Source organism: Mesorhizobium quangtriensis, from assembly GCF_040081925.1.
Lineage (GTDB): Bacteria > Pseudomonadota > Alphaproteobacteria > Rhizobiales > Rhizobiaceae > Mesorhizobium_K > Mesorhizobium_K quangtriensis.
In genome coordinates this window covers 114,013-333,562 of record NZ_JBEBMF010000005.1, presented here as the reverse complement: position 1 = coordinate 333,562, position 219,550 = coordinate 114,013, and the positions used below count along the sequence as shown (strand labels likewise).

216 protein-coding genes and 8 pseudogenes (1 of these 224 cut by a window edge) are annotated in these 219,550 nt (G+C 61.8%); 120 read left to right on the top strand and 104 right to left on the bottom strand.

From position 1 onward, the window contains the following. Positions 1–132 precede the first annotated feature (132 nt). From ABMA32_RS24075 to ABMA32_RS24065, 3 genes are all read right to left on the bottom strand, one after another. A complete protein-coding gene (locus ABMA32_RS24075) occupies positions 133–648 on the bottom strand; it encodes a hypothetical protein (RefSeq protein WP_349016277.1) in 516 nt (171 codons plus the stop codon). A gap of 147 nt (positions 649–795) precedes the next feature. Beyond that, complete coding sequence (locus tag ABMA32_RS24070) at positions 796–1,317, bottom strand: hypothetical protein (RefSeq protein WP_349016276.1); 522 nt, start codon at positions 1,315–1,317, stop codon at positions 796–798. Continuing rightward, a complete protein-coding gene (locus ABMA32_RS24065) occupies positions 1,280–1,696 on the bottom strand; it encodes an ISAs1 family transposase (RefSeq protein ID WP_349016275.1) in 417 nt (138 codons plus the stop codon). Before ABMA32_RS24065 ends, ABMA32_RS24070 begins: the two co-directional genes overlap by 38 nt. 167 nt (positions 1,697–1,863) lie before the next feature. Between ABMA32_RS24065 and ABMA32_RS24060 the strand changes: the two genes are divergently transcribed. From ABMA32_RS24060 to ABMA32_RS24050, 3 genes are all read left to right on the top strand, one after another. Then, positions 1,864–2,553, top strand: coding sequence for a hypothetical protein (locus ABMA32_RS24060; protein WP_349016274.1), 690 nt, complete (start codon positions 1,864–1,866; stop codon positions 2,551–2,553). Next, the gene (locus ABMA32_RS24055; RefSeq protein ID WP_349016273.1) at positions 2,550–3,137 is read left to right on the top strand and encodes an RES family NAD+ phosphorylase; all 588 of its coding nucleotides are present in this window, start codon (positions 2,550–2,552) and stop codon (positions 3,135–3,137) included. The genes ABMA32_RS24060 and ABMA32_RS24055 overlap by 4 nt, the downstream gene beginning before the upstream one ends. A 79-nt stretch (positions 3,138–3,216) precedes the next feature. After that, complete coding sequence (locus ABMA32_RS24050; protein ID WP_349016272.1) at positions 3,217–5,343, top strand: CHAT domain-containing protein; 2,127 nt, start codon at positions 3,217–3,219, stop codon at positions 5,341–5,343. A 99-nt stretch (positions 5,344–5,442) separates the two neighbouring features. On the opposite strand, the gene ABMA32_RS24045 is transcribed toward ABMA32_RS24050, so the two are convergent. From ABMA32_RS24045 to ABMA32_RS24030, 4 genes are all read right to left on the bottom strand, one after another. Continuing rightward, positions 5,443–6,786 carry a ThiF family adenylyltransferase gene (locus ABMA32_RS24045; RefSeq protein ID WP_349016271.1) on the bottom strand — a complete coding sequence of 448 codons (1,344 nt, stop codon included), beginning with the start codon at positions 6,784–6,786 and terminating at the stop codon, positions 5,443–5,445. Further along, on the bottom strand, positions 6,756–7,199 hold the full coding sequence (locus ABMA32_RS24040) for a Mov34/MPN/PAD-1 family protein (protein ID WP_349016270.1): 444 nt from the start codon (positions 7,197–7,199) through the stop codon (positions 6,756–6,758). Before ABMA32_RS24040 ends, ABMA32_RS24045 begins: the two co-directional genes overlap by 31 nt. A gap of 104 nt (positions 7,200–7,303) precedes the next feature. Then, positions 7,304–7,759: a hypothetical protein gene (locus tag ABMA32_RS24035; RefSeq protein ID WP_349016269.1), complete on the bottom strand. Its 456-nt coding sequence runs from the start codon at positions 7,757–7,759 to the stop codon at positions 7,304–7,306. A gap of 5 nt (positions 7,760–7,764) precedes the next feature. After that, positions 7,765–8,061 (bottom strand): hypothetical protein, encoded by a 297-nt coding sequence (locus ABMA32_RS24030; RefSeq protein WP_349016268.1) that lies wholly within the window; start codon positions 8,059–8,061, stop codon positions 7,765–7,767. 186 nt (positions 8,062–8,247) lie between these two features. Here ABMA32_RS24030 and ABMA32_RS24025 point away from each other — a divergent pair, with 186 nt between their 5' ends. The 5 genes from ABMA32_RS24025 to ABMA32_RS24005 all read left to right on the top strand — a co-directional run bounded on the left by ABMA32_RS24025 (position 8,248) and on the right by ABMA32_RS24005 (position 14,014). After that, positions 8,248–8,547: a hypothetical protein gene (locus ABMA32_RS24025; protein WP_349016267.1), complete on the top strand. Its 300-nt coding sequence runs from the start codon at positions 8,248–8,250 to the stop codon at positions 8,545–8,547. Next, complete coding sequence (locus ABMA32_RS24020) at positions 8,544–9,692, top strand: ImmA/IrrE family metallo-endopeptidase (RefSeq protein ID WP_349016266.1); 1,149 nt, start codon at positions 8,544–8,546, stop codon at positions 9,690–9,692. Before ABMA32_RS24025 ends, ABMA32_RS24020 begins: the two co-directional genes overlap by 4 nt. Before the next feature lie 124 nt (positions 9,693–9,816). After that, positions 9,817–10,992, top strand: a complete 1,176-nt coding sequence (locus ABMA32_RS24015; protein WP_349016265.1) for a hypothetical protein — start codon at positions 9,817–9,819, stop codon at positions 10,990–10,992. Between the two features lie 317 nt (positions 10,993–11,309). Continuing rightward, a complete protein-coding gene (locus ABMA32_RS24010) occupies positions 11,310–13,595 on the top strand; it encodes a heavy metal translocating P-type ATPase (protein ID WP_349016264.1) in 2,286 nt (761 codons plus the stop codon). Between the two features lie 80 nt (positions 13,596–13,675). After that, entirely contained in the window at positions 13,676–14,014 is a 339-nt protein-coding gene (locus tag ABMA32_RS24005; protein WP_349016263.1) for a YnfA family protein, read from the top strand. On the opposite strand, the gene ABMA32_RS24000 is transcribed toward ABMA32_RS24005, so the two are convergent. From ABMA32_RS24000 to ABMA32_RS23970, 7 genes are all read right to left on the bottom strand, one after another. Then, complete coding sequence (locus ABMA32_RS24000) at positions 13,986–15,080, bottom strand: flavin-containing monooxygenase (RefSeq protein WP_349016262.1); 1,095 nt, start codon at positions 15,078–15,080, stop codon at positions 13,986–13,988. The genes ABMA32_RS24005 and ABMA32_RS24000 overlap by 29 nt on opposite strands. After that, positions 15,077–15,643 (bottom strand): L,D-transpeptidase, encoded by a 567-nt coding sequence (locus tag ABMA32_RS23995; protein ID WP_349016261.1) that lies wholly within the window; start codon positions 15,641–15,643, stop codon positions 15,077–15,079. Before ABMA32_RS23995 ends, ABMA32_RS24000 begins: the two co-directional genes overlap by 4 nt. A gap of 12 nt (positions 15,644–15,655) precedes the next feature. Continuing rightward, positions 15,656–16,531, bottom strand: coding sequence for a peptidylprolyl isomerase (locus ABMA32_RS23990; RefSeq protein ID WP_349016260.1), 876 nt, complete (start codon positions 16,529–16,531; stop codon positions 15,656–15,658). Positions 16,532–16,541: 10 nt separating this feature from the next. After that, positions 16,542–17,165 carry a DsbA family protein gene (locus ABMA32_RS23985; RefSeq protein ID WP_349016259.1) on the bottom strand — a complete coding sequence of 208 codons (624 nt, stop codon included), beginning with the start codon at positions 17,163–17,165 and terminating at the stop codon, positions 16,542–16,544. A gap of 81 nt (positions 17,166–17,246) precedes the next feature. Further along, positions 17,247–17,885, bottom strand: a complete 639-nt coding sequence (locus ABMA32_RS23980) for a L,D-transpeptidase (RefSeq protein WP_349016258.1) — start codon at positions 17,883–17,885, stop codon at positions 17,247–17,249. Between the two features lie 168 nt (positions 17,886–18,053). After that, positions 18,054–18,386, bottom strand: coding sequence for a hypothetical protein (locus tag ABMA32_RS23975; protein WP_349016257.1), 333 nt, complete (start codon positions 18,384–18,386; stop codon positions 18,054–18,056). 1 nt (position 18,387) lies between these two features. After that, positions 18,388–19,398: a murein L,D-transpeptidase family protein gene (locus tag ABMA32_RS23970; RefSeq protein WP_349016256.1), complete on the bottom strand. Its 1,011-nt coding sequence runs from the start codon at positions 19,396–19,398 to the stop codon at positions 18,388–18,390. 224 nt (positions 19,399–19,622) lie between these two features. On the opposite strand from ABMA32_RS23970, the gene ABMA32_RS23965 reads away from it, so the two are divergent. Then, complete coding sequence (locus tag ABMA32_RS23965) at positions 19,623–19,814, top strand: hypothetical protein (RefSeq protein WP_349016255.1); 192 nt, start codon at positions 19,623–19,625, stop codon at positions 19,812–19,814. Between the two features lie 59 nt (positions 19,815–19,873). Further along, positions 19,874–20,059 (top strand): hypothetical protein, encoded by a 186-nt coding sequence (locus ABMA32_RS23960; RefSeq protein ID WP_349016254.1) that lies wholly within the window; start codon positions 19,874–19,876, stop codon positions 20,057–20,059. On the opposite strand, the gene ABMA32_RS23955 is transcribed toward ABMA32_RS23960, so the two are convergent. From ABMA32_RS23955 to ABMA32_RS23940, 4 genes are all read right to left on the bottom strand, one after another. Beyond that, entirely contained in the window at positions 20,043–20,654 is a 612-nt protein-coding gene (locus tag ABMA32_RS23955; protein WP_349016253.1) for a transglutaminase-like cysteine peptidase, read from the bottom strand. The two genes, ABMA32_RS23960 and ABMA32_RS23955, sit on opposite strands and share 17 nt — an antisense overlap. A 127-nt stretch (positions 20,655–20,781) precedes the next feature. Beyond that, entirely contained in the window at positions 20,782–21,243 is a 462-nt protein-coding gene (locus tag ABMA32_RS23950; protein WP_349016252.1) for a DUF411 domain-containing protein, read from the bottom strand. 14 nt (positions 21,244–21,257) lie between these two features. Beyond that, positions 21,258–21,872, bottom strand: coding sequence for an SCO family protein (locus tag ABMA32_RS23945; RefSeq protein WP_349016251.1), 615 nt, complete (start codon positions 21,870–21,872; stop codon positions 21,258–21,260). Beyond that, positions 21,869–22,381: a copper chaperone PCu(A)C gene (locus ABMA32_RS23940; RefSeq protein ID WP_349016250.1), complete on the bottom strand. Its 513-nt coding sequence runs from the start codon at positions 22,379–22,381 to the stop codon at positions 21,869–21,871. The genes ABMA32_RS23945 and ABMA32_RS23940 overlap by 4 nt, the downstream gene beginning before the upstream one ends. Positions 22,382–22,576: 195 nt before the next feature. Here ABMA32_RS23940 and ABMA32_RS23935 point away from each other — a divergent pair, with 195 nt between their 5' ends. Beyond that, the gene (locus ABMA32_RS23935) at positions 22,577–22,990 is read left to right on the top strand and encodes a MerR family transcriptional regulator (protein WP_349016249.1); all 414 of its coding nucleotides are present in this window, start codon (positions 22,577–22,579) and stop codon (positions 22,988–22,990) included. 108 nt (positions 22,991–23,098) lie between these two features. Here the strand turns inward: ABMA32_RS23935 and mntR (ABMA32_RS23930) are convergent, their stop codons facing one another. Beyond that, positions 23,099–23,551, bottom strand: coding sequence for a manganese-binding transcriptional regulator MntR (mntR, locus tag ABMA32_RS23930; protein WP_349016248.1), 453 nt, complete (start codon positions 23,549–23,551; stop codon positions 23,099–23,101). 164 nt (positions 23,552–23,715) lie between these two features. On the opposite strand from mntR (ABMA32_RS23930), the gene ABMA32_RS23925 reads away from it, so the two are divergent. Continuing rightward, on the top strand, positions 23,716–24,831 hold the full coding sequence (locus tag ABMA32_RS23925; protein ID WP_349016247.1) for a multicopper oxidase domain-containing protein: 1,116 nt from the start codon (positions 23,716–23,718) through the stop codon (positions 24,829–24,831). Continuing rightward, on the top strand, positions 24,828–26,039 hold the full coding sequence (locus ABMA32_RS23920) for a ZIP family metal transporter (RefSeq protein WP_349016246.1): 1,212 nt from the start codon (positions 24,828–24,830) through the stop codon (positions 26,037–26,039). The genes ABMA32_RS23925 and ABMA32_RS23920 overlap by 4 nt, the downstream gene beginning before the upstream one ends. 162 nt (positions 26,040–26,201) lie before the next feature. Here the strand turns inward: ABMA32_RS23920 and ABMA32_RS23915 are convergent, their stop codons facing one another. The 8 genes and pseudogenes from ABMA32_RS23915 to ABMA32_RS23880 all read right to left on the bottom strand — a co-directional run bounded on the left by ABMA32_RS23915 (position 26,202) and on the right by ABMA32_RS23880 (position 33,947). Then, positions 26,202–26,621 carry a hypothetical protein gene (locus ABMA32_RS23915; protein ID WP_349016245.1) on the bottom strand — a complete coding sequence of 140 codons (420 nt, stop codon included), beginning with the start codon at positions 26,619–26,621 and terminating at the stop codon, positions 26,202–26,204. Between the two features lie 260 nt (positions 26,622–26,881). Then, complete coding sequence (locus ABMA32_RS23910; protein WP_349016244.1) at positions 26,882–27,364, bottom strand: DUF305 domain-containing protein; 483 nt, start codon at positions 27,362–27,364, stop codon at positions 26,882–26,884. A 16-nt stretch (positions 27,365–27,380) separates the two neighbouring features. Next, the gene (locus ABMA32_RS23905; protein ID WP_349016243.1) at positions 27,381–28,142 is read right to left on the bottom strand and encodes a glutaredoxin family protein; all 762 of its coding nucleotides are present in this window, start codon (positions 28,140–28,142) and stop codon (positions 27,381–27,383) included. Between the two features lie 150 nt (positions 28,143–28,292). Beyond that, positions 28,293–28,564: pseudogene (locus ABMA32_RS23900) on the bottom strand (IS66 family transposase); the annotation flags it as partial. A gap of 428 nt (positions 28,565–28,992) precedes the next feature. Continuing rightward, positions 28,993–29,706 (bottom strand): DUF6629 family protein, encoded by a 714-nt coding sequence (locus ABMA32_RS23895; RefSeq protein WP_349016242.1) that lies wholly within the window; start codon positions 29,704–29,706, stop codon positions 28,993–28,995. Between the two features lie 320 nt (positions 29,707–30,026). Next, a complete protein-coding gene (locus ABMA32_RS23890; RefSeq protein ID WP_349016241.1) occupies positions 30,027–32,834 on the bottom strand; it encodes a cation-translocating P-type ATPase in 2,808 nt (935 codons plus the stop codon). Positions 32,835–33,019: 185 nt separating this feature from the next. Next, a pseudogene (locus ABMA32_RS23885) lies at positions 33,020–33,405 on the bottom strand (DUF6691 family protein). A gap of 107 nt (positions 33,406–33,512) precedes the next feature. Then, complete coding sequence (locus ABMA32_RS23880) at positions 33,513–33,947, bottom strand: pyridoxamine 5'-phosphate oxidase family protein (protein ID WP_349016240.1); 435 nt, start codon at positions 33,945–33,947, stop codon at positions 33,513–33,515. Positions 33,948–34,536: 589 nt separating this feature from the next. On the opposite strand from ABMA32_RS23880, the gene ABMA32_RS23875 reads away from it, so the two are divergent. The 4 genes from ABMA32_RS23875 to ABMA32_RS23860 are packed head-to-tail and all read left to right on the top strand — an operon-like array spanning position 34,537 to position 37,320. After that, positions 34,537–34,812 carry a metal-sensing transcriptional repressor gene (locus tag ABMA32_RS23875; protein ID WP_008837475.1) on the top strand — a complete coding sequence of 92 codons (276 nt, stop codon included), beginning with the start codon at positions 34,537–34,539 and terminating at the stop codon, positions 34,810–34,812. Next, a complete protein-coding gene (locus ABMA32_RS23870; RefSeq protein WP_349016239.1) occupies positions 34,812–36,131 on the top strand; it encodes an MFS transporter in 1,320 nt (439 codons plus the stop codon). Before ABMA32_RS23875 ends, ABMA32_RS23870 begins: the two co-directional genes overlap by 1 nt. Positions 36,132–36,160: 29 nt before the next feature. Next, positions 36,161–36,601: a YqaA family protein gene (locus ABMA32_RS23865; protein ID WP_349016238.1), complete on the top strand. Its 441-nt coding sequence runs from the start codon at positions 36,161–36,163 to the stop codon at positions 36,599–36,601. Beyond that, positions 36,601–37,320 carry a HoxN/HupN/NixA family nickel/cobalt transporter gene (locus ABMA32_RS23860; protein ID WP_349016297.1) on the top strand — a complete coding sequence of 240 codons (720 nt, stop codon included), beginning with the start codon at positions 36,601–36,603 and terminating at the stop codon, positions 37,318–37,320. Before ABMA32_RS23865 ends, ABMA32_RS23860 begins: the two co-directional genes overlap by 1 nt. Before the next feature lie 354 nt (positions 37,321–37,674). Here the strand turns inward: ABMA32_RS23860 and ABMA32_RS23855 are convergent, their stop codons facing one another. Together ABMA32_RS23855 and ABMA32_RS23850 are read right to left on the bottom strand one after the other, a co-directional pair. Then, positions 37,675–39,078 carry an ATP-binding protein gene (locus ABMA32_RS23855; protein ID WP_349016237.1) on the bottom strand — a complete coding sequence of 468 codons (1,404 nt, stop codon included), beginning with the start codon at positions 39,076–39,078 and terminating at the stop codon, positions 37,675–37,677. Further along, positions 39,075–39,797, bottom strand: a complete 723-nt coding sequence (locus ABMA32_RS23850) for a response regulator (protein ID WP_349016236.1) — start codon at positions 39,795–39,797, stop codon at positions 39,075–39,077. Before ABMA32_RS23850 ends, ABMA32_RS23855 begins: the two co-directional genes overlap by 4 nt. 184 nt (positions 39,798–39,981) lie before the next feature. On the opposite strand from ABMA32_RS23850, the gene ABMA32_RS23845 reads away from it, so the two are divergent. Then, entirely contained in the window at positions 39,982–40,512 is a 531-nt protein-coding gene (locus ABMA32_RS23845) for an EF-hand domain-containing protein (RefSeq protein WP_349016235.1), read from the top strand. A 209-nt stretch (positions 40,513–40,721) separates the two neighbouring features. Beyond that, a complete protein-coding gene (locus ABMA32_RS23840; protein ID WP_173194336.1) occupies positions 40,722–41,108 on the top strand; it encodes a DUF302 domain-containing protein in 387 nt (128 codons plus the stop codon). Between the two features lie 289 nt (positions 41,109–41,397). Here the strand turns inward: ABMA32_RS23840 and ABMA32_RS23835 are convergent, their stop codons facing one another. The 3 genes from ABMA32_RS23835 to cls all read right to left on the bottom strand — a co-directional run bounded on the left by ABMA32_RS23835 (position 41,398) and on the right by cls (position 44,800). After that, positions 41,398–42,510 (bottom strand): YVTN family beta-propeller repeat protein, encoded by a 1,113-nt coding sequence (locus ABMA32_RS23835; protein WP_349016234.1) that lies wholly within the window; start codon positions 42,508–42,510, stop codon positions 41,398–41,400. A gap of 177 nt (positions 42,511–42,687) precedes the next feature. After that, positions 42,688–43,020 carry a hypothetical protein gene (locus ABMA32_RS23830; RefSeq protein ID WP_349016233.1) on the bottom strand — a complete coding sequence of 111 codons (333 nt, stop codon included), beginning with the start codon at positions 43,018–43,020 and terminating at the stop codon, positions 42,688–42,690. A gap of 253 nt (positions 43,021–43,273) precedes the next feature. Next, a complete protein-coding gene (gene cls, locus ABMA32_RS23825; RefSeq protein ID WP_349016232.1) occupies positions 43,274–44,800 on the bottom strand; it encodes a cardiolipin synthase in 1,527 nt (508 codons plus the stop codon). Between the two features lie 132 nt (positions 44,801–44,932). On the opposite strand from cls, the gene ABMA32_RS23820 reads away from it, so the two are divergent. Next, the gene (locus ABMA32_RS23820) at positions 44,933–45,595 is read left to right on the top strand and encodes a CBS domain-containing protein (protein ID WP_349016231.1); all 663 of its coding nucleotides are present in this window, start codon (positions 44,933–44,935) and stop codon (positions 45,593–45,595) included. Positions 45,596–45,630: 35 nt separating this feature from the next. After that, entirely contained in the window at positions 45,631–46,983 is a 1,353-nt protein-coding gene (locus ABMA32_RS23815) for a glucoamylase family protein (RefSeq protein ID WP_349016230.1), read from the top strand. A gap of 235 nt (positions 46,984–47,218) precedes the next feature. Here the strand turns inward: ABMA32_RS23815 and ABMA32_RS23810 are convergent, their stop codons facing one another. The 12 genes from ABMA32_RS23810 to ABMA32_RS23755 all read right to left on the bottom strand — a co-directional run bounded on the left by ABMA32_RS23810 (position 47,219) and on the right by ABMA32_RS23755 (position 60,426). After that, positions 47,219–48,568, bottom strand: a complete 1,350-nt coding sequence (locus tag ABMA32_RS23810) for an APC family permease (RefSeq protein WP_349016229.1) — start codon at positions 48,566–48,568, stop codon at positions 47,219–47,221. A 247-nt stretch (positions 48,569–48,815) separates the two neighbouring features. Beyond that, positions 48,816–49,727, bottom strand: coding sequence for a ribose-phosphate pyrophosphokinase (locus ABMA32_RS23805; RefSeq protein ID WP_349016228.1), 912 nt, complete (start codon positions 49,725–49,727; stop codon positions 48,816–48,818). Continuing rightward, positions 49,724–51,235, bottom strand: coding sequence for a thymidine phosphorylase family protein (locus ABMA32_RS23800; RefSeq protein ID WP_349016227.1), 1,512 nt, complete (start codon positions 51,233–51,235; stop codon positions 49,724–49,726). The genes ABMA32_RS23805 and ABMA32_RS23800 overlap by 4 nt, the downstream gene beginning before the upstream one ends. Then, positions 51,232–52,611 (bottom strand): MBL fold metallo-hydrolase RNA specificity domain-containing protein, encoded by a 1,380-nt coding sequence (locus ABMA32_RS23795; RefSeq protein WP_182573371.1) that lies wholly within the window; start codon positions 52,609–52,611, stop codon positions 51,232–51,234. The genes ABMA32_RS23800 and ABMA32_RS23795 overlap by 4 nt, the downstream gene beginning before the upstream one ends. 28 nt (positions 52,612–52,639) lie before the next feature. Further along, entirely contained in the window at positions 52,640–53,911 is a 1,272-nt protein-coding gene (locus tag ABMA32_RS23790) for an MFS transporter (protein WP_349016226.1), read from the bottom strand. After that, positions 53,908–56,331: a heavy metal translocating P-type ATPase gene (locus ABMA32_RS23785; protein WP_349016225.1), complete on the bottom strand. Its 2,424-nt coding sequence runs from the start codon at positions 56,329–56,331 to the stop codon at positions 53,908–53,910. The genes ABMA32_RS23790 and ABMA32_RS23785 overlap by 4 nt, the downstream gene beginning before the upstream one ends. 83 nt (positions 56,332–56,414) lie before the next feature. Then, a complete protein-coding gene (locus tag ABMA32_RS23780; RefSeq protein WP_349016223.1) occupies positions 56,415–57,842 on the bottom strand; it encodes a multicopper oxidase family protein in 1,428 nt (475 codons plus the stop codon). A gap of 117 nt (positions 57,843–57,959) precedes the next feature. Then, positions 57,960–58,628, bottom strand: a complete 669-nt coding sequence (locus ABMA32_RS23775) for a methyltransferase family protein (protein WP_349016296.1) — start codon at positions 58,626–58,628, stop codon at positions 57,960–57,962. Between the two features lie 2 nt (positions 58,629–58,630). Next, positions 58,631–58,957, bottom strand: coding sequence for a DUF2933 domain-containing protein (locus ABMA32_RS23770; protein ID WP_349016221.1), 327 nt, complete (start codon positions 58,955–58,957; stop codon positions 58,631–58,633). A gap of 70 nt (positions 58,958–59,027) precedes the next feature. Beyond that, positions 59,028–59,306, bottom strand: a complete 279-nt coding sequence (locus ABMA32_RS23765) for a DUF5676 family membrane protein (protein ID WP_349016220.1) — start codon at positions 59,304–59,306, stop codon at positions 59,028–59,030. 13 nt (positions 59,307–59,319) lie between these two features. After that, positions 59,320–59,847 (bottom strand): CopM family metallochaperone, encoded by a 528-nt coding sequence (gene copM, locus ABMA32_RS23760; RefSeq protein ID WP_349016219.1) that lies wholly within the window; start codon positions 59,845–59,847, stop codon positions 59,320–59,322. Positions 59,848–60,015: 168 nt separating this feature from the next. Then, positions 60,016–60,426 (bottom strand): hypothetical protein, encoded by a 411-nt coding sequence (locus tag ABMA32_RS23755; RefSeq protein WP_349016218.1) that lies wholly within the window; start codon positions 60,424–60,426, stop codon positions 60,016–60,018. Between the two features lie 259 nt (positions 60,427–60,685). On the opposite strand from ABMA32_RS23755, the gene ABMA32_RS23750 reads away from it, so the two are divergent. From ABMA32_RS23750 to ABMA32_RS23705, 10 genes are all read left to right on the top strand, one after another. Beyond that, positions 60,686–61,972, top strand: a complete 1,287-nt coding sequence (locus ABMA32_RS23750) for an ATP-grasp domain-containing protein (RefSeq protein ID WP_349016217.1) — start codon at positions 60,686–60,688, stop codon at positions 61,970–61,972. A gap of 2 nt (positions 61,973–61,974) precedes the next feature. Then, positions 61,975–63,183, top strand: a complete 1,209-nt coding sequence (locus ABMA32_RS23745; protein ID WP_349016216.1) for an acetate/propionate family kinase — start codon at positions 61,975–61,977, stop codon at positions 63,181–63,183. Then, positions 63,180–65,549 carry a phosphoketolase family protein gene (locus ABMA32_RS23740; protein WP_349016215.1) on the top strand — a complete coding sequence of 790 codons (2,370 nt, stop codon included), beginning with the start codon at positions 63,180–63,182 and terminating at the stop codon, positions 65,547–65,549. The genes ABMA32_RS23745 and ABMA32_RS23740 overlap by 4 nt, the downstream gene beginning before the upstream one ends. A 765-nt stretch (positions 65,550–66,314) precedes the next feature. Further along, positions 66,315–68,843: a heavy metal translocating P-type ATPase gene (locus ABMA32_RS23735; RefSeq protein WP_349016214.1), complete on the top strand. Its 2,529-nt coding sequence runs from the start codon at positions 66,315–66,317 to the stop codon at positions 68,841–68,843. 61 nt (positions 68,844–68,904) lie between these two features. After that, the gene (locus ABMA32_RS23730; RefSeq protein ID WP_349016213.1) at positions 68,905–69,171 is read left to right on the top strand and encodes a glutaredoxin family protein; all 267 of its coding nucleotides are present in this window, start codon (positions 68,905–68,907) and stop codon (positions 69,169–69,171) included. Between the two features lie 14 nt (positions 69,172–69,185). Further along, positions 69,186–70,202 carry a 2Fe-2S iron-sulfur cluster-binding protein gene (locus tag ABMA32_RS23725; protein WP_349016212.1) on the top strand — a complete coding sequence of 339 codons (1,017 nt, stop codon included), beginning with the start codon at positions 69,186–69,188 and terminating at the stop codon, positions 70,200–70,202. A 96-nt stretch (positions 70,203–70,298) separates the two neighbouring features. Further along, positions 70,299–70,496 (top strand): heavy-metal-associated domain-containing protein, encoded by a 198-nt coding sequence (locus tag ABMA32_RS23720; RefSeq protein ID WP_349016211.1) that lies wholly within the window; start codon positions 70,299–70,301, stop codon positions 70,494–70,496. Positions 70,497–70,552: 56 nt separating this feature from the next. Further along, entirely contained in the window at positions 70,553–70,933 is a 381-nt protein-coding gene (locus ABMA32_RS23715; protein WP_349016210.1) for a YkvA family protein, read from the top strand. A 28-nt stretch (positions 70,934–70,961) separates the two neighbouring features. After that, entirely contained in the window at positions 70,962–71,837 is an 876-nt protein-coding gene (locus ABMA32_RS23710; protein WP_349016209.1) for a WD40/YVTN/BNR-like repeat-containing protein, read from the top strand. Position 71,838: 1 nt separating this feature from the next. Then, a complete protein-coding gene (locus tag ABMA32_RS23705) occupies positions 71,839–72,342 on the top strand; it encodes a c-type cytochrome (RefSeq protein ID WP_349016208.1) in 504 nt (167 codons plus the stop codon). A gap of 22 nt (positions 72,343–72,364) precedes the next feature. Here the strand turns inward: ABMA32_RS23705 and ABMA32_RS23700 are convergent, their stop codons facing one another. Then, positions 72,365–72,895: a Crp/Fnr family transcriptional regulator gene (locus tag ABMA32_RS23700; RefSeq protein ID WP_349016207.1), complete on the bottom strand. Its 531-nt coding sequence runs from the start codon at positions 72,893–72,895 to the stop codon at positions 72,365–72,367. Positions 72,896–72,965: 70 nt separating this feature from the next. Between ABMA32_RS23700 and ABMA32_RS23695 the strand changes: the two genes are divergently transcribed. The 5 genes from ABMA32_RS23695 (at position 72,966) to ABMA32_RS23675 (ending at position 79,238) form a co-directional block, all read left to right on the top strand. Next, positions 72,966–73,532 (top strand): Spy/CpxP family protein refolding chaperone, encoded by a 567-nt coding sequence (locus ABMA32_RS23695; protein ID WP_349016206.1) that lies wholly within the window; start codon positions 72,966–72,968, stop codon positions 73,530–73,532. 250 nt (positions 73,533–73,782) lie between these two features. Beyond that, positions 73,783–74,109, top strand: a complete 327-nt coding sequence (locus tag ABMA32_RS23690) for a hypothetical protein (protein ID WP_349016205.1) — start codon at positions 73,783–73,785, stop codon at positions 74,107–74,109. Positions 74,110–74,233: 124 nt separating this feature from the next. Then, positions 74,234–74,635, top strand: a complete 402-nt coding sequence (locus tag ABMA32_RS23685) for a FixH family protein (RefSeq protein ID WP_349016204.1) — start codon at positions 74,234–74,236, stop codon at positions 74,633–74,635. Next, positions 74,632–76,071, top strand: coding sequence for an efflux RND transporter periplasmic adaptor subunit (locus ABMA32_RS23680; RefSeq protein WP_349016203.1), 1,440 nt, complete (start codon positions 74,632–74,634; stop codon positions 76,069–76,071). Before ABMA32_RS23685 ends, ABMA32_RS23680 begins: the two co-directional genes overlap by 4 nt. Further along, positions 76,068–79,238, top strand: a complete 3,171-nt coding sequence (locus tag ABMA32_RS23675; RefSeq protein ID WP_349016202.1) for an efflux RND transporter permease subunit — start codon at positions 76,068–76,070, stop codon at positions 79,236–79,238. The genes ABMA32_RS23680 and ABMA32_RS23675 overlap by 4 nt, the downstream gene beginning before the upstream one ends. A gap of 186 nt (positions 79,239–79,424) precedes the next feature. Here ABMA32_RS23675 and ABMA32_RS23670 read toward each other — a convergent pair whose 3' ends face one another. From ABMA32_RS23670 to ABMA32_RS23660, 3 genes are all read right to left on the bottom strand, one after another. Then, entirely contained in the window at positions 79,425–79,757 is a 333-nt protein-coding gene (locus tag ABMA32_RS23670) for a four-helix bundle copper-binding protein (protein WP_349016201.1), read from the bottom strand. A gap of 48 nt (positions 79,758–79,805) precedes the next feature. Next, entirely contained in the window at positions 79,806–80,252 is a 447-nt protein-coding gene (gene copM, locus ABMA32_RS23665) for a CopM family metallochaperone (protein WP_349016295.1), read from the bottom strand. Between the two features lie 547 nt (positions 80,253–80,799). After that, a complete protein-coding gene (locus ABMA32_RS23660) occupies positions 80,800–81,327 on the bottom strand; it encodes a hypothetical protein (RefSeq protein ID WP_349016200.1) in 528 nt (175 codons plus the stop codon). A 298-nt stretch (positions 81,328–81,625) separates the two neighbouring features. Between ABMA32_RS23660 and ABMA32_RS23655 the strand changes: the two genes are divergently transcribed. From ABMA32_RS23655 to ABMA32_RS23625, 7 genes and pseudogenes are all read left to right on the top strand, one after another. Beyond that, complete coding sequence (locus ABMA32_RS23655; protein ID WP_349016199.1) at positions 81,626–82,222, top strand: TetR/AcrR family transcriptional regulator; 597 nt, start codon at positions 81,626–81,628, stop codon at positions 82,220–82,222. 67 nt (positions 82,223–82,289) lie between these two features. Further along, entirely contained in the window at positions 82,290–82,727 is a 438-nt protein-coding gene (locus tag ABMA32_RS23650; protein ID WP_349016198.1) for a YqaA family protein, read from the top strand. A 219-nt stretch (positions 82,728–82,946) separates the two neighbouring features. Then, entirely contained in the window at positions 82,947–83,345 is a 399-nt protein-coding gene (gene cueR / locus ABMA32_RS23645; RefSeq protein WP_349016197.1) for a Cu(I)-responsive transcriptional regulator, read from the top strand. 83 nt (positions 83,346–83,428) lie between these two features. After that, positions 83,429–83,722: a cytochrome c gene (locus ABMA32_RS23640; protein WP_349016196.1), complete on the top strand. Its 294-nt coding sequence runs from the start codon at positions 83,429–83,431 to the stop codon at positions 83,720–83,722. Positions 83,723–83,897: 175 nt separating this feature from the next. After that, a pseudogene (locus tag ABMA32_RS23635) lies at positions 83,898–84,169 on the top strand (copper oxidase); the annotation flags it as partial. A gap of 77 nt (positions 84,170–84,246) precedes the next feature. Further along, a complete protein-coding gene (gene pdxA / locus ABMA32_RS23630; RefSeq protein WP_349016195.1) occupies positions 84,247–85,248 on the top strand; it encodes a 4-hydroxythreonine-4-phosphate dehydrogenase PdxA in 1,002 nt (333 codons plus the stop codon). After that, a complete protein-coding gene (locus ABMA32_RS23625; RefSeq protein WP_349016194.1) occupies positions 85,245–85,985 on the top strand; it encodes a pyridoxine 5'-phosphate synthase in 741 nt (246 codons plus the stop codon). Before pdxA ends, ABMA32_RS23625 begins: the two co-directional genes overlap by 4 nt. Here the strand turns inward: ABMA32_RS23625 and ABMA32_RS23620 are convergent. Further along, a complete protein-coding gene (locus ABMA32_RS23620) occupies positions 85,961–86,314 on the bottom strand; it encodes a hypothetical protein (RefSeq protein WP_349016193.1) in 354 nt (117 codons plus the stop codon). The two genes, ABMA32_RS23625 and ABMA32_RS23620, sit on opposite strands and share 25 nt — an antisense overlap. A 169-nt stretch (positions 86,315–86,483) precedes the next feature. On the opposite strand from ABMA32_RS23620, the gene ABMA32_RS23615 reads away from it, so the two are divergent. From ABMA32_RS23615 to ABMA32_RS23585, 7 genes are all read left to right on the top strand, one after another. Then, positions 86,484–86,867, top strand: coding sequence for a hypothetical protein (locus ABMA32_RS23615; RefSeq protein ID WP_349016192.1), 384 nt, complete (start codon positions 86,484–86,486; stop codon positions 86,865–86,867). A gap of 85 nt (positions 86,868–86,952) precedes the next feature. Then, complete coding sequence (locus tag ABMA32_RS23610; RefSeq protein WP_349016191.1) at positions 86,953–87,183, top strand: hypothetical protein; 231 nt, start codon at positions 86,953–86,955, stop codon at positions 87,181–87,183. Further along, complete coding sequence (locus ABMA32_RS23605) at positions 87,180–88,649, top strand: TolC family protein (protein WP_349016190.1); 1,470 nt, start codon at positions 87,180–87,182, stop codon at positions 88,647–88,649. Before ABMA32_RS23610 ends, ABMA32_RS23605 begins: the two co-directional genes overlap by 4 nt. Before the next feature lie 18 nt (positions 88,650–88,667). Then, positions 88,668–90,029, top strand: a complete 1,362-nt coding sequence (locus tag ABMA32_RS23600; RefSeq protein ID WP_349016294.1) for a multicopper oxidase family protein — start codon at positions 88,668–88,670, stop codon at positions 90,027–90,029. A gap of 52 nt (positions 90,030–90,081) precedes the next feature. Next, positions 90,082–90,564: a cupredoxin domain-containing protein gene (locus ABMA32_RS23595; RefSeq protein WP_349016189.1), complete on the top strand. Its 483-nt coding sequence runs from the start codon at positions 90,082–90,084 to the stop codon at positions 90,562–90,564. Between the two features lie 23 nt (positions 90,565–90,587). Continuing rightward, on the top strand, positions 90,588–90,872 hold the full coding sequence (locus ABMA32_RS23590) for a copper-binding protein (RefSeq protein WP_349016188.1): 285 nt from the start codon (positions 90,588–90,590) through the stop codon (positions 90,870–90,872). Positions 90,873–90,927: 55 nt separating this feature from the next. Next, entirely contained in the window at positions 90,928–92,313 is a 1,386-nt protein-coding gene (locus ABMA32_RS23585) for an adenylate/guanylate cyclase domain-containing protein (protein WP_349016187.1), read from the top strand. 73 nt (positions 92,314–92,386) lie between these two features. Here ABMA32_RS23585 and ABMA32_RS23580 read toward each other — a convergent pair whose 3' ends face one another. Next, entirely contained in the window at positions 92,387–92,659 is a 273-nt protein-coding gene (locus tag ABMA32_RS23580) for a protein-disulfide reductase DsbD domain-containing protein (protein WP_349016186.1), read from the bottom strand. Positions 92,660–92,751: 92 nt separating this feature from the next. Between ABMA32_RS23580 and ABMA32_RS23575 the strand changes: the two genes are divergently transcribed. The 4 genes and pseudogenes from ABMA32_RS23575 (at position 92,752) to ABMA32_RS23560 (ending at position 94,974) form a co-directional block, all read left to right on the top strand. Next, a complete protein-coding gene (locus tag ABMA32_RS23575) occupies positions 92,752–93,477 on the top strand; it encodes a MerR family transcriptional regulator (RefSeq protein WP_349016185.1) in 726 nt (241 codons plus the stop codon). Continuing rightward, a pseudogene (locus tag ABMA32_RS23570) lies at positions 93,378–93,725 on the top strand (arsenic resistance protein); the annotation flags it as partial. The gene ABMA32_RS23575 and the pseudogene ABMA32_RS23570, both read left to right, overlap by 100 nt. Positions 93,726–93,820: 95 nt before the next feature. Further along, positions 93,821–94,210 (top strand): bile acid:sodium symporter, encoded by a 390-nt coding sequence (locus ABMA32_RS23565; protein WP_349016184.1) that lies wholly within the window; start codon positions 93,821–93,823, stop codon positions 94,208–94,210. 95 nt (positions 94,211–94,305) lie between these two features. Then, positions 94,306–94,974, top strand: coding sequence for a DsbA family protein (locus tag ABMA32_RS23560; protein ID WP_425475586.1), 669 nt, complete (start codon positions 94,306–94,308; stop codon positions 94,972–94,974). On the opposite strand, the gene ABMA32_RS23555 is transcribed toward ABMA32_RS23560, so the two are convergent. From ABMA32_RS23555 to ABMA32_RS23535, 5 genes are all read right to left on the bottom strand, one after another. Beyond that, positions 94,971–95,537, bottom strand: a complete 567-nt coding sequence (locus tag ABMA32_RS23555) for a hypothetical protein (protein WP_349016183.1) — start codon at positions 95,535–95,537, stop codon at positions 94,971–94,973. The genes ABMA32_RS23560 and ABMA32_RS23555 overlap by 4 nt on opposite strands. 12 nt (positions 95,538–95,549) lie before the next feature. Then, positions 95,550–95,846, bottom strand: coding sequence for a PRC-barrel domain containing protein (locus tag ABMA32_RS23550; protein WP_349016182.1), 297 nt, complete (start codon positions 95,844–95,846; stop codon positions 95,550–95,552). A gap of 67 nt (positions 95,847–95,913) precedes the next feature. After that, positions 95,914–96,660: a VWA domain-containing protein gene (locus tag ABMA32_RS23545; RefSeq protein WP_349016181.1), complete on the bottom strand. Its 747-nt coding sequence runs from the start codon at positions 96,658–96,660 to the stop codon at positions 95,914–95,916. Positions 96,661–96,701: 41 nt separating this feature from the next. Then, positions 96,702–97,433, bottom strand: coding sequence for a TerD family protein (locus tag ABMA32_RS23540; RefSeq protein WP_349016180.1), 732 nt, complete (start codon positions 97,431–97,433; stop codon positions 96,702–96,704). Positions 97,434–97,805: 372 nt separating this feature from the next. Beyond that, positions 97,806–98,084 (bottom strand): hypothetical protein, encoded by a 279-nt coding sequence (locus ABMA32_RS23535; protein ID WP_349016179.1) that lies wholly within the window; start codon positions 98,082–98,084, stop codon positions 97,806–97,808. Positions 98,085–98,565: 481 nt separating this feature from the next. Here ABMA32_RS23535 and ABMA32_RS23530 point away from each other — a divergent pair, with 481 nt between their 5' ends. The 6 genes from ABMA32_RS23530 to ABMA32_RS23505 all read left to right on the top strand — a co-directional run bounded on the left by ABMA32_RS23530 (position 98,566) and on the right by ABMA32_RS23505 (position 103,465). Continuing rightward, positions 98,566–99,069: a copper chaperone PCu(A)C gene (locus ABMA32_RS23530; RefSeq protein WP_349016178.1), complete on the top strand. Its 504-nt coding sequence runs from the start codon at positions 98,566–98,568 to the stop codon at positions 99,067–99,069. Next, positions 99,066–99,692, top strand: a complete 627-nt coding sequence (locus ABMA32_RS23525; RefSeq protein ID WP_349016177.1) for an SCO family protein — start codon at positions 99,066–99,068, stop codon at positions 99,690–99,692. Before ABMA32_RS23530 ends, ABMA32_RS23525 begins: the two co-directional genes overlap by 4 nt. Continuing rightward, positions 99,689–100,201 carry a disulfide bond formation protein B gene (locus ABMA32_RS23520; protein WP_425475585.1) on the top strand — a complete coding sequence of 171 codons (513 nt, stop codon included), beginning with the start codon at positions 99,689–99,691 and terminating at the stop codon, positions 100,199–100,201. Before ABMA32_RS23525 ends, ABMA32_RS23520 begins: the two co-directional genes overlap by 4 nt. Continuing rightward, a complete protein-coding gene (locus ABMA32_RS23515; RefSeq protein ID WP_349016176.1) occupies positions 100,198–100,845 on the top strand; it encodes a DsbA family protein in 648 nt (215 codons plus the stop codon). Before ABMA32_RS23520 ends, ABMA32_RS23515 begins: the two co-directional genes overlap by 4 nt. 80 nt (positions 100,846–100,925) lie before the next feature. Further along, positions 100,926–101,165: a TFIIB-type zinc ribbon-containing protein gene (locus ABMA32_RS23510; RefSeq protein ID WP_425475587.1), complete on the top strand. Its 240-nt coding sequence runs from the start codon at positions 100,926–100,928 to the stop codon at positions 101,163–101,165. A gap of 584 nt (positions 101,166–101,749) precedes the next feature. Next, positions 101,750–103,465: a peptidoglycan D,D-transpeptidase FtsI family protein gene (locus ABMA32_RS23505; RefSeq protein WP_349016291.1), complete on the top strand. Its 1,716-nt coding sequence runs from the start codon at positions 101,750–101,752 to the stop codon at positions 103,463–103,465. Between the two features lie 652 nt (positions 103,466–104,117). Here ABMA32_RS23505 and mntR (ABMA32_RS23500) read toward each other — a convergent pair. Beyond that, positions 104,118–104,606, bottom strand: coding sequence for a manganese-binding transcriptional regulator MntR (gene mntR, locus ABMA32_RS23500; protein ID WP_349016290.1), 489 nt, complete (start codon positions 104,604–104,606; stop codon positions 104,118–104,120). A gap of 166 nt (positions 104,607–104,772) precedes the next feature. On the opposite strand from mntR (ABMA32_RS23500), the gene ABMA32_RS23495 reads away from it, so the two are divergent. The 3 genes from ABMA32_RS23495 (at position 104,773) to ABMA32_RS23485 (ending at position 107,604) form a co-directional block, all read left to right on the top strand. Continuing rightward, positions 104,773–105,912, top strand: coding sequence for a multicopper oxidase domain-containing protein (locus ABMA32_RS23495; RefSeq protein WP_349016174.1), 1,140 nt, complete (start codon positions 104,773–104,775; stop codon positions 105,910–105,912). Further along, positions 105,909–107,120, top strand: coding sequence for a ZIP family metal transporter (locus ABMA32_RS23490; protein ID WP_425475584.1), 1,212 nt, complete (start codon positions 105,909–105,911; stop codon positions 107,118–107,120). The genes ABMA32_RS23495 and ABMA32_RS23490 overlap by 4 nt, the downstream gene beginning before the upstream one ends. 109 nt (positions 107,121–107,229) lie before the next feature. Beyond that, entirely contained in the window at positions 107,230–107,604 is a 375-nt protein-coding gene (locus ABMA32_RS23485; RefSeq protein WP_349016173.1) for a c-type cytochrome, read from the top strand. A gap of 38 nt (positions 107,605–107,642) precedes the next feature. Here ABMA32_RS23485 and ABMA32_RS23480 read toward each other — a convergent pair whose 3' ends face one another. Next, entirely contained in the window at positions 107,643–108,170 is a 528-nt protein-coding gene (locus tag ABMA32_RS23480) for a hypothetical protein (protein WP_349016172.1), read from the bottom strand. 19 nt (positions 108,171–108,189) lie between these two features. Continuing rightward, positions 108,190–109,110, bottom strand: a complete 921-nt coding sequence (locus ABMA32_RS23475) for a cation diffusion facilitator family transporter (RefSeq protein ID WP_349016171.1) — start codon at positions 109,108–109,110, stop codon at positions 108,190–108,192. Positions 109,111–109,220: 110 nt separating this feature from the next. Between ABMA32_RS23475 and ABMA32_RS23470 the strand changes: the two genes are divergently transcribed. After that, positions 109,221–111,545 carry a caspase family protein gene (locus ABMA32_RS23470; protein ID WP_349016170.1) on the top strand — a complete coding sequence of 775 codons (2,325 nt, stop codon included), beginning with the start codon at positions 109,221–109,223 and terminating at the stop codon, positions 111,543–111,545. A gap of 134 nt (positions 111,546–111,679) precedes the next feature. Here ABMA32_RS23470 and lspA read toward each other — a convergent pair whose 3' ends face one another. Continuing rightward, complete coding sequence (lspA, locus tag ABMA32_RS23465; protein ID WP_349016169.1) at positions 111,680–112,180, bottom strand: signal peptidase II; 501 nt, start codon at positions 112,178–112,180, stop codon at positions 111,680–111,682. A gap of 291 nt (positions 112,181–112,471) precedes the next feature. Between lspA and ABMA32_RS23460 the strand changes: the two genes are divergently transcribed. Further along, positions 112,472–113,080, top strand: coding sequence for a transglutaminase-like cysteine peptidase (locus tag ABMA32_RS23460; protein WP_425475583.1), 609 nt, complete (start codon positions 112,472–112,474; stop codon positions 113,078–113,080). Here the strand turns inward: ABMA32_RS23460 and lnt are convergent. The 3 genes from lnt to ABMA32_RS23445 all read right to left on the bottom strand — a co-directional run bounded on the left by lnt (position 113,074) and on the right by ABMA32_RS23445 (position 118,088). Next, complete coding sequence (gene lnt / locus ABMA32_RS23455) at positions 113,074–114,630, bottom strand: apolipoprotein N-acyltransferase (protein WP_349016168.1); 1,557 nt, start codon at positions 114,628–114,630, stop codon at positions 113,074–113,076. The two genes, ABMA32_RS23460 and lnt, sit on opposite strands and share 7 nt — an antisense overlap. Positions 114,631–114,699: 69 nt before the next feature. Next, entirely contained in the window at positions 114,700–115,431 is a 732-nt protein-coding gene (locus ABMA32_RS23450) for a cytochrome c biogenesis CcdA family protein (RefSeq protein WP_349016167.1), read from the bottom strand. A 47-nt stretch (positions 115,432–115,478) separates the two neighbouring features. Further along, on the bottom strand, positions 115,479–118,088 hold the full coding sequence (locus ABMA32_RS23445) for a heavy metal translocating P-type ATPase (protein ID WP_349016166.1): 2,610 nt from the start codon (positions 118,086–118,088) through the stop codon (positions 115,479–115,481). Positions 118,089–118,284: 196 nt separating this feature from the next. On the opposite strand from ABMA32_RS23445, the gene ABMA32_RS23440 reads away from it, so the two are divergent. From ABMA32_RS23440 to ABMA32_RS23415, 6 genes are all read left to right on the top strand, one after another. Continuing rightward, positions 118,285–119,433, top strand: a complete 1,149-nt coding sequence (locus ABMA32_RS23440) for a cell wall hydrolase (RefSeq protein WP_349016165.1) — start codon at positions 118,285–118,287, stop codon at positions 119,431–119,433. After that, positions 119,430–120,272, top strand: a complete 843-nt coding sequence (locus ABMA32_RS23435) for a DsbA family protein (protein ID WP_349016164.1) — start codon at positions 119,430–119,432, stop codon at positions 120,270–120,272. Before ABMA32_RS23440 ends, ABMA32_RS23435 begins: the two co-directional genes overlap by 4 nt. Positions 120,273–120,329: 57 nt before the next feature. After that, a complete protein-coding gene (locus tag ABMA32_RS23430) occupies positions 120,330–120,503 on the top strand; it encodes a hypothetical protein (RefSeq protein ID WP_349016163.1) in 174 nt (57 codons plus the stop codon). Between the two features lie 798 nt (positions 120,504–121,301). Next, entirely contained in the window at positions 121,302–121,715 is a 414-nt protein-coding gene (locus ABMA32_RS23425; RefSeq protein ID WP_349016287.1) for a MerR family transcriptional regulator, read from the top strand. A gap of 78 nt (positions 121,716–121,793) precedes the next feature. Then, positions 121,794–122,573 (top strand): heparan-alpha-glucosaminide N-acetyltransferase, encoded by a 780-nt coding sequence (locus tag ABMA32_RS23420; protein WP_349016162.1) that lies wholly within the window; start codon positions 121,794–121,796, stop codon positions 122,571–122,573. A gap of 304 nt (positions 122,574–122,877) precedes the next feature. Then, positions 122,878–123,321 (top strand): YqaA family protein, encoded by a 444-nt coding sequence (locus ABMA32_RS23415; protein WP_349016161.1) that lies wholly within the window; start codon positions 122,878–122,880, stop codon positions 123,319–123,321. Positions 123,322–123,371: 50 nt separating this feature from the next. Here ABMA32_RS23415 and ABMA32_RS23410 read toward each other — a convergent pair. Continuing rightward, positions 123,372–123,603 (bottom strand): annotated as a pseudogene (locus ABMA32_RS23410) (MerR family DNA-binding transcriptional regulator). 147 nt (positions 123,604–123,750) lie between these two features. Between ABMA32_RS23410 and ABMA32_RS23405 the strand changes: the two are divergent. From ABMA32_RS23405 to ABMA32_RS23360, 10 genes are all read left to right on the top strand, one after another. Further along, positions 123,751–124,266 (top strand): copper chaperone PCu(A)C, encoded by a 516-nt coding sequence (locus ABMA32_RS23405; protein ID WP_349016160.1) that lies wholly within the window; start codon positions 123,751–123,753, stop codon positions 124,264–124,266. A gap of 229 nt (positions 124,267–124,495) precedes the next feature. Next, complete coding sequence (locus ABMA32_RS23400) at positions 124,496–125,152, top strand: transglutaminase-like cysteine peptidase (protein WP_349016159.1); 657 nt, start codon at positions 124,496–124,498, stop codon at positions 125,150–125,152. Between the two features lie 622 nt (positions 125,153–125,774). Then, positions 125,775–126,761: a murein L,D-transpeptidase family protein gene (locus tag ABMA32_RS23395; RefSeq protein ID WP_349016286.1), complete on the top strand. Its 987-nt coding sequence runs from the start codon at positions 125,775–125,777 to the stop codon at positions 126,759–126,761. Positions 126,762–126,766: 5 nt separating this feature from the next. Next, positions 126,767–127,102, top strand: a complete 336-nt coding sequence (locus ABMA32_RS23390; RefSeq protein WP_349016158.1) for a hypothetical protein — start codon at positions 126,767–126,769, stop codon at positions 127,100–127,102. Between the two features lie 108 nt (positions 127,103–127,210). Continuing rightward, positions 127,211–127,957 (top strand): L,D-transpeptidase, encoded by a 747-nt coding sequence (locus ABMA32_RS23385; RefSeq protein ID WP_349016157.1) that lies wholly within the window; start codon positions 127,211–127,213, stop codon positions 127,955–127,957. A 75-nt stretch (positions 127,958–128,032) separates the two neighbouring features. Continuing rightward, positions 128,033–128,665: a DsbA family protein gene (locus ABMA32_RS23380; protein WP_349016156.1), complete on the top strand. Its 633-nt coding sequence runs from the start codon at positions 128,033–128,035 to the stop codon at positions 128,663–128,665. A gap of 11 nt (positions 128,666–128,676) precedes the next feature. Next, positions 128,677–129,552, top strand: coding sequence for a foldase protein PrsA (locus ABMA32_RS23375; protein WP_349016155.1), 876 nt, complete (start codon positions 128,677–128,679; stop codon positions 129,550–129,552). A gap of 36 nt (positions 129,553–129,588) precedes the next feature. Further along, positions 129,589–130,155, top strand: coding sequence for a L,D-transpeptidase (locus ABMA32_RS23370; protein ID WP_349016153.1), 567 nt, complete (start codon positions 129,589–129,591; stop codon positions 130,153–130,155). Beyond that, positions 130,155–131,222, top strand: a complete 1,068-nt coding sequence (locus tag ABMA32_RS23365) for a flavin-containing monooxygenase (RefSeq protein ID WP_349016151.1) — start codon at positions 130,155–130,157, stop codon at positions 131,220–131,222. The genes ABMA32_RS23370 and ABMA32_RS23365 overlap by 1 nt, the downstream gene beginning before the upstream one ends. Positions 131,223–131,238: 16 nt before the next feature. Next, complete coding sequence (locus ABMA32_RS23360; protein WP_349016150.1) at positions 131,239–132,549, top strand: APC family permease; 1,311 nt, start codon at positions 131,239–131,241, stop codon at positions 132,547–132,549. Positions 132,550–132,773: 224 nt separating this feature from the next. Here the strand turns inward: ABMA32_RS23360 and ABMA32_RS23355 are convergent, their stop codons facing one another. Further along, positions 132,774–133,970: a DUF1173 domain-containing protein gene (locus ABMA32_RS23355; protein WP_349016149.1), complete on the bottom strand. Its 1,197-nt coding sequence runs from the start codon at positions 133,968–133,970 to the stop codon at positions 132,774–132,776. Between the two features lie 286 nt (positions 133,971–134,256). Between ABMA32_RS23355 and ABMA32_RS23350 the strand changes: the two genes are divergently transcribed. From ABMA32_RS23350 to ABMA32_RS23320, 7 genes and pseudogenes are all read left to right on the top strand, one after another. After that, positions 134,257–135,453, top strand: a complete 1,197-nt coding sequence (locus tag ABMA32_RS23350; protein ID WP_349016148.1) for a DUF932 domain-containing protein — start codon at positions 134,257–134,259, stop codon at positions 135,451–135,453. 181 nt (positions 135,454–135,634) lie between these two features. Then, positions 135,635–135,868: pseudogene (locus ABMA32_RS23345) on the top strand (DUF2958 domain-containing protein); the annotation flags it as partial. A gap of 273 nt (positions 135,869–136,141) precedes the next feature. Continuing rightward, positions 136,142–138,295 (top strand): ParB/RepB/Spo0J family partition protein, encoded by a 2,154-nt coding sequence (locus tag ABMA32_RS23340; RefSeq protein WP_349016147.1) that lies wholly within the window; start codon positions 136,142–136,144, stop codon positions 138,293–138,295. A 75-nt stretch (positions 138,296–138,370) separates the two neighbouring features. After that, positions 138,371–138,847 carry a hypothetical protein gene (locus ABMA32_RS23335; RefSeq protein ID WP_349016145.1) on the top strand — a complete coding sequence of 159 codons (477 nt, stop codon included), beginning with the start codon at positions 138,371–138,373 and terminating at the stop codon, positions 138,845–138,847. Between the two features lie 85 nt (positions 138,848–138,932). After that, positions 138,933–139,313, top strand: coding sequence for a hypothetical protein (locus tag ABMA32_RS23330; protein ID WP_349016144.1), 381 nt, complete (start codon positions 138,933–138,935; stop codon positions 139,311–139,313). 86 nt (positions 139,314–139,399) lie between these two features. Beyond that, positions 139,400–140,029: a DUF1419 domain-containing protein gene (locus ABMA32_RS23325; protein WP_349016143.1), complete on the top strand. Its 630-nt coding sequence runs from the start codon at positions 139,400–139,402 to the stop codon at positions 140,027–140,029. Between the two features lie 168 nt (positions 140,030–140,197). After that, positions 140,198–140,446 (top strand): hypothetical protein, encoded by a 249-nt coding sequence (locus ABMA32_RS23320; protein WP_349016142.1) that lies wholly within the window; start codon positions 140,198–140,200, stop codon positions 140,444–140,446. 504 nt (positions 140,447–140,950) lie between these two features. On the opposite strand, the gene ABMA32_RS23315 is transcribed toward ABMA32_RS23320, so the two are convergent. After that, positions 140,951–141,349 carry a winged helix-turn-helix transcriptional regulator gene (locus ABMA32_RS23315; RefSeq protein ID WP_349016141.1) on the bottom strand — a complete coding sequence of 133 codons (399 nt, stop codon included), beginning with the start codon at positions 141,347–141,349 and terminating at the stop codon, positions 140,951–140,953. Between the two features lie 117 nt (positions 141,350–141,466). On the opposite strand from ABMA32_RS23315, the gene ABMA32_RS23310 reads away from it, so the two are divergent. The 9 genes and pseudogenes from ABMA32_RS23310 (at position 141,467) to ABMA32_RS23270 (ending at position 153,220) form a co-directional block, all read left to right on the top strand. Further along, entirely contained in the window at positions 141,467–142,312 is an 846-nt protein-coding gene (locus ABMA32_RS23310; protein ID WP_349016140.1) for an SDR family oxidoreductase, read from the top strand. Between the two features lie 7 nt (positions 142,313–142,319). Beyond that, complete coding sequence (locus ABMA32_RS23305; protein WP_349016139.1) at positions 142,320–142,727, top strand: DoxX family protein; 408 nt, start codon at positions 142,320–142,322, stop codon at positions 142,725–142,727. A 56-nt stretch (positions 142,728–142,783) separates the two neighbouring features. Next, positions 142,784–143,788: pseudogene (locus tag ABMA32_RS23300) on the top strand (LLM class flavin-dependent oxidoreductase). 520 nt (positions 143,789–144,308) lie between these two features. Next, positions 144,309–148,847 carry a strawberry notch-like NTP hydrolase domain-containing protein gene (locus tag ABMA32_RS23295; protein WP_349016138.1) on the top strand — a complete coding sequence of 1,513 codons (4,539 nt, stop codon included), beginning with the start codon at positions 144,309–144,311 and terminating at the stop codon, positions 148,845–148,847. A 15-nt stretch (positions 148,848–148,862) separates the two neighbouring features. Further along, a complete protein-coding gene (locus ABMA32_RS23290) occupies positions 148,863–149,912 on the top strand; it encodes a DUF7146 domain-containing protein (protein ID WP_349016137.1) in 1,050 nt (349 codons plus the stop codon). A 247-nt stretch (positions 149,913–150,159) separates the two neighbouring features. Further along, positions 150,160–151,101 (top strand): DUF2493 domain-containing protein, encoded by a 942-nt coding sequence (locus ABMA32_RS23285; RefSeq protein ID WP_349016136.1) that lies wholly within the window; start codon positions 150,160–150,162, stop codon positions 151,099–151,101. A gap of 136 nt (positions 151,102–151,237) precedes the next feature. Beyond that, positions 151,238–151,771 (top strand): hypothetical protein, encoded by a 534-nt coding sequence (locus tag ABMA32_RS23280; RefSeq protein ID WP_349016135.1) that lies wholly within the window; start codon positions 151,238–151,240, stop codon positions 151,769–151,771. A 730-nt stretch (positions 151,772–152,501) separates the two neighbouring features. Further along, the gene (locus tag ABMA32_RS23275; protein ID WP_192568405.1) at positions 152,502–152,825 is read left to right on the top strand and encodes a DUF736 domain-containing protein; all 324 of its coding nucleotides are present in this window, start codon (positions 152,502–152,504) and stop codon (positions 152,823–152,825) included. Beyond that, entirely contained in the window at positions 152,822–153,220 is a 399-nt protein-coding gene (locus tag ABMA32_RS23270; RefSeq protein WP_425475582.1) for a hypothetical protein, read from the top strand. The genes ABMA32_RS23275 and ABMA32_RS23270 overlap by 4 nt, the downstream gene beginning before the upstream one ends. A 61-nt stretch (positions 153,221–153,281) precedes the next feature. Here the strand turns inward: ABMA32_RS23270 and ABMA32_RS23265 are convergent, their stop codons facing one another. Beyond that, on the bottom strand, positions 153,282–153,542 hold the full coding sequence (locus tag ABMA32_RS23265) for a WGR domain-containing protein (protein ID WP_349016134.1): 261 nt from the start codon (positions 153,540–153,542) through the stop codon (positions 153,282–153,284). 530 nt (positions 153,543–154,072) lie between these two features. On the opposite strand from ABMA32_RS23265, the gene ABMA32_RS23260 reads away from it, so the two are divergent. Then, entirely contained in the window at positions 154,073–154,633 is a 561-nt protein-coding gene (locus ABMA32_RS23260) for a hypothetical protein (protein ID WP_349016133.1), read from the top strand. A 115-nt stretch (positions 154,634–154,748) separates the two neighbouring features. Here the strand turns inward: ABMA32_RS23260 and ABMA32_RS23255 are convergent, their stop codons facing one another. The 3 genes from ABMA32_RS23255 to ABMA32_RS23245 form a co-directional block, all read right to left on the bottom strand. Then, positions 154,749–155,252 carry a helix-turn-helix domain-containing protein gene (locus ABMA32_RS23255; protein ID WP_349016132.1) on the bottom strand — a complete coding sequence of 168 codons (504 nt, stop codon included), beginning with the start codon at positions 155,250–155,252 and terminating at the stop codon, positions 154,749–154,751. A 174-nt stretch (positions 155,253–155,426) separates the two neighbouring features. Beyond that, positions 155,427–155,783, bottom strand: a complete 357-nt coding sequence (locus tag ABMA32_RS23250) for a hypothetical protein (protein ID WP_349016131.1) — start codon at positions 155,781–155,783, stop codon at positions 155,427–155,429. After that, the gene (locus ABMA32_RS23245; RefSeq protein ID WP_349016130.1) at positions 155,780–156,481 is read right to left on the bottom strand and encodes a ParA family protein; all 702 of its coding nucleotides are present in this window, start codon (positions 156,479–156,481) and stop codon (positions 155,780–155,782) included. Before ABMA32_RS23245 ends, ABMA32_RS23250 begins: the two co-directional genes overlap by 4 nt. A gap of 313 nt (positions 156,482–156,794) precedes the next feature. Between ABMA32_RS23245 and ABMA32_RS23240 the strand changes: the two genes are divergently transcribed. Genes ABMA32_RS23240 through ABMA32_RS23230 form a run of 3 tightly spaced genes read left to right on the top strand, consistent with a single transcriptional unit; the run spans position 156,795 to position 159,854 of the window. Further along, on the top strand, positions 156,795–157,148 hold the full coding sequence (locus ABMA32_RS23240) for a plasmid mobilization protein (protein WP_349016129.1): 354 nt from the start codon (positions 156,795–156,797) through the stop codon (positions 157,146–157,148). Next, on the top strand, positions 157,148–159,628 hold the full coding sequence (locus tag ABMA32_RS23235; RefSeq protein WP_349016128.1) for a relaxase/mobilization nuclease domain-containing protein: 2,481 nt from the start codon (positions 157,148–157,150) through the stop codon (positions 159,626–159,628). Before ABMA32_RS23240 ends, ABMA32_RS23235 begins: the two co-directional genes overlap by 1 nt. Beyond that, positions 159,597–159,854, top strand: coding sequence for a hypothetical protein (locus ABMA32_RS23230; RefSeq protein ID WP_349016127.1), 258 nt, complete (start codon positions 159,597–159,599; stop codon positions 159,852–159,854). The genes ABMA32_RS23235 and ABMA32_RS23230 overlap by 32 nt, the downstream gene beginning before the upstream one ends. A 140-nt stretch (positions 159,855–159,994) precedes the next feature. On the opposite strand, the gene ABMA32_RS23225 is transcribed toward ABMA32_RS23230, so the two are convergent. Next, entirely contained in the window at positions 159,995–160,336 is a 342-nt protein-coding gene (locus ABMA32_RS23225) for a helix-turn-helix domain-containing protein (RefSeq protein WP_349016284.1), read from the bottom strand. Positions 160,337–160,503: 167 nt separating this feature from the next. Between ABMA32_RS23225 and ABMA32_RS23220 the strand changes: the two are divergent. Further along, a pseudogene (locus ABMA32_RS23220) lies at positions 160,504–160,728 on the top strand (RES family NAD+ phosphorylase); the annotation flags it as partial. A 28-nt stretch (positions 160,729–160,756) separates the two neighbouring features. Here ABMA32_RS23220 and ABMA32_RS23215 read toward each other — a convergent pair. The 14 genes from ABMA32_RS23215 to ABMA32_RS23150 all read right to left on the bottom strand — a co-directional run bounded on the left by ABMA32_RS23215 (position 160,757) and on the right by ABMA32_RS23150 (position 174,318). Beyond that, a complete protein-coding gene (locus tag ABMA32_RS23215) occupies positions 160,757–162,919 on the bottom strand; it encodes a type IV secretory system conjugative DNA transfer family protein (RefSeq protein ID WP_349016126.1) in 2,163 nt (720 codons plus the stop codon). Beyond that, positions 162,916–163,947 (bottom strand): P-type DNA transfer ATPase VirB11, encoded by a 1,032-nt coding sequence (gene virB11, locus ABMA32_RS23210; RefSeq protein WP_349016125.1) that lies wholly within the window; start codon positions 163,945–163,947, stop codon positions 162,916–162,918. Before virB11 ends, ABMA32_RS23215 begins: the two co-directional genes overlap by 4 nt. Then, positions 163,928–165,145 (bottom strand): type IV secretion system protein VirB10, encoded by a 1,218-nt coding sequence (virB10, locus tag ABMA32_RS23205; protein WP_349016124.1) that lies wholly within the window; start codon positions 165,143–165,145, stop codon positions 163,928–163,930. The genes virB11 and virB10 overlap by 20 nt, the downstream gene beginning before the upstream one ends. After that, positions 165,145–165,954, bottom strand: a complete 810-nt coding sequence (locus tag ABMA32_RS23200; RefSeq protein ID WP_349016123.1) for a TrbG/VirB9 family P-type conjugative transfer protein — start codon at positions 165,952–165,954, stop codon at positions 165,145–165,147. The genes virB10 and ABMA32_RS23200 overlap by 1 nt, the downstream gene beginning before the upstream one ends. Continuing rightward, positions 165,951–166,646: a VirB8 family type IV secretion system protein gene (locus ABMA32_RS23195; RefSeq protein ID WP_349016122.1), complete on the bottom strand. Its 696-nt coding sequence runs from the start codon at positions 166,644–166,646 to the stop codon at positions 165,951–165,953. Before ABMA32_RS23195 ends, ABMA32_RS23200 begins: the two co-directional genes overlap by 4 nt. Positions 166,647–166,691: 45 nt before the next feature. Continuing rightward, the gene (locus tag ABMA32_RS23190) at positions 166,692–167,702 is read right to left on the bottom strand and encodes a TrbL/VirB6 family protein (protein WP_349016121.1); all 1,011 of its coding nucleotides are present in this window, start codon (positions 167,700–167,702) and stop codon (positions 166,692–166,694) included. 9 nt (positions 167,703–167,711) lie between these two features. Further along, positions 167,712–167,948 carry a hypothetical protein gene (locus ABMA32_RS23185; RefSeq protein WP_425475581.1) on the bottom strand — a complete coding sequence of 79 codons (237 nt, stop codon included), beginning with the start codon at positions 167,946–167,948 and terminating at the stop codon, positions 167,712–167,714. Beyond that, positions 167,945–168,643, bottom strand: coding sequence for a type IV secretion system protein (locus ABMA32_RS23180; protein WP_349016119.1), 699 nt, complete (start codon positions 168,641–168,643; stop codon positions 167,945–167,947). The genes ABMA32_RS23185 and ABMA32_RS23180 overlap by 4 nt, the downstream gene beginning before the upstream one ends. An 11-nt stretch (positions 168,644–168,654) precedes the next feature. After that, on the bottom strand, positions 168,655–169,731 hold the full coding sequence (locus tag ABMA32_RS23175) for a lytic transglycosylase domain-containing protein (RefSeq protein ID WP_349016118.1): 1,077 nt from the start codon (positions 169,729–169,731) through the stop codon (positions 168,655–168,657). Further along, positions 169,728–172,142, bottom strand: coding sequence for a VirB4 family type IV secretion/conjugal transfer ATPase (locus tag ABMA32_RS23170; RefSeq protein ID WP_349016117.1), 2,415 nt, complete (start codon positions 172,140–172,142; stop codon positions 169,728–169,730). The genes ABMA32_RS23175 and ABMA32_RS23170 overlap by 4 nt, the downstream gene beginning before the upstream one ends. A gap of 2 nt (positions 172,143–172,144) precedes the next feature. Next, positions 172,145–172,444, bottom strand: coding sequence for a VirB3 family type IV secretion system protein (locus ABMA32_RS23165; protein ID WP_349016116.1), 300 nt, complete (start codon positions 172,442–172,444; stop codon positions 172,145–172,147). Between the two features lie 3 nt (positions 172,445–172,447). Then, positions 172,448–172,783 (bottom strand): TrbC/VirB2 family type IV secretion system protein, encoded by a 336-nt coding sequence (locus tag ABMA32_RS23160; RefSeq protein WP_349016115.1) that lies wholly within the window; start codon positions 172,781–172,783, stop codon positions 172,448–172,450. A gap of 12 nt (positions 172,784–172,795) precedes the next feature. Continuing rightward, a complete protein-coding gene (locus ABMA32_RS23155; RefSeq protein ID WP_349016114.1) occupies positions 172,796–173,452 on the bottom strand; it encodes a lytic transglycosylase domain-containing protein in 657 nt (218 codons plus the stop codon). Between the two features lie 176 nt (positions 173,453–173,628). After that, positions 173,629–174,318, bottom strand: a complete 690-nt coding sequence (locus ABMA32_RS23150) for an acyl-homoserine-lactone synthase (RefSeq protein ID WP_425475580.1) — start codon at positions 174,316–174,318, stop codon at positions 173,629–173,631. Positions 174,319–174,483: 165 nt separating this feature from the next. On the opposite strand from ABMA32_RS23150, the gene ABMA32_RS23145 reads away from it, so the two are divergent. After that, positions 174,484–175,140 carry an RNA polymerase sigma factor gene (locus tag ABMA32_RS23145; protein WP_349016113.1) on the top strand — a complete coding sequence of 219 codons (657 nt, stop codon included), beginning with the start codon at positions 174,484–174,486 and terminating at the stop codon, positions 175,138–175,140. A 188-nt stretch (positions 175,141–175,328) separates the two neighbouring features. Here the strand turns inward: ABMA32_RS23145 and ABMA32_RS23140 are convergent, their stop codons facing one another. The 4 genes from ABMA32_RS23140 to ABMA32_RS23125 all read right to left on the bottom strand — a co-directional run bounded on the left by ABMA32_RS23140 (position 175,329) and on the right by ABMA32_RS23125 (position 178,380). After that, positions 175,329–175,553 (bottom strand): hypothetical protein, encoded by a 225-nt coding sequence (locus ABMA32_RS23140; RefSeq protein ID WP_349016112.1) that lies wholly within the window; start codon positions 175,551–175,553, stop codon positions 175,329–175,331. 80 nt (positions 175,554–175,633) lie between these two features. Next, the gene (gene ppk2, locus ABMA32_RS23135; RefSeq protein ID WP_349016111.1) at positions 175,634–176,404 is read right to left on the bottom strand and encodes a polyphosphate kinase 2; all 771 of its coding nucleotides are present in this window, start codon (positions 176,402–176,404) and stop codon (positions 175,634–175,636) included. Between the two features lie 545 nt (positions 176,405–176,949). Further along, positions 176,950–177,768 (bottom strand): Crp/Fnr family transcriptional regulator, encoded by an 819-nt coding sequence (locus ABMA32_RS23130; RefSeq protein WP_349016110.1) that lies wholly within the window; start codon positions 177,766–177,768, stop codon positions 176,950–176,952. 267 nt (positions 177,769–178,035) lie between these two features. Continuing rightward, a complete protein-coding gene (locus ABMA32_RS23125) occupies positions 178,036–178,380 on the bottom strand; it encodes a hypothetical protein (protein WP_349016109.1) in 345 nt (114 codons plus the stop codon). 300 nt (positions 178,381–178,680) lie between these two features. Between ABMA32_RS23125 and ABMA32_RS23120 the strand changes: the two genes are divergently transcribed. From ABMA32_RS23120 to ABMA32_RS23105, 4 genes are all read left to right on the top strand, one after another. Further along, the gene (locus tag ABMA32_RS23120) at positions 178,681–179,154 is read left to right on the top strand and encodes a hypothetical protein (protein ID WP_349016108.1); all 474 of its coding nucleotides are present in this window, start codon (positions 178,681–178,683) and stop codon (positions 179,152–179,154) included. A gap of 206 nt (positions 179,155–179,360) precedes the next feature. After that, positions 179,361–179,627: a DUF2933 domain-containing protein gene (locus ABMA32_RS23115; RefSeq protein ID WP_425475579.1), complete on the top strand. Its 267-nt coding sequence runs from the start codon at positions 179,361–179,363 to the stop codon at positions 179,625–179,627. A gap of 21 nt (positions 179,628–179,648) precedes the next feature. Further along, positions 179,649–180,305: a methyltransferase family protein gene (locus ABMA32_RS23110; protein WP_349016107.1), complete on the top strand. Its 657-nt coding sequence runs from the start codon at positions 179,649–179,651 to the stop codon at positions 180,303–180,305. Between the two features lie 139 nt (positions 180,306–180,444). Then, a complete protein-coding gene (locus ABMA32_RS23105; protein ID WP_349016106.1) occupies positions 180,445–181,719 on the top strand; it encodes a cyclopropane fatty acid synthase in 1,275 nt (424 codons plus the stop codon). Positions 181,720–181,793: 74 nt separating this feature from the next. Here ABMA32_RS23105 and ABMA32_RS23100 read toward each other — a convergent pair whose 3' ends face one another. The 3 genes from ABMA32_RS23100 to copM (ABMA32_RS23090) form a co-directional block, all read right to left on the bottom strand. After that, positions 181,794–182,471, bottom strand: a complete 678-nt coding sequence (locus ABMA32_RS23100) for an NrsF family protein (protein WP_349016105.1) — start codon at positions 182,469–182,471, stop codon at positions 181,794–181,796. 138 nt (positions 182,472–182,609) lie between these two features. Continuing rightward, positions 182,610–183,101 carry a hypothetical protein gene (locus ABMA32_RS23095; RefSeq protein WP_349016104.1) on the bottom strand — a complete coding sequence of 164 codons (492 nt, stop codon included), beginning with the start codon at positions 183,099–183,101 and terminating at the stop codon, positions 182,610–182,612. A 52-nt stretch (positions 183,102–183,153) separates the two neighbouring features. After that, positions 183,154–183,804, bottom strand: coding sequence for a CopM family metallochaperone (gene copM / locus ABMA32_RS23090; protein ID WP_349016103.1), 651 nt, complete (start codon positions 183,802–183,804; stop codon positions 183,154–183,156). A 251-nt stretch (positions 183,805–184,055) separates the two neighbouring features. Between copM (ABMA32_RS23090) and arcC the strand changes: the two genes are divergently transcribed. The 4 genes from arcC to ABMA32_RS23070 all read left to right on the top strand — a co-directional run bounded on the left by arcC (position 184,056) and on the right by ABMA32_RS23070 (position 190,827). Next, complete coding sequence (gene arcC / locus ABMA32_RS23085) at positions 184,056–184,967, top strand: carbamate kinase (RefSeq protein ID WP_349016102.1); 912 nt, start codon at positions 184,056–184,058, stop codon at positions 184,965–184,967. A 370-nt stretch (positions 184,968–185,337) separates the two neighbouring features. Then, complete coding sequence (locus ABMA32_RS23080) at positions 185,338–187,290, top strand: heavy metal translocating P-type ATPase (RefSeq protein ID WP_349016101.1); 1,953 nt, start codon at positions 185,338–185,340, stop codon at positions 187,288–187,290. Between the two features lie 190 nt (positions 187,291–187,480). Then, a complete protein-coding gene (locus tag ABMA32_RS23075; RefSeq protein ID WP_349016100.1) occupies positions 187,481–189,259 on the top strand; it encodes a DUF3141 domain-containing protein in 1,779 nt (592 codons plus the stop codon). Positions 189,260–189,588: 329 nt separating this feature from the next. After that, positions 189,589–190,827, top strand: coding sequence for an MFS transporter (locus tag ABMA32_RS23070; protein WP_349016099.1), 1,239 nt, complete (start codon positions 189,589–189,591; stop codon positions 190,825–190,827). Between the two features lie 57 nt (positions 190,828–190,884). Here ABMA32_RS23070 and ABMA32_RS23065 read toward each other — a convergent pair whose 3' ends face one another. From ABMA32_RS23065 to ftsH, 4 genes are all read right to left on the bottom strand, one after another. Beyond that, positions 190,885–192,012: an ABC transporter permease gene (locus ABMA32_RS23065; RefSeq protein WP_349016098.1), complete on the bottom strand. Its 1,128-nt coding sequence runs from the start codon at positions 192,010–192,012 to the stop codon at positions 190,885–190,887. Positions 192,013–192,014: 2 nt separating this feature from the next. After that, the gene (gene rbbA / locus ABMA32_RS23060) at positions 192,015–194,780 is read right to left on the bottom strand and encodes a ribosome-associated ATPase/putative transporter RbbA (protein WP_349016097.1); all 2,766 of its coding nucleotides are present in this window, start codon (positions 194,778–194,780) and stop codon (positions 192,015–192,017) included. Further along, a complete protein-coding gene (locus ABMA32_RS23055; protein WP_349016096.1) occupies positions 194,770–195,756 on the bottom strand; it encodes an HlyD family secretion protein in 987 nt (328 codons plus the stop codon). The genes rbbA and ABMA32_RS23055 overlap by 11 nt, the downstream gene beginning before the upstream one ends. A gap of 63 nt (positions 195,757–195,819) precedes the next feature. Beyond that, positions 195,820–197,694, bottom strand: a complete 1,875-nt coding sequence (ftsH, locus tag ABMA32_RS23050) for an ATP-dependent zinc metalloprotease FtsH (protein ID WP_349016095.1) — start codon at positions 197,692–197,694, stop codon at positions 195,820–195,822. A gap of 426 nt (positions 197,695–198,120) precedes the next feature. Here ftsH and ABMA32_RS23045 point away from each other — a divergent pair, with 426 nt between their 5' ends. The 7 genes from ABMA32_RS23045 to ABMA32_RS23015 all read left to right on the top strand — a co-directional run bounded on the left by ABMA32_RS23045 (position 198,121) and on the right by ABMA32_RS23015 (position 208,425). Beyond that, on the top strand, positions 198,121–199,149 hold the full coding sequence (locus ABMA32_RS23045; RefSeq protein WP_349016094.1) for a ribose-phosphate pyrophosphokinase: 1,029 nt from the start codon (positions 198,121–198,123) through the stop codon (positions 199,147–199,149). A 46-nt stretch (positions 199,150–199,195) separates the two neighbouring features. Further along, on the top strand, positions 199,196–201,583 hold the full coding sequence (locus ABMA32_RS23040; protein ID WP_349016093.1) for a phosphoketolase family protein: 2,388 nt from the start codon (positions 199,196–199,198) through the stop codon (positions 201,581–201,583). A gap of 8 nt (positions 201,584–201,591) precedes the next feature. Further along, a complete protein-coding gene (locus tag ABMA32_RS23035; protein WP_349016092.1) occupies positions 201,592–202,950 on the top strand; it encodes an MBL fold metallo-hydrolase RNA specificity domain-containing protein in 1,359 nt (452 codons plus the stop codon). Further along, entirely contained in the window at positions 202,947–204,473 is a 1,527-nt protein-coding gene (locus ABMA32_RS23030; protein WP_349016091.1) for a thymidine phosphorylase family protein, read from the top strand. The genes ABMA32_RS23035 and ABMA32_RS23030 overlap by 4 nt, the downstream gene beginning before the upstream one ends. Continuing rightward, positions 204,470–204,994 (top strand): cytochrome b, encoded by a 525-nt coding sequence (locus ABMA32_RS23025; protein WP_349016090.1) that lies wholly within the window; start codon positions 204,470–204,472, stop codon positions 204,992–204,994. The genes ABMA32_RS23030 and ABMA32_RS23025 overlap by 4 nt, the downstream gene beginning before the upstream one ends. A gap of 43 nt (positions 204,995–205,037) precedes the next feature. Beyond that, entirely contained in the window at positions 205,038–206,315 is a 1,278-nt protein-coding gene (locus tag ABMA32_RS23020; protein ID WP_349016089.1) for an MgtC/SapB family protein, read from the top strand. A gap of 613 nt (positions 206,316–206,928) precedes the next feature. After that, complete coding sequence (locus tag ABMA32_RS23015) at positions 206,929–208,425, top strand: multicopper oxidase family protein (RefSeq protein ID WP_349016088.1); 1,497 nt, start codon at positions 206,929–206,931, stop codon at positions 208,423–208,425. Positions 208,426–208,524: 99 nt separating this feature from the next. Here the strand turns inward: ABMA32_RS23015 and ABMA32_RS23010 are convergent, their stop codons facing one another. Continuing rightward, positions 208,525–209,034: a hypothetical protein gene (locus ABMA32_RS23010; RefSeq protein ID WP_349016087.1), complete on the bottom strand. Its 510-nt coding sequence runs from the start codon at positions 209,032–209,034 to the stop codon at positions 208,525–208,527. Between the two features lie 174 nt (positions 209,035–209,208). Here ABMA32_RS23010 and ABMA32_RS23005 point away from each other — a divergent pair, with 174 nt between their 5' ends. Continuing rightward, positions 209,209–210,249 (top strand): type II glyceraldehyde-3-phosphate dehydrogenase, encoded by a 1,041-nt coding sequence (locus ABMA32_RS23005; protein ID WP_349016086.1) that lies wholly within the window; start codon positions 209,209–209,211, stop codon positions 210,247–210,249. A gap of 36 nt (positions 210,250–210,285) precedes the next feature. Beyond that, positions 210,286–211,884, top strand: a complete 1,599-nt coding sequence (locus ABMA32_RS23000) for an ABC1 kinase family protein (protein ID WP_349016085.1) — start codon at positions 210,286–210,288, stop codon at positions 211,882–211,884. Between the two features lie 13 nt (positions 211,885–211,897). Here the strand turns inward: ABMA32_RS23000 and ABMA32_RS22995 are convergent, their stop codons facing one another. From ABMA32_RS22995 to ABMA32_RS22960, 8 genes are all read right to left on the bottom strand, one after another. After that, a complete protein-coding gene (locus ABMA32_RS22995) occupies positions 211,898–212,566 on the bottom strand; it encodes a DUF6629 family protein (RefSeq protein WP_349016084.1) in 669 nt (222 codons plus the stop codon). A gap of 1 nt (position 212,567) precedes the next feature. Further along, positions 212,568–213,578 carry a hydroxyacid dehydrogenase gene (locus ABMA32_RS22990; RefSeq protein ID WP_349016083.1) on the bottom strand — a complete coding sequence of 337 codons (1,011 nt, stop codon included), beginning with the start codon at positions 213,576–213,578 and terminating at the stop codon, positions 212,568–212,570. Further along, positions 213,575–214,228 (bottom strand): CBS domain-containing protein, encoded by a 654-nt coding sequence (locus tag ABMA32_RS22985; protein ID WP_349016082.1) that lies wholly within the window; start codon positions 214,226–214,228, stop codon positions 213,575–213,577. Before ABMA32_RS22985 ends, ABMA32_RS22990 begins: the two co-directional genes overlap by 4 nt. Before the next feature lie 12 nt (positions 214,229–214,240). After that, positions 214,241–215,935 carry an alpha-glucan family phosphorylase gene (glgP, locus tag ABMA32_RS22980; RefSeq protein ID WP_349016081.1) on the bottom strand — a complete coding sequence of 565 codons (1,695 nt, stop codon included), beginning with the start codon at positions 215,933–215,935 and terminating at the stop codon, positions 214,241–214,243. A 59-nt stretch (positions 215,936–215,994) separates the two neighbouring features. Next, a complete protein-coding gene (locus ABMA32_RS22975) occupies positions 215,995–216,198 on the bottom strand; it encodes a DUF2934 domain-containing protein (RefSeq protein ID WP_349016080.1) in 204 nt (67 codons plus the stop codon). A 113-nt stretch (positions 216,199–216,311) separates the two neighbouring features. After that, positions 216,312–216,770, bottom strand: a complete 459-nt coding sequence (locus ABMA32_RS22970) for a DUF411 domain-containing protein (protein ID WP_349016079.1) — start codon at positions 216,768–216,770, stop codon at positions 216,312–216,314. A 43-nt stretch (positions 216,771–216,813) separates the two neighbouring features. Next, positions 216,814–217,251, bottom strand: coding sequence for a Cu(I)-responsive transcriptional regulator (gene cueR, locus ABMA32_RS22965; protein ID WP_349016078.1), 438 nt, complete (start codon positions 217,249–217,251; stop codon positions 216,814–216,816). Further along, positions 217,248–219,550: the 3' portion of a heavy metal translocating P-type ATPase gene (locus ABMA32_RS22960; protein WP_349016077.1), read on the bottom strand. It continues 250 nt past the right edge of the window; 2,303 of the gene's 2,553 nt are visible here — the last part of the coding sequence; the start codon falls outside the window, past its right edge — the gene reads right to left on this strand; it ends in the stop codon at positions 217,248–217,250. The genes cueR (ABMA32_RS22965) and ABMA32_RS22960 overlap by 4 nt, the downstream gene beginning before the upstream one ends.

The window sequence follows — 219,550 nt, the reverse complement described above, 5'->3', positions numbered from 1 at the left end:
AAGGCGCCTCGTCGATTTCGTCAGGGAACCGATCGTTCATGGCAGGCTCGCGAGGAAAACATCACAAGACTCATTCTCACATTAAGTAACAAAAGCCAACACACATTATCGAATAAACTGCCCATTCGCAAATTAAGTGCCGGCGTAAGCGTCTGAAATCATAGAGGCATGATTCTCATATTTAAGTGCCGAGCGACATCCGACAAACTGGTTCTTGTTCAGGACATATCCGGTGCGGCCGAGCGCGCGCCGGTCTAAGCCGAGCCAGTCATCCTCCTCGTCGCCGTAGGGAAAAACGCGGAAGCCATCCCGAAAGAGCAGAATCCCACTCCAGGTCTTCTGCAGGTCGCGAACATCATTGCGAGTACCGATGCCGTCGATTGCGGTGAAGTGGCGGCGATTGTACCAGTAACCTTCGAAGTAGAAGGGCCCAACGGAGACGAGCGCAGTCGATGGAATTTCTCCCGAGGTTCCGGTGAGGAGACCCTCAAGATCGGGCTCCGTGAGTGTTAAAACGTCGGACTCCCGCGGATGGGGGTAGCCGAGGTTGACCGCGTCCATTCGGACAAACAGCTCGGGCTTCCCTTCCTTGATCTCATATCTGCCTGTAAATGAGGCGTGGGCGGCTTCCAGAAGTGTCTTGTCCATAAAGTCGATCGGGATCCGCGTTCCGTTTCAGGGCGCGGCGCTCCCAGAGATCCCACATCGAGACAATCTGCCGCTTTGCTCTTGCGACGCCCACCACGATCTCGCCGGGCAGCGGCGAGATCGAGATCACTCTCAGGCCATGCGTGGTCAGAAGGGCGGACTGTTTAGCCTCGATGTCTTCGACGCGCAGACGGTCGCTGCCGACATCCCGGTCGGTAGGTCATCAGGGTCCGGCCAGTCAAATTGGCGGCCTAGTACCTCCGCGGCGCTGAGAACGGCATCGTCCGACGCAACGGCGAGCTGCCACTCATGAGAGGTCTCGGCACTGCGGACGTAGTGCTCTATGGCAAGACCGGGCAGCGCATTGTTCGCTTGGAAAGAGTCCGCCGCAAGGTCACGGATCACGGTCTTTTTTGGCGATACGATCTCGCAGATCATCGTAATGGGCACCGAGTCGAGCAGTTCACGCGCTCGGTCAAGCTGGTATCGAACAAGATTGAGCCCGGTGATGGTTACGATGTGCGGCAGAGCGTCGAACACCGAAATCGGGCTATCGAGAATGGCGATCCAATCCTCGGCGAGCTGATCGAAGATCGGGTGGGTCGAGCAGGGCAGGTAGGCGCCCGGCCGATCACGCTCGGCAAGTTGTGGCTCGCCTTGCCCGATCATGCGAGCGACGCACGGTTTTGCCATCGATGGCGACCACGTCCGGCGCGACGCCGGTCTGTTTGGCGACCCAGGCGGCAAAGCAGCGGCGGAACTGCTCGCAATCGAGCGAGGCCAGAATGTCGCCCAGATGGTCATGGCTGGGCGTGCCATAGCGAAAGGGCCGCAGACGACGCAAAACATCCAGCTTCTTGCGGCCGAATAGGGCAATGTCGCTGATCGACTCGGCCCCAGACACCACCGCGGCCAGGCACAAAAGCAAGACTTCCGGCAGAGGATAGCGCACTTTCATGCTTTGGCGCGGGTCCTCCAAAGCCTTGAAATGATCAAGAAAAACAACGCTCTCCGCTATCGCGCCATCCCTAACGCCTGGCTGCCCCATCGTCCGTATCCTCCAATCGAATCAGAAGACACCGACAGATTCAGCACTTGGTCCTCCTGTCACCTACAAAATCGACGTTAACTCACCCGATACCCCTGGATGTCAAGGTTGCTTAGGTTGACAAAGTTGCGTCTGACGCCATATTGTCTCATCAGGAGGCGACACCTATGGCAGATAAAGCGCAAGTAAAGGCACCAGCCGTCACGGCGAAGACGCGGGGCGCGGCGGTGCTGACAATGTTCACGATGAAGGGCGACCCCATCAAGGCGCTGTCCGGGTTCAAGCTGCCGGCCGGCGCGCACGTTGCGATTGTATCCGGGAGACCGGAGTCCGTTCGCGCGATCAGAAAGTCGGTGCGCGGTCGTGTGGCTCGCGTCACTGAGGTTGTCGAGCAGGTCTCGCGCCCCAACCAGGTCGAGCGCGAAGCCCTAGTGGACAAGACTGCATTTGAGCCCGATGCGCGCAGCCGCGCGATGCTTGAAGGTATCCGTATCGCACAGCAGGATCTACGCGACGCGGGCGGCGCCTATGATCTTGATGAGGTCCGCACCCTCATGCGCGGCGTCTCTCGGCAGGCGATCGACAAGCGAGTGCAGGACGGTTCCCTGATAGCCGTTCCCGGCCCGAGCAACCGTCGCAGCTACCCCACGCTGCAGTTCAACCGCGACGGCACTGTTGTGCCTGGGCTCAAGGCCGTTCGTGAGGCTTTGCAGACCAGCAATTCCTGGACGGTGCTCAACTTCCTTGCTCACCCCGATGTAAGGTTGAGCAATCGTAAACCCATTGAGCTGCTAAAGTCCGGCCAACTCGACCTCGTGCTTGAAGCCGCGAGGCTGCACGGTGAGCAGGGGGCGTGAGTGGGCCGCTCCCTCCCGCAGACCTGAGCGCGCGTGTACCCCAGCTGGCGAACCTACTGGCAGGGCAAGAAATTCACCGTTTCTACACGGCTAAATGGGACCCGCTCTTCTTCGACAGGTCGCGCCAAGGGCGATTCAACGCTCCCGATGCCTCCTATGGGGTTCTCTATGCGGCAAAGGAGACCGGCGGCGCGTTCGCCGAGACATTTTTGCGAGTTCCCGGGCGCACGCTCATCGATACGGACCTCCTGCAGCGGAAGGCGTATGTTCGCCTCATCATCGAAAGAGATCTGAAACTGATCCAGCTTGCCGGGCCCGGTCTCGCCCGCGTTGGCGCAACCGCCGAGGTGGCACACGGAGGTATCCCTTACGATGTGCCGCAGGCGTGGTCGATCGCGCTGGCCCGTCACCCTATTGGCGCTGATGGCATCGCCTACCTTGCCCGGCATGATGATACTGAACTCTGCTATGCACTGTTCGACCGATCTGCCGATGCCGTTGCGGAGTCGGCACGCGAGGTCGATCTCGATCAAGATTGGTTCTGGCGGATCGCCGAGCGCTATGGAGTCGGCCTAGCTCCATAGGGTCAGCGGTCGTGTGGCACCGGCAGGAGCGCGATTGTCGACGTCCCTTGGTCGTCGCAGAGAAGGGGCATTGATAGGGATGAAGCTCTCGGAGGCCTATCCACTTACCCACGCGGCGTACCCCGCCCTTGCCCCCTGGGACGAGGACTTCGATTGGCTGACCGGGAGCGTGGCGATCAGCGACTTCCTGGTGCGGGTTCAGCAACGGCTAATTGAACAGGGCGACGAGCAGATGCTTGCATTCGCGGCATCCGTGCGCGCTGACATTATCGAGCAGACTGCCCGGGCGCCGGATGAGGCCACCGCCAGCTGTATCGACTGCGTCAGGTTCATCGCGGCCGTGATCCCTGCCCAACGAACGCTCTCGTCAGGTTTGCTGGGGGACTGCTACGGCTGGGTGCTCTGGGGAATATCCCGAACGCATGATCCGGCGGCGAGGGTAAACAATGCAAACTACGCCCTGCCTCCATATGAAGGCGCGCCGAACGAACTCAACGAAGCGGTGCTGCCATTCGTGGTGGACTGGATCCGCGTGGCTTACCTCCTCGCTCGAAAATTCGGCGGCCTCGACAACCATTGCCGGGATTTCTTCGATTACTCCGCGCGCGTCGTCCTGATGGCCCTGGCGAACGGCGACCTCCGCGCAGGAGTGGAAGCGACGATGGCGATGGCCAACTGGGCTGCCACACGGGCCCATCCCGGCGCCGAGGTTCTGACCCGATCGCTGTTCGAACTCGCGCAGCAGGATTTCGTTGACGCGGAAACGAAGGCGCGGATCGAGATGCTCTTCTTGACGCATGCGGCGCAATGGACGGATCGCACGCCGGTAGAGTGGGCACGGCATCTGCTGGCCACTCGAAGGGAGCATCTCAGGGAGCACGAGACTTTCCAGGCAATGGCAGTGGCGACCGACGATCTAGCGTCGTGGACGGCGAACAGGACGGACATCCTCGCCGAGATCCGTCGCCTCTCTAGCTCTTACCATGCAGATGCGTCACGAGCTGAGGCCTTGATCGCTCTCGAATCTCGCGCCTCGATCCTGATGCCGTTGATCTATTGCCTCACGAGAGTGGGGTCGACCGAAGATATTTTGGACGTGCTTTGGGAATGGTACGGGTCCCCGGACTGGCAAAGAGGCGACGCCAATGTTCTCTTCGTGTGCCCGAACCACAGTGATGGTGTCGCCTATGTTTGGCCAACGGGACGCTGGTTCGCGCCACATGCGGACATAGGCGGCAGCCTGGAGAACCTTCTGGTCGGCATATCGAACGCATTGTCGGACTACTTTCGAGGCCCCGCAGGCGACCGCATCTTGGATCTCGACGGACGCCGGGCCGGCATACCCGCATTCGAGAACGGCCAGGCCCTGGTCGAGGCCGTCGAAGGCCATTACCAGCTCCGCGGCCTGGCGGAACAGCTGCCGCAAGACTTCACACCCAGGTCCCTCGTCGTGCTGCCTGGCCATCGCGATCCTCTCCAGGGTCTCTTCCAGCTCGCGACAGGCAGGTTCGCCGCCCTGGAAGCCAGCCTGGCGACAGCAGCAGAGGACAGATCGATCGAGGTCCTCAGCGTTTGGCCCGGCGCAACCCAGCTCACCGAGCCAGAGGTCGAGTGCCTTCGTGCGACGGCGCTGGCGAGCGGCTGGAGATTGAAGGTGCGCGAGGGCCGATTGGACGCGGTCGCCTTCAAGGAATTCTACGAGGATCCGGAGGCCGATGTGCTCTGGGTCATCGGGCACGGAGAGCAATCGCCCTACAGCGTTTACGAGAGCGGCCTCGTCATGGGCGACAGCGATCTGCTTTCGATGCCTCATCTCGCATCGTTTGCTGTTCCTCGCACCGGCCGACGCCTTCTGGTGCTCAATGTGTGCAGCAGCGGATCAGCGCAGACCATGGATGGAATGGCACGGATCGGGTTAGCGCAGGAACTCTGCTCACCCCACCAGCAGGTCATCGCCCATCTTTGGCCGATCGACTATTACGCAGCTCTCGCCTTCGGCTGCTCGTTGGCGAGCCGGCTGAGGACCGAGCCGGTGAAAGTCGCTTTTCCCTCCGCCACCAATGCAATGCGAAACCAGGACGCCCTTCTCCACGAACTGGAGAGCATTGCGCCGGGGCTGTCGGCTGCGGAACGATTGGCACACGATCACGTGGCGGCGATACTCGACAATATTCTTTGCTGGGGATGCCCAGCGCTTTTCACATGATCTCGTTGCCGGCCGTCGGCCCAGCTCATTTCTTGCCCAGTTTGTCTTCGACCTTCTTGCGCCCATCGCCTACCAACTTTACGGCGGACCGACTTCCGCCTAGATTGCAAACTTGGCGTAGCGCGAGCCCGCGATTGCGGCTTTGTGCACGCCTTTGTGGCGACCCTCGCATAAGCAGCCGGTACGGTGCGGAATCGACGTACCGACCAAAAGCGGCTGTTCCTTCAGGCCGAGCATTACCCGTTCAGCCGAGAACGGGTAGCCGGGAGAATTGAGTTTCAGCACCTCTGCTGCGGTCATTAGTCCCGCGGCGAAGGAGAGGAAGGGGAGCGCCGCATCGGGGCGCTTTTCCTCGACGGTTGTCTGGTGCGCGGTGGGTCCATCCGTGGCGCAGGTAGTGAGAGCGAATTTTTCGTCGGGCGGAAACATACAGAGCGAACACGCTTTCGCTCCAGGCACGTGTCGCATCAAGGTCGCCTGCCAGTTCCGACCGGTGGTGGCGTAGAGCTGGACCGGCGGAAATCCCATCTCGATGTGGTAGCGCACATTGAATTCGTTGGCCGCCGAGATCAGAACGTCCGTGGCACCGGTCTCACGGAGATTCCACAACGCTGACTGATGCAAGGCGACCGGGTCGTCAGCCACGTCCTCGACACCGGCCCCGCGTAGAAAGGCGGCGACGGCCTCAACCTTGGCCAGATCGATCTTGGCATCGGCATCGGTGAAGATGGGCGAGCGGGTAATATTGTGGATCCCGACACCGTCGGGGTCGATGAGGATTGCGCGGAAGTCTCTCGTTGCAAGCGCCAGAAAGTAATTGGCGGCGGACCCCACTGAGCCGAGCCCTGCAGTCATGACGTGGCCGAGCGAGATCTCGACCGGGGAGAATTCCACCCGCTTGGGGACATCGGTCCAGTCCCAAGCGTTGCAAGCGAAGGACTCGGTCATGGCGCCGAAGCGGGTGCGGAACAGATGCGCGGCACCCAATACCACGGCCAGCGCCGCGCCGATTCCCACATCCGATTCGATCGGGGATAGCGGCGACGGCCCCGTACCAGTGTAGGCGTTCCACCCAGAGCCGTGGATGACAGTGTTGTGGCCGTCGGGTCCGAGATGGAAGCGGAAATCGCCTGCGGTCACTTGGCGTGTGCCGTAGCTGCCGAACGGGTCGGCGGTTCTCATTCCATCAAGGGCATGCTCGACAAGCGAACGGCCGGCCCATGGAAGGCGCGGGTGGATAGGTATGTCCGGGAAGCCTACCTGCACCGAGGGTGACAGCCGTCCCAACAGGTTGCAGGCGACGAGCGCTGCCACTTGCCCATCGTAACTGGCGAGGTAATCGGGCGACGCGGTGATCGTGACGACCTGCGTTTGGTCGAGTGGCGACGCGCCGTAGCGAAGCATGCGATCGTTCAATCGGTCGTAAAACTGTTGCTGGTCCATGGCCCGTCTGCCGGAATGATAATGATGTCGTCGTCCGAAAGCTCGATCCAGCCGTGCGGCTTCTGCCACAGATAGGCGGCGGCGCCAGCCAGCGAGGGCAGATACCGCCCATATCCAGGCAGCACGATTGAGGCGTATCCCGGATAACGGATCTTGGCACCTTCGACATCGCCATCGCTATGGTAGGCTTGGCCCGGATGGGTGTGGACCTGGGCCACCACCTGCAACTCGAACCGCGCCGCCGCCTGCATGCAGGACACCATGGCGCGAGGCGGAACATGAAAACTGCCCGCCGTCGTCCGCGCCTCGGGCGCGAAGACCGCTACGGCAAGAGTGACGGCACCGTCGGTCCGGCCGAGCAGATAGGCGATCCCCTCATGCCGCTGCTGCTGAGACCGGACCAGCGCGGCCATCAAGTCTTGGAGCGCATCCGTGGTCACCAGCAACCTGGCCGGCTGTGGCGAAATTGGAATGCTCTTCGGCTTTCGGCCGAGAACACGCTTGAGCCAACCGGGGATCATGCTGCCAGCCTGCCTTCGTAGCTCTTCATCAGTTCGCAGGCGATACGCAGGGCCATGGCACCCAAGGTGCGGCACGCCCTCGTATATGCGTTGTTCTGCCACGCGCCGATCTGCCAATCCGAATGCGGTCCGCGGGAGTCGACCGTTTTATAGGCGAGGCGATTCCATGGCGCGCAGATCACGCCGTTACCGTGCAGGAAATTGCCGCCGCGCGGCGTATCCGGCCGATTGTCGATCTTGCCGGTCGCCGGGTTGAACCAGTGCCAGGCAGGAGGCATGGCGGGGTAGCCGTCACACCTGACGCGCAGGTGGTAGGTCAAGCCGTCCTTGGCCGGGAGCCCGAGGACGAAGGTCAGGTCATCGATCTGCTCGATCGACCAGCCCATAAGACTGGCATTCTCCTTGAGCGCGTCGAGTTCGACCTTCACCAGCAGGGCAGCGGGGGTGCTCACGATGATCAGACCCCGGAACCAGTGGCGACCAGCGTCAACTTGTACCTGCCCTTCTTGAGCCCGAAGCTCACCAGCGGACGGTTGACAGGCTCGAGGTGGACGTCCCCGTAGTAGAGCTCGAAGGCGTCCCCTTCGGCGAGGTCGCGGTCCTTCACCACTTCCTTGATCACTTTCTCCACCTTGTCGTTCTTGTCGAACGTGCCGCGGAAAACGCCGTTCGGTGTCGCGATCTCGAGCACGACATCGTCGTCGGTATGACCCTTCCCCGAATTCTCGCCGGGGCTTTTGTTGTCCTGAGACATTCGCCAACTCCATTGTTGTCGCCCCGAATCTGCGCAGGGGAGGGCGGAGCAAACCCCTTGGCCCCAGCGTCGTTGCATGGTAGTCCCACTTCTGGGAACACTGATTCCGATATGGCATAGCGCGAGGTCAAGTGCAATAGTCGTCCCACATTTGGGAACCATTTTGTGTTGGAGCCACGGTTTGCCATGAAGCTGATAGGGATATCGAGATTGCGCGAACTTGCGCGTCGTGCCCGTGGCAACCTTGATGGAGCAGTACCGGCGCTCGTTGCCGAACTTGAGGCCGGGTCATGGCGTTCGATGGCTGAAATCGCGGAATTCTATCCGTCAGCCCTGATCAAAGGCATTAAGGTCCGAATCCCACTCAACGGTGACTATCGGGTCGATCTCGTCGCTGACTGCGAGGCGCAGATAGTTCTCATCGAATATGCGGGTGCGACTACTGCGGCACGCGCCACGCACAAGACAGGGAGCAAGGTAATATGACAGTTCGACCTATACGCACTGAAGAGGACTACGAATCGGCACTCAAGCGTGCCGCTGCGCTGTTCGGGCACAAAAGCCCGAAGGACCGCGACGAGCTCGAAGTGCTGCAGGCCGTCATCGAACGCTGGGAGCGATCCCGGCATCCCATTGAGGCACCGACGCCTGTCCAAGCGATCAAGTTTCGCATGGCGCAGGAAGGATTGTCACAACGCGATCTGATTCCATACCTTGGAAGTAAGTCGCGCACATCCGAGATACTCAATGGTCAGCGACAGCCCACGGTTGATCAGATCAGAGCACTACATCAGCATCTAGGCATTCCCGTCACTTCGCTGATTGGCTCGTCAAAGCACGAGCCTGCGGCCGGTGCGTCGAGCACCTCGATAGCGGCCGAAGGAAAGCTCCGTAAGCTTGGCGTGATGAAAACGAAGGAGAATCTCGCCGGCTTCTTATCGCGTTCGAGGGCCTCTACTCCGGCAATCGCCATGTTGCGCAAGACCAGGACTGAGCGCACCAACGCCAAGACGGACATGGCGGCACTCGAAGCATGGTGCGCAGCAGTATTAGTTCGCGCAGAAAAGATAACTATCAAAAAAGCTAAGATCAGCGATGCCGAGAAAGCAGCGCGGCAACTGGCGCAGCTGAGCCTCTTGGCTGACTGGCAGGATCAGCTCGTCGCCGCGCTACATCGTATGGGAATAATATTGGTCATACTGGAGCACCTGCCAGGAACATTTCTCGACGGGGCAGCGATGTGCCGCGGCGATGGTGTTCCGGTGATTGCGCTAACCCTGCGCCACGATCGATTGGACAATTTCTGGTTTACGCTATTGCACGAGTTTGCCCATGTGGTTCGTCATTTGACCCCTGATCGACAGGTTATTCTGGACGATCTGGACGTGGCGAGTTCGGAAGCCATTGAAGCGGAAGCGGATTCGATTGCACGGAACGCTCTTATCCCTCCCGCCACGTGGAAGGGGATCAATAAGGACAGCAGCACTGAGGAGGTGCTGGAAGCGGCGCAGAAAGCTGGCGTGCATCCCGCGATTGCCGCCGGCCGCTGGCGGTTCGAACATTCGGACTATCGTCGTTTCTCCAAGCTGATTGGTCGGGGCGAGGTGAAGACCGCTTTCATGCCTGCCTAGACCTAGTCTCCGCCGGTGGCGCGTGGCTCTCATTCAAGCCTAGCAACCGGCGCGCGGCTAACTGATTGGTGGTGGTGCCGACGCTACTCTTCAACGTTTGCCAGCGACAGCCTATCCTGTGCGCATGACGCTTGAAGACTTCACCACAGAGCTCAATGCCAACACGTTCTGGAAGGAATTCACGTTCTCCGAAACGAGATTCTTCCCTCGTCCGAAACAACAGGTCGAACTGGCGGACGGGATCGTGAAGATCGGATCATTGGCCCTAGTGTTCCAGCTCAAGGAACGGACTGCGGAGACGTCGGACCCGGAGGCCGAGCGACAGTGGTTCCGGAGGAAGGTGCTCCGGAAGGCGACGAATCAGATCAAGGGTTCAGTGCGGTACTTGGCCGAGCACGACGAGATTCGTCTTACAAACGCGCGGGGTCACGAGATCGCGGTGAAAGGGGCCGACCTCCAAGACGTCAAGAAGATCGTCGTCTTCCGTCCTGGGCGGTCGCTGCCGGCGGACTGCTGGGAGACCAAGTTCCACGTTTCGGCCACCGCTGGTTTCATCCACATCGTGGCCGCGCACGACTACCTGGGAATATTGGACAAGCTGCGTGTCCCCGACGACGTGCGGCTATATTTCGAATATCGAGAGTCGGTCTTGCCGCAACTTCGGGAGGCCGGCGTGGTCGTGGAAGAGCCCGACATCATGGTCGCGTTCCTGTCGGAGACGGACTTGCCGGAGCCTGGATCGATCGAGAAGTTGCGCGCCTTCGTGCAGGACCTTGGCGGGTTTGATCTTTCATACATCATGCGGGACCTCCAAAGTCACATCGTCAATCCTGACAGTAGCACGGACTACTACCGGATCATGGAGGAGTTCGCTCGCGTCCCGCGATCCATCTGGCGCGAGTTCAAAAGGCGCCTTGTCGTGTCCCTCGAGGCTAGCAAAGCTGGAACACCTCGTCGACCATTCAGGTTCGCGTTCCCGATGACCGATTGCACTTTCATGGTCGCAAGTATGGACCCCGACTGGCCAGTCATTGGCGAGGACGGGATCAGGATGAGAACGAATGCAGTGGAACTGTTTACCCAAGCGGCGAAGTACGATCTGAAAACTCGGATCGGCGTTGGGCTGCTGATCTCCAAAGATGGCGACCACTTCCTGCTTGACTGGTGCCTCATAGACGAGCCCTGGTCGGCCAACGCCAAGCTGGAGGATCTACTCTCGACGCCACTGTTCGGCCCTGCTCGCGAGAGGGTGGTGGACAGCTACCACTTCCGTGGCGACAACGCCGATCCCGGTACTTAAAATCTCCCGTCGGCGTTGGATTCGTGGTCCGGAGTAACCAGCCGACTTCTGCGTCAGGTGCTGATCTCCCTGGCAGTCATTCGTGGCAAAGCCGGCGCGGGTCTGGGTTTACTCTCCCGCGCCAAGCCTCTGGACCGCAGCCGAGTGACCCCTTCTGGCGCGAAGCTCAAGGCGGTGAGAAACCAGACTTCTATGCGACGATGTTCACGCTTCGTGCCTCAAAAGTCGCATAAAGGGCAGAGCGGAACAACTCGCTTGCATCTCTAGTGCCTAGAGGAATTAGGGTCGCGAAAATCAGGTCCTTTCGAGAGTCAGCCATGTCCGCCACCGCCCAGAAGACCCGTTTCCGCATCGAAGGCATGGACTGCGCTGGTTGCGCGGCCAAGATTGATAAGGTTGCGCGACGAACTCCTGGGGTGAACGACGTCATGGTGTCCGCCACGGCGGGCACGATGGTGGTCGACCACGACGCCGCAGCCGACCTCGACGACATGGCGAAGCGGGTCGCGAGCTTGGGCTACGGGATCGTCGGAGACGCAAGGCGCGGCAGCATCGGCGCGGCCAAAGCGTCGTCCACGATTCCTCCGGCTCCCGGCCATGACCATGGCGACGATGCCGGCCAGGATCACGGATCGAAGCGCAAGTACGATTCGGGGCCTGCTGCGGCGGCTAAGGCCGCACCCGAGATGGCTGATCTTCATGGACACGACCACGGTACGGATGACGGCCTTTGGTGGGAATCGACCAAGGCGCGCCTGACGATTGCGTGTGGCGCGGCTCTTGGGGCGGCTTTCGTTCTGGTGCAGTTCTACCCGGCGTCGGACCCTTGGATATTCATCGCCGCGATGGCTGTCGGGCTGATCCCCATCGCGCGTCGCGCGGTCATGGCGGCGGTGAATGGCATGCCGTTCACCATCGAGACGCTGATGACCGTCGCCGCGATCGGCGCGGTATTCATCGATGCCAGTGAGGAGGCCGCTGCGGTCGTCTTCCTGTTTCTCGTCGGCGAGCTGCTCGAAGGCGTCGCCGCTGGTCGGGCGCGGGCGAGCATCAAGGCGCTCGCCTCGCTTGTGCCTAAAACGGCGCTGCTCGAACGCGATGGCAAGACCATGGAGGTTCCCGCTGAAAGCCTCGCGATCGGCTCCACCATTCTCGTCCGTCCCGGCGACCGGATTCCTGCGGACGGGCTGATTCACTCCGGTCAGACATCTATCGACGAATCGCCGGTGACCGGAGAATCGGTTCCGAAGCCGAAAGGTCCGGACGACCAGGTGTTTGCGGGCACGATCAACCAGGACGCCGCGATCCGCGTCAAGGTGACGGCGGAAGCGCAGGACAACACGATCTCGCGCATCATCCGCCTGGTCGAGGAGGCCCAGGAGACCAAGGCTCCCACGGAGCGGTTTATCGACCGCTTCTCGAAATACTATACGCCGGGCGTGATGGTCGTCGCCGCCCTGATCGCCCTCGTCCCGCCGATGGCATTCGGCGGCGACTGGAACGAGTGGGTCTACAAGGGCCTCGCGGTGCTGCTGATAGGTTGCCCCTGCGCGCTCGTGATATCGACGCCGGCGGCAATTGCGGCCAGTCTTTCGGCGGGCGCGCGGCGCGGTATGCTGATGAAGGGCGGAGCCGTGCTAGAGCAGCTTGGCAAGATCACCGTCGCGGCGTTCGACAAGACCGGCACGCTGACGGAAGGCAAGCCGAAAGTCACCGACATCATCGGCGCCGAACGGAGCGAGGCGGATACCCTGAAATTGGCAGCCGACCTGGAAACCGGGTCGTCCCATCCTCTTGCCACGGCCATTCTGGCCGAGGCGAAAGCGCGCGGAATTCAGCTGGGTTCCGCCACGGACTCCAGGGCCATCGGTGGCGAGGGCGTGGTCGGCAAATCAGGCGAAATCGATCTTTTCCTCGGATCGCCGCAGGCGGCCGAGAAGCGTACCTCGATCCCGCGCGACCTCATGGCCCGTATCGTTGCGCTGAACGATGAAGGCAAGACAGTCTCGGTGCTGGTCGCGGATGGTCGGCTCGCCGGGCTGATCGCCATGCGCGATGAACCGCGCGAGGATGCGAAACGTGGCATCCAGGCGCTGGCAGATCTTGGCGTGTCGGCTGTGATGCTGACGGGAGACAACAAGCGCACAGCTGCGGCCATTGCCGCGGCGCTCGGGCTGGAGCCCAAGGCCGAATTGCTGCCGCAGGACAAGCAGCGCATCGTCGGCGAATTGCGCGCCGCGGGGCAGACGGTGGCGAAGATCGGCGACGGCATCAATGACGCGCCAGCGCTGGCCGCCGCCGATGTGGGGATCGCCATGGGCGGCGGCACCGATGTTGCCCTGGAGACTGCGGATGCCGCGGTGCTTCACGGCCGGGTGATGGACGTGGCCGGCATGGTCGCGCTGTCCCGCGCGACCATGTCGAACATCTGGCAGAACATCACCATCGCGCTTGGTCTGAAGGCGGTGTTCCTGGTGACGACCGTCATCGGCGTCACAGGGCTATGGCCTGCGATCCTGGCGGACACAGGGGCGACGGTGCTGGTGACCGCGAACGCCATGCGGCTGCTGGGCCGGAAAGGATTGAAGCCGGCAGAGGGCTAGTTCCGATCAACATTTTGCGAAGGCACGAGCAAGCCTTCGTGACCATTGGCTGCTTCCACCCGACTCTGAAATACATAAGCATGCCAAGCGTTTTCAGCACATCCCTGATTTTCGTCGCGGCCGCGCTGGCGGAAATCGCCGGATGCGTCGCCTTCTGGGCGTGGCTTCGTCAGGGCAAGTCGATCCTCTGGCTTGCACCCGGTGTCGTTTCGCTGGTCCTCTTTGCCTACCTGCTCACCCTGCTTCCGAGTGATCATGCAGGTCGAGCCTACGCGGCGTATGGCGGCATCTACATTGTCGCATCGCTTTTCTGGCTCTGGGTGGCGGAAGGTCAGAAGCCTGATGTGTGGGACATTGCAGGGGGATCGGTGGCCATCCTCGCGGCGCTGCTCATTCTGTTCGCTCCGCGCTCGACGTAGGGTCCAATTCTATATTTCTGGAACGAGCCTTCAGGGCATCGACGATGACCGCCGCATCGTCGCCCGCACCCATCACCAGCGCGGAGGCGCGGTTGCGCTGCCACGGCCGCCCGACGAAGTATAGTCCTGCGACGGGCGAGACGCCGGATCCGTGCAGGAAGCGCCCTTGGGGATCCAAGGCGCCTGGTATCTCGATCCACGCCGTTTCGTCCCTGTAGCCGGCCGTCCAGATGACGGCAGCGACTTCGGCCTTACCATCATCCGAAAATGTAGCGGTCCGCTCGTTGGCTTGAACCAAGCGCGGCACAACGCGGACGCCTGCCCGCCGCAGGCTCTGCAGGTTTCGATTTCTGTCGGGAAACGGATCGGCGCGACGCATCATGCGCCCTATCACCGAAGTGGCGGAAACCTTCATCAGGCCCAGGAACCCCAGCCACCACCACATGCTTCGGCCAAGGATGCGTTCGGGAAAGAGCTTCCGGGGTTTTCCCGTCGCCAGCCACACCGTTCGCAAACCGGCAAGTTCCATCGCGATATCGCGCCCGCTTGCGCCATCGCCGACCACGAGCACGTTTCCAGGCGGTATCTGGTCCGGACCGCGGTAGCTGACGGCGGTCAGGTGCAGGACGCCTGTCTCGAAGTCGTGCGCCAGAGGTGGAATGATGGGTGTCTGAAACCCGCCGGTTGCGATGATCACATGGCTCGCCGGAATCCTCCGTCCGTTCTCCAGCGCGGCCTCGAATCCCTGGTGAGACTGGCCGAGCGACGTCACCTTCGCATTCAGCGTGACACGAATGTCGAAGCGTTCGGCATAGGCTTCGAGATAATCGGCGAACTCATCCCGTGACGGGTAGCCGTCGAGGTCGCCGGGCATGTCCATGCCGGGCAACGCGCTGAAGGCGCGGGGGGTGAACAGGGTCAGCGACGCATAGCGGCTCCGCCAGCTATCCCCGATCCTCTTGCCCGCGTCGACGATCTCGAACGGCAATCCCGCCCGCTTGAGATGATAGCCCGCGGCAAGGCCGGCCTGTCCGGCGCCGACGACGAGGACAAAGCGCGACGTCACGGCAGCACGATCACGCTCGTACCCACCGGAACGCGCTCGTACAATTCCTCGACATGCTCGTTGAGCATGCGGATGCAGCCATTGGAAACAGCGCGCCCGATCGTCCAGGGCTCAGTCGTCCCGTGGATGCGATAGAACGTGTCACGGCCGTCTCGGTAAAGGTACAGCGCCCGCGATCCGAGGGGGTTGCCGCGTCCGCCCTTCATGCCGCCGGCATATCTGGCGTATTTGCCGGGATCACGTTTGATCATGTTCGGTGTCGGCGTCCACGAAGGCCATTTGGCCTTGCGCGCTATTTCCGCGGTTCCTGACCAGGCCAGCCCCGCCCGCCCGACCCCGACGCCATATCGACGTGCTTTGCCCGCGACTTCGACAAAATAGAGAAACTTGTTGCGCGGATCGACCACGATCGTGCCGGACGCAAATTCCGGATCGACGGTGACCGACTGGGGCTGGTATTGCGGATCGAGCGCAAAGGTCTTGTTCGGCTTGTGCGCCATCGCCACGCCCGGCGCAGTGCCCACGCCGATAAGTCCGAATACCACGAACCGTCGATTGATCATGGTCGGGCTGCCCTACTCGGATCCATGATCGTGGCCGTCATCCGCGGCGGGCGGCGCGACATCCGGCACGAGTTTCTCAACGGCTGCTCCGGTCCGAACCTCGGCCATGATGGCCTGGGTCGCCGCCTGCTCCAACGATGTCCTGATCTGACCAGCCAGCGCCTCGAATGGAGCCGCAGGGCGTGTGCGGCGCTCCTCAAGCTTCAGGACGTGAAAGCCAAATGCACTTTTGACCGGCTCCCGCGTGTAGGTCCCCGGCTGCAAAGACGCCGCCGCTGCGTCGATCTCGGCCATGGACTGTCCAGAAGCCAGGTAGCCCAGATCGCCGCCTTCGGCTTTCGACGCCTCGTCCGCTGAGCGCTCGGCCGCGAGTTCGGCAAAATCCTTGCCGCCTTCGAGCGCAGTGATCACGTCGCGCGCCTCTGCTTCGCTCGCGAGGAGGATATGGCGCAGGCGCAACTCCTCAACAGGTGGAATTCTCGCGAGTTGGTCGTCATACGCCCTTCGCACAGCCGCGTCGTCGACGCGTTTGGCGACCTCGCCAGCCAGGAAGACAGATCGTAGCGTCTGCGACTCAAAGAATGCTATCTGGCGCTTGTAGGCGGGGTCGTCATCGATGCTTGCCGCCTTCGCCGCTTCCGATGCGAGACGGAGCGCGATCAGTTCGTCTACGAGGAGCGACAGTCGCGCATCGTCGGGCATGCTGCCCAATTGATTGGCATACATTTCGGCCGCGACCGCGACGTCGGCGGCCGTGATTTCAACGCCGTTGACGCGCGCCACGACCTTGTTCTCTTGTGCGCTGGCCGGGCTTGCCGACATGGATGCCGCAAGGAGAACGACTGCAAAAGATGTCCGCCGGAGGCGTGAGAGTTCTGTCTTGATCATCGCCTGGCTCCTACTGTGCCACGATCATCGGATCGACGATCTCGCTGAACTGTTCGATTGTGAGCGCGCCCTTGTGCTTCTGGCCATTGATGAAGAAGGTCGGCGTGGAATCGACGCCGTATGTCTGGCCCTTCAACATGACGGCCGTCACCTTTTCGAGGAGAGCCTGGTCACTGAGACAGGCTTCGACCGCGCCGCCGCTCATGCCGGTCATCCCCATGATTGACTTGAATGCAGAGGTAGCGTCGGCAACGCGCGCCCACTTGTCCTGACTGCGATAGAGCAGATCGATCGTCGCGTACCATTTGTCTTCGCCGGCGCAGCGCGCCAGCATGAAGCCGCCCGACGCCCGCGGGTCGAATGGGAATTCTCGCATGATGAAACGAACTTTGCCTGGATCGACGTATTTTTCCTTCACCGCCGGCCAGGTCTCTACATGGAAGGTCCGGCAGTGCGGGCAGGTCATCGAGGCATACTCGATCACGGTCACCGGCGCGTCAGCCGCGCCGAAGGACTGCTCGGGCAAAGGGCCGGCCTTCAGCAGGTCCTCGGTTGTCGGCGCAGGCTGTGCGGCAACCCGCATCGGGGTGAAAGCGAGGGCGCCGGCCCCAGCAAGAAAAAGACGACGTTTCATGATTGCTCCGTGCTTTGAGCCAAGGTCGTAAGACCTCTAGCGACTTGAGATACAAGGGGATTCGACAGCATTTGACCTCACCTACCGCACGACGATCGGCGTTCGATCTGGCACCCGGTCGTAAAGATCGATGATGTCCTGATTCATCAGCCGAACGCAGCCGCTCGAAACGGCTTTTCCGATCGTCCAGTATTCGGGCGTTCCGTGCAGCCGGTAGAGTGTGTCGACGCCGTCCTGGAAGATGTAGAGCGCACGGGCGCCGAGCGGGTTGTCGAGGCCCGGTGGCTGCCCACCTTTTGCGGCGCTCCACTTCGCGAGTTCCGGTTGACGAGCAATCATCTCGTCCGGAGGCGTCCATTTGGGCCAGACCTGCTTCCACTGGATGAGTGCGCGACCCGACCACTCGAAGCCGGCGCGTCCGAGACCGACGCCGTAGCGCAAGGCCTGCCCGCCCGGCCTGACCAGATAGAGATAGAAGGATCGCGTATCGACGACGAGGGTACCGGGCATTTCGCCGGTGGGATCGTCGACAAGGCGGCGATAATATCTGGAGTCGACTTTCGACAGATCGACGGCTGGGATGGGAAACTGTTCGTCAGGCATCGCGCCGTACATGGTCACGAACGACGGGTCGACTGCCAGCGCCGCAGGCGTGGTGATTTCGAGCGGCGCGGTGGTGCAGCCCGCCAGCGCGGCAGTCGCACATGCGCTGGCTCCCACCAGGAACTGCCTTCGGCAAAGTGAAGAGGAAATTGATGCGGTCAAAGAACTTCTCAACACTGGAAAGACAATGTGCTCGCGAAGGGCGCTGCCCCGCGAGGACGGACTCAGTCACACGATTCGCAGCCCCGGCATGGGGACGCAGATCGTGGCTGCGGTGTTGAACAACTATTGGGGCGGAGGTACGAAAACGCGCCCCGGCTCGGCGGCGAGCGCAGGCTCCGAGCCGTAGGCAGGCACGCCGGTCATCATCCGCTGGTTCGGACAATTCGCGTCCACCGAGGTAGACGGGTGGTCGTGGCAGGGCGTCGCGTGCGAAGCCTGAGCACGCTGATCGTCCCTCTCGTCCGCGGCGCCATCGACAGCAAAAAGGACTTCAATTGCGAAGGATTCCTTCCAGCACTCGCCCCCGTCAACGCCCCGTACGCCTGTAGCCGCAACGATGTTTGCCGCGAAGAGCAGGAAGGTGAGCGCAGCAAGGCAGAGCCGGACCATGCGCATCCTACCGCTCCGCCTCGGGATCGTGCGGGTCGGCGAGTGCCGCGTCGGGTCTGCTCACAGGCACCGAAGACAGCGATGTTCGCCTGGACAGGGCTTGCACACCGTTCCGCTCCAGCAGTCGGCGAAACGTAGGATGCATTCCGCCATCGGAATAGGCGTGCGCGGAGAGCGCGGTTCCCGACGACACGAGGGCTTCGATCGCACGCTCGTCAGCTTCGCGCCGATCCGCTATCGCCGGATTGATTGGAACCGCAGATGGCGGGCATGCGGCCAGGGGATCGTTGGGCGCGACTTGCGATCCTTGCGCGAAAGCGTATTGCCGTCCACAGTAACCAACCGTGGGCTGACGCCTCGTGACCTCGAAGAGGTCGTAGCCCTGCTTGAGGTTCACCCAGAACGGATAGCTCGGGTCGTTGCGGTTTTTGGCCATGTTCCCGGCGGTCATCCGGAAGGGAAATGCCTGGACCTGGAACGACGTCTGCCCGCCGCGAAGAGCTTCGCGACCGACAGCGTAGATTTCCGCCACGCCCTCGTCGGTCAAGGCGTAGCATCCCGACGACGAACACGCCCCGTGGACCATCAACGCTTCGCCTGTATGACCAAGGGCCGCTTCCAGCCTGTTCGGGTATCCGAGATTGAAGGACAGGTAATACTGGGACGCGGGGTTCAGCATGCTCGCGGTGACGTGGTAGAACCCTTCGGGTGCCTGCCGGTCGCCGTCGCGGGTCTTGGGCCCGAGCTTTCCGGACCAGCGGCACATCGGATAGGTCTTGAGAAGCGCGAAGCGACCCGTCCTGTCGCGCTTCCAGATTTCGAGTTCGCTCTCCTGCTTGAAGATGCGCACAAGAATCGGATCCCGCGGCGACATGGCTTTTCGGCTCATCTCGCCGACAAGGCTTGCGGGAATGGGCTGGATCGCCTTGCTGTCGACGTCGAGCGTTGCCGACACGCAGCCGGTCACCAGCAGTGCGAGAAGCAGTAGCCCAAAAAGTCTGAATTCACGACGAAACAATGAATGATTCCAACCCGACGATTTGATAGGCACACAGCCGATCAAGTCAGTGCCTATACCATTCGTGCAAGAATCGTTCATCAAGATTAAGGCGAGGTTTCGATTTCAACGCGCTCTCGGGGCAATTGATCGCATCGGAAGCAGTGGATCAGGCCTTTGTTCAGTCAGGATGTGGCGGCAAGGCCGTCGCACCATGTGACCCAGGTTGCGAATGAAGGCATCCAATGACCGAAGCGATCCCGCGGCTGACGACCGAAGAGTCCCGAGTGGTGATGCGGCGCCGCAAGCGCGGAAACCTGTTGCTGCTGCTTGTTCTGTCCGGCTTCGTCGGCGCGATGTTCGTGCTGAGTGTCACCCATATGCAGATGGAAAGCGGACAGGCCGCGTCCGACGGAGGAGCGATCACCGACCAGTGAATGGCGTGCCTTCCACAACGGTCCCATAGTTTCGGCATGAATCCTGGGGAGTGCATGCCTTGGCGCGTTTCGGTTGCTTCCTGTTCGCCTCTTCCGGCGCCTACGTGGCGCTCGCGACGGTGTTCCGACTGTATTGTCTTGTGGGCGGGCACAACATGATGGAAGCGCTGTATGGCGGGTTCGCGACCTATGTTCTTGCGCTAGCGGCCGGTGTCGAAGCCGCATTCTTCATGGGCGATGGATGAACCTGCCCCAGCCCGACACCAGGCTGACCCAGGCATTGGGGTCGGTCTGGGACTGCCGCTTCAGGAAATAAATTTCGGCATCCTTCCAGAGCAACACACGCTGTTCGACGTTGTCGAGAACGAAGTCGCCCAGATCGGTTACAACCGTCAGCACCGCGTGTCCGCCACCATCCGCATCCTTTCCCACGGTCATCAGCAGCGCACCGAGTGGATATCCCATCTCGTTCAACCGCTTGCGCTTCTGGAGGGCGTAGTCTTCGCAGTCGCCGACGACACTGGGATATTCCCAGCGCTCCTCGACGCCGAAGATCTCCTTGTCCGTGAGCGGCGCGACCGCAGCGTTGACCTCATTGTTGATCTGGATGATCTCCTTCCAGCGTTCCTGTGTCAGGCTGACGGAGGAACCGTCGGCCGGTCGCGCGCACCGCTCGCTGTAGCGCTGGCAATATTCGTAGTAGCCGACCGGGATCGTCGTTCGGCCGAACGTTTCCATGCTGGACGCCGCAGCCTGCGTCGGATTCAGATGAAGCGCATTGGCGTTGGCAATTGTGCACGAAAGCGCGAGCGCAACCGCGCTCAGGATGGATCTGACCATGTTCCCACTCTCCCCAGAGTTGACTGGGAGACACTACGGGGAACAGGTCAAAACCACGCGAAATCAGAGGCTTAGATTCGCATCAAAGACGATTCGATTGCCGACGAACGCCGAAAGAGTGTGGAAACTACTCCACCGCCGCGTAGGATTGGAACACCGAGGTCGTGCCGTCCTTCTTGATCAGGAACACGTCATAGGCATCGCGGCTGTCGCCATATTCCATGCCGGGCGAACCCACCGGCATGCCGGGAACGGCGAGACCGATCGCGTCCGGGGCTTCAGCGATCAGGCGCTCGATGTCTTCCACCGGCACGTGCCCCTCAATGGTGTAGCCCGCGACCTTCGAAGTGTGGCAGCTCGTCATCTCCGGAGGGATGCCGCTTGCGACCTTCATCTCGATCAGGGTGGCCATCGGCAGGTTTCGCGCTTCCACCACATGACCCCTCGCTTCGAGCCGCTTCACATAGGCGACGCAGCATCCGCAGGATTGAGTCTTCGCGAGATCGAAACGCAGAACCTCGGCGGAGGCAATGCCGGCCATCGCCAGCGTCAACGCCGCCGCCATCATTCCGGATCGCAGGATACTCATCGTTGGTCCTCCATTCATTCCACGAGACGCCGGATCTTCTGCAGGGCGACGTCGCGATCCTCATGCATGTCGATCGTTCCGGAGAAATCGCCATCGCGGTCGAAAAGAAGCACGCCCGCCGTATGATCCATCGTGTAGTCGCCTCCGCCCGTGTCCACCTTCTCGTAGTAGACTTTGAACGCCTTGGCGAAGCCCGCCAGTTCGGAAGGTTCGGGCCGAAGGGCGACAATACGCGGATCGAATGACGACATGTAGAGCTTGAGATTCTCGATCGTATCCCTTTCCGGGTCCACAGAGACCAGAAATCCACGCAGCTTGTCCGCCTCGGGACCGAGCGCGTCGAACCAGGACGACATTTCGGCCAACGTCCTCGGGCAGATGTCGGGACAGTTGGTGAAGCCCATGAAGACGAGCCAGCCCTTGCCCGCATAGGTCTTTTCCGTCACCGTCTCGCCAGTATGAGCCGTCATCGAAAATGGCCCGCCGATCTTGGCGGTAGCGCCAGAGGTAGCGTCTTGGGCTTCGCTGCCGAAAGGCGCGCTTCGCCCGAAGCCCCCGAGCACCACGAGGACCGCGAGACACACCGCCACCATCGACCAGATGATCCAGCGAAAAGTCGTGACGTTCATTCGTTGCCACTTCCGTCTGCTTCGCCATGGTGATGGTCGATGGTCTTTCCGGCCGGGGCGAGCAGGCGGGCGCTGCTCGCGATGCGGCTCCCGTCCTCGAACACCAAAGCGATCGGTACGGCGTCTCCCGCCGCAAGTGGTCCTTTCGGATCGGAAATCATCAGATGGATGCCGCCACGTTTCATTAGTAGTTCGGAATGACCGGGAATCGGGACGGGACCTGCGACGGGCCTCATGCGCGCCACGTCGCCGGTGACGATGGTGTTGTGGATCGAGATCGAGCCGAACATGTGGCTCTCGACTGACACCAGCCCAGCTTGGGCGCCGGTACCGTTCCAGATGGCGAGGTAGCCGGCCATCATCATTGCACCAGGCGGCGACAATACGATCTCGGCATGCTCGACAGCGATCTCCTGATTGCCGCGATCATGCGAGTCCTGCGCCCACGCTGCCGTTGTCGAGATGCAAAGTGCGAAGAGGGCAGTTCCGTTGATCGTGGTTCTGTTCAAGTCGGTTTCCTCAAGCGAACGAATTCATTTTTGACAAGCATACGACCTCAGGCTGGGTGAGGTTCAAGTCACGAGTTCGAAGGATTGCTCCTCATGCCGTTCATAGGGCGCGACAAAATCGCGCCGTTGCCGCCGATTGCCAGGAACAGTAATCTATAGTCACTATAGATGTTGAATAGATGTGGAGCCGAAAACATGCTCACGATTGGCGATCTGTCGCGCAGAACCGGGGTGAAGGTGCCCACAATCCGGTACTACGAACAGATGGGCCTGATCGCCCCTGCAGAACGGTCCGAAGGCAATCAGCGCCGTTATGGCCGGAGCGAAAGGGAGCGCCTGTCCTTCATCAAGCACGCACGCGATCTCGGCATGACCATCGAGTCGATCCGCGAGTTGATTGATCTCAGTGCGCATCCGGAACGGCCATGCGATCAGGCGGATCGGATCGCCACGGAGCAGCTGAAGTCCGTGCGTGATCGAATCGAGAAACTCAGGCGCCTCGAACACGAACTTGAACGCATTTCGACCCAGTGCAGCGGCGACCAGATCCGCGACTGCTACGTTATTCGGGCGCTCGCCAACCACGATCTTTGCGAAAGCGAGCACTGACGACTTGGCAATTGCCAAGCGCGCCTGCGGGTGCCGCAGGCCGCCCGTCGGTAACGGCAAGCTGTGAGGCTCCAGGCGGCTGAGGATCTTCCGTCTCGCCTAAATCGTTCAGGCTCCACGCAGCAGAAACGCCCGAAACGCATCCAGCGTTTCGGCGCTCACATGGTGCTCTATCCCTTCGGCGTCGATCCGCGCGGTTTCCGGACTGATCCCGAGGGCGCAGAGAAACGACTGGACGATTTGATGCCGCTCGCGGCTGACGTGCGCAAGTTCCTTGCCCGCTTCCGTCAGGAACACGCCACGGTAACGACGCTGCTGGATCAGTCCGTCCAAGGCGAGGCGCTTCAGCATCTTTGCCACCGTCGGCTGCGCGACGCCCAGCCGCTGCGCGATCTCGACCTGGCGCGCCTCTCCGTCATGATCGATCAGATCGGCGATCAACTCGACGTAGTCCTCGACGAGTTCCGTGCGCCTGTTGCTGCGCGTTTGCCGAAAGCTTTCGACATGTGTGCCTGCGTCGACAAGCGAGACAGCTTCCTCGGTAGATGGTCGATCGTGCATTGGGACAGCCACTTCCGCGATCACTCGGTCTATATCATAGCCGCGGCTATAGGTCATTCCGACAACGGCAGCACGGCGAAAATCAGGCCAAGGTCAGGATATAGCAATTGCTATATTTCAGGTGCTGTGCTTTCCTTGTTCGCAATGGCTAAGGGAAGTGACTCATGAAGCGCTGGTTGCCGTTCGACCTGGGCCGCCGAGGATTTCTCGGAGCGGGGCTTCTCGCCGCCGGAGGGGCGGCACTCTCCAGCCAAACTGCGTCCGGCCAAACGGCCCATCCGGCCGGTCATGGCGCTGCGAGTCCTGCTACAGGTGACGTGGCGGTCCCCGCCCACCGCATGGCGCATGGCGCGATGATCACAGTGGGCGACGTGGACGACACCCGCAACGGTTTCGATCCGACCGCTATGCTGACGGACTGGGATACCGGGACCCTATCCACTCTCCCCGACGGCAGGCCACTGCGCACATTCGAGGTAACGGCCGAAGACAAGGAGATCGAAATTGCTCCAGGAGTGATGTTCCCGGCCTGGACCTACAACGGACGCGTGCCTGGGCCGGCGTTGCGGGCGAAGGAGGGCGAGCGGCTGCGCATCGTGTTCCGCAACTATGCCTCGCATCCCCATTCGATGCATTTCCACGGGATCCATGCGGCACGGATGGACGGAATACCGGGCGCCGGATTGATCGGACCTGGCGAGGAGTTCGTCTACGAGTTCGATGCCAAGCCCTTTGGATGCCACCTCTACCATTGCCACGCCCTTCCGCTGGCCCGGCATATTCACAAGGGCATGTATGGTCTATTCGTCGTCGATCCGGATCCCGATCGTCATCCGGACCTGGCCCAGGTCGCGCGGTCGCGCCTCCTCGGCACGCCCGAGAACGCCGGCTGGCAGGAACTGGCGATGGTGATGAACGCCTTCGACGGCGAAAACGAGTTCTACGCCTGCAACACGATCGCCCATTGCTACGCCAAGAAGCCGATCAGGATCGTCAAGGACCGCCCGGTCCGCATCTACCTCGCCAACGTCACCGAGTTCGACCCGATCAATTCCTTCCATCTGCATGCGAACTTCTTCGACTATTTCGACCAGGGCACGACGCTGACGCCGACGCTAAAGACCGTCGATCTCATCATCCAGTGCCAGGCGCAGCGCGGCATCCTGGAGTTCACCTTCGCCGAACATGAGCCGGGCCTCTATATGTTCCACGCCCACCAGTCGGAGTTCACCGAACTCGGGTGGATGGGCATGTTCGATGTCGTCGAGGCCGTGTCATGAACGAACACCTCACCACCGAACGGCTTGAAGCGATTGCTCCCCGGAAACCGCCACCGGTATGGCAGACCGCGCTATGGGTGCTTGCGCCGCTTCTAGTGCTTGCCGCCGCCGTGTGGTGGCTCGTCGCCACCAACCCGCTTGCCCGCTTCGACAATGGTGCGCCGCCGGTCGAATCCCTGACCATCGAGCGGACGATCCTCGACAACGATGGTTTGCGTCTCTTGGTGCGGGCCGGCGGCTCGGAACCGATGAGGATCGCGCAGGTCCAGGTCGACGCGGCTTACTGGGGGTTTGCACAGGAGCCCGCTGGAGCGATCGAGCGCGGCAACACTGCCTGGATCAGCGTGCCGTTTCCGTGGGTGATCGGCGAAGCCCATCTTGTGACCTTTGTCACCAATACGGGCGCAACGTTCGAACACGCCATCCCGGTTGCCGTGGCGACGCCTTCGGTCACCTCGGGCAATCTGGTATCGCAGGCAATCCTTGGCGCCTTCGTGGGCATCCTGCCTGTCGTCGTCGGACTGATGTTCTATCCGGCCCTGCGAGGCGCTAGACCGGCGATGATGGACTTCCTGCTGGCTTTGACCATCGGCCTGCTCGGCTTCCTGGTGGTCGACACGCTGGAAGATTCGTTCGAGTTTGCGTCCCGGGCGGCCGCGATCTTTCAGGGCCAGGCGATGGTCGTGTTGACGGCCGCTTCGAGCTTCCTCCTGCTGATGGCCGTCTCCCGCAGGCAGGGCCGTCCGAGCGGCCTGGCTCTTGCGACCTACATCGCGCTCGGCATCGGGCTGCACAATCTCGGCGAAGGTTTGGCGATCGGCGCCGCCTTCGCCGCCGGTGCCGCCGGGCTCGGAACGTTCCTTGTCATCGGCTTCACCCTGCACAACATCACCGAGGGCATCGGCATCGCGGCGCCCATCCTGAAGGTGCGTCCGCCGCTCTGGACCTTCGCGGGCCTGGCGCTGCTCGCGGGCGGTCCGGCGGTGCTCGGCATCTGGATCGGCAGTCTCGCCACCGCTCCACATTGGTCCGCGCTGGCGCTGGCGATTGGCGCCGGCGCCATCCTTCAGGTCATCGTCGAGGTCGGCGCGCTACTGATGCGCAACCGCGGCGGAGGAAGCGCCGTCTTCGGATCGCTCCCGGTGCTGTCGGGCCTCGCACTGGGCGTGGGCTTCATGTACGTGACCGCCATGCTTGTGAAGATATGACGTATTCGCCAAGCAGGCAGGCCTGACGGTTTTCGCCAACTCGCGATGTCGGTGCGAAGGTTTTAGGCTTCCGTGGCCTGATCTTCGAAGCGGCAGAAATACGTGGTGCGCGCGACCGTCTTTCCATCGAAAGGCACATTCTCGAGCGTGACGGCGACCACCTCACGGTCTGATGGCGCCGATAGCGTTCCCTTGATCCTGACATCGGAATTGTCGTCGGGCGTGAGTTCGAATGGCGTCGTCCCCCCTGGCGGTCGTTCTGTCCCATACGACCGAGCCGTAGTCGTAGTCACCCTCCGCCGCGAACGTGGGCTCCATCGGCGTCTCCGAAAGAAACAGATAGAACTCCACCGCTCTCGGAGCCCCTTCCGGCACACGGCCCCACAGCCAGTCTTCCGCCTTGGCGCGCGACGGCTGCAACTCGGCAACGAGGGCACGGCAATCGTCATCCGTGGGCGCCCGCGACGTAACCGGGTGCCAGAGGTATACGCCGACGGGCGGCCCAACGTTGTCGTCTCCGGCCGCTCCTTCAGCGGCAACGATCAAGGCCGCAGCGGTCGTAAGGATTCTGATTCCTCTCATGGCCGTCACCTCGGGATATCAATCTCCTGCTTTCCGTTCGCGTCTCGATAGCCCAACATCTGAGGAAGCGCTGTAGGGTCAGCCTTCCGGCCGACGTCGTCGCGTGCTCGTCATCTAACCACGACTCCGGCTTCACCGTCTCGCGCAGGATAAGCGATCCGTCGGAAACGAGGCCGAACATGATCAGGCACGCGGCATTATGTCGACCGACGAGCGCGTCTCCGTACGCGGTGTGGCCCATCGCCGGTCGGCGGCGATGGCTACGGTAGCCTCTCAGCGATACGTTCCATTTGATCGATCTCTTCCCGTTGCGCCTTGGTGATCTCGCTGCACAGGGCCACCAGCTCAGGATCGTTCAGGTTCGCCTCCCGACACATCAGGATCGCGCCGGAGTGATGTGGGATCATCGATGCGACGAACTGTCGGTCGTCGATCAGAGCCTGGGCCCGCGTCGCCCAGAAGGAAGCCGCCGTCAGGAGGGCAAAGACGATGTAGAGAGCGACGTTCATGCGCCTTTTGGGGAACATGCCCGGCATCGTCACCAGCATGAAGATGCCCATTGGCGCCCACATGGTGACTGCCATGTAGAACATGTTCAGGTTGTTCCTGAAGTCGCCCAAGCCGTCGATCATCGTAAACATGACGACGTACATGACCGCGAGGCCGAGTACCATGTTTACCCAGAACATCATGTAGGGACGGCCGTGCCCGCCCGAATTGTGGTTTCCGTGATCCTGTGACATCGCAGTCTCCTTCGTTTCAGTGCCCCATGCCGATCGGCTTGAGGATCATCCAGACGGCCATGCCGACCATCATGAGGTTCTCGGTGAGCGAGACGAATCCAAGCGGCACGTTGCTGTCGCCGCCGACGCAGGCGCACTTGAGTTCCCGGCGGTCGATATATACGGCCTTAAACACCGACACCGCCCCGATGCCTCCGATGAAAAGTGCGACAGGGATCGAGATCCAAGTCAGTGTGCCAGAGATCATCAGCACGCCCGCCAATCCCTCGGCGAAGGGGTAGATCCTGGCATAAGGCACCCAGCGCTTCGCCAGCAGGTCATAGTTCAGGAACATGGTCGCGAAGCTGTCGACGTCCTTCAGCTTCTGGAGCGCGAGAAGACACATGGCGAAGGCCACGAACCATTCGGCCGCCGCGAGCGTGGCGACGGTGCCGTAGGCGGCCCAGCTACCGGCAAGTGCCATTGCAAGCGCCATGCCGAAGAGCGCGATGACAGGGGTGTAGGTGACGGCGTCCTTGTCCTTGACCTCCTTGCCGAGATATTCGCGCAGGTCGTCGTAGCCGCCGACGCGCTGTCCCCCGATGAAGGTCTGGGGAGTGGTCTCAACCTGATGCTTCGCCTTGAAGGCGTCCGTCTGCTCTCGCGATTGCAGGTGATGGTCTTCAACCTCGAAGCCCTCACGCTTCAACAGGTCAAGCGCTTTCAGGCCCCACGGACACGTATGTTCAGGGGTGACCATTCTGTAGAGTTCGGCCTTCCGCGCCGCTGAAACCGCCATAATCGATTCCTTCCGGCGGAGAACCATCTCTCGCGGCAATGGTTCCGAACCTGGCAGTCACGGGGCAGTCGCCGCATACCCCACCTCGTCGAGCGCCAGCGAGAAGGCATCAGCTGGGAGTGCGGACTCGATCGTCACCTTCCCCGTCGCCGGACGCAAAAGCCCGGTGGCGCGGCCGACCCAGTCGGCCAAGGTCGAGCAACAGATTCAAGCCCTGTCGGGAGTAGATCTGCGTTTCGCCACATCGACAGGGGGGTCGCCACATTTGCTCACCAGCACCCGCGCGACCGTCGACTGGGTCGAAGGCCGCCTTCGATCATTTGCGCCGGCGCCGGAGCCTGCACGACCACCTCCTCGGATGCGCGGCAGGCATATTTGAGCCGGCGCACGACGATCACGCGCAGCTGAGCCGGCACGATGTCGGGCGGCGTTTCCGCTGTTTCGGCAGCCACTGTACCCGCCGGCTCCGACACCGGCGCTGCGACCACCGTCGGACCAAATAGCGCTTCTGGTGCCGACACCTCCGCCACCGGCAGACCCGCGGCCCGACGCCAGGCGCAAATTTGCTGCGGGGACGATGGTATCGCCGAACCACCGCATTCACGGTCTCGCCGACATCGTACCTTTCCGCTACGATTCGCGCTTTCTGCTCCGGCAACCATTTGGGCCGCCGCCGGAACCCATGAACACCTCGAAACGGCGCGCGGGCTCAGATCGCTGGATTCAAGCGTAAGCTCTGAAATCGTCATGTGTCGAAACCCTCAAAGGCTCGGATCGTCGTGACACACGGCGGCGCGCGAAAGATGCCGCCGGAACAGCGCTCTTACGTTCAACCTTCAGATAGCGACGATTAAAGCCACGCTTTGGACGGCGCCATTTCCGGGAAAAGCTCCGGACATTCCCGAGCGCATTTGTTCTTCAGGATGATGTAGACCAGATGCAAGGTGGCTAGTCCGGCGAGCAGGCAGAAAAACGAAATATAAGCGTAAGTCAGCAAAGTCATATCGATGACCACAACAGCTACCAGTGTCAGCGCGAAGTGGCGCAGGTGCAGGTAGTGGGACATGGCAGGGGGCACGATGATCAGCAAGACATAAATCACATTGGTCAATGTGCGGGGCATAAGGTAATCCAGCCACATCGACTTTTCATAGGCCAGCGACTGGTTGTTGATCTCGACCACCACCATTTCGGAATGCAGTCCGTGCGGGACATAGAGCAGAACGCCGAATACCAGCCCTATTAGCGAAAAGATCAAGAAAAGCGGCTTGCGCGGGCTGTCAGAGGGTTCGATCACATACATTGAAAACGGCACCCAGATCGGCCACATGAACCAAGTGAAAAAAATGAACCCGAGTGCCCCCCAGAGCACCTGAAACGGATTGTCGCCGGTCATTCCTAGCCAGACATTGCCCTCCATGAATTGCTGTAGTCCCGCAAACAGCGGCATCAGGGCCATGGGCACATAGCGCCAGTTTTTCCGCGCAGCGATGATTGTGATCGCCGTACCGCCGCCTACCAGAAACACGCTGGCGGCAAAGCTGACCTGAGCTGACAGACACATCCAATTTTCCTCAGTGAATTTTTCAGGTTGGCAGGCCGTGATTGGTTTCCGTCACAAGTCTGGCGATAGGGTGCTCGGCCCGATCAGACCGAAGTCGGAAAGACTTGAACGAACAGGCCACCGCTCACTTATAACATGGCGGTGGTCCCAACCATACTAAGCACGCGAAGCGAAACTGGCATTCCAGTCACCGGACCCGGACTGACGCTTTGGACCAGCACCTGAAGCTGTGGTCTACGTCGCGTCTGAACTGTGCATCAATTTCATCCTTCTCGCCCTTTTTGGCTAAGAGAAAGGATGCCTCGCAAGTCCGTACATTCCTACACCGCCAGTTTTCCTCTCCAACGCAGCGCCAACTTGAGAATCTCGCCAACCCACAGCACGCTGCTGCTTATCGCGAAACAGACCAGCCATTGTTCGAGCGGCAGTGGGACTGTTCCGAACGCTGCGTTGAGCGGGCCAAAATTGACGACCGCAATCTGGAGCAAGAATGACAGGCCAATCGCCGCCCACAGCCACCGATTCGTAAACATATGGCGGAAGGCACTGGTGGTTTCGGAACGCGCATTGAAGCAATTGAACAATTGGGCAAGAACCAGCACGGTGAACCCGGCAGTTCGAGCTTGATCAAGACTTTGCGACCCCTCAATCAGTCCGCCAGGCAGGTAAAGATCGATGGTGACAAGCGTCGCCAGCGCCATGACCAGGCCGATCACGATCACACCGCGCCACATGCGCGCGTCGATGGCGCGCTCGTTTGCCCTGCGGGGCGGATGCGCCATCACATCGTCGGTTTCCGGGTCGATGCCCATCGCAAGCGCGGGACCGGAATCGGTGACCAGATTGATCCAAAGAATCTGGGTGGCCAGCAACGGCAGCACCAACTCGCCGCCGCCACCTAGCCCGATCACGCCGGCCCCGACGACGCCGAGGAACACGGTCAGAACCTCCCCCATATTGGACGACAGCAGATAACGGAGGAATTTGCGGATATTGTCGAAGATGGCGCGACCTTCGCGCACCGCCTCGACGATGGTGGCGAAATTGTCGTCGGCCAGTATCATCTTGGCCGCCTCCTTGGTGACCTCCGTGCCGGTGATCCCCATGGCGACGCCGATGTCCGCTGCCTTTAACGCCGGAGCGTCGTTGACGCCGTCGCCAGTCATTGCCACCACATTCCCGTCGGCCTGCAGCGCATCGACGATGCGCAGCTTGTGCACGGGCGCGACGCGGGCATAGACCGAGGTCGCCCGTACCGCAGCCGCGAAACCAGCATCGTCCATCGCGTCCAGTTCGGCCCCGGTCAGTGCCTTCTTTCCGTTCTCGACAATGCCCAGGAGGGCGGCGATGCGCGATGCTGTGCGTGGATGGTCGCCAGTGATCATCATCACTCGGATGCCGGCGTGGCGAGCTTGCGCTATCGCGACTGCCGCTTCCTCGCGCGGCGGGTCGATGATGCCGACAATGCCGACGAAAATCAGGTCGCGCTCGAGCGTCTCGCTGGCTTGCGGATCTTCGTCGGCTCCCAGCGGCCGATAGGCCACCGCCAGGGTCCGCAACGCCTCGTCCGACAGGCGCTCCACATCGGCGTGCGCGTGTGCACGCTGCGCCTCGTCGAAGGGGACGACGTCCATGCCAACCCTGATGCGATTGCAATGCCCCATCAGCACGTCCGGCGCGCCCTTTGTGATGAGGATACGTTCGCCGCCATGCTCGTTGTCGCGCTCGATGGTCGACATCATCTTGCGTTCGGAGCTGAATGGGATCTCGCTGATGCGCTCGAAGCGTCGCTGGCGGCGGTCCTCGACGCCGAGCTTGCGCTCAGCCACAAGAAACGCGGCTTCGGTGGGATCGCCCTGGATTTCCCAAGTTCCGTCTTCCGTCTGCCGCAAGGCGGCATTGCCGGCTAGGCTGCCTCCGCTCAGGACGACAATCTGTTCGGAGCGAAGCGCTCCTTCCGGCGCCACACCGTCGTCGACCTCCAGGCGGCCCAGCGGCGCATAGCCGACGCCCGTGACGCGGCTGCCGCCCGATGCGGTCATGATCCGCTCGATAGTCATCTCGGAGCGCGTCAGCGTGCCGGTCTTGTCCGAGCAGATCACAGACGCCGAGCCAAGGGTCTCCACCGACGAGAGGGTCTTGACCACGGCGTTGCGTTTGGCCATGCGCTGGACTCCAAGCGCCAGCACGAGAGACAGGATGGCGGGGAGACCTTCCGGCACCGCCGCTACTGCTAGCGATACGCCCAGCAGCAGCACGGTGATGACGTCGGAAGGGCCTTTTATGTCGGACACCAGCAGCACCGTGGCGACGACGATAACGGCGATGATGACGACGGCGATGCCGAGCGTCCGACCGATCAGCGCCACCTCCCTTTGCAACGGCGTCGGCTGCTCCACCGTGGCGTCGAGCATCGTGGCGATGGCGCCCATCTCGGTCTGCATGCCGGTCGCGGTGACGACGGCGCGGCCGGACCCCTGAACGACCGCTGTCCCCTTGAAGACCATGCAATACCGCTCGGCGAGTGGTGTCGGCCCGCCTAGAGGGGCCGCGTTTTTCAAGACCGCCTCACTTTCCCCGGTAAGCGACGCCTCCTGCACGCGCAGACTGTTGGAGAGCAGAAGCCGACCATCGGCGCCAACGGCATCGCCTTCCTCCAGCAGCAGGATGTCGCCCGGGACCAACTCGGCGCTAGGGATGCGCCTTCGCTCCCCGTCGCGCAGCACCGAAGAGGTGACGGCCGTCATCCGCGCAAGCGCGGCAACGGCGTTGGCGGCCCTCGCTTCCTGCACGAAGCCGAGAACAGCATTGGCCACGACCACCATGGCGATGACGATCGCATCGATCGGCCAACCCTCACGGCCCTCGATCAGCCAAGCCACAAGGGCGACGACGATTGCGCCGAGCAGCAGATAAACGAGCGGGTCCTGAAACGGGGCCAATACGCGGCGCCAAGCGGGCATCGACGCCACCGCCCGCAATTCATTGCGGCCATATTCCGTCAGACGCCGCGTCGCCTCCGGGACGGTCAGACCGCTCTCGGCATCGCTGCCAAAACTCTGCACTACAGCGTCGGCTGCCCGCAGCGAATAATCATCGAGTGTGGGAGACTGGAGCCGCTCGTTCAAATCACTGCCCTTGCTCTGCGGATTTCACGCGTGCCGGCCGCGTCCCGACCATCGTAGCCGACAAGGCCGCGAGTAGCTCCTCATTGGTCGCGTCGATGCAAGACCGAGGCGTTCAACCAGGCATTTAGCTTACCGCTCGGCGTCGCCTCTTTCACTTGAGGCTTTGTCGGGCAGCACGAAGCAGGTCATTCCGCTCGCCGATGGCGCAAGCCGCCAACCATGCTAAGGAACATCGCGAGGAAAGAAAATACCAGCGTCCCCGGCTTCCCGAGTCCGAGCGCCGCCAGTGCCGTGTCCGGACAGAAGCTGCCAAGACCCCAGCCGATACCGAAGATCGCACGTCTCTGTCGGGAGGTGGAACATGCCGCCGGTGATCGGGCCATCACGCCGCAGCACCAGCCGATAGCCGACGAATGCCACGACTACGGCGCTCCCCATTGACGAAGGCGAGCGACGGATCCCGTGTGCCGAAGAGATCGAGGAAGTTGAGGACCCTGGCCGGATCGAACATGCCAGAGATCACAAGACCGAGACCGAAAAGCAGGACGAGCGCGAGATTGACGAGGATCAGGCTCCGATGATTGTGACCCTGCGGTGAGGACGGTGAGGTGCCAGCGCGCTTTTGGACCCACAATTACTGCACTTGCTGGCGAGGATCGTATCAAAACGCGTGGAGTGCTATTCCTTTGCCTCCCGCCCGGACGTCTGCTCGATCGAGATTCGAAAGAAGACGTGCGGCGAATGGTCCGACACCTCAGATTCGACCGGTTTGAGACCGCCCGGCTCCCACCAGTCGAAATGTCTGCTCAATTGCGACCAAGCATGATCCCGCCCGGCACAATCAAGCATTTCTTCATAACGACCGTCGACAACTACGCTTTTCCATTCGCGCCGTTCGCCCCCCTCGTGCACCTGGAGTGACACCATAGGATTGCCTCGCATCCATTCAATCTTCTTGCCCGGCATGGAGAATGCGTAAAGATGGCTGTCCGCGTAAGCACAGTAGATTGGAACCACATAAGGCCGCCCGTCTTTTGCGCAGGCCAAGCGGGCTACGCGATTTGCCGCAAGCAGCTTCGTGCACTCTGCCGTGGAAAGTGTACGGACTATCATTGGCCGACCTCCGGCTTTGATCCCCTCATGAAGGCGCAGTTCAACACTATGGCGCCTATCGTAAACGCTTCCCCGTTCACAGAAACACGATTCGCACGATGATTGGAGGTGATACCTTTCACCTACGATGGCAGCTCGTTTTGGGTAAGCAACATATCGAATCAATTCCCAGGAGAGGGTAGGCACGAATGTTTCGCATCGACGTAGAACACCAGGCGATGAAGCTGAACAGTCAGTCCAGACGATCTATCCGTCTTTGATGCAGGTTAAGGCCCGTTCGAACGGAACGTGATACCGGCATCGCATATATCGCATCGCGTCGCCGTTCGCGTTTGTCATGAGAATGGCCGTGATGATCATGAGCCGCCGCCAAATCTGACAGGGCAAAACCGGAATGGTCCGGAATACACGCTTGGAATGCCAGAACCGCGAAGGCGAGCACGCAGATCAAGAGGCCTTTGCGGCCGAGATGGCTGTTCGGGTCGGTATCGTCATCCAGCGGTATAAGGCGTTAGTTGAGGCAAGGTTAGGGTGGCGGGGGTGCTTCGCTTGTTGACAGCATCCCTACCAGGGGGATAGCAACTGCGGCATGACAGAGCACCGCCACGCCTCCCACCCCGACATCGTCAAGCGCCTGAAACGCGCCGAAGGCCATTTGCGTAGCGTCGTCGCCATGATCGAGGCGGGAAAACCCTGCCTCGACGTCACGCAGCAGCTTCACGCGGTAGAGAAGGCCGTCGCGCAGGCGAAGCGCACGCTGATCCAGGACCATCTCGAACATTGCCTGGAGGACGCCGTCGGACCGCTTCCGAGAGAGCGCCGCCGCTCCGTCGACGAGTTCAAGGAAATCGCGAAGTACCTTTGATGCTCGGCGTTCTTTCCAACCGCACCTACCGCCACCTTTTCCTTGCTCAGGTCGTCGCGCTGATCGGAACCGGGCTTGCGACCGTGGCCCTAGCCCTGCTCGCCTTCGACCTGGCGGGCGAGAACGCCGGGGCGGTGCTGGGCACGGCGCTGGCGATCAAGATGGTCGCATATGTCGCCGTCGCGCCGGTGGCGGCCGCTTTCGCGGAACGACTTCCGCGCCGGGCCATGCTGGTCTCGCTTGACATCGTCCGCGCTGCGGTCGCACTTCTCCTCCCGTTCGTCACTGAGATCTGGCAGGTCTACGTCCTGATCTTCGTGCTCCAGTCTGCCTCCGCCGGGTTCACGCCGACCTTCCAGGCGACGATCCCGGACGTGCTTCCAGACGAGAGGGAGTACACCCGAGCTCTGTCGCTCTCGCGGCTCGCCTACGATCTGGAAAGCCTGGTCAGCCCGGTGCTGGCGGCGGCGCTCCTGACCGTCATCAGCTTCTACAATCTGTTCGCCGGGACCGTCGTCGGCTTCCTGGTCTCCTCGGCACTGGTCGTCTCCGTCGTACTGCCGAGCCCGAAGGCGAGCGCACCGCGCGGCATCTACGACCGTACCACGCGCGGCATCCGCATCTATCTGGCAACGCCGCGCCTCAGGGGCCTGCTTGCGATCAACACGGCGGTCGCTGCCGCCGGCGCGCTGGTGATCGTCAACACGGTCGTCTACGCACAGGCCGTCTTCGGTCTCGGCCAGAGCGAGACGGCACTGGCGCTTGCAGCCTTCGGCGGCGGGTCGATGCTGGTCGCCCTGGTCCTGCCGAGGCTGCTCGATAGCGTATCTGACCGAGCCGCCATGCTGGCGGGCGCTTCGGTCCTCGCCGTAGCGACGTTCGCGGCGGCAGCCATCCCCTCCTATGGTTGGCTGCTTCTGCTCTGGTTCGTCATCGGCGCCGGCTACTCGATGTCGCAGACCCCGTCCGGGCGGCTCTTGCGGCGCTCGTCGCGCGCCGAGGACCGTCCGGCGCTGTTCGCCGCCCAGTTCGCGCTCTCGCATGGATGCTGGCTTGTCACCTATGCACTTGCCGGATGGGCCGGGGCCGCGTTCGGCCTTCAGGCAACCGCTTTGATTCTCGCCGCCGCCGCTGCAAGCGCCGTCGCGGCTGCCGCGTGGCTGTGGCCTGCCGCCGACCCTGAGATCATCGAGCATTCCCATGACGGCCTGCCCGGAAGCCATCCGCATTGGGGAGAAGGCGCTGTCGCTGACCGGAACAGCCATGCCCATGCTTTCGTCATCGACGACCTTCACGGCAGATGGCCGCATGCGCGCTGAAACCTGTTCGCATCGGTTCCAACGACCCGATGGATGACATCGCCATTCTGGGCGGGTTGTTCGCGATCGCCTTCGTCGCCGCCACGATCCTGCCCGCGCAGTCGGAAGCCGCCCTTGTCGGCCTTCTCGTGGCCGACACTCACCCTGCCATTCTGCTGGTCGCCGTCGCCAGTATCGGAAACGTGCTGGGCGCCATGGTCAACTGGGCGCTCGGGCGCGGCGTGGAGCGTTTTCGCGACCGACGATGGTTTCCGATCGGCCCTGCCGCGCTCGACCGGGCGACGGGGTGGTATCGCCGCTGGGGACGCTGGAGCCTGCTGCTCAGCTGGGCGCCGGTCGGCGGGGACGCGCTGACGGTCGCGGCGGGAGTCCTGCGCGAGCCGCTTTGGAGCTTCGTCCTCCTGGTCACGATCGCCAAGACCGCGCGTTACGTCGCGCTGGCCGCCACCACGCTGGGCATCCTCGGATGATGGGTCTGCTTCAGGAACTGGTCGCGATCCAGCGCGAGATATACCTCGCCTTCGCCGCGCGCATCGGGAACTTCGCCGAGACGGGCGACTGGCAGCTGCTGGCGGCATACCTTCCCATGGGGATCGTGTTCGGCGCGGTCCATGCGCTCACGCCCGGTCACAGCAAGGCAGTGCTCGCCACCTATCTGACGGGCTCGACCGCCACCCTCCCGCGCGCGCTTGTGGTGTCGCTTGCGCTGTCCTTCACGCATGTGACGATGTCCGTTCTGATCGCGCTGTTCTCCCTGCCGCTGGTGTCCGTGGCCTTGGGCAGCGTCGGCCGAGCGCCCCTGCTGGAAGATCTTAGCCGGGGCGTGCTCGGTCTGATCGGGCTGTGGATGCTGTGGCAGGCGTTTCGCGGGACCGCGCATTCACATGGCCGCGAAGGCTCCTTGGTCGGCTTCATGGCCGGGCTGATCCCCTGTCCGCTGACGCTGTTCGTCATGACCTTTGCCATCTCGCGGGGCGTGCCGCAGGCGGGCGTCGCCTTCGCGGCCGTGATGATGATCGGCGTGGTGCTGGTGCTGTCGGTGGTGGCGCTGGCGGCAGTGCTGTTTCGGCAGCAGCTTCTGCGCCTGCTGGCAGCCCGGCCCCGCATGGTGGACGCCGCCACCCGGACGATCCAGGTGACGGCGGGCCTCATCCTGGTGACAGTAGCCTGGAACGCGATCGCCGGCTGAGCCTGCCTGACGCGGACCGCACCAGCGCGATGGATTGTGCATGCGGATCGCGGTCTCCCCATAGGGCTCGGGCTCAAGAATCGCGTCCATCATCCCGGCACGCGGAAGGACGCACCATTCCAAGCCAATGACGCGCAGGCGCACGGCAAGACGGTCTTCCCTTATCCGACCACGGTAGAGGCCCGAAACTCGCGGTCCAGACATTCGAAATGGACATGGCGAAGATCAGCTGTTGCGCTGGATGAGGATTTTGATCAACCCGCATGCCCTGGTTGTCGCTTATCGGTATCGGGCTCGTTCCAGTTCTGCGGTGGACCATCGTTCCATCGCTTGTTCTTTAGCCGCTAGGCTGATTCACGTATCTCCGATCGGAAGCCGCACCATAGCGTCCAACCCGCCTCCAGCGCGGTTCCGCAGCAGGACCGTTCCGCCATGCGCCTGAACAATGGTTCGGGCGAGGGCCAGACCCAAGCCAACCCCGCCCGTATCCCGGTTGCGAGACCCTTCCAGCCGCACGAAAGGCTCAAAGACGGCCTCAAGCTGATCCTTCGGCAATCCCGGACCCGTGTCGGCGATGGTGATGATAACCGTTCCCGGTTCTTGCGTCAGGGTAACGTTTGCCACGTCGCCATAGCGGACCGCATTGTCCATCAGGTTGCGCAGCGCTCGGTTCAGCGCGTGAGGGCGAATGGTGACGGGCATCGGCCGCGATGGTGTGAGGTTCGCCCGATCCCCGCCCACATCGCCCACTATATCGGCCAGCAGAGCAGCTAGATCCACCGTGGCTTCGGGTTCCGCCTTGGCGACTCCGCGCGCATATTCCAGCGTCGCTTCGACCATGGCCTGCATTTCCTCGACAAGCGACTTCAGGCGGACACTGTCCTCGGTTTCGTCCAACATCTCGATCCTGAGCCGCATCGCGGTAAGGGGAGAACGCAGATCATGGCTCAGCGCCGCGAGCATATGTGTGCGCTCAGTCACAAAGCGCGTCAGCCGGTCCTGCATCCGGTTGAAGGCCAGCGTGGTGTTGCGGACCTCTGATGGCCCGGTCATGGGCAGCGGACCAGCATCAAGACCACGCCCCAGCCGGTCGGCCCCCACGGCAAGCGCGCGCATCGGGCCCACTACACGCCGAGCCGTCCACCAAGCCACTAGGGCTACAGCAACGGCCATCAACAGCAGCGGCAACAGGGCCTTCGGCGAAAGTTGCGGGCCTGGGCGATGGAACATCGTGCGCACATTCAGCCAATCGCCGCTGGCCAGACGGATCGAAAGCGTCATTTCCACCGCTTCCGTCCGCCCGGCCATCATCGCGTCGTGCATGGGGCGCATTGCGGCTGGCATGCCCTCGGGCATCGGCATACGAGTTATGGAAATGGCATGAATATCTGCCCGGATTTCATGTTCTGGATTGCCGAGGATTTGCCGGATCTGACTCTGAACAGAGTCTGCATCGGTGCCATCATGCGGTGCTTCAGGCGCAGGTCCCACTTCGAACCGAACCAGGGGCGAATCTGCCGCCCTCAGGATAGAGGGGCGCAGATCTGCTGGCGCGTCGTCCAGCAGCAGCACGACATTCGCCGCGCGTCCGGCCACCTCGAAACCCAAGGCCGCCCGCACGGCGCGGTTGCGCTCGTCGGTCAGCAGCAGGAGGCCAAGCCCCTGCGTCGCGACGAGCGCAAAAAGCAGCATGGCCAGCAACTGGCCACCCAAGGACTGAGGGAACAGATTGCCCAGACGGGCGAAGCGCGCCTTCACGGCATCTCCCTTACATCGGCGGCAAGACTGTAGCCGCCTCCCCAGACTGTCGCGATTAGGACGGGCTTGGTTGGATCCGCCTCGATCTTGCGGCGCAATCGGCTGATCTGGTTGTCGATGGTGCGATCAAACACCTGTGCCGCCCGGCCAGAGGTCAGATCGAGTAGTTGATCGCGACTGAGCACGAAGCGTGGGCGGGCCAGAAACACCGTCAGAAGGCGGAATTCGGAGGTGGTCAGCGCGACTTCGGCGCCTTCGGTATCGACCAGCCTCCGCCGGTCGGTATCCAGAACCCAACGGTCGAACGCCAGCCTGTGCCCGGCAATGTTGCCACCCGGCATCCGCGCCCGTTCGGACCGTCGCAGGATTGCCTTGATCCGGGCCAGGAGTTCGCGCGGATTGAACGGTTTCGGCAGGTAGTCATCGGCCCCAACCTCAAGTCCAACGATGCGGTCGGTATCATCCCCAAGTGCGGTCAGCATCAGGATCGGTATGCTACCCTGGGCGCGCAAACGGCGGCAGGCCGACAGACCGTCTTCGCCCGGCATCATAACGTCCAGTACGATCAGATCGAACTGCCCCACCTTCATCGCCGCGTCCATCGCCAGGGCATTTGCCGCGGTCGTCGCGCGCATGCCGTTCTTTTCCAGATACTTCGCCAAGGCATCGCGAATCTCGCGGTGATCATCGACGATCAGGATATGGGGCGGACTGGTCATCAGCATATCTCCTGGACCTGACCCTAGCCGATCCTAGGGGTCACGCGGGCAGAAGATTGTCGCAAACCTTCACCGGAATGGTGTTTGCGACAGTTTGATACAAATGACCGTCCCGCCTGACAAACCTGTGGGACACCTGCACCCCAGATTGAACTCATCGCAGATCAATTCAGGAGTGATAATCATGAAACGTTCAACGAAGCTGACCCTCTCAGTCGTTGCAGCCCTTGGGCTTGCAGCGGTTGCAGTGCCCGTCATCGCCCAGCAGGCGCAGATGCAGCATGGCGGTATGATGGGCGATGGCATGGGTATGATGCGTGGGCACGGCGGCATGAGGGATGCCGGCCATCACGGCATGATGGGCGGCGGTATGGGCATGATGATGGGTGGGCACCAGAGCTATTCCATGGCCACCTTTGATACCAACAAGGACGGTACGCTCAGCCCCGAAGAGATGACGGCAGGCATTCAGGCAGAACTCAAGACCTATGACACCGATGCCAATGGCAAGCTGTCGTTGGAGGAATTCGCGGTGATGCATGCGGCGCACACCCGGCCGATGACGGTGCGCGCTTTCCAGATGCACGACGTCGACGGTGACGCGCTAGTGACCGAGGCTGAAATGGCGGCCATGGCTGAAATGATGCAGAGCCACATGGCCGGGCAGCAAGGCGGAATGCCGGGAATGGGTAAAGGCACGATGGACAACAACTGACGTGAGTGCAGCCCCGCCGCTTTGACGCAAGTCTGGCGTCGGGGGCAGAGCCATCATGTGATAGGAGAATTCGATGATGAACGACTACGGTATGGGCTTGGGGATGGGGTTCGGCTGGCTGGGGACGATCGTCATTCTGGTCCTTGTGGCTCTAACAATCGCCGCCCTGATCAAGTATTTGCGAAAATGACCTGCAGGGAGAAATCACCATGAATTATACGTTCAATCGGTTGGTAACCGGGGCGAACTTTGACGAGGTCGACGCCCGCACCCGGAAGGCGCTTGCAGACAAAGGCTTTGGCGTCCTGACCGAAATCGACGTCAAGGCGACTATGAAGAAGAAGCTCGACGTGGACATGCCGCCCTATCGAATCCTTGGCGCCTGCAATCCGAAGATGGCGCATCAGGCCATCGGTATCGAGCCGCGCGTTGGCGCGATGCTGCCCTGCAATGTGATCCTGCGCGAGGTCGCAGGCGGGGTTGAGGTCAGCGCGATTGACCCGGTGGCCTCGATGCAGGCGATCGACAATCCTGCACTGCATGCGGTTGCGGGTCAGGTACGCGACCTGCTGGCCGAGGCGGTCGCGGCGATCTGACAGGCAGGCCCGCCGATCTCGGCGAGTAGCAACACGGCGGCAGCCGTCCGTTTCCGCCCGAAATTCGGCCGCCGCCTCAACAAGTGATGCGAGGCTCAAGACCGTCAGAGGTGTATTCTGGTGCGATGCTTTGGATGGTGGCGTCCTCCATAAAGCAGGGCAGGGACGTCAAGAGTAGGATCCCGACAAGAAAGGTCCCTTGCGAAAAGCAGCTACGGCTGTGTTCTTCAATTCTGGCTTTAGTTATGCCCGCGGGCGCCGAGACGGTCTCGGCACCCGCGTTCGCGTATCAAGGGGTCTGAAAAGTAATACCGTTCGGTCCCTTGCCGACTGTGTAGGTGCCGACGACCGACTGGCTTGCGACTGATATCCGCGAAACCGTGCCGTCGATGATATTGGTCACGAAAGCAAAGTCCCCGTCGCTGCTGACGGTCACTCCATGCGCTCCCTGGCCTGTCCGAACTGTCTTAACGACCGTGTTGCTGGCGGTATCGATGACCGAAACCGTGTCGTCCGGCTCCTCGTCGGTTCCCTGGTTTGCGACATAAACGAAGCGGCCGTCCGGCGTCGCATGCACCTGGATGGGTGACCGCCCGACATCGATACGCCCGGTCACCTCGCGCGTGACGGTGTCAATCACCGCCACCTGGTTCGCGTCGCGCAGCGAAACGTAGACGCGCCTGCCGTCCGGGACGAACCCCACCTGAACCGGAGCGGGCCCGACCGCGATCCTGACTGTTTCTGCAAGCGTGGCGATATCGATCACCGAGACAGTGCCGTCCTCGACATTGGCGACGTAGATCGACTTGCCGTCAGGACTCATTCGCAGGCCGTGCGGATAGTCGCCCGTGGCGATTGTCGCGACGGCTTCGCCCTTTTGCAGATCGACCACCGAAAGAGTGTCGTCTTCGGAATTGGACACGTATGCGCGGTTGCCTTCGGCATCGGCGATGACATGGGCCGGGTGGGTGCCAACGTCGATCGAAACCGTCTGGGCGGAGGCGATGTCGGCCGTGTCGAGGACTATCAGCTTGCCGCCATCGGCTGCACCCTTATCTCCGTCGCCGTCCTCGCTGCCACCATGGCCACCACCATCATGACTTTCGGTCCCTCCACCCGATGCGGAGATGCCGACCGCCAGCAAGCGGCCTCCGCCCGGGACGAACTGCACATTGTGGGGTGTCAAATCGACAGGGATGATATCGACCTTTCCGCTCTTTAGATCGACACGGCTGACGGTTTTGCCATATTCGTCGGCCGTGTAAACGATGCCTGACGGTATTGGCTCCGCCACAGCGGGACGTGCGAAGGACATCGCAATCGCCAAGCCAATGGCTGCCGCTAGCGCGCCGAAGGTCACGCGACAGGGATTTCGCGAAACCGATGCGGAAGTAGTTCTCATAGCTTTCTCCTTGTCGCCGCTAAAGTGATCAGGGATGGCGCGGGTCGGACGACAGTACCGAGCGCGGTGGGGGTCAGAAACTGACATATGGATTGAGACATCGTACTCTTTGGTTCTCATGTTCGTGACTCCGCAGGATTGTTGACGGTGAGCGCGAACCAGAACGGCAACGCGCGCTCAGGCAATCACGGAAACCTTGGGTGGCCGCAACCGGAGCGGCAACTCACCCGGCAATGAGATGGAAGATCGGGTAAAGGCGGGAGGCTCGTTTCGCATCGTGCCGATGACGATCTCAGCGGATACCAAGACGCAGATGGCGCATCCTGATGCCGAAACATGGCAACTGCCGTCGTCCCGCGCCCGGTCTTCGCCGCCGCAGGATTCGACATGGTTGTGTCCGGTCGCAGGCTCGGCCTGGATGGTCTCGACGACATAGCGAACCCCATCAGCGGAAGCCGCTTGAGCGTGTCGGTCGTGAAGCATGGCCGAACCGGCCATGAGGATGGCCATGGAAAGGGCGAGCCATCGCGACGCATCAAGTGCCCGAGTTCCAGTTCGCTTACTGGACTGCCCCAAAGGGATCGCACCCGATCTCACCTGATTCCGTCCTCGGGATGTGCAAGTTGTAAGTTGCCATCATAGACGAAGGCCAATGGTCCAGTTTGTCCAAGGTCAAAGAGAGAACCGAATCCCGAAAAAAAGCAGGGTTGCAGCACGACGCAACCGGTTACGGAAAAACGCAGCGGTCAACCCCAACTCGGTTTTACAGAAGAGGACCCGCCAGCCGCGCCAAGTTCTCGCAGATCTTGTGGGCGATCATGCGCTTTTCCCAAGCGTCGAAAGTGAGCGTCTCGCTGGCGCCAAAGCAGCGGATTTGTTCACGTTGCAGTTGAGCCGTGACGCCACGGTCAAAAGCGACAAAGCTTATTTCAGCGTTCAGGACAAAGGAGCGGATGTCGACATTGCTGGAGCCCAGCAGTGCGATCTCGTCATCAAATGTGACATGCTTGGCATGCAAGAAGCCGCCCTTGTAGAGGTGCACGTGGATACCGGCCAGGAGTAGTTCGGAGTAATAGGATCGCTGCGCGAACTTCACTAAAACGTGATCCGTCAGGTAAGAAACCACCAGGTGGACTTCGACTCCCCGCAACACCGCGGTCTTTAGCGCCTGCAAGAATGCCTCGTCGGGGACGAAGTAGGGGGTCGTGACGACGACACGTTCGCGCGCGCCGTGAACCAGCGCGGCCATGAGGTGTCCAATGCCGGCATCGGGGTAATCGGGGCCGCTTGGCAGAACCTGTGCAACGACCCCGGCGTCGGGATGATGGTGCGGAAACAAGGCGGGCATGGCCAGTTCCTCGTCGGTTTCCATGAACCAGTCGGCGATAAAAACAGCTTGGAGTTCCGTCGTGATCGGACCGACCACTTGCGCGACCAGTTCTTCATTGGCGATGTTCCGGCGAGATACGGCATTGGTGATGTTCTGCGAGCCAACATAGCCGACAAGGCTGTCGATGATGGCGATCTTCCGGTGATTGCGCAGATCGGCGCGTGCCGACCTGCGCCGGAAAACTCCGACCCGAAGGGCGAGCCGAACCTCCACGCCGGCCGGGGCGAGCAACTTCGACACCCCTAGCGCCCACTGCCTCGACCCGATGGCATCGATCAGAACCCGGCACTTGACGCCTCGTCGCGCGGCCCGGTCCAGAGCGTCGATTACGCGCCGGCCGGTCTCGTCGTCGGCAAAGATGTAGAATAGAAGATGGACTGTTTGTTGTGCCTGGTCGATGTCGGCGACGATTCGGTCGATCACGTCATCATAATCGGAGAGAAGCTTGACGTCGTTTCCGGCGAGTGCCGGGAATTGCCCGAGCTTTTCGATCAGGAGAGCTGGCCCGGCCAGGGTGGCCGGCAGGTCGGGACGGCGGCAGAAACGGGAATGGGCAATCTCCCTGGACGCGGCGGCGAGGATGGCCGGCAATCTGACGAAGCGCTGGCGCCGCCAGCGCGGGTAACTCGGTCTTCCAATAAGAAGGTAGATAACAAGCGCCGGAATCGGCAAGAAAAATACCAGCAGAAGCCAACTTCGCGAGGCCTCGGGAGAACGCCGCAGGGGCACGACCACAATCATCACGAGGCGGATTGACCACTCAGCCGCCAGATAGGCGATCGCCCAAGCTTCGCCCCCAATGAACACCATCGCCGTTGTCCTGCTGCTTTCTTTGCTCTCTCTCAGCCGCAATCGCCCTAGCTGCTGGTAAATCAGCTGCGTTTCCTTGACGTGTATCAAGAAACCTTCCGCGATCCCGAGCTAATCTGCGATATTCGCAACCTATTATCTGGGGCGCGGCTTGAACGGCGGGGTGGTAACGTCGGTCACGCAACGCCGAGAGCAAATTCCATACGCTTAAGGATCAGGCAGATGCAGGCAAAAGACGTCATGACCGCGAACGTAGTCAGCGTTTCACCTGAGCACAGTGTCAGGCATGTAGCGCGGATAGTGCTGGACCACCGCATCAGCGGCCTGCCCGTGATTGACGATGATGGCCGCGTGGTCGGCATCCTGACCGAGGGCGATCTAATGCGTAGGTCGGAACTCGGTGTCCAGGCGCTGGCGCCGGTCGACCGGCAGTCCAGCACTGAGGAGAGCAACGCTGGCGCTTACGTGAAAAGCCACAGCTGGAAAGTAGCGGATGTAATGACCTCAGATCCAATCAAGGTCGACGAGGAAACGCCGCTCCCTCGAATCGCTGCGCTTATGGTGGAGCGCGGCATCAAGCGCATACCGGTAATGAGAGGAGAGCACTTGGTTGGCATCGTAAGCCGAGCCGAACTCCTGCGGGTTCTCATCACAGCCAGATCCGATGCGACGGCGCCCGGTGATGACGCGATCCGGCGCAGCATCCTTACACGACTGCGAGAAGACGCAGGCATCAACGTAGATGAGCTGGACCTTACCGTCGCCGATGGCCTGGTGCATGTATCGGGCGCGGTCTCCTCGCAGAGTGAGCGAGATGCCGTCCGCGTGGTTGCCGAGGGCGTAAGGGGAGTCAAAGGTGTCTTCGACCGCCTGTCTCTTGCCTAAGCTCCAAACACCATTCGATCCTAGGCGAGCATCACATGAAAATCCTGCCAAGTGACATCGTGAGCAACTCTGCGATACAAGATGACCTTGAGACGTTGCAGCGAGAGACATTCGACTACTTTATTCATAAGGCGAACCCTGCCAACGGCCTGATCCTCGACAAGACGGAAGCAAACTGGCCCGCAAGCATCGCCGCCACCGGCCTTGCGCTGGCGTGCTATCCGGTGGGCGTCGAACGCGGATTCATGAGCCGGAGCGCGGCCACGAAACGCACTTTGGCAACGCTGCGCTTCTTCTGGAACAGCCCGCATGGGCCGGAACCGGACGCCACGGGATATCGCGGTTTTTACTATCACTTCCTGGATATGCAGACCGGCCGGCGAGCCTGGCAGTGCGAGCTGTCGACCATCGACAGCACCTTTTTGTTGGCCGGCGCGCTGGCCGCGGCGGCGTTTTTCGGTGCGAACACGCGGGACGAGGTCGAGATCCGCACACTGGCCGATGCGCTCTATCGTCGAGCCGATTGGCGCTGGGCGCAGGATGGGGGAGAGACCGTCAGCCACGGATGGACACCTGAGCACGGATTCCTGAAGTACCGCTGGGAAGGATATGATGAGGCGCTTTTGCTCTATGTCCTGGGGCTCGGCTCGCCGACGCATCCTCTACCCCCGACCAGCTACGCGGCCTGGACGGCCACCTTCCGCTGGGAGCACTGCTACGGCTACGACTACCTCTATGCGGGACCGCTGTTCATCCATCAGCTCTCGCATGTGTGGATCGACTTTCGCGGTCTCCAGGATCCCTTCATGCGCAGCAAGGGAAGCGACTATTTCGAAAACAGCCGGCGCGCCACCTACGTCCAGCAAAGCTACGCTATCGAAAACCCCCGTGGTTTCGACGGCTATGGCGAACATTGCTGGGGCCTTACCGCGAGCGAGGGACCGGGTCCCTCCACACTCAAGCTGAACGGTATCGAACGCCGGTTTGAGGACTATGTCGGGCGCGGCGTCCCGTATGGTCCCGACGACGGCACGCTGGCCCCCTGGGCCATCGTAGCCTCTTTGCCGTTCGCTCCGGAAATCGTCCAACCGGCGATCGCTTTTTGCATCCATCAGGCCAAGCTCAAGGCGGCCAACGCCTATGGCTTCAAGGCAGCCTTCAATCCGACGCACCCGGGATCGCCGGGAAACGCTTTTGGGTGGTGGGTTTCGCCTTGGCACTTCGGCCTGAACGAAGGCCCTGTCGTCCTGATGATAGAGAACGAGCACAGCGGCTTGTTGTGGCGGTTGATGCGCACGTGCCCGCACATCCGCAGAGGCCTGCAAAGGGCGGGGTTCGATGGCGGCTGGTTGACAGACTTCCCGCAGGTATCGAGCCCACCGTTTTGAATGCAACCCGTTGCCATCGCGCTCGGCCACGGTCAACCGTCCTTGACCCTATCGCTTGGGTGCAGCACGACCCAATCTAGGGCAAGGCCGACTGGACATATCCGACTGTGGCCATCAGAATGGGGGAGCGGTGCCGAGCTTGCGCAGGCGCAGCCAATCTATTGCCTGCGCCGGACAGAGTTCCCGCCCGCTGCGGTCGGCCGGGTCGTCCATGGTGAACCTGCAGAGTGAGAGGTCATCTCTCGCCGTTCTCGTGCGCCGCATGGCCAGTTTCACCAGCTTCGGTCCATCGACCGAGGTAGACCCGCTGGAAGCCAAACACTGCGCCGATCGCGAACGCGGCGTAGAGGACGATGGCGGGATCGCTTTGCAGCTTCATCGCAGTGAAGGCTGCGAGCACCACGGCGTCGAAGGCGATCGCTGCGAGCAGGACAGCGCCCGCCGCGCCGATCTCTTGCCGACGGAAACGGAACACGCCCCACTGGATGATCATGTCCATGAACAGATAGAAGAACGCTCCCAACGACGCGATGCGGCCGAGGTCGAAGAACACTGCAAGCGTCGAGGCAATGACGACGGTGTAGATCAGCGTGTGGCGCTGGATCGGACCGGACATGCCGAAATGGCTGTGCGGGATCATCTTCATGTCGGTCAGCATCGCCAACATCCGCGACACGGCGAAGACACTTGCCAGCACCCCCGAAGCGGTGGCTACCGCCGCGAGAAGCACGGTCAAGAGAAACCCCGCTCGGCCAAGCGCGGGCTCTGCGGCCTCGGCCAGCGAGTAGTCGCGCGCGGCGATAATCCGGTCGATGGTGAGGCTCGATCCGACGCCGAAGGCAACAAGGAGATAGACACCGACGCACAACGCGATCGAGATTATGATCGCTCGGCCCACGTTGCGGTTCGGCTCGGTGATTTCGGCGCCGCTGTTGGTAATCGTGGTGAAGCCCTTGAAGGCGAGTATGGCCAGCGCCACCGACGCCATGAAGCCCATCGCGGTGAAATCCCGCCCGCTTTCCGAGGGAGTGGCGAATGAAAAGCCGCTCGCCCACAGGGCCGCAATCCCGAACGACGCGATGCCGCCGATCTTGAGCGTGGCCATGACCAGCGAGAACAGCCCCACAGACCGGTTGCCTGCAATGTTGACGAGAAACGCGAACAGAATCACCGCGACGGCGAGGATCGGTACGAGCGGCCCGCCCGTTATCTCGAAAGGCCGCAGCACGTAGGTCGCGAATGTGCGCGCCACGAGGCTTTCGGCGATGACCATGCTGAGCGCCATCAGCAGCGCCGCGCCGGCGGCGACCGCTCCCGGCCCGTAGCACTTCTGCAGGATCATGGCGATCCCGCCTGAGGACGGCCAAGCGTTGGACATGCGGACATAGCCATAGGCGCTGAAACTCGTGATAACGGCCCCCGCGATGAAGGCGAGCGGAAACAGCGGCCCGGCGAGCTCGGCGATCTGGCCAGTCAGCGCGAAGATTCCCGCGCCGATCATCACGCCGGTCCCCATAGCGACAGCGCCATTCAGCGAAAGGCTGTCAGCCCGGTATTCTGACGTTCTGTCTGGCGTAGCGTCCATGTGATTACTGTTGACCCAGACGAACGCCCGGTCTGACAATTCCCACGATCAAAACCCGGCTTTGGTCATGGCTCGCCCTCGCGTCAGTTGTATTCGCCATCTCATTCTCCGCATGTGGGGCCACGAGATAATACAGGCGTATCCTCGCACGTTGTGATCATGGAGCGCCACTGCCCCCAGAGCGCGATGAGCATCGCGACCTGACTACGTCGATACATCTGGACGTGCGGATCCGCGACAATGGTGGTCACAATCTTTCCTTCGGCGAAGCGTCCTCGAACATTTCGATGCTGGCCTGGGCCAGAAGTCCGGCTACGGAAATCGCGTTTGATGGATGGGGAATTGAGTCCGTGCTTACGACCCGGGCAGGCCCGGCCGCGAGCAGTTGCTCGTAGGCGTCCTGGGCGAATATGGGGTGGATGACGACGCATACGGCCGGAGGAAGGCCCAACCGCCTCAGGTGACCAAGGGTCTCGATTGCAGTCCGCCCGGACGAGGCGATGTCGTCAATAATGACGGGGGTTCGCCCGCGAGCCGCATCGATCGAAGGAAGGCTCACCTCGACGTCACGGTCGCCTCGGCGGGTTTTCGTCAAGACCTGATACGGAACCCCGGCGCGGTTCGCGATGTCTGATACCCATTGGCCGCTTTCGCTGTCCGGACCGACAAGGATTGCGTTGGCGACATTGTCTCGGATCCAGTCGGCGACAAGCGGAGCTGTAGCCACTCGACGCACCGGGATGCAGTACAGCCCGGAAAGTTCTGGATTCCTGTGCAGATGCGGATCCGCTGTCACTAGCCAATCGAAACTCTCTTCGAGGAATCGCGCGAACAATGGCGCGCTGACGGCTTCGCCGCCATTGAACCGCTTATCCTGGCGCATGTAAGCCAGATAGGGCGCGATCAGTCCCACGGAGCGGGCGCCGAACTCGCGCGCTGTGGCCGCGGCGAACCGTAGCGGAAGTGCAAGTTCGTCGGGATTGCGCAAGCTGGCGACGAGAGCGACATCAATGCCGTCCAGGTCTTCCTCGATTGTGACAAGGGATTCGCCATCGGGAAAATGACGCCAGTCGAGCCGTCCATTTCGCGCGCCCAATAGAGAGGCCATTGCGTCCGCCAAAGAGCGCTGCAGCGGGAAAGGAAGCAGCACGCGGGTCATTCGCTGGCTCCGACACCAAAAATGTCCGGATGAGCCGCGGCATACGCCAATGCGTATTCAAGTTCCCCGCGTGTCTGCGCGTGGACCTCGAACAACGATTGGCCCGACTGGACACTGTCGCCGATGCGAAGACGGGAATCTACTCCCGCGGTGGCGCTGCCTGGAGCGCCGGCGAGCTTGGCGACTTTTGCTAGCCGGCGGTTGTCGATTGCCTGGATCTGGCCGGTTCGGTTGGCGAGAACCGGCTTGGCGTGAGGGGCCGCGCCCGGCTCGGTAAAGCCGCCCTGCGCCTCGCAGATCGCGAGAAACTTTGTGAGCGCACCGCCGCCGTCGAGCAGAGTGCGAGCAATGGTCCGCCCTTTGCCGGGGACGGCTCCGGGTGCGGCATCGAGCAAGGCGGCGGCAAGGTCGAGCGCACGGCTTCGGAGATCCCGGGGGGCGTCAACGTCATTGCGCAGCACGCTCAGCACGTCTCGCGCCTCGAGAGCCGGACCGATGCCGTAGCCAACAGGTTGGCTTCCATCGGTTCGCAGCACAGAGAGGTTAAGTCCGAGCGCCTGTGCCGTCGCACGCAGGCGTGCTTCAAGAGAAGCTGCCGCCGCGACGGAACGCACCTTGGCGGTCGGCCCGACGGGAATGTCGATAAGCACGTGGGTTGAGCCGGCGGCGGCCTTCTTCGAAAGCACGCTAGCGACGAGTTGTCCGTCGCTGTCGAAGTCGAGTGGACGCTCGATGCGGATCAGTATGTCGTCGGCTGGGCTGAGCCGGACGTTTCCGCCCCAGACGATGCAACCCCCTTCGCGCTCGACCACGTTTCGCATGGCATCGAGATCGAGCGCTACCGGCGCCATCACCTCCATCGCGTCGGCGGTGCCGGCAGGAGATGTGATGGCACGTGAGGACGTTTTTGGAATCCGGTGGCCGGCGGCGGCAACGATTGCAACGACGATGGGCGTGGTGCGATTCCCCGGAAGGCCGCCGACACAATGTTTGTCCAGCACCGCGCCGCTGCCCCAATCGATACGCTCTCCAACCGCGAGCATTGCCTTCGTCAGTGCAATCGTCTCCTCATTATCGAGCCGCTCGCCGGCACATGCCGTGACGAACGCGGTCAGTTCGATGTCTGACAAACGGTTGTTGACGGTGTCGCGCATGATGGCGAGGAAATCCGTCTCGCCGAGCCGCTGGCCGAAGACCTTCGCCCGCAAAGCCGGCGCCGACGCGGGCGGTTCGGGGTGACTGAAGAGGGCCCATGCATCGGGGCTTGGCTGGAGCAATGCCCAGGCGGCTTCGGACAAGGCAGCGACGTCCAGATCGAGGCGATTGTCGACAACGACGTTGAGTGTGGCAACCAGTTCGCGATCGCCGCTACGCGCCAGAACCCGGGTGAGCGCCATGAAGCCTTCGGACCGGCAGACGTGGCAATCGCGATGCATATAGACGACCGGTTGCTGGTATGTGTCGATGCCGGCTCGGACGAGGCGTAGCCGGCTATGGGCGTCACTCATGCCGGCTGCTCCAGATCGATCCGCTCGAGGTGTTCCGGGACACGCGCTTGCCATTTGAGTTCGCGATTGATGCGCCCGCGCAGCGTATCGGCGGAATCCAGTTCTCCATGCGTGAGGTAGGTCATTGCCGGCGCGCGGCGGGCATTCCGCATCCAGTCGAGAATCTCGTCTGCATCCGCGTGACCGGAAAAGCTCTCTAGCTGAACGACTTCCGCGCGGATAGGCACGTCTTGTCCAAACATCCGCAGGTGGTCGGCGCCGGCCGCCAGGGCAGCACCTCGCGTGCCGCCAGCCTGGAAGCCGGAGAGCAGGATCGCATTGCGTGCATCTGATCCGAAGGCTTGAAGATGGTGCAGCACGCGCCCGCCCGTGAGCATGCCGCTTGCCGAAACGATGATCATCGGCCCCCGCCTGAGGTTCAGCGCCTTCGATTCCTCGACCGATCGCACCAGCGTCGCGATCGAGTACATTGCGCGGCACTCTTCCACGCTGACGTGGTGCTCGTCATGAAAGCGGTGATAGATATCCGTGGCGTTGATTGCCATCGGGCTGTTGAGGAAAACGGGTACGGCCGGAATCTCATCGCGCTGTCGAAGCCGTGCAATTTGCAGCATAATGCCCTGTGCGCGGCCCACTGCGAAAGCCGGAATGACGATCACGCCGCCTCGACCGGCGACACGCCGGATCACCGGGGCAAGCTCCGCTTCCGCGTCGATCCGTCGGTGTTTGCGGTTGCCGTAGGTGGACTCGCAAACCAGTATGTCCGCCTCAGCCAGCGGTAGTGGTGGCCGCATCAGCGGGTCTTGCGCGCGTCCGATGTCGCCGCTGAAATGCACAGTCGTTCCGGCGATGTCGACTCTGATCTGTGCGGCGCCAAGCAGATGCCCCGCGTGAAGGAAGCGGGCGCGAATGCCGCGCCCGACTTCAAATTCCTTGTCGAAGTCCTGGGTCGCGATGTGTTCGAGTGAGGCCTTGGCATCTTCGAGAGTGTAAAGCGGCTGAGGGTCGGCATGCTTGGAATAGCCCCGCTTCTTGGCAAATCGTGCTTCCTCTTCCTGAAGGTGGCCGCTGTCCGGAAGCAAAAGCGAGCACAGTTCCGCGGTGGCGGGAGTGCATATCACCTTGCCGCGAAAGCCATTGCGCACGAGCGCGGGAATGTAGCCGGAATGATCCAGATGCGCGTGTGTCAGCAGCACCGTGTCGATCGTTTCAGGCGGCACCGGGAACGCCGCGCGATTGCGATCGCGCAGCTGCTTGTAACCCTGGAAGAGGCCGCAATCGATGAGGACGCGGCGCCCATTCGTTTCGAGCAGGTACCGCGATCCGGTCACGGTTCCCGCGGCGCCGAGAAATTGAAGCGAAGCTGGGGAATTCATGGGGCTCTCCGAACAGTTGGCAAAATGATCATTCCGGGATCCTCCCGGCGGGAACGGTACGAGGATCAGCCGTTGCAGGGGCAATTAGACGCGGCAGCTTCAGGCTTGCCGTCGCAGCGAGTGCCATCACCAGGGCTGCGGTAAGGAAGCCTGCCCCTTGCAGGCCGTTGAAGCCGAACAGCAGACCAGCGCCCGCGGAGCCCACCGACAGCCCAAGGCTCACTGCTGCCGCCTGAATGCCGAGTTCGACGCCCTGACTTCGCGCGGTGATCCGCGACACCCAGAAGGCGAGCAGCGGACTGATCACCCCGGCGGAGGCCGCGACGACGGACACAGCGAACAGCATCTCGCTGAAGGCGGTGATTGATGGAATTACCGCCAGACCGATCGCCATCACCAGGAAGGCGGGTGCAACGAGCACCTTTGTCGCCGCCGGCTTGACGAGTGGCGAAAAGACAAGCCCCTGCACCGCAAACATCACCACGCTGCAGGTCGCGAACGTAAAGCCCAGTTCGGCGGGACTCATTGCGAGCTCATCGTTGCGTAGCGTGAGCCCGACCTCGAATGCGCCAAGTCCCGCCGCGGCTACAGAGGCAAGGGCGAGCAGCCGTATCTCCCCGGGCACGAAAGTCGACGTTTTGCGGTTCTTCGTGTCTACCGGCTGGCCGGTCACTCGGCCTCCAGGCAGGATCAACCTCACGCCGCCGGCCGCGGCCAAGGCGAGGCCCGATGCAAGAAGAAAAGGGGCGGCCTGCAAGAGGGGCACCGCCTTACCCGAGTCAAAAGCCCATCCGGCAGCGAGGCCACCGAGCATGGGACCGAGCAGGAAGCCTGCAATCGATGCCATGCTGACCCAACCAAAGGTTCTGGCCCGCCGGTCATCGTCACCTTCCGTGTCGGCAATGAACGCAAGGGCTGTGGGAACTACGGCGGCGGCGAAGCCGCCGTTCAGGATTCGTCCGACATAAAGAAGCAGCAAGTTCGGCGCGAGCGCCGAAGCCGCCAAGGTGACGGCGAAGCCGATCAGGCCAACGACAAGGACGGGTCGACGCCCGATCAAATCCGACACCCGTCCCCAGAGGAACGCGACAGCCAGCGGAGCGGCGACATAGGCAGCAGTCAGAAAGCCAATGTGCCGTGCAGCGAATGTCGGATCTGCGGAGCCTGCGAGCCGTTCGACCATTGTCGGCAGGACCGGCAGGACGATCCCATAGCCGAGCGCGACGATGAAGGACGAAGCCAGAAGTGCGCCCAGAACCCTCGACGACAAAGGCACGGGAGGTTTTGCGGTCCCGCTCATGCCGGGGCGCCGGTCGGCTGCTCATGAGCGGCGCTTGCGGCAGCCGATGCGGCCGGCCGGATGCCTTCGAGCCTGGTTCGCTTGAGCAGAAGCGCATTAACGGCGACCAGCGCCGAGCTGCCCGACATTGCCAGCGCGGCGATCTCGGGGCTTAAAAGGAAGGGATATAACACGCCGGCCGCGAGCGGGAAGGCGATGACATTATAGCCGACCGCCCACCACAGGTTCTGATGCATCTTGCGAAGGGTGGCCCGTGACAAGGTCATCGCCCCGACGACGTCATAGGGATCGCTCTTCATCAGCACGATATCGGCGCTTTCGATCGCTACGTCGGTGCCTGCACCGATCGCGAAGCCGACATCGGCCTGCGTCAGGGCTGGCGCGTCGTTGACACCGTCGCCGACCATGCCGACCTTGAGGCCCTGTCCCTGCAACTCCTTGATCTTTTCAGCTTTCTGGCCGGGCAGAACATCGGCCAAGACGATGTCGATGCCGAGAATGCCGGCGATACGCTTGGCGGTGCCGGCATTGTCGCCGGTGAGCATGGCGACGCGGACGCCCTGCTCGTGGAGCTTCTTGATGGTCGCGATGGCGGTCGGGCGCGGCGCATCGGCGATGGCGATCAGTCCAAGAAGTTTTCCCGATCGTGCCACATGAATGACGGTGCGGCCTTCGCCCTTGAGCGCTTCAGCCTTCTCGCCGAGCGCCAAGAGGTCGATCTTCTGCTCGTCCATGAGACGCCGGTTGCCGAGGAACACCTGATCTCCACCGATAGCGGCGCTGGCGCCCTTGCCTTCGATGTTCAGAAAGCCCGAAACCTTGGGAAGCTTCAGGTCCTTGGCCCGCTCGACGATGGCGACGGCCAGCGGGTGATCCGATCCCTGATCCACCGCAGCCGCGATTTGCAAAACCTCGTCGGACGAAACATTGGGCGCGGCAACGGTTTCGACGACCTTGGGCTGACCCATGGTCAGCGTGCCGGTCTTGTCGAAGACGATCACATTCAGTTTTGTCGCGTCCTCGAGAGCGGACGCATTCTTGAACAGGATACCGTTGGCTGCTCCGAGACCGGTACCGACCATCACCGCCATCGGCGTGGCGAGGCCCAAAGCATCGGGACAGGCGATGACGAAAACCGTGATGGTCAGGGTCATCGCAAAGAGCAGCGGCTCGCCAATCCACCAGAACCAGACGGCAAAGGTCACGAGGCCAATGACGATCGCAGCCAGCACCAGCCATTGCGAGGCGCGGTCGGCAAGCAGTTGCGCCGGCGCCTTGGAATTCTGCGCTTCCTGGACCAGCTTGACGATCTGGGCCAAGGCCGTGTCCGCGCCCACTTTTGTCGAGCGATAGCGCAACGTGCCGCTCTTGTTGATTGTGGCGCCGATGACGGCATCGCCGACTTTCTTGGTGACTGGCATGGATTCGCCGGTGAGCATCGATTCGTCGATGGTCGACTCGCCCTCGGTCACTTCGCCGTCGACAGGAAGCTTGTTGCCTGGCCGCAGGACGACGATGTCGCCGAGCACGACGTCGGCGGTCGCGACTTCGACTTCCTTGCCATCGCGGAAGACGTTGGCCTTGGGCGGTGCGAGGTTGAGCAGCGCCCGGATGGCGGCGGACGCGCCAGCCCGCGCGCGCATCTCCAGCCAATGGCCGAGCAGGATGAAGACGAGCAGCACGCTCGCGGCTTCATAGAACTGCTCGCCTTCGAAGAAGAATGTCGCGCCGATACTGAAGAGGTAGCCGGTGCCGACGCTCAGCACCACCAGCACCGCCATGTTAAGCACGCCGTTTCTCAGGGCGCGCCAGGCGGCGACGACGAACGGCCAGACCGGATAGAGGATCGCGGCGCTCGCAAGGAAGAACATCGCGACGTTTTCGCTGAGCCCGAAAGGAGGGAGGAGCCATGGCTCCCCCATGCCCATTGGCTCCATGGCAAAGATGGGCAGCGTGAACACCAGGCTGACGAGGAAGCGATTACGCATGTCGCGGACCATGTCCTGCATGTCCATCCCGCCGCCGTGTCCCATCTCATGGGCCATGGCGTCATGCGGCACCTTGGCTGCGGCCATTCCTTCTTGCTTGCTTGGCGCCGCATCGGCAGCGGCGTTGTGCTCCCCGTGTCTATGCATATGTTCCGAAGGCGCCGGGGCATGCCCCGGCGGGACGGTTGTGCCGCCCGGCACGCAGAGGTGCCGTGGCACGGTCTCGCCCCGGCAATGAAAGCCGCAGGTTTCGATCTCGCGCGCCAGAGTCTGGGGATTCGTCAGCGCCTCGTCGAATTCGACGGTGGCGCTGGTCGAGCCAGCATTCATGGCGACGCTAGCAACGCCGGGCAAAGCGGCGAGACGTTTTTCGACTGCCGCGAAATCCATTATGCCGACAAGGTCGCGTACTTCCAGGGTCGCCTTCTTCATGGTCAGATCCTATTTTTTTAGCAGCAAGATGGCTGCGGTTTGGTTGTGCAGGCCGCGGACAATCACTGCGGCCCGCAGATGTCTTAGGTTCGATAGGCGAAGGTCGACATCATCCCGGTCGCCATGTGGTAGAGATGGTGGCAGTGGAAGGCCCACTGGCCGGGATTGTCGGCATCGACGGCGATCGTCACCGAGCGATTGGGAGGTAGCAGGACCGTATCCCTCACCGCTCCCGCAAAGCGCAGTCCATCAATCGCGACGACCTGGAAATGATGGCCGTGCAGGTGCATCGGATGCGCCATCATGCTGGTGTTGCGCAGCGTCACTTCCACGCGGTCGCCCGGATCTACGACGAGCGGCGGGCTCGTCTGCAGGCCCCAGCGGTAGGCCGCCATGTCGCCGGTGAGCGCCATGTCGAACGTCTTTTCCGCCTGGCGCGATACAAGTGGCGCAACAGCCCGCAGCTGCGCCTCGAGCGCCAGATCGAGAACCGGGGCGTCGCCATCTCCGGACGTCGCGATCTTGGCCACCGCCGCCCCTGCCGGGCGCAGGATGACGCCGGTCCGCTCCTTGCTCCCCTCGCGCAGCGCCAGGATCGGAAATGAACGGGCTTCGCGCGGCAGTTGCACGCGGACGTCGATGCGCTGTCCCATCGTCATCGGGAAGCGGCTGCCCTTGACCGGCTCGACGTCCTGACCGTCGACCGCGATCAGTTCTCCTTCAAGTTCGCCGAAATCGATCGTGAACGCGGTCGCGGTCGCGCCGTTGATGATCCGCACCCGCACGCGTCCGCCTGGTTCGACCGGCACGATCTCCGGATCGTCCAGAGTCCGGTCGTTGGCCAGATAGGCATCATATTCGATGTCATTGAGATCCATAGCCATGCCGCCGTGGTTCATTCCCGCCATGGTGCCGGCACCCGCCCCGGACATGGCCATGCCGCCATGTTGCATCGGCGTAGCCTCACCGCCTGTCAGACCGGCCAGCAGTTCCTCCGGCGACGAAAACGAGAAGTCGTGAAGGAGAATGACAATCTCCTGCTCGTCTCTTTTATCGTCGTTTGGATCGGCGACGATCAGCGGCGCGGCGAGAAGCGCCTGCTCCTGTAGCGTGTGGGCATGCATCCAATGGGTGCCCGCCTTGCCGACCGCAAAGTCGAAAGCGCGATCGGCTCCGGCGGCGATGAGAGGCAGCGGTGCCTCGCCGACGCCGTCGCTTTGCCATGGCGGCGTCAGGCCGTGCCAGTGGATGATGGTCGACTCGGCAGTCTCGTTACGGAGCAAGACATTGAAGGCATCCCCAGCCCGCAAACGGAGGCCCTGCGAGCCGTCTGCCTGCTGGAGGCCGAAGACGCTGGCAGCCTTGCCGTTCACCTCGATCGTGCGACGGACAATGCTAAGCAGCGTCTGGCCGGCCGGCTGACCGGCGACGGCCGCTGTGAGCAAAGTTGGCGGTACCGCGAAAGCTGCGGCGCCGGCGATTGCGGCTTTAAGGAATTCTCGGCGTTTCATGGTCGTTTCCATCGGTTTTGAGTTCGAAATCTCGGAATTGAGGGGGCTCATTTGGGACAAATGGCTCCAATCCGCCGCCCCGAGGCGTCCAGCCTGGGGTGCAAGTGGAGTGGGAATTCATCGCGTGCGGGGCTTTTCGGTGGCGCCGAACAGCCGCTTCAAATCCGGGAAGAAGGCGGGCACGTGGCCCGCATAGCGGTCGTATGCTTCGCCAAATTCCTTTCTCGCTTCACGCTCCTCCGTGAAGGAAAGCCGCACGTACATGCCGACAAGAATGGGGAACATCGCCAGCGTCAGTAGGGTCGGCCACTGGACGAGGAAGCCCGCCAGGACGAGCACAAAACCGACATATTGCGGATGGCGGACATACGCATACGGGCCTCCCGCTGCGAGGCGGCTTTGCTGCTGCGCCTCATAGAGCACGCGCCAGGCAGCCGAGATCAGCACGAAGCCGCCGCCAATCAGGATGAAGCTGAGGACGTGGAATGGACCGAAATGCGGGTTCAGCCGCCAGCCGAACATCATCTCCAGGAGATGGCCGGCATCATGCGAAAACCAGTCAATGGCCGGGAACCGCGATTGAAGCCAACCCGAGAGCAGATAGATCGTCAGCGGGAACCCATACATCTCAGCAAACAGTGCCACCAGGAAGGCGCTGAATGCGCCGAAGGAGCGCCAGTCGCGGGCCGTCCGCGGCTTGAAAAAGCTGAAGGCGAAGAGGATAAAAACCGCCGAATTGATGATGACCAGACCCCAGAGGCCATAAGCGGAGGATTGCTCGACCATGGTCATGCTCCTTTTCCAAGCTTCGAACCATTCTGCGCGCCCGGCTCAATTTCCTTGTGCTGGGTATGCCTCCCGTGACTGCCATGCCCCTGATGGCCGCTGTGCATGAACATGTGAAGCAGAGGACAGGCGGCCAGCAGCAGGATGGGAAGGACACCGAGCGCATGCGCCCGGTGCTCGGAGAGAAGGAAAAAGGCGGCGATCAGCAGGAAGCCAATCGTGACGAGCCCCGCCTTCGAAGTCCAAAACCCGCTCGGCCTTGGCTCGAACTCGGGTTCCGGCTCATGCCCGGCCGGGTGACTGGCTGGATGTTGTGCCTGCGGATTCATGGGGTGGGCTCCTTCCACTGGTGATTTGAGGAGAGTTTTGTGATGGCCTGCTTCTGCATAGGGGCCACCTCTACCGCCGCCCGGTGGCGGCGACATTGTAGATCGAAGCGTAGACGACACCCGCGACGAGGCCGACGATTCCAAGACCGACAATGCCGTAGAGAGCCCGACCGGGGCTGATCGGCGCGGCGGATTTAATTGTGCCGAAGTCGAGCCCGTGGGAGAAAGCGCCGAAGAAGTCGAGTGTTGCGTCCGGCCAGAGCGCAAAAGTCAGAGCACACAGCATGCTCAGAAGAGCGAGCGTTAAGCCCAGCGCGATGCCGACCGACAGAGTGCTAAGTCTGTTCATTGGGCTTCTCCACCTATTTGGCGCGCTGCTTGAGCCATTCCTGCATTTTGGCGGTTTCGGTTTCCTGGGCGGTGATCATCTGATTTGCCCAAGCCTTGACCTCATCATCCTGGCCGAACTGCAAAACGGCTCGGGCCATGTCGATAGCGCCCTCATGGTGCGGGATCATCGCCTGGACAAAAGCGACATCGGGGTCGGCGGCCTGGACGCCCTGCATCATCGGGCCGTCCATTTTCTTCATGGCCTCCGTATATGCCTTTGTGGCATCGGACATGTTGGCAGTGTCCATCGGCATGCCCTGCATCATGCCGCCCTGCATCATCGGCATCATCTTCTGCATCATCGGCATCATGGTCTGCATCATCGACATCATCTCCGTGCATTGCTCCGGCATGCTGCCCGGGGTTGATTCCTGGGCCGGCGCCGCCAGCGGAGCTTTGGGCGCGTCGGCGTCTGGGTGGTGCTCATCTGTCTGAGCGAACGCCGCGCCGGACGCGATTGCGAATGCGGCAAGAGTGATCAATCGAATGTGGGCTTTCATAGCTGTTTCCTTGTCGTTGAAGTGACTGGACGGGCGAACTCCCATTGGGTGCGAAGGCAGCCAGGATCGTCGGTACAGTTGGATTTCGGGATTGCTCGCGGGACAGCGGGTCGATGAGCGCTGCAGGTGAACAGCCTCAGGTACCCGCGGGGGCGCGGGATCGCGGTGTCAGGCGAAGAAACGGGGAGGTTGCAGGAGAGCCTCGGGATTGATGCCTGTTCCCACGAACCCGGCATCCAAGCCGTATGCAGCGATTGAGGCTCGATCGAGAGTCTCGCACCCACTTGTCAAGGGAACGGCGGCTCCGCAACAACCCGATCCGGTCGAGGACATGCAATTCGTGCTGCAGTCCTGCCGGCAACCGTTGTGGTGGCTGTCCTGGGCTGTTGCCGCAGTGTGACTTGTCACTGGGTCTAAACCGTTGGCGGGGAGAGCCGTACTGTCACCGGCAACGCCGAATTCGACAGCGGTATCCCAGGTTTCCCCGGCAAGAACCGGTGCACTGCTCACCATCGCGCTGCCGGCGATCAGGATGATCGCGACGAACAGGACGCGGAAGTGGTTCAGCATGAGCTTCATTTCTTGAAGTCTAGAGCCAATCACGATCACAGCTTTGATGCAAATCAAAGTCAGAATAAATTGAGCGCCGTACGTGGCTAGGCAATCCTTTAGACGCTGATGGGACGTCTCGCTTGTCGGTCTGATGTCGTGGAAGCCCTAAAAAAATGGATCACGAGTTTCATGCGGCTGGATGCGCGCAGTCTCGACAGCAATCTGGTCGATGCTGCAAGCTGCCACCTCCTCTAGGAACGCGGCCAACAAAAGGCAAGGACAGTACATGAACGTCAAGGATCCCGCTCTGGCAGAGGTCGGCCGTTCCGCGACAGAGCGGCTCAACCGGAATTGCTTCTGCATTACGCTCGACCGCGCAGCGCTGCAGTCGGCGTTGGATCACGAGGCCGGCGATGCGGGCTTCTACGAGGCTTTCAACAACTCCCGGCCGCATCTGTTTTCCAATGTTCCAGTGTTCCTCTCCAAATCCGTCATCGAAGAGATGCGCGGGATCGTCGATGCGATCGAGGCGGCGACGAAATTGCCGGCCTACCGCGACGCAGTCCTCTCTTGGGCCCCCGAAATCGCGCAGCAGGATTTCGGCCCGTCCGGCGCGCTGATGGGTTACGATTTTCACCTCGGTGACGACGGCCCCAAGCTGATCGAAGTGAACACCAACGCTGGCGGGGCGTTCCTCAATGCCTTGCTGGCCAAGGCCCAGACGGCCTGCTGCGGGGAGGTCGAGCAAGGTCTGATCGGCGCCAGAGACGATGATTTCGAAACCAGCGTTGTCGCGATGTTTAAGAGCGAATGGCGGCGCCAGCGCGGCGCCGGTGCGCCGCGACGAATCGCGATCATTGATGACCAGCCGGAGGAGCAGTACCTCTATCCGGAATTTATTCTTGCCCGGCAGTTGTTGCTGAAGCACGGCATCGATGCTGAGATTGGCGACGCAAGCGAGTTGCACTATGAAGGCGGCAGGCTCCGGCTCGCCGGCCAAGAGATCGACCTCGTGTATAATCGCCTAGTCGATTTCGCGCTGGATCGCCCGGAGCATGCGGTGCTTAGAGCGGCGTATCGCGACGGCGCGGTGGTGGTCACGCCCAATCCGCACAACCATGCGCTTTTTGCGGCCAAGCGCAATCTGACGCTTCTGTCCGATCCGGCGGCGCTGGAAGCCTTCGACTTTTCTGCAGACATGCGCTTGCGGCTTGCCGGTGTTCCACGAACCGTTCTGGTCACGCCCGACAATGCGGACACGCTCTGGCAATCCCGCAAGGACATGTTCTTCAAGCCGCTCTCCGGCCATGGCAGCAAGGCGGTCTACCGCGGCGACAAGATAACGAAAGGGGTATGGACCGAGATCGCCCGGGGTGGCTTCGTGGCCCAAGCTTTCGCCGCACCCGGGCAGCGCATGATCGAGATCGATGGCGCACCCGCACTGCGCAAGATGGACGTGCGGCTATACACTTATGATGGCCGGATCCTCTTGGCAGCCGCGCGTCTCTATCAGGGCCAGACCACGAATTTCCGGACGCCGGGTGGCGGCTTTGCCCCCGTGTTGGTAATCTGAGCATGCCCGAACCATGGGTGCTGACGATCAATGGCGGCTCGTCGAGCATCAAGTTCGCCATGTTCGAGAATGGCGCGGCCACCATCCGGCGGCTGCACGGCAAGATAGATCGGATCGGCGGGCGGGAGACGACGCTCAGCTTCACGGATTTGGCCGGCGGCGAGAAGGAGAGCCAGCCGATCGGCGAGATGGATCATCGGGCGGCCGCGAGCTTCCTTCTCGATTGGCTCGACCGGCGCATCGGGCTGGCTTCGTTGAAGGCGATCGGCCATCGTGTCGTCAACGGCGGTGCACGCTACAAGGAGCCGCAACCCGTGACAAACGAATTGATGGACGAATTGCGGCGCATCAGCGCCTATGCGCCCGAGCACCTGCCGTCCGAGATAGCGCTGATCGAACTGTTCAGCGCTCGCGCCCCGACGTTGGCGCAGGTCGCCTGCTTCGACACCGCCTTTCACCAAAACATGCCGCGGGTGGCGAAAATCCTGCCGATTCCCCGGCGCTACGGGGCGTTGGGCGTCGAGCGCCTTGGTTTCCACGGCCTTTCCTATGAATATCTCGTCGAGGAACTGACGCGCGTCGCGGGCGAAGAGGCAGCCTCGGGCCGCTTGATCCTGGCTCACCTCGGCAATGGCGTCAGCCTGTCGGCGGTTCGGAACGGCAATGGCATCGACACAACCATGGGATTCACGCCCGCCGCCGGCGTGCCCATGGGCACACGGGCCGGCGATCTCGATCCGGGGCTGCTTATGTTTTTGGTCCGCACAGAGGGCATGACGGTCGAGCGATTCCACCGCATGGTCAATCACGAGTCCGGATTGCTCGGCGTTTCGGAAACCAGTTCGGATCTGCGCGATCTGCTGGATCGCGAAGCGGACGACGTTCGCGCATCCGAAGCCGTCGATCTGTTCTGCTATCAGATCAGGAAGAGCATCGGCGCGCTGGCTGCAGCGCTTGGCGGGCTCGATACGCTGGTCTTCACCGGCGGCATCGGCGAGAATTCCCCGGTTGTCCGGGCGCGCATTTGTACCGATCTCGATTTCCTCGGCATTCATCTCGACGCGAGGCGGAACGATAACAACGAGCCGGTCATTTCCATGGATGCGGACTACGTCAGCGTCCGCGTGATCGCGACGGATGAAGAATTGATGATCGCCAAGGCGGTCGGCCGCGTCCTGGACCACGCTTCTCACAAGGAACTTCGCACATGAACGAGCCGCTCTCGCCAGACCTCCTCCGGAAGATGCACGCCTACTGGCGGGCTGCCAACTTTCTGTCCGTCGGCCAGATCTACCTTTTCGACAACCCGCTGCTCAAGGAGCCGCTGCATTTGAAGCACGTGAAGCCGCGGCTGCTTGGCCATTGGGGGACGACGCCGGGGCTGAACTTCATTTACGTCCATCTCAACCGGATCATAAAACAGTTTGATCTCGACATGATTTATGTCGCGGGACCCGGACACGGCGGTCCTGGCCTGGTGGCCAACACCTATCTTGAAGGTACGTACAGCGAATTCTATCCAGATATTTCCCAGGACGAAGACGGGCTGAAAAAACTGTTCACCCAGTTTTCATTTCCTGGCGGCATTTCGAGCCATGTCGCGGCGGAGATCCCGGGTTCGATCAACGAGGGCGGCGAACTCGGCTATTCGCTGATGCATGCCTATGGCGCCGTCTTCGACAATCCGGACCTTCTGGTCGCCTGCGTAGTGGGCGACGGCGAAGCCGAAACCGCGCCGCTTGCTGCCAGCTGGCACTCGAACAAGTTCCTCAATCCGGCGCGCGACGGCGCGGTTCTGCCGATCCTCCACCTCAACGGCTACAAGATCGCCAGCCCGACAATCCTTGCCCGGATCAGCCATGAGGAACTCGAGGCGCTGTTTCGTGGCTATGGATACAAGCCGTATTTCGTCGAAGGTGACGACCCGGACCTGCTTCATCAGGTCATCGCTGCAACGCTCGACCAGATTGTCGCGGAAATCCGCCAGATTCAGTCCGACGCGCGGACCAATGGTTTTAGCACGCGGCCCGCCTGGCCGATGATCGTGCTGCGCACACCGAAAGGATGGACCGGCCCCAAGCAGGTCGACGGCAAGAAGACCGAAGGCTCATGGCGCTCGCACCAGGTACCGCTTTCCGGTCTGGCCGGCGATCCCGGTCACCTTGCCGTGCTGGAAGACTGGCTGCGCAGCTACCGGCCAGAAGAGCTGTTCGACGAGACGGGTAGGCTGCTGGCCGAGTTGAGGGAACTCGCGCCCCAAGGCGATCGCCGCATGGGTGCGAACCCGCATGCCAATGGGGGACTGCTCCTGCGCGATCTGCAACTGCCAGATTTCCGCGACTATGCGGTCGACGTGCCTGTTCCCGGCACGGTCGTCGGCCAAGCTACCCGTGTTGCGGGGACCTTTCTGCGCGATGTCATGAAGCTCAACATGGCGGAACGCAATTTCCGCGTGTTCGGACCCGACGAAACGGAATCCAACCGGCTATCGGCCCTGTTCGAGGTCACCAGCCGCGCCTTCACCGGCGAGATCGTCGAGGGCGATACGCAACTCACTCCTGACGGCCGCGTCATGGAAGTCCTAAGCGAGCATCTCTGCCAGGGCTGGCTGGAGGGCTATCTGCTCACCGGACGGCATGGATTTTTCTCCTGCTATGAAGCCTTCATCCACATCGTCGATTCGATGTTCAACCAGCATGCCAAATGGCTGAAGGTGTCGCGCGAGGTCCCCTGGCGCAAGCCGATCGCCTCGCTGACCTACCTGCTCACGTCGCATGTCTGGCAGCAGGATCACAATGGCTTCAGCCACCAGGATCCCGGCTTCATCGATCATGTCGCCAACAAGAAGGCCGACACGATCCGGGTCTATCTGCCGCCCGACGCCAACACGCTGCTCTCGGTCACCGACCACTGCCTGCGCAGCCGCGACTACGTCAACGTCATCGTTGCGGGCAAGGCGCCGGCATTGCAGTGGCTGGATGTCGCCGCCGCGGCGGGACACTGCGCCAAAGGCGCCGGCGTATGGAAATGGGCAAGCAATGACGGCCATGGCGAGGCCGATGTTGTGCTGGCCTGCGCCGGCGATGTGCCAACGCTCGAGACGTTGGCAGCGGCTGACCTGCTTCGGCGCCATGTTCCTGATCTCAAGGTCCGCGTCGTGAACGTCGTCGACCTGATGTCGCTTCAACCGCCCAGCCAACATCCGCATGGCCTGAGCGACGGCGACTTCGACGCGATGTTCACCACGGAAAGGCCGGTGATCTTTGCCTATCACGGCTATCCGACGCTGATCCATCGGCTGACCTACCGACGCGCCAATCATCAGAATTTTCATGTCCACGGCTACAAGGAAGAGGGCACGACCACGACGCCGTTCGACATGGCGGTATTGAACGAGATCGACAGGTTTCACCTGGCGGCGGATGCCGTTGCCCGCGTCCCACGCCTTGGCGCGAGCGCCGGGCATTTCGGCAAGGTCATGCGCGATAAGCTGGCCGAGCATTTCAGTTACATCAGGCAGCATGGCGAAGACATGCCTGAAATTCGCAACTGGAAATGGAGCGCGGCGACGGAATGAGGCTCTCTCTGCCGCTAATCTATCAAGCCCTCTCTACGAAGCTTCGGATCTCGCCAAAAAATCTCCCAAGCGCGCTCAATTACGCCTTGATATGTGCGTTTACGTGGTAGGTCTGAAATGCCTTCACAGCACTTGCGATCGGCGATAGGCAGCCCTGCGCCGGCTGTTGGCGCGAGGATCGAAAAGCCCTCGATGAACTGAAGGACATCCATGCGCGCCTCGGCCTGTGCCCGTAAGCACCGCCGATCGAGCAGTTCGCATACATTGCGTGATCGGCTCCTGGGGCGGCGTCCCCTGTCGAAATGGTCCACCCAAACATCGCAGGTTCACGTAAGGAATGTCTCAGAAGGGTCATGGGTGTGAATTTCGGCAGGGGCGAACGAACTTCCGCAAGAGGTCGGAAGAGGTATTCCGCATCGGGTACCGAGCGTCAGGTTTTGACCAATGCCGTCCTGACCGTTTTGTGTCGCATGTTTTTCTTCTTCGACAATCCGACACAGGGTCGCGAAATCACGGAGTATGCGGCACTTTCGGGTCCACTAAACGTTCTTTGAGTTGGCCAAAATCGCAGCCTCGGGCCGATTTCGCTAAGCTGCAACTCAAGGCTTCGGACGGGGGGCCGCCGTAATGGCGCGACTGCGAAGGCTTCGGCTCAGGCGAACAACTTCCCCTGAAAAAAACGCCGAGAACACAAAATAAGCCTTGACCTTCCAGCCCTGGGAAGGTGCAAACCTCCTCGCCTCACCGTTTACCGGGAGTTGCATCATGAATAATTCTTCACCTTCCGCCGCCGGCGGGACCATTCGCCAGTTTTCCATCGAGGGCATGACCTGCGCCTCCTGTGTTGGCCGGGTGGAGCGCGCAATCGCCAAATTGCCGGATGTGTCCAAGGCATCCGTCAACCTCGCCACCGAGCGCGCCGAGGTCAGTTTTTCGGGAGCGCCGGATGTCGGCGCTGTTGTGCAGGCCATCGCGGACGCCGGCTATTCCGTGCCGGAGGACACTATCGAACTTGCCGTCGAAGGCATGACCTGCGCCTCCTGCGTCGGCCGCATCGAGAAGGCGCTGCGGGCAGTTCCGGGAGTGGCCGAAGCGTCGGTCAACCTCGCCACGGAACGCGCCGCTGTCCGCTATCTGCGCGGCATCGTCGATATCGGCGACCTGATCGGCGCCATTCGCGCCGCCGGCTATGAAGCGCGCGCCGCATCGGCCGAGACCGGGAATCAAGAACAGGAAGCCCGCGCGGCCGAAATGACGCGGCTGCAACGCAGCCTCGCTCTGGCGGCGGCGCTGACGCTGCCGATCGTCGTCCTCGAAATGGGCTCACATTTCGTGCCCGCCATTCACGATTTCGTTATGAACAGAATTGGGATGCAAGAGAGCTGGTTCGTCCAGTTCGCGCTCGCATCGCTGGTGCTGTTCGGGCCAGGCCTGCGCTTCTACCAAAAAGGCGTTCCGGCGCTGTTCCGTTTCGCGCCCGATATGAACTCGCTTGTCGCGCTCGGCACGATCGCAGCCTGGGGCTATTCGGTGGTGGCGACCTTTGCGCCGCAAACTCTGCCGGCCGGCACAGCCAATGTCTATTACGAAGCGGCGGCCGTGATCGTGACGCTGATCCTGCTCGGCCGTTATCTGGAGGCAAGGGCCAAGGGGCGCACCAGCGAAGCCATCAAGCGGCTGGTCGGGCTCGCGCCGAAGACCGCCCGCATCGTCCGCGACGGCGAGAGCCTCGAACTCGCGATCGAAGAGGTGCGGGTCGGCGACATCGTGCTGGTCCGGCCGGGCGAGAAGGTGCCGGTGGACGGCGAAGTCGTCGAGGGTTCGTCCTTCGTCGATGAATCCATGATCACCGGCGAGCCCGTGCCCGTCTCCAAGGGCGAGGGCGCACAGGTTGTCGGCGCGACCATCAACAAGACCGGCAGCTTTTCCTATCGGGCGACCAAGGTCGGGGCCGACACTGTGCTGGCGCAGATCATCCGCATGGTGGAGCAGGCGCAGGGCGCAAAGCTCCCGATCCAGGCCCTCGTCGACAAGGTGACGATGTGGTTCGTACCCGCCGTGATCGCGGCGGCTGCGCTCACCTTTCTCGTCTGGCTCGTGTTCGGGCCGGAGCCGGCGCTGACCTTTGCGTTGGTCAATGCGGTGGCGGTGCTGATCATTGCCTGCCCATGCGCCATGGGGCTCGCCACGCCGACCTCGATCATGGTCGGCACCGGCCGCGCCGCCGAGATAGGCGTGCTATTCCGCAAGGGCGACGCGCTCCAGACGCTCCGCGACGCCGAGGTTATCGCCGTCGACAAGACCGGCACGCTGACCCGCGGCCGGCCGGAGCTGACCGACCTGGTGACCGTGGAAGGCATGGACCGCAACGAGGTTCTGGCTTTGGTCGCGGCAGTCGAGACTCGTTCCGAGCACCCCATCGGGGAAGCGATCGTCGAGGCGGCCGGGCGTCGGGGGCTGACGCTCGAAGCCGCCCACGGCTTTGATGCCACACCGGGCTATGGCGTGCAAGCGACGGTCGGCGACCGCAAGGTCGAGGTCGGCGCGGATCGCCTGATGACGCGCCTCGGCCATGATCTTTCGGTGTTTGCCGATGCCGCGCGCCGGTTGGGCGAGGAGGGTAAGTCGCCGCTTTATGCGGCTGTCGACGGCAGGCTGGCGGCAATCATCGCGGTCTCCGATCCGATACGGGAAACCACGCCGGAGGCGGTCAAGGCGCTGCATGCGCTGGGACTGAAGGTGGCGATGATCACCGGCGACAACCGCCGCACCGCGGAGGCGATCGCCCGAAAACTCGGCATCGACGAGGTGATCGCCGAGGTGTTGCCGGATGGCAAGGTCGACGCCGTGAAGCGGCTCGCCGCCAACGGCCGCAAGATTGCCTTTGTCGGTGACGGCATCAACGATGCGCCGGCGCTCGCCCAGGCCGATGTCGGCATCGCCATCGGCACCGGCACCGACGTGGCCATCGAATCGGCCGACGTGGTGCTGATGTCGGGCGACCTGCGCGGCGTGGCGAACGCCATCGCGCTCTCCAAGGCGACGATCCGCAACATCAAGCAGAACCTGTTCTGGGCCTTCGCCTACAACGTGGTGCTGATCCCCGTCGCCGCCGGCCTGCTCTATCCGGCCTATGGCTGGCTGTTGTCGCCGATGCTCGCCGCGGGCGCGATGGCGTTCTCCAGCATCTTCGTTCTGTCGAACGCGCTGCGCCTCAAGGCGTTCCGCCAGCCGCTCGGACGCGGGGAAAGCGTCACCACGGCTGGGCAAGCGCGGCTCGCGCCCGCCGAATGAATCACGAGCCGCCTTCGGGCGGCTCCCTCATCCCCAATCCGACTTTTCGAAGGCATAAGCCATGTCCAGCCATCATCATCCCTGGATCGAGATTTTCTCGACTCCCACCTGCCCCGATTGCCGCGCGCTGAAGGCGTGGCTCGAAAGCGAGGGCATTCCCTTCGTCGAGCGCGACCTACGCGACCCGGCGATCGCCGAGGAGGCCAAGCGCCGCACCGGCGTGCGCGTGGCGCCGATCACCATTGTCGGTGGAGAGGTGTTCTACGGAACCTTCCCGCAACAGAAGCCCCGGATCGCGGCCGCCCTCGGCCTCGTCCAGGCGGCCTAAGAGGAGATGCTTCCATGCCGAAAGTGTTCATTCCGCAGGCCGGCCGCAGCCTCGAAGTCAATGACGGCCAGACCATCCTCCTCGCCGCGCTCGCAGCCGGCATTGGGTATCCGCATGGCTGCAAATCGGGGCGCTGCGGCTCCTGCAAATCGCGCCTGGTCAGCGGCGAGGTCGACATGCTTCCGCACACTCCCTTTGCACTTTCGCCGGACGAACGGGCAGACGGCCTGATCCTCGCCTGCCGGGCGCAGCCGCTCACCGACGCGACCGTCGCCTGGCTCGGGGGCGCAGACGAGATCGCCGATATTCCGGTCGGCCGGTTCGAAGGCGCCATCGCGACGGTGGAGGATGCGACGCACGACATCAAACTGATCCGGGTCAGGCTCGACGATCGCGGCGCTTTCACCTTCAAGGCGGGGCAATATGCCCGCTTCCTCTATCCGGGCGCGCCGGCCCGCGACTATTCCGTCGCGAGCCGACCGGACGAGGAGCTTGTCGAATTCCATATCCGGCGCGTTCCCGAAGGCGCGGCGAGTCAGCTGATCTGGGCGCGCGCCGCAATTGGCGACCGCGTCGCCATCGAAGGTCCGCTCGGCTCGGCTTTCCTGCGCGAAAAGCATTCCGGCCCGATCCTCGGCATCGCCGGCGGCTCGGGACTGGCGCCGGTCAAGGCGGTTGCCGAGACCGCGCTCGCCAAGGGCATGGGTCAGCCGATCCGCATCTATTTCGGCGCCCGGTCGGAGCGGGACCTCTATCTGCTCGACCGCTTCGCCGCTTTGACGGAGAGGCACGCCAACCTCAGCTTCGTGCCCGTCCTGTCGGAGGATTCCGGCCCGGGCTTCCGGCCGGGCTACGTCTCCGACGCGGTCGCGGCCGACCTCGGCGATCTCGACGGTTGGAAGGCCTATCTTGCAGGCCCGCCGGCAATGGTGGACGCCGCCGGGCCGATGCTGCTGGAACGCGGCCTTCGCGTCGCCGACATCCATGCGGACGTCTTCTTCACGCCGGAACACGCGAGAGACCCACGGTAACGCATCCGTGATCGCGTTGGGGTTTGACCTTCCAGCGACTGGAAACCCCATGTTCAAGTCCTGGCGACGCGCCAAATCATATGAAGGAGACTGAAAATGCTGAAGTTGAACGTGCCTGACATGACCTGTGGGCACTGCGTGGGAACCGTGACGAAGGCGGTTAGAAGTGTCGATAGCAGTGCGGCTGTGACCGTGGATCTCCCGTCGAAAATCGTGACGATCGAATCTACCGCGGATGCCGCAAGAATTTCGCAGGCCGTAGAGACTGCGGGATACGCAAACAAGGCGGCCTGAAAGCGGCGCCTCTGTTCGACTCGCGCAGGGAGCCTGTTTGCAAGTAGGATCATCCGGTGCTCGACAGGCTGAAATACTGGGCGCGCACGATCAAGCGTGACGTGCATGCCGTCTACCTTGCCGCCGGCGACCCTCGCACACCCTGGTATGCGAGGGCGTTGGCGCTTTGCGTTGCCGGATATGCTTTGTCGCCGATAGACCTGATCCCGGATTTCATCCCCGTCCTGGGGTATCTCGACGACGCGATAATCGTGCCGCTCGGCATTCTGGCCGTGGTTAAAATGATCCCGCCGGAGGTCATGGCCGAGCACCGAGCGGCCGCGGCTCTCGCTGGACGGCGTCCCGCGAGCCGAACCGCCGCAGTGGTGATCGCGTGCATATGGGCAGCGTCTATCGCGCTGACGACATGGCTCGGGTATCGCTATCTCCGCAACTGAACTTCAATCTCACAAGCGCGGTGCACAGATGAGAACATTTATGGGAATGATCGCCGCAAACCTGATCGCAGGCCTTGCGATTGGAGCCGTCGCGGCAGGCTCGGCGGCAGGAACCGAAGCGCTCTCCGTTTCGCAGCTGAAAGAGCACACACACATTCACGGGCTGGCCGTCGACAGGCAGGATCCGGAGAAGCTCCTGATCGCGACCCACCATGGGCTGTTCCGCTCCGGATCGGACGGCAAGGCGGAGCTCATTTCGCCCGTGCAAGACTTCATGGGATTCAGCCCGGATCCTTCCGATCCAAAGACGCTGTACGCCAGCGGCCATCCGGCTGGCGGCGGCAATCTGGGCTTCATCGCTTCCACCGACAACGGCGTCACCTGGGATCAGATTTCGCCGGGAGCAAACGGTCCGGTCGACTTCCACCAGATGACGGTCAGTTCTTCGGATCCACTGGTTCTCTACGGAGCCTATGGCGCGCTCCAGGTAAGCCGCGATGCCGGGAAGACGTGGTCGATCGTCGGCCCGCTGCCGGAAAAGCTGATCGACCTCGCTGCCTCGGCAAAGAACGCCGACACGATCTACGCTGCCACAGAGGCTGGTCTATCGGTCAGCCAGGACGGCGGCCAAAGCTGGGAAACGATTGTCCAAGGCGCGCCCGTCAGTCTCGTCGAGGTGACGGCCGATGGTTCCGTCTATGCGTTCGTGGTGGGACGAGGACTTGTCCGGTCGACGGAGGCGGACATGGTCTTCGCTCCGGTTTCCAACGGTTTGGGTGACCGAATCCTGCTGCATCTCGCGGTCGACCAAGCGGATATGGACCGGATATTCGTGGCATCACACCAAGGAGACATCCTGGCCAGCACCGACGGTGGCGCCAGCTGGACCGAACTCGGTCATTGACGTGATCGCGATAACGGATCGCCGGGTGATTGGAAAGCTGGCGCTTGTGCTTGCTCTCGCCGCTTTGGTGGCGGTCTGCGTGTTTCTTGTTTTCGGAGGCAAGTCGAGTGGGCATCTCAAGCCCGATGACCTCCGTCTCGTTGCCCGCGGCGAGGTCGTATACGTGACGCATTGCGCCTCTTGCCATGGCAGGAACCTCGAAGGCCAGCCGGAGTGGCAATCGCAGGACAAGGAGGGGTTCCTTCCGGCGCCGCCGCACGACGAGAGCGGCCACACCTGGCACCATCCGGACACGTTGCTGTTCAAGATAACGAAACTCGGCGTCGCCGATGCCGCAAATCTCAAGAATTACAAAACACGGATGCCAGCCTTCGGGGAAATCCTGAGCGATGCTGATATCCTTGCGGCCTTGTCCTACATCAAGTCGCGCTGGCCAGAAGACATGCGCCGTCACCACGATGAACTGAACCGTGTCTACTCGCTTCGGCAATCCTCTGTGCGATGAGCCGCATCATCGAGGCGCGACGTCAGCGTCGGCGGGCAAGCTCGCGGTAGAGCGCCTCCGGCGTAACCCCTATTTCCGACGCGACCAGGTGCCGACGTCCCTTGGGTGGCAAGGCATCGCCGTTGAGCGCCATCCAGGCACCGAGTCTCGCAGCCACGGACTTCAGGGACAGTATCTCCGCGCGCATCCGCGTCCGGTGAACCTCGCCTGCCAAATGGCGCATCAGGAGAGAAGCCAGCGTCGGATCGCTTTCAAGCGCCGACCTGGCTTTCGCCACCGGCACGGCACGCACCGCCGATTCCTCAGCGGCTAACACGTCGCAATGATATCGGTCGGCAAACAGCGAAGCCTCAGCCAGGACTGAAGCGCAGCGGGCGCGCTGCAGCGTCAGTTGGGATCCATGCGGAAGTGCGCGGACAAGGCGCAGTTCGCCCGCAGTGACGAGAAAGAGCGACAGGACCGGATCGCCGAGGCGGAAAAGGGCACTGCCAGCGGCAAGCCGCTGCTCCCGGTCCGCATGCTTTAGGAATCGTTCGAACAATGAGTCAGACATGATCGCGATCATGTCTTCAGCGCAGCGGCCGTGTCAAACAGGGCAAGAACCGAGCTACGGAGATATCCCGATGAACCGCATGTTTTCTGCATTGTTTCTTTCGGCGCTTGCCGCGGCCGCGCCTGCCATCGCCCAGAACCACGGCGGCCATGGTGGCCATTCGGCCGCCACACAGGTTCTTTCGCCTTCGCCCTATTCGGGGATGGAGGCGCGGCGCGTGAAAGCGCTGTCTGAGGAGCAAATCGCAGACCTGGAGGCTGGTCGTGGGATGGGCCTTGCGCTGGCGGCCGAACTGAACGGGTATCCAGGCCCGTTGCATGTCCTCGAACTCGCCAAGGCGCTTGATCTCACCGACGAACAGGTGTCGCGGACCAGGAAATTGCTGGAACGGATGAAAGCAGAGGCTATCCCGATCGGAAGACGCCTCATCGATGAGGAGGCGACGCTGGACAGCCTGTTCGCGGAAAAAAAGATAACCGCGGCCAGCCTCTCCGAAGCCACGACACGGATCTCTGCCGCGCAAGGCGATCTGCGAGCGACGCACCTCCGCTATCATCTCGAGACGGCGGACATTCTTTCGCCCGAGCAGGTAGGCCGATATTCGAGGCTTCGCGGATACGGGGCGAGTACAGAGTAGGCTGCCTGGGTAAGCTGCTTGTGCGCCGTGGTTCGACGTGCAAGGCCACGGCCAGCCATCCTCTGTCTTGCTTCAAGCTGCGGAAGGCCGAACCCCTTTGACGTTGCGGCCGAGAATGCTCCTCCAGCCATGCTCGGAATCAGAGCCGCGGGGCCGGAACGACAGTTCACCGAAAGATCACGGTCCAACGATGAGTCTGTTCAAGCGTTCGGCGCTGTGACATCTTGGGCTGATGAGAATCTGGTCGCCCTTGAGCCGCCTCCTGCTGCCGCTGGCCCTTTTCGCGCTGGTGCTTGCGCCTATGGCGGCTCCGTCGACTGCATGGGCGATGGCGGCGCCTGAGATGGCGTCGATGCCGGTCGACATGCCCTGCTGCCCCGACGACCAGCCCGCAGTGCCAGACTGCTTGAAAGACTGCCCGTTCGCTGCTCTCTGCATTTCCGGCCTGCTCAGCGGCACCGTGACGCAGCCGCCTACTTTCGTCCGTCTGCCGATCCGGGACGGATATCGCAGTGGTTGCGAAGCCGTCCTCACCTCGCTTGGCGGAGAACCGCCGCCTAGACCTCCGAAAGCCTGACTGTCAGAGGCGCTTCGAGCGCCTGAACCCGTGCGGCCGAAAGCTGCGCGGGCGAAGCCGCATGGCGTTCGTCATGCCCAATGCCGCGCGAGTGCGCCGGCCCATGACAGTGGGAACTTGAATCATGAAATCGAAGTTTTCCCTTCACGCTGCGATTCTGGGGCTCGGGTCCCTCATCGCTGTTTCCCAGGCGGCTAAGGCCGCGCCTGAGGATTACGAATTCCAGCTTGTCGAAAATGAGATCAAGCAGGGCGACGGCGCCACCGTCTCCATCAGGCTGATCGACAAGCGCACCGGAAATCCCGTTGCAGATGCCGTTGTCTTCGCAACCCGCATGGACATGGCGCCGGACGGAATGGAAACGATGACCACGCCCGTCGAGGCGATCCCGTCCGATGAATCGGGCGTTTATCGGTTCAAGACCAATCTGATCATGGCTGGAGGCTGGCGCTTCTCGATCGCCGCGAAGCTGCAGGGGGAGACCGGGACGGTTGAAAGCCGTCTCGTCCTCAAGGCCGTCGAATGAAGAGGCCCGCAGCATTCCTGGCGCTTATGGTGGTCGCAGTGGGGGCCGGCGCCGGCGGATATTTAGCGGGACAGCGCGATCTTTCTGTCCCGGCCACCTTGCGAAACATCGATGAGGTTGCGAGGCGCGCGTTTGGCGCCGAGCTGGAACTTGTGCGTTCAGGCTTGGGACCCTCGGGCGCGGTCATCTACTACCGTCATCCGGATGGCGATCCGGTGTATTCTGCAACGCCGAAAAAGGCTGCCGACGGCCGTGATTTCACGGCGGTTCTGGCCAGCGAAGATGTGAGCTTCGACCTGCCGGCTGCGAACGCGGCCGATGCAGGAACCAACGAACGGAACGTCCTGTATTACCGCAACCCGATGGGTCTGCCGGACACCTCGCCGCTGCCGAAGAAGGATTCGATGGGGATGGACTATATCCCAGTCTATCAAGGCGAGGCGGATGATGGCTCGATTGTGACGGTGTCGGCTGGCAAGCTGCAACGGACCGGCGTCAAGACGATCCTCGCCACAAAGACGGCGATCGTCAGACCGGTCAACGTGCCTGGAACCGTCACACTCGACGAGCGTCGCGTCAACGTCGTGTCCATCCGAACGGAAGCCTTCCTCGAGGAGGTGGCGGACATCACCACCGGGCAGATGATCGAGCAGGGTCAGCCGCTCGTGCGCTTTTACGCCAAGGAGATCGCGGCGGCTGGCGCGCTGTACGCGGCCGACCTGAAGAGCGGAGCCGGGAAGGCCGCCGCCGGGGGCAGCCTGCAACGGCTGGAAAACCTCGGGGTTCCAGCCGAAGCCATCGCCGAAATCGAGAAGACCAGGAAGGTTCCGATCTCGGTCACGCTGACGGCGCCGCGCGGCGGCGTGGTGCTTGAACGCATGGCGATCGACGGCATGATGGCGGAGGCGGGAGAAACGCTGTTCCGGATCGCGGACGTGTCGACCGTCTGGGTGATGGCGGACGTCCCGGAGTATGAGTTGGGTTCCGTACGTACCGGCGACAAGGCGATCATCCGCATCCGCAGCATTCCGGGCAAGATCTTCAACGGCGAGGTCGGCCTGACTCATCCCGAAATCCAGAGCCAGACCCGTACCGCCAAGCTGCGCATCGAACTGCCCAACCCGGAGGGGCTGCTGCTCGCCAACATGTATGCCGATGTGGAGATCGCAACCGGCGGCGGTGGGCCCGTCGTGACGGTGCCGGACAGCGCGGTCCTCGACACCGGTGACCGCCAGGTCGTCATCGTCGACAAGGGAGAAGGCAGGTTCGAACCGCGCCCTGTGAAGATCGGCGCGCGCGGCGAGGATATGGTCGAGATCATGGAAGGCGTCGCCGAGGGCGAGCGCGTCGTCGTCTCGGCCAACTTCCTGATCGACGCCGAGAGCAATCTCAAGGCAGCGCTTTCCGCGCTGACTGCGGCTGAGGAAAAGCCATGATCGCCAGGATTATCGCCTGGTCGGCCAGAAATCTCGTCCTCGTCTTTTTCGCGACAGCATTTGCTGCTGCGGCTGGCGTCTATGCGGTGCGCACCCTGCCGCTCGATGCCATCCCTGACCTGTCGGACGTGCAGGTCATTGTCTTCACCGACTATCCCGGCCAGGCGCCGCAGGTGGTGGAGGACCAGGTTACCTATCCGCTGACTACCGCCATGCTGACCGTGCCGCGCTCCAAAGTGGTGCGCGGCTTCTCGTTCTTTGGCGTGTCCTTCGTCTATGTGATTTTCGAGGACGGCGTCGATCCCTATTGGGCGCGCAGCAGGGTGCTGGAATATCTGAACGCCGCGGCCAGCCGGCTCCCGAATGGCGTATCGCCAGCGCTCGGGCCCGACGCCACCGGCGTCGGCTGGGTCTACCAGTATGCCGTCGTGGCCAAGGAACTGTCGCTCGCCGAACTCCGCTCTCTGCAGGACTGGGTGGTGCGCTTCGGCGTGTCGAAGGCCGAAGGAGTATCCGAGGTCGCCAGCGTCGGCGGCTTCGTCAAGCAGTATTCGATCGTCGTCGATCCGGCGCGGATGCGCGCCCAAGGCGTGACGCTGTCGGAAATCGGCGAGGCGGTGCGCACAAGCAACATGGATACTGGCGGGCGGACAGTCGAGATCTCCGAGTTCGAGTTCATGGTGCGCGGCCGCGGCTACCTGAAGAACATGGCCGACATCGAAAGCATCGCGCTCCAAACCGTCGGCGGCGTGCCGCTCCGGCTCGGCGACGTGGCCAAGGTCGAGATCGTGCCGGACGAGCGGCGCGGCATCGCGGAACTCAACGGCGAGGGTGAGGTGGCTAGCGGCATCGTTTTGCAGCGCGTCGGATCGAACGCGCTGACCGTCATCGACAACGCCAAGGCGCAGCTTGCAGACATCGAGAAGAGCCTGCCGGGCGGCGCGGAGATCATCCCCGTCTACGACCGCTCCGAACTGATTGACGCGGCGATCGAGACCTTGAAAGTCACGCTCATCGAGGAAAGCGTCATCGTCGCACTCGTCACCATCGTGTTCCTGCTTCATGTCCGAAGCGCGTTGGTCGCAATCATTATGCTGCCGGTCGGCATCCTGATGGCCTTTGCCGCGATGAAGCTCTTGGGCCTCGGCTCCAACATCATGAGCCTCGGCGGCATCGCGATCGCAATCGGCGCGATGATCGACGCGGCGATCGTTACGATCGAGAACGCTCACAAGCATCTGGAACGCGCGCCGCCGGACAAGCCCAGGGTCGAGGTGCTGATCGAGGCCGCAGGCGAGGTTGGCCCGGCGCTGTTCTTCAGCTTGCTGATCATCACCGTGTCGTTCCTGCCGATCTTCACGCTGGAGAGCCAGGAAGGGCGGCTGTTCGGCCCCCTTGCCTTCACCAAGACTTTCGCCATGGCGGCGGCGGCATTGCTTTCGGTGACGCTGGTGCCGGCGCTGATGGTCGTGTTCGTGCGCGGCCGGATCGTGCCGGAGCACCGAAACCCGCTCAACCGCCTGCTGATCGCGCTCTATCGCCCGATCATTAAGGGCGTGCTCCGGGCGAAGACTTTTACCATTTTGCTCGCGATCATGGCCCTTGCGGTGACAGTTTGGCCGGCGCGGCAGCTCGGCTCCGAGTTCATGCCGGCGCTCGACGAAGGCACGCTTATGTATATGCCCACCACTCTTCCCGGTCTTTCCGTCACCAAGGCGGCGGAACTCATGCAGATGCAGGATCGCATCATCAAATCCTTCCCCGAGGTCGAGAGCGTGTTCGGCAAGGCCGGTCGGGCGCAGACCGCGACCGACCCGGCGCCGACGGAAATGTTCGAGACAATCATCAATTTGAAGCCGAAGGAGCATTGGCGCGACGGCGTCACGTCCGAAAGCCTGAAGAGCGAAATGGACGCGGCACTGCAATTTCCGGGCGTGTCCAACGCCTGGACCATGCCGATCCGCGCCCGCATCGACATGCTGTCGACCGGCATTCGCACGCCTGTCGGCGTCAAGGTCTATGGAACCGATCTTGGCGAGATGGAAAAGGTCGCGCGCCAGGTCGAGGCGGTGCTGCGGAATGTGCCTGGCACTTCCAGCGCCTATGCCGAGCGCGTCATCGGCGGTTATTTCCTCGATATCGTGCCGGATCGAACCGCACTCGGCCGCTACGGGCTTTCGGTTGGCGACGTGCAGGACGTGATTTCGATGGCGCTCGGCGCCGAAGTGATCACCTCGACAGTGGAGGGTCGCGAACGCTACGGCGTCGCCATACGCTATCCGCGCGCGCTCCGCAGCGACCCGCAGGCGATCGCGCGCGAGGTGCAGGTTGCGCTGCCCGGCGGCGGCTTCGTGCCGCTCGGCGAGGTGGCGAAGGTCGAGTTGACGCGCGGCGCCACCTCAATCCGAACTGAGAACGGCCAGTTGGCCGTCTACATTTTCGTCGACATCGCTGGCCGTGATCTCGGCGGCTATGTCGCCGACGCGCAGGCAGCGGTCGCTGCCGGCGTGGAGCTGCCAACCGGCTATTCGCTCGGTTGGAGTGGCCAGTTCGAATATCTGGAACGTGCGGAAGCACGGTTAAAGATCGTGGTGCCGCTGACGCTGGCGCTAATTTTCCTGCTGCTGTTCCTGAACTTTCGCCGATTGACCGAAACGCTGATCGTCATGCTGTCGCTGCCCTTCGCGCTGATCGGCGGCATCTGGCTGATGTGGTGGTTGGGCTTCAACACGTCGGTCGCCGTCGCCGTCGGCTTCATCGCACTGGCCGGCGTGGCCGCCGAAACCGGCGTCATCATGCTGATCTATCTCGACCACGCTCTGACCGATGTGAAGGCAAGATGCGCTTCTGAAAAACGCGCGTTTACGCGCGACGACCTCCATGCCGCCATCATGTTCGGCGCGGTGGAGCGCGTCAGGCCGAAAATGATGACCGTCGTCGCCATCATGGCTGGCTTGCTGCCGATCCTCTGGAGCACCGGCGCCGGCTCGGAAGTGATGCAGCGGATCGCCGTGCCGATGATCGGCGGCATGATTTCGTCGACGATCCTGACGCTGGTCGTGATCCCGGCGGTTTACGGCATCGTCAAGGGATGGCGGCTGCCGCGCGAAGCGCGGGCACAGAAGGGCATCGAAACCAACAGGCCGATCAGCCTTCCCTCGGAATAGGGAGAAAAGTGATGATGAACGATATGATGTTGGGCGGAATGATGTGGGGTATGGGTGTCGGTGGGCTGATCGTCCTAGCGCTTGCCATCTTATTCATCGCCGCCATGGTGAAGTTCGTGTTCTTCAGGTGACACTGTGTCGAAGGGCGCGGGGCCTCGAACCTCGCGCCCTTCGACAATCGGCTGCCTACGCCGCCATCTTCCGGCAGCTGTCCGCGCAGCGACGGCAGGTATCGACGCATTCCTGCATGTCGCCGAGGCGCTCGCAGTCATCCGCGCATTCGTTGCAGATTTCCGCGCATTCGCCACACGTATGTTTGTGGTGTTCGGAGCCGATGAGCATGAAATGGGCGGAAGTTCGGCAGATTTCGGCGCAGGCCATCATCAGCGTGAAGTGCTGTTTTTCGGTGTGTTTGCCGCCCATTTCCAGGCAATGGCCCATCGCGGTCGAAAGGCACACAGAATAGCAGCGTAGGCACTCGTCGATACAGTTTTTCATCTCGGGGCTGAGGTGATGCATGTCGGGATCCTTTTGTGGATGGGAGCACCCTGCGGCGCTCCCCGGGGTTCACTTTGCGTTGGCCTCTAGCCATTGGGTGAATTCGGTGATTTCCATCTTCTGCGCATCGATAATCTTCTGAGCCATCTGCTTAGCCTCGTCGTTGTCGCCGAACTTCAACTCGACTTCGGCCATGTCGATCGCGCCCTGGTGGTGCGCGATCATCCCGCAGGCGAAGGCAACGTCGGGATCCTTGGCCATCATCCCCTGCATCATGGCCGGATGCATTTTCATCATCCCGGCCGTGAACGCCTTGTGCGCTTCATCCATGCCCGACATGTCCATCCCGGCCATGTCAGGCATCTTATGGCCGGCGGATGCGTCGGCGGGTTGGCCGCATTGCGCCGGCAATGGCGTCGCAGCCATCGCCATCGGCTTTGATTCCTGTGCCGCAGCGGCTGAAACGAAGCCCGAGAGGAGCAGTGCCGTGGCGAATGCGAGTTTGAAATTACCCATGATCTTTCTCCTGAATGTTGGACAATGCGTCGACGAGCCGTCTGGCTCGTCGCTCAAAAAGGGGAACGCGCCTAGGATTTCGGGGGTCGATCAAGCCGACCCGGCATCAGTGAGGTGCCCAGATCGGCCGTCTCGGGCCCGACAAGAGCCGCCGGTGGCACATTCGGCAAAGCATGTGGAGCTACCGGAAAGCCAACTAGGCAATGCAGGGCAGAACAGCATTGTCCGAGGCCATGACCGTCGTCCGAGCAGGGACTGGTTTTGCTGGCTGCGACATTCGGTTGTTCCACGGCGTGTGAAACGATCAAAATTGAGGTTGCGGACCGATGATTGCTGTCGGCAAATTTGGTAAATGCTGTTGCGGAAAAGATCATCGCCAGCGCGACAAATACGACGCAGGCCAAGTTTGCCCGTTTCAGGAGCCGCAAAAATCCAGCGCGTGACATGTTGACCAAACGAAGGGCCTGCCGGCTTTGTTCCGAGTGCGAGTCCAACCTTAACCAGATCCCATGGGGAAATGCCTCGCCCAACCCAAACGGCGGGCGCGCTACCGCAGTGACGCGGTGCGTCCCTCGTGCTGTCTGCGCCACCCATAGCGGGTCATGCCGCGCGGTTTGTAGAGGGACAGCGCCACGGGCACGAGCAACACCAGCAGGCCTCCCGCAGCATGGATCACAGGGGAAATCCTCAACCCTCGGAGGTCGGCGCTGGAGAACAATGTCTCAGACGAGGCGTCCGCCAGGTAGCCGAGCAGTTCCAGCTGAAGCAGCAGGACCAGGGTAACAACGATCATCACCACGAGTTTCGCCAAGACCCAATAGTGCCGGAACAAGCCCCAGGGTGTTCCCAGCGATTGGATAATCCCGGTGAACAGCGAAAAGAAAACCAGCGGGACAATGACGAACCAGACCGTCACCTCCATGGCAAGGTAAGCGGCACGCGCCGTTTGAGTGTCCTGACTGACCAGACCGGCGATGGCGAGAGCCAGAAAACCCGCCACAGCGCCGAGCGTGCCGACCGACGACGTGACATGCGCGCAAAGCGCGAACTTGCGGAGGCCGGGCGTCATGATCATGGCTGTTGCGTGCGAGGCTCAATGAGGTCAGTAGGCGTTGCGTGTCGACCAGGACCGTGGCGACCAGAACCGCCTACAAGTATCAGGACTACGACACACCCCAAAAGGACTGCGCAGATTATCCCCGATACCTTCACCCAGCGTGGGACGCCGGGGTAAGGGGGCGGATCGGCCATGCGGGTTCCTCCGTCACTCTGTCGTCTAGTTCAGGGGCACAACTTTATCGAGACAGTATGTCTATATCAAGTCGATATGTCTCGTATCTCGACATTGTCGCCGTCTGCTATATGCTTAGGTGATGCCGAAGCTGTGGAACGAAACGATCGACGCGCATCGCCGCGCTGTGCGCGACGCGACGCTGGACGCGGCTGCCGCGCTCGTGGCCAAACAAGGGCTGCTGTCGGTGACGATGTCGCGGATTGCCGAGGAGACCGGCATCGGTCGAGCAACGCTGTACAAGTACTTCCCTGACGTCGAGGCCATTCTAACCGCCTGGCATGAACGCCAGGTTGCCGGCCACCTCCAACATCTCATCGCGGTCCGGGACCAGGCTGGCAACGCCAGGGCGCGGCTGGAAGCTGTGCTTGAGGCCTATGCATCCATCTCCCACGACCATCACGGCAATGAGCTTGCGGCGCGCCTTCACCAAGGCGAACACGTTGCTCATGCCCGGAAGCAACTTAACGGCTTCATTCGCAACCTGCTGACCGAGGGCGCAGCGGCCGGCGACTTCCGGAATGATGTCGCGCCCGATGAGCTAGCAACCTATTGTCTCCACGCCCTCGGAGCGGCCAGTAGCCTGCCGTCCAAGGCCGCGGTCCGTCGGCTGGTCGCGGTCACTCTTGCGGGACTAAGGCCTCCGTCCTCAGCAAGGGGCCGGGTCCATGTTACGTGATCGATGAGCTTCAGGCGTCACGGTCGCATGCAAGCTAAGGTTTCCCGAATGCAGCCGAATTCTCGGCATGGATGATCTCGCGATCCTCGGTGGATTGTTCGCGATCTCGTTCGTCGCCGCCACCATCTTGCCAGCGCAGTCGGAAGCGGTACTCGTTGGTCTTCTCGTGGCTGGAACGCATTCACCGCTTTTGCTGGTCGGCGTTGCCAGCCTCGGGAACGTGCTCGGTGCGGTCGTCAACTGGGCATTGGGGCGCGGGATCGAACGCTTTCGAAACCGGCGCTGGTTTCCTGTCAGTCCATCCATGCTCGATCGGGCCACCGGCTGGTATCGGCGCTGGGGCCGGTGGAGCTTGCTTGTGAGCTGGGCGCCGTTCGGCGGCGACGCGCTGACAGTCGCCGCCGGTGTGCTGCGGGAGCCGTTGTGGAGCTTCGTCCTCCTCGTCACGATTGCCAAGACAGCGCGCTATCTTGTACTAGCCGTGGCTACCTTGAGCTTGACGTGAGGTGGTTCTGTTCCACGACCTCGCCCAAGCCAACGCGAAATCTACTTGGCCTTTGCGGACCGGATCGGGCATTCGCCACACCGGGGCCTGGGGGATAGGTCGGCAGAAGACTGAAAGCCGCAGCTCGTACTCACTTTCCAAAACAAAAAATGAAGATAGGCCTTGAGCTTCCAGCCACTGGAAGGACTATCTCTCATTCAAACGCACAAGGAGACAGTGATGAACATTGGATCTGCTGCCGAAAAATCCGGTCTGCCGCCCAAGACCATCCGCTACTACGAGGAGATCGGGCTTCTGAAGGCGGACCGAGCCGAAAACGGATACCGCGATTACTCGATGCCGGACGTGCACAGGCTGCGCTTCCTGAAGCGGTCTCGCAGCCTCGGCTTTTCGGTCGAGGAATGCCGCCAGCTCCTGTCGCTCTACGGCGACAAGGAAAGGGAAAGCGCGGACGTAAAAGCCATCGCGCAAACCAAGCTGGCCGAGATCGACCGCAAGATCGCCGAACTCGCGAGCCTGCGCGATCTGCTCAGCCACCTCGTCCACAACTGCCACGGCGACGACCGCCCGGATTGCCCGATCATTGATGGCCTTGCAGGAAGCGGCACGGTTCAGTGAGGCGCTCGATCGCTTTCGGCGCAATCCTGTCGCTCTCGAGCGCCGCCGGATTCGCGGCGGTCCACATCCCCGCCGACGGCATTGTGGCTGCTCGTCAGGCTGCGATGAAAGAAATGGCGCTGGCGGCGAAGACGATCGCGGGTATGTTCGAAGACAAGCTGTCCTATGACGCCGTCGTGTTCAAGGACGCCGCCGAAACCATCAGACGTCAATCCGGTGATGCCTTGGTCACGGAGTTTCCGCCGGGCTCGTTTGGAGGCCGATCAGATGCCAGCGCCGAAATTGACAAATCCCGCGCCGAATTCGCCGCGCCGGCCATCTTGAAAAATTTGCTTCCGCCCTGTCCGATGCGGCAGACGACGCTCCAGACGGCATAACCAAAAGCATGAGGATGGGGCAGGGAATGATGACGGGCGGCAGTCTTCTTGGAAAAAGGCGCACGGGCAAGGCTGAGGCTGATCCGTCCACTATGCCGGCCGAACACGTCTTTCACCTGATGCTGCAGGACTGCGCAAGCTGCCACGCCAAGTTCCGGGAAAAGGTCCAATGACGATGTTCGTGCAGCCGATCGACTATTTTCTCGCAGCGTGGTTCGTTCTCGCGGGCCTGAGCACCGCCTATGTCGCCTGGGATCAGTTCCGCGGCAATTCCGAACCTGCCGTCATGAAGTGGGGTTCATCATGATTACCGTCTATCTGGGGCCGATCGGTCTTCTTCCCTATGTCCTGGCAAACAAGGAGCCGCGTACGGGCACGCATGAGGAATTCATTACGCCGCTGTGGAAACAGGGCATCGGCAGCACCATCCATTTGGTGGGCAGGGATGTCCCGCACCATATCACGAACAACAATGTCGAGACGAAGGGCGGCGGGGGACTGATGCTCGTTATCGAGGTCGAGCCATGAGCGCCGCCCTCGCATTGACCATGGGGGAGCCTAGTGGCGTTGGTGCGGAGATCACCATCAAGGCCTGGCAGAGACTTTGTGCAAGCGGGCCGGCCTTCTTCTACTGCGGCAGCGCGGTGCTGGTCGAGACGACCGCGCACGCCCTGGGGCTTGATGTCCCGGTGATCAGGATTTCAGAGCCGGTCCAAGCGCGGGCCGCTTTTGATCGTGGCCTGCCAGTCATGGATTTTCCGTTAGAGGACGAGGTCACGCCGGGGGCGGCATCGCCCAGCCATGCCGGAGCCGTCATCAACGTGATCGAGACGGCAGTGCGTTTTGCCATGGAGGGGCAGGCCGCCGGCATCGTTACCAATCCCATCCAAAAGCATAGCCTGCATCAGGCCGGATTTCCTCACCCCGGCCATACCGAGTTTCTTCAGGCTTTATCCGGCCCAGCATCGCGCGCCGTCATGATGCTCGCCGGCGGCGGCCTGCGCGTCGTGCCCGTGACCATTCATGAAGCGCTGCGGAGCGCCATCGACCGGCTTACGCCAGCTCTCATTATAGAGACAGGCCTTGCAGCCGCGCGCGGGCTGCAGCGCGACTTTGGCATCGCCACGCCGCGGCTGGCTGTCGCCGGCCTGAATCCGCATGCCGGAGAAAACGGCGACATGGGCGATGAAGAGGAAACGATCGTGAGGCCGGCGGTCGCCGGCCTGCGGGCGCAAGGCATTGACGCCTTCGGGCCGCTTTCGCCGGACACGATGTTCACAGCGCGGGCCCGCGGCAGCTATGACGCGGCGCTGTGCCTTTACCACGACCAGGCGCTGATCCCGCTCAAGACACTGGCCGTGGACGAAGGTGTCAATGTCACCCTCGGACTACCGTTTGTGAGGACATCGCCCGATCACGGAACGGCTCTTGATATTGCCGGCAAGGGAATAGCCGATCCAGGCAGCCTGATCGCCGCCCTCCGTCTTGCCGCCACCATTGCCGCTCATCGGGAAGCAACGTCATGAACATTATCCGCCTTGGTTTCAACATCGATCATGTCGCCACCATTCGAAATGCGAGGGGCGGCCTGCACCCTGATCCGCTACGCGCAGCCGAAATTGCTCTCAAGGCCGGCGCCGACGGCATCACTCTGCATCTCAGGGAAGATCGCCGGCACATTCGGGACGATGACCTGGCGCGTGTGAGCGCCTCTATAGACGCGCCGATCAATCTCGAAATGGCCGTGACGAATGAGATGTTGGGTATCGCGATCGCCACCCGGCCCCACGCCGTGTGCCTCGTGCCCGAAAAGCGGCAGGAAGTGACCACAGAGGGCGGGCTTGACGCGGCGGGCATGATCGAAACGCTGGCGCCTTTTGTGGCCCGGCTGAAGGACGCCGAGATAAGGGTGTCGCTGTTCATTGATCCGGACATCGCCCAGGTGGAAGCCGCCGCGCGCATCGGCGCGCCGGTGGTGGAGTTGCATACCGGCACCTACGCCGAAAACTACGGGCATGAAGCCGAACTCGCCCGACTGGCATCCGCCGCAAGCCGCGCTGCGGCTCTGGGCATCGAATGTCACGCGGGACACGGCCTGACATTTGGCAACGTGGCGCCAGTCGCTGCCCTGCCACCGATCGCCGAGCTCAATATCGGCCACTTTCTCGTAGGAGAGGCAGTATTCTTGGGTCTACCCGTCGTAATCGCGGAGATGAAGGCGCGCATTGTAGCCGCGCGTCACGAAACGGGGGTCTCGCAATAGGCTTTCCAGAGGTCCTGCTTCCAGTCGGATGGTAACGTAGCATGCACCTGAAATCGATAATCTCCGAACCCTACATAGGCAGGCTCCGCACAGCGAATCCGTGCATGATGACTGCTTCTGTCAAAGAACGTCATCGCGCCAGTTGCGTTGACTTTAGCGAGGCCGATCGAGACATCGAAATCGTAGCCGCCTTCCTCGGGCACCCGGTCACCGATCACGCTCATCTGGATGGAGGTCTGGTCCGGAAAATGCGCAGTGTAAAACACGAGGGGCTCGGATTGGGCCGTGCCCACCAGCATCACGCCTGCGACTACCACGACGGCACGCATAATCTCCTCCCAGGAGAACCCACACATAGTAGCACCATTTCTGCCACTTTGCGAACACGTAGTGACTTTACTTATGCGGAGGAGCGTTCACGTTTGCGTTCGTTTGCTTGACATCTGCCGCGAACACGTGTGGAAACAACTTATGGTCAGCGGTTCGTCCAGATTCGGCATGGTGCTGCGCGCGTTCATCGCGGTCGTGTTCCTGTTGCTGACCGCATTGCAGCCGGGCCTTGCCGCGGCAATACCGACAGACGGCACCAGTCGGACCGTCACCGCTGCAGCCGGCCATCAGCATGATGGCGACGGAATCCAGGATGAAGAGGCCGCTCGGCATGTTGCCGGCGACCAGCATGACGGCAGAAGCAGTGACCATCACCAGCCGGACTCAATGGACCTTTGCTGCGAGATGCATTGCTTGATGAGCCAGGCGATGCCCGCCTCATCGCCCTTGATCCATGGTCCGTCGGCCAGCCGAGTCGGTGCGGACTTCGGCCACGCTCTGCTTGACGGGCAGATTTCATCCGTCATCAAACCTCCCCGAACCACCAGCTGACGAGTCCGCCGACAGGCGGAGTGTGCCCGGCGTCCGGTCTTTAGGCCGTCGCCGCTGACCATCGTTCCAGCTTTCAGGTTCCCTTATGAAGATCTCCGTTTCCGCGGCGCTGGGAGCGTCGCTTGTCCTTGGCGGCTGCAATACCATGCCACCCGAGGTCACGCCGGCTTTTACCCCGGCTGATCCGACCTACGGCATCACCGACAATCATTACCATCCGGTTGTAAGCTATACGCACAGGGAGCCGACCGATCCGAAGAACTGGCGCAAACTCAACGACGACCTGTCGCCCGCGAACAAGGGAGCGGGCTCATGATCGGACTCGCTCGCCTTTCCATTCTGGCCGCCTCGGCGCTACTCGCCGGCTGCGCCACGAGCGCTACCGTCAACGTCAGCGATCCCAAGGCTGGCTTTACGGCAGTTGCGGGCCGAACCACGTCGGTGACCGGGCAGCAGCCAGTCTGGATCCAATCCAACGCTGAAGCGCAAGCAGCGGCTGACAAGGTACGGAACCTCGTGAGGGGGAAGACCGTCGACGCGGATCTAGCTGTCAAGGTTGCACTCCTTAACAATAAGGGGTTGCAAGCCGCCTATGCTGACATCGGCACGTCAGCGGCGGAACTTTGGCAGGAAAGTCTCCCGGTCAATCCGTCACTTGGGATCGGCGTTACGGGCGGCATCGATCCGGTCCGGGCGATCGAGTCCGCAGTGGTTGCCAATATCATGTCCGCTATAACCAGGCCCCGACGCATGGCGGTCGCAGACGCGCGCTTCCGGCAGGCCCAACTGATCGCCGCCGAGGCAACCCTCAGGCTGGCCACCGACACCCGGCGCGCATGGATTAATGCTGTCGCCTCCAACGAGGCGCAAGGCTATTTGTCCAAGGCTTTGCAAACTGCGGACGCAGCATCGGACCTGGCCAAGAAACTGGGTGAGACCGGCGCCTTCCCCAAGACCGCCCAGGCACGGGAACATGTCTTGTATGCCGAACTGGCGGGACAGTCCGCCAGCGCGCGCCTGGAAGCCCGTAACGCGAGGGAGGCGCTCAACCGGGCAATGGGCCTGTGGGGCGCCGACATTGACTACAAGCTCCCTGGATCATTGCCCAAGCTGCCTGTGCGTGGTGCCCCCAGACGGGGAATCGAGGCCGAGGCCCTAAGGAACCGGGTCGACCTCGAGATTGCGAGACTCGAACTTGAGGCTCTTGCGCTCAGCTACGGTTTGACCAATGCGACAAGGTATGTCTCGGACATCAGCCTGCTCGCCGGCGTGGAGGTCGAGCGCGAGCAAGAGGAAGAGGAAAGCGGGTCTGTGAAGACGAAGACGGAAGTGCTTCCGGTCATCGATGTCGAGTTCACAATCCCGATCTTTGATACTGGCCAAGCCCGAATGCGTCAGTCCGAAATGGCTTACATGCGGGCGGCAAACTTGCTGGCCGAGCGGGCGGTCAATATCCGTTCCGAGGCGCGCCAGGCCCACAATGCCCGGCAGGCAACATATGAAATCGCCCGCCACTACCGCAACAGCGTGGTGCCGCTCAGAACGGCGATCGCCGAACAGGCCACCCTGACCTACAACGGCATGATCACCAACACATTTGAACTGCTCGCTGACACCCGTGCCCGCACGGACTCGCTGCTGCAATCCGTCAACGCCAAGCGCGACTTCTGGCTCGCCGATGCCGCGCTGGTCACTGCTGTCTATGGCGGTGGCGGGGCGCCTGCGGAAGGCGGAGGCGGAGAAGCCACGCCGGCCGCCGCAAGCGCTGGCGGCGGGCATTAACCAGAAGGAATGACGACAATGCTCTCAAGACGACAAATACTCGGCGGAGGCGCGTTTCTCGCAGGCGCAGCCGCTTGGACGAAGACTTCCGCGATGGCACTTCCGGAGGCTGCGGTTATGGCATCCCCGGACATGCAGCCGCCGATCTTCCCGTCAAGCGGCCCGGACTACCAGCCAGTGGTTACCCTGAACGGCTGGACTGCTCCTCATCGTGTGACCAACGGTGTGAAGGAATTCCACCTCGTCGCCGAACCTGTCGAGCGCGAGATGGCGCCGGGCATGACAGCGTACCTCTGGGGCTACAACGGACAGTCACCCGGACCCACGATCGAGGCGGTGGAAGGCGACCGGGTCCGTATCTTCGTCACCAACAAACTTCCCGAACATACCACGATCCATTGGCACGGAATGATCCTGCCGAACGGCATGGACGGCGTGGGTGGTTTAACGCAGCCCCACATCCCGCCCGGCAAAACGTTCGTGTATGAGTTCGACCTCGTGAAGAGCGGCACCTTCATGTACCACCCGCATTCGGACGAAATGGTCCAGATGGCCATGGGGATGATGGGCTTTTTCGTGATCCACCCGAAGGATCCGAAGTTCATGCGCGTCGACCGCGACTTCGTGTTCCTGCTCAACGCCTACGACATCGAGCCGGGCTCCTATGTGCCCCGTGTCATGGAGATGACCGACTTCAACCTGTGGTGCTGGAACAGCCGGATCTTTCCAGGCACCAGCCCCTTGGTCGTCGGCCACAACGACCGCGTTCGGGTGCGGGTCGGCAACCTGACCATGACCAACCACCCGATCCACATGCATGGCTACGACTTCGAGGTGACCTGCACCGACGGCGGCTGGACGCGGCCGGAATCTCGTTGGCCGGAAGTCTCGATCGACATTCCGGTGGGCGCCATGCGCGCCTACGAGTTCGACGCCAAATACCTCGGTGACTGGGCCATCCATTGTCACAAAACGCATCACACGATGAATGCAATGGGACATGACGTGCCGACCTTCATCGGTGTCGACAAATCGGCGCTCGCCAAGAAAATTCAGCAGGTATCGCCAGACTATATGCCCATGGGCAACCGCGGTATGGCCGATATGGCCGAGATGGAAATGCCGCTGCCGGACAACACCATCAAGATGATGGAAGGCTGGGGCCAGTTCGGGCCTATCGAGATGGGCTCTATGTTCTCGGTGGTCAAGGTCCGCCAGGGGCTCTCCGCCACCGACTATGCGGACCCGGGTTGGTTTGAGCACCCGGCGGGAACCGTCGCCTACGAATGGACCGGCGACCTCCCCGCACCGACACGATCCAACGGCGCAAAAACAATGACTCCGGCACCCAAGCACGGCAGTCAACAACAGGAAGGTTGAGTAGGACTTAAACTTTTTCACCAGTCAACAACAACAGAAAGAGAAAGAACTCATGAAACTCGCAGCAATCTCGGCAATCCTCCTATCAGTGGGTGTCGCTCCCGCATTTGCAACAGGAACGCATTCGGGCGGCCATAAGACCGAAAAAATGGCCATCGGAGAACCAGGTCAGAAAGGCAAGGTCAAGCGTACCGTGAACATCACCATGGCCGAAAAGGACGACGGCGCGATGGTCTTCGAACCCGCGGCTATCAAGGTCAAAGCCGGCGAGACAATCCGCCTGCGCTTCACGAACAAGGGCGAGGCTGACCACGAATACGTTATGGACGAAGAACCCACTGTCATGGAGCACAAGGCCGTTATGGCCAAATTTCCCGAAATGGAACACGCCGACGCCAATTCTATCCGATTGGCCCCGGGCAAAACCGGTGAGATTTTGTGGACGTTCTCGAACGCGGGAGACTTCGTGTTCGCCTGCCTAATTCCGGGCCATTACGAATCCGGAATGAAGGGCAACATCCAAGTTTCGCAATGAGCAAAGTAGAAAGGACTTAGAGCATGAAGACTATAGCAAAAATACTCGCCGTGATCACCATAGCATTCGCAATGACTGGAGGCGCTTCGGCGCAGGAATACACGAAGGGTGAAATCACCAAGATCGACGCCAAACAAAAGAAGCTGACTATCAAGCACGGTGAGCTTAAGAACCTCGGCATGCCGGCCATGACGATGGTGTTTGTCGTCGCGGACGACGCTATGCTCGAAAAAGTCAAGCCGGGGCAGGCGATCGAGTTCGTCGCCGACCGCGTCAACGGCCGCATCACCGTCGTTGAAATCAAGTGAGGAATTCCTCGCCGCGGCCTCTCGGACCGCGGCGAGGCCCCCCTCAAGTCGCGACATGAACGTGCTGGCTTATCTGCATGCTGCCAATTTGAGGCAGCTCCTTGTAAATATTCGCGGGATCGCGCTCGATCTCGGCACCGACCTCAGGATGATGTCGCTCTACCTGCGGACGGCGGCAGTTCTGGCCGCGGTCGCGCTGATCTTCGTCGGCAGCGGGCGTGGGATATTGTTCTTCATGCCCGTGCTTGCGGTTTATCTGCTTGCCTGCGCGCTGCTGTCGGCGCTCTCGCTCTGGCGCCAAGATCCGCCGGCACAACAGCTCAATTGGGCGATCTTGGACGCGGTTTTTGTCACGGCTGTTCTCTATCAGCATATACTGGGCGCGCCCGTCGCACAGCCGCACGGATTGACAACTGCAAGCCTTGTCATACCTTTTCTATTCTTGAGCCATGTTGGCATGACCCTGCGAGGGCGCCTGATCGTTCTGTTCTCGTCCCTGGTTTTTTGCGCCTGGCTTGTTATGCTCGCCGCAATGGCCTGGCGCCATGAGCGGGAGGCCCCCGGCGCATTCTGGCAGGTCTTTCTTAGCCTTGATTTCGGCCTTGCCCTGACGTTTGGATTGACCGCGATGTCGACCGGCCTCCTGGCGGTGGACCACCAGCGCGGGCGCCGTGAAACGCTCAGGATTGACCGCTGGCGGCACAATCTCGCGCGGTTTTTCTCTCCGTTCGTTGTCGCGGAGTTGCAGGAGGCTGGTCGCTCCCTTTCCCTCCAAAGACGCCCTGCGGCGATCATGTTCGTCGATTTGCGCGATTTCACGAGCTACGCAGAACATGCTTCGCCAGCACACCTCGCGCACGTGCTAACTGAATACCGGCAGGTTGTAGCGGGTACCGTCTTTGCCTTTGGCGGCACCGTCGATAAATTTATTGGTGATGGCGTCATGGCAGTGTTCGGCCAGCCGGCGGCTAGGGATGACGATGCCGAGCAGGCCCTGTCCTGCGCCTTGGCGCTTTGCGACCGGCTAGAGGTTTGGAAGCCCTTCCAAACAGACGACCATGTGACCTTTCAGGCGGGAATTGGTGTTCACTACGGAATGGTGATCGGCGGCGTACTGGAGAGTGGCAGCCACGACGAGTTCACGGTGTTCGGAGATGCCGTCAATGTCGCCCGGCGTCTTGAGTCGCTGACCAAAGAGTTGGGCGCGACGCTCGTTGTGTCCTTCGCTCTGCTGGCGCGCACGCCCAAGGCGCGAGAAACCGGCGGCTGGATATTTAAGAAAGGCGTCGCTCTGACCGGCCGTAGAATCCCGATTAATATAGCCTACCGTCCCCGGCACCTCAAAACTGCTGGGTCTTCAAATGAAGTTAATGCCGTCACGCCGGTGCCCTCCTCCTCTATGTTGCGTTCCGACGTACGAAGTCCGATCGCGTTCACATGAAAGGCTCTAAACATGAACAGGCGAATCCTGCTCCTGCTGATGGCAACGGTGGCAACCGGCGCGCAAGCCGCCGTTAGGCCACAGACATCCCGCTCGGGAGTTGCCAGCTCAACGAGGTGGGAAGGCCGGCATTGCCTGGATTGCGCCAATATGTGTACCAGTCGTCGGGCGGTGCGAGACGAAGCGCGGCCCAGAAGGTTTGGCCCGGCTGAACAGCATCGATGTCGGCAACGAGAGATGCCTGGGTGGCAGGGGCAGAAACCGACGACTGCACGGCCGACCTGCCACCGGGGATGACCGCAAGGAAAACGATTGCGATGACGATCAAGTGAACGAAGCGGTGCATGAAGTTACCCTGAACGACTCTTGTTCCGGCACCACGCATCTTCTAGTTACTCGAAGTTAAGCCCTCATTGCTCACGTTTCTGAGATGACGCCGTGACGGGACAAAATTATCGCATCGGGGAGTTGGCTCGCCTGACCGGGGTCAAATCCACCAACATCCGCTATTTCGAGCAGGAGAGCCTGCTGCCGGAACCCGCAAGGCTCGCCGGCGGTCATCGCCTGTACGACCGGTCGCACGTCGAGCGTTTGACCTTCATTCGGCGCTATCGCGACTTCGGGTTTACCCACGCGCAGATTCGGGAGCTGACGCGCCTCGCCCGGGATGACCAACGTTCCTGTACGGAGGCGCGCGATCTGGCCCAGGCTCATCTTGTCGAAGTGCGCCGCAAAATGATGGAGTTGCAAGAGCTGCAGCGGACCCTCGAAGGGTATATCGACGCCTGCGACCAAATCTGTCTGGGCGGACCCGCCTCAAACTGCAGCATCTTCGAAGACCTCGGAATAGCGCGCCAGAAGTCCACCCCGATCGCCGGCTGCTGCGGCGCTCAGGCCAAAGCTGAGGCGAGAGGAATTTTCGTGGTTGACCAAGACATCCGGAACCATCTGGAGAGCCGCCAAGTCCAGGTCTATTTCTGTGCGGTCGCGATCGCGACAGCCGTTGCCTTGCTCGTCCCCGGGACAACGGCGCTTGAGGCGGCGATCAACCGGCACTCGCGTTCATGCTGTTCGTCACGTTTTTGCAGGTTCCGCTGGCCGAACTTGGACGAGCGTTCGGCCGCGTACGATTTTCGCTGCCGTTGCTGCTTTCAAACTTTGTAGCAATTCCGCTCCTCGTCGGCATACTGTTCCAGGTGATGCCGGGCGATCCGCTGCTCAGACTGGGCGTCCTGCTGGTGCTGCTCACGCCCTGCGTCGACTATGTGGTGACGTTCGCCCATCTCGGTCGCGCCGACGCAAAGCTGCTTCTGGCCGCGACACCCGTCCTTCTCCTCCTGCAGATACCCCTGTTGCCGCTCTATCTCGGACTCTTCCTGGGCAGAGAGGCCGCCGCCGTGGTCCAGATCGGGCCTTTCCTCCATGCCTTTCTTTGGCTGATCGTCGTCCCGCTCGCCCTGGCGGCATTCGTTCAACTTTGGGCCGGCGCGCTGCACGTGGCGCAAAAATGGCTGCTGCGTTGGGGATACTTCCGGTCCCTGCGACCGCGCTCGTGCTGTTTGTGGTCGTGGCTGCCGTCCTGCCACACCTTGAGCAGGCGCTCGGTGCCGTGCTCGTGGTTGTGCCAATTTACATCGCTTTTGGGCTTCTTGCGCCCTTCGTCGGATGGGGTGTTGCACGCCTGTTCAGGCTCGAAGCCGCGGAGGCACGCAGTGTCGCCTTCAGCTCTGCCACACGGAACTCGCTCGTGGTGCTTCCTCTGGCACTCGCGGTCCCCGGAGCCGTGCCCGTGCTGCCGGCGATCATCGTAACCCAGACCCTGGTCGAGCTCATCTTCGAACTGATCTACATCCGCGCCATCCCTCGGCTTGGCGACGCAAGCGCGACACAAAAGTGACTTTGTTGCTTACCTAACCTAGAGCGCGAGCCTACGCCGCTGCTGGTGTCCTTGTCAGTTTAGCATCGTTGCGCTAGCGATCGGAACCTCGCCTGGTGAAGGAACGCTACATGAATCGTCGAACACTCGTCCTGGGCACCGTTCTGGTCGCGGCGGCTGCTTTCGCCGGGGGCGCGTTTCTGTTCTTACCACCGGAGACCGTGCCCGCGGCTGCTCAGGAGGAAAGCACACTGGTACGGAACCACTCACCGGTCATCGGCCCGGCCAATGCCCCGGTGACCATCGTCGAGTTCCTCGACCCGGCATGTGAAGCCTGCCGCGCGTTCCACCCGATCGTGAAACAGATCATGGAGAAATTTCCCCAGACCCGTCTCGTCATCCGTTATGCGCCTCTGCACAACGGCTCGGATGAGGCAGTGCGGTTGCTGGAAGCCGCACGCATGCAGGACAAGTTCCTGCCTGTGCTGGAAAAGCTGTTTTTCGAGCAGCCGGCGTGGGCGGTGCATGGCGCGCCGGACCTAGAAAAAATGTGGGCGTTTGCCGGCGAGGCGGGACTGGATGTCGTCAAGGCCCGCACGGATGCGCAATCGCCGGGTGTCGTAAAGGTTCTGAATCAAGACGTGGCCGACATGAAAGCCATCAACATCGAGGGCACGCCTACGTTTTTCGTCAACGGCCAGCCGCTGACGGATTTTGGGCCGCAGCAGTTGCATGATCTGGTGGCGGCCGAGGTTGCCAGGGTCGGAAGCAGCCCGTCGTCCTAAGGGTCAATACGCGACTGCCCGGTTTCATTGCCGAGCCGCCAGATGCCCCACCACGCCGCCGCGGCCAGAGGCGCCGCGGTTAACATCCCGGGAAAATAACCGTAGGGGCCTGTGCGGAAGAGCGGAAACACAAAATGGGCGATTTCGACGACGCCCATGGCGATGAACAGGGTCCAGGCGAGGTATGACCCGAACGGCATGCTACGAGCCAAGAGGAACGGCACCAGCAGCCACATCATCGCCAGCGCGTACAAAACGACTGCTCCGGCTGAGCCCTCGGCAGGCGGCGTCACACCGGTGATCGTCGCCAGCGCCGGGAAGAAATCCATTTCGCGTTCCTCGACCTTGTGCAGGCCGAACAGCACGAGAGTTAGGATGTAGGGTGCACGGATCTCCGCGAAGGAAGACACCTGTGGCTTCACCAACCAAACCAGTAAGCCTCCAATGAAGCCAGACGCAAACAACAGCATGGGCATCAGGCCCAGCAGAATATAGCCCAGAATGACAATGGCGGCCGCATGCCCGAAAGCAAGTGCGACCGCCAACGGATTGGTTCGGAGCATTGCCCCTACCTATTAATCCGTGTGTTCAGGCATGGCTTTTAACTGGTCCTTGGTCCAAGTGGTGGCTGCGTGGACGTCACCGTCCTTATCGCGCATGAAATCGAGTTCACTGGCAGTCACCGAGACCGGCTTTGCGCCGATGCCGAGGAACCCACCAACATCAATGATCACCTGTGTGGTCGGACCGGAGCCGTGGACATGGTTGACGCTGCCGACCTTGCTGTCATCGGGGCCGTAGATGGTGGCGCCCTCGAGAATATCTGGCGTTAGCTCGCCAGCTGTCAGGCGGACGTGATTGGTGTGATCCATGATCAATGCTCCTCTTGTTGAGGAGAGGTAACTCATCGCGGCGACAGGGGTTCCTCAGCGGATCAGGTCAGGCCCGGAGCCACTGCAGTAACTCTGGGCCGAGAAGGCGGGCATTCAACTCTTCGTCCGATAGCTCGACGAAGCCGTCCAGGTCGCGAACAATGACAACGCCGGTATTCTTGAATCGCCTTGCGATATGCTTGAGGAATTTGAAGTCCACATTGTGCTCGCAAGCGCCCATAAATAGAAAATAGACTTGGTCGCCCCGCTGTTCCGAGGCTTCGAGGATGCGGATGGTCCGCTCTTCGTCAGCCTCTTCGTTCTCGCCATCCGTCACGAAGATGACGATCGAACGCTTCTTTTCAGAGGCTGGGGTCTCCCTGCCGATCCCGAAAAAGCGGCTTAGAAAGCCACCGGCTCCCTGGGTTGGAAGCCAACCGAAATGCTCCAGATTGCGCTCGAGCGCATAGCTGTAGGTCGTACCGCCCTTCCAGCCCGGGACCTTATCGATGACGTTGCGGACAATGTAGTCCTCGCTATCATCCGGCGTTACGGTTCCGACATGATGGACGCTGCCCTCGCCGTGGCTGAAGCTGAACACGTCAATCTTGCCGTCCGGATCGAGCACCATGCCGTAAGGCACCAACCGCGCGATGAGCTTGCTGGTGGTACCTTCCTCATGCTCGTGCTCGAAGGAGCCGGAGACGTCCATGTCAAAAATCAGCTCCGCCTTGATCCCTGCGGCAACGCCGGCCTTATCCAAGGAGAGGCGCAGCGTTTCTGCTGATTTCTGGAGGTTGAGTTGCAGTGACATGGCGATTTCGTCCCCGATTGAGTTTGTTAGGTCTGCTTGCACTAGGAGAAGCGCGCCAGAACATCGTTGAAATTGCCGTTGAAACCGCGCCCGGCGGCGACATATTCCCACCCGTCGGGGCCGAGTGCGACGCTGCCCAGCTGGACCGCGTTGAATTCCTTGAATTCGTCCGACAGGCGGTAGGCGCCCAATTCTCGGCCGTCCTGGTCGGACAGCGTGATTGTGCAGACGTCGATATCACCGAAAGCTGCCTCTTCTTCTCCCTCATCCTCGCTGCCGCTCTCGTGCCCGCTACCGTGGTCGGCCTCGTGCACGGTGACGAAGATAGGGATTTCCGTCACGCCGGCCGGCAACCTCGACCCATCGATGATGACGGTCTCGCTGTTATTCTGAACGCGTTTGTCGCCGCTATGGCGGAGCCCGCCGCCGGGCGTCTCGAATGACCCGTCCGTATTGGACGCCAGAGTGCCGCCCTTCGGGTTCATGCGCGTCGTATTATAGGTCGACAACACATTCGTCAGTTCGGTGACCTTCACCTCCGTGCCGATCCTACGCGCCTCAAGCGCATGAACGTCGACATCATCGGCATGGTCGGCATCACATTGCCACTCGACCTTTACCGTGAAGCGCGCGCCTTTGTTTAGAGAGAGGCTCAGCTTGGGTGACGCCGTACCGGGCTTTTCCAGGGAGAGCGTGAGAACAGGCGCCTTCTGGTCCGACAAAGGCCATCCCGTAAGAAGTTCGTTCGATGCCCCCACTTGTGGCAACTTCATCAGCAGTGTCCTCTCTGCAGCCCAAGATCGCATTCGGACATCTACCACCAAAACTGTGTCTGGAAAATGCAAGCGGTTGAACTTTGCGACTCCCCTCACAAACCCGATTAGCCGAGCACGGCCTGAAGTTAGCCAGGGATGTGCTGGTGGTGCAGGTCAAGATGGTGGGCATGACGGCGGCATGTTCATGACGGCGCAGTGCGGCTCCACTATTAGGCCGTCGTTATGCCTGTTCATGTAGGTCGTGAATGTGACTTTGGTCGCGCTCGTTTTCTTCTACTGCGACAGATGCACCCCAAGGCCCCTTGATTCAAAACAAATACGGCCCCCTCGGCTTTGAAGGGAGCCGTATATAATTTGACGGTGAGACGACTACTCCTTTGGCGCGCCGCTCTTGTCACGGTGGCCGTGCGGATCCAAATCCCCAGGCTTATGGCCGGGATGATCGTGATGTTCGCCAGGCACTTGCTTCTGACCGGCCTTGTCGCGATGGCCATGCTGATCGAGATCGCCAGGCGTGTGGCCAGGATGGTCGTGATGTTCGCCGGGCACTTCCTTCTGACCGGCTTTGTCGCGGTGGCCGTGCTGGTCGAGATCGCCCGGCTTGTGTCCGGGATGATCGTGATGCGGTCCGGGCTTTTCCTGCGGCATTGTTTCCTCCAAATGCTTCGCGGTCATCGTGCAGCCTAGAGCAATGCCTGAGCACCAAAACTGTTCCCGTCATGCACCTTCTTCGCATGGGTTTCGGGCGACCGTGATCCTAGGACGGTCTCCACTTGGCTGCCTGAGGCAGGCATCGAGTGCTTTCGTCTTGTTTTCTTCGAACACCGCGATGGCGGCATTCTCAAGCTCTGCTACACTTTGCGAGTAAGGGATCAGCTCCGTCGGGATCGGGATGCTATATGGTCGTCATCAGCCCTCTCCAGGCGGCAAGACGGCGACCTCAGGGCTTCTGTCCCCAAGATGGTGGCAAGGGCTATTTGCCTCGACCCGAGGTCGCGGCAATTCGCCTCGCCTGGAACAGTTGAATCTCAAGTAGCTAGAGGGTTTAGAGACTTTGGCGCCAGACGCTGGCCATCGTGGCTCAAAGCTGAACCGGTTCTTTGATTTCCCGGTATCAAAGGAAGCATAAATGCGTTCGAGGATATATGCCGCAACCGGGTTAGCGCTGACTGTTCTAGTGGTGCCGCTTCCGGCAACCGCGCACGACTACACGGTGGGAGCGATCAAGATCGGCCACCCCTGGGCGCGCGTTACACCACCAGCAGCCCCTGTGGCTGGCGGTTACATCACGATCACAAATATGGGGACCGAACCGGATCGCCTCGTGTCCGGTTCATCATCGATTTCGCAGAAGTTCGAGATACATGAGTCGAAGGTTATCGACGGTATCGCCAGCATGCGGCCTGTCGTGGGAGGAGTCGAGATAGCGCCCGGCGCAACCGTCGTGCTCGGGTCCGGTGGCACTCACATCATGTTCATCAAGCCCACGAAGAGATTCGTAGAAGGGGAGAAGTTTCCGGCGACACTGATTTTCGAGAAGGCAGGACCGATCACTGTCGATTTTGCTGTCCAAGGTATGGGTGCGTCGACGCCGCCAGAAAATCACGGCGGTCACGGGTCGATGCCGCAATGAACCCCTTGAAGGTATTCCGCATTATCGCCTGGGGCGCAGTCGCTATCGCTGGCGGGGTTCTCATCGGTTTCAGCGGAATCCTGCCAGGCGCACCGCAACTTTCCGGGTCAAGTACGGTGTCGAGTTCCGGCGTGGCCGCGGTCGGTGGATCATTTGAGTTGACCACGCACAAAGGCCGAAGGTTCACCGATGCGGATGTCGCTGGGAAACCTTACCTCGTGTTCTTCGGATTTACGTTCTGTCCTGATATTTGCCCCACGACGCTTTCCGAGTTGACCGTCATGATGGGTGAACTCGGTGTGGATGCCGACCGCTTCACCCCGCTGCTGATCACGGTCGATCCAGAGCGGGACAACCAGGAAATGCTCGCAGAGTATATGTCGGCTTTCGACAGCCGCATCATTGGGCTGCGCGGTACTCCCGAACAGACTGCTGCCGCCGCGAGGACCTTCAAAGCCTACTACAAGAAGGTGCCTCTGGATGGTGGCGACTACACGATGGATCATACCGCTGGCGTGTTCCTCATGGGAGCCAATGGCCGTTTCATCGGGACGATGGACATGGACGAGGCACGAGAAACCAGGATCGCGAAACTGCGTCGCCTGATCGAGACGAAAGCATGATCCGCGCGATCCGCAGGAACCAAAATGGACCCAGATGGTCTGGCACGGCCGGACACGAAAGTTTAGGGATGAAAGCTAATACTGACCCTCAGGATGAGCGTGCTTGGGGGCCTCTTCTTGCTGCTTGGCTCATAGCGCTTTCCTCCACGCTTGGCGCGCTATTCATCGGCGAAATCATGGGGCAGGCGCCTTGCGTCTTATGCTGGTTCCAGCGCGCATTCATGTTCCCCCTCGCCGTCATCCTGGCAGTCGCATGCTTTCTGTCGGACTCGACGATATGGCGCTATGCTCTCCCCCTAGCAGCGATCGGCTGGCTGATAGCGCTCTATCACAGCCTTCTGTACGGCGGCGTGATCCCGGAAGCCATCGAACCGTGCGGCGCCGGACCTTCATGTTCCGGTTCCAGCATGATCATCTTCGGGGTGGTCCCCATTCCGATGCTCTCGTTGGCCGCTTTTACGGCAATCACCATTCTCCTCGTCATCGTCCGCCGGAGGTCTATCGCGTGAACCGACGCACAACTGTCGCCGCAGTCGCAGCTGTTGCCTTAATCGGCTTCGGGATTGCCGGATATTTCTACACCAATGGTCCAAAAGATGAGCCCGTGGCACCGCCGCAAGAGTCGAGCACTCTTGTGCGACCTCACTCGCCGGTCCTCGGTCCTGCCGATGCGCCAGTCACCATCGTCGAGTTCTTTGATCCGTCTTGCGAAGCGTGCCGCGCCTTTTATCCGATTGTGAAGGAGATCATGGAGCAATACCCGACGGATGTGCGGGTGGTCCTGCGGTATGCCCCATTCCACGATGGGTCGGACGAGGCCATACGGATCCTGGAAACGGCACGCATGCAGAACCTGTTTGTACCGGTGCTGGAAGCTCTTTTGGCCCAGCAACCGGAATGGGCTCCTCATGATGGGCCGCAACTCGACAAGGCTTGGGCGGTGGCGGGTGTAGCGGGTCTCGACATTGCGAAAGCGAAGGCAGAAAAACTCGCACCTCATATCATGGCAACCCTGAACCTTGATGTCGCCGACGGAAAGTCGGTCGGGGTTTCGGGGACGCCAACGTTCTTTGTCAATGGAAAGCCCTTGCCGAATTTCGGCACGGATGACCTCAAGAAGCTTGTCGATGACGAAGTTGCGGCGGTCCGATAATTCGCGTTGGCTTATGGCGTCAGCGCACTAAAAAGGAGCATACGAACGTGAAATGTCCGATCGACAATACCGAACTCGCCATGGCGGACCGTCAGGGTATCGAGGTTGACTATTGCCCAAAATGCCGCGGCGTCTGGCTGGACCGCGGCGAACTGGACAAGATCATCGAACGCTCAGCAGGGGATACAGCGACCACCCGGCAAGTAGAACCGCCGCGTTACCGCGATGCTGACGACAAACATGGGGATCAGCGCTACCACGGTTCGCAGCAGCCCTATAGGAAGAAGAAATCGCTTCTGGGCGAGCTTTTCGACTTCTGAGTAAACCGATGCCGGATTCCTACCTAATCTACATAGCAGTGGCCGCATGACGGCGGATCTTGCGCTACGGCATTTGACTATTGCTAAGAGTGTCTTTGATAAATTCGTTCCGCCAGGCGGATGGCGTGGTTTCGAGAACCGGAGCAGAGCGGACATTGGTCCGTGAGCACCGGAAGCGCAGAAAACTGCGTCCTGCGCCTGGCGGGTAGAGTTTCCCAAACGGACTCTAAGTGACTTTAATGTTCGGAGCCCTGAACCCGCGAATTGGGTGCAGGCGAAAGGCGCTCGCTGTGGGCGAAGAACGCGACCTCTATGCGGCATTGAAGATCAAGTACGGATCTTAGGCTCCTGTTCTTCGGCAGAGGCGTTTACCTCGCTCTGGTCAGATTAATCTTTGTTTAACGAAGAACCAAATCGATAAAATTTTAGCTTTTGTGCTGCCGTCGTGTGGCGCTAGGATTGAACCTTCACACGAACAGCAGGTTCTGCCGCGGGCAAGGGACTATCCCATTCCCATCGTCGACAGACTTTGGAACCCGCAATGACCCTTTGGCAGACCACATCAGCATGAGAAAATGTCGAACATGATCGGCTGGTCAAGACTGGTTGCAGCCAACCGCGCTACCGTCATCGGACGTACGTCAGTATTCGAAGGGAGTCGTAAAGAAATCCACAGCCGTGGCCGTAGCCGTACGCTGATGATCATGGCAGTATTCATCGCCATTTATGCGACAATCGGCGGCCGTCTTGTTCATCTGGGCCTGCAGGACCTCGATGAAGGCGATGGCCCAACAGTTCGTTCGACTGCGTCGCGCCCTGATATTGTAGATCGCAACGGCGCTGTTTTGGCGACCGACATCAAGACATTCTCGCTGTTTGCCGAGCCTCGCCGCATCATCGATGCGGATGAAACGATCGAGAAGCTCTCGACGGTGCTTTCCGATCTGGAAATGGAGGGAACCTACAGGAAGCTGAAGAGCGGCAAGGGCTTTGTCTGGTTGCGTCGTCAGCTTTCACCGAGCCAACAGAACGACATCATGAATCTCGGGCTGCCGGGCATAGGCTTTCGCGCCGAAAACCGCAGGTTCTATCCCGCAGGTCCGACCGCCTCCTATATCGTCGGCCTGACCAACCGCGACAACCGCGGCATTGCCGGCCTTGAGAAATATCTTGATGATCAGGGCCTCGCCGATTTGCAACAGCTGGGGTTGGCAACTCCCACCGACCTTGCCCCTGTCAGGCTCTCAGTCGACCTGCGGGTACAGCACATTGTACGAGATGAGGCTGTTCAGGCAATGAACCGCTTTCGCGCTTTGGCCGCCGGTGCGGTCGTGATCAATGTCAAGACGGGCGAAGTCATTGCAATGGCGTCAGTTCCCGACGTCGACCCCAATGACCCCGTCGATGCCAACAGCCCCGACAAACTGAACCGGATGTCTGCAGGCCTCTATGAAATGGGTTCCACGATCAAGAGCTTCACGACTGCCATGGCGCTCGATTCAGGCAAGGTCACGCTCGACAGTCGTTTCGACGCCTCGCGGCCGATCACAATCGGACGCCAAACCATCCGCGATTTCCGCGGCAAGGGCCGCGTTCTCTCCGTACCCGAGGTGTTCATCTACTCCTCTAACATCGGCTCAGCCAAGGAGGCGGACGTCGTCGGGATCGAAGGTCACCGCGAATTCCTGCGACGGCTTGGCCTGCTTGACCCTGTCAGAACCGAGCTGCCGGAAGTCGCGAAGCCAACCGAACCGAAAGAATGGAAGAAGGTGCACTCGATCACCGCCGCTTTCGGCCATGGCTTTACGACGACTCCACTGGCGACAGCCGTCGGTTGCGCCGCGCTGATGAATGGCGGCCTGCTGATTCCGCCGACTTTTCTGCCTCGCACGCAGGACGAGGCTAAGGCCCTGGCAAGGCAGGTGGTGAGCGGAAAAACAAGTCAGGATATGCGCTATCTGTACAATTTGAACGCAACGGCGCCAGGCGGCTCCGGCAAACGTGGTGCGGTTGCCGGCTATCGTGTCGGGGGTAAGACCGGGACAGCCGAAAAGGTCGTCGACGGACGCTACTCGAAGGACAAAAATTTCAACGCCTTCGTCGCCGCTTTTCCGATGGACGATCCGCAGTACCTGGTGGTGACCATTATCGATGAACCCAAAATGGAAAATTCAAATCGGGCCGGCACTGCCGGTTTCACAGCCGCGCCGATCGCGGCCAACATTATCCGCCGAGCGGCATCGATGCTTGGCGTCAGACCAGAGTTCGAAACTGAAAGCAGTGCTCAAGGTGCGCTATAGGGCGCCATGGGCCTTGGTACGGGTAGTTTCATTGCCGAATAGCAGCGTTCGCTGTTCGTTATGTTTTTCGGCCGCCTACGCACTGCTCTCGCAATGACCCCGATATGTTAACTGCTGCACTGCACTCTATGCCGAGCCGGGTCGAATTCTATTGACCATACTGGACGAACCGAAGCCGCTTCCGGAACGTATGGCTTTCGCACATCGAGATGGAATGCTGTCCCGGTAACCGGGGAGATCATGAAGTGGTCATTGCCGATGTTGATGGCGCCCTATTCGAATGCACCGGTTGATCCCTTTCCTACGATGGTGAGGCTCTGTGCGTGGGGGTCGAATGCTTTGCCGCGCCAGATTCTCTCGATCCTCGCTTGCTCGGTGCAATATCGATTCCGCGCAGGTGATCGGCGCACGCGCTAAAAGAACGCGAAAAAGCAGATACGGTAAGGGCCGAATCTGTGGACTGCGAGTTTTCTCGCATCGCTATGACAACGTTGCAGCAAAGCCTCACTTTTCGTTCGTCCGCGATAGTGCAGTCTGGCAAGTTTTTTCTAAGGGCCGAATGGTTTCGGTGGCGATCACGCGAGTGCTGCTTGGTGCATGCGATTAAGACTGTCTTGACTAGGAGGGTGACTGCTCTGGCTGTGGAGAATCCTCACTTTATATGCTCTGCATCGGCCGCGTTCCCGACGAAGACCCGAAACGCATCGAGCGTCTCTGCACTGACGTGATGTTCGATTCCCTCGGCGTCGATGCGTGCCGTCTCAGGACTTATGCCGAGGGCGCAGAGAAAAGCTTCGACAATCCGATGGCGCTCTCGGCTCAGGCGCGCCAGTTCCTTGCCTTCGTCCGTTAAAAATACCCCTCGGTAGGGCCGCTGCTGAATTAGTCCGTCGGACGCTAGCCTCTTGAGCATCTTGGCCACGGTGGGTTGAGCAACACCTAGTCGCTGCGCGATCTCGACCTGGCGCGCTTCGCCATCATGATCGATCAAATCGGCAATCAATTCGACATAGTCCTCGACGAGTTCGGTTCGCCGGTTATTGCGCGTCTGGCGAAAGCTCTCGACTTGGGTGTCAGCATCTACGAGAGCGGACGGACGACTTTCGTCGGGGTTTCCTGTAGGCACGATCTCTTCATCCATAGCCTGCGCGATCGGCTGCGAAATATCATAGCCAAAGCTATAGGTCATGTCCCTGAGTATGGATAGGCCCACCGCTCTCTGGGTAATAATCAGTCAAATTATAGCCATTGCTATTTTGTAGGTTAGGTGCTTTCCTTATTTGATCCTGCTAACCTGGAGCAATTGAATGAAACGCTGGCTGCCGTTCGATTTGGGCCGCCGAGGCTTCCTTGGGGCGGGATTTCTCGCGGCGGCAGGCGCCGCTGTGAGCGCCCGCTCAGCATCGGGCCAGACAAGCCATCCGGCTGGCCATGGCGCCGAAGTGCCACCTGCGGCGGACGCAGCTCCGGTCTTGGGACATCGCGCGGCCCATGGCGCAATGATCACGGTCGGTGAGGTCGACAACGAACGTAACGGTTTCGACCCGACCGCCATGCTGACCGACTGGGATACCGGAATCTTGTCCACGCTGCCGGACGGCCGCAGGTTGCGGACGTTCGAGGTGACGGCCGAGGACAAGGAGATCGAGATCGCGCCGGGGGTCATGTTTCCCGCCTGGACTTTCAACGGTCGCGTGCCGGGTCCGGCCCTCAGGGCTATGGAAGGCGAACGCCTTCGCATAGTGTTCAGGAATTATGGTTCCCACCCGCATTCGATGCATTTCCACGGCATTCACGCCGCACGCATGGATGGGATCCCGGGAGCGGGCCTTATCGGTCCGGGCGAGGAGTTCGTCTACGAATTCGATGCCAAGCCTTTCGGCTGCCATCTCTATCATTGCCACGCGCTGCCGCTTGCTCGGCACATCCACAAAGGCATGTACGGCCTGTTCGTAGTCGATCCCGATCCCGCCCGGCACCCGGATCTCGCCGACGCGGCGCGCTCGCGCCTGCTCGGCTCGCCGGAAAATGCCGAATGGCAGGAAATGGCGATGGTGATGAATGCCTTCGATACCAACTTCGATGGCGAGAACGAATTCTACGCGTGCAATACGATCGCCCATTGCTATGCCAAGAAACCGATCCGCATCGTTCGCAACCGGCCGGTGCGGATCTATCTGGTCAACGTTACCGAATTCGACCCGATCAACTCCTTCCACCTGCACGCCAATTTCTTCGACTATTATGACCAGGGCACGACGCTTACCCCAACGCTTAAGACCGTCGACCTGATCATGCAGTGCCAGGCCCAACGCGGAATCCTTGAGTTCAGTTTTGGCGATAGTCAGGATCACGAGGCAGGCCTCTATATGTTCCACGCTCACCAATCCGAGTTCACTGAGCTCGGCTGGATGGGCATGTTCGACGTCGTCGAGGCCGTGTCATGAACGAACCTCTGACGCCTGGAGAGCTCAACGCGCGCGCGGTTGATGCGCCTGTGGCCGGGCGCTTTGTTCTCCTTTGGATTCTCATGCCGCTGGCTGTTCTCGCCGCCGCGATCTGGTGGCTGATTGCCGCGAATCCACTGGCTGCTTTCGACAATGGCGCGCCTCCGGTCGAAAATCTGACGGTCGAGCGGACGATCCTTGACCAGTCAGGCCTGCGGCTGTTGGTTCGCGCCGGCGGTTCGGAGCAGATGGTTATCGCGCAGGTTCAGGTCGACGCCGCCTATTGGGAATTCACACAGGAGCCCGCTGGTCCCATCGAGCGTGGTGACACGGCATGGGTCAATCTGCCTTTCCCGTGGATAGTCGGCGAGGCGCATCGCGTGACCTTCGTGACCAATACGGGAGCAACCTTCGAGCATCCCATCCCCGTTGCCGTGCCGACGCCCGTGGCGACATCCGGAAATCTCATGTCGCAAGCTGTCATCGGCGCCTTTGTCGGCATTTTGCCGGTGGCCGTCGGCCTCATGTTCTTTCCGGCGTTGCGCGGGGCGGGACCGGCGACGATGAACTTCCTGCTGGCCATGACGATAGGCCTGCTCGGCTTCCTGCTGGTGGATGCCTTGGTCGAGAGCCTGGAACTGGCGGCGCAGTCAGCGGCTATCTTCCAGGGTCCGGTGATGGTCGCCCTTGCGGCGGCCGCCAGCTTTCTTCTGCTTATGGGGGTGTCGCATCGGGGAGGCCGGCCGGCCGGACTTGCGCTCGCGACTTATATTGCGCTCGGCATAGGCCTGCACAATTTTGGTGAGGGGTTGGCGATCGGTGCGGCCTTCGCCGCCGGCGCGGCCGGGCTAGGGACCTTCCTGGTGATGGGTTTCACACTCCATAACATCACAGAGGGCATTGGCATCGCCGCGCCAATCCTGAAGGTGAGGCCGCCGCTCTGGACATTTGCGGGACTGGCCCTCCTTGCGGGAGGTCCAGCAGTGATAGGTATGTGGATCGGCAGTCTCGCCTACGCTCCGCAATGGTCAGCCCTTGCGCTCGCCGTCGGCGCTGGCGCGATCCTGCAGGTGGTTATCGAGGTTGGTTTGTATCTTATGCGATCGAGCGGGCGCGGTTCGTCGGCGCTGTTCTCGCCGCCGGTTCTCGGAGGTCTCGCCCTCGGTGTCGGATTCATGTACGCAACGGCGATGCTCGTGAAAATCTGATCGCATTCCCATCCTCTAGAAGACGACAGCTGCGCCGTGCCCACATACCGACTATCTGCCCTTGTCCGTTCTCACTACCGGCGCCCCCGCTGTCGCGCATGAAGGCGCCATGGGAGTCGTGGCCGAACGCATGTCGTCCATGAAACAGATGGCCGACAGCATGAAGACGGTCGGCGAGATGCTGGCAGGCCGCCAGGATTTCGACGCGACCACTGCCCGCGCGGGCGTGGCTGCACTTCACGAGAACTGCCATCAAGCTCGCGAACAGTTTTCCTCAGCGACCAAAGATCATCCCAGTCGCGCCTCTCCAATGGTCTGGGAGAAAGCGGACGAATTCAAGGATGAGATGGAGCGTTTCGATGCCGCCGTGAAGGCTCTGGTAGCGGCGTCCGAAGCCGGGAATCTCGACGGAATGAAGGTGCCCTTCAAGGATGTTGGGCAGTCCTGCTCAAGCTGCCATCAGAAGTTTCGTCTGCCTGAGTAGTCAATCGTTCTGCTAGCCTGGATTGACCTCCCGGCGCCTCAGGTTTCCGTCATCGGCTCATCAAAACGACAGTAGTAAACTGTTCGGTCGGTCCGCCCGTCATCAAGAGGGATACCGCGGAGCGTTACCGCCACAATCTGGCTTTTGGGATTCGCAACGATCGTCCCTTCGATAGTCGTGTCAGGATGGTCATCAGGGACGAGTGTGAATGGAGTTTCACCATTCATCGTCGGTCCGAGTGCCACCTCGCCTGCATCGTAGTCGCCCTCGGCCGAAAAAGTCGGGTCCATCCGGGTTTCTGTCAGCACGAGGTAAAAGTCGTCTGTTCCTGGGTCGCTATTTGGCATCCTGCCCCAAAGCCACTGTTCGACCCTTTTTCGTGATGGCTTGACGCGCTCGACAAGATCCCGACACTCGTTTTCGGACTTGGGCCCGGCCGCGTTTGGAAACCAGAGATACGTCCCAACCGGCGGTCTTTCCGTAGATCTGCTGATTTGCGCCTGCGCAGTTGACAACACGCCCGATGTTACGGCGATGACTGCAAACACAAACAATGCGTTTGGCACCTTGAGTACCTTCAGTCCTCTAGATCTGGGAGGGCGGCTCCTGCCCGCGCATTTTCTCATCTTCGATTTGAACTGTGACGTGTTCGAGGCCGAACTTGTCTTTCATCGTTTCGCGCACGGCACGTAGAACGCGAGGCGACTCTCCCATGTCCGTCACAACTATATGTCCGCTCATTGAATCCAAACCCGACGTGATCGTCCACACGTGAAGATCATGCACGGCTTTGATGCCCGGGATTTCCTTCAAAGCCGTTTCCAGAAGTCTCAAGTCAACATTGGGTGGAACCCCCTCAAGCAGGATATGGACCGCCTGACTTATCAGACGCCAGGTGCGAGGGACTATGAAAAGGCCGATTAGGGCCCCAATGATGGGATCCGCAAGCGTCCAGCCGGTCCACATGATCACCAGCGCCGCAACTATCACCCCAAGCGAGCCAAGCATATCGCTGAGGACCTCGAAGTAAGCCCCCTGGACATTCAGGCTCGCGGATGATCCCCCCGAGAGTAAGCGCATGCTGACGAGATTAACGGCCAGCCCAATTACGGCCACAATCAGCATTGGCCAACTCAGCACGTCTGGCGGGTTCGTGAACCGTTCATACGCCTCGAAAAGAATGTAGATGGTAAGCACCAGCAAGACGACGGCGTTCAGCAAGGCGGACAGAATTTCCGCACGCAGATAGCCGTAGGTCTTTTGTGGGGTCGCGGGACGGGCAGCGAAGCGGATGGCCAGCAGCGCAAGCCCAAGTCCTCCAACATCCGTCAGCATATGTGCCGCGTCGGCAAGCAGGGCCAGGCTTCCCGTGACAAAGGCGCCGATCACTTCAGCAATCAAATACGTCAGGGTGAGCCCAAGCGCCCAAGCGAGGTTGCGCGCGTAGCGCGCGCCTGCCGTCTTGCTCGAAGCCGCGGGCGCTCCCTGTCCGTGGCCTTGCGACACTTTATCCTGCTCCCGTGGCCACGTTTTCCGGTCGAATTGCCGAACAGTGGCATGGCGTGCTTGTTTGTCAAACGTCCGCAACGCCGAGGCAGAAATTTATTTGGGCCGGCTTGAACCTCACGTTGCTTCAGGTTTTAAATTTTGTGACCGCGTTGGTGAAGGCAGGGATTCTAGGGTGCGATCTCTATGAAATCCGGATTCTTGCCGCATTGTCCGCCGACCTTAAGGTTGGCGCTGCGGCTTGGGAGCTTCGGAACATGAGCTGGAAACGCATAATTTCGATTGTGAGGCTGCTTTGCACTACGCTTGCGATTATTTCGTTAGAAAGTGCAGCAGCGTTTGCCCGAACAAACTATGCCGTTGTTGTGGCCGCAACGTCGTACCCCAATCTGCCGCCGAAATCATCCTTGGTCGGTCCCAACAATGACGCGGCATTAATCCGAGACTATCTGACGAAAAATTCTCCTGTACCCTTTGCACCAGAGAACATAACGCTCCTTGCAGACAATATGGAGGGTGGTTCAACTCCGACACATGCCGCAATTCAGCAGACCTTTGCAAAACTGGCCCGGAAGGTCGTTGAGGGAGATTTCGTCTATCTACATTTTTCCGGCCACGGGTCCCAACAACCGGAAATGAAAGTCGGCAACGAAACCGACGGCCTGGACGAGATCTTCCTGCCCGCCGACACGGGCCAATGGAAAAACCGTGCCGCAGGCGTTCCGAATGCGCTCGTCGACGATGAAATCGGCGCGTCCCTCGATGCATTACGCAACGCAGGTGCATTCGTGTGGTTCGTCATAGATGCCTGCAATTCAGGAACGGCAACACGTGCAGCTCCCGTCGGCGAAGACACCGTGACAGAGCGGAAGCTCGACCCTGCAGACCTAGGCATACCTGCAGCCGAGATGACTACCGCCGGCGTCGCGACGGCTCGTGGTATGGACAATCTACGAGAAAGCGCCATCGACGCAGCTGCGGTGCCGACAGGCGCCACGGCCATAAAGAAAGGTGGTCTCGTCTCATTCTATGCAGCGCAGACAATTGAAACGACACCCGAGATGCCGCTGCCGAAGGGCGCCGCGTCAGCTCAAAAGTTTGGGTTGTTCACGTTCACCATCTTTTCCAAACTCGCAGAAAACCCGAACATGACCTACCGCCAATTGGGGGCGGCGATCTTGCAGCAGTACGGAGCGGACGGGCGTAGCCGTCCGACACCTCTCTTCGAGGGCGATCTTGACGCACGCGTTTTCGGTATGGAGAAGCTCGATACCGTCATGCAATGGCCCATTGAGATGAAAGAAAATTCCGCGAGCATTCAGGCTGGAATTCTGCATCGACTGGCGCCCGGCACAAAGCTCGCAATTTTGCCATCTCCAGCATCGGAACTATCGGAGACGCTGGGTTACATGGAGGTTCGGTCCGCGAAGAATTTGAGTAGCCAGGTCGCACCGATCGCGTTTGACGGCAAGTCCGCCCTCAAGTTGGCCGAAGTGCCCGCTGGAGCCTATCTGCGTTTGTCCGAGCTCGCGGTCGACTTCAAACTCAAGGTTTCGCGGCCCGCCGCCCTTCCCGGCCTCGAATATGAGGTCAGGCTGGTGAACTCCGCGCTCGACCGGCTTGTCGGCAACACAGACAAGCGCTTCAATGTCGCCCTCGTTGAACCCGCTCAGGAGGCCGATATCAGACTGGCAATTTTGCGGGAGAGCGAGGTGGCTCGCGATAACGCGCCAGCTTCGGACCGACCCGCACTTTTCTTTCTGCCAACTTCCGGCGAGCTCTCTATCAGCGACAATAGTCGTCCCCCGCTTGTCGTGATTGACGCCGCCGCACCCGATAAGCTCTCGAAGGGGCTGGAGGACAATCTGGTCAAGATATTTCGAGCCACAAGCCTTTCTCGGCTTGCGGCAGCGTCTGACTATCGACCGGAAGAAGTAAGTGTCGAGTTCCAAATAAAGCGTGAAGCCGATGGGCGGCTCGAGCCGCTCGATGGCGCGGCAGTGCCCGTCGTAAACCCCGGCGACCAGGTGCATATCCTGGCGAAGAACAATTCCAGCAAGCTGGTGGACATAAACATCTTGTACGTGGGCAGTGACTATTCGATCACTCACATTAGTGCCCAGCGCTTGGTCAGCGGAGCGAAGATTGAAGAAGCGCTTCTGGCCTTCTCAGATTCGAGTTTCGGGATGGAAAGAATGATCGCTGTGCTGACCGAAGCGCCAGCGTTGAGCGAGATCGAGGATTTGAAATTTCTCGAGCAGGGCGGTGTGCCGCCGGTAACGCGGTCGGCTGGCAGCACGCCAGGCTTTTCACAGATGCTTTCGGATATCGGTATGGCCCCGGCGACCCGTTCAGCCATGAAGCTCGGCACGAAAGATGCAACGAAAGGTGGTGTGCTGATATTCCCAGTTGAGACGATCCCTCGGCGCAATTGATAGAGAGAAAGGCGAACAAGTTAAGCAGTTTGCGCTTTCGGTCGACTGGGCGTCTGCAGGACTTGCAAGCAATTCCACAGTGCGCCGCCAGCCAAAATTGGACCTTTCGACTGATCGCGCTAATGGCCCGGCGGTTATTTCCCTATGACGTCCTGCTGCGGGCTTAAGAAGGAACCGCTCACAAGAATGAGCGCACCGACGACTATCGCGACATCAGCTAAATTGAAGGCTGGCCAATGCCACTCGGCTAAATGAAAATCGATAAAATCGGTGACCTTGCCGCGTTCCATTCGGTCGAAAATGTTTCCGGAAGCTCCTCCTGCCATGAGGCCGAGGCCGGCAGCCTCCAATCGCCCGCCCGCGATGGACATCCATACCAGCAGCCCGGCTACGATCACTGAGGACGTAAAGACAAGGATTTCCGGTCGACCCCTGAGTATCTCCGAGAAAAGTCCGAAGCTGACACCCTCATTGTAGCTCAGGATGATATTGAGGAAACCGGTGATGACGATCACCCGAGGGGGTTGCATGACAATGTCGGCGATGATCGTTTTAGTTAATTGGTCGAATGAAAACGCCGCCAGGACAAATAGCGATCCTAGGAATAAATTTGATGGGCTGAAGCGACGGCTCATTGCAGTCCCTAGACAGTGACACTGATCGATAGTGTCCCGTCTCCAGTAGGGTGAGGTTCAAGCGCTTTCATTCGCTTTCTGCCGGCCGGCCTGCGACATTCGGTTCCACCACTGGCGTGCGTATGGCCTGCAACGGGACCGGATCGAATAGGCTACGGGCCCCTTCGGCACCCAACCCTGTTAACCATATCTTTCGCGAACCCCGACTGTTGCCGAGTTGCAATGGACGTCTTCGACGTTCGCTGTTAGCTTTTTATTAACGAAAGAGTGCAGCGGAGCGGGGGCGGATTGTTGTTTAAAGCATCGACATGGCTGGCGTGTGCGCTCGCTGCAATTTCAACGTGTTTGTTGGCTGGATCGGCCGCCGCCCACCCGAGCCTGATGCTCACGGCATCGCTTACCTCTCAACCGATCGGACACTACGAACTTTGCAAACGCCTGCCGAAAGAGTGCGCAATTCGATCGACGGAACAGACTCCGTTGAAACTGACGAAACAGCTTCTGCGGCGACTCGAAACGCTTACCATCTCGGTCAACCAAGCCGTGACGCCCATGAGCGACTTCGATGCATACGGCAAGGATGAATATTGGGCGTTTCCGGACAAGCGCGGGGACTGCGAAGACTATGTACTTCTCAAACGCCGTGTCCTGATGCAGGAAGGGATATCTCCATCGAACCTCCTGATCACCGTGTTGAGAAAACCCGATGGGGAGGGGCACGCCGTCCTCACGGTGAGAACCAATCAGGGCGATTTCGTTCTTGACAACCTGAGTAACGCCGTCACGCCTTGGGACGAAACCGGCTATATATACCTGAAACGACAGGCGACCGATCACACGGGACGTTGGGTTACCATCCTCGAGGGTGGACAGGAGCCGCTGGTCGGATCGGTTCAGTAACCTGACCGACGCCGCGGGGTGAATATCGCGCTCACGCCTGCGGTAAAAAGCATCGCGGCGATCAGGGCAAGAACCGGCCCATTTCCGAACCTGCCGTATACCGTCGGCCGGCCCACTGGTCGCGGAAGCGTCGCGTCGATCACACCCGCAGTGCCCAAAGGCAGCGAGTCCACAATGCGTCCATAGGCGTCTACGACCGCACTTATTCCAGTGTTCGCCACCCGCACGACAGGGAGCCCGAGCTCGATCGCCCTGACGCGTGCGGCAAGGAAGTGCTGATAGGGTCCCGAGGATGGTCCAAACCACGCGTCGTTGGTGGCATTCAGGATCCATTGTGCGCGGCTGTCCCCTTTGGATCCGGGGAAGATGGCTTCATAGCAGATCAAAGGCACCGCTGCAGGAAGCCCCGGAATGTCGAGGAGTTGCGGACCTTCACCCGGAACGAAATCGATTGAGCCGACCGTCAGTTTCTTGATCGGCAGGAGTGCCTTCATGGGCATGAACTCACCAAATGGGACCAGCCTTATCTTGTCATAAGCATCCGTAAGCCTTCCTTCCCAGTCGAACACCAGTAGAGTGTTGAGCAGGGCCGGTTCTTGGTCCGGCCGTCTTTGCGCCGGTCTGACGGCGCCAACAGCAAGCGCGCCTGATGGAGGAATAGCTGCGGTCAACCTGTCGACCAGTTCCTGACTGCCGTCGAATAGGAACGGAAGGGCAGTTTCCGGCCAAAATATATGCGTCGGAACTGGAGGTCCTGGGACAGCACTCATCCGCATGTAGCGAGCCAGGATTTCGCTGGCCTCATCCGGATCCCATTTCGCTTCTTGGGAGATGTTTGCCTGGACAAGTCGCAGTTGCACGGCGGGAACGACATCGCTTGCCGCCCCCGCCAGCCGCAGTGCGCCAAGTCCCCACAGCGAGGTTGCTACGAGGAAGACCGTCGCCAGGGCGAAAAAGGCAGAATGCAGAGGTTTGGAATTTCTCTTAGCGAAGAGCAATGGAAGCGAGGACAGGCTCAGGGCAATCAGGCTGAGCCCATAGATGCCAAGCAGCGAGGCGAGCTGCAGCGTCTCGTCCGAGACGCCCCACACATACCCGACGAGGTTCCACGGAAAACCCGAAAGGACTGTCCCGCGGGCCATCTCGGCGAGGGTCCACAACGGTGCAAAAGCGACAATGGGGGCTGGACCTGCCGCACCAAAGGCGCGCGTGGCTGCTGCCGCAGCGGCGGGGAAGACCGCCAGAAAGGCGCACAGACCAACGACAGCCGGCCAAGCCAAAGCGCCGAGCGTCTCGGCCTCTACCTTGAAACTCTCGGTGATCCAATTGAGGCCGAGCAGGAAATGTCCAAGCCCGAATGCCCAACCGAAGAGAAAGCCCGATCGCCAGGACCCGGCGCTCCGAAGCAAGATCACGAAACCTACGAAACCGACGAACGTCAATGGTAAAATGAAATATGGCGCGAAGGCGAGCGCCGTTAGACTTCCCAGGCCGGCTGCCAATGCGACGCAAACAACGTAGCTTCGTAAGCGACCGGATGGAGGCGCCACCCCTGCATCGCAGGGCTTCAAGATTCTGGGACGCGGAGCGGGCTGACCTGCCGAAACGTCCGCCGGCATTTAGCCGATTGTCCCAAGGCCAGGAAAGCGCTCCAGCAGCCAGAAAGCGATGAGCTGCAAGCGACCGGTCATCATCAGAACGCCCATCACGATCATGATGCCGCCGGCAACGACGTTGAGGATGTGGCCCGCATAGCGGAGGCGCTTCAGGGAACCGGCGAAATGTCCGAACGTCAAAGCCACCACCAGGAATGGTACACCGAGTCCGAGTCCGTAGGCTGCAAGCAGAATGGCGCCGCTTCCAGCCGACAGGGCCGATACTGTAAGGATCGATCCAAGCACAGGTCCGATGCATGGCGTCCAGCCGAAGGCAAAGGCGAGACCAAGGAGATAGGCTCCGGTGGGACCCGACACCGAAGTCGGCCCCATCGTCCGGAATTCCTGCATGAGGAACGGTAAGCGCACTAAGCCCGTCATTATAAGGCCGAAGGACGCAACCAGCAGCCCGCCGACGAGGTTCGCTTCGAAACTGTACCTCAGGAGGATCCCGCCAAGCGCCTGTGCGCCGAGGCCCAGCATCACGAAAACAGTTGTGAAGCCGAGAACGAAGAACAATGCCGGCCATGCAACGCGCATACGGTCAATCATGCGTGTCGAAGCCGGGTCAATTCCGCTCGAGACGAAGGAAAGATATCCAGGCACCAACGGGAGCACGCAAGGTGATACGAACGAAATGGCGCCCGCTAAAACAGCGGTCGCCAGTCCAACTGCCGACACTTCAATCAGCATCACTTCTCCCGCCAACACTCTGATGGCAGATCGCCTTCAACAGCACAGCCCTATTTGATGCCGCGCCAACCGAGCAAGCGCATCGCATTCGCCGTCACGAGCACAGTAGCCCCGGTATCGGCAAGGATTGCTGGCCAAAGTCCGGTGATGCCGACAACTGTGGTCACCAGGAAAACAGCCTTTAGCCCAAGCGAGATGGTGATGTTCTGGAAGATGTTGCTCATTGTGGCGCGCGACAATGCGACCATGTTGGCCACGTCCATCACCCGCCCGTGGAGAACGGCCGCGTCGGCAGTCTCGAGGGCAACGTCAGTGCCGCCCCCCATGGCGATGCCGACGTCTGCGGCTGCAAGGGCAGGCGCGTCGTTGATGCCATCACCGACTTTTGCGACGATCTCGCCAGCCTTCTGCATCTCGCCGACGATCCGCTGCTTGTCCTGAGGCATCAGCTCTGCGCGCGGCTCTATTCCGAGCGACGCCGCGATGGCTGCGGCTGTCCTTTTGTTGTCGCCAGTAAGCATCACAGCAGAAATGCCGAGTTCTTTGAGCGCTGCAATGCCCGCCGCTGCGTCAGCGCGGGGCTCGTCCCGCATTGCTAGAAGCCCTGCAACCTGCTCGTTGACGAGGAGCACCGAAACGGTCTTTCCCTGATCGTTGAGGCTGGTGATCCGCTCGCGAAGCTCCTGAGAGAGCTGAACCCGCTTCTCAGCGGCCTGCGGCGAGCCAAGAAAGAGCGAAGCGCCGTTTACCGTACCGACGACTCCTTCTCCGCCAATTGCCTTCCCATCAGTCGCCGATGTCGGCTCATACCCGTTCTCCCGTGCCTTCGCCAGGATGGCGACGGCGAGTGGGTGGCTCGAGCCGATTTCGAGGTTGGCCGCCAGCTCCACTGTTTCTTTTTCTGAACGGGACGCACCAACCACGTCCGTGACTTTTGGTTTTCCTTCGGTGAGAGTGCCTGTCTTGTCGAAAGCCACCTTCGTCACTTTTCGAAAGGATTCCAAAACCGCGCCGCCCTTCATGAGCAGGCCCCTACGCGCGCCTGCCGACAGGCTGGCAGCGATCGCAGCGGGTGTGGAGATGACGAGTGCACATGGGCAGCCGATAAGGAGGACCGCCAAACCTTTGTAGATCCATTCCGACCAGTCGCCCCCGAAAGCCAACGGCGGAACAACTGCGATAAGCGCGGCCACGACCATCACGCCAGGCGTGTAGTAAGTCGAGAACCGGTCGATGAAGCGCTCGGTCGGCGCCTTGGATTCCTGCGCCTGCTCCACCAGGTCAATAATTCGTGAGATCGTGTTGTCTGCCGCTGCTGCCGTAACCTTGACGCGAATGGCGGCGTCCTGGTTGATGGTGCCCGCAAACACCTGATCCTCGGGGCCCTTCGTCTTGGGGACGGACTCGCCCGTTACCGGGGATTCATCGATGGACGTGTCCCCTAAGAGGATGATGCCATCCGCCGGTACGCGGTCGCCGGGCCGCACCAGAATCGTCGATCCAATGGCGAGGCTTTCGGCAGGTACCTCGGTCGTCTTGCCGCCGTCCTCGACAAGAGCTGTTTTCGGCACAAGCGTCGCCAGAGCCTTGATGCTGGCACGCGCGCGGCCTGCAGCGACCCCCTCCAGCAACTCGCCGACCAGGAACAGGAAAACCACGGCAGCCGCTTCCTCGCTGGCGTCGATGACGACAGCGCCAACCGCCGCGATTGTCATCAGCGTTTCTATGGTGAAGGGGGATCCGTTGAGTGCGGCCATCACCGCGCGTCGCGCAATCGGTATGAGGCCGACAGCCATCGCCGCGATAAATGCCCATGTCTCGTAAGCCGGCAGAAGCTTGCCGACAACAAATGCAGCCACCAAAGCAAGGCCGCAAACAATCGTCAGCTTTGCCTTTGTCGACTTCCACCACGGTCCTTCCTCATTGCCATGGTCGTGACCGTGAAGCCCGGCAACGCCTTTTTCGTCCTTATGATCATGCCCCTCGTGGGAGGCGTCTCCCCCAGCAGTGTTGCTTTTCGTCGCCGGAGCAGGAAAAACTTTGTACCCAAGGCTTTCGACGCGCTTCTTGATCTCGGACACGTTGACGTCCGCTCCATGGCTGACGGTCATTGTCCCGGCAGTCACCGAAACCGAAACCTCTTCTATCCCCTCGATCCGCCTTACCGCCGTGTCAATCTTCTGCGCACAACTCGCGCAATCCATGCCCTCGACACGGTACCGGCTTTGCGAAAGCTGTGATCCGGGGCTGTGTTCGGTTTCATCGCGCATGTCATCGCCGTGGTCATGTCCAGGGTGATCATGGTCGGCATGGTCGCGAGCGGAATGGCCGTCACCGGCATGTTCGTGATGGTGTCCACCGTGGTGATGATCGTGCCCTGTATGGTCTTGGGCAACAGTGTCGATCTGCCCCGCCGACCTTGCCATTGAGGATTTTGCAGCGGCAGGGCTCACCGTGTAACCTAAGCTTTCGATGCGCTTCGACAAACTTGCCATGTCGGCAACGGGTCGATGCGTCACGGTCATCGTTCCGGCGGTCACGGACACGGAAACGTCCTCAACGCCGTCGACGCGCCTGGCAGCCGTGTCAATCTTTTTTGCGCAACTGGCGCAATCCATCCCCTCAACCCGGAAACGGCTCTGCAACAATGACGTGCTCATAAAAGGTGCCTTTCGTCCAAATCAACGGCGCAACATAATTCCTCTAGCAGCTAGAGGGGCAAGGGACTTTTTTGTAGGGCCTGCGTGGCTTTCCGTCGCGCGGCGAGATGGCCGTTTGAGTTAACGATTCATCAAGGTTAACGTTTCACTTTCCTGTCAGAACGAAACTTATTCTGGAGAGAGGAAAGTGAGGGGGATGGGCCGAAGCCTGCCGGCGCTATCGACTCGTCCGCGACGTTTTTCCATCGCTTCGCTGTTCCTGGCGTTGTGGGGTGTCGTCGGGGCAGCGTCGCCGACCGCAATGCAAGGTATAGCTTGCGCCGTATCAGATAAGGCTGATAGCCCGCGGTGGGCGACCTTCCTGACAAAGCCTTCAAATTGCGGACATGCCGCCGAGATCGCCTTGCCCAAATCGGAGAAAGCGCTTGCCGATGGGAGTCTATCTCTGTCGTCCTTTGACAATGTGGGGCTTCGCGATGGCTTTCCGGAAACGCGACGCGGCAGTGATGAGGAACGAGTTGTCCGCAAGGACAAAGGTGTTCGAGTTCTCACCGTCGCAAACCGAGGGTCGAATGAGACATTCAAGGCTGGCTCCATTCCTAGCGTGCAGATGGCTTCGCTGCGGCTATCGTCCGACCGCGGAGGTTTATTCATTACCCCCGAACTATGGAATGACGAATCTCAGGTCGCGGCATCATTTCATAGCAAGAAAGATGATCGATTGGCGGGTGTACCCTCGGCTCTTGCCGACCTTGTGACCAATGACGGGGCTGATGTCCTTGCTACTGCTTACGCGCCGACAGATCCCTATCATCCACCAGCATCGCCGTTCGACAGCCTTCTCCAAGGTGATGGAGGCCCAGGGCGATTTGTGCCGCCGATAGCAAATGGCGACCATGACTGGATGAAAACCCCGCTGCCTGCGGCAGCCTTTTCCAACGAAGAGCAGAAGTGCCTGGCAACAGCGATCTATTTTGAGGCTCGCGGCGAGAGCATCAGGGGGCAGGCCGCTATTGCGCAGGTTATCTTGAATAGGGTCAGAAACCCAGCGTATCCTGACTCCATCTGCGATGTGGTCTACCAGAATGATAAGTGGTTCAATCGGTGCCAGTTTTCTTTTGCGTGCGATGGAATACCGGATCTGTTTGCCGATCGCCGAGCCTACCGTCTCGCGCGCGATATCTCGATGGCCGTCACCGGAGGCAAAATTTTTCTTCCTGAGGTCGCTTCGTCAACGCATTACTATGCAAATTACGTGAACCCAAGTTGGGCACAGACCATGGAAAAGATGACTGAGATCGGCTCTCACCTGTTCTTCCGCACTTATGGCGGAGGCTGGAGTTGAAGTACCACCTCCCCAAAACTCAGGGCCGCCCAGCCAATTCGAAAGATAGCCGCGGTTCAATGGCCCGCCGAGCGTTCGCTCTTCCAATATTCATCTTGGCGCTGATAGTTGCGTTTTCAGCCGCCGTCCGACTCGCGAATGCAGCAGAGGCCGACGCAATCGACCGCAAGGCGATCGAAAACATTGTGCGTGAGTACCTCCTCGCCAATCCCGAAGTTATCCAGGACGCGCTTGCTGAACTTGAGAAACGCGCGGAAAAGGAACGGGCCGATGCTAGGGCGATGGTTCTTCAGACGGCCGAGGATGAGCTGCTTCGATCTCCAGCCGATGTTGTGCTGGGCAATCCAGACGGCAGTGTTACGCTCGTTGAGTTTTTTGATTTCAATTGCGGCTACTGCAAACGTGCGCTTCCTGATGTACAGAAACTCGTTGCCGCTGATCCTGGCCTCCGTGTCGTCCTCAAGGATTTTCCGATTCTGGGTCCTGGCTCGGTCGAGGCCGCGAAAGTTGCCCTTGCCTTGAACGCGCAGTCGGACCAGTCGCAGCGCGCTGAGTTCCACACGCGCTTGCTCGAAACGCAAGGTCAAATCAATGGCAGCAGGGCGATGAAGATCGCTCAGGACATGGGCTTCGACATCGACAAGCTCGAAATGGGTGTGAAGGATCCATTGGTTCAGGCGGCAATCGACAGGAATATTGCCCTCGCCCAGAAACTGGGACTGACCGGAACACCATCCTTCATCATCGGGAGCAACATTATCGAAGGCGCGGTAGGTGTTTCCGCGTTGCAAGACGCAATCAAGACGGCGCGCGACTGCGATGGAGCGGTCTCGTGCTGAGGGCGCTTCAGGGATGGAACGGCGGCTCAAATGATCGATAGAAAGTCTGGCCAGTCCATGATCGCAGCAGCTGCGATCATGGCAGGCTTCGGTCTCGCTTTCTATTTCATGCCCCGCATGATGATAGCAATCGGAGAAATCTCGACCATCGCCGCCGCGCTGTTCGCGGCGGCATTGGTAGGAGCTTTCTTTGGTGTTTTTTGGCTACGCGCTCGCTTCCAGCGCCGATAATCCCTGACCTGAGACCCTAGTCTGCTCTGGCTTAAGGAAGAGTCCTGGGTTTTCGTTTCTGGCTCAATGCGGCCTGTTTTCCAATGGAGATTTCATTGCGAACTCGGCCGGTGGCATGTTGCCCAGCGCCGAGTGCGGTCAGGGCGTCGAGAAAAACGGGTCGTTTTAAGGCTTCATCTGTAATGCCATTTGACGCCGGTCTTGGCATCACCGCAGGCCTCGCATGGAAGTCAGTTCCGTGCCGTCGTTGAGAGGACAGTGCGCCGTCGGCTGCTAACGGTGAGATCCAGCTCGCGCACGACGCGCCTGCCCGACATCGAGGTGTCAGCGATGACGCCAGGCACTCCCCGCCTGGCCTGTAGTCATCTAGTCATCGACGACGGACAGCACCCCTGATCGCGCACAAGCATGGGCCTTCGTGTGCCCAGCACCCGCTTACCACTGCCTCAACGGCCCACCTGCCGCTTCTCGTCGCGGTCGAGGCGTCGCACTCTTTTGGCCCTAATCACGATGCCTAACTGCCTAACGGTCCAGCCTGACATGAATCCTGGGATAGTCGGTCACTGTTTTCGGCCGTCACGACCTTCATCACCTCGCGCAACGGAGTCCCGATGATCTGTTCTCCCCATGATGATCGCATCGTCCGCTTCAGACGAAGTCCACCCAAATCTGGAGGAAGTTCAGAGTCTCAGTTCAAGAGACAGCGAGTCTACGCTCCGTATCCACCTGCGTCAAAACCGCACCATTGCACCGGACTGGAATGCACGCCATTTTCCTCCAGTGACTGGAGAAAAGAGCATGATGACAATAGGAGATCTGTCTCGGAAGACAGGCGTTAAAATTCCCACCATCCGCTACTATGAAGAGATGGGACTTGTAGCAGCAGCCGAGCGCTCCGAAGGCAATCAGCGGCGTTATGGTGGCGGCGAGCGAGATCGCCTCGCATTTATCAAACACGCGCGGGAACTGGGATTTACGATCGAGGCAATTCGCGAGCTTCTCGACCTTAGTGCGTGTCCCGAGCGGCCATGCGAACAAGCTGATCGCATAGCAGCCGAACAGCTGCGCGCTGTCCGCGACAAGCTGGCTAAATTGAAGCGTTTGGAACAGGAGCTGAAGCGGATTGCAGGACACTGCCACGGTGACCAGATCAGGGACTGTTACGTCATTCAGGCTCTGGCCAATCACGACCTCTGCGAGCACGACCACTGAGTTCGGAACTAAGCGACGAACTCGATGATCCGCCTCGTGCGCGACGTCGAACCTGTCGGCAAGGACACCTAAAGCCCTATGCCAGCGCATTCGCGTTCCATCGGCGGACAAGGGAGCCAAGGGCCTTTACCTGCCCCGCGCGTGGTGGCGGTTGACGTTGCGCGCGGACTGGCGATCGGAGGCGTAGTCCTATTCCACATCGTGTGGGATCTGGAGTTTACGGGCATCATCAAGGGTGTCGCACAACATCCGGTCTGGTTGCTCTTCGGACGAAGCCTCGCAGGAACATTCATGTTTCTCGTGGGGGTCAGTTTGGTGTTAGCTCACCATGACACCATTCAGACATCCGCATTCATTCGCCGCCTTCTGACGATTGCCCTCTGCGCGGGGGCCATTTCCGCCGCCACCTGGTTCGCTTTCCCCGAAACCTTCATCTATTTCGGGATTCTTCACGCAATCGCAGCGGCTACGCTTCTCGGCCTACTGTTCCTGCGCGCCGGCGTGCTAGTCTGTCTGGCTGCGGCAGTGATAGTGTTGATCCTGCCTGTCTTCGTGGACCTGGCGGCATTCAACACGCGCTGGCTGGCTTGGACCGGATTTGCAGAGCGCCCTCCTCCAAGCAATGATTTCGTTCCTATTTTCCCATGGATCGGCGTCACGCTTCTTGGCATAGCAAGTGCCAAGCTGTTCTTACTCGGCCGGGGTCAAAGTTCTGTCGCCGACGCCCCGGTTCAGGGTTGGCTTGTCAGGCTGTTGGTCTGGATGGGACATTGGAGCTTGCTGATCTACCTCGTACACCAGCCGATCCTCCTTAGTATCATCGTTCCGTTGTCCTGGGTGGCCTCCGCCCAAGGCTGACAAATGAACTTGCTGGTGCAATCTGCAAGCTTGATCCTGAACTGCTCATGCATGGCGAGCCGGGCACCCATCTCTTCTGACCCTAACCACGGCGGGTAGATCGACGCCGAAGGCATCGAACACCATGTCAGCGCCAAGACCCTGAAGCGGTAGAGGTCTCATTCTCGGCATCCTCGCCAAACGCATTAGTGGTAGGAGATGCTCGAGCTGGAGTCTTCCTCGTTGCCAACTTCGCCACCAATGACCGGCATGTCACTTGACCACGCGCGCCTTCATGCGGCGACGCGTCCCTGTTGTTCCTGCAATGGATAATATCGCCATCCTTTGGGGGCTATTCGCTGTTGCGTTCCTCGCCGCAACGATTCTGCCCGCTCAGTCGGAAACCGTGCTCGTGGGGCTGCTTGTAGCCGATCGGTACTCACCCGTGCTGCTGGTCGTGGTAGCGAGCCTCGGCAATGTGCTCGGCGCAGCAGTCAATTGGGGGCTCGGTCGCGGGGTCGGACGCTTTCGTGACAAGCGCTGGTTTCCGGTAAGCCCGAGAGCTCTCGACCGTGCAATCGGGTGGTACCGCCGCTGGGGCCGCTGGAGCCTGCTTCTGAGCTGGGCGCCGATCGGCGGCGACGCGTTGACGGTGGCGGCCGGCGTTCTTCGCGAACCGCTATGGAGCTTCCTGGTGCTCGTTGCGATTGCCAAGACGGGTCGATACATCGTGCTAGTGTTAGCGACCTTAGGGCTGAACGGGTCGTAATCGCTCAGTGTTCCGTCTTACAACTCGTGGTTCGCCAGGGACTGGATCAACTAACAATCCTTAACTTGGTCGCCATGGCAGCGTGTCGCGATGCGGCTTAGCTCCTGTTCGAGCGGCCGAAGCTTTGCGATCCTGGCGAGCGGCGATGGCATCCGCATCGGCGCATGGAAGTTCGGGATGGGCGCTCAGCTCGGCGGCTGCCATCAGACCCATCTGTTCATAGTCTCGGATGGCTGGAACCTTCACACCCGTCCGACGCGACAACTCTCCAATTGTACGCATGACTACCTCCAGTCGCTATAGACATTGGCAGAGCATAGCTCATTGCAATCGTGCCGATTTGCCGCATTCTCGATTGGGCGCCATTCATCGATCAGCCCAAATTCTGGCAAAGGCTGATTCTCTCGATGAAATTGGGAGAGAGATACGATGAATTGGGCATTCTGCAGCGTGATTTCGGGTCTGGTCGTCCCTCTCGTTCTCTCAGGTGCGGCGCAGGCCTCAGACGGACCTATCGATCATATTAATCCGCCCGCGGAGCTGATCGTAGAGCACGCCGAACTCTCAATGGCCGGTTCGGATGGTGACAAGGTGGAAGGTTATGTGACCATCTGGAATGGGACAGCCGTTCAAGCGAGCCTGGCTTCGATTGAGAGTGAGGCGTTCGGCACCGTCGTGATCCTTCAAACGGATTTTCGTACAGGCGAAACCAGCGTCGCCCCTGGGATCGTGCAGATCCCCGGACATGCTGAGCTGTCGATGCGGCGCGGCGGCATTCGCCTTGCTCTGAAGAAGCCGATCACCCCATTCGACATGTTGGATGAAGCTCGCCTCAAACTGGTGTTCGACGACGGGAAAGAGCTGGAAGTGACCGCCACAATCATTCGCGATGGGGAAGTCCCCACTGTTCATCGCCATGGCGAAGGCGATCGAAGCGTCAACTAGATCGGTCAAATTCACAACCCGCATTGCGGTTGCCCGTCCGTATCGCGGCCATTCTTTGGCTTCGAACTGAACAGGCTGAACCGCGGCCGTAACTGCATGGTGAATGATCGATTGAAATATTCCAGCAACTTCTATGATACTTTGACTATAATCTAACCTGTTGATTTTTCTGCATTTTGACCTGTCCCCCCTATGCTCTCCTTATTGTGATTTCGGGGAGAGTGCAGAAATGATCCGCTTTTTGATCGTCGCGGTTGCGCTGGGGGTTTCTTGCGTCGCAGCGTCGGCAAACGCCCTTCATTTTAATCCCACACAACCGGCCCTCGTCCGGAACATGCAAACATTCGGCGCCACCACCATGCCGGTCGGCTACTATGAGTACTGCCGACGCTACGCAAATCTCTGCGACCGCGATCCGGACGGAGCAAGCGTCCAGCTTACAAAGCCTCGCTGGCGAGAGATCGTATCCGTCAACGCAGAGGTGAACGCGGCGGTCGCACCTTTGACGGACATGGAAATCTACGGTGTCGAGGAACGCTGGGAATATCCGACGGCAGCGGGGGACTGCGAAGACTACGCCCTTTTGAAACGAAAACGCCTGAACGAAATGGGCTATCCTCTCGGAGCGCTGCTGATGACGGTCGCCCGCGACTCCAAGGGCGGCGGACACGCGGTTCTAACCGTCGTTACCGACCTGGGAGATTTCATACTCGACAATATAGAGCAGAAGGTTCTCTTGTGGCGGGATACCGAGATTTACTATCTGAAACGTCAATCCCAGCGCGACCTGAATCGCTGGGTGAGCCTCGTCAATGAAGACGATCTCATGGCGTCTTCAGGAAGAAGCCAAGCTCCCTCCACAGCCGCTGCGAGTGTCAATAGATAGACCGCAGTCCCACCATAAAGCATCTCCATGGTGTTATGCCCCAGCCCGATGCAAGCGAGCCAGAATATGGTGGCGAGCAGAACATAGGCCATTGACCCGACTGTCATGAAGGTTCCTAGGCGCGAAAACATCGAGAATAGACCGGTTTCTGAGTTCACTACCCGTCCAGCTTTCCACTGTCGGTGATGACAAGCCACTCAAGCCTCGGTGATCACTCCGAGGTCTGGCCTTGGGTTGGTGCGGGCGGTCCATCCTCGCTTTGGATATGGGCAAAGCTGACCACGAACACCGCCACGACGAAAACAGCCAGCGACAAGGCGATCACAACATTCCATCGCGCCCTTTTGCGCATGAGGATTCGTGTGTCTTCGACGCTAATCCGATCTAATGCATGGGGCATGGTTTGGCTTGAAACCCTCAATCATGATGCAAAGTCCGGCATGTAGCCCATCCTTGTGGCGATAAGGAGAGTTGATTGCTGCGGTTCTTTGCCGCTCGCCGAACAGTTTGGCGGCAACCTCATCTTAACTATGATAAGTCGAAACTGAGAAAACTTGGCTGGCGGGCTGGAAGCTGCGCAACAGAATGCACTGGATTGAGAAGAATGCTGCAAGCGATCAGGATGGTCGGGATCTGTGTGCTCGTACTCGTGCTGAGCGCATGTGTCTCGACTGTGCTGGACGTTGACGGCAAGGCGACACAGCCCATCCCGGCGGCGCTTGTTTCCGAGATGTCTCGGAAATCCATGTCCCCGTCCGCGCCGATTCTCATCCGGATCTTCAAGCAGGAAAGTGAGTTGGAGATCTGGAAGCGCGATCGCACAGGCCAGTTCGCCCTTCTGAAAACCTATCCGATGTGCCGCTGGTCCGGAAAGCTGGGGCCGAAGACCAGAAATGGAGACCGTCAGGCGCCGGAAGGCTTCTATCATGTCAACGCCGGCATGCTGAATCCGAATTCCCAGTATTATCTGTCGTTCAACCTGGGCTATCCAAACCGGCTCGAGGCGGCGCTCGGCTACTCGGGCGAGGCGCTCATGGTCCATGGCGCCTGCTCGTCTTCAGGGTGCTACGCGCTGACCGACGAAGGGGTTTCCGAAATCTATGCGGTTGCAAGGGAGGCGCTGAGAGGCGGCCAGAGCGCGTTCCAGGTCCAGGCTTTCCCGTTTCGCATGACGCCGCAGAACTTGGCCAAGAACCGCAACGACCCAAACTTCTCCTTCTGGGCGGACCTGAAGCGCGGATACGACATTTTCGAAGTTGGTCGACGGCAACCGAAGGTATTCTACTGTGGCCGCCGCTACGTTTTCGACGCCGAGTTCGAGGAAGGCGAGCCTCGCGACCCGCTTGCGGCATGCCCTCCGGTTGCGAATTCGCCAGAGATGGCGTTTGCAGAAAGGACGCAGGCCGATCTCGCGGCTGCGGAGCGCCTGCTCATCAGCGGCTCGACGGTCTCCGCCCATGCGTACAGTGACGGCGGCATGCATCCCACGTTCCGAAAACTCCTGGAGCGAAATGGGGACAAAGCGCTGGCCAAGCGCACGTCGCTGACATCGGTACCGATAAGCCGCCCGGAAGCGGCGCTGGCCGATCCACATTCGCCGCAGGAATGAGGCGAATGCTCAGAACCGTCCTCGCCCTCCTCATGGCCTTTGTGATCGCTCTGCATATGGCCGCGCCGACGTCTGCCGCCGGAGAGACTGACCAGATGATCTCGGTTCTCGATGACATGACCGACAGCGGCGGGGGCCTCGATCGACCGGACGGAGGCGACGACTCCTCTCAGCCGCCGGCTCACGCCACGACGAAGTGCCACGATCAGTGTCATGGGTTCACTATCTGGCTTTCGCAGAACTTCCTGCAAAAGAGCCCGCTGCCGATCGAGAACCGCGCGAACGATTTCCCGCCGACATCAATCGCCATCGTCGTCCCACCGCCCAGACCGGCCGGATAGGCGAACGCGGCGGCAAAGGATCCTGTACCTTGAGGATGATACTCGAGCGAACTCAGCATCCATCCCACAGTCGTAGCTCGCCTTGCACATTCGCTTCCATCCGAAGCGATGAACCCCTACCCTATTGCGAGCGAAGCTTTGACACAGACATCACGCGAGAAAAGTCCGTCCCGGCGGCAGTTCCTGGCCCTTGCTGCGGCATCGGCAGGCGCTTTGGTCCTACCGGCCTGTACCACCGTAAACTCACCGACTGTCAGGTCGGCTGAATCCGAACCGGCCGCCGATACCTCATATCTTTCCATGTATCGGGCGATGCCCGAGGAGGATTTTCCAATACCGGCAGTCGATCTGACCAAGGTCGACAAGCGCTTCTACCGCCAGCTCGTCGACGACCCAACGGGCGAACGTCCGGGCACCGTCGTCGTCGATACGAGAGCGTATTTTCTCTATCTCGTTCGCCCCAATGGCAAGGCGATGCGATATGGCGTCGGTCTCGGACGCCAAGGGTTCACCTGGTCGGGTGAGGGCGTCATCCAGTGGAAGCAGCGGTGGCCGAAATGGACGCCCCCCGCCGAAATGATCGCGCGCCAGCCTGAACTCGAAAAATACAGCGCGGAAAATGGCGGCCAGCCGCCGGGGCTCGAAAACCCGCTCGGCGCCAGGGCGCTCTACATTTTCCAGAATGGCGAGGACACGCTCTATCGCCTGCATGGGACACCTGAATTCTGGACCATAGGCAAGGCGGTCTCCAGCGGCTGCGTCCGCCTCATGAACCAGGACATCATCGACCTCTACGGTCGTGTCGCGACGCCGACGCCGATCATCGTGCGCAGCGGGACGGGAATGGTCGGATGACCCATGCCCGCGAACGCGCTTGCCTCTCTAGGGGCTAGAGCTTGCAGAATTCGAGCCTAAACAAGGAATCCGGAAATGAAACGTCGTAACGTCATAGTCGGCCTGTCAGCCTTTGCAGGAGCCGTCGCCTTTCCCGCCCTGCTGGCGGCGCAACCAACCCCCGACCAACTGCTTGCGGCGGGCGCCCTGCCCGAGAAGAGCTTCGGAGCTGAGGACGCTCCCGTGACCGTGATCGAATATGCCTCACTCACCTGCCCTCACTGCCGGACCTTTCACGTCAATGTGTGGCCGGAGTTCAAGAAGAAATACGTCGATACCGGCCAGGTTCGTTTCATCATGCGGGAATTCCCGTTCGACCCCAGAGCATCTGCCGGTTTCATGCTGGCCAGGTGCTCGGGCGACGATAAGTGGTACGCCACCATCGACCTGCTTTATCGGTCCCAGGACAATTGGGCGCGCGTTTCGGACGGAACGGCCGCGCTGAAGTCCCTGATGGGCATGACCGGAATGGACACGGCTCGCTTCGAGAGTTGCCTGCAGGATCAGGCGCTTCTCGAACAGGTCGCGGCAGTTGCGGAAGCCGGAAAGTCCTTCGGCGTGGATTCGACGCCGACGTTCTTCGTCAACGGCGAAATGCGAAAGGGCGCGCTCAGCCTCGAACAGTTCAGCGAGATCATCGATCCGTTGGTCGCTGAAGGCAAACAATAAGGGAGGCTGCCATGGGCGCACACAACTTCAAAACCAAACTCACCGTCCGGCTGCTGGCTCTTGCGACCGTAGCATCCACGATTTTAACGCTCGCACCGTTGGCCTACAGTCAGGACAGCGAGGTCCTTGCCCGTGTCAACGGCAACGCGATCACGGCAGCAGACCTTGCCCTCGCCGAACAGATGTATGCGCAGCAACTGGGCCAGATGCCCGAGGATGCAAAGCGCTCTGTTCTCGTCGATGCCCTGATCGAACTGCGGATCATCTCCGATGCCGCCCGAGCAGCGGGCGCCACGGACCAGGATGCATACAAACGGCAAATGGCGTTCTTCGAGGCACAGACGTTGCGTTCGGTCTTCCTCGAACAGCGGGTCGCCTCTGCGGTGACCGACGCAGCGGTAAGAGCTGCTTATGACGAGCAGGTGGGCAAGATCCCGGTCGTCCGGGAGCGGCGACTTCGGCACATTCTTCTTCAAAACGAAAACGAGGCGAAGGACGTCATCGAGGCGCTCAAAACCGGTCAGCCGTTCGCGGAACTGGCTAAAGAGCGTTCGGCCGACGACGTCTCGAAAGCCAACGGAGGCGACCTGGGTTTCGTAGCGGAGGGACAGACCCTGCCGGAGGTCGACGCGGCAGCCGGCGCGCTAAAACCGGGCAAATTTACCCAGGAACCTGTCGCCAGCGCCTTCGGCTTCCATGTCGTCATGCTTGAGGACGAGCGCAACAGACCGGCTCCTCCCTTCGAGACCATCGCACCTCAAATTCGGCAAGCTTTGGAAGCTGCCGAGGAGCAGAGGATCATCTCGGAAATTCGCACTGGCGCAGAAATCGAAAAGCTCGTCCCTGATGTGTCGCCGCCCCAGACGGAGGACGGGCATGATCACTAGGCGGCTCAAACTTCGCGGCACCAGCGAGGTGTCGCCATGATCGATCGCAGGTCTTTCGGTCTGGGGATGCTGACACTCCTGTCATCTTCCCGGTTCTCTGTCGCGGCAAAAGCCCAGAAGCCGTTCGAGCTGGATGCGCGTTTCCTGCCGCAAATCGTCGGCGTGGCCTATGACCAGCCGTCCGGCACGATCGTCGTCACACCGCACGACCGCTTTCTCTACCTTATGGAGGGTCAGGGTCTGGCGAGACGTTACGGCATAGGCGTCGGGCGAGCCGGCTTGGCCTTTTCCGGCTCCGCGGTAGTCGGACGTAAGGCCAAATGGCCGAGTTGGCGCCCAACCGACAACATGATCCGGCGCGATCCCAAAAAATATGCCAGATACGCGAAAGGGGTGCCCGGCGGACCAGGCAATCCTCTCGGGTCGCGAGCACTTTATCTCTATCGCGAGGGGCGCGACACTCTTTACCGGATCCACGGCACCACTGAGCCCTGGACGATCGGAAAGGCCGTTTCCAACGGCTGCATCCGTATGGTGAATGAGCATGTCGAGGATCTCTACGAACGTGTGCCCGTCGGAGCGCAGGTCGTGGTGGCGGGCTGATGCTACGGCCTGTTCTGGTCATCGGAGCTGGACAGGCAGGACTCGCTGCCGGTTATCACCTTCAGAAGGCCGGCGTGCCTTTTGTCATGGTCGATGCCGGACGCCGCATTGGGGACAACTGGCGCGTTCGATACGACTCGCTGACCCTGTTCACCCCGCGCCAGTTCAGCACGCTTCCGGGGCTCGAAATCATCGGCAATCGTGAACTCTATCCCGACCGCGACGAGTTTGCTGCTTATCTGGAAAGCTACGCTGGACGCTTCGGGCTGCCCGTCCGGCTTGGGCATGCCGTCGCCCGCGTGGTTCAGATTGATTGTGGCGCCTTTGAAGCCACCTTCCAGAATGGTGAGACGATTGAGGCCTGCGATGTGATCGTGGCGACCGGCGGGTTTCAGGTTCCAATCGTGCCCGACCTCATTGCACGGTTTGGAAACGAGGTGTTGCATCTCACCAGTGCGACCTACCGTAACTCCCGACAACTGCCGGACGGCCCCGTTCTGATCGTCGGAGACGGCGCGAGCGGTCGCGATATCGCCATCGAATGCCGGAAGCTGCAACCCGTTATTCTAGCGGCAGGCAAGCCACGCAAACTGTTCCCCGAAAGATTTCTCGGGAAATCGATCTGGTGGTGGCTGGACGTCACCGGAACGCTGAGAGCGCCGGCCGAGTCATGGATCGGCCGGCGGCTGAAACGTGCTGATGCGTTTCCGGACCGGGGCAACGGCAATGCCAGGCTGGAGAAACGGGGTGTGCGCATCGTGCCCCGGCTCGTGGATGCGTCCGGCAACGAGGCGCGCTTTGCAGATGGAAGTTCCGCGAACGTCCGCACCATCATCTGGGCGGTCGGCTATCGCGACGACAGCTCATGGCTTCACGTGCCTGGAGCGACTGATCAGAATGGAACGTTCCTCCATAGGGCAGGGGTCTCACCCGTGAAGGGGCTCTACTTTGTCGGACGGCCCTGGCAGCGCAACCGAGCTTCGGCTTTGATCATGGGTGCGGGACCGGATGCCGAGCAGATCGTCGCTCAACTACTGGGACACAAACAAGAACCGGCGGCAAGATAACGGAACGGAGCCCCCGATGGCGGTTGGGAATGAAAATTCAAAAGGACTGACAAAGTCTTTGGGCCTGGTCCGGTTGTCCCTTTATGGCGTGGGCACGATCATTGGGGCAGGCATCTATTCCGTGATCGCGCCTGCTGCGGGGGCTGCCGGCGATGGTATTTGGCTGAGCTTCCTGCTCGCGGCCGTCATCTCAGGCTTTTCAGGTCTCTCCTACGCAGAAATCGCCTCCGCGCTTCCGGGCGCCGGGGCCGAGCATAACTTTCTGCGCAAAACGTTTCCCGACGCCCCGGCCATAGCTTTCGCCGTAGGTGTCTTTATCGCGGTTCACGGTGCGGCGACCCTCGCTACGGTTGCTCTCACATTTGGGAACTATGCGCAGACTTTCCTGTCGGTCGCCCCGACGGCTATTGCTATCGGGTTGATGGCGGTAGCGACGGCGATCAACGTGTCAGGCATCGGCAAGGCATCCTTCGTCAGCGCCGCTCTGACCGTCTTTCAGGTCTGTTGCCTTGTCGGCTTCGCTGCGTTCGCGATTTCAATCGGCCCCCGTCCTATTACCGATGCCGTAACCTGGCCAGCGAACTTTGCTGGCGTTGTTCAGGGTACAGCGATCCTCTTCTTTATCTATTCCGGCTACGAGCACATGGCCTCCCTTTCAGAGGAGGCCCGGCGGCCGGAACGCGATTTATGGCGCGCCTTCATGATCGCTCTCGGGGTCACAACCGTCGTCTACTTGGCAGTTATCCTTGGTGTCCTAAGTCTCATTGAAGCCGAGCAACTGGCCGGTTCCCAGTTTCCCCTTGCCGATGCGGCGGCCAGACTTGGCGGCGCATTTGGCATCGTCATCATCGGCGCGGCATTGCTCGCGACGGCCAATGCCGTTCTAAGCGCATCACTGTCGGGAAGCCGGCTGCTCTTCGGCATGTCCCGCGCTGGCGATCTGCCGAAAATTCTTTCGTCGATAACGACCGAAGGTCGAAGCCCTTGGGTCGGCGCGCTGGCATTTCTTGCGGTAGCGATTGTCTTCGCAGCAGTTGGCGAAATAGGGTTCGTCGCGAGTCTGTCGTCGCTGGGTGTGACGCTGGTCTTTGCTGCGATCAACACTGCGGTTGTTGTGCTGAGATTCACACAGCCCGATCTCGAAAGGCCGTTCCGGCTGCCATCCATTGGCAAGTTGCCCGTAACGGCAGTGCTCGGCATCTTGAGCTCTCTTGTTCTCGCAGCTCAGTACGAATGGAAGGTCTACCTGGCTTTTTCCGCAGCATTCATCCTCGGAGCGTTGCCCTATCTCATCATTAGCTGCAATTCACCGCGGATGATGAGATAGCCAACTGCGCGGCTATCTACAGCCCAATTTCCGATTTGATCGGAACCGAGGAACTCACTTACGGATCTCCCAACCGTCCCATGATGACGTGATCTCCGACAATGAAGGAGAACGTGCCGGTGAGGCCGAACCGCTGCGCAAGTGAGATTCGAAGAGCTAACGTTCTGCATTGACCTGTCACTGCACGCCAGCTGCCGTTCAACAACTATGTGATAAGCGCCAAATTACAGAGATGGCAGGGGTGGCATCTCCCCTTCAGCCGTGCGCCAGATCCAAGCATCAAACTCCGGTCGGGAGGCAATAAGCTCGCCAAGAGCTCGCTCGTATGCGCCGTCGGCTGATGGCGGAACAATATATAAGCCAACTGGTTGCGGATGGGTCAGCAATGTGGCAGCCGCAGTCGGCATGTCTGCGGAGAGATTGTAACGTAACCCTTTCACACTTCGTTCTCGAACGTTGGCAATCGTATCAACCAGCTTCTTTTCATATACGGATTCATAGGGGATCCAGTTCTTGGACACGACCATCAACGCCATTTCCTCAATAGCAGCGAGCCCGACAGGCGTGAGACCGAAGGTCATGATCGCGATCAGATGGGAGTCCTGATCGGCGCCCCAAAGTGCGATCTCGTTCTCGAAACGAGCTCGAAGCCGACGGTGCAGACTCTCATCAAGAAGAAGTGGAAAGTCCGGCATGTGCTTGACGATCAGTCGATGACCAGTCCGCGTCGGCCAGAAGTCCTTGACCTCTCCAAGCAGGATTAGCAGCTTTCGCGGCCCGCTCCTTGGCGGCAATGCCGGCGACAGCGCGGTGGCTCGCCGCTGCTCGATCGCCAACTTATCCGAAACACGAAACGGCTCCGGAACGAACAAAACATCGCTCAGCATGCCGCCTTTCACGATCATTTGACGGGAGGCCTCGAACAGATGCCACCGAACATTCCACCAGTGCCGTTTACCTGCCCACCCGGATGTCCAAACCGTTAGCTCGGCGTAATGCCAGAGATATTGAAGCAGGCTGCGAAGAGAAAGTTTCTTGGTCTCGTGGGAGACAGAATCCAAGCCTCCTTCACCGCGAACGGAACCACCCCTCGTACCAAGCTTTGTCAGGCTGAAGCCAACCTTTAGAGCAGACATTCCACTCTCTGGATCGATCTGAATGGCGCTGCCCACCAGCCCCCCGAGACCGGACAGTTCGTCAGGCGCCTCAAAGGACGGGCAAGCTGGATTGTGCCCGCCCCCTGAGAGCGGCATCCGCTTTACAATGTACTGGTCGCCAACTTGGGCGATGTACATCGCAAGCCCATCTTCTTTGCATAAGCAGAACGGTCGAATCCGTCTTTGGTAAGCGTTGGCTATCGCATCCCGAAAGTCCGACGCCGTCTCCTCGATCACCTGGTCAGCAAGTTTGAAACGTCGCATCGCCTCCATCGCTCCGGACGCCGCCGCATCCCCTAGGGGCCATTGATCCACGGTTTCGTCGCCGGTGCAACCTTCATGATGTTCGGATCCAGTGTCTGGTTCGGCGCGCTTGGCCTTCCACCACCCTTGTCCTGTTGAGCGTGATCTCCGACGCAGACGCGCGCTGCCGCGGCGCCCCCGCGGTTCGCGCGCAGGCTGGCGTACGCAGAGGCAGAGGGGAGGCCGGGATGCGGTGGCGGGTCGAGGCCAGGAGAGAGGCTCCCGGCGCCCGTCGCGGAGAACGATCATGACGCATATGGAGATTCAGGCACCGGCGCGCACGATGCCCAACGGCTACAAGGTCGACGTCAACCGCGGCCAGCGCATCGGCCGCGTTTCGTCGGAATGGTTCAATCGCCCGGACGACGAACGCTATCTGTCCCTCACCGACCTCAACAATGCGGTGAAGCGGCGGTCCGAACGCAGCAAGACCCGCATAGTGGAAAGCGAAGCATTTCGCGTGGAAGCCTCTCGCGACAATCCGGAACGGCTGACGCTGATCCTGCCGGACGCGCACGCGCCTGTCGCCCCTACGCATTGGAGCTTTGGTCAGCTCGCCAGCCTGGTCGGCGCGCCCGCGACCTATCTGCGCCAGCTTCCGGCCGCGCTCGCAGGCATTAATCTGCAATATGGCCTTTCCACGCATCGCGCCGAGCAGGTGAAAACGCTCGAAATCGAAAACGGCCGTCTCGAGCTTCGAGCAGTGACAGGGCCCGATTACGGGAGAATTTTCGACCACGAACTCGTCGAGGCGGTCCAAAAGATCGCCGGCAACGGCACCGGCGACACGCGATGGAAAGTGCCCGGGGTGCTCGACTGGTCAACCAGCATCTACAATCCAAACGTCGATATCTCAAAGGACACGACGACGCTCTATGCCTCCGACCGCGATATCTTCGTGTTCCTGGTCGACGATCTCAATCCGATCGAAGCCGGTCGGCTGGCGAACGGTGAAGCGGATCTGTACTTCCGTGGATTCTATGCCTGGAACAGCGAGGTCGGCGCCAAAACACTAGGAATTGCAAGCTTTTACCTGCGTGCCGTGTGTTGCAACAGGAATCTGTGGGGGGTCGAAGATTTCCAGGAAATCACCATCCGGCACTCCAAATATGCCGCGTCGCGCTTTGCTCTTGAAGCCGAGCCGGCGCTGATCCAGTTCGCCGAATCCTCGCCCATGCCGTTCGTCAACGGCATCAAGGCGGCGCGTGAGCGGATCGTTGCACGCGACGATGACGATCGAACCAGCTTCCTCCGGAAGCGTGGCTTCTCGAAGGGCGAGACTACGAAGATCATCGACGCCGTGCTCGTAGACGAAGGCCATCCGCCGGCATCCGTGTTCGATTTCGTGCAGGGCATCACCCGGATTGCGCGTGACAAGCAGCATCAGGATGTCCGGCTTGAGTTGGAAGGCAAAGCCAAGAAGCTCCTCGATCTGGTCCACTGATCCTACCCCCGACCGGCGATTCTGCACATCGCATTGCCGGTTTTCGATCCCCGCCGCTTCAAGGCGCCGTCCTCACCACCACGAGGACGGCGCCTTTCGTCATGTGACAGGCCCGAGATCGAAAGGTCGGCTTTCGATCGCCCGTCATGGAGCGCAAACCATCCATACCGCCAACACTCCGCTGCCGCTGCTGACAAATGACCAGCGCGAACAACTTCTTGCCAATGGCCCGCAAAGCGGTCGCGACCATGTCCCGGTGGTCAAATTCTTCAATCCGGTCGGGATCGGCACCTGGCTCGCCACGGAGCTCGACGCGGACGGCGACATACTATTCGGCATGGCGCAGCTGAACGACGCGCCGGAACTCGGATTCTTCAGCCTCGAAGAGCTTGCCAGGCTCGAGCTGCCATTCGGCAACCATGGACGAGTTCGAGGTCCTGCACGAGTGGCACGATCGAACGCGCAGCACCAGCAAGACCGTCACCGTGGATCGCCAGGCACTCATCCACATCCTGATGGATCATGTGCCCGCATGCTCGAAGCTCTGCGCAAGGCAGGTCGGGTCGATGTCACCGAACCGCGTTGAGGCTGGGGCGCGGCGAGAGGCAGAGGGGGGGAGGGGAGGTTTCCTGACGGGTTTGGAGGTTCGGGGAGAGGCCCCGCGCCGCCCGTCATGGAGACCCTGACCATGGCAAAGAGCGCCATTCAGAAGATCGCAATGAACCCCTCGGAGAACATCGCCTATGACAAGCTTGTCTTGTCGCAGGAGAATGTCCGCCGGATAAAGGACGGCGTCACCATTGAGCAGCTCGCCGACGACATCGGTCGACGGAAGCTCTTGCAGAGCCTGAACGTCCGTCCCATGCTCGACGGAAATGGCGACGAAACCGGCATCTTCGAAGTGCCCGCCGGCGGCCGCCGCTATCTCGCGCTCGGCCTTCTCGTCAAGCAGAAGCGTCTGGCGAAGAACGAGCCGATCCCCTGCATTGTCAACCGCAGCGGAACGACCTCTGCCGAAGAGGACTCGCTTGCCGAGAACGTGCATCGCGAGAACCTGCATCCGCTCGACCAGTTCCGCGCATTCAAGGCGCTGAAGGAACAGGGCCTCGATGTCGAGGAGATCGCCGCCCGCTTCTTCGTGTCGGCGGCGACCGTTAAGCAGCGCCTGAGGCTCGCCTCGGTCTCGCCAAAACTGCTCGAGCTCTACGAGAAGGATGAGATCCGTCTCGAGCAGATCATGGCGTTGTCGATTTCGGACGACCATGCCCGCCAGGAGCAGGTCTGGGAGCGTATCTCCAACAACCCAAATATGCAGGAGCCCTATTACATCAGGCGGCTGCTGACGGAGACCACGGTGCGTGCTGACGATCGCCGCGCAGTCTATGTCGGCGCCGAAGTTTACGAGGCTGCCGGCGGCGTCGTGCTGCGCGACCTGTTCGAGCAGGATTCCGGCGGCTGGTTCCAGGACGCCGCCCTCCTCGAGCAATTGGTCTTCGAAAAGCTGAAGGTCGATGCCGAGGCCGTTCGCGCCGCCGGTTGGAAGTGGGTCGAGGCGGCGATCAGCTTTCCCTATGGCCACACCTCCGGCATGCGGCGTGTCTACGCCGAGCCCGCGGAGCTGAGCGCCGAGGAGATCGCCCGCTACGACGCCGCGAAGGCCGAGTATGATGCGCTCGACGCCAAGTATGCGGAGATGGAGGAGGCCGACCAGGAGACCGAGAACAAGCTCGATCAACTCGGCGCCGAACTCGACGCGTTCAGCGATCGTCCCCAGGTCTACGATCCGGCGCAGAAGGCCATCGCCGGCGCGTTCCTGACCCTCGGTGTCAATGGCCAGCTTCAGGTTGAAGCCGGCTTTGTCCGTCCCGAGGATGGGCCGCGCGCCGAAGTCGACGACGAAGAGGAGGCTGACAGCGAGGATCGCGACGTGTCGCAGCCCGACGAGGACGGCGCTAATGGCGTCGTCGTCAACGGTCGGCACACGAACGGCGGATCCCATACGCGGGAGGAACCCGAGGACGAAGGCATCAAGCCGCTACCCGAACGGCTCGTTTTCGATCTCACCGCGCAGAAGACGCTTGCGCTGCGCAACGCATTGGCAAGTGACGTCGATATCGCCTTCGTCACGGTGCTCCATGCCCTCGTCCTGCAGGTGTTCTACCGATCCGCCAAGGACAGCTGCCTCGAGATCAGCATGGTGAGCAACAGCTTCGGCCAAGTCCAGGGTCTCGCCGAGACTCCCTGGGCGAAGGAGATCGCCGAGCGGCACGAGGCCTGGGACAGGGATATGCCAGACAGCGACAAGCTGTGGGAATTCTTGCTCGGTCTCGACGAGGCGAGCCGCAAGGCGCTGTTCGCGCACTGCGCTTCGCTCTCGCTCAACGCCGTGGTCGAGCCCTGGAACAAGCGGCCGGGCGCGCTTGCTCATGCCGATGAGTTGGCCGCCACGCTCGGCTTCGACATGGTCGAGGCTGGCTGGTCGCCCACATTGGACAACTATCTCGGCCGCGTCACCAAGGCCCGGATCGTTCAGGCAGTCCGTGAAGCACGTGGCGAGGACTCCGCGCAGCTGATCGACCATATGAAGAAGGACTTGATGGCACGTGAGGCCGCGCGTCTTCTCGAAGGGTCGAACTGGCTGCCTGAGCCGCTGCGCCTCGATGGCGACGACGCGGTTGCCGAAGCGGCCGACGCCGTCACCGGCTATGTGACGGACGAGACGGCTCTCGACGGCGATGCAGCAGAGCTTCCGGCCTTCCTCGCCGACGATGCCGGAGCGTCCTCCGACGAACCGGGGACCGACGCCGGCGAGGAACCCGACCACCTCCAGGCCGCCGAGTAATCGGCCTCCCGCTCCGCGCCGGGCCCGGCATCCTCGGCCGGGCCCTTTTCCGTTTTCCGACATGGAGACACACGCATGTCCGCACATACAATTTACGATTGCGCCTCTCTGGGGAGCCTCATCCGCTATTTTGACGGCACAGCGAGGCCGCCCGACCGCTTCAGAAAGAAGCTGTCTGCCTGGGAGAGCCGCAACGGCACCGGCCGCTTGGTAAAGAAGGAACCACCGCGCGAGCGGCCGACCTACACTTCGCCGGCCTGTTTTACTCTGCATGAAGGCGATTTCGGTGGAGACGGCATCATCGTCGTCTCGGTCCGGCGCACCTGGTCCGTCGAGAGTGACCTCCGCTTCGAGATCGTCGAACGTCCTGCGATCGGCATGGTCCGTGTGCTGCAGGATCTCGGCGACAGCCCGGAGCTGTTGCATCTCGCCAGGAACCGCGAGGTGGGCAAACGCTGGCTCGCGAACAATCAGTATAGCCGAGCCTATCTTGAGGAGGTCTCCGCCGACGAAGTCGGCGCCGACCTCATCGAGGGTCGCACGGCCGCCTGACTTCTTCACCGCATAAACCAAACCGACGACGGGCCCGGGGTCGCGCAAGCGATCGCCGGGCCTGTTCCGTTTCATGGAGATCGACATGTTCGACTGGAACAGAAGCTGCTCATATGACGAGCAGCAGAAGAGACGTTTTCACACGACTGCCCGTTCACGGCTGAAGAAACTTGCCGCCGAACTTGCCCTGCCGCCCGGCAGCTTCGAAATCCGCTCGAACAGGGCGGGCATCGCCGTATCCGGTGAAGTCACCCTGCACCATGACCGAGCCTACATTCAAGTCGGGCAGTTCGGTATGTCCTCGGGACACGGCATCCTGATCAGGACCTGCAAGACCCGCAAGGACTTTGCCGGCGGGGCCAATCACTTCGTTGCGTTGACCATGCTAGACGACATTCCAGCGCTCGCAGCGGCTGTCCGCGCCATCACCGCCATCGGACGCGATGCCGAACGCCGGGCTGCGTGAATCCAGTCCACCGATCCCGTCACCGCCGACAGTCACCCGCCACAGCACTGCTGTGGAGGGCGAACGGCCATTTCCGGAGAGCAGCCATGTCCAGTCATCTCCCGTTCCGAAAAGTGTTCGACGGCGTCGCAGCACGCGAGCAGATGTTCCAGCTCTTCAACCGGCACAAAGACACCCCGGGGATAAATCAAATTTCCGGCACGCCCTATGCCGGGGAGTATTTCGAGATTGCCGCAGAGCAATACCACTTCATGCTCGCACTCCTTCCGCCGCTGTTCCAGCGAACCGGCATGTTCGGCATGTCCGAATTCAAGGCCGGCAACGTTACCAGCGTGTTTTTCGCGATCAGGATCCGTGGCCGCGAACGGTGGTTTCACGGCTTCTGCGACCTTTCCGACAAACGCAGTCCGGACGCCATGCGCGCGGCGATCATCGCCCACGAGACGGGCGCCGTCGACAGCATGACCCGCAAGGAAAAGCTTGAGGCGATCTGGTCCGCCACCCATGCCGACTTCAAGGGCATCGCCGGCGAGGCAAACCCGGACGCCTGGCCCGTCGAACATCACGGCAAGCGGACCATCCTTGTTTACGCCGCCGGGCAGGGCACCATCCTGAAGCTGCTGGAGGACCTGTCCGACGAAGAAATCGACAGCCGCATGCCGGACGTCCGCGCACGGTCGAGAAGGGGAGGGGCGAGCGATGCGGAGCCATCATAAGCAGTCCGCGACCGCCAAACACGTCTGGGAGGCGCACTCGACCTATACGGCCGACCTCGGTGTGCCCGATCACCGCCGATACCGGCGCACGCCACCGGGTTCCCGACCGTCGCCGATCTGGTCAGACCTGGCGACACGGTCTCGACCTCCTACAGCACCGGCGGCGTCGTGATCGAGGTAAAGGAATACTTTTATGCCGCGCCGACGGGCGAGACGATGTCGCATTTCACCATCGTCTATGTCCCGCCCGATCGCGCCGCAAAATACCGCGATTGCGATCATCAGTGGATCAATGAGTGCGTCGCCGTCGGCGACCGTATCCTGATGCTCTTCGAGGCAAATTCGGACGAAGTCTTCGTCGTCGACCGAATGCGACCGGCCGACAGCCAACCGTCCAGAACCATACTGATCACATAGGCACCTCGACGCCGAAGAGTTGGCGATCGCGGGCGTGTGCTCCATCCATTCTTCGAAAGGAACTCACCATGGCCAGAAAAGCCTTCTTCGCCGCCTTCGTCATCGATGAGGAGGCATACGCGCCCGAGGGGGTCCATGCTGCTCACCCACCGACAATGCCATCGGCTGCACGCCGCACTTGGCGGTCGTCTCATTGCCGTCTGCTACGGCGCCGGCGCTGATTCCACCACGATGCTGGGTCGCCCTGAAATAGGCTGCCTTGCGCCCCAACTTCATCACCTTCGCGGTCTGTTTGCCGAGAACCCACCACGCTCGAGTACCTCGATTGGACCGTGTTGTCGCCGAATGGTCTTGGTGGGTGTCATCTTCGGTGGAGATGAGGAACTGGCCGAGCACTTCCTTTTTTCAAGGTGGAAATGACCGGTTTCGACCTCAAAGTTGAATTCGCAAAGCTACCATTGACCCAGACAAGCCGAGGCATCAATTCACACGCACAACCGCAGCCTATTCGGCGGCGCGTTCGTCAAAATTCCTGCGCGATGCCTCAATGTAGTCCTGCTGCGACCGTGCCCATGAGGCAAGGGTAAGAAGCGGTCCATGCAGAGAGCGGCCTTGCTCTGTGAGCTCATAATCAACACGGGGCGGAATGGTGGCGAATGCCGTGCGCGTCACGAGCCCGTCGCGCTCCAATCCACGGAGAGTTGTCGTCAGCATTTTGTGGGACAATCCGGGGACTGACCGCTGCAAGGCATTAAAGCGCATAGTCCCTCGGGACAGCGCACCGACGATCATAATCGTCCATTTGTCGCCGATGCGCTCGAAAATCTGGCCAAGCGCCTTGCAGTTTGCCTCGCCTTCTGAGGCATAGTCCACTTCGACGAGCTTTAGATTGGTTTTGGCCATCGTCGTCTCCATTGCGCACCTCTGGGTGCGTGACGTTCGAAATCGTGCGTTCTTGCGCAGGGTTCAACGAACCTTCATATCGCTACGCTCTAACTGAACGTATCGAAAGGTTCAATCATGAATATCGGTGTCAGCGGCGCAAGCGGCAACCTCGGCAGGGCCATCGTCCGAGAATTGCAAGCCCGAAACCAGGGCCACAAGATCGTCGCCATCTCCCGCACTCCCAAAAGCTCGGACGGCGTCGAAGGCCGCGAAGGCGACTACGACAAGCCAGAAACCTTGGCGACGGCCTATGCTGGGCTCGACAAGGTTATCCTCATTCCTACAGGCGACCTGCGCCCAGGCATGCGCGGTTCACAGAACGAAACCGCGATCGCCGCTGCCGTTGCGGCCGGTGTAAAGCACATCGTGCTCCTGTCGGCTGCCGGCACCCGCGAACAGGCCGAACCCGCCATCGGTGCAAGCTACTGGCGCGGCGAGCAGGCGCTCATCAGGGCTGCACCGCAGTGGACGATCCTGCGCATGAACTATTATGCGCAAGCCCTCGCCGATGAAGTGAAGCAATCGGCATCGTCTGGCGCCTTGACCGGTCTTGCCGAAAACAAGGTGGCGTTCGTGAGCCGCGAAGACGTCGCTGCCGCCGCTGCCGGCATCGTTCTGACCGAAGGTCATTCCGGAGCGATCTACAATGCCACCGGTGCCAAGAGCTACACCGGCGCCGAACGCGCGGCACTGGCTTCGGAGGTTCTCGGCACCCAGATCGGCTTTGCCGTGGTTCCCGTTGAGGCCCTGCAAACTGGCATGGCGCAGATGGGTCTGCCCGACTTCGTCATCAATGCGGTTGTCGGCATCCAGCAGGATTTCGCATTTGGCGCATTCGACGTGGTGACTGGTGATGTCGAGAAGCTCGCAGGCCGTCCCCCAAAGGACCTGCGCGACGTTCTTGTCGCAAACCTGAAGTAGTCCAGCCATGAACATCAAATGGGTTTATTGGGGCGCCACAATCCTCCTGTCGCTCATCTATATCGGCGGCGGGTTGATGTATTTGTTCAACATGCCGATGGTTCAGGGCCTGTTCGTCAACTTTGGATATCCCGCCTACATCGTCCCGATCCTCGGAGTGGTAAAGCTTCTGGCCGCCGCGACGATCCTCTCGCGGTTCAGCGTGGCGCTGTCGGACCTGGCTTATGCAGGCATGTTCTTCCACCTGATTCTGGCAGCCGGCGCCCATATCGGCGTCTCCGACTTCGCCGGCTTGCCGCCGTCGCTGGTGGGTCTGGTGCTGCTAGTGGTGTCGTTCCTCACCCAGAACCGTGCGCGTCGTAAGCCCTCGCCTTATGGCTCGCCAGCCGTCCTGCGCGGCAGCATCGACGCTTAATCAACGCAAGATTGGATCGGGGTGCGCCCCGGTCCTTCTTCTCGAAAGGACAGGTCGTGGAACTCGGCATCTATACCTTCGGCGACATCGTGGCCGATCCTCACACCGGCAACAAGCCGACACCTACAGAACGCACTCGTCAGCTCATGGATATGGCCAAACTCGCCGACGATGCGGGTCTCGACGTAATCGGCGTTGGTGAGCACCACGGGCTGGGCTTCGTCAACTCGGCGACAGCGACCCTCATTTCCGGCTTGGCCGCAGCGACCAAGCGTATCCGCTTTACAAGCGCATCAACACTGTTGAGCACCGCAGATCCGGTCCGGACGTTCTAGGAGTTCTCCATGGCCGACCTCGTTTCGGGCGGCCGCGTCGAGATCATCTTCGGGCGCGGCGCCTTCAACGACAACTTTCCGCTCTTTGGCTTCGACATGAAGGACTACGATGCCCTTTTCGCCGAGAAGCTTGAGCTGTTTGAACTGCTCAATTCGAATGAGCGCGTCACCTGGTCAGGCAAATTCCGGCCGCCACTGGAGGATGCCGAGATCGCCCCGCGCCCGCACCAGGCCAGGCTGCCCGTTTCGATAGGCGCTTTGAGTGAGGGAAGCGTGGCCCGCGCGGCAAAGCTCGGATACCCGCTGGTCATCCCCGTGCTGGGCGGCAGCATGGAAGGCTATGCCGATATTGCCGCGTATTATCGCGCCGTGTGGGCTCAATCAGGCCGTCGGCAGGATGATGCCCAGATTTCCCTGTTCTCGCATTTCCACGTCACGGAGACTGCTGAGGAAACCCAGCAGGACTTCTACCCATATTACTCGGGGTATATGCGTCGAATGTTTCGCGGTCCGATCCCGGCGGCGACCTATGCGCACATGCTTTCGCCCGCGGGCACCTTTGTTGGCGGCTCGGTTCAGCAGGTGGTGGACAAGATTTCGATACTTAGGGAAGCCACCGGCGCCCAGCGCTACGTTGGACAAATCGATGTCGGTGCACCACCCTTCTCCACGATCGCCAAAGGAATCGAGCTCTTAGCGACTAAGGTGGCTGAACAACTTCGATAGGGTCTCCGTGTTGAATCGACACGGTCGGAGTTCGGCCTCACCCTCCGTCTGCTTGCGCGTGCGAGCGCCGGAAAGCAGACAGACGGATTCCCAGCCTATCTCGGCCACACCGCCCCATCTGAGACGTAATTGGAACTGCTTGGATTCAGACATGCGTGTCATGGGTGGATCCCCAGGGTTTCTGGCCCAGATCGCCCGCGGTTTTGCAGGACTGCCGCGCTTCTTCTTCACTTCCATGACGAAAGGTCGCGTGGTCTTTTCATAGACGCGCTCCTTGGTGAGGATCGATCCAATTGCAGGATCCAGTCGTCATGTACTTCGGTCGCGAGCAGCGGTCCACCGATCCCACTCCAGCCGTGACCTTCAGCCGCTGGGCAGTCTGCAGTTTCCTACCTGAATAGTCCTTCGCCACATCTCGCTCTGCGTCGCTGGAGGGAGAGCGGGGCCGGGAGGAGTGCGGCCTTGCCGGGGCGCAGAGAGCGCGCCGGCGGGGCGACACTCTCGCTCGAAGGACATCGCCATGAACATTATTTCGACCCCATCGACCGTCGCCCGCATGGTCGCCCCCCTTGCCGCGCGGGCATCCGGCTCGGTCGACCCCGCGCAGACGATTCACCAGGCGGCGGCGTCGCTTTTGCCCTTTCTCGACCAGGGCACGCCAATCACGTCCGCGGCACTGCGCACGGCCATGAGCGACAGCTTCGGCGGCACCGATGCCCAGGGATTCTGGGTCTGGAAGGCCGCCTATGAGGCGCTCGAAGCCGCCCAGGTTCTGTTTCTGCATCGCTTCGGCTCGGCGATCCTGTCCCGGTCGACCTCGCCCGAGGCGACACTGGCGATGATGAAACGCATCGCCGATCTTGCTCCCACCCACACACGGCGCTCCGAAGAGAGCCAGGCCATGCAGCAACTGTCGACGCCGCTGCCGCTCGCCTTCGTCACCGCCCGCGCCGCCGTGATCTCATCTTCGGATCTCGTTCTCGAACCCTCGGCCGGCACCGGCCTTCTCGCCGTTCATGCCGAAATTGCCCGGGCTTCACTCGCCCTCAACGAGCTCGCCGCCACGCGGGCCGATCTGCTCGGTCTGCTATTCCCGCGCGCTCCAGTCTTCCGGCACGACGCTGCCCGCATCGACGATCATCTCGATGCGGCGGTGCAGCCCTCCGTCGTCCTCATGAACCCGCCCTTCACCGTCGGCGCCTATGTCGACGGCCATGTCGCCGATGCGGCATGGCGGCACGTGTCTTCGGCCTTTGCCCGTCTGCGTCCCGGCGGGCGACTTGTCGCCATCACCGGCACCGGGCTTTCTCCCGAAAATCCCAAGTGGCGGCCCGCCTTCGAGCGGCTTCAGCAGCAGGGCAGGGTCGTCTTCACCGCGGCGATCGACGGACGTGTCTATGCTCGCCATGGCACAACGGCGGAAACCCGCCTGACCATCATCGACAAGACGCCAGCGTCCGACCCGTCCGGATTCGTGGTTTCGCCGGGCAAGGTCCCAGATGTCGAAACACTGCTATCCTGCATCTCCGATCTGCCGCCCCGCACACCGGGCGGCTTTCCGGACTCGATCGGCGCCCTGTCGAATAGCATCCTGCGCAATGCCACCATGCGGATGGCAGTTCGACCCGCGGGGCGTGCCGCACCCGCCGCAGGCGAGGCGTCCGTTGCGAAGACGGTCCGACCGGCCCGTCCGGTTACCCGGGCGAAGCCCACCCAACCGGTTGTGCCCGGCGCCACGCCTGCCGTTCCCCTTTCCTATGAACTGCGCGACTGGATGCCGGAGGACGGCGGCCGGCTCACCGACACGATCTACGAGCCCTACGCGCTCCAGTCGATCCAAATCGCTCGCGCCAAGCCGCATCCGACACCGCTGGTCCAGTCGGCCGCGATGGCCGCTGTCGCGCCGCCGAAACCGTCCTATCGGCCCCTCCTGCCGGATGCGATCATCGACGAGGGCCTGCTGTCAGACGCCCAGATCGAAAGCGTGATCTATGCCGGCGAAGCGCATGCCGGCCATCTCGCCGGCGCCTGGACGGTCGACGAAACCTGCGATGTCGTGTCGGCCGCTCCCGAAGGCGTCGAGAACGCGATCCGCTTCCGGCGTGGATGGTTCCTGGGCGATGGGACCGGCTGCGGCAAGGGACGCCAAGTCGCCGGCATCATCCTCGATAATTGGCTGCAGGGTCGGCGGCGTGCGATCTGGATTTCCAAATCGGACAAGCTGCTTGAAGATGCCCAGCGCGACTGGGCAGCACTCGGCCAGGAACGTCTTCTCGTCCAGCCACTCTCGCGTTTTCGGCAAGGCACCCCGATCCGCCTTGCCGAAGGCATCCTGTTCACCACCTACGCGACGCTGCGCTCGCAGGAACGCGAGGGCAAGAAGTCCCGGATCGCCCAGATTCTCGATTGGGTCGGTCAAGAGGCGAGGAGGGCCGAAGGCCCGACTGGGAGAAAAGAAGACCCGGCGGGGAGCGGCGGAGCCGCGACAGGGACAAAAAATTCTTTCGACGGCGTCATTGTCTTCGATGAGGCCCACGCCATGGCCAATGCCGCCGGGGGCAAGAGCGAGCGCGGCGACGTCGCTCCGTCACAGCAGGGCAGGGCGGGCCTCCGTCTGCAACACGCGCTGCCCGACGCCCGTGTCATCTATGTCTCGGCAACAGGCGCGACAGCGGTCGAGAACCTGGCCTATGCGCAGCGCCTCGGCATCTGGGGCAGCGAGGATTTTCCGTTCGCCAACCGCGCCGAATTCGTCGCGGCCATCGAGGATGGCGGTGTCGCGGCGATGGAAGTGCTCGCCCGCGATCTCAAGTCACTCGGCCTCTACACGTCGCGTTCGCTCTCCTATGACGGCGTCGAATACGATTTGCTCGAACACGAACTGACCGTCGAGCAGATCCGCATCTACAATGCCTATGCGGACGCCTTCCAGGTCATTCATAACAATTTGACCGCAGCGCTCGAGGCGGCCAACATCACAAGCGAGGCCGGCACACTGAACCGCAACGCGAAGGCCGCGGCGCGCTCGGCCTTCGAGAGCACCAAGCAGCGTTTCTTCAGCCATTTGATCACGTCGATGATGACGCCGACATTGATCGGCGCGATCGAGCAAGACCGCTCCGACGGCTATTCATCCGTGGTGCAGATAGTTTCGACCGGCGAAGCGTTGATGGAGCGGCGGCTTGCCGAGATCCCCACCGAGGAATGGTCAGATCTCCATGTCGACGTGACGCCGCGGGAGTATGTCGGCGGGTATTTGATGCACTCCTTTCCGACGCAGCTGTTTGAAGAATATTCGGATGCCGAGGGCAACATCTATTCGCGGCCCGTTCATGACGAAGACGGCAACCCGGTCCAGTGCCGGGAAGCGGTTCGCCGGCGCGACGAGATGATCGAGAGGCTGGCCTCTCTGCCGCCTGTCGGCAGCGCGCTCGACCAGATCCTCCACCATTTCGGCACCGACACCGTCGCCGAGGTGACGGGCCGCTCGCGGCGGATCGTCAAGAAGACCGGCCGCGATGGCATCGACCGGCTTGCCGTCGAAAACCGTCCGGGCTCGGCCAATCTGGCGGAAACTCAAAGCTTCCTGGATGACGACAAAAGCGTGCTGATCTTCAGCGACGCCGGCGGCACCGGCCGCTCCTACCATGCCGATCTCGGGGCCAGGAACCAGAGGCTGCGCAAGCACTACCTGTTGGAAGCCGGCTGGCGCGCCGACAACGCCATCCAGGGACTTGGACGGACCCATCGCACCAATCAGGCACAGCCACCCCTGTTCCGGCCCATGGCTGCCAATGTGAAGGCGGGTAAGCGCTTCCTGTCGACCATCGCACGACGACTCGACACGCTGGGCGCGATCACGCGCGGCCAGCGCCAGACCGGCGGGGCAGGGCTGTTCCGGTCCGAGGACAATCTGGAAAGCCCCTATGCCCGCGCCGCACTACGGCAGTTCTACTGGCTGCTCCACCAGGGCAAGATCGAGGGCTGCTCGCTGACGACCTTCGAGACGGTCACTGGCTTGTCGCTGACCACGGACGAAGGCGGACTACGCGACGAGCTGCCGCCGATCACGACATGGCTCAACCGGCTGCTGGCGCTGCGCATCGAAACCCAGAATCTGCTGTTCGAAGTGTTCGAGCAGCTTATGGCGGCGAAGGTCGAGGGCGCTATTGCCGCCGGCAGCTACGATAAGGGTCTGGAGACGATCACGGCGGAGAGCATCGTCGTCACCGATCGTCGCACCGTCTACACGCATCCGGTGTCGGGCGCGCAGTCGCATGTGCTGACCGTCGCGCGCAAGGACCGCATACGCCCGCTCGGCCTGGCCGACGCTCTGGCCATCGCCCGTGCGGAACAGCAATCGGTCCTGCTGGTCAACACGCGATCGAACCGCGCAGCGATCCAGTTGCCGACCGCCAGCCTGATGCTCGATGACGGCGCGATAGAGCACCGCGTGCGCCTGCTTCGACCGACCGACGGGATGCGCTTCGGCCTCGACGCCCTTGCGGAAACCCACTGGCAGCCAGCCGACCGGAAACTGTTCTGCGAACGGTGGCAGGCGGAAGTGGCTGCCGTCCCGGAGTTCACCACCAGCACGTTCCACATCGTCACTGGTCTGCTCCTGCCGATCTGGCGGCGTTTGCCCGACCATGATTGCCAGGTCTATCGCATCCAGACCGATGCCGGCGAGCGCATCATCGGCCGCCACATCGAGCCGACGCTGGTCGCGACCATGTTGCGCAATCTCGGCATCGACAATATGCCGACGCTGGCGCCCGCGGACGCCTGGACCGGGCTGATCGAGGGGCGGATCGGGTTGCAGCTCGCCGAAGGCTTGGTCCTTCGTCGCAGCCGCGTCATGAACGACTATCGTGTCGAACTGATCGGCTTCACCGACGCGATGGCGCCGCGCCTGAAGGCCTTGGGCCTGATCTCGGAAATCATCTCCTGGAAGTTGAGGCTGTTCATCCCAACCGGCGCGCAGGGCCCGGCCATGCTCGCCTCCCTCCTCGACCGCCACACGCTGGTCGGGGTCACCGACCGCGCCGCAGCGGCTTGAGCGGAGGAGGGGACCATGACCGGCTCGGCTTCCGAGCTGGCGCGCCGTCTCGGCGACCAGGCCGAAGCGGTGTGCCGCGAATATCTCTCCAACGGCCGTCGCTCCGGCAATCACTGGATCATCGGTGATGTCCGCAACACGCGCGGCCGCTCCATGCATGTGCGGCTGAAAGCCAATGCCAAAGGCCCGGCCGGCAAGTGGGTCGACGAGGCGACGGCCGAATACGGCGACCTGCTCGATGTCATCCGCGAAAGCTGCGGCCTGGTCGAATTCCGCGATGTTGCCGATGAAGCGCGTCGCTTCCTCGCCATGCCGCGACCAGAACCTCAGTCCCGACCATCCGGTATCCAGCGCCAGCCCGCCGCGGCACGCGGCTCCTCTGACGCCGCGCGTCGTCTGTTCGGCATGTCGCAACCGATCGCCGGCACGCTGGCCGAACGCTATCTCGCCGGCCGCGGCATTCTCTTGACCGCTTGTGAGCGCGCCCTGCGCTTCCACCGGGGCTGCTACTACCGCGATCTCGTGACGGCCAAGACGCTGACCCTGCCGGCATTGATCGCTGCCGTCACCGGCCTCGACGGACGCATCACGGGCCTGCAGAGAACCTGGCTCGCTCCGGACGGCAACGGCAAGGCGCAGATCGCCGATCCGCGCCGCTCGCTCGGTCATCTCCTTGGCAACGGCATCTGGCTCGGCCTCGATCCCGGCAAGCTCGTTCCGGTCATGGCCGCCGGCGAGGGTTTTGAGACGATGGCCTCGCTGCGGGCGGTGATGCCGGCGCTGCCGGTGGCCGCCGCCACCTCTGCCAATCACCTCGCCGGCCTGACCTTCCCGCCCGGCTGCCGTCGCCTCTACATCGCGGCCGATGCGGACGCCGCCGGCCGACACGGCATCGAGCGTCTCAGCCAGCGCGCAGGCGAGGCCGGGATCCTCGCTCTGGCGCTGCGGCCGCAGCTCGGCGACTTCAACGACGATCTGCGCCATCTCGGCCCGACCCATCTCGTGGCATGGCTCAGCGATCAGCTCGTCCCGGAGGATGCCCGTCTCTTCCTGCCGTCGGGATGAACGGCGCTCGCCGACAGGCGGGCAGAGCCGGCGTCACCGGAAGCTTCACGGCCATGGCGGCAGTCTGCCGGAGAGGCCGCGCCCGCGGCCTGCCTGAGAGGCGATCCCCTGCCACCCCCCGGTCACGGCCGCAACGGCTGCGCCGTCCTCCGCTTCGCTTCGGCCTTCGGTGCTGCCGCGCCCGGGGCGCGGCCGGGATGCGCTGTCAGGCCGCGACAGGCGCGGCCACAACCGACGGAGACACGCCATGACCTACGAGCTTCCCTTCGACGACGCCTACGAGCCCTACCACGCCTCCTCGCCGACCGACCGCGTCATCCTTGAGCTGCAGATGTACGGCCACCGTCCGCATCAGGACGAGCCGGATCCCCGACCTCTGCCCGACGATGAGGTGATCCGGGCCGGGCTTGCGGGCATCATCGACACCTTCGCCGGCATGCTCGGCGACACCAGGCTCGAACCCGATCTCGACGACCTGCTCTGGTCCTTCACCAACGTCTTCCACCGCGCGGCCGAGCGCGTGGCCCGCAGCCTCGACCGCAATGAGGACGCCCAGCGTTCGAGCCAGAGCGAACAGGACGGCTCCGAGGTGAAGTCCGTCGAGCTGGAACGGCTCACGGCCGAGGGCATCACCTATATCGAGCGCCGCAACGTGCTGGAAATCATGCGCGACGAGGCTGCCGACCTCTACGAGGCGCAGACCGGATCGGCTTGGCGCCCTCGCACCGGCTCGAAGGTCAACCACCAGGCAATGACGTCGGCGGTGATCGACAGCCGCGATTTCCTCGCCGCGCGCCGCCATGCCGAGACCGAGGTGCTCGTGCCGGCTGGCACTAAGATCGCCTTTGCCGGCGGCCTTGAGTGCAACGAGCACGAGCGGATCTGGGATGCGCTCGACAAGGCCCGCGAGAAGCATCCGGACATGGTGCTGCTGCACGGCGGCAGCCCGCGCGGCGCCGAGCGCATCGCCGCCTGCTGGGCCGAGAGCCGCAAGGTCACGCAGATCGCCTTCAAGCCCGACTGGAACCGGCACGCCAAGGCCGCCCCGTTCCGGCGCAACGACCAGCTGCTTTCCGTGATGCCCTACGGGCTGATCGTCTTCCCGGGCTCCGGCATCACCGAGAACCTGGCCGACAAGGCCCGCCGTCTCGGCATCCCGGTCTGGCGGTTCACGGAGGCCGGCGCGTGAGCGCCGGTTTCCCTGGCGACGCGCCGACCACGGCGCGTCGCTCCTCGACAGCCGGCGAAGCGCACCATGTCGCCACGCGCCAGAGGGAGAGGCGGGAGGCAGAGGGGCGGGGCGTTGCAGCAGAAGGAGAGTCACCATGGCGATGATATTCATAGGCGGATCGCGAGATATATTCGAGTTGCCCGAACCCGCAGTTGCGCGCATAGGTGCGATCGTCGCGGCCGAGCACGGTGTGCTGATTGGCGACGCGCGCGGAGCCGATGCCGAGGCGCAGAGCCTGCTCGCCGGTTATGGCTACGAACATGTCGGCGTGTTCCATACCGGCAAGGAGCCCCGCAACACTCTCGGTGACTGGGCGGCCTATCGCATACCGGCGCCCGACGGCGCTCAGGGTCTTTGCGTCCATGCCGCAAAGGATGGCGAGATGGCCCGGCGCGCCAACTTCGGCCTGATGATCTGGGACGGCGCCTCGCCGGGCACCTGCCTCAACATCCTGCGCCTGGCCGTGATCGGATCGCCATGCGTCGTCTACGATATGCTGCGTGGCACGGCGGCGACCATCCACGATACGGTGGACTGGAGCGCCATGCTGCGCGATGCCGGCCCGGAAGTCCGCAATGCGGTCGAGGCTCGCATGACACGGGACGAGCGGCTGGCGCTTCCTGCCTGAACGCGACAATTCCCGACGAGACCGGTCGGCGCACGCCGCACGCCTGACCCGGCCGAAGGCCGACCTTGCCCTCTGTCGTCCAAGGCCATCGGTCACAGGCCCCATGCGGGTCCGGCCCATTGCGGCATCTTCCGTGTGTTCCTCAGAGACGTCTTGCCCATCGTCGCGCCGAGGCAGCGCGGTTGCGAACCTGCAACGCGCGTTGGGGCACGTCGCCTGAACAATGGGTCGCCTGCCGGCGCCGGGTTTGAACGGTGCCAGCCCGACGCGACCGCGAGACCGGTCCGCCTGACGGAGGAGTTGCGCGGGCAGGGCGTCACCGTGGGATGGCCGGGGCCGGGCAGGGTGATGGAAAGGCGCGGCGCATCAGGACAAACCCCCCTCCTTGGGACGCAGCGCTTGGCGGCGGGGAATGCGATGGCGGCCGGGGTGCGTCGCCTTCGCTCACATCCGGACCAATCCCTTTTCATGTCGCCTTTGTAGAGGACCGCCTGCTTTTGCGGTCAACCCCCGGTGGGGGTACGCTCGCCAAAAATTCAGGAAAATTCGATTTCGGTCTTTTCTTGCGGGCCAGGCACTTTCCTTCCCGCAAGCGGGGCCCTTGAAAGTGCGGCCCGCTGTCTTCGGCAAATAGAATTTTCCAGAATTTCTTGCCGAGTGACCGCAGCAGGACGGCCCTCTCCTTCGACGCCATCGGGAATGGTCCCGATGCAACCGAAGGAGAAGTACCATGGCCACCACGATCGCAAACCTCACTGCCAAGGCCGACGGCTCGATGGAAGGCGTGTTCGCCACGCTGCGGGTCAACGCCCCGATCACTGTCCTGCCCAACGCCAACAAGTCTCGCGAGGACGCCCCCGACTTCCGCGTCCTCAACAAGCGCACCGGTTTCGAGATCGGCGCCGCCTGGAACCGGGTCTCCCAACGCTCCGGCGAGAACTACCTTTCGTTCAAGCTGGAGGCTCCCGAGATCGGCGTCGTCTTCGGCAACCTCGCTCCAGCGCCGGGCGGCGACGAGAACAAGAAGGTGATCCTCTGGAACAACCCGGAGTGAACAGCGACGGGCCGGCCCCGCAAGGGGCCGGCCCTCTTTGTGTTCCACACGAGCAGGAGGCTTCCCTGAGCCGCTACACCATCACCGTCACCAGCAGCGACGGCCGCTCCGATCCCGACGCCACGATCGGCTACGATCCACCGCTGCGCACGTTCTTCCTGCAGGCGTTTCCCGACGAGACCGGCGACGATCTTGCTCTGTGGCTCGGCACGAGCGACCGCGAATACGAAACGATCGATGCACTGCACATGGCGGCGCTTTCCAGAGGCTACAGTTTCATGCCGCTGCGCGAGGACGTCACGTCGCAACTCGTTGCTGACCTCGCACAGGAGGCCGACCGTCCTCCCCATGACGGCCCGCTCGCCGCGTTGCTGCGACAGCTGCAATCGAAGTAGCCGCAAAAAAGGGCCCGCGCCGCACGATCCGGCGCGGGCCTTTTTTGTGCCGCGCTAGCCGTCACTCTCGAACGTCATTCCTGGACAGGTCGCGATAGCCGCGTTGCCGCTTCACGCGCGACAGTGCATCGCGCGCGGCCATGGCTTCCTCCCCGGTTTCATAAAGGTCGATGCGGATACGGCCCGGCCTGCCGATCCGCCCCCATTCGCGCACGAGGCAGATGTCGCCAAACAGGCTCGGCGTCGACGACATGCGATAGAACCGCGCCATGTTGCGCGCTGGATCGATGCGGTGAAGATGGATCGCGTCTATGGTCTGCATGACGTCAACATTGCGTCCGGGATCGACGCCGTCCAACGCGCTTTATGAATTGGTCCCGCTCCATCGATTCAGGCTGCTGATGCATCGGCCGGAACCGCAATGTTTGGGCGAGCCGGCCTGCGGCCGACCGGGCTCTACTCGCGTCGCTCGCGCCCCGCTCACGGAACCCGCTGACGCGGTCTCCGCCTTCGGTAACGATCCCCTCTCGCAGGGCATCAAAGACCGGATCGACCGGCCCTCGATGCCACAAGGGGCGAGCCCTCGCGCACCCTGCCGGCTGGTCGCCGGATATGGACGCATCCCCTGACGGGGATGCGGGTCTATCTCTCTGACGTCCCAGTCTACTGGCCGCTCCCATCGCCTCAAGGACGCGCGGTCCCGCCAATTTTCAGCCGTCGCCCTGAAGAAGTGCGCCGACAGAAAATCGGGACCCCCACGCGCCGCCTCCGGCGGTCGCTTCGCGATCCTTGACCCGATGCTCGACTTGCCCGTCGCCGGGCCTCCGTCATCAAGATGAAGGAGACCATGACATGGCACACAACACTCTTATGCTTGTCGCGCAGCTCACGGGCTTGCGCATCCACGTTCTCGCCAACCGCCTCGGCTGTGACACCGAACTTGCCCGCTCCGTGCACGACACCCTCGCCGCCAAGCTGGCGAAAATGATCGACGCGCAGCGCAAGATCCTCGCCGCCGACCGGGCTCGTGTCGCAGCGCGCGGCACCGAGGACGAAGAGGACGCCTTCTACGACCTGCACCACTACCAGACGGCCTACTACGAAACGTGGCTGATCGAACCGGTCGCGCTTCTCGACGACTATCTGGTCGACGATCTCACGCGCGAATACTTCAATTTCAACACCGATGAATGGCATCACCGCGACTCCGATGTGCCGATCGCGGTGCCGGTTCCGCGCGAAAAGCTCTGCGGTCTCGCAAGCATCATCGCCGAAATCGAAGACGTCAGCGGCGCGCGGTTCAGCGTCGAGAATGTCTACTACAGCGAGACCGAAGCCGAGGCCGCGTGGTGGGAATGCAGCGAGGCCGACCCGGACGAAGTGTTCGCAATGACCGAAGCCGACCGCTCATGAGGCCGGCGATCGAGGCGGTGCAAGCCGCCTCGATCTTCTGTTCGTCCCTGGCGAGGTGGATACTGTGTCGATATCCGGTTCTCGATCGACGACGTCGGCCGTCTTTCTGCGCCCATCAGCCCCGACGTTTTGTGTCCGTCTGCTTGCCCACGTTCCCTGCGCCGCTGTCTGGCGACAGTTCCTCGACCAGCATCAGAAGGTTCTGTGCCGTCGCAGCCGGCAGGTCCAGCATTCGCATTATGAGCTTGAACGTGACCTCCGCCTCCTGCTCGGTCTCGCCAAAAAACTGCGGAGCCGCCGCGTAGATCGCTTCGACCGGTGAGAAGTCGAGCAACTCGGCCAGATGCAGCAGCCGGGTCACCCTGAGCTTCGCTCCGGCCCGTTCATGTCGGGCGTAAATCTCGTGATGTAGGCCAACCATCATGCCGACCTGCTCGCGGTTCAGGTTCTGCGCATCGCGTCGCTCACGCAAGAACCGGCTCAATTCCTCCTCGATTTCGAACAGGCTGCGGACGCCACCAAATCCCGGCTTGCGCCAGATCGGTTTTCCAGCCTCAGAATCGTCCGTTTCGACAAGGCCATGCCTGTCGATGTAAGTCTGTACGTCCTTGATGGCCATTATCTGGCTCGCTCGAACCCGCTCGCTGCCCCAACCCGCCAAAAGAGACGGGAAAATCCCCGATTTGGCTCCAAACCCCAAAAATCAGAGCCAAAACGATGGTGTTCCTAGCAGGGATTCAGACACAATATCAACTCGATTCTCGGCGCAGCTCGGTGCAGACCACACTTCCTGTCAAAATCCGTTCGCGTCCAGATATTGTCGAATGGCGTTCTCCATAAGGGCCTGCATGGACGTCCCAAGGTTGAAGGAGGCCAACTTGAGCCGGCGCTTCGTGTCCCGATCGAGGTTGACATTCACGAAATGGCTTGCGCCTTTCATGCGCGCCCGCTTCATCTGCCGCAGCGCCTTGCTCGCCTCGCTGGATGCCGCGCCTCTCCCGGCTTCCTCTCTGGCCGCCGGTGCTGGCGCACTCTGCGGCGCATCGGGGCTTTCGTCCCCGGTGCGATCCGGGCTCAAACTTGCCGCCGCACGCTGCCGCCGCGGCGCGGTGGCGAATTCGTCGAGTGACAGGCTCTCTTTCCCGCTCATGCCGCGCGTCCCGTCGCTGCCCCGTTCGCGAGCAGTTCGTCGACTTCCGCGACCAGCGCCTGCGTCTCCCGCCGCGCCTTGGCGATCGCCTCCGTCACCTCCTGCATCTGGAGTGTTCCGATCCCATTGTGGATGTCCTTGTAGACGTTGCGCTCGAATACCTCGGTGCGAAACAGGTAGGTCCCGACCTTGTCCTCGATGATCGGTCTGATCTTCCGGTAGAGTTCTGTGTGCCGCACGGTCACGGTGATCCGCGTCCGCAGCACGCCATGCCGGCAGCCCCGCCCGAGCGCCTCGTTGACGCGCAGCACGTTCTCAAAGCCGTCGATGGCCCCAAGCACTTCACGCTTTGACGGCTGGATCGGCGAGATCACCAGGTTGGCCGAAGCGATCACAGGGTCGACGATCGAAGTGTCTTCGCCTGGGGTGTCGATCAGCACGTGATCGAACGCTTGGCCGTGTTCGTCCATCCAGCGCTCTAGCCCCTTTGCCGTCTTGTGGCTGTAGACCTCGATCCCTTCGGGCTGCGCATCCTTCTCCTGACAGTCCGTCCACCATTTCATCAGATTGTTGCGAGCGTCCATATCGATCATGGCGACGCTCCCGCCACGCAGGGCATATTCGCCGGCGATGTTCATCAGAGCGGTGGTCTTGCCCGCACCACCCTTGCCGTTGATGGCGGCGATCACGACGGTCATCGGCTCATCTCCACGAAAATGTGTTTCTACTGACACATGAATCCATTTCCGTGTGGTCGTGGATTCACATCGATATAGAAACACACGAATATGCAAAAACACAATACTATTGACGTTGAAAATAGGACTAAAGCGGATGAGATGCGATAAATATCCATATTTTTAGTTGGCAGGATACGGAAAAATGTGATACATTTTCCTGACGATCGAGGGACAGGCCCTCGATCCGCGGCCTACGGCCGCAACCACCGTGATCAAAGTGTGTTTTTCGATGGCTCGCAACCGCTCCGCAGCTTCGAACAGGAAGGACCGGGTGGCGCACATCCGTTTCTCACCGGCCGAGTTCGATGCCCTTGAGGCGGCCGCAGCAGCAGCCGGCATAACCGTTTCGGCCTTCGTGCGGTCACTCGCCATGGAAGGCGCCGGCGTGCGGCCGTTCCTCGCAGAGGGCGACCGTGCTGTGCTTGGCCTGCTCGTCGAAGGCATGCGGGCGATCGGCGGCAACCTCAACCAGATCGCGCGCGCCATCAACACCGGCAGGGTTCCCGCTGATGGGCATGTCGCAGGCAGCATCAAGGATGCGCATGTCGTCGCAACCACAGTGGCATCGGAACTTGCTGAGATGACCAGGCGGGCGGCCGCACTTCGACGCGGGGAGGGCGCCTGATGGAGTTTTTCCCCGGAGCCTTCGAGCTGGAGTGGGAGCGTCTCCGCGCCATGCTGGTGCATGAGATGCAGCTCGGGCAGATCGAAAAGAGCGATTGGGAAGAGCCGCGAAGGGGAGGGGTGGCGCGGATCGGCGATGAGGGGCTGGACGGCTTCGGCCGAGCGCGGCGGCGGCAGGGCGGGAACCGCCTGCGGCGGCCTCCGGGAGGCGCAGGCTCGACCGGCCGATCAATGCGAACGCGCTTCTCGGCGCTGGCGCGCGGCAGCCAGCCGGCGGTAGTCAAGCTCGCCTCCTATGGCGGCGGCGGTCGCGCGGCTGCGATGATGAGCTACACATCGCGAGGAGGGGAGCTTGCCGTCGAGAACGAGCGCGGTGAGCGCGTGCTCGGCCGGGACGCACTCACCGAACAGCGGGCGGAGTGGGAACATCTCTTCGACAATCGCGCCGCCAGCCGGGATTTCGGCGTCTTCCATGTCTCCATAGACGCGGCTTCGCTCTCCTCCGACGTCGACCAGGACGATCAGCTCCGCGAGATCCTGCGATCGGGTTTTGGCAGTCGTCGGTTTGTCTATGCGGCGCGAGAGCGATCCGATGGGGGATTCAATGTGAGTGGCGTCGTTGTTCTGCGCGACGGGAGTGGGGAGCGCCTGACCGGTGATCGGAAAGCCGCGGAGATCGTGCAGCAGCGCTACGACGACACGGAGGCCGGCCGGGATGTCGAAGCAGGGTTCCGTTTTCATGGCTACGGCAACGGCGTGGAATGGGGCGCCGCCCGGGTTCGGGAACTGGTCGCGTCATCCGACGGAGAGGTCCGCGACGATACCGGCCGGCTGATCGGTGATGCGACGCAGGCCGGCGATCTCGTGCAGAAGGAATGGCGCAAGGAATTGCACAGCCGCAAGGGCAGGGACGTCATGCACTTGATTGTCTCGGCGCGCGCAGGCACGGATGCATCCGCCTTTGAGGAAGCGGTCCGCGAATTCCTGGGCGAGCAGTTTGCGGGGCACCGCTATGTGTTCGCCGTTCACGATCCGGCGTTCGATCCGAAGGAGATGGCGGACGGCGGCAAGCGGCCGCACATCCACGCTCATGCCATCGTCACTATGCGCTCGGAAACGGGCGAGCGGATCGAGACGAGTCCGCAAATGTTTCGCGCGTGGCGCTCGTTGATGGCCGAGAAGGCGCGCGAGCAGGGCATCGACATGGAACTCACCGATCGGCGGGAATTCGCAAGCGCGCCGGCCTACACCCGCAATCAGGTGCGCCCGGTGGGCTACCGGGGTCGGACGGAGCATGAAGGGACGAGCGAGGCGGCGCATAGCAGATACAAGGCGAAGCGCTCGAACGAACCGGACCTCGCTCGTTCAAGCCGAAGCGAGGCGTATGCGGCCATCGCCACAAGTGTTTGGAACGACCTTACCAACGAACGGCAGGACGGCCAGGTTGGCGAATTCGCCACGTTGCAGAAAGACAGGTTGGAACGCGCTGCACGAGACAGCCAAATTGATAGCATTATCGATCATCATGAAACAGTGACTATAAAAAACAACGCCAATATGGCATTGTTAGGTGAGTTTATGGAAGGCGAGGTCGATCAGATGCGAGAGATGACGCGTCCCGAATTCGAATCCTACGAGAAGCGCGTGGAAGCTGTTCTCGCGACTGTCGAACAAACGCTCGATGCCTCCGAGCGTGACGATTTTGACGAAGTTGCGGCCGCCGCGCGCGAGGTGGTGGACATCCGGCGCGAGTATCTGGAGTTCACCGAACAGCAAGTCGAAACCGACCGCACCGACCCGCGGCGCGTCGATGGGCAGCGCGACGACGTCAACGCGCAGCGGGATGCGGCAGTCGCGCGGTTCGGTGCGCAAGCCGTCGAAAAAGCCAATGAGGTTCTCATAGAGGTCGAGCACTATCGCGAGGGACTGGAAAGGATCGAAGCGGGAGATCTGCCGCAGTCTGACACGGCCAGCTATCAAACCGGCCTGGCGCGGGAAGTCCATCGAGCCGCGGAGCTGGCCGTCGATGAGGGCAATCCGTATATGCGCGAGGTCGGAAAGTCGGATCAGGAATTGCAGCGTGCGATCGAACAGGTCGAGATGTCTCGTGATGAGGCACGCAGAGCCGCAGATAGCAGGCAGCTTGAACGATCTGGTACCGAACCGGATAGCGCCGTTGGCCAGTACAAGGGTAGTGTCGACGGCTCGTCGGGGCAAGTCGAGACCGAGCAGAACCGAGAGGCGGATCACGACGACCGGCTTAACTCTCGGCGGGATGATCACGTCGATGACCGGCAGGGTCCACCATTGCCCGATCAACCGGTCCGGCGTTCTGATGAACAAGAGACCGATAGACGTCCGGCCGCCGAGGTCGAGGCCGTTCGGTCGGATCCGCCGCAGCAGCACGTGCCGCGACTGCGTCAGATCGAGCTGGAACTGGATGAGCGCCATGACCGCGATCGCGATGATCGCGAGCGCTAGGAGCACGGCCATGAATGATGAATTGCGTCACAATCAGCTTCCACCGCCGGATGGTTCGGAAGACCGGCCGGATGGATTCGTCTCGCTAGCCATTTTGGCATTCGTCGTCGTTGCGCCGCTGATCTATTTTGGTCCAGAGCTTGGCGCGATTGAAGCGTGGTTCGTTGACGTGTATCGCATGATCGATGGATGGGTGGCTCCCATAAGGGAGTTCGTAGTCGGCTAGCCAACATGCTTGGGGAGCACCCGATCCGCCCGCATGTCCAAGGTTTCTCACGAATTGCCTGACGGGTTCGTTGATGAGACCGAGCCGATCGCAAACCCACCAACCGTTTCGCGGCAACCGACATTGCTTCGATCGACCCGTCAGACTGGTCGTGTCAGTGCTCGAATGAGCGTCCGAAACGCGGCGCGAACCTTGCGGTCTTCGATCCTTGCCAGTGCCTGGGCGATCGACGCATCGCGCCCATGGAGTGTCTCTTGCTCGGGCTCCTGTCGCTGGGGGCCGACCCCTTCGAGAAAGAAAGACAGTGGTGCATCCAGTTCCGCCGCCACACGCACCAGCGTGGCCACGGCAATGCGGGTCATGCCTCGCTCGTATCTCTGAATCTGCTGGAAACTGACACCGATGGCTTCGCCCAGTTTTCGCTGGCTCAGGCCAAGTGACCGGCGACGAGCGCATAGACGGAGCCCAACGACGACATCCACCGCATCAAGAGCGCTTTCGTTTTCGCTCGGGCGGCGGCGGGATTGGCGGCCGCGGATCGGTGAAGAAGTCGGTCGGGGCAATTTCGAGGATCTCAGCCAGCTTCTCCAGTATGTCGACGGTCGGAGAATGAACTTAACGATCCAGGGTGCAGCCGCCTGATGCGGCTATGGTGACTTTCGAGCCTGCAGTATGCGGAGACATTGGACGGTGCTACGGTCTGCGGTTCGACGGTCGATGGAACACGGTGGGTCGCCCAGTAACTTACGCGGCGACCTTTCCATCACTGTGCGTTCTCGGGAAACTCGTACATATCGAGGATCCGGACCTTCTGCCGACGCTTGCGATGGTCGTGTATGATCTTTCCGACGACGTGCCTGTATCGCGTCTGACGCTGGCCGCCGTCGGAGCCCAAACCACGTTTAGCTGGTCTCAAGCTCCAAAGCCGGCGCGTCATCCGCAACGGTCTCCTCAAAAATCGCCGACCAGTTTCGCGACGAGCGCCGATCCTCGCTCGATGCCCCATCTCCATTCACCAACGTCTTGAGGCGGCGCGCTGCCGTGTCGAACTTCGCGTCGATTTTATTCCTGAACAGCGACAATTGTTGCGCGGGTTCAGCAGCGCGGTCGCCGAACCTCGCACTAGGAAAGGGTTTTGCTGCGGTAGGCCTATCATTCGTCGAAGTAACGGAGTGAGAAGGAGACGCACGTACTGTCTGCGCCCTGGCGCGGCCACGAACCTTGAAATGCTCATCCAAACTGGCGGCAACTGGATCTCTGTCGCCAGCCGAACGTTTTGGAGTCTCCCTATAGACTAGTGTCGTGCTCGTCGAGCGATCAACAACCATCGCACCAGATGAACTTGGGCGCAAAGATCCGGGATTTTCGAGCAACGACGTATTGCCTTGGCCGATCACCGGCACCGGCCGCTGCGGCAGGAACTCCGTCGCCGGCACGTCCGGCACGTTGGTTCGCGAAAACTGCTCCATCGCCTTGAATGGTGCGGTGCGGAAGAATCGCAATTTGTCGGCAAAGATCGCGTTCTGTCCCTCAGCCAGGATGATCATTTTGTCTCCTGGCATTTGCCGAACCTCCTGCGGCATCATCAGGTCGCGTTCCCGCAACTGTTCGACCTTGGTACGGCGATGCAGCCCCATCATCTCGATCGTGCGGGATTCCGTCTTGTAGCGGACGGTCCGCTTTCCCAATCCTTTCGAGACGGCTTCAGCGGTTACCTGGTCGTTGGCGCCAAACACCAGCTGGTAGCCGCAATTGCCCATTAGGGAATGGCGGGACGTCTCTCCGTAAATTTCATCGAGATTCTTGAGGTCTTGGATCACGAACGCCATCTTGATGTTGTAGCCGGCGACATAGGGCAGCTTGGTCGTAATCTCGGTCATTTTCTTCAACTGGCGGAACTCGTCGAGCAGGAAATAGACGGGTAACGACCTTTCCCTATGCTCGAGCATGAGCATGTCCAGCGTCTGTTGCACGAAGAGGGCGAGCAAAGGTCTCAACAGTGTGATGTCGGTGACGTTCGGCGCGAGATAGATCGAGATCGGCCGGTGCTTCAGGGCCCGCAGATCCATGTCGGTGACGGATGTCGCAGCGACGACGCGCTCGTTGCGGAACGGGCGCAGGGCCTTCTGAATATCAAGCAGCGCGGATGCTGCGGCGCGCTCGGACAAGGCAGTATATGCGTTGAAACTCTCCATGGTGAAGCGTGACAGAAATGGTTCGCGCTCCTTGAGAAGCACCATGAGGGCCTGAAGGTTGGCGCCGCTGTTGAAGAAGGTTGTTACCTCCCCAAGATTGCGATGCCCTTCGTAAAAAACACTCTCGTTGATGTAGCTGATTGCGCCGGCCATGACCTGTTGCGCGGTCGCCTGCCAAATCGAGTTCTCGGACTCTGTGTTCTCCGGAACCAGGATGGCGGCGATGTTCTGGATATCGGTGGTTCGATCGCCGCGATCCGGCCGGATGAAGTCGAGAGGATTGTAGCGGTGGGTCCGGTCGGATCCGGGCGCGAACAGAAATACCTGGTTGCCTTTGGACTTGCGGTAGCCTGCTGTGCTCCTAAAAATCTCGCCCTTGAGGTCCGTGACGACCATGGAGCCGTCATGAGCAAGCGCGTTAGGAATGACGTAGCAGGCGCCCTTCCCTGAGCGTGTCGGCCCGATGATCAGATGATGCCGATCGTCGTCGACGCGCAGGATCTGACGTCCGAACCGACCAAGAATTTTCCCCTTTTGCTTGAACCATCCATCGCGCCGGAGCGACATTGCCGTCTGGAAGCGAGCATCGCCGAGAGGGTTAGGATTGGCGCGCAAGCCCGCATAGGCCACGATGCCGGCGACGAGCGAAGCGGGCAGGAGAGCGCCAAGCGCCACGGTGCGCAGGAGGCCGCTGTCGCGATAGGCGATGAGCTGCTGGAAGGGTGCGAAGGGGTTAGTGGTGATGGTGGCCTGCAGTATCCGGCCATCGCCATAAAGTAATTGCAAGCCGAGCCCATATGCCAGCAGCCAGACGGCGAAGGCGACGGTTAGGCAGAAGCCGAGATAGCATATGCGGAGCGAGCCGGTCATGACCCGTCCATTCGTTCGCGCGCGAAGAAAATTTCCGAGACGCCGCGTCGGCCCCCTTCCCTGCGCAGCTGGATGACAATCGGGATTACGCTCTGAATGTAGGAGATGAGATCAGCCTTCGGATAGGCCGCCGACAGGCCCGATTGCATGACCATCATGGCCAGTTGTTCGTAGGCGCCAAGCGGCGTGTCGGCATGCACTGTGGACATCGAGCCGGGATGCCCGGTGTTGATGGCACGGAGGAATGCGAAGGCTTCGGCTCCCCTGACCTCGCCGACAAAGAGACGGTCCGGCCGCATGCGCAGCGACGCCTCGAGAAGCGACTGGATGGTTACGCTGGCAGTTCCCTGGTCGCCGCGGGAGGCAAGCAGGTGGACCGCATTCTTCTGTGTCGGAAACAGCTCGCGTGTGTCTTCCAGCGTGATGATGCGTTCATGCGGGTCGACCGATTTCAGGCAGGCGTTTAGGAAAGTCGTCTTGCCGCTCGAGGTGCCACCGCTGATCAGGATCGAGACGCGGTTGACGATCGCCGTGCGGATGAAGCCGTAGATGTCTCTCACCGAGAGCTGGTCGATCAGGGCCTGCTCGGTCTCGCTAAGACCGCCAACGGCGACGGTGACTGCGTCGAGCGATCCCTGGTCGCGATAGTCCTCGAGCGTGAAGTTGCTGATGACCTGCTTGCGGATCGACAGCGTGCCGCCATCGGCGGCCGCGGGTGGCAGGACGACTTGGATGCGCTCGCCAGTGGGCAGTGCCGCGCTGAGGATGGGGTTGGCAGGGCTGACGAACTGATTGGTGCTGGCGGCGACGCGCTCACCGATATTGACGATCTCCGCGGTGGTCAGCTGCGGAATCTCATAGAATTCCATGTGCGCCGCACCGAGGCGCTCGATATAAACCTGTCCCGGCCGGTTGACCGAGATTTCGACAACATCGCGATCGTCGAGAAACGGCTTCAGCGAGGCGAGCGCACGAGAGAGAAAATAGTGCCGGTTGTCGGAGGCAAGCTCAGGGGAGGCCGCGTTCACGACGGATCTCCCTCAGTGCTTCGGTGACGGGATCCTCGTACATGGCCGAGAAGTCGAGGTCCTGACGAACAAAGACGAAGATACGCTCTCCCTGGCTCACGCTGATCGTCGGCGGGATGCGCAGACTATCGCCCAGCGCCTGATTGGCCATGTCGGAAAATGTCTGTGCCAGTGTCTCCCGGGCTACTTCCTCAGCGTTCTGTGCATCGTCACTTTTTCCAGCCGCGGCCTCGCTTCCGTAGCCGGTCAGGTAGCTGGCGCCGGCGCCGACGATGGACAGCAGAATGGCCGCGCCAAATCGCTCACGAAACTTCTTGTCCACACGCCCGGTCAGACCAGCGCGGCCGAGACTGTCAGCGCCGATCGAGTTCAGCCGAACCGTGACGCCGTCATCACGCAACATGCGGGTCCAGACGACGAAAATTCGGGTCTGGCCGCGGGTGATCTCGGACTGGTATTCGCCGATGAGCCGGGTGCCGGTGGGGATCAGCACGCGACGGCCGTCGAGCGAATAGACGTCCTGCAACACGATCGCCCTCACCTGCCCTGGCAGGTCACTGACGATTGCCGTCTCAAGGATGCCCGGAATGAGCGTGCCCTCCGGAACGAGCGCGTCGATCCGCTCGATCTTCCTCGCCTTGGCGCTACGGTCGCCGATGCTGGCGGCGGCCGCCAGGAATTTGCTGCTGCGATCCTCGCCGGCAACCGTGAGCCCCTCTCCTTCCCCGCCGGTCAGAGTGCCGGACCCGCTCGATGCCGGATTGTCGATCACAACCAGCTTCGAACGGAAGCGTTCGGGGAATTCTTCCGCAGGGGCGTCGACAACATCCGGGGGCGGCGTCGCACCTGGAGCAGGCGGAGGCGGCACATCGAACTGAGTCGTGTCTGGTTTTTCCGCCGAAGGTGGCGGCGGGGGAGGAGGTGGTATCTGGACAATCTCCGGCGCCGGCGGCTCTGGTTCCGGTTCGCTCTCGCGCACGAAGGACGGTGGGCGGAAGGTCGTTGTGGTGAATTCCTCGTCCCCGTCGAGCATATCGCGGACCGGTGTCTGCCCGCTGGAAAGGACCAAATAACCGGCGCCGAGGCCGAGCAGGACCAGAGCTGCGCCGCCCGCAAGCTGCTTTCGGCGGACAGATGTGTCGGCCACGACAGGATCGTCATTCTGACCCAAGGCTTCAAGTTCCGGAGAGCGTTTCATCAATTGCCGCTCCGGCGCCGTTGTTTCGCCTGATCATCCTCGGCGGGACCCAGAGTAGCGGGGTCTGGAGCTCCAAAATCCGGCTTTCGCAGATTGAAGATGCAAATCCACTCGTTGCCGTCACGCAACGTGAACTGTGTGGCTGTTCCGTCGACGACAATGTACTCCCCCTCCCTGCGGAAATTCCGAAGCGTCTCGGAAAAATCCGAGTTGACCGCGAAGATTGCCGGTACACGCCGATCGAACTTGAAGAAGGTCTTGTTGCCGTCGTCGAAGACCATCAGCGGCTTCATCCGCGCATCGCCCGAAAAGGAGTAATCGATGTTGACGTTAGCCTTGTCGATGCCGGAGATGTTCGGCCAGGCTGCGCGCTGTTCCGCCTCCTTGCGTAGGGCGGCGTTGAGGTTCTTCTCTGGATAGTGGAAACGGATCCCAAAAACCTTGCGGCCCGCTTCAGGGGCAAAATCGTGCAGCTCGAGATAGTAGATGCGCTTGTCGGTGACGACATTCATGTTGGTCACGACATCCTTGGCGATTGGCTTGACGAAGAGGATGTTGCCCTTCTCAGCTGGCACAACCTGCCAGCTCTCCGTGTCGCCGAGCGAGATCGTCTGGAACTTTTCGTCTTCGTCGAAGATGATCATCGTCGAGATGCCGTAGGTCGCGAAGACCTGGACGACATTGTTCTCCTGATAGGTGACGCTGGTCACGCGCCCATCAAGCGATCCGCCCTTTGGGGTCTGCGCCGAAACGGCTGGCCAGCACGTACCGATCAAGACAAGAGCGATCACGAACGAGCGGCCTATCATCGGGTTTCCCCGGGCGTCACCGTTTCCTGGTCGCGACGATAGGAATAGACCTGGAAGCCGAGCGGGTTCTCGAAGCGCCATTCGTTGCGGGTCGGCGTGTCTGTGTAGCGAAAGCGCACAACCGAGATCCAATGACGCACGATCGATTCCGCGTCGCTGCGTTCGTTGGTCGAAAAGCGGACGATGGCCGTGCTGGCATTCGGGAACGTCACCGACTTGATATCGACCAGGACCCGCTTCAGTCGCCCATAGACCTTTGTCGGGTTCTGCGCATTGGCCGCGCTGTAGAGGGTCTGCAATTCGCGCGCGGCCTCGTCCGCGGACAGCAAGGCGGCAATGCCAAAATTCTCGGTGATGGCGTAGGGGTCGTAGCCCTCGCGGGCGCGGATGTAGCGGACCACATTGGCCTGGGTGATCGCCTGCTGCTCGGTAAGGTTGGCCGGCCGTGTCAGGCCTGACTTGACCTCGATATAGCCGGTCGTCTGGTCGACGGTGACGACGTAGGGCTCGAAACTCTTCAAGGGCAGCATCAGCACCACGGCGAGCAGGCTGAGCAGGGCGATCCCGGCGAAGATGATCGAAAAGAACCAGGCAACGCGCGCCGAGCGCTTCGCCCGCTTTATGATCTCCTGCTCCCAGATGTCGCCCTGCTGGAAATAGGACCGTAGTGCGGTTTCGGATTTTTCGGCCATCCCTGCCCTGCTTCTGTTGTTCACGACCGTGCATGGTCTCGCCGCTCACGATTGCCTCGGAGTTCCGTTCGATGTGATTGCGCGCTGCATGGAGGCTCCGGCGCCGTCCGGCCGTGGTGACTGAAGTCGTGCTTGGACCCGGTGGACGGCTGCCTGCGTCTGGCGGGCTGAGATGCCGATCGCCGCGCGGCCCCAGAAGATGCTCCGGCCGGTCATCTGCCGGGATCGCGGACCGACTGGTGTCGCCAGTCCGCCAGCTATGCCCTGTGCGAGGGATTGTACCTGCAGAAGAACGAAACTGCCCGCCAGGCACAGCATGATAAAGGCTGCGAAATCGCTGAGCTTCAGCTCGCGATCGCCGGAGATGCCGTCGATCGCCGTGAGTTCCGGCTCCATCGCCGCGATCAGGAACGCGGCGATCACATAGACGAACAGAGGAATGATCGCGTAGAGCAGTGACTGGTTGAGCCAACCCATCGCATAACTGCGTGTCGCATCGAAGAAAAAGCACGCGATGAAAATGGGCGCGGTGCCGAGCAACACCCACAGCACGACCTTGGCGAGGACGAGAATGCCGAGCGCGATGGCGACGAACAATCCGGCAAAGACCATGATGATCATACCGATCAAGGCCGGAAGCACGGACAGATAGCCTGCTTGTTCTGAAAATGCCGCCGCCGCGACATTGGCCGTCTTCCAGATTTGTGAAAGTCCGTTGGTGGGCTCGGTGACACCAGTTCCCGATGCCGCCAGGATGGCGCGGCCCGCCGCTTCCGGGACCTCGGTCAGCCACTCATAGACAAGCTCGTTGAAGTTCGACCAGGTGCCGACCAGCACCAGGATGACGAAGACCCGCACCAGTCGTCCGATGATCTCGGCGACGCTGAGACGCGACGCTCCGAGGAAGAGCTGCACCCCGTAGAACAGGACCGCAAGGATAAAAAGCAGACGAAGAAGCGGTTCGAGATCCTGGCTCAGAGTCTCGTAGGCGTTCTGGGAAAAGTTCTGTCCCGACGCATCGATCCGATCCAACAGTTCGCCAATAAAGTCGTCCACCGCCCTGCCCTACTCTTCGTCCCACTCATCGCCCTTGGCCGCCAGGTCCTGGACCGCCTCCAAGGCCGCGGCCCTGTTGGTATTTACCGACATCATCGGCCCACATTCGCTTTCCGTGGCGACGTAGCTCGACAAATTGGCTGGCCGCTTGCACGGCGCGGTTTTCTCGCGCGGCGTACCGCACCCGTTGGCGAGAGCGGCCAGCGTGAGTGAAAGGGCGGTCACGGCGCATCGACGGCCTCTCATTCGTACTGCAATGCCTTTTTGGTATTTGACATGTCGGTCAGCTTGCGCTGGTTTTCCGCATGCAGAGACTGCACACCGCCGTTCAGCACGCCGATCATCTCATTGAGTGTCAGGCCGGTCTGGACCTGAAGCTGCGTGTTCTGGTCGATCGAGCCCTTGATGTCCTCGGCCTTGCCGATTTCAACGCCCGCGCCTTCGAGGGCGGAGCGCCGCGTTTCGACCGCAGCTTGAGAACCGGTGATAAGCGCCGAGACGCCCATGACCGTTTTCATGAGCTCTTCATAGGATTTGTCGCTGGAGAGCGAGCTGTTCTCTTTCCCGGACAGAGATTTGACCAGCTGAAGGCCATTGATAAACAGCGTGGCAGCTTCGATGACTTTTGGATCAAGCGATCCGAAGTCGGCGATCCCGCTCTTCAGGAGGCTGTCGAAGGACGGTATCGACGAGACGGTAAAACCGTTGCTGATCGCGATATCCTTCAGCGGACCTGTGTCTCCGCCGCGATCGCCGGTCACAGCCTTCAGGGTCTCCTCGACGGTGGTGAGGATTTCCTTGTTCGTATCGAGGATTTTTCCCGTCTTTTCGGCGGTATCGCGGGCGACCGCGTAGTTGGTCTTGTCGATAACCGGAATGTCGGCCATAGCAGGCAGAATGCCGGCTCGAAGAGCTAGCACTATCGAAATCGAACGCTTCATCGTGACCTCCATCATTGTGTCTCGAGTTGAAGTTCCGCCTGCGCATCGATGCGCAGAACACAGCCTCTGGCATCGGCATCCCAGACGAGCCCTGCCCGCTCGTCGCAAAAGCCGGCGACCGGCCGATCGTCATCGCCATCGTCTCCATCGTATCGGGTCGACCGGTTAGCTCCGGAAATATCGCCCAGCGTCACGGCATTGCTGGAATTGGTGAGGTCGGCGAACGCGGTGCCAAGCAGGATCAGCCGGTTGATGAGTTCGATGTTCGCGTTGCGCGCACCGGAATTGTGATCCCAGCTGTCCTGGATTGTGCCGGACCCCATCCCGCCGAGTTGCGTGAGCCAGGACGAGACGTCGCCGGACCCCTCCCCGATTGCGGCAGTCAATCCCATCGCATTCATGGTGCTAGTCCGCGCGTTGTCATAGGCACCACCGCCGCCATAGTTGAGCGGAATGCCGGACTTGTCGGAGCCGCCGAACGCCGGCAGCCACTTTCGCGTTATGTTGGCGACATAGCCTTGGGTTTCCTTGAAGGGCGGGATGCCGCCATATTTGTTCACGTTGCCTGCGCCCGCATTGTAGGCTGCAAGCGCCAACGAGACATTGCCGTTGTACTTTCGCAGTTGCTGCTTGTAGTAACGCGCGCCGCCACGCAGGTTCTGCTCGATGTTGTAGGGATCCACGCCGAGGTCGCCGGCGGTCCCCGGCATCAACTGGGCAAGGCCGATCGCGCCAGCCGGGGATTTTGCGCACGGGTTGAACCGGCTCTCCTGGTAGACGAGCGCTAAAAGCTGGTTCTCGTCGACGCCTTCCTCCCGCGCTATCCTGCGTACCAGGCTGGCAATGGCGCGGTTGGCGTTCGCCGCGGCAACCGGATCATCTTTGCGGCCAGGCCGGTACATCGAGCAGGTGACGCTCTGGCTGTTGACGTAGCGCTCCTCGTCGACCTTCTCGATCTCGCCGGTTTTCCGGTCGCGATCCTCGCGTTCGTCAAGCACCGTCCCGTCGATGGTCGGAATGTCGGCCAAGGCCGGGGCCGCAGCGAAAGCCGGCAGAAGGGCCAAAGGCAAAAAGTTTCGCTTGATCATGCCGCACGCTCCCAACCGCAGAATTCGGGCAACCAGTTTGCCGGGTCGTCGCCTAGCCGGGCGCGAAGTGCTGCGCACTGCTCGATCGTTTCCTTGCGTCCGGACATCACGCGTACCAGGTCCGGCATCGACGAGAGATCGAGCCTGGCGATAACGGAATCGTTGCCGTGTTTGATCAGGAAGGTCCGCCGCTCGGGCGGGGTGTTGCGGATGAAGGAATACTCCTTGGCCGTCAGGCCGAAACGGCGGATGTAACTTTCCTCGTCGGCCCGCGGGTTCGGGAAATGCAGATTGGTGGCGGACTGCTCGATCAGCGTGTGCGATTGAGGGGATCTGGCAATGTCAGCCGCCGACTGTGTGCCGAATCCGACGATGCCGTTGAGCTTGCGGATCGTCTTCATCTTGTCGACGATGTAGTTGGAAAAGACGGGATCCTGCAGAAGCTTCCAGCCCTCGTCCATGAAGATGAGGACTGGCTCGCCCGTCAGCAGTTCGTCCAGCCGGTGGTAGAGATACATCAGCGCCGGTGTGCGCACTTCCCTGTTGTCGAGAATATGCGTCATGTCGAAGCCGAAGATCCGCCGGCCGGAAAAGGACAACACGTCGCGCGGCGCATTGAACAGCCAAGCCTTCTCACCCTCGAACCATGGACGCAGGCGCGACTGGAGATCGTTGGCGTCGGAACGTGATCTGCCCATCAACAGCCCGGACAGATTGGCAAGCGTGCGCTGCTCGATTGGCTCCTGGCAAATGCGGCCGATGGCCCGCTCGAGCGTGTCTTCTTCTTCCTGGGAGAAGCCGCTGCCGTCCGCCGGGTCGAGCATGGCCTTGAGAAGGCGATGCAGGAACTCGCGGTTTGCGGCGTTGTTTTCGAGCTGCAGCGGATTGAAGCCGGTGGCGACGCCAGGCTGCAGGACCTCATAGTCGCCCCCGACGGCTCGGATGAAGATCTCCGCGCCACGATCCTTGTCGAAGAAGACCGCCCGGGGCTCCGGAGAAATCCGAAACGCCTGGGCAAGCAGGAAGGTGAGCGCCACGGTTTTTCCCGAACCGGTCGGGCCAGTCACCAGAAAGTGGCCGATGTCGCGCTGGTGGAAGTTGAACCGGTAAGGTGTCTGTGACGTCGTCTCGAGGATCGAGATCGGCAGACCCCAGTGGACATCCGAAGCCTTCCCCGTCGCGAAATTGTGCAGTGACGAAAATCCGGAAAAGTTGGCGCTCGACAGCATGCAGGAACGCGCGATGTAGGCGTGGTTGCCCGGCAGCTGCGCCCAGAACGAGGCCTCCATGTTGAGGTCCTCGCGCAGCCAGTTGATGTTCATGTCGGTGAGGCAGGAGCCGAGTTCGGCGACGGCCTTGTCGAGACCGGCAAGGTCGCGCGAGAGGCAGAGCAGGCTGAAATGGTGATAGCCGAACACAGCCTCCTGGTTGAGCAGGCTGTTGAGCGCGAAGTCGATATCGGTTTCGACTGTGCTGCCCGATTCATCCGACGCGTGGATCTGGCGCTGCAGGCGCGATATGCGCTCCTGGGCGATCGGCTTGTCGGCGAGCGTGAACGACTGTGTGCAGATGAACTCGTGGTTCATCTGCAGGAGGCCGTCGAGCATTCCCGGTCCCGAGAACGGCGGATACTCCTTGATCGACAGCATAGCCCCAAAACGGTTCTCGGCCTCCGTCGGTCCCTGCGCCTGCAATGTCCGCTTGGAGAAGTGCAATCGCGACGAGCCGACATAGCTTCGGATGCCCATGCGTGGCAGACGCATGTCGCGCGGGGCGCCGCAGGTGAGGATCGTGTTGAAGAAGGCGCAAGGTTCCGAATAGGGTTCGCCGTCCCGGGACACGATGCCGAGCGGCCGCGCCCCGTACTTCTGCAGCTCACGCGAGATGTTACCGACAATCTCTTCGAGCTCGCTGACCCGCTCGTGCAAACGCTGTTGTCGTACCTCGAAACCGGAAGAACGATCGAGCAGGTTTGAAAACGTCTCGGCGGCGCCCAGCGCGCCTCGCATGCCGGAGCGAACGATGGTGAGGTAGAGTTCGTTGGTGAACATGCGTTTGTCGCGCAGCGATGCCATATACCGCGTGTTCAGAAAATCGCAGAACGGGTCCGAGAAGGCGCCGCCGATCGAGGGCTTGACCTCCTTGCGGATCACCGTCGACCAGAGCGAATAGCGGCTGGAGCCGAGCGCGCGGATCATCGTATTCTGGACAGCGGCGCGCATGTTGAGCTCGGCCTGGTCCTCGGTCTGGAAGAACAAACCATCCAACTTGATCACGGACAGGATCGCGCCGCTCTCGAGACCGATGACGCTATTGGCGACATGGCGCAGATATGGAATGTGGGTCGACATCGCGCGCTCGCGGCGCTGCTCGCGGCCAAACCCCAGCTCTTCGATGACGACGTTCAACATTGTCATGGCCCGTACGAATTGGTGCGCCAGAACAGCCGGTTCGGTGTCCGCGGCGTGCGCCGGCCGACGACCTGCGCGAGATCGAGGACCCGGATGTCGCGGCTGCATAGGGCAAACAGCGCCAGATAGATCAGGGGGGCGATTAGCGCCGACCAGAAGCTCGTGCTCACCAGGAAAGCGATCAGCGTGAAGCCGACGATGATGTAGAACGCGTTGAGCGGAATTCCCCACATCATTGGAGGCCGGGTAAGGCCGATCACCAGCGGCGTCAGTTGCGGCTTCTCGTCGGTGAACTCGGCCATGGCTCAGTTCCCCACCGCCGCGATCATCTCGTCGACGATAGCCGGCGCTCCGAATACGAGGCCGATGCCGAGGACGACCGCGCCGGCGGTGAACCAGGACAAGCGTCCTGCGAAGGCAAGGAAGCCGAGCGCTATAACCGCGATGATCGCGAGCAGCCGGCCAAACGGGCCCGTGATGAAATCGACAATCATCTGGACCGCAGTTTCGAGCGGCGCGAATGCCCCTGACGATTGCGCGAAGGCGGGGTCAACGATCAGGAGACAGGAAAACATGATTGCGGCAAAGGCAATCTGCTGTCTCAAGGGTCTTGCGACGGGCGAACGAGAGATCTGGTTCATGGTGGCCTCCAGCTAAAAGTGCATGACGCCGCCGACCCACTGGCGGTGATCGCGCGAGGTGATCACCCCGCTGACATTGGACGGATGTTGCGGATCTTCGGCTGGGTCACGCCGTTCGCTTGCGGTTACACCGTTTCCCTCAAGACCCATTTGGATGTTGAGCACTTCGGCGACGTAGCCGACTGTTTCCTTGAATGGGGGAATGCCGCCATGCTCGCGCACACGACCCTCGCCCGCGTTGTAGGCGGCGGCCACCAGCAGCGGATTGCGGAATTCGTCGGACAGCTCCCGCAGATAGCGAACACCGCCATCGATGTTTTCTTCTGGATCGCAGATGTCGTTAACGCCGAGCCGATCCGCGGTTTCCGGCATGAGCTGCATCGGGCCGCGTGCGCCCTTTGGGGAATTGCGCAGCCTATCGAGCCGGCTTTCGGCTGTTGCGACCGCGACAGCAAATCCGACGTCGACCGAGTGCCGCTGCGCAGCTTCCACGACGAGCCGCGTGATCTCGGCAGGTGTCGCAGGCGAGGGTCCGCATTCTGGACCGGCGCCCTCGTCACCAATATCAAAATGATCTTTCTTCTTGCCAACTTCCTGTGCATTGGTGGCTGGTGCTACAAGAACCACAGGGATCGTCGCCTGAGGCGCGATATGGCCGCTCTCGCCCAAAACATAATCGTCTTGCGGCCGCGCCCAACGGGCTTCTGCGACAGTGTCGGCTGATGGCAGAATCTCGTCCGAATGCCAAGTATCGGCGACTATCGTGAGCGGCGAACCTATCCTTGCAGATAGTGCGGATGCCAATGTTCTACCCGGTGTGATCGCGCATATGCTTGTGACAAGTGTCACCGCCAGCAGCGGTCGGATTGAAGGTGATGTAGCTTGCCTCTCCATGGTTCCCCATCCAAAGCCTTGCAACGACGGATGTGAGCATGGTTAGGCTGCATGGCGATCACCATCAGGCGCCAATCGATTGCGACGGTGACGGTGTCGACCCGGCTTGCCATCCCCCATTCGACGACGCCCTGCGCGAGTTCGAGCAACGGGCTATCGCCGCGCGGCCGCATTTCGCGGTGGCCTTGCGCGACACAAAACCGCGTCCACTCGAAAATACGGGGGCCGCGCGGCGGCGAGCGCCGGCAAAGGTCCGTTAGCACATCGCTTAGCAGGTGCGGACGGGTGGTCGGCAGCAGGCGCTGATAACCGACGATTTCTTCGCCGCGCAGGCAGATATGATGAACGGCATGCGCGTCGTCGAACCGGTCGCGCTCGCAACCATCGGGCTGACGCAGCTCTTCCCAGCCCTTCTCCTCGACGAACACGCGGTGACGAAAGCGATGAGCGCGGTTCATCAGAGCGGCATGCCGACTGACGTCCGAACCGGGGATGACCATGAGCATGTTGAACTCCTCGGCAATGAAGACGAAGCCGAGTTGCGCATGCTGACCGCCCACGTTGTATGGGCACAAAGCTCCATTGAACTTTCGATCGGAGGTGTCGTGCGGGACGCCGCGGCGCAAATCGCTGGCGATCAACCGTGAGCAGCAACGCAGATCTTGCCGGTGCTCAGACGGTGATCTAAGCACCGGGCGCCGGTGATCGCAAGAGCAAACCTTGATCTGGGTTAAAGACTTGACGTTTTCTGCTGTCAGTGTGCCCGCGCGTCACGTGCATCTTGGGATCAAGGAGAAAGGATCGTCGTGCCAGATAGCCTGCAAGACGACGAGCCAGCGCCCCGTCGCGTCAAGGAGGACGAAGCTGCAAAGCACCACGACCGCGCAGTGCAAAACGCCCTGGTCGAGGCGCAAAAGCAAATCCTTCAGTTCCTTCAGCGGCGCTTGGGCGATCGCGACGCGGCCGATGAAGTCTTGCAACGCTTCTCGCTGCGGGCACTCGAACGCGCGTCCCAACTCCACGATGTTCGAATGGTGCGCGGCTGGCTGGGCCGCATCCTGGCGACGACAATTGTCGACTATCAACGAGAAGCGGCACGCCGGCGTCGACGTGAAATCGTGATCGATCAGGCGGAGGTCGAGACCCACCCCGTCGATGAGGAGCTCGATGCGGCGATCTGCAACTGCCTTTATCGCATACTGCCGACACTGAAAGCAGAATACGCCGACATCATCTGGCGCGCCGATATTCTCGGAGAACCGCGGGACCGTTTGGCTGAGAGTTTGGGGACGTCATTGAACAATGTGACCGTCCGCTTACATCGCGGCCGGCAGGCGCTGCGCAAACGTCTCGAACAGATGTGCCGGACCTGCCCGGTGCATGGGTTCATGGATTGCCATTGCGAAAAGGGCGAACACTTGCGCAAGGCGATCGCCGAAGCCAAAGCCAAGATCACTCCGTGAATCGGCGCCCACCTCGCCGATATTTTGATGCCAGCACCGATTCGCACCGACAGATGTCTCGTCTGGCCCGTCGCAAACAGGCGTCACCCGACGAATGAGGCTTTATCCAAGCGCCATGTGGGCCTTTCAGAGAGGCCAGCGGCCTTCGGCTTTTGCGGGCTTGGCCGCTGAGGGGCGAAACGTTCGCGTCATGGGGAACGCGGCCCGTGTCGCGGCCATTCTCCGAGCGCGACGATCCAAAGGCCGAGCAGATTGGCCAGCGGCACGAAGGCAAGGATCGACCAGAATGGTGAGTATCCAATCCGAGCGAGGATGCGTCCGATTGGGTAAAGCACCAGGGCTGCAAACACAACGAACGCAATCCAGTGCCAAGGCGACCAGTAGCCGATCATCATATACGGGTGGTCCATCATCGGAGCATCCTTCGAAATTAAGCTGCGGGATCATGCTCTGTCGGGCTGCGCTGTTATCGAGGATGACCAACGATAAGTGATCACGCCGCAATCTGGCCGTTCGTAAGCGCCGCTTTATCGTACGGAAAAACGACATTCGGATCCGGGAGGTCGCGTGCGCGGTCCTTCCCGCCGAAGTCGAAGCGCGTCAGAAGATCTCGGATGACGTTGAGCCGCGCCTCCGATTTTTCGTCACCGCGAACCATAGTCCATGGCGCGAATGGCGTATGCGTGCGAGCCAGCATCTCGTTGCGGGCTGCACTATAGTCATCCCAGTGTTTTGTCGCAGTGTCGTCGATGGGACTGAGCTTCCACTGTTTCAGTGGATCATCTCGTCGCTCCTTCAGACGACGTTTCTGTTCTCTCCGGGAGATATCCAGATAGTATTTGACGATGGTGATGCCGCAATGGGCGAGCAACTGCTCGAAGAGCGGCGCCGTCGTCAGGAACTCGTCATATTCCTCATCGCTGCAGAATCCCATCACCCGCTCGACCCCGGCGCGGTTGTACCAACTGCGATTGAACAACACGATCTCTCCGCCGGCTGGGAGATGGGGCACCCACCGCTGAAAATACCAGGACTTTTGATCGCGGTCAGACGGCTTGCTCAGCGCGACGACGCGCGTCTCGCGCGGGCTGAGATGCTCGACGATTCGCTTTATCGTTCCGTCCTTGCCGGAAGCGTCTCGTCCTTCGAAGAGCACAAGTACCTTCTCGCCGGATTTGATGAGGTGGTTTTGAAGGCGTGACAGGTCAACCTGGAGCTCTCGAAGTGCTTTGCTGGCGGCATCGCGCTTTTCCCTCTTGCCCATTTGGAAATCCTACCATGAAGTCTGTCGTACATCCTGCCATTGCAGGCGCAGCCGGAAGGGATTCTCGGCCAAAGCGTACTCTCGGAAGGTGACCTCGCCCCGCCGGCGACGGAAGCAAAACCGTTGGTTCACAGAGGGCGCGCTTCCAGCGATAGTCCGATAGAAATATTAATTGCCACAGCAACAGCTTGACGTCTTTGGGTGACGGCTCGCGCTGGAGGCAGAGGGAGCCTGATCACCGGCGGGCACAGCCGTTGCGGCGGGTGCAGGCCCGCCTTCGTGAGCTGCGCATGAGCCGTGGGCATGGGCTTTCCCCGTGGCTGGCTTTTTGGCATGGCCTCCGCAACACGACGAGGGATCGGGGATAGCGTGGGCGGGGGTGTTGGTCTGGTCGACAGAGGTCGTGCTCATTGCGATGGCTCCTGCTCAAGGACATGACGACAGAGGCATTTCTGCTGATTTCGCCTCGTGGGCTTCCGCTTCGCCATCGATGAAGCTAGCCGATGGCAAATCGTGGCATCTTTAATCTCGGTTGAGCACCGACCCTACGTCCACGGCCGGCGCTCAAGCCAGCCCGTCGCCGTTTCAGGGTCCACGCCGGCGACCTCGATCAGTCGGTCCGGGTTCAATATTCGCAATCGACGATAGTGGAATTGAACAATACCCTCCTTGCGCATCGCGCTGAGGACGCGGTTGACGTGAACGAAGGTCAGCCCGGTCGCATCGCCGATCTGTTCCTGCGTCAGCGGCAGCGTCATCTCCTGGATGTGATTGCCCGGCCACTGCGCGCGGTAGCGCGTGAACAGCTCGAGGAGCAGGTGCGCAACCCGCTCGCGCGCCGAACGCCGTCCGATGCTGGTCAGATGGTCGAACGCGAGGCTGCAATCGCGCGCCAGCGACCGCACGAGTCGCATGCAGATCTCAGGTTCGCTGCGGCTATGGGCGGTCAGCACGGGCATCGGGATGACGGAAACGGTGACATCGGTTAACGCCTGCGCGCCGACAGTCGAGGGCCCCCGCCTCGACGGTAAGATGCCAAGGATCGCGCCCGGCAGCGCGAACTGGACGATTTGCCGCCGTCCGTCCTCCAACAGCGTGTAAACGGCCACCCAGCCGTCGAGCAGATTGAAAACCGATTTACCTGTCCAGCCTATGCTGAACAGGTCGCGGCCGGCTTCGATCTTGCGATCGCCTGTGTGATAACGGGGGAGCAGACGATGCTGCTCAGCCAGCGAAGCTCCGCCGATCGGCGCGGTTGCCGGCGCGCCGTCCTGCGAGTCCTGGCGCCCCCGGTGCCGGATCAATTCATCGCCCCGCGCGCAGCTCCGGCGGCTCGCGTCAGCCAACGACAATTCACGTAACACCAGTCCATTCCGCTCGCGCTCGACGGCTCCCCAATCGTCGCGGCGGAGCGACCGGGCTGTCTTTTCTGTTAAAGACGCTCGATCCAAGCTCACATTACACCTCCCGGGCACGAAGCCCGTTCCGGCAGCTGCTCACGCAGCCGAACAAAATCTTTGATGGAAATGTCCCTGATGCCCATTGGCGCGCGCCAAGGCACTCAGTCGGGCGCAGCCGAACTCAGCCATATCCGCGACGAAACGGGCGGGTACAGACCGGCTCGGAAACCCTTAGAGGTGGCGAGGGCGCGGGACGGGGGGATCTCCGCCGAGCAGCACAAGCCTCGCGAGATCCTCGCGCGAAGGCAGCAACGCGGAGGATTCAAGCCGAATGGTCAGGACGCCCTGGTCCTGAGGCGGCATCGGCAGATAGCACATGGCGCACATGCTCTTGCAGCAGCGCCCGTCGTGGAGCGGACAATCGCGCTCGCCTGGCGTAGAAACGCGGACCTCCGCCACGCTCGCGTGGCTCTGCGCCCCGACTTGGCTGGCATGACCCGCATGAGCCTGCGCCGACGCCCCTTGCGCCAGCAAGGACATCGTGCAGAAGATCAGCAAGGCCAGGACCCTGAGCATACGCTCGCCTCTACAGGCTTTTCATTGGCGGCCGCGCCGCAACCACGCGCGCAGAATGAACTATACCCTTCCCGCGCCGTTGAAAGAAGCCGACCGCTAATCTCCATCACATTGCAGGACAATGCGTCTTGATTCAGATCAATCATGCGAGCCTGTCGACCACGAAAACGGCCCCGCGCTTCAAGTCCGATGCGCTTTCATGGCGGTCGTCGCTGTTCGATCGATGTTTGATCGAGATTAAAGTGCAAATGACCCGGCCATGATCTCTAAATGCTCAAGGACGTGTCCTGCGGATCGGAAATGCCCACGATAGACCCGACACCGGCAGAACGAACGCGATGGGTCGCGCTGCTCGTCTCGCGCAGCCGGCAGAGAACCCTCCTGTGCCCGTTCTTCGCCAAATGTGATGGCCTGCTCCTGATCGACCCGCTCTCGCCGGTTCGGGAATTTCGGCCAAACCGTGAGCGGACGAGCGAAGCCATCTGTGAGCTCATCCTCGGGAGTGGCGCCACCAAGCTCGTCTGCGGCTTTATCGGCACTGCCGAGCGTGAGCGCCTCGCTGCGTCCGGCATCGACATCCGCGTTGGCTCGTGCGCGCGGTCGGTGGCAAGCCTCGTGCGCGAATTCAACGCCCTGCCGTCGGCCTCTTCGCTTCGGGGCGATGACGCTCCGCTCGGCTCCGACGCTCCTTCCCGCGGCGCGAGCGGCCTTCGATACGCACCGGCGAACACGGCCATGAGGCCGCGACGGCCCCGACGGACTGACAGGCACTAGGTCAGGCCGCGGCTCGCCGCTTCCGCGGCGCGGCGTCGCCGGCACTTTAACCGAGATTAAAGACTGGCTCGCCGCGGGCGCTCAAACGTTCGCAGGTGAGCAGACGCGCGATTTGCCAAACCGGCTCACGGCAGCGGCCCTTCGATTCCTCGGGAAGGACTATGCCCATCGTCATTTGGCAAGGTCACTAACCCGGCGAGGCCGTGATGGAACCGCACACCGACCACATGAACCATGAGCAACAACGGCCGAGCCGTTTTAGTGCGGCGAACATTGCGCTTTACGGCTTTCTGGCGATCGCCGCTTTTTACCTGATCGCCGAACATCGCGCACATCTTCTGGGCTGGCTGCCCTTTCTTCTCATCCTTGCTTGCCCGCTCTTGCATGTGTTCATGCATGGCAAACATGGCGGGCACGGCGGTAACGAAAGTTCACCGACATCGCCGCCTGGCCAATCCCCGCACCAGCATTGATGATCTCAGCGGAGCGCCCCCATGCACGACAGTATTCCAGCCTACGGACTCTGGTCCCTGGTTGTTCTGAACTCGATCGTCTTCATTTTCTTCGCGTTCAGCTTCTTCAAGCCGGCGACGCCGCGGGACTGGCGCTCCTTTGGTGCCTTCAGCGCCTTCATCATCGCGCTCTTCACCGAGATGTACGGCTTTCCCCTGACGATCTATCTGCTCTCCGGCTGGCTACAGTCGCGCTATCCCGGCGTCGACTGGTTCTCACATGACGCGGGCCACCTGCTCGAAGAGCTGTTCGGCTGGCGCGCTAATCCCCACTTCGGTCCCTTCCATATCCTCAGCTTTGTCTTCATCGGCGGCGGCTTCATCCTGATCTCCGCCGGATGGAACGCGCTTTATCAGGCGCAGCGGCAGCACAAGCTGGCAACGACAGGCATCTACGCGCGGATCCGGCATCCGCAATATGTCGGCTTCGTGCTGGTGATGTTTGGCTTCCTGCTGCAATGGCCGACGCTGCTGACGCTCGCGATGTTCCCCATCCTGGTGTTCATGTATTGGCGGCTTTCCAAGCACGAAGAACGCGAATCTCTCGCCGAATTTGGCGACGCCTATGCGCGCTATATGCGGGAAGTGCCGGCGTTCATTCCGCGCCTCTCGGCGCAACGCGCCGATGCCAGAGGATAAGCGCAATTGTCGAACCGATAGTTCGACCCGTCCGTTTGTGAGTTCAGCGCCGCGTCTGTTCAATCCACGTTAAAGTCTGCTGCCCGCCCACGCGCAATCTAGTCGGGTTTTGCGTCAAATCGACTGAGAAAGCGCGGTCATGGATGCCCTTGTTTTCAGAACTCTTCGTCGTCACATCAAAACCGGGACTCTGACGATCACGACGGCGAACGGTATCGCCCGAACATTCGGTGACGGCCGGGGGCTCGCGGTTGCAATTCGGTTCAGCTCTGCCAGGGCGCAGCGACGGATCCTGCTCGATCCGGAACTTCGCCTTGGCGAGGCCTTCGTCGACGGCGACCTGATTGTCGAGCAGGGCACCATCACGCAGCTGCTCGAGTTGCTCTTGTCCCAGGATCGCACCGGCGCCCCGCGGATCGCGACAAAGATGCTGTCCGGGCTGCGCTTCGTCCTTCGGCGGCTTGCGCAAAAAAACGACCGCACGCGATCCAGGCGAAACGTTGCCCATCACTATGACCTCAGCGGGAAGCTTTACAAACTCTTCCTCGACAGCGACATGCAATATAGCTGCGCCTACTTCGAAAATGCAGACATGTCCCTGGAAGAGGCGCAGCAGGCCAAGAAGCGCCATATCGCAGCAAAGCTGCGAGCCCATCAAAATGCGCGCGTGCTCGACATCGGCTGCGGCTGGGGAGGCTTGGCACTCTACCTCGCTGACACCTTCAACGCCCGCGTCACCGGAATCACGCTCTCGGCCGAGCAGCTCGAATTCGCCAAGGCCCGCGCCGCTGCTGCTTCAGATCCGGGGCGTCTCGACTTTCGGTCGCAGGACTACAGGGACGTGACCGAACGCTTCGATCGGATCGTCTCCGTGGGCATGTTCGAACATGTCGGCGTGAACCACTATGACGCCTTCTTCCGAAAATGCCGCGATCTTCTGGATGAGGATGGCGTGCTTGTGTTGCACTCGATCGGCCGCTCCGATCCACCGGGCTACACCAATCCCTGGATTGCCAAATATATCTTCCCAGGCGGTTACATCCCGGCGCTTTCCGAGGTGCTGCCGGCCATCGAGCGGGCGGGCCTCGTCGTCACCGACATTGAAATCCTCCGCCTGCATTATGCGGAAACACTCCGACACTGGCGCGAGCGATTTCTCGCCCGCCGCACTGAGGCGGTCGACCTCTTTGATGAGCGCTTCGCCCGCTTGTGGGAGTACTATCTCGGCGTCTCCGAACTTGCTTTCCGCTATCAAGGGATGATGGTGTTCCAGATACAGATCGCGAGGCGGCAGAGCGCCGTCCCGCTCACGCGCGACTATATCGAGTGGGAAGAGCAGCGCTTGAAGGGTGTCATGATCAGCAAGCCGGAATGCGAGCGGATAGGCGAGGCGGCTTTCGCGGCGGTCCGCTGAAAAGCCATGCCGCCGCAATAGGTCGGTCGCGTGCGCTCGCCAATCACAGGGTCATTCTTCCGCCGACCCGCCGCTCATAATCCGAGCCAGTCGCACAGACCGCGCGGAATGCGACGGCTGAGGAGAAAGGCGGCGGTGATCGAGAAAACAGTGATCGAGCCGAGATGCCACAGCAGCACCATCGCTCCCGTGTCCAGGCTGTGAAACAGATTCAACATGGTTGCGGGCAGGGAAAAGGCCGACAGAGCGGCGATCACGATGGTCGGCCCTCTCCACACAATGAGGCCGACCCGGCTGACGCCAACGAGGGCGAAGAAAACCGGCACGCCGACTGCGCCGATGATCAGCGGGCATTGCGGGCTGGTCTCGAAGGCCCAGGCCCGCCAGCCCTCCCGGAAGAGGTCGACGGCAATGCTGGCAGTCTCCGAGACGAGCCAGAGCCCGAAGGCGACCAGCGGCACGAGAAGCCAGAGCCACGATCGGCCTGGGGTGCCCAGGATGAACATCGTCAGAAGACCTGTGACAAAGATCATCGCGGAGGTCGCCATGGAGGCGACGAACATTGCATCCGCCAATCGGGAGGCGAGATCGGCACGAAAAGGCTGCGCAAGCGCGAACGGGGGCAAGGCGATTGCGAGAATGTCAGCCATCCAGAGCCGATGGCTGCGGATCCGCCTTTCGATCTGCCAAGGCCGCAGGTCGGCGACAAGCCTTTCGATTAACCGTTCCGTTCGTGGTCGGCGCAATGCCATGGTCGGCCTCCATCCGGGGTCCCATTGCTATCTTTCGCAAACAAGCGGCGCTTTGTTACCTCCGGCGTTCTTGACGAGCTCGGTTCGCACAAATCCGAATGGCGGCGATGTCGCCGCAGGCCTCGCGCTTGTGCCGGTCTATTGCACGTGATCGCTGGAGAAAGTCACCGACACCGGTCGCGAACGTCCCGGAACGATGATTGCGACGGCGATCTCGTAGCGATCGTTGCCCGCAAGAGTGACAAATCCCCCGTAGGTGACGGTGTTCTCGATCTTCATGGGATCGAGCTCGACGGTTTGTTGGCCGACATGGCCGAGGCCGCCGATCGTCGCGGACACGCGCGCATTCTCGACGCGCGCGCCCGTTTGCGCATCGAACACCGCCACGACGATATGTTGCTGATGGGGCCCCGTTCCGGCGCCGCCGTGCATCGTGCTCTCGGAGTGAGCGGTTGGATGTCCTCGAACGACCGCCGCCGGCATGAGGCCAAGATAGACCGCCAGCCCGTCCGCTTGGCGATAGCCATCATCAGCGACCGCCGTGCCGATCGCGAACATCATTGCGATGACGACAACAGCACGCCGCAGCCACGCCCGCACAACCATCTGATCTGCTCCGATCACGCCCACTTCTCGAGCCCGCGACGGTCCTGAAGCGCGGCGTCAGAACCCACAGTTCGACCTATTCGCCGCGTTTCCGCAACCACTCGCGCATCCGATCGATTTCGGCTTGCTGGCTCACCATGATCTGCTGCGCCATGGCTTTCGCCGCCTCGTCGGATCCGAACTGAAGAACCGCCCGCGCCATGTCGATCGCGGCCTGATGATGCGGGATCATTCCCTTTACGAAAGCCACGTCCGGGTCTTTCGCCGACATCGCTTCCATCATCGGCATGTGCATGCCCATCATCGCCCGCATGTAGGCCTGCGAGGCCCGCGGTAGCGCTGCGAGGCATGCCGACATATGCTCGCCCACCATGCCTTTCATCATCCCCATCATCGGTGCGCATTGCTGCGGTGACACCATTGCTGCGGGGGGAGAGGGCTGGGCTGCCGCATCACTGTCATGGTGCGCGTCATGCTGCGCAAGAGCGAGCGTCGGCGCGAACAGGAACGCGAATGCCAGCATCGCTTTCAGCTTGAGCTGCATGAACAGGTCCTCATCATATCTTCCCGTTGAGCTGTCGCGGTCGCGCGAGCGTCGGCTCTCATTTGCCGACAAAGCGCTGGTGTGGCCCGCGACCTCGGTTCCACGGTGCGATTCACAGTAGAACGCACCCCCGTGGCTGAACTTAACCTCGATCAAGGATTGATCAGCTTCGGCCTTCGACATTTGAAGTCCTGTCGCTCAACCGAGGCGAGTTGCAGTCTACGCTCGCGGTCCCCAACCGAGTCAGGGCGAGCGGGCATCCGACGACCGCGGCGCCGCTGTGATTTGATGCCTTGTGACTGGGCCACGAACATAGGGAAAGAGCGCGTGACGAGTGCCGTCTCACCGACTGAAGGCCCACAGAACGGCGTTTTCTACGTCCCGACAGCAGCTTCTTTGCTCCCGCTCCTCTGTGGGCGCCTGGAGAGCTGACAATGCGCATTGTCGTTGCACTTGGAGGGAATGCGCTACTGAAGCGTGGAGAACCCATAAGTGCCGACGCTCAGCGCGCCAACGTGCGAAAGGCCGCCGCGGCGCTCGCCGATCTCGCCAGGGACCACGACATCGTCGTCGCTCATGGAAGTGGTCCGCAAGTGGGATTGCTCGCCCTGCAAGCCACCGCGTTAAAGGAGGTTCCACCCTACCCCCTCGACGTCATCAGCGCTGAAAGCATCGGCATGATCGGCTACATGATCGAGCAGGAGCTCACCAACGCCCTTCCTCCGGCTACCCGGCTGGCGACCTTGCTCACGCACATCGAGGTGGAACGCGACGATCCCGCGTTCGGCCGACCCGTGAAGCCGATCGGTCCGATTTATCAGGCACAGGAGGCCGAACTGGTCCGCGCCGCGCATGGCTGGCCTATGGTTGAAGAGGCGCCTGGCCGCTGGCGACGCGTTGTCTCCTCCCCATTGCCGAAGCGGATCGTCCAGATCGAGGTCATCCGCATGCTGGTCACCGCCAAGGTCGTCACGATCTGCGCCGGCGGCGGCGGCATTCCGGTCGTCCGCGACGCCTCCGGCGACCTTCACGGCGTCGAGGCCGTCATCGACAAGGATCGTGCTGCCGGACTGCTTGCCGCCGACCTCGCCGCCGATGCGTTTCTCATGCTGACCGATGTCGATGCCGTCTATCTCGACTGGGGCACGCCTCAACAACGTCCCGTGCGACGCGCACGACCCGATGAGCTTTCGGCCCACCATTTCCCACCCGGCTCCATGGGCCCCAAGGTGGAGGCGGCCTGCCGGTTCGCCGAGACGCCCGGCCGGATCGCGGGCATCGGGCGGCTGGAAGACGCCCGCAAGATCCTCGAAGGCAACGCCGGGACAACCGTTAAACTCGGATAAATGGCTTCGCTTCTCCTCCTCCGAGACCCGGCCAAAGGCTTCGATGGTCGCGCTGAGGTGACGGACGCGCTGAACTTGATCTGGATTAAAGATTTCAGGGCGTGTGGCGGCGAGGTTCGTGAGCAGAACGTGTCGCTTCCAAGTTATGCTCAGTGCGGCAGAGAAACCTATTGCCCGCCATGGCGAAGCTCTGGCCGGACCATCTGACGGACGAGGACGAATGAGCTCACCGCATTCCCATCACGATCACCACGATCATCACCAGCACGCGGGTTCCACATCCGGGTCCGACGCCGGTCACGTCGGCGCCAAGGTCGTTGCGGCAGCCGGGTCCAGCCATTCGGACCACGCCGGTCACGACCACGGAGCCATGGTCGCAGATTTCCGCCGCCGGTTTTGGGTCACCTTAGTCCTGACGCCTCCGGTGCTGGTGCTCTCGCCGATGATCCGAGATTGGCTCGGTCTCACGGATATTCTGTCCTTCAAAGGCGACGGACTGGTCCTCTTCGCGCTGTCGACCATTGCCTATCTCTACGGCGGCTGGCCGTTCCTGACCGGCTTCTTCTCCGAGCTGCGCAAGGGGCAGCCCGGGATGATGACGCTCATCGCGCTGGCGATCTCGGCGGCCTATTTCTTCTCCGCAGCGGTCACCTTCGGTTTCCCGGGAGAAGCCTTCTACTGGGAGCTCGTCACTCTCATCGCAATCATGCTGCTCGGTCACTGGGTGGAAATGCGCTCGGTCATGGGTGCATCGCGCGCTCTGGAAGAGCTCGTTCGCCTCTTGCCCGACAGCGCGACCCGGATCGACCCTGACGGCACGACGCATGAGGTGGCGATTACCGATCTCAAGCCGGGCGACCGCGTGATCGTCCGCCCAGGCGCCAAGGTGCCGGTCGACGGCGAGATCGTCGAGGGATCGTCAGGCTTCAACGAAGCGATGCTCACAGGCGAATCGCGCCCGGTTACCAAGACGGTCGGTGCGACAGCCATCGGTGGAGCCATCAACGGCGCCAATGCGGTCACCATCAAAGTGACCGCGACGGGCGATTCGACCTATCTCGCGCAGGTCATCGATCTCGTGAAGAAGGCGCAGGCGACCCGCTCGCGCACGCAGGACATCGCCAACAGGGCCGCTGCCTGGCTGACCTACATTGCCCTCGTCGTCGGCTTCGGCACGCTGTTCGTCTGGTGGCTCTGGCTCGGAGCGCCTCTTGAATTCGCGCTCGAGCGCATGGTCACGGTCATGGTCGTGGCTTGCCCGCATGCTCTCGGCCTCGCCGTTCCGCTGGTGGTCGCCGTCAGCACATCGCTCAGCGCCAGCAACGGTCTTCTGATCCGCGACCGCGCCGCGTTCGAGCGGGCGCGCAATCTCGACGCCGTCGTGCTGGACAAGACCGGCACCCTTACGGAAGGCCGCTTCGGCGTCAGCGACGTCGTGATGCTCGCAGGTGGCGACGAGAACAGCGAACTCGCCATTGCCGCCGCGGCCGAGAACCAGTCCGAGCACCCGATCGCGCACGGGATCGTCGCCGAGGCCAAGCGCAGGAACCTGACCATTCCGAAAGCCAGCGAGGTGAGCAACATCACCGGCGAAGGCATCGTCGCAAAAGTCGACGGACAGGACATTCGCATCGTCAGCCCCGGCCATCTTGGCCGGCAGGGCAAGCCCATCACGCACGAGAAGCTGAAGCAGCTCGAGGCGCAGGGCAAGACGGTGGTGGCGCTGGTACGAAACGGCGAACCGCGCGCTCTTTTCGCCCTCGCCGACATCATCCGCCCGGAATCGAAAGAGGCCATTGCCGAACTGACGCGGCTCGGGATCAGAGCGGTTATGCTGACGGGCGACGCGAAGGGCGTCGCCGAAAGTGTGTCGAAGGAGCTCGGGATCTCGGAATATTTCGCCGAGGTGTTGCCCGATCAGAAATCCGATAAGATCAAGGAACTCCAGGATCGCGGCCTCTCCGTGGCGATGGTCGGGGACGGCGTCAACGATGCGCCGGCGCTCGTCCAGGCGGACCTCGGTGTCGCCATTGGCGCCGGCACGGACGTCGCCGTGGAATCGGCGGACGTCGTCCTCGTCAAGAGCGATCCGCGCGACGTCGCGGCGATCCTCGGTCTTTCGCGCGCCACCTATCGCAAGATGGTCCAGAACCTCATCTGGGCGACCGGCTACAACACCATCGCCATCCCCATGGCCGCCGGCATCACCTTCGGAACAGGCTTCCTGATGACGCCGGCGGTCGCAGCAGTGTTCATGTCGGCGAGCACCATCATCGTCGCCATCAATGCACAGTTCCTGCGCTTCTACCGCAGACACGGTTGAGGAACGCCAACAGATCCCGGCGCCCGTTGGCCCCGGATGTCGGGCGATCGCCGAGCAGAGCGCGCGCCGCGTGACGGGCCGGCGCTTCGGCGCCCAACCGGATCGTCTTTAACGTCGGTCAAGGACGCGGCCGCCCGTACCGGGCGGGATCGGGTGCGAGTTCAGCCCGCCTGCCTCAAAGGAGCCTTCAATGCCGGTTACCAGCCCTGCGGAACGCGAACAGACTGGTTCAACGGCCCCCGCGGCAATGGAGGCGCATCCCGCGTTGCCTTCCCCGCGCGCCGACATGCGCGATCCGGCGCCGTCCAGCCAAGCAGCGAGCACGCTGTTCGACCCCGCAGGGATATGGGCTTATCCGATCGACGCCTGGCAGCGCTCCGTCCTGTTCTGGGACGTGCTGAGAAAGCGGGCCAACACCATGCTGGAGCATGAGGAAGCCGGCATGCCGCCGGTGCTCACCTTCCAGTACGAAATGCTGCTCGATGCGAGGCGGTTCGAGCGCCCCGCGAATTATGCGCTGCTTCGGATCACGACCGCTGGAACAGAGCACGCGGATGTGTGCGTCGACGACGCCAAGCCCCCCGTCATCATCATGGACCCCCGCGCCGGGCACGGGCCCGGCATCGGCGGCTTCAAGCGCGACTCGGAAATTGGCATCGCTTTGCATGAAGGCTTCCCGCTTTACTTCGTGAGTTTCTTTCCGGCACCGAGCCCGCATCAAAGCCTCGTCGACGTCCTGCACGCGCTGCATCGCTTCGTCGACGAGGTCATCGCGAGACACCCCGGCAAGAGGCCGGTGCTCTACGGCAATTGCCAGGCTGGCTGGGCCGCCATGCTGGTTGCGATCCATTGCCGGGCGAATGTGGGGCCCATCGTGCTCAATGGCTCTCCCCTCTCCTATTGGGCCGGAGAGTCCGGTGCGAATCCGATGCGGCTCGCCGGCGGCCTGCTCGGTGGAAGCTGGCTCACGCACTTCGTTGGCGATATCGGCGACGGCCACTTCGACGGCGCGTGGCTCGTCCAGAACTTCGAAACGTTGAAACCCGAGGCGGCGATCTGGGACAAATACGCAAATCTCTACCTCGATGTCGATCACGAGGAGGAGCGCTTCCTTGAATTCGAGCGCTGGTGGAACGCCTGGTACAGCTTCAGCCGGGAGGAGATGGTCGAGATTGTCGATCATCTCTTCATCGGCAACGAACTCGAGCAGGGCACGCTCGACCTTGGTGATGAGGTGAGGATCGATCTGCGCAGCCTCAAGAGCCCGCTGATCATCTTTGCCTCGTATGGGGACAACATCACGCCGCCCCATCAAGCCTTGGCCTGGCTCAAAGCGGTCTACAAGACCACCAGTGCGTTGAAGGAAGCAGCGCAGCGGATCGTTTACCTGACCGATCCTCACATCGGCCATCTCGGCATCTTCGTGTCGGCGTCGGTCGCGCGTTTTGAGCACCGCGCCATCCTCGACAGCCTCGACGAGGTCGCCAGCCTCGAACCTGGCCTCTACGAAATGAAGATTTCCAACCCGACCAATGATCCCGACTGTCGCAAGCCGCAGTACAGCGTCGCCTTCGAAGAACGGCGCGTTGAAGACCTGGCCTTCAACAATCCGCGCAAAGCCTTCGAACGCGTTCGGCAATTGTCGCAGGTCAACGAGACGCTCTATGGCAATTTCGTCAGCCCGTGGGTGCAAGCCATGGCCACCCCATGGTCGGCCGAGGCGCTCCGATGGCTTCACCCGATGCGAACCAGCCGTTACCTGCTGTCTGAGAAGTTCTCACCGTGGATGCACGTCATAGCGAGGCTCGCGAACGAGGTCCGCACGACGCGCATGCCGGTTTCCCCCGACCATCCCATGCGCGCCGCTGAGCGCGCATTCAGCAAGCAGGTGGAAGAAGCGATCGAAATCGCCCGCGAAGCGCGAGACAGCGCCGAGGAGCAGCTGTTCCGCCGATTGTACAGCTATTAGCGTGTCGCCGACGACATCGTCTTGAGAATCCGACCGGAGGCCGCTCGCACCGCACGCTGATGCACGCGGCCCTTCGCTTGATCCGGATCCTGTTCCGTTGCGACATCCGCGAAAAACTTGATGCGGATTAAAGATTCAAGCGGGATCACCGCTTAGCTCTTTCACGTGATACGCGGGTTTGGGCGAGCGAGGATGGACGATGATGACGATGCGACCCCCTCGACGTTCGCTGTCCGGGTCACGATCAGCGCTGACGTTCCAGCGCATTCGCCAGACCGCATCCTCCTCGACCGCGATTGGTACGGCCTTGCCAGTTTCGATAGTTCAGCATGGCCGTGGCTGAGCCGCCGCGGCTAACCTGGAGCGCGCTGTCGGCGGTCCTCGTCGCGATGTTCGCGATCACGGTCGGCTATGGTGTCGCCTTGCCGATCCTGCCGTTCCTGATCGAGCAGATCGCCGGCAAGGCCACGTCTCAGGCCTTGTCATGGCATACGGGACTTCTGACAGGGGCCTACATCATCGCTATCTTCGTCGGCGCTCCAGTCTGGGGACATATTTCCGACCGCTGGGGTCGCAAACCGATCATCCTGCTGGGCCTTCTCGGTTTTGCTGCGACCACCGGATCCTTTGCCATCACCGGAAGCCTTCCGCTCCTCTATCTCGGTCGGTTTCTCGCCGGACTTTTCGCTGCCGCCATTACCCCGGTCGCCTATGCCCTCATCGGCGATCATGCACCGTCAAAAGAATGGCGCGCCCATCGCTTCGCGCTGATCAATATCGCCGGGACCGCCGGCTTCTTCATCGGGCCATTGCTCGGCGGCCTGGCGGTGCGTGTCGCCGGCAAGCTCTGGGCGCTCTCTCCCGACCGATCGCTAGCGACGCCATTGCTCACGGCGACGGGCCTGGCGGTCATCGCAGCCGTGCTGGTGGTTCTCCTGCTGCCCGCTGGAGCACGGCGCGATAGCGTCAACGCCCCGGCCGACGCGGCACAGATCGAGCGGCGCGCAATGCTACGGCTGCTGGCGATCGCGCTGGTCACGGCGCTGGCAATCGGCGTCTTCGAGGTCGGATTGGCACTGCGCGGCAAGGTTCTTGGACTCGACGCCGCGCATATCGGCATCATGTTCGCCGAATGCAGCCTTGTCATGGCCGTCGTCCAGGCCCTTGTGTTCTCGCCCCTTATCAAACCCGAGCTCACCCGCTGGTTCATCGCGCCTGGACTGGCGACCCTATCGGTCGGGCTCGTTGTCGTATCGCTCGTCAACACCTCGGTCCTGATGTCGATCGCCGTCGCGCTGGTGGCAGCAAGCGCCGGCATGCTCTCGCCCATTGCCACATACTGGGCGTCGCTCGGGATCGTGACCAGCGAGGGCGCGCAACTCGGACGCATGACCGCCGCAGCAAGCCTTGGTCAGGCCCTTGGATCGGTCGCCGGCGGCGCGCTGTTCGATTTGCCGGTCTTGCCCGACGCCAGTTTCGTCCTCGCCGCGCTGCTTGTCCTGGGAACGCTGCTGGCCAGTATCCGCCTGCCCCGGCTCCTGATGCCGGAAAGGCCCGCGAGCACGTAGCAAGGGGAGAGGATGAGTACGACTGCTCAAGCCTCTCCACGCCCATGAACGCGGCTCCTACGACTGGCGCGCGAGCATAGCCTTGAATCGGTAGAGCGCAACCGTAACGAAGGCCGCGCCCAGCCCGGCCATGATCAAGAGATCGCGCCAGACCACCGCGAGGCCTGCACCGCGGTAGAGGACTGCTTGCGCGAAACGCACGAAGTGCGTCGACGGCGAGAGGTCCATAATAGCCTGAAGGGCCTGCGGCATGCTCTCGAACGGCGTGAACGAGCCGGACAGCAGAAACATCAGGACGAAGACTGGGATCGAGAGCAGTGCAAATTGCGGCATCGAGTTCGCGACCGTGGCGAGCAGGATGCCGAGCGACGTCACAGCGAAGAGGTAGATGGCCGTTCCGGCGAGAAACAGTTCGATCGAGCCGACGATCGGTGTGCGCAGGACGACCTCGACCACGACATGAAGGGAGAACGCGGCTGCCAGAAGGATGACCAGCCCGTTCGCCCAGACCTTCCCGGCGATGATCTCGCTGGCGCTGACCGGCATGACGAGAAGATGCTCGATCGTGCCATGCTCTCTCTCGCGCATCACCGCGGCCCCGACCAGAATGATTGCGAGAATGGTGACATTGTTGATGACGCCCATGCTCGCGGTGAAGCTGATTGCTTCGAGATTCGGATTGAACATGGCGCGGATTACGGCATTGACCGGAGCGAGCGCCTCGGCGGGGGCCTGCTTGAGGAAGCTGGTCGTCTCCTGCGCGACGATCTGCTGGATGTAGGCCGTGCCGACGCCGGCCTGCGAGATGCTGGTCGCATCGACATTGACCTGGATCGCCGGGTTGCGACCGGCCAGGAAGTCGGCTTCGAGCCCGTGCGGGATGTCGACGATGAAGGTGAAGGCGCCCTTGTCCATCAAGCCGTCGAGGCTCGAGCGGTCGATTTCGACCGGAGGGCGAAAATAGGGTGGCCGCAGCGCGTCCTTGATCCGGCCCGAGAGGGTCGAGCGATCCCCGTCGATGACGGCCACCTTGGCATCGTTGACGTCGGTTCGCATCGCTGTCGCTTCGGAATAGACAGCGAAGGTGAAGACGTAGCCGATGAGCACCACCATCACGACGTCGCGCGACAGACTGGCGAATTCCTTGACGCCGAGACGGAAGGCGTTTGCGATCCAGCGCCGCATCTTCAGGCCCCCTGCTTGCGGATCAACAGCCGAGCGAGCAGCAGGAAGCCCAAGGCGAAGCCGGTCAGCACGAGGAGCTCGCGGGTGAAGGCCGGCGTGTCGAGCCCCTTGGCGAACACCCCGAGGCTGATCGTCTGAAACCAGAGTGCGGGAAACGACAGCCCCATGATGCGGCCCGGGCCTTCCAGCGAGGAAGCCGGAATCAGGAATCCGGAATAATGGGCTGCGGTCATCGCCGTCAGAATGGCGGTGCCGAAGATCGCGGCGACCTGGGTCGAGACGAAAGCCGAGACGAGAAGGCCAAAGGCCGTCGCGGCATAGACATAGACGAGGGCCGCGAGCGAAAGCGCCAGCAGCGAGCCCTTCGGCACGACGCCAAGCACGCCACCGGCAAAAATCAGCAGGCTGAAATAGCTCAAGATCCCGATCGCGACATAGGGAAGCTGCTTGCCGAGCAGATATTCGCCCACCGTCGCCGGCGATGCGTAGACGTTCGCGATCGAGCCCATCTCCTTTTCCCGGACGACGCCGAGAGCTGTCAGCATGGCCGGAAAGATGATCAGCAGCAGCATGAACGATCCGGGCGTGATCGCGAAGACGCTGCGGAAATCCTGGTTGTAGCGAAAGCGCGGTTCGACCCGCAGCGTCTCGGGTGGCGCTCCGTCTGCGCCATGTGAGGTGCGTGCGAGTTCGTCGGCATAGGTCTGAAGCGTCCCCAGGATATAGGCGCGCGCAGTTTCGGCCGGGAAGGTGTTGCCGCCGTCGAGCCAGAAGCCGACGTCCGGGCGGTGGCCTTGCAGCAGATCGCGGCCGAAGCCGGGCGGGATATCGATGGCGAATTTCAGTGCGCCGGCGCGCAAGCGCCGGTCGATCTCGGTCTCGTCGTTGAGGCGTTCCTGTTCGATGAAGTATCGTGAGTTCGCGAACTGATCGAGGAATGCCCGGCTCTCCAACGATTGGTCGCGGTCGAGCGCCGCATAACGCAGGCCTTCAATATCGAAGGAAATCCCGTAGCCGAACGCAGCCATGAGTAAGAGCGGACCGATGAGCGCGAAGGCCAAGCGGATGCGGTCCCGGCTGAGCTCCAGCGTCTCGCGCCGTGCGAAGGTCCAGATCCGCTTCACCGACGCCAAGCGCGGGCGCGGCGGCGCAATCGGATCGTTCTCGAGAGAGGACGCCGCCGCCTCGACGGCACGGGCTTCTTCGCTGTCGGTCGCTGCGTCGGGTCCCGTCGCGGCGGCGTCCTCCAGATAGGCGACGAAAGCGTCTTCTAAGCTCGCAGCGCCCCGCGCGGTCTGGAGCTCGTGCGGCGCACCGACGGCGAGCACCCGGCCGGCATGCATCAGAGAGACGCGGTCGCAGCGTTCGGCCTCGTTCATGAAATGCGTCGAGATGAAGATCGTCACCCCGTCGCGGCGCGACATCTCGACGAGAAGACTCCAGAAGCGGTCACGGGCCGCCGGATCGACGCCCGAGGTCGGCTCGTCCAGGATGAGGACGTCCGGACGATGCAGGCATGCCGCCGCCAGCTGAAGCCGCTGGCGCATGCCCAACGGCAAAGCATCCGGCAGCGTCTCGGCGACAACGTTGAGATCGAAACGCGCCAGAGCTTCCTCGACGCGCTCGCCAAGGAGCTGGCCACCGATGCCACACAGCCGCCCGTGCAGCGCGAGATTGCCGCGCACGGAGAGTTCTTCGTAAAGCGAGAAGGATTGCGAGACGTAGCCGATCCGCGTTCTGGTCGAAATATCGCGCGCATCGACCGGCTTTCCCAGGAGCTCGGCATGGCCGTCCGTCGCCGGGAGCAGCCCGGTCAGCATCTTCATCGTGGTCGTCTTGCCGCAGCCATTCGAGCCGAGAAAGCCGAAGATCTCGCCCCGTTCGATCCGGAAGCTGACATGGTCGACCGCGGTGAAATCGCCGAAGCGCATCGTCAGGCCTTCGGCCACGATGGCCGGTGGCCCGCCATCCGGCACAAGCCGTGGCACCGAGGGTGCCGCGCGGTCGCCGCGCCGTTCCGGGCGCTGAAGCTCGATATAGGCCTGCTCGAGGGTCTTGGAGCCGGTACGGGCGAGAAGCTCCGCCCGGCTGCCGTCGGCGATGATCGTGCCATCATCCATGGCGACGATGCGATCGAACGCGCCGGCCTCTTCCATGTAGGCTGTCGCCACGATCACGGTCATGATCGGTCGCTCGGCCTGAATGCGGGCGATCAGCGTCCAGAATTGGCGGCGTGACAGCGGGTCGATCCCCGTCGTCGGCTCGTCGAGGATGAGAAGATCGGGGTCATGCACCAGCGCGCAGCACAATCCAAGCTTCTGCTTCATCCCGCCGGACAATTTTCCCGCCGGCCGGTCGGCAAAGGGAAAAAGCCCGGTGACCCGCATGAGCTGATCGATGCGCCGGCGCCGGCGTTCCTCCGGCTGGCCGTAGAGCCGCGCGAAAAAGTCGATGTTCTCGATCACCGAAAGGGTCGGATAGAGGTTGCGTCCGAGGCCCTGCGGCATATAGGCGATCCGAGGCGCGGACTCATTGCGATGCGAGGCCAACGCCATGTCGCCCTCCAGCACGCTCACCGAGCCGCGCTGGATCCGCCGCACGCCGGCGATCAGCCCGAGCAGCGTCGACTTGCCCACGCCGTCGGGACCGACAATTGCAAGCTTGCAGCCTGGGGGTATCGAGAGCGCGAGATCGCGAAGCGCGATCACCTTCCCGTAAGCGTGATGGACCCCCGACAGGCTGACGGTTGCTGCGATTTCAATCGCCATCGGGCAGTCTCGGCGCCAGCTCGGCCGGCCAGCTCGCGCCGCCCGTCACCTGGACATAGGCATTGCCGGTCATGCCCGCCTTCACATATCCCCGCTCGGACGCGACTAGGGCTGGGTCGAGATGCAGCTTGACGCGATACATCAGCTTCTCGCGTTCATTCGCCGTCTCGACGAATTTCGGCGTGAACTGCGCGTCGGCGGAAACGAACGACACGGTCGCCGGCAGGACATAGCCACCCGGGCCATCCAGCACGAGGCGCGCCTGCGAACCGATCGCCACACGCCCAGCCGACGCCGTCGGCAGATAGATCGTCATGTGGGCATCCGAGAGGTCGAAGACCGTCAAGACGCGCCCTCCGGCGCCGACAACCTCCCCGGTCCGGGCCAGACGGTACTCGACCCGGCCGGATACCGGGGCCTTCAAGGTCATGTCGGCGATGGCGGCTTCGATTTGGCTCACCTGCGCCTCGGCGACGTCGACCGACGCTTTGGCGTCCTCGACGGCAGCTTTCGCCGTCTGCAGCGAGGCCTGTGAGATGTCGCGTTGTGCGGTCCGCCGATCGAGTTCGGCCTGCGTCGAGGTATTGGTCCGCATAAGATCGACGACGCGCCGGAGCTCGATTTGCGCGAGATTGAGTTCGGCCTCTCGCAGCGCGACGCTCGCCTCCGCGCTGGCCACGCTTTGGTGGCTGCGATGGACAGCGGCTCGCGCGGCAGTCAATTGCGCCTGGATCTCGCTCGTATCAAGCCGGGCGAGCACATCGCCCTTCCTCACGTCCGCCCCCTCGTTCACCATCACCTCGCCCAGGCGGCCGGCGTATTTGCTGGTGATGTCGACGCGCTCGACCTCGATCCTCCCGTTCACACGCGCCAACCCTTCGGGTACGCGGTTTTGCGTTCCGAGCCAGTAGACATAGGCCCCAGCCGCAGCGGTGGCGACCAACACGACAACGACGACAGCGGATGATCTGCGCACCTTAGATTCCTATGAACAGCGAACGCCCGTCGAGCAGGCCAATCCGGCGAATTGCGATCCGCATCATTCGACGAGAGCGAGGCCGGGCTTTGGCGGCGCCTCGCGCTCAAGACCGGTGGTCAACTTAGCGAGCTCGTCAGGGCCGAGCGTCTCGCGGGCAAGAAGCTCGCGCGCGCTGGTGTTGAGCACCGACCGGTTGCGCTCGAGGATCGATCGCGCCTTCTGGAAGGCGCGTTCGATCAGATCCTTCACCATGTGATCGATGGCCTCGGCCGTCTCATCGCTATAGGCGCGCGGGCGCCATACCGGGGTCTGGCCGACCAGGAAGCTGCCCGTCTCCGGCTCGTAGGCGACCTGCCCAAGCTCCTTCGACATGCCGAACCGAACCACCATGTTGCGCGCGATGTCCGTCGCCTTGACAAGATCGTCGGCTGCGCCTGTCGAAATCTCGTCGAACACCAGACTTTCGGCAGCCCGCCCGCCGAGGAGAACCGCCATGCGATCCTGCAGCTCGGACTGACTCATGAGGAACCGATCCTCGATCGGACGCTGCAGCGTGTAACCAAGCGCCGCGATGCCGCGCGGGATGATCGAAACCTTCTGGACCACGTCGGTCTGCGGCAGCGCCATGGCGACGAGCGCATGTCCCATCTCGTGATGAGCGACGATCTCGCGCTCACGCGGAATGAGGATTCGGCTTTTCTTCTCAAGCCCGGCGACGATGCGCTCGACGGCTTGGGTGAAATCGTCGAGAACAGTGGCGCTCGCGCCACGGCGCGTGGCGACAAGCGCAGCCTCATTGACGAGATTGGCCAGATCGGCACCGGTAAAGCCCGGTGTGAGCGCAGCGATCGCCGCGACGTCGAGCTCAGGCGCAACGCTGATCTTCTTCAGATGCACGTTCAGAATGTCGATCCTGCCCTGACGATCAGGACGATCGACCAGGACCTGGCGATCGAAGCGGCCGGCCCGTAGCAGTGCCGGATCGAGGATCTCCGGCCGGTTGGTCGCCGCCAGGACGACGATCCCGACGCTCGGGTCGAAACCGTCCATCTCGGCGAGCAGCTGATTGAGCGTCTGCTCCTTCTCGTCGTGCCCACCTCCTGGCACATCGATGCCGCGCGCGCGGCCGAGCGCGTCGAGCTCATCGATGAAAACGATGGCCGGCGCCTGCTCGCGCGCCTGCTGGAAGAGATCACGCACACGCGAGGCGCCGACACCAACAAACATTTCGACGAATTCGGAGCCTGTGATCGAGAAGAAGCGGACACCCGATTCCCCGGCGACGGCACGCGCCAGAAGCGTCTTGCCCGTTCCCGGTGGTCCGACCAGGAGCAGACCCTTGGGAATGCGCGCCCCGAGCCGGCCATAGGTCGCCGGGTCTTTGAGAAATCCCACGACTTCGGCGAGCTCCTGCTTGGCTTCATCGACGCCTGCGACATCCGCAAATGTCACCTTCACGCCCTTCTCCGCATAGACCTTGGCGCGGCTGCGGCCGATGCTCATCAGACCGCCGTGCTGTCCGGCCATCATTGGGCGCAGCAAAAACATCCAGATCAGCACGAACATCGCGGCCGGCATGAGCCACGACAGCAAGTTTTCGAAGAGGCCGGGCGCCGGCTGTCCGGAGAAGGAAATATTGCGGCGCGTCAGGACGTCGGCGATCTGGGGATCGACGCGAACGGTCGAGAAATGCTGGGGCGCGCCCTTGTCGACCGGCGGCTTATACGCGCCCGTGATCTCCGTCGGCCCGACGACGAGGTCGGTCACGCCGTCCTTTTCGATCAGGCTCTGGAATTCGCTATAGGGGATGACCTTGACGTGGTTTGGACCAACCAGCAGGTCCCGTATCAGCAGAACGGCGAAGAAGACCGCGATGAAATACAGGATGTCGAACTTGAAGACCCGCTTGGTGGGCGCCTTGTTGTCAGTCTCCATCGGCCGCATTCCCGTACTTCTCTCGTCCGTGACGGGCCCATGCGGTTGATATCATCAGCCAGGCCACGCAACCGCTCGACACATCTTTGAGCGTCAGGACCGGTGGGCTCGCCGACGGCGGCGAACCCGGGCCCCGCTCGACGCCGACGATGCGCGTCGGTGAGGGCCAAAACTTTAACTCAAATCAAGGTTGCGCCGGGAAAGTCGCTGCCGACGAGGGCAGCATATCGGGCCGTTAAGCGCGGCCGAAGAAGCAGTTCCGCAGGCTTCCGCGGTCGGCAGGAACCGGCCAGAACTTAATCTCGATTAAAGAATCGGGCCGGCGCGGGGTCCTAACAGGAAACGTGTCTTCGCTTTCGCGCAAGAAATCACAACGCCGACGCTGCGTCTTGCGTAACGCCGAGACGAGACGACGAAAGATAAAGAATGGTCTCTGCCCCTGTCCCGACGAGTTTCCCGCGCGTTATCATCCCTCTTCCGGGTAACGAGGCCTTCGCGCGCGCTCTTGCGAGCGCGGGGGCGGGCGAACTGAGCGCCATCGAAACGCGTACCTTTCCCGATGGCGAGACCTATGTCCGTCTCGCCCGTGACGTGGCGGGACAAGCGGTCCTGCTGGTTTCGACGCTTGCTCGTCCCGACGCGGGTTTCCTGCGCCTCATCTTCCTTGCCGATGCGGCGCGCTCCCTCGGCGCCGCGACGGTCACGCTGGTCGCCCCTTACCTCGCCTATATGCGGCAGGATCGTCGCTTTCAGCCGGGCGAGGCCATCACGTCGCGAACCTTTGCACGCCTGATTTCGTCGAGCTTCGACCGCCTCGTTACTGTCGATCCGCATCTGCACCGCTATCCGGCGCTGTCGGCGCTCTACGACATCCCGACACTGACGCTGCATGCCGCGCCGCTGCTGGCGGACTGGATCGCAGCTTCGATCGCCAAGCCGCTGGTCATCGGCCCGGACGAGGAAAGCGAGCAGTGGGTGTCGGCGATCGCCGCGCGGATCGGCGCTCAACATGCCGTGCTGCGCAAGGTTCGCCATGGCGACCGCGACGTCGAAGTCGCGCTGCCTGACCTCTCGCAGTGGAAGGATCTGCAGCCCGTGCTGGTCGACGATATCGCCTCGTCCGGCAACACGCTCATCGAGGCGGCGCGCCAGCTGCCGTCGCAGGGATTTGCCCGCCCTGACATCGCTGTCGTGCACGGCATCTTCGCCGGCGATTCCTTTACGCGGCTGGCGCCGTTCTGCGGCAGGATCGTCTCGACCGATTCCGTCAGCCACCCGACCAATGAAATCGGGCTTTCCCAACTCATCGCCGACGCGATCGCGTCGGCGGACACGCCCAATCCCGGGCTGATCCGTCACCGGCGGCCGCCCGAACCCATCGACGACGTGGAACGGGCCGGCATCGACTCCTTCCCCGCAAGCGATCCGCCGCCATGGACCGGCGGGGTCGAATAGCACAGCGGGATACACAGAGCCGCCAATCCAGAAAAGGCAGCAGCGCATGGCCACAACGACTTCTTCAGCCTTCGAACCCACTTCAGCGTTCGAAAACTGGCGCGCCGGCTACGGCCCGATCACGCATGGCGACGAGACGGTCGAGCGCATCCGCACGCTTGCGCAGTCGGGCAGGCTCGACCCGGGAGCACTTTACCGCCGTCTCGCCGCGGCCGACCGGCTGGCCTGTGCGGCGATGTGGACGGTCGTCCACATGACCTATGCCAAGCGCGTCGACCTGTCCGGAGCACCATTGCCCGCCGAGGCCTTCAAGACGACCCCGGAAGGGCATACCGGTGGGTCTTTGAACATGGTGCCCGCCTTTGTCGGATATCTGACGGCAAACGCTCTGTCGGCCACGACTCGCTCCTGGCTGATGGGACAGGGCCACTGCGTCGCCGCGATCGAGGCGATCAACGCACTCACCGGCGATGTCTCGGAGGCGCAAAAAGGCCGCTACGACCGCAGCGAAAAGGGCCTGTCCCAGCTTGCCGCCGATTTCTATTCCTATGCAATCGACGCCGATGGCCGGCCGGTGTTCCCGATCGGCAGCCATGCCGGACCGAACACGGCCGGCGCCATCTCCGAGGGCGGTTATCTCGGTTTCGCCGAAGTGCAATATGTCCACGCACCGCTGCCTGGCGAGAGTCTCGTCGCATTTCTGAGCGACGGCGCCTTCGAGGAGCAGCGCGGCTCGGACTGGACGCCGCGCTGGTGGCGGGCTGAGGATTGCGGCCTCGTTGTTCCGATCATGATCCTCAATGGCCGGCGCATCGAGGAGCGGGCGCAGATCGCGCAGCAGGGGGGAGCGGCGTGGCTTGCCGATCATCTCAGGCTCAACGGCTTCGATCCCTTCGGCATCGACGGCCGCGATCCCGCCGCCTTCGTCTGGGCGATCCTGACGGCGGAGGAGCGCCTCGGCCGTTTTGTCGCCGATCCAGGCCGCGCCTATCCTGCTCCCATCCCCTACGCCATCGCCGAAACCGTGAAAGGCTTCGGCTTCCCGGGGGCGGGTACGAATGCCGCACACAACCTGCCGCTTGCCGCGAACCCGTCGCGCGATCAGGCCGCGCGCGATGCGTTCAACGAAGCGGCGCGGGCCCTGTTTGTCGCACCGGCCGAGATCGAGGCGGCGGTCGCCGCCATCGCCATCCACCAGGAGCAGAACCGGCCCGCGGCAAGCCGGCATCCGCTGGCGTCGCGCCATCCCACGGCTCCGAACCAGCCACAACCGCAATGGACCGATACGAACGCGCCGGCCGATTGCGCCATGCATGCGCTCGATCGCTGGTTCGTGCGTCTCGTCGACGCCAATCCCGCGCTGCGGGTGCGCCTAGGCAATCCCGATGAGCTGAGCTCCAATCATATGGGCGCGACCCTCGAGCGCCTGCGCCACCGCGTCAACGCGCCGGAAACCGGCGTGGCCGAATCGCGCGACGGCGGCGTGATCACGGCGTTGAACGAAGAGGCGGTCGCCGCAGCGGCGCTTGCGAACAAGGGCGGTCTCAACCTTATCGTCAGCTACGAGGCCTTCGCGATGAAGATGCTCGGCGGCCTGCGACAGGAGATCGTGTTCGCGCGCCGGCAGCGTGAGGACGGCGAGGAGCCGGGCTGGATCTCGGTGCCGCTCGTCGTCACCTCGCACACCTGGGAGAATTCGAAGAACGAGCAGTCTCACCAGGACCCGACGCTGGGCGAGGCGCTGCTCGGCGAGATGTCCGATACAGCGCGCGTGCTGTTTCCCGTCGATGCCAACAGCGCCGTCGCCACCATGGCCTCCGTCTTCGCCGGACGTGGCCAGGTCGGCTGCGTGATCGTCTCGAAGCGTGACATGCTCCATCGCTTCGACGGCGAGGCCGCCACGCGTTTCGTTGCCGATGGCGCCGCCCCGGTTTGGGGACAGGCTGCGGGCGCGCAGCTGCAGATCGTCGCGATCGGCGCCTACCAGCTCGAGGAGGCGCTCAAGGCCGCGCATCGCCTGAAGGAGCGCGGACGGGATGTCCTGGTGACGGCGATCAACGAGCCCGGCCGCTTCCGGATCCCGCGCGATCCGATCGAGGCGCGCTTCGTGGCAGCCGACGACACGCTCGCGCGCCTTTTTCCGGCCGATGTCCCGCGCCTGATCGTCTCGCACACCCGTCCAGAGCCGATGGTCGGCCTGTTGCGCCGGCTCGACGGCGGCCCGAAACACACCGCAGCGCGGGGCTATATCAGCCGGGGCGGCACGCTCGACGTCGCCGGCATGCTGTTCGCCAATCGGTGCTCGTGGGCACATCTGATCGATGCCGCGGCTCCTTTGGCCAACTGGTCACGCGACGATCTTCTCTCGATCACGGAACGCAACGCCATCGATGGCAAAGGCACGCCCGCCGATCTCACCACCCCCACGCGTTGAAGGACGACATGCTCACACTCACCTCACTTGGCGGCGCCGGCACCGTCACCGGCTCGAAACATCTCCTCGCCAATGGCGACAAGCGCATCCTCGTCGACTGCGGCCTGTTTCAGGGCCTCAAGAATCTGCGCGAGCTGAACTGGGAGCCACTGCCGATCGAGCCCTCGAGCATCGACGCCGTCATCCTGACGCACGCCCATCTAGACCATTCGGGCTATCTCCCCAAGCTCGTGCGTGATGGCTTTCGGGGAAGGATTTATGCGACGTCCGCGACGCGCGATGTGGCGGAGCTCATCCTCAAGGACAGTGGGCACCTCCAGGAGAAAGACGCCGAATACGCCAACCGGAAAGGCTTCTCGAAGCACAAGCCGGCGCTCGCGCTGTACGGCATCCGCGATGCCGAGCGCAGCCTTGAATTCTTCTCGACCGTCCCCTTCGACAAAACGACCCAGCTGCCGTTTGGCGCGACGCTGACTTTCCGCCATGCCGGGCACATCCTCGGCGCGGCTACCGCCGAAATCGAATGGGGCGGCCGCCGCATCGCCTTCTCCGGCGATCTCGGCCGCTACGACGATCCGGTTCTGCCCGATCCCGCGCCGGTGCCGGAAGCCGATTTCGTTCTGATCGAATCGACCTATGGCAACCGTGTCCACGATCCTGCCGATCCGACCGAAGCGCTCGGGGCCGTTGTCGAGCGGACAATCGCGCGTGGCGGGACCGTCGTCGTCCCGGCCTTCGCCGTCGGTCGCGCCCAGTCGCTCCTCTATCATCTGTGGAAGCTCAAGACGGCGGGGCGCCTGGGGAAAGTGCCGGTCTATCTCGACAGCCCGATGGCCATCGATGCCACGGACCTGTTGCACGCTCACCGCGAGGATCACCGCCTGACACCCGCACAGTGCAAGGAGGTGTGCGCGATCGCGACCTACACCCGCGATGTCGAGGCCTCGAAGGCGATCACCGCAAGCCCCTATCCCAAGGTGGTGATCTCAGCGAGCGGTATGGCGACCGGCGGGCGTGTCCTTCATCACCTGAAAGCCTTCGCCCCCCACGCCCGCAACACCATTCTCTTCTCCGGTTTCCAGGCAGCAGGCACCCGCGGCCGCGCTATGCTGCAAGGCGCCCAGGAGACCAAGATCCATGGCGAGTGGATTCCGGTCCGCGCCGCAGTCGAGGAGCTGTCGATGCTGTCGGCGCATGCCGATTCCAACGAGTTGATGCGATGGCTGTCGGGATTCCGGCATGCCCCGTCCCGCGTCTTCATCGTGCATGGCGAGGATGAGGGCTCCGAAGCCTTGCGCGTTCGCATCGACCGCGAGCTCGGATGGAACGCCGTCGTTCCGCGGCAGGACCAGGCATTCAAGCTATGACGTCTTCCGCTGCGTCCATTCCCGCTCAACCCACGCTCCGCGTCCGGCGACTGCGGCTGCACACGCAGCATCAGGCGGTCGTCGTCATGCGCAGCGATTGCCACGTCTGTCGATCGGAGGGCTTGTCGGCACGATCTCAGGTGCAGGTGTCGAACGGCAAAGCAGAGGTCCAGGCGACTCTGTTTCAGGTCGACGGCGAGGGCCTCATTGCCATCGACGAGGTCGGCCTGTCGGAGTCCGCCTGGGGACGGCTCGGCCTCGCCGATGGCGATGCGGTCCATGTCAGCCACGCGCCGGCGATTGATTCGCTCGCCAGCGTGCGTCAGCGCATCTACGGCAATCGGCTCGACGCCCACGCCTTTGGCGAGATCCTGCGCGATGTGGTCGCCGGCCGCTACACCGAAGTCCACCTCGCCGCATTCCTTACCGCCAGTGCCGCCCTCCCCCTCGACGAGAACGAGACCGCCGATCTAACCGGCGCCATGGTCGATGTCGGGGAGCGGATGCACTGGGACGCACCGATTGTCGTCGACAAGCATTGTGTCGGCGGCCTTCCCGGAAACCGGACAACGCCGATCGTCGTCGCGATCGTTGCCGCGAACGGTCTTGTCATGCCCAAGACCTCCTCGCGCGCCATCACCTCCCCGGCCGGTACCGCCGACACGATGGAAACGTTGGCGCCAGTTGAGCTCGACATCGCAACACTGAGGCGCGTCGTCGAAAGCGAAGGAGGCTGCATCGCCTGGGGCGGCGCCGTGCATCTGAGCCCGGCCGATGACATCTTCGTTCGCGTTGAGCGGGAACTTGACATCGACACCGAAGGCCAGCTCGTCGCATCCGTGCTGTCGAAGAAGATCGCGGCGGGATCGAGCCATGTCGTCATCGACATTCCCGTCGGTCCCACCGCCAAGGTCCGCGGTGAGGACGCGGCAAGCCGGTTGGCTGCGCGCCTCAATGCGGTCGCAGCGCGCTTCAACCTTGCGACGACCTGCGTCCAGACCGACGGCTCCCAGCCTGTCGGACGCGGCATCGGACCGGCTCTGGAGGCCTATGACGTGCTCGCTGTGCTGAACAACGCGCCGGACGCGCCTGACGATCTGCGCCGTCGGGCGACGGCGCTCGCCGGCGCCGCGCTGGAGATCGGCGGCAAGGCCGCAAAGGGAGAAGGTCTCAACCTCGCGCTTGAAACGCTCGCAAGTGGCCGCGCCTGGTCGAAGTTCGAGGCGATCTGTCAGGCGCAGGGAGGCCTTCGCGTGCCGCCCAAGGCGTCATATATCCATCCGCTGACGGCTGCGCATGCCGGCCGCGTCGTTCATATCAACAACCGCAAGCTCTCCCGGCTCGCCAAGCTCGCCGGCGCCCCGGAAGCGAAGGCGGCGGGTCTGCGCATGGCGGTGCGGCTCGGCGACGAAATCGATCGCGGGCAGCCCCTCCTCCATGTTAATGCCGAGACGACGGGCGAACTTGCTTACGCGCTCGACTATGCGGCCCGTGCCGGCGACATTGTCGAGGTCGAGGCTTGAGGTGGCTCTGGCCGGGATCGAGGCGCCGCGGGCGTCGTCCGGACGGATTTCTCCTCGTCCATCGCCTCATGCATTGGACCGTGCTGGTCCTGTGTCTCGTGCAGGTGCCGACGGCCTGGGCGATCCAGCGCACGCATATGGCGCACGTCTTCATGAAGCCGCGTCCCTTCGACCTATTCCTGCATCAGGTGCATGCCTGGAGCGGCTGGACCATTCTTGGCCTCATCCTGGCACAGATTATCCTGCGCTTCGTTTATGGCAGGCCGGCACCCGTCCCAGGCGTATCGATGCTCGAGCGCATCATCGCCGGCCTCATGCATGCCGCGCTCTACGGTGTTCTGATCGCGCTGCCGGTCACCGGCACGATCGCCATGTATGTCACGTTCAGGATCGCGCCGCTTCACAGCCTGCTAAGCTGGACGCTGCTCGGTCTTGTCGTCCTCCATGTCGGCGCTGCGCTTTGGCACCACTTCTGGCGCCGCGACGAGGTCCTGTGGCGCATGATCCGAAAAGCGCTATGACGCAGGCTTCACGCCATACTCGCCTCCGATTGGCAGGCCGGCGATGGAGGCGCTGATCGGCAAGCTCGGGCTGGCGCTCGCCATCGGTCTGCTGGTCGGCCTGGAGCGCGGCTGGCGCGAACGTGACGCCCCGGATGGTGCGAGGACAGCCGGCGTCCGCACTTACGCCATCACCGGCTTGCTGGGAGGCCTGTTCGCCGCACTCGCGCGCAGCATGGAGGCGCCCTCGGTGCTGATCGCGGGGCTCCTCGCCTTCACCGCGGTCTTCGCCTGGTACAAGAGCCGCGAAGCCATTCATGATGCCGACTTTAGCGTGACCGGTGTCGTCGCCGGCATAGGCGTGTTCGTGCTGGGTGCGCTGGCCGTCGTGGGCGATCATCGCGCCGCCGCAGCCGGTGGCACCGCGCTTGCCGTCGTCCTCGCCAGTCGCGATCTGCTGCATGGCCTTCTCAGGCGCACCTCATGGGTCGAGCTACGCGCCGCGATGGTGCTCGCAGTCATGACAGCGATCATCCTTCCGCTTCTTCCCGCGCAAGCGGTCGATCCGTGGGGCGGTTTCAATCCGCGGCAGGTCTGGATTTTCACGGTCCTGACCGCTGCGATCTCGTTTCTCGGCTATATCGCGGTTCGCGTGTTCGGCTCCACGCGCGGCGTGCTGGTGGGGGGATTGGCCGGTGCGGTCGTTTCATCCACCGCGGTCACGCTGGCGCTGGCGCGCACGGCAGCGGCCGACGGCAATGCGTGGCCGCTTGCTGGAGCGGCGACGCTCGCGGCAGCGGTCTCGGTTCTGCGTGTTACCGGAATCGTCGCTATCGTCGCGCCCTCCGTGCTCGGCGTCGTGGGCCCTGCCATTCTCGCCGCGGTCGCTGTCTTCGCGATATGCGGTGGCCTTTACCTCACGCGTGGCCACCTGGCCGGGACCGGGGACCGATCACCCCGAAATCCTTTTGAGCTCGGACCTCTTCTCCTTTTCGCGGCGGGTTTTGCCGTCGTCTCGACCATCAGCGCGGCCGCAGCATCGGGACATGCCGCCGGAATGGTCGCGACATCGGCAGTTTCCGGCATCTTCGATGTCGACGTTGCGGTTCTAAGCGCGCTGCGGCTCCTCGGAATATCTGCAGACATAGAGGCTGTCGGCCACGCCGTCTTGATCGCGCTCGCAACCAACGCCGTCGGCCGCCTGATCGTGGCCGCCGTCACCGGGCCCGTGCGCTTCTGGCTTCCGCTTGCCGGCGCCTCCGTCCTCGCGGGTGCCGCCGGCGTCGCTGCCTTTGCGACGCTGCCGCACTTTGCATTGCCTGTAGCGACACCAATCCTTTGATGATGAAGAGAGCTACGGCCATCCATGACCCTGTCCGGCTCACAACAACACGAAAGCCCACGCAGATTGATCCCGATCAATCTCGCACGAAGCGTGGTAAGATAGTTTCGTGAAAACAGGTTCTCCGCGAAGATGTGGTCACTGACCAGAGTTATCGGCTCCATGAGAACGGCGTTGGTCTCCGCGCTCGTACTCGCCTTGCTCGGCATGTCGGCGGCGAGTGCTCATGTTATGCCGTGTGCCCATGAAACGGACTTGGCCCAGCACGTCCGCAGTGGCGATGGCGCGAACGACCACGCCCTCGTCCATCTCACCACGACCGCCACCGAGAAGCGAGGCGACGCCCATCCTGCTCGCTGTTGCACGTCGATGTGCAGCCTCTGCAATGCTCCCGTCGTTGCAGGATCGGACAAGCTGCCGCGGCCGATGCTCGTCAAGCATCGGCTAGACCGTGGCGATCCAATCTCCGGCATCTTTGTCGGCCAGCCGCACGGACCTCCTCGAAGCTGATCCAGCCCAACGTCCCTGATGCTCTTTCGGGGTCCGGCGCGCGTCGCTGCGACGCGTTCAATCAGCTCGGCTGCCAGATGCAGGCACGATGAGGAATCAGACTATGAACAGACGTAATTTTCTCACCTCGATGATGAGTGGTGCGGCCGCCCTTGGCGTCGGCACGCTTGCGCGTCCCGCCGCCGGCTGGGCGCAGGCGGGGGCACGGTCGCCAATCAAGCTCGCGGCCGCAAGCCGGACCATCGAGGTCAATGGCCGCGCCGCGCGCGTTTTTGGCCTGCTGCAGCCGAACGGCGTGCAGGGGCTGACATTGGATGCCGATGCGCTCTTCGACGTCGAGCTCTCGAACCAGATCGACCAGCCGACGCTGATCCACTGGCACGGGCTCACCCCGCCCTGGGAGGCTGATGGTGTGCCCGACAATCCGATGCCCTTGCTCAAGCCGGCAAGCAGCCATCGGTACACATTTCCGGTGGGTGACGGAGGCACGCACTGGATGCACGCCCATACGCTGCAGGAGCAGAACCTCCTGGCCGCCCCGCTCATTGTCCGCCGCGCCGCAGACCGCGCGCGCGACGAGCAGGAAGTCGTCATCCTCCTGCACGATTTCTCCTTCACGCCCGCCGAGGAGTTGCTCGCCCGGTTGAAGCAAGGCCAGAACCATGGCCCCGCGATGGATCACTCGGCGATGGGATCGGGCGGAATGTCCGGCATGAAGATGATGGATCATTCCGCGATGGGCGGCGGCGACATGGGCAACATGCCGATGGCGGCGATGCCCGGCATGCAGATGGGCGGCATGGACCTCAACGACATCGACTACGACGCCTACCTTGCCAATGAGCGGACCCTCGACGACCCCGAGATCGTGCGCGTGGAAAAGGGCGGCCGCATCCGTCTTCGCATCATCAACGGCGCGACCGCGACGGGCTTCACCATTGATACAGGGACGCTCAAGGGGACTTTGATCGCGGTCGACGGCCAGGAGGTCGAACCGATCATCGAGGCGCGCTTTCCGGTCAGCATGGGACAGCGCCTCGACATCACGCTGCCGCTTCCGGCAGGCGACGGGGCCTATCCCATTCTCGCCGTGCGCGAGGGCGCACTCGAGCGTACCGGCGTGATCCTGGCCACCGCCGGATCAACGGTGAAGCGCATCGGCACTGCCGGCGATACGGCGGGACCGATTGTGGGCATTGATCTCGAGAAGCGTCTGCGCGCACTTAATCCGCTTGTATCACGACCCCCCGACCGGCGCTTCACGCTAACCCTCACGGGTCAGATGCAAGGCTATGCCTGGGCCATTGACGGAGGCGACGAGCTGCGCGCGCGGCGGCGCCAACGGATCGAAATCACCATGCGAAACGCATCGATGATGTCGCATCCGATGCATCTTCACGGGCACCACTTCCAGGTGACTGCCATCAACGGCGCGAAGCTGTCCGGCGCGTTGCGCGATACGGTGCTGATTCCGCCCGGCCGTACGGTGACGATCGTCTTCGATGCCAACAATCCGGGGACGTGGCCGCTGCATTGCCACCATCTCTACCACATGGCGACCGGCATGATGGCCTACGTCACCTATGAGGACCTCGGCTAGACGATGACTCACCTGATGCCGGCAGACCGCCGGCATCAGGTCGCTCAGGCTGCGGGTCAAAGCGGCCAGCCAAACTAACGCGCCGCGGTTCGCTGCCTTTCATCGACTGCTCCGAACGACCAACAGGACCCCCGCGCAGAGCGCCAACGAAAAGACCGCTGCGATCAACCAAAGGAAGTCCGAGCCCAGTTCGATATTGCTCAACAGGAAGCGTCCAAACGCAAGCGTGATGCCTGCGGCCGAGGCGAGATAGAGCCAGCGCCTTCGCCCGGTCAGCAGGAAGACCCCGATTCCAACCAACAGGCAGCCCAAACCTGCAATGAACCCGCCCCAGGTCCGAAAGACGATCCGGAGCCAATCGTGAAAGGCCTCGGGAAGCGTATTTATATCGACCCCTGTATAGGCAATGTCCTCAGATAGCATCGGCGGGCGAACGATGAGGAAGAATGTCGCGATTCCGAGAGTGACGACGCTCAGAACAACGAGCAAGGTCCCCGAAATCGCGTCTTTCCTTGATTCCATCGAGAACTGCCTTCGATTCAAAATCTCGCTTGCCGGGGGCATCGCGCGAATAGGACCACGCAAATGGCTCGGCACTTCGCCCGCCATGCGCAATCATAGGCGAGGACTCTGAAATTCGTTTCCTTAACCTTGATCAAGGATGCCCCGCGACGACAGGCGCGAAATGATGCGCCGCGAGGAAAGGCGGTGTCGCTGCGGTCTTGTCCACCTGAGGGACCGACCATGCCGTGGTGATCAAGCACGTCACGAAGGGCGCTTTCAATGGCACGACGCAGTTCCGTCCGCGTTGCGATCAATGGCTATGGTGTGATCGGCAAGCGCGTCACCGATGCCGTTCGTTTGCAAGATGACATGGAACTCGTCGGCGTCTGCGATGTCGCCAGCGACTGGCGCCTGCGCTCCCTGGACCATAAAGGGATTGCGCTCTATGCGGCTTCCGATGAAGCGCTCCAGGCGATGACGGGATGCGGCCTCACCGTGGCCGGCACTCTCGACGCGCTTCTTGAGAAGGCAGACATCATCATCGACTGCACGCCCAAGCGCGTCGGCGCCGCCAATGTCGCGCGCTATCGCTCGCGCCGCATCAAGTTCATCGTGCATGGTGGCGAGAAGCACGCCGTCACAGGGCACTCCTTCGTTGCGGAAAGCTCCTTCGCGAGCGCGATTGGGCGCGAGTCCACGCGTATCGTATCCTGCAACACCATATCCATTGTGCGTACGCTGGCGGCCTTAAAACGCGCCGGCCTCCTGAAGCGAGCGCGCGGCACGCTGCTCAGGCGCGCCACGGATCCCTGGGAAAGCGACGCGGGCGGGATCATGAACACGCTGGTTCCCGAGTCAGAGATTCCGAGCCATCAAGGACCCGACGCGCGAAGCGTTGATCCGGAGCTCGATGTCGTGACCATGGCCGTGAAGGTGCCGGAAACGCTCGGGCATCTCCACTATTGGGCGGTCCAGCTCACTCGCCCGGCCGAGAAGGAGGAGGTGCTCGAGGCCTTCAGGGCATCCTCGCGCATTGCGCTGATCCGAACCGCGGACGGCCTCACCGCTATCAACACCGTCAAGGAGCTGATGGCCGATCTCGACCGCCCGCGCGACAATCTCTACGAGGTGGCGCTGTGGGAAGACATGTTGCGCGCGGAGGGCGATGAGCTGTTCTACGCCTATATGGTCGATAACCAGGCCATCGTCATTCCCGAGACCATCGACGCGATCCGTGCCCTGACCGAACTCGCATCGGACGCCGACGGCTCGATCGCGCTCACGAACGCCTCCCTCGGCATTCGCCAGCGGTTCTTCTGATACTATGGGCGTCGGTGATCAATCGGGGTCACCCAAGTGATCGCGCGGTTTTTCCAGATCGTCGTCGCGGCATCCTCGCTGATCCTGCTCTATCTCGGCGAACGGCGTCGCGGTGTCAGCGCCGATGCTTCGGCGTTGCCGCTGCGGCTGCGCCAGACGCTCGATGATCTGGGCGCGACCTTCATCAAGATCGGCCAGGCGCTCAGCATGCGGCCCGATCTCTTCCCCGAGCCTTATCTTAGGCAGTTGCGTGACCTGCGCGAGCATGCCCGGCCGTTCTCCGCGCGAGAAGCGCGAGCAGAACTCGAGCATGCCCTTCGTCGCCCGATCGATGAGGTCTTCCGGACATTCGCGAGCGAACCCTTCGCCGCGGCCTCGATCGCCCAGGTCCATCATGCGACCCTGCCTGACGGACAAGACGTGATCGTGAAGATCAGGCGCCCGCATATGCGCGAGCGAATCGACGGAGACATGCGTATTCTCGTTATCGTCGCCCGGCTCGCCGCGGCAGCGGTCCCTGGCCTCCGGCGCTTTCAGCTCGAACGCCTCGTCCGCGAGATTTGGGCCAATCTCGCGCGCGAGACCAACCTTCTCCAGGAAGCCCGCAACATCCGCCGCTTCGGCGATGCCTACAAGCAGCGCTCGGACGTCTATGTGCCCGCCGCGTTCGAAGCGCTGTGCAGCGAGGCGGTCCTTGTCCTAGTGCTGAGCCATGGCCGATCGATCGAGGATCCGATCACCGGGCAGGACGGCCCCCGGATCGCCGGCGTTCTGGTCGATTTCTATCTCGAGCAGCTGCTGAAGACCGGGCTCTTCCATGGTGATCCCCATCCCGGCAACCTGTTCCTGATGGAGGACGGTCGCATCTGCTTTCACGATTTCGGGCTCGTCGGCTATCTCGACCGCTCGACCCGGCGCAACCTTGGGATATTCCTTCAGGCGTTCGTTCAGCAGGACGCCGCGTGGATGCTCGACGCCGCGATCGAGCTCGCGCTGATCGACCGCCGAGCGGAACGAACGCTTTTCGTGCACGGCATTGATGAGATTCTCAGCGACTATTCCTCGCTGCCGCTGAAGGATTGGTCGATCGCGGATGCCTTCCTCAGAGTGATGCGGCTTGGCGATAGCGCCCATGCCGCAGTTCCCTACAACCTCATGGTCCTGGTGCGCGCGCTCTTCCTCATCGAGGGTTGCCTGCGCCGTCTGGATCCGGACTTCAACGTCCTGGACAACCTCATCGCCAAGGGCGAAGCCGCGATCGCCCACACCCTGGGCGGCAGGCCAGATCGTGCTGCGATGGAGCGCCTCAAGACCGAGCTGGCGCTCTCAGTCCAGGATCTGCCCGCGCTCCTAGGAGCGTGGCTGCACCGGGCGTATCAGCAGGGAGGCGAACCCGCCCTCGGCGTGCGATTGGCGCATTCGGAGGAGAGGGAGCGGCGGCTCGATCGGCGCGCGGGGCTCACGGCGCTCGCGCTCCTGTCGGCTGGCCTGCTGGTCGCGTCCGCGCTGCTCGCGCAGGTGCGCATCGGACCTCTGGTGCTGGGGCTGCCGTTGGCGGCCCTGATCGGATTCGCCGTCGCGCTCTGGCTTTGCCTTCGCGTCCTGCGCTTGGCGAACGCACTCTGGCGGCGCTGACGCGCCCGCGCGATCACGCCAGAATGGGCGCGGCGCGCTTCCGCCACATCAGCGCCAGCAGATAGACGGAGATCACCGCGCCGCCAAAGCAAAACACCGAGATATAGGCGTAAGAGAAGAAGACATACGTGACGACCAGGACGCCGGCGACGAGCAGGCCAAACACCTTGATCTCCCAGCTACGCACCAGCAGGAACGGCACGATGACGACGGTGACGTAGATCGCATAAGTCACGGTTCGCGAGACAAGCCCGTCGAGCAGGTTGATGTCCTGGTAGCGTACCGCCCAGCGCAGGAATGTCGTCGTCAGCCAGCCGTCATGGACAAAGTATGGAACGAACTGCAGGCCGCCCAGCATCGCGCCCGCGATGACGAACAGAACGATGACATTCCGGCGCCCGCCACGCTCGAGAAAGTAGGCGGAGACCGGCACCCAGATCGGCCAGGCGATCCAGGTGAAGAACATGTACAGCAGCGAATATTGCGCGACATGATGCGCGTTGCCGGCATGTCCCTCGATCCAGACCAGTCCTTCAACCAGTTGCTGCAACCCAAACAGAAAAGGCAGGGTCGCAAGCATCAGGTAGCGGCGATCCCGGCGCCAGGCCGAAGCGCCGGCTACAGCTCCAGCCGGGATGAGGACGGCCGCGGCGCCGAGACTGACCTCTGCGGATAGGCACATCTCAAGTCGCCCCGACCAGATTGACGGGGCGACCGGCCGCAAAACCTTCGATATTGGCGATCGTGGTCTCTAGGATACGCGCCAGCGCCGCGTCGGTGTTGTAGGCATTGTGGGGTGTGACCAGAACATTCGGAAATCGCAGAAGCACGTGGTTGGCGACCAGCGCCTTGAGATCGGACGTATCGACGGCCCTGTCCTGCCGGAAGATCTCGGCCTCTTCCCGGATGAGCGGCTCCTGAGGCAAGACGTCGAGCCCAGCCGCGCGCAGCCTGCCGTCCGCCAGCGCCCGCACCAGCGCCTCGGAATCGACCACGTTGCCGCGCGCCGTATTGATGAGGATGGCGCCATCCTTCATGACGGCGAATTGCGGTTCGCCGATCAGCCCCACGGTGGTCGGCGATGACGGCACATGCAGCGTCACGACATCCGCGAGCGCCAGGATCTCGTCGAGCGCACCATAGGTGAATCCCAGGCGTGTCGCGGCAGCCGCGTCCTGGATTTGATCGAAGGCGAGCACCTTCATGCCGAAGCCGCGTGCGATCTCGATCGTTCGGCGGCCGATGCGCCCCGTCCCGACGACCGCGATGACCTTGCCGCGCAATTCGAGACCGCGCACGCCGGCCATCGAGAAGCCGCCCCGGCGCGTCAGCGCGACGCTCTCGACAACGTTGCGCGCGAGCGCCAGCAGCAGCGCGAAGGCATGCTCGGCGACGGTCGCATCTCCATAGTCCGGGACATTGGCAATTGCGACGCCGTGTTCTCGGCACGCGGCCAGATCGATATGATCGTATCCCGCCGAGCGGGTCGCTATGAGCTTCAGATCGGGCAATCGGTCGATGATTCTGGCATCAAGACGCGAGGCCACGAACGGGCTGATCACCTCCGCATTCTTGAAGTCATCGACCGTCGAGATGTTGAGCGGAACCGTCGTGCAGCGGACTTCGTGCAGGCGCATCAGTTTTGCGCAAGCCTTCTTTTCCCAATCCTCCGCTTCGAACAGAACAACCCTCATCCATGCTCCTTCTCAACTGTCAGCTCGTCCTTAAACCCCGATCCAACGATGCTGTCGACCACCATCCGTACGACGTCGATTTCCTCCTGCGAGCGCATTGTACCGGCCACGCGCACCTGGCCACCTTCGACATGGAGATCTGGATGACGGCTCAAGACACTCCCGGCCTCCGCGAGGCGGGCGTGCAACGCGCGTCGGACGGCCTCGTCGCCCCTGATTTCGGCATCCGGCCCGGCTGCCGAGATGACCTTGAGCAGGTCCGCCCGGCTCACGATGCCCACCAGCTGCGTGCCGTGCAGCACCGCCAGGCGCTTGATCCGATGAATGCCGAGCAGCATCGCCACCTGCGACAGCGGGGCGTCCTCGCCGATCGTGAGGACCGGGGAAGACATGACCGCACCAACCTTCCAGCTGCGGCTTCGGACATAGGCACGGGCGCGCTCCTGCGGCCCGCCGTCACCGAGTGGGGTTCCAAGCTCGGAGCGGCGCAACAGGTCGCCCTCGGTCACCAGGCCGACCAGGTTCCCGGCGTCATCGAGTACCGGCAGGCCGCTGACATGTTCGGTGAGCATGATCCGCGCGGCGTGCCAGACGCTGTGCTCGGGGCTGATCGTGACCAGCCGGGTCGACATCACATCCCGCACCTGCATCACTTGTCCCCGTCAACGCAGATAGGCTTCGGTCACGTAGCGGCGCATCATCCGATGAGAATTGAAGGACGGGCCGATCTTGCTGATCGCCTGCTTCATCATCCAGACCCAGCGCCCGCGGTCACCGTGATAGAGCGGAAGCACCACGTCCCGCAGCTTGTCGTAAAGCGCGGCCGCATCATTTGCGTCGGCCCCATTGGTGGGGATCGACCAGCCCGTCACGCCGTCGGCGCAGCCCTCGATCCACCAGCCATCTAGCGCGCTGAGATTGAGCACGCCGTTGAGGGCGGCCTTCATGCCGCTGGTGCCGGATGCCTCAAGCGGCGGCAGTGGTGTGTTCAGCCAGACGTCGCAACCGGCCACCAAGGCACCCGCGACGTCGAGATTGTAACCGGGTACGAACGCCGCCGGGATCGCGCCTGCAAGCGCATCGATGTGCGCTCCGAGCGCCCGGATCGCCTCCTGTCCGCCGCCGTCGCTCGGATGCGCGAGGCCGGCCAACACGATCTGGAACGGCTGGACTTTCGCGATTTCGCGCAGCCGGCCCATATCGGAGAAGATCAGTTCGGGGCGCTTGTAGGCGGTCATGCGCCGCGCATATCCGATCAGCGGCAAGTCGGGACGCAATTGTTTCCCCGTCGCCTGAGCGATCCGCGCCAGCAGATCGCTCTTTGCTATCTCGTGCGCCGACCACAGCGCTCCATCTTCGATTTGATCAGCGAAGGCGAGCACTTCCGGCTCGTGCGCCCAGTTCGAAAACTGCTGCTCGAAGAGCCTGGCGATCGCGCCATGCGTCCACCGATGGACATGAACGCCGTTGGTGATCGAGGCGATCGTGTAGCCCGGAAACAGCTTGCGCGTCGTCTCGGCATGCCGGCGCGCAACGCCGTTGACATAGCTGCTGAGGTTGAGCGCCAGCCGCGTCATGTTGAGCTCGTCGGCGCCGGCCAGGTGCGTCAGGACATCGCGTTCGATATAGTCGCCGAGCACGCGCTGCACGAGATCATAATCGAACTTGTCAAACCCAGCTTCCACCGGCGTATGCGTCGTGAACACGCACCGTTCCCGCACGGCTGAAATGTCATAGCCACGCGTCGGGTCAGACCGGTGATCGCCGTCGAGTTGCCGCGTCGCTCGCAGCACGGGCAAGGTCAGAAGCGCCGCATGACCTTCATTGAGATGATATTTCTCGATGCTGAAGCCCAGCACACGCAATACGCCCTGACCGCCGATCCCGAGCACGATCTCCTGCTTCAGCCGATAGGCCTGATCGCCGCCGTAGAGCGCATCGGTGATCCGGCGGTCCTCGACCGCGTTCTGCCCAAGATCGGTGTCGAGCAGCAGGACCGGAATGACCTGTCCAAGCGGGCATTCGAGCGCATGGAGCCAGGGGCGCACCCAAACGGTGCGCCCTTCGATCGATACGGCCACCATCTGCGGCAAGGCCGTCGCAAAGTCTTGCGGCGACCACGGGTCGGGACGGCTGACCTGCGCATGACCGTCGTCGATCTCTTGCCGCACATAGCCCTGTCGGCTCACGAGCGTGACGAACACCATCGGCAAATCAAGATCGGCGGCCGAGTGGGCCGAGTCCCCGGCCAGCACGCCGAGCCCTCCGCTGTACGTATGCATCTCGGTGCGAAGTGCGATTTCCATCGAGAAATAGGCAAACCGCGCCCGCCGGATCGATCGATCGAGAAAATCCAAGAGTGCATCCCCGGCATAAGGCTAGTCCGCTCGTCGGCGCCGCTCGCGCGATCGACGGATTATTTCTTCTTCTTGGCAGCTGCTGCGGCCTCACCCGTCGCCTCGGGCTCAGCACCCTCCCCGACGATCTCGGTTTCAGCCCGCAGCCAGTGCTCCAGATCGTGTCCCTCCGGACACCCCTCATGCACCCAGATCTCATACGCCCGCAGCTCGATCTTCGGTCGAAGGACTTCTTGCTCGGTAGTGGCCTGCGCTTCGGACATGATCGTCGTGCTCCTTCTTCGAGATCGGACCTCATTTGACGCCCGAAAGAGTGGACGCGAGAGGGCCGGTCATCGTTGATGGATGTTAAAGATCACCGCAGCCGCTGCATCTTTCAGTATCGTGCGAAGACCTGCCGCGCGTTTGCACCGAAGAGCACCACGTCGTAGCGCTCCGATGGACCAGCCATTTCCATGCCGGGAGAACCGACAGGCATGCCGGCGACCGCAAGGCCTGTCGCGGTCGGCCGTTCGGCCAGAACCCGCAAGATTTCCTGTGCTGGAACATGCCCCTCGATCACGTAGCCCCCGACCATCGCCGTGTGACACGATTGCAGATCGTTCGGCACGCCGAGCCGCGCCTTGAGAGGCGCAAGATCGTCAACAAGCTTCTCCTCGACCGAAAAGCCTGCCTGACGCAAATGGGCGACCCAGGCGGAGCAGCAGCCGCAGCTCGGCGAGCGCGTCACCTCGATCGAGGCGCTCGCAGCCGACGCGGATGTGATGCCGAGCGTGACGAATGACGCCCCAAGCCCTGCGGCAAGGCTGATGAGATTCCGGCGGTTGACGTTCACGCTGGTCTCCTCCGATTCTGACGAGAATAAGTTTGAAACGCGATCATGGCGCCGCATCGATGGCGCCACGCGAGCGTCGCGGCTTGGCGACCTCGCCCTGTTCAAGATCCGCGAGGATCGGGCAGTCGGGCCGGTTGTCTCCCGAGCAGCACGACGCCAGATGCTCCAGCGTCGCCGCCATGTCCTCCATCTCCTGGATGCGACGGCGCAGGTCGGCAATGCGGGCGAGCGCGATCCGCTTCACATCGGCGCTTTGCCGGCTGCGATCGCGCCAGAGCTGCAACAGCTCCTCGATCTCCGCCATCGAGAAGCCGAGGTCGCGCGAGCGCCGCACGAAACGCAGCATATGCACGTCGGTCGTCGAGTAGTCGCGATAGCCGGCGGTCGTCCTGCCGGCCTTGGGGATCAGACCGCTCTGCTCATAGTAACGGATCATCTTGGCGCTGACGCCGGAAGCGCTCGCCGCCTCGCCGATATTCATGCTGCGCTCCTTTCCAACGCCCCAGAAGAGCGCGACGCATTCGGTATCCCCTCGCCCGATGTGGGGTGCGCGCCAGGCGCGGCTGGCGGCCGAAAACGGCGCAGCCGCAAAGCATTGCCAAGCACGAACACGCTCGACAGCGCCATCGCACCTGCGGCCAGCACCGGCGACAGCAGGATTCCGAAGGCCGGGTAGAGCACGCCAGCGGCGATCGGAATGAGCAGGACGTTATAGGCGAACGCCCAGAACAGGTTCTGCCGGATGTTGCCGATCGTGGCTTTCGACAGGGCAAAGGCATCGGCAACGCCTTTAAGATTGCCCGACATCAACACCACGTCCGCCGCCTCGATCGCAACGTCGGTGCCGGTGCCGACCGCGAGGCCGACATCCGCTTCGGCGAGCGCCGGCGCATCGTTGATGCCGTCGCCGACGAAGGCCAGCTGGCCATAGGTTTGCTTCAACCGACGCACCGCTTCGACCTTGCCCTCCGGCGGCACCTCCGCGACGACCTCGTCGATGCCGAGCTGGCGGGCGATGGCGCTGGCGGTGCGCGCATTGTCGCCGGTGACCATCGCGACCTTCAGGCCAAGCCTATGCAAGCCCGCGATCGCGTCCAGGCTCGAGCCTTTGATCGGATCGGCGACCGCGATGATCGCGGCGAGCTTGCCGCCGATCACGGCATAGAGCGGCGACTTGCCCTCGTCGGCGAGCCGGCTGGCGGTCGCCGCAAACGGTACGACATCGAAGCCGAGCGAGCGCATATAGCGGTCGGCTCCAATCTCAACTCGAATCCCTCCGGCCTCCGCGCTGACACCGAAGCCGGTGACGGACTCGAACCGGCTCACCTCCGGGAGGCGAAGCCCCTCATGCGTTGCCGCGTCCACGATCGCCCGCGCGATCGGATGTTCGGATTTCGCCTCCACCGCGGCGACGCGCGCGAGCACGTCACCGCGGGTGAACCCGTCGGCCACGCCGAGATCGGTGAGGACCGGGTGGCCCTCCGTCACCGTGCCCGTCTTGTCGATGGCGACAACGCGGGCGTCCTTCAGCGATTGCAACGCCGCGCCCTGCCGAAACAGGACCCCCATTTCGGCACCACGTCCGGTACCGACCATGATCGAGGTCGGTGTTGCGAGCCCCATTGCGCAGGGGCAGGCAATGATGAGAACGGCAACCGCGTTGACCACGGCGAACGACAACGCCGGATCCGGCCCGAAGATGAGCCAGATGACGAATGTCGCCGTCGCCACAGCCATGACCGCCGGCACGAACCACATCGTCACCCGATCCACCAGCGCCTGGATCGGAAGCTTCGAGCCCTGCGCCTGCTCGACCATACGAATGATCTGCGCGAGCACGGTCGCATCGCCCACCGCGCTCGCCTTGATGGTCAGCGCGCCTTTCTGGTTGACCGTTCCACCGACGACGCTGCTGCCCGCTTCCTTGGCCACCGGGATCGGCTCGCCGGTGATCATCGATTCATCGATATAGCTTGCGCCCTGAAGCACCTCGCCGTCGATCGGCACGCGTTCGCCGGGCCGAACCTCGACCAGGTCACCCGCTGCCACCTCGGCTACGTCGAGGTCGACCATGGCACCGTCGCGTCGGACATGCGCGATCCTCGGCTGCAAGCCGACCAGGCGCTGGATCGCCTCGGACGTGCGTCCCTTGGCGCGCGCTTCGAGAAAGCGACCGAGCAGGATCAACGTCACGATCACCGCGGCGGCTTCGTAATAGATGTTGACGGTGCCAGGCGGCAGAAGGTTCGGCGCAAAAGTCGCGACGAGCGAATAGAGATAGGCTGCGAGTGTGCCGACGGCGACCAGCGAGCTCATATCGGGGGCCAGCCGCGCCAGGGCCGGCAGGCCCTTCGCGTAGAACCGCCGTCCGGGGACGAACAGGACCAACGTCGTCAGCGCGAACTGGATGGTCCAGCTCGCCTGCATGCCGATGGTGCGCATGATCAGGTCGTGGATCGCCGGAACGAGGTGGGAGCCCATCTCCAGCACAACGATGGGCGCGGTCAGCGACGCTGCGACGCCGAGATCCCGCTTCAGCGCGATGGCCTCCGCCTCCTTGCGCGCGGCGGTCGCCGCATCGGGGGCGCCTGCGTTCACCACGCGCGCGTCGTAGCCGGCATCCTCCACGGCCTTGACCAGGAGAGCCGCGTCGATCAATCCCTCGACGGTCGCGCGCTCGGTGGCCAGGTTGACCCGCGCTGCCGCCACGCCCGGAACGGACGCAAGCGCCCGCTCCACCCGCGCAACGCAGGAGGCGCAGGTCATGCCTTCGATGGCGA

What these genes read in the sequence shown, in the direction of transcription:
- ABMA32_RS24075 (WP_349016277.1), bottom strand. Translation starts at nt 648, where the DNA reads ATGGACAAGACACTTCTGGAAGCCGCCCACGCCTCATTTACAGGCAGA.
- ABMA32_RS24070 (WP_349016276.1), bottom strand. Translation starts at nt 1,317, where the DNA reads ATGATCGGGCAAGGCGAGCCACAACTTGCCGAGCGTGATCGGCCGGGC.
- ABMA32_RS24065 (WP_349016275.1), bottom strand. Translation starts at nt 1,696, where the DNA reads ATGGGGCAGCCAGGCGTTAGGGATGGCGCGATAGCGGAGAGCGTTGTT.
- ABMA32_RS24060 (WP_349016274.1), top strand. Translation starts at nt 1,864, where the DNA reads ATGGCAGATAAAGCGCAAGTAAAGGCACCAGCCGTCACGGCGAAGACG.
- ABMA32_RS24050 (WP_349016272.1), top strand. Translation starts at nt 3,217, where the DNA reads ATGAAGCTCTCGGAGGCCTATCCACTTACCCACGCGGCGTACCCCGCC.
- ABMA32_RS24045 (WP_349016271.1), bottom strand. Translation starts at nt 6,786, where the DNA reads ATGGACCAGCAACAGTTTTACGACCGATTGAACGATCGCATGCTTCGC.
- ABMA32_RS24040 (WP_349016270.1), bottom strand. Translation starts at nt 7,199, where the DNA reads ATGGCCGCGCTGGTCCGGTCTCAGCAGCAGCGGCATGAGGGGATCGCC.
- ABMA32_RS24030 (WP_349016268.1), bottom strand. Translation starts at nt 8,061, where the DNA reads ATGTCTCAGGACAACAAAAGCCCCGGCGAGAATTCGGGGAAGGGTCAT.
- ABMA32_RS24025 (WP_349016267.1), top strand. Translation starts at nt 8,248, where the DNA reads ATGAAGCTGATAGGGATATCGAGATTGCGCGAACTTGCGCGTCGTGCC.
- ABMA32_RS24020 (WP_349016266.1), top strand. Translation starts at nt 8,544, where the DNA reads ATGACAGTTCGACCTATACGCACTGAAGAGGACTACGAATCGGCACTC.
- ABMA32_RS24015 (WP_349016265.1), top strand. Translation starts at nt 9,817, where the DNA reads ATGACGCTTGAAGACTTCACCACAGAGCTCAATGCCAACACGTTCTGG.
- ABMA32_RS24010 (WP_349016264.1), top strand. Translation starts at nt 11,310, where the DNA reads ATGTCCGCCACCGCCCAGAAGACCCGTTTCCGCATCGAAGGCATGGAC.
- ABMA32_RS24005 (WP_349016263.1), top strand. Translation starts at nt 13,676, where the DNA reads ATGCCAAGCGTTTTCAGCACATCCCTGATTTTCGTCGCGGCCGCGCTG.
- ABMA32_RS23995 (WP_349016261.1), bottom strand. Translation starts at nt 15,643, where the DNA reads ATGATCAATCGACGGTTCGTGGTATTCGGACTTATCGGCGTGGGCACT.
- ABMA32_RS23990 (WP_349016260.1), bottom strand. Translation starts at nt 16,531, where the DNA reads ATGATCAAGACAGAACTCTCACGCCTCCGGCGGACATCTTTTGCAGTC.
- ABMA32_RS23985 (WP_349016259.1), bottom strand. Translation starts at nt 17,165, where the DNA reads ATGAAACGTCGTCTTTTTCTTGCTGGGGCCGGCGCCCTCGCTTTCACC.
- ABMA32_RS23975 (WP_349016257.1), bottom strand. Translation starts at nt 18,386, where the DNA reads ATGCGCATGGTCCGGCTCTGCCTTGCTGCGCTCACCTTCCTGCTCTTC.
- ABMA32_RS23965 (WP_349016255.1), top strand. Translation starts at nt 19,623, where the DNA reads ATGACCGAAGCGATCCCGCGGCTGACGACCGAAGAGTCCCGAGTGGTG.
- ABMA32_RS23955 (WP_349016253.1), bottom strand. Translation starts at nt 20,654, where the DNA reads ATGGTCAGATCCATCCTGAGCGCGGTTGCGCTCGCGCTTTCGTGCACA.
- ABMA32_RS23950 (WP_349016252.1), bottom strand. Translation starts at nt 21,243, where the DNA reads ATGAGTATCCTGCGATCCGGAATGATGGCGGCGGCGTTGACGCTGGCG.
- ABMA32_RS23945 (WP_349016251.1), bottom strand. Translation starts at nt 21,872, where the DNA reads ATGAACGTCACGACTTTTCGCTGGATCATCTGGTCGATGGTGGCGGTG.
- ABMA32_RS23935 (WP_349016249.1), top strand. Translation starts at nt 22,577, where the DNA reads ATGCTCACGATTGGCGATCTGTCGCGCAGAACCGGGGTGAAGGTGCCC.
- mntR (WP_349016248.1), bottom strand. Translation starts at nt 23,551, where the DNA reads ATGCACGATCGACCATCTACCGAGGAAGCTGTCTCGCTTGTCGACGCA.
- ABMA32_RS23925 (WP_349016247.1), top strand. Translation starts at nt 23,716, where the DNA reads ATGAAGCGCTGGTTGCCGTTCGACCTGGGCCGCCGAGGATTTCTCGGA.
- ABMA32_RS23920 (WP_349016246.1), top strand. Translation starts at nt 24,828, where the DNA reads ATGAACGAACACCTCACCACCGAACGGCTTGAAGCGATTGCTCCCCGG.
- ABMA32_RS23915 (WP_349016245.1), bottom strand. Translation starts at nt 26,621, where the DNA reads ATGAGAGGAATCAGAATCCTTACGACCGCTGCGGCCTTGATCGTTGCC.
- ABMA32_RS23910 (WP_349016244.1), bottom strand. Translation starts at nt 27,364, where the DNA reads ATGTCACAGGATCACGGAAACCACAATTCGGGCGGGCACGGCCGTCCC.
- ABMA32_RS23905 (WP_349016243.1), bottom strand. Translation starts at nt 28,142, where the DNA reads ATGGCGGTTTCAGCGGCGCGGAAGGCCGAACTCTACAGAATGGTCACC.
- ABMA32_RS23895 (WP_349016242.1), bottom strand. Translation starts at nt 29,706, where the DNA reads ATGTGTCTGTCAGCTCAGGTCAGCTTTGCCGCCAGCGTGTTTCTGGTA.
- ABMA32_RS23880 (WP_349016240.1), bottom strand. Translation starts at nt 33,947, where the DNA reads ATGATAGTCCGTACACTTTCCACGGCAGAGTGCACGAAGCTGCTTGCG.
- ABMA32_RS23875 (WP_008837475.1), top strand. Translation starts at nt 34,537, where the DNA reads ATGACAGAGCACCGCCACGCCTCCCACCCCGACATCGTCAAGCGCCTG.
- ABMA32_RS23870 (WP_349016239.1), top strand. Translation starts at nt 34,812, where the DNA reads ATGCTCGGCGTTCTTTCCAACCGCACCTACCGCCACCTTTTCCTTGCT.
- ABMA32_RS23865 (WP_349016238.1), top strand. Translation starts at nt 36,161, where the DNA reads ATGGATGACATCGCCATTCTGGGCGGGTTGTTCGCGATCGCCTTCGTC.
- ABMA32_RS23860 (WP_349016297.1), top strand. Translation starts at nt 36,601, where the DNA reads ATGGGTCTGCTTCAGGAACTGGTCGCGATCCAGCGCGAGATATACCTC.
- ABMA32_RS23850 (WP_349016236.1), bottom strand. Translation starts at nt 39,797, where the DNA reads ATGACCAGTCCGCCCCATATCCTGATCGTCGATGATCACCGCGAGATT.
- ABMA32_RS23845 (WP_349016235.1), top strand. Translation starts at nt 39,982, where the DNA reads ATGAAACGTTCAACGAAGCTGACCCTCTCAGTCGTTGCAGCCCTTGGG.
- ABMA32_RS23840 (WP_173194336.1), top strand. Translation starts at nt 40,722, where the DNA reads ATGAATTATACGTTCAATCGGTTGGTAACCGGGGCGAACTTTGACGAG.
- ABMA32_RS23835 (WP_349016234.1), bottom strand. Translation starts at nt 42,510, where the DNA reads ATGAGAACTACTTCCGCATCGGTTTCGCGAAATCCCTGTCGCGTGACC.
- ABMA32_RS23830 (WP_349016233.1), bottom strand. Translation starts at nt 43,020, where the DNA reads ATGGCCATCCTCATGGCCGGTTCGGCCATGCTTCACGACCGACACGCT.
- ABMA32_RS23820 (WP_349016231.1), top strand. Translation starts at nt 44,933, where the DNA reads ATGCAGGCAAAAGACGTCATGACCGCGAACGTAGTCAGCGTTTCACCT.
- ABMA32_RS23815 (WP_349016230.1), top strand. Translation starts at nt 45,631, where the DNA reads ATGAAAATCCTGCCAAGTGACATCGTGAGCAACTCTGCGATACAAGAT.
- ABMA32_RS23810 (WP_349016229.1), bottom strand. Translation starts at nt 48,568, where the DNA reads ATGGACGCTACGCCAGACAGAACGTCAGAATACCGGGCTGACAGCCTT.
- ABMA32_RS23805 (WP_349016228.1), bottom strand. Translation starts at nt 49,727, where the DNA reads ATGACCCGCGTGCTGCTTCCTTTCCCGCTGCAGCGCTCTTTGGCGGAC.
- ABMA32_RS23800 (WP_349016227.1), bottom strand. Translation starts at nt 51,235, where the DNA reads ATGAGTGACGCCCATAGCCGGCTACGCCTCGTCCGAGCCGGCATCGAC.
- ABMA32_RS23795 (WP_182573371.1), bottom strand. Translation starts at nt 52,611, where the DNA reads ATGAATTCCCCAGCTTCGCTTCAATTTCTCGGCGCCGCGGGAACCGTG.
- ABMA32_RS23790 (WP_349016226.1), bottom strand. Translation starts at nt 53,911, where the DNA reads ATGAGCGGGACCGCAAAACCTCCCGTGCCTTTGTCGTCGAGGGTTCTG.
- ABMA32_RS23785 (WP_349016225.1), bottom strand. Translation starts at nt 56,331, where the DNA reads ATGAAGAAGGCGACCCTGGAAGTACGCGACCTTGTCGGCATAATGGAT.
- ABMA32_RS23780 (WP_349016223.1), bottom strand. Translation starts at nt 57,842, where the DNA reads ATGAAACGCCGAGAATTCCTTAAAGCCGCAATCGCCGGCGCCGCAGCT.
- ABMA32_RS23775 (WP_349016296.1), bottom strand. Translation starts at nt 58,628, where the DNA reads ATGGTCGAGCAATCCTCCGCTTATGGCCTCTGGGGTCTGGTCATCATC.
- ABMA32_RS23770 (WP_349016221.1), bottom strand. Translation starts at nt 58,957, where the DNA reads ATGAATCCGCAGGCACAACATCCAGCCAGTCACCCGGCCGGGCATGAG.
- ABMA32_RS23765 (WP_349016220.1), bottom strand. Translation starts at nt 59,306, where the DNA reads ATGAACAGACTTAGCACTCTGTCGGTCGGCATCGCGCTGGGCTTAACG.
- copM (WP_349016219.1), bottom strand. Translation starts at nt 59,847, where the DNA reads ATGAAAGCCCACATTCGATTGATCACTCTTGCCGCATTCGCAATCGCG.
- ABMA32_RS23755 (WP_349016218.1), bottom strand. Translation starts at nt 60,426, where the DNA reads ATGAAGCTCATGCTGAACCACTTCCGCGTCCTGTTCGTCGCGATCATC.
- ABMA32_RS23750 (WP_349016217.1), top strand. Translation starts at nt 60,686, where the DNA reads ATGAACGTCAAGGATCCCGCTCTGGCAGAGGTCGGCCGTTCCGCGACA.
- ABMA32_RS23745 (WP_349016216.1), top strand. Translation starts at nt 61,975, where the DNA reads ATGCCCGAACCATGGGTGCTGACGATCAATGGCGGCTCGTCGAGCATC.
- ABMA32_RS23740 (WP_349016215.1), top strand. Translation starts at nt 63,180, where the DNA reads ATGAACGAGCCGCTCTCGCCAGACCTCCTCCGGAAGATGCACGCCTAC.
- ABMA32_RS23735 (WP_349016214.1), top strand. Translation starts at nt 66,315, where the DNA reads ATGAATAATTCTTCACCTTCCGCCGCCGGCGGGACCATTCGCCAGTTT.
- ABMA32_RS23730 (WP_349016213.1), top strand. Translation starts at nt 68,905, where the DNA reads ATGTCCAGCCATCATCATCCCTGGATCGAGATTTTCTCGACTCCCACC.
- ABMA32_RS23725 (WP_349016212.1), top strand. Translation starts at nt 69,186, where the DNA reads ATGCCGAAAGTGTTCATTCCGCAGGCCGGCCGCAGCCTCGAAGTCAAT.
- ABMA32_RS23720 (WP_349016211.1), top strand. Translation starts at nt 70,299, where the DNA reads ATGCTGAAGTTGAACGTGCCTGACATGACCTGTGGGCACTGCGTGGGA.
- ABMA32_RS23710 (WP_349016209.1), top strand. Translation starts at nt 70,962, where the DNA reads ATGAGAACATTTATGGGAATGATCGCCGCAAACCTGATCGCAGGCCTT.
- ABMA32_RS23700 (WP_349016207.1), bottom strand. Translation starts at nt 72,895, where the DNA reads ATGTCTGACTCATTGTTCGAACGATTCCTAAAGCATGCGGACCGGGAG.
- ABMA32_RS23695 (WP_349016206.1), top strand. Translation starts at nt 72,966, where the DNA reads ATGAACCGCATGTTTTCTGCATTGTTTCTTTCGGCGCTTGCCGCGGCC.
- ABMA32_RS23685 (WP_349016204.1), top strand. Translation starts at nt 74,234, where the DNA reads ATGAAATCGAAGTTTTCCCTTCACGCTGCGATTCTGGGGCTCGGGTCC.
- ABMA32_RS23680 (WP_349016203.1), top strand. Translation starts at nt 74,632, where the DNA reads ATGAAGAGGCCCGCAGCATTCCTGGCGCTTATGGTGGTCGCAGTGGGG.
- ABMA32_RS23675 (WP_349016202.1), top strand. Translation starts at nt 76,068, where the DNA reads ATGATCGCCAGGATTATCGCCTGGTCGGCCAGAAATCTCGTCCTCGTC.
- ABMA32_RS23670 (WP_349016201.1), bottom strand. Translation starts at nt 79,757, where the DNA reads ATGCATCACCTCAGCCCCGAGATGAAAAACTGTATCGACGAGTGCCTA.
- copM (WP_349016295.1), bottom strand. Translation starts at nt 80,252, where the DNA reads ATGGGTAATTTCAAACTCGCATTCGCCACGGCACTGCTCCTCTCGGGC.
- ABMA32_RS23660 (WP_349016200.1), bottom strand. Translation starts at nt 81,327, where the DNA reads ATGATCATGACGCCCGGCCTCCGCAAGTTCGCGCTTTGCGCGCATGTC.
- ABMA32_RS23655 (WP_349016199.1), top strand. Translation starts at nt 81,626, where the DNA reads ATGCCGAAGCTGTGGAACGAAACGATCGACGCGCATCGCCGCGCTGTG.
- ABMA32_RS23650 (WP_349016198.1), top strand. Translation starts at nt 82,290, where the DNA reads ATGGATGATCTCGCGATCCTCGGTGGATTGTTCGCGATCTCGTTCGTC.
- cueR (WP_349016197.1), top strand. Translation starts at nt 82,947, where the DNA reads ATGAACATTGGATCTGCTGCCGAAAAATCCGGTCTGCCGCCCAAGACC.
- pdxA (WP_349016195.1), top strand. Translation starts at nt 84,247, where the DNA reads ATGAGCGCCGCCCTCGCATTGACCATGGGGGAGCCTAGTGGCGTTGGT.
- ABMA32_RS23625 (WP_349016194.1), top strand. Translation starts at nt 85,245, where the DNA reads ATGAACATTATCCGCCTTGGTTTCAACATCGATCATGTCGCCACCATT.
- ABMA32_RS23620 (WP_349016193.1), bottom strand. Translation starts at nt 86,314, where the DNA reads ATGCGTGCCGTCGTGGTAGTCGCAGGCGTGATGCTGGTGGGCACGGCC.
- ABMA32_RS23615 (WP_349016192.1), top strand. Translation starts at nt 86,484, where the DNA reads ATGGTGCTGCGCGCGTTCATCGCGGTCGTGTTCCTGTTGCTGACCGCA.
- ABMA32_RS23610 (WP_349016191.1), top strand. Translation starts at nt 86,953, where the DNA reads ATGAAGATCTCCGTTTCCGCGGCGCTGGGAGCGTCGCTTGTCCTTGGC.
- ABMA32_RS23605 (WP_349016190.1), top strand. Translation starts at nt 87,180, where the DNA reads ATGATCGGACTCGCTCGCCTTTCCATTCTGGCCGCCTCGGCGCTACTC.
- ABMA32_RS23600 (WP_349016294.1), top strand. Translation starts at nt 88,668, where the DNA reads ATGCTCTCAAGACGACAAATACTCGGCGGAGGCGCGTTTCTCGCAGGC.
- ABMA32_RS23595 (WP_349016189.1), top strand. Translation starts at nt 90,082, where the DNA reads ATGAAACTCGCAGCAATCTCGGCAATCCTCCTATCAGTGGGTGTCGCT.
- ABMA32_RS23590 (WP_349016188.1), top strand. Translation starts at nt 90,588, where the DNA reads ATGAAGACTATAGCAAAAATACTCGCCGTGATCACCATAGCATTCGCA.
- ABMA32_RS23585 (WP_349016187.1), top strand. Translation starts at nt 90,928, where the DNA reads ATGAACGTGCTGGCTTATCTGCATGCTGCCAATTTGAGGCAGCTCCTT.
- ABMA32_RS23580 (WP_349016186.1), bottom strand. Translation starts at nt 92,659, where the DNA reads ATGCACCGCTTCGTTCACTTGATCGTCATCGCAATCGTTTTCCTTGCG.
- ABMA32_RS23565 (WP_349016184.1), top strand. Translation starts at nt 93,821, where the DNA reads ATGGCTGCTGCGTTGGGGATACTTCCGGTCCCTGCGACCGCGCTCGTG.
- ABMA32_RS23555 (WP_349016183.1), bottom strand. Translation starts at nt 95,537, where the DNA reads ATGCTCCGAACCAATCCGTTGGCGGTCGCACTTGCTTTCGGGCATGCG.
- ABMA32_RS23550 (WP_349016182.1), bottom strand. Translation starts at nt 95,846, where the DNA reads ATGGATCACACCAATCACGTCCGCCTGACAGCTGGCGAGCTAACGCCA.
- ABMA32_RS23545 (WP_349016181.1), bottom strand. Translation starts at nt 96,660, where the DNA reads ATGTCACTGCAACTCAACCTCCAGAAATCAGCAGAAACGCTGCGCCTC.
- ABMA32_RS23540 (WP_349016180.1), bottom strand. Translation starts at nt 97,433, where the DNA reads ATGAAGTTGCCACAAGTGGGGGCATCGAACGAACTTCTTACGGGATGG.
- ABMA32_RS23535 (WP_349016179.1), bottom strand. Translation starts at nt 98,084, where the DNA reads ATGCCGCAGGAAAAGCCCGGACCGCATCACGATCATCCCGGACACAAG.
- ABMA32_RS23530 (WP_349016178.1), top strand. Translation starts at nt 98,566, where the DNA reads ATGCGTTCGAGGATATATGCCGCAACCGGGTTAGCGCTGACTGTTCTA.
- ABMA32_RS23525 (WP_349016177.1), top strand. Translation starts at nt 99,066, where the DNA reads ATGAACCCCTTGAAGGTATTCCGCATTATCGCCTGGGGCGCAGTCGCT.
- ABMA32_RS23520 (WP_425475585.1), top strand. Translation starts at nt 99,689, where the DNA reads ATGATCCGCGCGATCCGCAGGAACCAAAATGGACCCAGATGGTCTGGC.
- ABMA32_RS23510 (WP_425475587.1), top strand. Translation starts at nt 100,926, where the DNA reads ATGGCGGACCGTCAGGGTATCGAGGTTGACTATTGCCCAAAATGCCGC.
- ABMA32_RS23505 (WP_349016291.1), top strand. Translation starts at nt 101,750, where the DNA reads ATGATCGGCTGGTCAAGACTGGTTGCAGCCAACCGCGCTACCGTCATC.
- mntR (WP_349016290.1), bottom strand. Translation starts at nt 104,606, where the DNA reads ATGGATGAAGAGATCGTGCCTACAGGAAACCCCGACGAAAGTCGTCCG.
- ABMA32_RS23495 (WP_349016174.1), top strand. Translation starts at nt 104,773, where the DNA reads ATGAAACGCTGGCTGCCGTTCGATTTGGGCCGCCGAGGCTTCCTTGGG.
- ABMA32_RS23490 (WP_425475584.1), top strand. Translation starts at nt 105,909, where the DNA reads ATGAACGAACCTCTGACGCCTGGAGAGCTCAACGCGCGCGCGGTTGAT.
- ABMA32_RS23485 (WP_349016173.1), top strand. Translation starts at nt 107,230, where the DNA reads ATGGGAGTCGTGGCCGAACGCATGTCGTCCATGAAACAGATGGCCGAC.
- lspA (WP_349016169.1), bottom strand. Translation starts at nt 112,180, where the DNA reads ATGAGCCGTCGCTTCAGCCCATCAAATTTATTCCTAGGATCGCTATTT.
- ABMA32_RS23445 (WP_349016166.1), bottom strand. Translation starts at nt 118,088, where the DNA reads ATGAGCACGTCATTGTTGCAGAGCCGTTTCCGGGTTGAGGGGATGGAT.
- ABMA32_RS23440 (WP_349016165.1), top strand. Translation starts at nt 118,285, where the DNA reads ATGGGCCGAAGCCTGCCGGCGCTATCGACTCGTCCGCGACGTTTTTCC.
- ABMA32_RS23430 (WP_349016163.1), top strand. Translation starts at nt 120,330, where the DNA reads ATGATCGCAGCAGCTGCGATCATGGCAGGCTTCGGTCTCGCTTTCTAT.
- ABMA32_RS23425 (WP_349016287.1), top strand. Translation starts at nt 121,302, where the DNA reads ATGATGACAATAGGAGATCTGTCTCGGAAGACAGGCGTTAAAATTCCC.
- ABMA32_RS23420 (WP_349016162.1), top strand. Translation starts at nt 121,794, where the DNA reads ATGCCAGCGCATTCGCGTTCCATCGGCGGACAAGGGAGCCAAGGGCCT.
- ABMA32_RS23415 (WP_349016161.1), top strand. Translation starts at nt 122,878, where the DNA reads ATGGATAATATCGCCATCCTTTGGGGGCTATTCGCTGTTGCGTTCCTC.
- ABMA32_RS23405 (WP_349016160.1), top strand. Translation starts at nt 123,751, where the DNA reads ATGAATTGGGCATTCTGCAGCGTGATTTCGGGTCTGGTCGTCCCTCTC.
- ABMA32_RS23400 (WP_349016159.1), top strand. Translation starts at nt 124,496, where the DNA reads ATGATCCGCTTTTTGATCGTCGCGGTTGCGCTGGGGGTTTCTTGCGTC.
- ABMA32_RS23395 (WP_349016286.1), top strand. Translation starts at nt 125,775, where the DNA reads ATGGTCGGGATCTGTGTGCTCGTACTCGTGCTGAGCGCATGTGTCTCG.
- ABMA32_RS23390 (WP_349016158.1), top strand. Translation starts at nt 126,767, where the DNA reads ATGCTCAGAACCGTCCTCGCCCTCCTCATGGCCTTTGTGATCGCTCTG.
- ABMA32_RS23385 (WP_349016157.1), top strand. Translation starts at nt 127,211, where the DNA reads ATGAACCCCTACCCTATTGCGAGCGAAGCTTTGACACAGACATCACGC.
- ABMA32_RS23380 (WP_349016156.1), top strand. Translation starts at nt 128,033, where the DNA reads ATGAAACGTCGTAACGTCATAGTCGGCCTGTCAGCCTTTGCAGGAGCC.
- ABMA32_RS23375 (WP_349016155.1), top strand. Translation starts at nt 128,677, where the DNA reads ATGGGCGCACACAACTTCAAAACCAAACTCACCGTCCGGCTGCTGGCT.
- ABMA32_RS23370 (WP_349016153.1), top strand. Translation starts at nt 129,589, where the DNA reads ATGATCGATCGCAGGTCTTTCGGTCTGGGGATGCTGACACTCCTGTCA.
- ABMA32_RS23365 (WP_349016151.1), top strand. Translation starts at nt 130,155, where the DNA reads ATGCTACGGCCTGTTCTGGTCATCGGAGCTGGACAGGCAGGACTCGCT.
- ABMA32_RS23360 (WP_349016150.1), top strand. Translation starts at nt 131,239, where the DNA reads ATGGCGGTTGGGAATGAAAATTCAAAAGGACTGACAAAGTCTTTGGGC.
- ABMA32_RS23355 (WP_349016149.1), bottom strand. Translation starts at nt 133,970, where the DNA reads ATGCGACGTTTCAAACTTGCTGACCAGGTGATCGAGGAGACGGCGTCG.
- ABMA32_RS23350 (WP_349016148.1), top strand. Translation starts at nt 134,257, where the DNA reads ATGACGCATATGGAGATTCAGGCACCGGCGCGCACGATGCCCAACGGC.
- ABMA32_RS23340 (WP_349016147.1), top strand. Translation starts at nt 136,142, where the DNA reads ATGGCAAAGAGCGCCATTCAGAAGATCGCAATGAACCCCTCGGAGAAC.
- ABMA32_RS23335 (WP_349016145.1), top strand. Translation starts at nt 138,371, where the DNA reads ATGTCCGCACATACAATTTACGATTGCGCCTCTCTGGGGAGCCTCATC.
- ABMA32_RS23330 (WP_349016144.1), top strand. Translation starts at nt 138,933, where the DNA reads ATGTTCGACTGGAACAGAAGCTGCTCATATGACGAGCAGCAGAAGAGA.
- ABMA32_RS23325 (WP_349016143.1), top strand. Translation starts at nt 139,400, where the DNA reads ATGTCCAGTCATCTCCCGTTCCGAAAAGTGTTCGACGGCGTCGCAGCA.
- ABMA32_RS23315 (WP_349016141.1), bottom strand. Translation starts at nt 141,349, where the DNA reads ATGGCCAAAACCAATCTAAAGCTCGTCGAAGTGGACTATGCCTCAGAA.
- ABMA32_RS23310 (WP_349016140.1), top strand. Translation starts at nt 141,467, where the DNA reads ATGAATATCGGTGTCAGCGGCGCAAGCGGCAACCTCGGCAGGGCCATC.
- ABMA32_RS23305 (WP_349016139.1), top strand. Translation starts at nt 142,320, where the DNA reads ATGAACATCAAATGGGTTTATTGGGGCGCCACAATCCTCCTGTCGCTC.
- ABMA32_RS23295 (WP_349016138.1), top strand. Translation starts at nt 144,309, where the DNA reads ATGAACATTATTTCGACCCCATCGACCGTCGCCCGCATGGTCGCCCCC.
- ABMA32_RS23290 (WP_349016137.1), top strand. Translation starts at nt 148,863, where the DNA reads ATGACCGGCTCGGCTTCCGAGCTGGCGCGCCGTCTCGGCGACCAGGCC.
- ABMA32_RS23285 (WP_349016136.1), top strand. Translation starts at nt 150,160, where the DNA reads ATGACCTACGAGCTTCCCTTCGACGACGCCTACGAGCCCTACCACGCC.
- ABMA32_RS23280 (WP_349016135.1), top strand. Translation starts at nt 151,238, where the DNA reads ATGGCGATGATATTCATAGGCGGATCGCGAGATATATTCGAGTTGCCC.
- ABMA32_RS23275 (WP_192568405.1), top strand. Translation starts at nt 152,502, where the DNA reads ATGGCCACCACGATCGCAAACCTCACTGCCAAGGCCGACGGCTCGATG.
- ABMA32_RS23265 (WP_349016134.1), bottom strand. Translation starts at nt 153,542, where the DNA reads ATGCAGACCATAGACGCGATCCATCTTCACCGCATCGATCCAGCGCGC.
- ABMA32_RS23260 (WP_349016133.1), top strand. Translation starts at nt 154,073, where the DNA reads ATGGCACACAACACTCTTATGCTTGTCGCGCAGCTCACGGGCTTGCGC.
- ABMA32_RS23255 (WP_349016132.1), bottom strand. Translation starts at nt 155,252, where the DNA reads ATGGCCATCAAGGACGTACAGACTTACATCGACAGGCATGGCCTTGTC.
- ABMA32_RS23250 (WP_349016131.1), bottom strand. Translation starts at nt 155,783, where the DNA reads ATGAGCGGGAAAGAGAGCCTGTCACTCGACGAATTCGCCACCGCGCCG.
- ABMA32_RS23245 (WP_349016130.1), bottom strand. Translation starts at nt 156,481, where the DNA reads ATGACCGTCGTGATCGCCGCCATCAACGGCAAGGGTGGTGCGGGCAAG.
- ABMA32_RS23235 (WP_349016128.1), top strand. Translation starts at nt 157,148, where the DNA reads ATGGAGTTTTTCCCCGGAGCCTTCGAGCTGGAGTGGGAGCGTCTCCGC.
- ABMA32_RS23230 (WP_349016127.1), top strand. Translation starts at nt 159,597, where the DNA reads ATGACCGCGATCGCGATGATCGCGAGCGCTAGGAGCACGGCCATGAAT.
- ABMA32_RS23215 (WP_349016126.1), bottom strand. Translation starts at nt 162,919, where the DNA reads ATGACCGGCTCGCTCCGCATATGCTATCTCGGCTTCTGCCTAACCGTC.
- virB10 (WP_349016124.1), bottom strand. Translation starts at nt 165,145, where the DNA reads ATGAAACGCTCTCCGGAACTTGAAGCCTTGGGTCAGAATGACGATCCT.
- ABMA32_RS23200 (WP_349016123.1), bottom strand. Translation starts at nt 165,954, where the DNA reads ATGATAGGCCGCTCGTTCGTGATCGCTCTTGTCTTGATCGGTACGTGC.
- ABMA32_RS23195 (WP_349016122.1), bottom strand. Translation starts at nt 166,646, where the DNA reads ATGGCCGAAAAATCCGAAACCGCACTACGGTCCTATTTCCAGCAGGGC.
- ABMA32_RS23185 (WP_425475581.1), bottom strand. Translation starts at nt 167,948, where the DNA reads ATGAGAGGCCGTCGATGCGCCGTGACCGCCCTTTCACTCACGCTGGCC.
- ABMA32_RS23180 (WP_349016119.1), bottom strand. Translation starts at nt 168,643, where the DNA reads ATGAAGCGTTCGATTTCGATAGTGCTAGCTCTTCGAGCCGGCATTCTG.
- ABMA32_RS23175 (WP_349016118.1), bottom strand. Translation starts at nt 169,731, where the DNA reads ATGATCAAGCGAAACTTTTTGCCTTTGGCCCTTCTGCCGGCTTTCGCT.
- ABMA32_RS23170 (WP_349016117.1), bottom strand. Translation starts at nt 172,142, where the DNA reads ATGTTGAACGTCGTCATCGAAGAGCTGGGGTTTGGCCGCGAGCAGCGC.
- ABMA32_RS23165 (WP_349016116.1), bottom strand. Translation starts at nt 172,444, where the DNA reads ATGGCCGAGTTCACCGACGAGAAGCCGCAACTGACGCCGCTGGTGATC.
- ABMA32_RS23160 (WP_349016115.1), bottom strand. Translation starts at nt 172,783, where the DNA reads ATGAACCAGATCTCTCGTTCGCCCGTCGCAAGACCCTTGAGACAGCAG.
- ABMA32_RS23140 (WP_349016112.1), bottom strand. Translation starts at nt 175,553, where the DNA reads ATGATGGACCACCCGTATATGATGATCGGCTACTGGTCGCCTTGGCAC.
- ppk2 (WP_349016111.1), bottom strand. Translation starts at nt 176,404, where the DNA reads ATGGGCAAGAGGGAAAAGCGCGATGCCGCCAGCAAAGCACTTCGAGAG.
- ABMA32_RS23125 (WP_349016109.1), bottom strand. Translation starts at nt 178,380, where the DNA reads ATGCTCAGGGTCCTGGCCTTGCTGATCTTCTGCACGATGTCCTTGCTG.
- ABMA32_RS23120 (WP_349016108.1), top strand. Translation starts at nt 178,681, where the DNA reads ATGCCCACGATAGACCCGACACCGGCAGAACGAACGCGATGGGTCGCG.
- ABMA32_RS23115 (WP_425475579.1), top strand. Translation starts at nt 179,361, where the DNA reads ATGGAACCGCACACCGACCACATGAACCATGAGCAACAACGGCCGAGC.
- ABMA32_RS23110 (WP_349016107.1), top strand. Translation starts at nt 179,649, where the DNA reads ATGCACGACAGTATTCCAGCCTACGGACTCTGGTCCCTGGTTGTTCTG.
- ABMA32_RS23105 (WP_349016106.1), top strand. Translation starts at nt 180,445, where the DNA reads ATGGATGCCCTTGTTTTCAGAACTCTTCGTCGTCACATCAAAACCGGG.
- ABMA32_RS23100 (WP_349016105.1), bottom strand. Translation starts at nt 182,471, where the DNA reads ATGGCATTGCGCCGACCACGAACGGAACGGTTAATCGAAAGGCTTGTC.
- copM (WP_349016103.1), bottom strand. Translation starts at nt 183,804, where the DNA reads ATGTCGAAGGCCGAAGCTGATCAATCCTTGATCGAGGTTAAGTTCAGC.
- arcC (WP_349016102.1), top strand. Translation starts at nt 184,056, where the DNA reads ATGCGCATTGTCGTTGCACTTGGAGGGAATGCGCTACTGAAGCGTGGA.
- ABMA32_RS23080 (WP_349016101.1), top strand. Translation starts at nt 185,338, where the DNA reads ATGGTCGCAGATTTCCGCCGCCGGTTTTGGGTCACCTTAGTCCTGACG.
- ABMA32_RS23075 (WP_349016100.1), top strand. Translation starts at nt 187,481, where the DNA reads ATGCCGGTTACCAGCCCTGCGGAACGCGAACAGACTGGTTCAACGGCC.
- ABMA32_RS23070 (WP_349016099.1), top strand. Translation starts at nt 189,589, where the DNA reads ATGGCCGTGGCTGAGCCGCCGCGGCTAACCTGGAGCGCGCTGTCGGCG.
- ABMA32_RS23065 (WP_349016098.1), bottom strand. Translation starts at nt 192,012, where the DNA reads ATGCGGCGCTGGATCGCAAACGCCTTCCGTCTCGGCGTCAAGGAATTC.
- rbbA (WP_349016097.1), bottom strand. Translation starts at nt 194,780, where the DNA reads ATGGCGATTGAAATCGCAGCAACCGTCAGCCTGTCGGGGGTCCATCAC.
- ftsH (WP_349016095.1), bottom strand. Translation starts at nt 197,694, where the DNA reads ATGGAGACTGACAACAAGGCGCCCACCAAGCGGGTCTTCAAGTTCGAC.
- ABMA32_RS23045 (WP_349016094.1), top strand. Translation starts at nt 198,121, where the DNA reads ATGGTCTCTGCCCCTGTCCCGACGAGTTTCCCGCGCGTTATCATCCCT.
- ABMA32_RS23040 (WP_349016093.1), top strand. Translation starts at nt 199,196, where the DNA reads ATGGCCACAACGACTTCTTCAGCCTTCGAACCCACTTCAGCGTTCGAA.
- ABMA32_RS23035 (WP_349016092.1), top strand. Translation starts at nt 201,592, where the DNA reads ATGCTCACACTCACCTCACTTGGCGGCGCCGGCACCGTCACCGGCTCG.
- ABMA32_RS23030 (WP_349016091.1), top strand. Translation starts at nt 202,947, where the DNA reads ATGACGTCTTCCGCTGCGTCCATTCCCGCTCAACCCACGCTCCGCGTC.
- ABMA32_RS23020 (WP_349016089.1), top strand. Translation starts at nt 205,038, where the DNA reads ATGGAGGCGCTGATCGGCAAGCTCGGGCTGGCGCTCGCCATCGGTCTG.
- ABMA32_RS23015 (WP_349016088.1), top strand. Translation starts at nt 206,929, where the DNA reads ATGAACAGACGTAATTTTCTCACCTCGATGATGAGTGGTGCGGCCGCC.
- ABMA32_RS23010 (WP_349016087.1), bottom strand. Translation starts at nt 209,034, where the DNA reads ATGGCGGGCGAAGTGCCGAGCCATTTGCGTGGTCCTATTCGCGCGATG.
- ABMA32_RS23005 (WP_349016086.1), top strand. Translation starts at nt 209,209, where the DNA reads ATGGCACGACGCAGTTCCGTCCGCGTTGCGATCAATGGCTATGGTGTG.
- ABMA32_RS22995 (WP_349016084.1), bottom strand. Translation starts at nt 212,566, where the DNA reads ATGTGCCTATCCGCAGAGGTCAGTCTCGGCGCCGCGGCCGTCCTCATC.
- ABMA32_RS22990 (WP_349016083.1), bottom strand. Translation starts at nt 213,578, where the DNA reads ATGAGGGTTGTTCTGTTCGAAGCGGAGGATTGGGAAAAGAAGGCTTGC.
- ABMA32_RS22985 (WP_349016082.1), bottom strand. Translation starts at nt 214,228, where the DNA reads ATGCAGGTGCGGGATGTGATGTCGACCCGGCTGGTCACGATCAGCCCC.
- ABMA32_RS22975 (WP_349016080.1), bottom strand. Translation starts at nt 216,198, where the DNA reads ATGTCCGAAGCGCAGGCCACTACCGAGCAAGAAGTCCTTCGACCGAAG.
- cueR (WP_349016078.1), bottom strand. Translation starts at nt 217,251, where the DNA reads ATGAATATCGGCGAGGCGGCGAGCGCTTCCGGCGTCAGCGCCAAGATG.